Below are 230,686 nucleotides of genomic sequence, written 5' to 3' on the forward strand. Positions count from 1 at the left end.
TAGGAATTCCTCAATCTTATCCTTCACGGCCTTCATCTCCTCCTCATTGGAGAATTCACTGCTGTACACGCCGCTGATAGAACGGATGACAGCACGATGGCGATTGGCTACCTTTTCAATGGCATCAGATATTTCTCCCAGACTTGCACGCACGCGGGCAGCATCCACGGCTAGCTCCAGCAGATTGCCTTTCCCTGTTCTAGCCGCATCTGAAAGTGCTTCAAGAGCTGATACCACTTCCATTTCATCTCTGTTTTCACGGAGCTCTTGCAAACGTAGGATCTGCTTTTTACGAACCTCGGCATTATCAATATCAAGGACATCAATTGCCATATCCTCTTTATCGAGGCGATACTTGTTCACACCAATGATAGATTCTTTTCCTGAATCAATTTTTGCTTGGCGACGTGCTGAAGCTTCTTCAATTCTCATCTTCGGCAAGCCTGTTTCGATCGCTTTTGCCATGCCACCAAGCTCTTCAATTTCCTCAATATGTGCCCAAGCTTTATCAATCAGTTCTTTCGTCAATGTTTCCACATAATACGAACCGGCCCAAGGATCAATGACTTTTGTAATTTCCGTTTCCTCTTGCAAATACAATTGTGTATTACGGGCAATACGGGCGGAAAAGTCCGTTGGTAACGCAATCGCTTCATCCAATGCGTTGGTATGCAAGGACTGCGTATGACCATTGGCAGCAGCTAGTGCCTCAATGCAAGTACGTGTCACATTATTAAATGGATCCTGTTCAGTCAAGCTCCATCCAGATGTTTGAGAATGGGTCCTTAATGCCATGGACTTCGGATTCTGTGGTAAGAATTCCTTCATCATCTTGGCCCAGATAAATCTAGCGGCCCGCATTTTCGCTACTTCCATGAAGAAGTTCATGCCGATTGCCCAGAAAAAAGAAAGTCTCGGTGCAAATTTATCAATATCAATGCCTGCTTCAAGACCTGTTCTTACATATTCGATACCATCTGCAAGCGTATAGGCAAGCTCAATATCCGCCGGTGCCCCTGCTTCTTGCATATGGTATCCTGAAATACTGATACTATTGAACTTCGGCATATATCGGGACGTGTAAGCAAAAATATCTCCAATGATTCTCATGGACATCTCAGGAGGATAGATGTACGTATTACGCACCATATACTCTTTTAAAATATCATTTTGTATCGTCCCGGAAAGCTTCTCTGGACTAACCCCTTGTTCCTCAGCTGTAACGATGTAAAAGGCCATAATCGGTAAAACCGCCCCATTCATCGTCATCGATACGGACATCTTATCCAAAGGAATACCATCAAAAAGAACCTTCATATCGAGAATGGAATCAATGGCCACACCAGCTTTCCCAACATCCCCTTCAACACGGGGGTGATCGGAATCATAGCCACGATGTGTCGCAAGGTCAAAGGCAACCGACAACCCCTTTTGCCCCATTTCCAGGTTTCTTCTATAAAAAGCATTGCTCTCTTCCGCTGTCGAGAAACCAGCATACTGACGTATCGTCCAAGGTCTATTAACATACATCGTCGGGTAAGGTCCACGCAAATACGGGGCGATTCCTGGAAGAGTTCCCAGGTGGTCGGCACCACACAAATCTTCCTGCGTGTAATGGGACTTTAATTTGATCTGTTCATTTGTTTCATAAAATAATTCTTCCACCGCTTCATTGGACAGTGGCACGGTTTGGGTAATCGCAGCTTGTTTGTTCAGTGTTCTCGTTGAAAAATCAGGCTTCATTGTCGGTCAACCCCATTTCTTGGTGTATCTTTACTAATTGCTCATAACAATTGGAGCGCATATGAATAAAATCACTAATCCCTATTTCCTGCAGCTCTTTTTGACGTGCTTCTTCAGGCAAGCCAGCAACCAACACTTTGCGGTTAGGAGAATTGACAGCCATAACCGCTGCATGTAACAACTCTTCGTAAGTTTCATCACTTCCACAAATGCATACATACCCAGTTATGTTTCGATCGGATACCCACTCCACAATTGCTTTAGCTTCTTCAAAACTTGGACTGACGACAGGTTGAAGGCCCCCTACCTGGAAAAAACCTGATGCAAAGTCAGTCCGAGGCTTGTGTGTTGCTAATGAGCCAAGGTTGATCAAGGTAACTTTTGGCGATGTCGCCTTTTTTTCCTGATACACCTGAGCTTGATAACGTAAGCTTTCAAATGCTTCAGATAATCTTAAAGGTTGAATTGCATGTACTTTTACTTGAGCATGTTCATTTCCATTTACATGTTCGGTGATTATTTGCCATTTCAGTTCTTCTTGTAGATTTGCATACATATTGGTACCGACCAACACTTTTTTCCTGCTTTGAACATCCTTTAATCGCTTTTCTTTCACTTCGGCAATTCGGTCCTGTAGAAAATTCGTTCGCAGGGCTTCCACGATGCCGCCAAGCTTGTCCAACTCCTGGAACAGCTCCCATGCTTCTTCAGCCAACTGATTTGTGAGGTTTTCCACGTAATAAGAGCCAGCGGCTGGATCGACGACTTTAGAAAGGAAGCTTTCCTCTTTCAAAATGTAATGCGTATTACGTGCTATTCTTCTGGAAAAAGCGTCATCACCTTGCTGATAGCTGTCCACATTGATACTATCTGCTCCCCCTATGGCTGCGGAGAATGCCTCAGTTGTCGTACGTAACATATTGACAAACGGATCAAGGTTGGATTTTGTGAACATCGACGTTGTCGCATGCACCATCATCTTCTGTGCCTTTTCATCTCCCCCAAAAGCTTCCACGATATTTGCCCATATCATTCTTGCGGCCCTCAGCTTGCTAAGCTCCATGAAGAAATCACTTCCTACCGGAAAGGAGAAAGCTATTTCTTGGGAAGCTTCCTCTATGGACAGCCCTCTATTCATTAGCCCCTGCAAATATTCAACGGCTGTCGCCATAGCAGCCGCGAGTTCTTGCACTGCATTGCACCCCCCGTTGTGATAGGGGTAGGACTGTACCCACACTGTTTTGAGGTATGGGGCATTGTTTACTTTCCACTCGATATTTGATTTCATTTCGTCAAAATACTTCTCCAATGGCTGATTTAGTGTGCCTGTTGCTGCAAGCTCACCAACAGGATCAGCTCCAATGATTCCATGTAGTTTTTTTGTTTCCTTCCCGCTATCGATCAACGCATTGATGAATGTTGTTGCGCTGGGTCCCGCATGTATTTGGATAGCTATGTCATTCAATGGGATATCACTAAATAATGTTATGAGGTCTGTTTGATCTTTTATAATTAAAGCATTGGACTCCTTTGATGGATACGTTGCAAAATGAATGGATTGCAAACCTCTTTCTACTTCCTGTTTCAATTGAACATTTAATTCCTCAAATGAAGTAGAAGCATATAGTTGTTGGCTGACTGTCCAATCAGACTTTTTTATTAATTGTTTGGATGCATGGTCAGTTCTATCCTCTTCTATATATACCGGTTTCCGTACAATGCCTTCATATGTATGGGTATGGAGCTTGGAAACAGGTTTCCCCTTCAACGCCTTCTCCGCCTGTTCAACCCATTCTTCCATTGTCACTTTTGGGAAACTATTGTTCTTCATCTCTTTCAATTTACTCATCTTCATCCCCTCGTTCCCTCAATTACGTAATCGCTTACAAATTTAATTTTTTCAAAAGTTCATATATTTATTTTAATATAGTTATGGGGGCACGGCAAATAAAGAAAGCATTGGAATTACTTATTTTCGGTGGTATTCCTTCAAGAGAAAAACTATACTTACTATATAAATGATAGTTTCTTAAAAAGGTAGTGATTTGTAGCGATGTTATACATATGGAATATTGAAAACATAATTAAAGAGACATTAGAAGGACTTGGCCTAGATATTAATTTTGAATTCGACAATAAGTTAAAATCACCAATGAGCTTTAACATATCGACCAACACGATCAAATTCAACTATTTGCAGATTAACGGATACAAAGCCAAGATAAACAATAAAATTAGAGAATCCGATGAAAACTTTGTGAAACTCATACTCTTTCATGAGGTCGGCTATTACCTGGATTTTAAAAAGAACAAGCATGATTTGAGGATCTTAATGTATGGAGGGGAAGATGAAAAAAGTATCCTTATGCGTCAAATCGAAAAGAATGCTTGGGTGTTTGGAAGGACGGTTGTACCTGAACATCTGTTGGATGCATATGATAAAATGCGGGAGCTGGATGAGATGTTTTCGAGCGGTAAATAATCTAACTCTTCATGCAGGAAGGGCAGGATAAGAAGAAATGCTTCTTATCCTGCTCTATTTTTTCAGATCAATATTAAGTTCTTCCAACAAATCTTTCAAAGCAGGTCTTTCATTCCCATTCCTGCCTCTGATTTTTGATGCAGTAATCAATGAGTTTAACACAGCTTCTTCTGTCGCCTCACCAATTGCCCGAAAGGCGATATCAATATCTTCCTCATGTATGATGGGAACAGTTATGCAATCGACTGTTTTGTCATGAGGAATTTTTGTAGCTGTCGAAAAACCAATCACGACTTCTCCACTCCCCGTGGTAATGACGGAACCTGTACGGGACAGTCCGGTGACCGTTCTTTTTATAATCCTGTTTAGTTGTCGCTCCGATACTGGAAGATCTGTTCCGACAATGATAATGATCGAACCTTTGTCCTTTTCCTCAACAGTTTCACGTAATGCTTCTATTTCTTTTCCTATATACTTACCACCTATGGTTAAGTCACCCAAACTACCGAAGTTGGTTAACACCAATACCCCCAGCGTATATGTCCCATGCTGCAGTTCCATTTCTCTCGACGATGTTCCAATCCCACCTTTCAAAGAGTAGCAAAGCATTCCTCTTCCAGCTCCTACTGAGCCTTCTTCCACTTTAGTCGATGTATTATGTAGTGCTTCAAGAATATGCTCCCTTGTAACGAATCTAGCTCGGATATCATTCAACATCATGTCATTACATTCACATACAATCGGGTTGACGGTACCTGTTGTCCGCCCAATTTCTGGATTCCGTTCCAGCATATAGTCAAATACTGCATCTACTGCCGTCCCAATACTGAGCGTGTTAGTCAGAACGATTGGAGTTTCTAATGTACCAAGCTCCGTAATTTGAATGGTCCCCACTGATTTACCAAAACCATTAATGATATAACTTGATGCAATCAGCTTTTCTTTGAAGGTATTTCCTTGATGTGGCAGAATTGCAGTGACACCGGTTTGTTTATCGCCATCACTAAGTGTAACATGTCCAACAGTAACTCCCTTTACATCCGTGATGGCGTTATTTGGGCCAGTTTTCATCTTTCCCACTTTCACTCCATAATCTCTAATTCGCTTTGGGTGTGACATGGTGAAGTCTCCTTTCAAGTACCTTCCTGATTATTCTCATATTACCACATTAATCCAATTGGTGGTTGGTTAGTTCAAATGTCCGAAAATTTTTGGTTTTTGTCCGAAAGAAGAAGAAAATTGTCCGAATCACATTTCCACTACAAAATTATAGGCAATATCCATTAAAAACAGCACCTCTTCATCATCAGAAATATTCCAAACCAGCAAAGCCAATTTCCCTCCAGACATCTCAATGGGCCTGTTATATATTCTTCCTAATCAAAAAACCGATAAAACCCCTATATCGGGATCTTATCGGTTTCTAAATATTAATAAATTGATGTATTCTCTTTAGACATTTTTTCGATGATTTCCTTTACGCGCGCCAGGAAGCGTCCGCATACAAGGCCATCAAGAACTCGGTGGTCAAGGGACATACATAGGTTCACCATATCACGGACAGCGATCATGCCGTGGTCCATGACAACAGGACGTTTCACGATGGATTCGACTTGCAGGATGGCCGCCTGTGGGTAGTTGATGATACCTTGTGATTGAACGGAACCGAAAGAACCAGTGTTGTTGACAGTAAATGTTCCACCTTGCATCTCTGCAGATGTTAATTTACCAGCGCGAACTTTGTTTGCAAGCTCTGTAATTTCACGAGCGATACCTTTGATTGTTTTTTCATCAGCATTGCGGATAACCGGCACATAAAGCGCGTCGTCTGTTGCAACGGCGATGGAGATGTTGATGTCTTTCTTTTGGACGATTTTATCCCCAGCCCACATGGAATTGATTTGTGGGAATTCTTTCAATGCTTGCGCAACAGCTTTTACAAAGAATGCGAAGAAAGTTAGGTTGTAGCCTTCTTTTTTCTTGAATTCTCCCTTTAAGGAGTTGCGGTATTCTACAAGGTTTGTTGCGTCCACTTCAATCATTGTCCATGCATGTGGCGCTTCATGCTTGCTGCGCAGCATGTTTGCAGCGATTGCTTTACGTACGCCTGTTACAGGGATTTCGATGTCGCCTGCTTCCACTGGTACGTTCACTGGTTGAGCAGCTTTTGGTGCACTTGCTGCTGCCGGTGCAGATGGAGCCGCTGGTGCTGCTTTTTCTGCTTTTGGAGCTTCTTGTGCTGGTGCTTGAGTCGCTGCCGGCTTGGAATCTGCAGTTGGAATGTTACCGGAATCGATCACCGCTTGGATGTCTTTTCTTGTAATACGTCCGCCTGCGCCACTTCCTTTAACTTGCTCAAGATCTACATTGTTATCTTGTGCAAGACGAAGAACTGCTGGAGAGTAGCGACGTTTGTTTGGTGCGTCTGTGTCCTCTTGAGCAGCTGGTGCTGATGGAGCTTCAGTCTTCTGTGCTGGTGCACTTTCTTCTTTCGGTGCGTCAGCAGTTGCTTCTGCTTCTCCGCCACCTTCTGTTTCGATATAGCAGATGATTTCTCCTACTGCCAGTGTGTCACCGTCTTCTGCTACAAGTTCTTTGATCGTTCCTGTAAAAGAAGATGGGATTTCTGCGTTAACTTTATCAGTCATGACCTCTGCGAGAGGGTCATACTTGTTTACTTTGTCGCCTACGCTTACGATCCAGCGGCTGATTGTTCCTTCAGTTACACTTTCTCCAAGCTGTGGCATGGTAATTTTTTCTACTGCCATGATGAGAACCTCCTTTAATCGGTGGGCTCTGTTGAACTCTGCAGTTGATCTCCGTTCCAGGAGCTTGCTTTCCACGGGCGGTCCGGGAGCCTCCTCAGGCTACGCCTTGCGGGGTCCCATGTCCCTTCCTCCCGCAGGACAAGGAAAGCTTCGACAGCTTTACATCGCACGAAGAAAATGTATAGCATTTCGAGGAGTCAAGCTCCTTCCACTACAATCAACTGCAGGAAACTCAACATTACCATTCGTTCACTATTCCACTTAAATATCAGGTTTTAGTATTGTGCTAGCTCACGCATTGCTTTTTCTACCTTGTCCGGGTTAACCATGAAGTATTTTTCCATAGTTGGCGCATAAGGCATTGCAGGTACGTCAGGGCCAGCAAGGCGCATGATTGGTGCGTCAAGGTCGAATAAGCAGTTTTCTGCGATGATTGCAGAAACTTCACTCATGATGCTTCCTTCTTTTGTATCCTCTGTAAGTAGAAGTACTTTACCTGTTTTAGATGCCGCTTCCATGATTGCTTCTTTATCAAGCGGATACACCGTACGTAAATCTAGAATGTGAGCGGAAATTCCGTCTTGTGCAAGACGCTCTGCCGCTTGCAGTGCAAAGTGTACGCAAAGACCGTAAGTGATGACTGTGATGTCTTCTCCTTCGCGTTTTACGTCCGCTTTACCGATAGGAAGTACATAGTCGTCTGTTGGTACTTCGCCTTTGATCAAGCGGTATGCACGTTTGTGCTCGAAGAATAGAACGGGATCTTCGTCCCGGATCGCTGCTTTCAGTAATCCTTTTACATCATAAGGAGTAGAAGGCATAACAATTTTTAAACCAGGTTGGTTAGCGAATACTGCTTCAACTGATTGGGAGTGGTAAAGTGCACCGTGAACTCCCCCACCGTATGGAGCACGTACAACAAGTGGACAAGTCCAGTCGTTGTTTGAGCGGTAACGAATTTTAGCCGCTTCTGAAATGATTTGGTTAACAGCAGGCATGATAAAGTCTGCGAACTGCATTTCAGCGATTGGGCGCATGCCGTACATTGCTGCACCGATTGCCACACCAGCGATTGCGGATTCAGCAAGAGGTGTGTCGATAACTTTGTCTTCCCCGAATTGATCGTATAGGCCAGTAGTGGCTTTAAATACTCCACCTTTTCTCCCTACGTCTTCTCCAAGAACAAATACTTTAGAATCACGTTCCATTTCTTCACGGATTGCCATTGTTACTGCATCTATATAAGAAATAACTGCCATGATGGTTCCCCCTTACTCTGCGTAGACATGCTTCATTGCGGATTCAGCATCTGCATATGGAGCATTTTCTGCGTATTCTGTTGCATCGTTTACTTCTTTTGCAATTTTGTCATTGATTTCTTTCTCTTTTTCATCAGTTAGAACGCCAACTTCTTTTAAGTAAGCTGCAAAGCTGATGATTGGATCTTTAGCTTTTGCTGCATCCACTTCGTCACGCTCACGGTATGCACGGTCATCGTCGTCACTGGAATGAGGAGTCAAACGGTAGGATATTGCTTCTACAAGTGTAGGACCATCCCCACGTCGTCCGCGATCTGCCGCTTCTTTCACAGCTGCATAAACTTCAAGCGGGTCGTTTCCATCAACAGTGATCCCTGGCATTCCATATCCGATTGCACGGTCAGAGATTTTCTCACATGCCACTTGCTTTTCGTAAGGAACAGAAATTGCATATTTGTTGTTTTCGCACATGAAGATAACTGGGAGCTTGTGAACTGCTGCATAGTTAGCGCCTTCATGGAAGTCCCCTTGGTTGGAAGAACCTTCACCAAAGGTTACAAACGTACAAAGGTCTTTTCCTTCTAGTCGGCCAGCAAGTGCCACTCCTACTGCGTGTGGAACTTGTGTTGTAACAGGTGAAGAACCGGTTACGATTCTATTTTTCTTTTGACCGAAGTGACCAGGCATTTGACGTCCGCCTGAGTTTGGATCTTCCGCTTTTGCGAAACCTGAAAGCATCAATTCTGTCGCTGTCATGCCGAATGTAAGTACGACACCCATGTCACGGTAGTATGGTAATACATAGTCTTTTTCACGGTCTAAAGCGAAAGCCGCTCCTACTTGAGCTGCTTCTTGACCTTGGCAAGAGATTACGAATGGGATTTTCCCTGCGCGGTTAAGTAACCACATGCGCTCGTCAATACGGCGCGCCATTAACATTGTTTCAAACATTTCTAATACGTTTTCATCTGTAAGCCCAAGAGCTTCGTGACGATTTTCTGCCATTTAAGTTTACCTCCTATATGTAGAGAGTTGGGAGCAGCTTCATCTGCCCCTCTTCCTTTAAGAACTTTATTAATATTTGCTGTTGATATCCGCTGCAGTCGCTTGCTTTCCGCGGGGCGACCTTGAGCCTCCTCGGTTCCGCCTGTGGGGTCTCAAGATTGTCACTTCTCTCCCGCCGGAATCAAGCTCCTTCCGCTTTTATCAACGTCCTTTCTTACGAATGTATCGCTTTCCCATCTACCGCAAGTGCCGCTTCGCCGATTGCTTCGGAAAGGGACGGGTGTGGGTGGATGGTGTGTCCGATTTCCCAAGGCGTTGCGTCAAGTACTCTTGCAAGACCCGCTTCAGAAATCATATCGGTAACATGTGGCCCGATCATGTGAACACCAAGGATATCGTCGGTTTCTTTGTTTACTACCAGTTTCACAAAGCCATCAGACTCGCCGTATACAAGTGCTTTTCCGATTGCGCGAAAAGAGAACTTACCTGTTTTTACTTCGAAGCCTTTTTCCTTTGCTTCTTCTTCAGTGAAACCAACGGACGCCACTTCAGGACTAGAGTATACGCATTTTGAGATCATGGAGTAGTCGATTGGTGCAGGATTTTCGTTGGCCATATGCTCTACTGCCACAATTCCTTCATGGGAAGCAACATGTGCGAGTTGTAGACCACCGATAACATCTCCGATAGCATAAATGTGAGATTCTTTCGTTTGGAAACGATCATTCGTCTTGATGAATCCTTTTTCCACTTGGATGTCTGTGTTTTCAAGGCCAATGCCTTCTACGTTAGCTTGTCGGCCAACGGATACCAGCATCTTTTCTGCACTGAAGGATTTCTCCTCTCCTTTATGTTCGGCTTTGATAGTTACAGACCCTTCTTCTTTTTCCAGTGTTTCTGGAAGAACCTTCGCACTTGTCACCACTTTGATGCCGCGCTTTTTCAATAGACGCTGCATTTCTTTGGAAACTTCTTTGTCTTCCGTTGGCAACACGCGATCAGCATACTCAAGTACTGTCACTTCTACTCCGAAATCATCCAACATGGATGCCCATTCGATACCGATTACTCCTCCACCAACGATGATGATGGATTTTGGAAGTTCTTCTAACGATAATGCTTCATCAGAAGTCATTACCTGATTGCCATCGATTTCAAGTCCAGGTAGGGAACGAGGACGGGAACCTGTTGCTACAATCACGTTTTTGGGGATTAACATTTCGTTTTCATCCCCATTTTCGAACTCAACGGAGATTGTACCAGGCATTGGTGAGAAAATGGAAGGTCCTAGGATACGGCCTGTTCCGTAAAATACATCAATTTTCCCTTGCTTCATCAAATGCTGTACGCCACCATGAAGCTGATCGATGATCTTTTGTTTACGTTCTTGTACTTTGAAGAAATCTAATTTCACTTCACCAGAGACAACACCGAACTCTTCACTATTCTTCGTTTGCGCAAATACCTCTGCACTGCGAAGTAATGCTTTACTTGGAATACACCCTGCATGCAGGCATGTTCCACCGATTTTTTTCTTTTCTACTACTGCTGTTTTCAAGCCAAGTTGAGATGCACGAATAGCCGCTACATACCCGCCTGTTCCTCCACCTAGGATGACTAAATCATATTCTTGTGCCATTATTCCTTGCTCCCTTCTAGCTCTGTACTACTTTTGTGTCCACAACCGTACCTGGATATTCTTTTGCTTGTTCTTCACCACGCAATACGCGTAGTGCACCTTCTGTTAGAGCCTGTAATTCGTTTTCGCCAGGTTGTACGATAACATCTGCAATCCAGCTGATACGCTCGGAGATCTGTTTAACAAATCCTTTTCCATAAGCAAGACCACCAGTCAAAATGATTGCATCCACTTTACCTGCAAGCACTGCACTTGCCGAACCGATTTCTTTGGCAACCTGATAGGCCATCGCATCATATACTAGAGCGGCATTCTCATCGCCCGCTTCTATCATCTGTTCCACTTTTACGGCATCGTTTGTTCCAAGGTATCCTACAAGTCCACCCTGCCCCACTAGTTTTTTCATAACCTCATCACGGTAAAAATCGCCGGAGAAGCAAAGTGATACAAGATCACCGGCCGGTACCGTTCCAGCGCGCTCTGGACTGAACGGGCCGTCTCCATGAAGTCCATTGTTCACATCGACAACTCTTCCGCCAACATGTGTACCGACGGTGATTCCCCCGCCCATATGGGTTACGATCAGATTTAATTCTTCATACTTTCTCCCAAGGTCTTTGGCTACTCTGCGCGCCACTGCTTTTTGGTTCAATGCATGAAAGATACTTTTACGCTCAATCAAGGAGAAACCTGTAATACGGGCAATGTCGGAAAGCTCGTCCACTACAACAGGATCGACGATAAAGGATGGAATATTTAATCCTGTCGCAATTTCGTAAGCGATGATTCCACCAAGGTTGGATGCATGTTGTCCTGCGTATCCAATCTTTAAGTCATGTAACATTTCTTTATTGACGGAGTATGTCCCACCTTCGATTGGACGTAGAAGCCCACCGCGCCCACATACTGCGCTAAGCTTTGATATATTGATACCTTCTTGGTCCAATGTCTCAAGAATGGTCGTTTTTCTAAATTCATATTGATCATAAATACTTGCAAAGGAATTAATCGTTTCGCTATCGTGACGTAATGTTTTCTCAAAAACAGAGCGTTCATTATCAAATACGCCGATTTTCGTTGATGTGGATCCTGGATTGATGACAAGTATGCGATATTCCTTTTCTAACACTGTTGAAACCTCCATTTCAGACGGACGGCAAACGAGCGAATTATAGGTTCATCACGTTTGCCCCTTCTGAGATACTTATATTTTCTATATTAGCGTCCGTTACGACGGCTTAAAATATGATGTCCGTTTTGTAAAAATTGACTACGGGAATTTTTCATTCGTTCAATGCGCTCTTCAGCTAAGCGATCTGCTGCACGGTAAGTAGGTATACCGTCACGCTTCGCAATTTCAATAACTCGCTCGATGTTGTCGTAGATTCCTTCTACTTTTTTCATTGCACGCTCACGGTTATATCCGTATAGCTCATCTGCAACGTTGATAACTCCACCAGCATTGATTACATAGTCAGGTGCGTACACGATGCCCATTTCATGAATGATATCTCCGTGTTTCGTATCAAGCAACTGGTTGTTTGCTGCACCAGCGATTACCCTTGCTTTTAATTGTGGAATTGTTTCGTCGTTGATCGTTGCACCAAGTGCACATGGTGCATAAATGTCACAATCAACACTGTAGATGTCGTTGATGTCTACAGCTTTAGCACCGAACTCTTCTACTGCTCGGTTAACCGCTTCTTTATTGATATCCGTTACGATTAGTTTTGCACCTTCTTCGTGCAGATGACGGCAGAGGTTGAATGCCACGTTACCTACACCTTGGACGGCCACCACTTTACCTTCTAATGAATCTGTTCCGAATGCTTCTTTCGCTGCGGCTTTCATTCCACGGTACACTCCAAAAGCCGTTACTGGTGATGGGTTACCGGAAGATCCGAATGCAGGTGAAACACCTGTAACATAGTCTGTTTCTTCATAAATTAGATCCATGTCTGCAACAGTTGTTCCAACATCTTCTGCAGTGATATAACGTCCGTTCAATCCTTGGATGTAACGTCCGAAAGCGCGGAACATTTCTTCGTTTTTGTCTGTGCGTGGGTCACCGATGATAACCGTTTTACCGCCACCAAGGTTCAAACCAGCAGCTGCGTTTTTGTAAGTCATCCCTTTTGCAAGGCGTAATGCATCTTCAATTGCTGCATCTTCATTGGCATAGGTCCACATGCGTGTCCCGCCAAGGGCTGGACCAAGCGTTGTATCGTGAATAGCAATGATAGCTTTAAGTCCGGATTGTTTGTCCTGGCAGATCACAAGTTGCTCGTAGTCGTAAGTCTCCATATATTTGAAAATTTCCATGATAAAATTCCTCCCCAAGATAGTAAATAATTTAAATGTAATGGTCTCTGTTGTACACCGCTGGTGATTTTCGCACTTGGCTTCGCCTTCAACTGGAGTCTACGCCCTATGCCCAATCACCAGCTAAAAGATTTAATGAATTTCAGCTACTGACAGAGTATTTATTTAACAGAGCAGACCGCTAATGCCAAGGAGTTTAGTTTACTCTCAGCGGAGTCGGCTCTGGATGTTAATACAATTGGTGCTTTAGCGCCGGCAATGATTGCGCCGACTTTTGCTTTTGCAAAATAAATCAATGATTTATATAGGACATTCCCAACTTCAATCGTCGGTACAAACAAGATGTCCGCTTGTCCAGCCACTTCACTTTTGATTCCTTTATGCTCAGCAGCAAGTGCTGAAATGGCATTATCCAGCGCTAATGGGCCATCGACGATACAATTTTTGATTTGTCCTCTACTATTCATTTGTGTAAGTAGGGCTGCATCGACGGTTGCTTGCATTGCAGGGTTTACTACTTCTACTGCTGCTAAAGGTGCAACTTTCGGCTGATCAATACCTAATGCTCTTGCCACCTGAACAGAATTTTGTACGATTTGAACCTTTTGATTGAGATCCGGCTCCACATTCATTGCTGCATCGGTTACAAAAATAAGCTGATCGAAGCCTGGCACCTCAAATGCCGCCACATGGGAAAGAACGTTTCCGGTACGTAAACCGTATTCCTTGTTCAATACCTCTTTCAGTATCGATGCTGTCGGTACATTTCCTTTCATCAAGACGTCTGCTTTCCCGCTTGATACAGCTTTCACCGCAAGCTCTGAAGCTTTCTTAGCACTTTCCGCAGCTATTATTTCCAACGCTTGATGTGATGGATCGATACGGTGTTCATTCAGTAATGCTCTTATTTTGTCCTCATTCCCAAACAATATAAATGAAGCCAACTGTTTGTTTAAGGCGTGAGAAACTGCTTCGATTACTTCTTCATCTTCCGCAGCTGCAATCGCTACCACCTTTGAGGTGAGCTGGGTTGCTTTGGTGATAAGTTCCTCTAGTTTCATATTCTCAACCCTTCCTTTCTACTCCAATCTTACTTATGCAAGAATCGTGCCAACTTTAATTTATTGAAAACGCTTTATTTATAAATGAATTCATCTGCAATTTCTTTCTTACTATGCAATAAATTGCAGGCAATATCATTCAATCGAAAACTTCTCCATTTTATAGTAAAGATTTCTAATAGAGACCCCGAGCTCTTTGGCAGTTCTTGTTTTGTTCCCTTTATTCTTCTTCAAGGTCTTCTGAATTATTTTCGCCTCATAACCTTCAAGCATTTCTGCGAGGGTATAATCACTTGAAACAGCTTCTGTGGAGTCTTGGGAAACTTTATCCCCACTTGTCGCAACCGTTGGGATATGTTCTGTATCAATAAACACTTCATTAAATTTCATGAAGATGATTGCCCGTCCAAGGACATTCTCGAGCTCCCTCACATTCCCAGGCCAATCATATGCCGCAAGATGATTGATGGCTCTTGGCGTCAATCCTTCTACATTTCTTCCGTAATCTTGATTTATTTTCCGGATGAGATGTTCACTCAACGCTTCGATATCTTCTTTTCTTCTCCGAAGCGGGGGAATATGGATCGGCATCCTATTCAACCTGTAATAAAGATCCTCACGAAACGAACCATTCGCTATTCCCTTTTCAAGGTTGACATTCGTTGCTGCGATCACTCGGACATTTATCGAAATCGACTTAGTGCCACCTACACGGATAATCTCATTTTCTTGCAATACCCTTAATAGTTTTGCTTGTGTGTTGGCTGACAATTCCCCTATTTCATCAAGGAAAATACTTCCATTGTCCGCTTCTTCAAAAAGCCCCTTCTTACCGCCACGCTTTGCACCGGAAAACGCACCTTCCTCATATCCGAACAACTCACTTTCCAGTAACGACTCAGATAAAGCAGCACAATTCACACGAATGAACTTGTTATATTTACGATTACTCGCATTATGAATGGCATGAGCAAATAGCTCTTTCCCTGTTCCCGATTCCCCTCGCAAAAGAACTGTCGCCGGAGTCTTTGCCCCAAGCTTGGCCTGCTCGATTGCAAGCCCCATCTCTTCAGAAGACCCAATGATATCTTCAAACGAATATTTCGCCTCAAGCGTTCTTATAATTTGTCTTGCCCTGTCAAGTTCTGTTGTCAGCGTTTGAATTTCAGAGACATCATGGATGACTCCTACACTCCCCTTAAGCTTTCCATCCACTATGATCGGGGCTACATTGACGATTACTTCTTTCTTGGAAGGGCCAACCTTTAGGTTCACCCCTCGGACGGCACGCCTTGTTTCAAGCACCTTCATATGCATACTTTCCCCTTCGGATATATCGGCCGTCGCAGGTTTTCCGATGACCTGCCCTTCCTCAAGTCCAGTCAGTCTAGAGTAAGCAGGATTTATCATTAACCCTCGACCGAATTCATCCACCACAGATATAGCTTCATCCGAAGACTGTATGATCGCTTCTAGCATCGTTTGAATGCCTTTCAGGTTGGTAACTTCCTCTGCAAGATTCATGACTTCTGTTATATCCTTAAAAACCGCAAAAGCTCCGATTACCATTCCATCCTCATCAATCAAGGGAGATCTGGTGGTAATGATTTTCCTTCCGTTTTCAAGCAGCATTTCTTTATTTTTCTCTACCTTTTGTGTATGTATAACTTCTTGCAAACGGCTAGTCGGAATATTTTCAAGAATATGCTGACCCAGCATATATGCCTTTTTTATTCCCACAATTTTCTCTGCACTTTTGTTATAGATGATTACCTTCCCTGTTTGATCAACAACCATCAAACCATCATTCAATAGATTAAAGATGAGATCTCTCTTATGGGATTCATATTTCATTTTTGCAATCAATTCTTCTTTTTCTTCCACCAATGTAGCGGTGATATGAGCTACCGTTCCCGGTACAAGAACCGTTTTCTTATTCTTCGCATCCCGAATTTCTCGAAAGACTTCATCGGAACCTGTAGCTTCAATGATGATATCGATCTTCTCTGAAAGGAATTCCTTCCAGTCGGACCCTATCTTAATCCCCATTTCTTTTGCCAACGCCAACCCAGGTGCAGCCTGATTTACATCGACCACAGCAAGCAGATTAAACATTCCTGAATGCGTTAACATTTTTAAAATCGCAGAGCCACCTTTGCCAGCGCCAACTACTAATACCGTCTGCATATAAAACCCCTCTACACCGGATACATTTATTTCTCTTACTAGTAATTAAATTGAAAGAAAATTCACAGTGTTCTATAAAAGGTGTGAAATATCTTGCACAGTTTTATCATAATTCTTTTTCCTCCTCTGTGCAAGATATTTTCTGCTATAATATAAGTCGAAAGCTTTGAAAGTGAGGCCAACATTTGATATGCAACGAATAGTCGCTCTAATAATTTTATTAATTCCAGGTATCATTGCCGTATATGGAATTAAACTTATGCGTGATATGGTTTTCAATATCGCCCATCCCCTTATTCCGTCCCTGACATTGCAATTCATTATCGGGTTCCTTTTTTTCCTGATAGGATTGTGGTTTGTGGCTGGGTTTATCTTTTATCGAGATAGGAAGCGCAACAATGTACAGAAGAGGTTTCAAAAGAAAGGGAATTGAAAATAAAAAACCGCTGAACACTCAGCGGTTTAATTTTGGTATTTTAATTGTACAGCTATCTTTGGATAATCCGTAAAAAAACCTGCACATCCCTCTTCAAATAATCTTTTCATAATTTTTTCATCATTGACTGTAAATGGACGGACAGGAACGCCCGCATCTTGTGCCCGTTGAATAATACTTGGCGTAGCCGCTTTAATATGCGGATGAATACCATTTCCTCCGACCCATTTCGTATACTCCCACGGTTTGTAAATTCCTTCCATATACAACACTGCTTTTTCCATTTCCGGGGCGAGTGTGTGTAATCGCGCTAAGCTATAGTGATTAAAGCTTGAAAAAATAATCAGATGCTCCACATTATATTTATTAATCAGATCCAACACTTTCTCTTCCATACCAGCATATGGGACAATACTATTTTTCAGCTCGATATTTACGATCGTTTGCTTTTTATTTGCCCATTCCAGAACCTCTTCTAAAGTTGGTATTTCTGCTTGTTTGTATTGTTTTTTAAATTTATGGACTGCATTTAGTTGTTTCAATTCCCACAAGGACAAGTCTTTGACCAATCCTTTTCCATCAGTCGTCCTGTTTACTTTTTCATCATGAATGACAACCGGAATGCCATCTTTACTAAGTTGCACATCAAGCTCTATTCCATCGGCTCCATCTTTGTATGCTTGCTCGAAGCTGATCATGGTATTTTCCGGATGGGTACCAGCTGAACCTCTATGCCCAAAAATTTTCGTCATAATTCATCACCTTTCTTTTTCACACGCCAGAAAAAATTGTAAACATACGTATCATTTAGTAAAATCTTAGATGGAAGAGAGGTGAACCCGACATGCGCCCACTACAAATATCCGCCGAAACCGCTCAAAAGCTTGCTAAAGCCTTGGATGTTCCCATTGAACAAGTAATGCATCTACCACAACATATTCTCATTCAGAAGCTTGTGGAATTGGAGCGAAGTGAAGCTGAAGAAAAAGAATAATTGTCCTTATATACCCTTATGAATATATATGTAACAATAACAAACCCAACATACAAGTTCGCATGTTGGGTTTTTCCTTTACCTAATTAGATTCCTTACCCTCTCAAGAAGCTCTATGCTCCAATCGGAGTTTGTCTGCAACCATTGCAATGAACTCACTGTTGGTAGGCTTCGCCTTGGACATGGAAACAGTATAACCGAAAAGGGAAGAGATGCTGTCGATATTCCCGCGGGACCACGCAACTTCGATTGCATGTCGAATCGCACGTTCTACTCGGCTAGCTGTGGTATTGTATTTTTTGGCGATATCAGGATATAGAACCTTTGTGATGGATCCCAATAATTCGATATCGTTATATACCATAGAAATTGCTTCACGTAAGTATAGGTAACCTTTAATGTGGGCGGGAACGCCAATCTCATGGATAATACTTGTGATATTCGCATCAAGATTTCTACCTTTGTTTTCCGGGCTGGAGGAACGGACAGAAGACGAACTGGATCTCTTAAGGATAGGTGATGCTTTACCGCTCACTTGACGGATGTTACTAACAAGGTTCTCCATATCAAATGGTTTTAAAATAAAGTATGATGCACCTAAATCGACTGCCTTTTTCGTTACGTCTTCCTGGCCGAAAGCTGTCAACATAATGACATTGGGCGACTTTTCTAAATTTAACGAACGCATTTTTTCAAGAACACCCAAACCATCTAGGTGAGGCATGATTATATCGAGAACTAAAACATCAGGATTTTTATCTTGAAGCAACTGAAGACATTCTTGACCATTGTGAGCTACCCCAACAACTTCCATGTCCTCTTGCGCTGAAATGTACTCTTCCAATAGACCTACTAATTCACGATTGTCATCAACGACACATACTTTAATTTTCATATAACTAGTTTCCTCCTCAGTCCCTGTACTTTCTTGAAAGCAATTAAGCCTTTATTTTTATTCTAAATGTTAAATTCGACAATGCAACCTCTTTTCCTTTAAAAAAATTAAAAAACCTTAAAAATTATATAAATTCTTAATTTTTCTCCAGAATACTCTTAAATTCGACGCAATACGCAAAATATTACATTTAATGGTAGTTTTGTCGAATAATCTTTATTATTTTTCATCATAACGTAATTTCCATCATAATAAAAGAAAAAAGCGAGCTTTTTCAGCCCACTTTCTTCTCTTTATCTTTTTGATAAATGTCAATTCCGGCTTCGTTCAGCATCCATTCTATATGAACGCCATACCCGCTTGTCGGATCATTTACAAATACGTGAGTGACAGCACCAATCACCTTGCCATTTTGAATAATTGGACTTCCACTCATCCCCTGCACAATTCCTCCCGTCTTTTCCAAGAGGACCGGATCTGTAATTTTTATGACCATCCCTTTAGTGGCGGGGAATTTTTGTGGAATGCTACTGACTACTTCAACATCAAATTCTTCCACTTTATCTCCATCCACGACGGTCAGTATTTTAGCAGGTCCTTCTTTCACTTCTGCCGACAAGGCGATTGGCAGTGCTTTGTCCATGATGCCATTCTCTATATCTTTGTTAAGCGTTCCGAAGATCCCGAACGGGCTGTTTCTTGAGATATCACCAATTGCCGATCTATCGTTGGAAAACCTTGCAAGCTTTTCACCCGGTACTCCATTGCTTCCCTTATCAATGGACGTAACGGTCGATCGAACAATTTGGCCGTCTTGAACAACAATCGGCTTTTTTGTATCCATATCTGAAATCACATGGCCTAACGCTCCATACTTCATGGTGATCGGATCATAGAAGGTCATGGTTCCAATTCCCGCAGCCGAATCTCTAATATATAGTCCAATTCTGAATGAACTGTCCTGTTTGTCTTTTAAAGGAATAAGCTTTGTTTCAATGGTTTCTTTTTCTCGTGTGATGACAACATCAAGGGGATTACCGGTCTTGCCGGACTCTTGTACAAATGGAGCAACATCACTCATCTGCTCGATGGTTTTGCCGTTGATTTTTGTAATAATGTCGCCTACTTGGATACCCGCAATTTCTCCAGGTGATTGTTTACCTTCTTCCGTATCGACCTGGTGGTGGCCGACTACCAGAACACCCAAAGTGTTTAATTTCACTCCAATGGATTGACCGCCCGGATACACTTTATATTCCGGTATGACATCTACATTCACCTGTTTGACAGGGATACCGGCAAGCTGCAACACAACCTGACCTTCTCCTGCTTGTTTTCCGTTTAGTGCTATCGTTTTATGGTCTGTCTCGATCCCGAGAGAGGAGGAAGAATTTTCATTTGCCTTGGCAGTCACCGGTACGGACGACTGGAAATGTAATCCTTGTCCTTCAAACATCGTTATTTTATTCGGGATTTGGACATACTCTTTAAATGGTTGACTTACACATAATACCATGACTGAAACAAGGAGAAATACACCAACAAATTTTCTAATTATATCTTCTCTCAAACATTTTCACTCTCCTCGGTCCTATCCCACACCATTCATGGCTACATTATTTAATTTTGCCTTGTCAGGCCACATTTATAACAACGATATTAATTTAAATGCTACCCATTATGGATAGTTATGTTATATGAGGTGAGCAAGGATAATTATTGGGGATGTGAGAACGTAAAATTATGTAACAGATCTGTTCAAGAGTACTGTGGATGAGCAATGTGTCGCTCTCTTTCGCTGATTCAGAGGAAATGTCCAAAGTTTTTCGATTGTTGTCCGAAGTTTTTGTATCCTTGTCCAAAGATTTTCAAAAGTTGTCCGAAGTTTTTTCATTCTTGTCCGAACCTCAAATTGGAATGTCCAAACCTTGCTTCATCTTGTCCAAACCACAGTAATTCTTGTCCGAACCAGACCAATAGTGAACCTTTAATTGTCCGAAGAGCTTCGTAATTTGTCCGAACCGTTTTTTCACACTAAAATTACTCGCAAAATCACAGCAATATAGGTGATTTTCTTTACTATATATGGCCTTGTGTTCAAATTCAAACCAAAAAAGGCCGTCCACATCATCAAATGCGAACGGCTTGGTCTAAATCTATATATTCCTACCCTTGCTTAATACTCCCTGCTATCTCCAGAAGTTCACGTGCATGTTCTTTCGTCAACGAAGTTATCTCCACACCGGAAATCATTCGCCCTATTTCCCGAATCTTTTCATCTTGATCCAGGCCACGCACCTTGGTTTTAGTACGTTCACCGGAAACTTCCTTGCTGATGAATAGATGTGTGTCGGACATTGCTGCAACTTGCGGCAAGTGGGAAATGCATAGGACTTGTGACCCCACAGAAACCTGATAAATTTTCTCTGCTATGGCCTGCGCCACCCTGCCGCTGACACCTGTATCAACTTCATCAAAAATGATGGATGTGATCCCTTGATGCCTAGAGAATATACTCTTCAATGCAAGCATGATTCGGGAAAGCTCTCCACCTGAGGCGACCTTTGCCATCGGCTTCAACGGCTCACCCGGGTTAGTCGTAAGATAGAACTCCACGTCATCCACGCCGTTTTTCCCGAACAACACATCGCCTGATGACTTTTCCTTTTTCACTTCCATGTTCACGTCAAAGATCGCTTTTTCCAGATAAAGATCTTTAAGCTCTTTATGGATGCTCTTCATTAGCTTTTCAGAGGATTTCCTACGTGCGTCTGTTAGGGATTTGGCTTCTAGCGCTAGGTCCTGCTTTAGCGATTCCAAAGATTCTTGAAGCTGGTGAATATGCGAATCACGGTTTTGCAGGGTCTCGAGCTCCTCTTCTATCTTTGAGGCATATTCCAAAACTTCAGCAACCGTGCTTCCATATTTACGTTTCAGCTGCTTAATTTCGTTCAATCTGCCTTCTATAAAATCCAAACGATTCGGGTCGAACTCGAGCTGATCTATTTCATCCCTGATACGATAAGATAGTTCCTCTAATTGGTAATAGGAATTTGATATGATTTCGTGAACATCTTTGAGGTTTTTATCGATTTCCTCGAGACCTTCCGACTCCGACATCGCCTGGCCAACCCAGTCAAGTCCCTTCTGTTCACCATGCATTGCATAATAACAGTTATTTAGGGACTGATAAAGGCGTTCATAATTGCTGATTTTATTTCTTTCTTCAAGGAGATCGTCCTCTTCATTCACGCTTAATTCCGCATTGCTGATTTCCTCTGCCTGGAATTGAAGCAAATCGAGGCGGTGTGCAACCTTTTGCTCATTATCGGTAAGTTCAAGCAGCCTTTTTTCTACGTCCTTGTAGGATCTGTAAACTTCGCTGTACGACTGAAGTTCTTTTTGAATAGATGTGCCCCCAAACTGATCTAATAACAATAGATGAAGATCCGGATCCATCAACTCTTGGTGTTCATGTTGTCCATGAATGTCCACTAATGTTTGTCCCACTTCTCTTAAAAGTGCAATGGTGACCAGCTTGCCATTCACACGGCAGACACTTTTTCCGGTTGCATGGATTTCCCTTCGTAAAACGACCATTTCATCTTCAATTTCAATGCCCAATTCCTTGCAGACCCTATAGGCAGGATGACTATCATTTTCAAGCAGGAACAAACCTTCTAGCTCCGCTCTTTTTTCACCGAAACGCACAAACTCATGAGATCCCCTCCCACCTGCCAGCAAGTGGATGGCATCAATGATAATGGATTTACCGGCGCCGGTCTCCCCTGTCAATACCGTGAGCCCTTTTTCAAATGAGATGGAAAGGGATTCAATAATAGCAAAGTTTTTGATTGTCAATTCAGCAATCATACCATCACTTCCTTCAGTGATTTTATAGCATATTAATAAATCGGTCGGATAATTCTTTTGCATCCTCCGGTGTACGGCAAATAATCAAACATGTGTCGTCCCCACATATAGTCCCGAGAATCTCCGACCAATCAAGATTATCAATAAGTACACCAATGGCATTGGCATTACCAGGCATCGTCTTCATTACAATCATGTGACCGGCTATATCTATTTTGACAAACGCATCCATAAGGGAGCGCTTTAATTTTTGCAGTGGATTGAAACGCTGGTCCGCAGGCAGGCTGTATTTATATCTGCCATCCAAAAGCGGAACCTTTACAAGATGCAACTCTTTTATGTCTCTTGAAACCGTGGCTTGGGTCACATTGAATCCTAAGCTTTTCAAGCGGTCGACAAGCTCGTCTTGGGTTTCGATTTCACTGTTTGTAATCAACTCTCTGATTTTTATATGTCTTTGGCCCTTTGTCATGTTGGCACCCCTTATTGTCTATGTAACCTTTATTACCTAGCTCTATGTTAATTCAAACATTATTCTATGTAAAACAGTAAGCCAAGAAAAAAGGAACAACCATATAACAGTTATTCCCCTTTTTCGACCTTCAATTGTTGGTGAGCATCTGCGACCAGATCAGATATGGCTACCTGAAGATTGTTCTGTGAGCTTTCTTCAGTATGCCCATTCCATTGCAGGTGAAGGAGGAATTCAATATTCCCCTCACCTCCCGTTATAGGAGAGAAGGAAGCATTCATCACATCATAGCCTTCCTTTAAACTAAAGTCTATAATCTTCTGCATGACCGCCTGATGGGTCTTGGGATCTCTGACAATTCCTTTTTTCCCAACCTGTTCTCTTCCAGCTTCAAACTGAGGTTTCACTAATGCAACCACGTCACTTCCAGGTACTAGTAACGTTTTTAATACAGGAAAGATCAATTTTAAGGAGATGAAGGAAACGTCAATGCTCGCAAATTCAGGCATTCCTTCGTTCAGATCAACAGGTGTCACATAACGGAAATTGGTCCGTTCCATCACGACAACCCGTTCATCCTGTCGTAGTTTCCACGCCAGCTGGTTGTAGCCGACATCAAGCGCATAACTCAATTTCGCGCCATTTTGTAGCGCACAATCGGTAAAACCGCCTGTGGATGCACCAATATCAAGGAGAATCTTATCCTTCACGTTCAAGCTAAAGACTTTCAGCGCTTTCTCGAGTTTCAACCCACCACGGCTTACATAGGGCATCAGATTCCCTTTCACACTAAGCGGTGCATCTGTTGCCACTTTTTCACCAGGCTTGTCCAGCCTTTGTTCATTTGAATATACAAGTCCCGCCATTATGGAGCGTTTTGCTTTCTCCCGCGTTTCCACAAGCCCACGCTCCACAAGGAGTACATCTACTCTTTCTTTTTTCGCCATATATGTTTAAGCCCTTTTTTGTTTTCTTCTAGCTGCAATCAATTTAACATTTTCCACGACTTTTTCCGTTGTTAAATCTATTTCCTGTAGCAGCTCCTTCACACTTCCATGTTCAATGAAGCGATCTGGAATTCCCATTCTTACTATACGGTTCGTGTATCCATTATCGCTTGCAAATTCAACTACCGCACTACCAAATCCACCTTGCAGGACTGCCTCTTCTATGGTTACAAAAGGTATGCCTGATTTGAATAGGTCATGTAATAATGCTTCATCCATCGGTTTGATGAATCGTGCATTGACCACTTTAACGGAAAGATTTTCTTTCTTCAAGTAGTCAGCCGCTTCGAGTGCCATTCCAATGGTGGTTCCGAAAGTAAGGATTACCGCATCCGTTCCTTCTCTTAGTACTTCCCAGGAACCAATCGGCAGTTCCTTCAACTCTTCATCCATCTTCACACCCAACCCGTTTCCACGCGGATAGCGAAGCGCAATTGGACCTTCGTCATATTTGTTTGCTGTGTACACCATGTGCTGGCCTTCATTTTCGTCTTTTGGCATCATTAGCACCATATTGGGAAGGTGACGCAGGAATGCAATATCAAATACACCTTGGTGCGTCTCTCCGTCCTCTCCAACCAACCCGGAACGGTCGATTCCGAAGAAAACGTTCAAGTTTTGACGGCAAACATCATGAACAACCTGGTCATAGCCTCTTTGCAAGAATGTCGAATAGATAGCCAAGAATGGCTTCATCCCTTGCGTTGCCAATCCAGCAGCCATTGTTACAGCATGCTGTTCAGCAATTCCAACATCGAACATCCTATCAGGGAATTCTTTTGCAAAAGTCTCAAGTTTTGATCCGACCGGCATTGCCGGCGTCAGCGCAACAATACGTTCATCTTCACGTGCAAGCTTTCTGACTGTTTCACTGACAACACTGCTCCATGCTGGAGGTGCACCAACAGGTTTAAGGAAATCTCCTGTTTCGATTTTATACGGGCCAGTTCCATGCCACGTTCCGATCGTATCGAGTTCTGCAGGTTCATATCCTTTCCCTTTTTTAGTGACCACATGAATGAGGACAGGGCCTTCGGTTTTTTTCGCATATTTAAGATTATCAATTAAATCGTTATAATTATGTCCATCAATCGGACCTAAGTACGTAAAGCCCAATTCTTCAAAGAACATACCACTAACAACAAGGTACTTCAAACTGTCTTTGATGCGCTCCGCCGTTGACGCCAGTTTCCCGCCAACTGCAGGTATTTTCTTAAGAAGCACTTCCAATTCGTCTTTTACCCAGTTGTATTTACCCGCTGTTCTCATTCTTCCAAGTGCACTGTGCAGGGCTCCTACATTTGGTGCGATGGACATTTCATTATCATTCAAAATGACAATCATGTCTTTCTTTTCATGCCCGATATGATTTAATGCTTCCAGTGCCATCCCACCGGTCAATGCCCCATCCCCGATGATTGGAATGACATATTCGTCTGTTCTCTTTATATCCCTTGCAGCAGCCATTCCCATTGCTCCGGAAAGAGAGGTGGAGGAGTGTCCTGTCTCCCATACATCGTGCTCGCTTTCATTCCTTTTCGGAAATCCACATAGCCCTTTGTATTTTCTTAAGGTGTCAAATTCACAGGCTCTTCCTGTCAGGATCTTATGGACGTAAGCCTGATGGCCCACATCCCAAAGGAATTTATCTTTAGGGCTTTCAAAAACCTTATGAAGTGCTATCGTCAGTTCCACCACCCCAAGGTTAGGACCGATATGCCCTCCAGAAGTGGAAAGCTGCTCAATCAGAAAGCGTCTGACGTCTTCACTCAGGCTCTCCAATTCTGCTATAGACATTTTCTTTAAAAACTGCGGATTTTCAATCTTTGTAAGATCCAAAAGGGATCACTCTCTTTCCTTACTGATTTCTCTTATTCTTACGTTTATTTTTGTTTTCCTTCATCACAACTATCTTGAATCTGTCTTCCAGGATATAAAAAAGTTTGCCCACTTGAAAAAGAATGGGGGTTGAATAGCGGATGGCCATCGATTTTCCGAAAGCCTTTCCTCCGACTGTCACTGCAGCAACTACGCTTGTAAATACCACTGCCACAATATAATGGAACAACGAATCCTCACGTTGGCCAATGGAAATGGTAAATGAAATCACCACAATCGCAGAGGCTGTTCCACTGATAATTCCAGATATATCCCCGATAACATCATTACAGAAACTTGCAAAACGATCGGCACTTCTGACAATCAGTATGCTCTGTTTGGAACCGTTTACCCTTTCGGCTGCCATGGCATGAAATGGTGTTTCATCTGCAGCTGTAGCAGCAATACCGAGCATATCGAAAAATATCCCAATGAACACAATGATGAAAACGATGACCATTCCTATCGCCCAAGTGACACCTGAAAGCAGATAAGTGGAAACGATTGAAAAAATAGCCGCTAACACGAGTGTGATAACGGCGATAGCTAAACTCCAATTTATTGCATCTTTCCATTTATTTAACATGGTATAATTTCCTAACTCTATATAAGTAAGCTTTTGTAGTTATCCTACATTTTATTATAGACATTTTTAACTTAATCCACCAAATTTAAATATGTAAAGGTGGTCATGCATTGGGTAAAGACTGCGGCTTAGGTCCAGTAGGTTTTCCCAAGCAAGTACCAGATGTCGCCATACTGGCGGTTTCCCATTAAACCTGCCTTAGCTGTGTCGCCATCAGCTAGACTGGATTACCACTTAGTCCGCACTATAATCCCCAATGCATGTCTTAGAAACAGAACAGTCTAGGAGTTTTCCTCTACAGCCTTTAACCAATTCTTAGCCTCTTTTGCAGAGCGGATTTCATATGGAATACAAAGATAGTTTCACTGGCCTAGTGAAAACATCCCATACCATAATCCCCTCCAACTCCACTCAAGGCAGGCTACGCTGTATATGACCAACCCAGTTAGGCATATATCAGGTTTATCACCATTCCATCTCATGCTTCCCTAGGGGATAAACATGGATGAGAATGGGCCTCCACGGAAGTAGGGTCTTCGCCCACATGCCATTGTGGATCGCCCTACAACCTTAACTCCCAGCATCAACCCAAGGCTGGGCGCCTCAAGCCGACACAAGGAACTTCATCGATGTGCCCTTTAGCGGATTTTTAGGCCCGCCTTCAGAAAAGGTAGACTGACTAGAATACTGCACCACCCATTTGTATCATATATTATATCACAAAAAGAGGAAATGCTCAATTTCCGCCTCTATATTTGTCGATTAATGGTCCCTTTTGGCAATTAGATCACAAAGTTGTGATAAAAGATTAGATTCCAACGACATGTCGGAAAGCAAACACTTCGCCTCCCTAATATGATATTCCAATTTTTCTTTGGCGCCATCCATAGACAGCAAAGAAGGATAAGTGACTTTTTCATTAAGGGTATCCGAACCGACCGGCTTGCCTATTTTCTCAGCATCACCTTCGATATCAAGGATGTCATCTCGTATTTGAAAAGCCAGTCCAAGGTGATCGGCAAATAGCGTAAGCTTCAAAATCTGCTCCTCAGTCGCATCCCCAAGTATGGCGCCTGCTACTATGCTGTAACCTAGCAGTTTTCCGGTTTTGTTTCTATGTATATACTCCAAGTCTTCAAGCGAAAGAGCCTTACCTTCCCCTTCCATATCTGCTACCTGTCCTCCGACCATCCCAGTTGGACCTGTAGCTTTTGAGAGTTCCTTCATCAGGGTGACCACTTTAATAGGGGACACACCTAGATTTAATAGGTCCTCCATCACTTCAAAGCTGTAAGTGAGCAGCGCATCCCCTGCAAGGATAGCCATCGCTTCTCCATAAACCTTATGGTTGGTTGGTTTGCCTCGTCTATAATCATCATCATCCATACTTGGAAGGTCATCATGAATCAACGAATAAGTGTGAATCATTTCAACAGCGCAAGCTACCGGCAATCCGATTTTCTCAGACTTGCCAAATGAGTGCAACGTTGCAAGGACCAGTAGCGGACGCAGCCTCTTTCCTCCAGCTTTCAATGAATAGCTCATAGATTCCAGCAATATCTGTGGAGCCTCCACTGTGTTCACATAGGAAAAAAGAGCCTCTTCCACTAGTTTCTTTCTTTCCTTCATAAAGGTTTGCAAACCCATCACATGTGCCAATTAAGCTTCATCCTCCTGTACCTGGAACGAGTCCAATTCCCCATTTTCTTTTAATATTTTTTCCATCTCTTCCTCTACGTGGGATAGTTTGTCATGACAAAGCTTGGACAGTTTCATCCCTTCCTTGTAGAAAGATATCGCTTCTTCCAATGGCACATCCCCTTCTTCAAGCTTTTCTACTATGGTTTCCAATTCTTTCATCGCTTCTTCAAATGTTACTTGTTTCTTTTCACTCATTGTCCTTTCTCTCCTTTACATCTTGTATTTCACAAGCAAACTGCCCATCTTGGAGATGCACTTGTATGGTGTCACCTTTTTCCGCCTGGTCCACGCTTTTTATGATGGTCCCATCCTGTTGAAAAGCCAGACTGTACCCTCTATTCATAATCTTTAGAGGGCTCAAGCCATCTATTTTCGTTAGTTTATGTTGAAACTCCCATTGCTTCTTTTGCAAGGCTTGTTGCATCAACTTGGTAAGCATAGTCGTGCGCTGTTCGAGGGTAAGCTTTTCCGTCTGCCATTGCTTTTTCGGATGATAACGTTCGAGCAAGGAAGAAAGTTGCTCCCTCTTTACATGCTTCCGCTCTACCATTCTTTTCATGGACATATCCAAATCGTCCAGCACACGATCGAGGTCCTGTTGCTTTTGCGCATAAAGGTTCTTTGGAAAACGGAAAGCATAAGACTTTTGCAAGGTAGTCAGCCTATCCTTATAATGTTGCATCAATTTATTGGAAGCTCTATGCAAGCGTAACTTCCGATCTGACAACCTTTCTATTAACTCATTGATGTGTGGGACGGCAAGCTCAGCAGCAGCAGTCGGAGTGGGCGCTCGCATATCCGCCACAAAGTCCGCGATGGTAAAGTCCGTTTCATGCCCTACCGCTGAAATGACTGGAAGATTGGAAGCGAAAATCTCCCTGGCAACGACCTCTTCGTTAAAAGCCCACAACTCCTCAATCGATCCACCACCACGCCCAACAATCAATACATCTAATTCAGATTGTTGATTGGCCATTTGAATCGCCTTCACGAGAGAAGGGGCAGCATTAACGCCTTGAACAAGAGCAGGTATCACGATAATCTTTGTCAGAGGGTATCTTCTCTTCAAGGTTGTGATGATATCTCTAACGGCAGCTCCTGTCGGAGAAGTGATTACGCCAACTGCACGTGGATATTTTGGAAGAACCTTTTTATGTTCCGGTGAGAATAGCCCTTCTTGTGATAGTTTCTTTTTCAATTCTTCGTAAGCCAAAAAAAGACTGCCTACACCATCTGGTTGCATTTCTTTTATGTACATTTGGTAGGATCCACTTGCCTCGTAGACCGTCACTTCCCCGCGAACAAGGACTTTCATCCCTTCTTGTGGCTTGAAAACAAGGTTCCTGTTCTGACCGGCAAACATGACGACCGATAATCGTGCACTCTGATCCTTCAACGTAAAGTACATATGCCCCCTGCTATGTTGTTTGAAATTTGATATTTCTCCTTTCAGCCATACATCCTGCATATGTGGATCCACATCAAATTTTCGTTTTATGTATTTTGTCAGTGCAGTAACAGTTAAGTATCTGCGTTCACTCATAATATTAACTCCTTTTTCGAGACTGCTTATACGAAAAAAAGACGGAAGAACTCGAAGTTCTTTCCATCTTCTAAGATACCATATTAACGGGAAAACGTCTTGTTTTCACTTGCTTCGTTTTGTGCTGACTCAAGTGTATTCTGCAAGAGCATGGTAATCGTCATCGGACCGACTCCTCCAGGAACGGGTGTGATGTAGCTCGCCTTTTCTTTTACCGTATCAAAATCAACGTCGCCACATAACTTTCCTGTTTCAAGCCTGTTAACTCCGACATCAATGACGATTGCACCGTCTTTAACATATTCAGCACCTATTAGCTTCGCACGGCCAACGGCAGCGATCAGGATATCAGCTTGTTTAGTGATGGAGGCCAAATCCTTCGTACGCGAATGACAATACGTGACTGTCGCATCTTCTTTCAATAGCAATTGACCGACGGGTTTTCCAACAATATTGCTTCTTCCGATAACTACTACATGCTTCCCTGAAATGGAAACATTCAAGGATTTAATCATTTCCACAATCCCATAAGGCGTACATGGGAGAAAGGATTTTTGATCAATCATCATTCGACCGACATTGACGGGATGGAACCCATCCACATCTTTATTAGGGGAAATATGTTCAATAATAGCCAGTTCATCGATATGATCAGGCAAAGGCAACTGTACCAAAATACCGTGAACAGAGATATCTTGGTTAAAGTGGGTGATTCTATCCAATAATTCCTGTTGGGTAATGGAGCTTGGATACTCTTCCAAAATGCTTCGAATTCCAGCCTCTTCACAAGCTTTCTGTTTCGCTCTGACGTAGGATTGGGATGCAGGGTCTTCCCCTACAAGAATCACTGCCAAGCTTGGTTGAATATTTTTTACCGTATGTAACTCTGACACCTTTTCCTTAATAAAAGCCCTTTTTTCGGTTGCAAGTACTTTACCTGATACAATCACTGCTGACATGAATAGCTCCCCCTTTTACTACTTATGCATTATTTTTCGATTGTTGTTTTGACTTTGGACAGGACCGCGTTGATGAACCCGCTGGATTTATCATCGCCAAATGTTTTCGCAAGCTCGATCGCTTCGTTCATGCTCACATTTGCCGGAATCTCTTCTACATGCATCATTTCGAATACAGACATACGTAGAATGGTGCGATCGACTGTTCCTAAACGATCTAGTGACCACTTTTCCAAATGAGCTCTCAGCGTGGAATCGATTTCCTCTTGATGCTCTTTTGTTCCAAGTACAATACTTTTTAGGAAGTCGTCCGCTTTTTCTCCTTCTTCCAATACATTTTCAATTGCTTCATCGGGCGCAATATCACTTAAATCCATTTGAAAAATGGCTTGTAGCGCCTTTTCTCTTGATTTACTTCGTTTCATTGATCGATCTCCTTATCGTGCCTATACTAGTATAAAAAGATAATAGCACATTTTTATAAAAAAACACATGTTTTTTGAAGGTTTTTACGCTTATTCACATACAAAATTTAAGTTGTTGTCCATAATGTTCGGAATTAACCGTTTTCATTTTCGCTCTGGGGGAGCTAAAAACTTTTTTTAATATCACTTTCATCATTACCTACATCATACACTGCTATACTTTTCCTCTAAAAGAGAAAGCGACTAAAATTGTACCTAATATCGGGGGCTAACACAAGGGAAACTTTATTGATCGTAAAGCAAAAAAATTGTAGGCACCCTTCTGATTAGAGTGCCTACATGGTGACGTCCTTTTAAATTTCCTGCTCTACTTCCACTTCGTTCTTTTGCGTTTCAAATTGAACACCAACAACGTGAATGTTCACTTCCGTAATTTCAAGAGCTGTCATATTCAGTAATGCCTGACGGATATTATCCTGTACTTTTTGAGCAACAGTCGGAATGGAAATACCGAACTGCATCACACAGAAAACGTCCACTTTAATGCCTTCTTCGCTAAGATCCACTTTTACGCCTTTACCGTGGTTCTTCTTCCCAAGTCTCTCTACCACACCGGCTGCGAAGTTCCCACGCATTTGCATGACACCCTCCACTTCGGAAGCAGCAATACCGGCAATGACTTCAATTACTTCTGGAGCAATTTCCACTTTACCTAGAGAATTGTTGTTTTCCATTTCCAATAAATTTCTTTCGCTCATAATTAACCCTCCTACTATATTTTAAGAATTCATGACATCATATTTTTCAAGGAATTTCGTATTGAAATCACCATCTTTAAACTTCTCGTGATCCATCAGTTTCAGATGGAAAGGAATCGTTGTATGAACGCCTTCAATCACAAACTCACTTAACGCCCGCTTCATTCGGGAAACCGCCTCTTCGCGTGTTGCCCCGTATGTGATCAGCTTTGCAACCATGGAATCATAATAAGGTGGAATACTGTAGCCAGGGTACACAGCAGAATCCACTCGGACACCAAGACCACCTGGAGGAAGGTACATCTCAATCTTTCCTGGAGAAGGCATGAAATTCTTTTCCGGATTTTCTGCATTGATTCGGCACTCAATCGACCAACCGTTGAAGACCACATCTTCTTGCTTGATAGATAAAGTTTCACCAGATGCCACCTTAATCATTTCCTTAATTAGGTCCACTCCTGTCACCATTTCCGTAACGGGATGTTCCACCTGAATCCGCGTGTTCATTTCCATGAAGTAAAACTTCTTATTCTGGTAGTCATATATAAATTCTATCGTACCTGCACCCATATAGTCCACTGCTTCGGCCGCTTTTACCGCCGCATCACCCATCTGTGCACGAATATCCGCGTCAAGTACTGGTGAAGGCGTTTCTTCAACGAGCTTCTGTAAGCGACGTTGAATGGAGCAATCACGTTCACCTAGATGAATCGTATTTCCATGCCCGTCCGCCATCACTTGTATTTCTACATGTCGGAAGTCTTCGATGAATTTCTCCAGATAAACCCCTGGATTTCCAAAGGCTGTTGCCGCTTCCTGCTGGGTAATGGAGATTCCCTTTTTCAGTTCCTCTTCATTTCTGGCAACGCGGATCCCTTTACCTCCGCCGCCTGCCGTTGCTTTAATGATGACAGGATACCCGATGTCATTGGCGATGGACATGCCGTCGTTGATATTTTCGATGATGCCTTGAGATCCCGGAACGATTGGAACTCCCGCTTTACGCATCGTTTCACGCGCGATATCCTTCGTCCCCATCTTACTGATCGCTTCAGGACTTGGTCCTACAAATGTGATGTTGCATTCACGGCAAAGCTCCGCAAAGTCTGAGTTCTCCGCAAGGAACCCATACCCAGGATGGATCGCGTCTGACGCGGTCAGTTTTGCCACACTGATGATATTGGTGAAATTAAGGTAGCTGTCTTTGGAAGCGGTAGGTCCAACACAATATGCTTCATCCGCTAACTGGACATGAAGGGATTCCTTATCTGCTTCCGAATAAACCGCCACTGTCTCGATATTCATTTCTTTGCAGGCACGAATAATACGAACTGCAATTTCTCCTCTATTCGCAATCAATAATTTTTTTATCATGAGTGTCTCCCCCTCCTTATACTGTTTTTACAAGGAATAAAGGTTGACCATATTCGACTAATTGGCCATTATCAACCAAAACCTCTACAATCTCGCCTTTGACTTCTGCCTCGATCTCATTGAAAAGCTTCATTGCTTCTACGATACAAACGACAGAGTTTTCGCCCACTTTATCGCCTTCCTGTACATATGCCGCTTGATCCGGTGATGGCGAAGCATAGAATGTTCCAACCATCGGGGAAGTGATTTTATGTAGGTTCGCATCTTCTTGTTTAGGTGCCGCCGACTCTTGGTTTGCTTCTACAGCTGGTGTTGGAGCTTGTTGAGCCGGTTGAGCTTGTGCTGCTTGTGGAACTAGTGGCTGAGGTGCCGCTTGTGGTGCCGGTGCAGCCACTTGTGTGCTAACAACTGTTTGGGCAGCATGTTTTTTCATTTTAATTTTCGAACCTTCATTCTCATACGTGAATTCATCTATATTCGATTGGTCAATCAACTTAATAATTTCTCTGATTTCTTGGATCTTTAACATACTACGTTCACTCCTTGGTCCTATTGATGATTAGTTGCTGCTTAGCTGTTACTATGTACATTTTAACAATATAGTTCATATTCATCATACGATACAAGCTACCGAAATTCAACTAAAAATAGTAATAGATATTATTACCTAGTGCTAAATTATGGTGTTTCGCGGCGGTGGTTGGCTCATAACAGATGAAAACGCTTTAAGTTTTATTATAGGGGATTTTAGTTGTGGTGGGTAGGGGTGGTCTTTTTAATAAAAGTCCATATTAATTATTTTGAAACGGATAAAGGCTTGTGACGGGATTATGTTGAGTTATGAAGGGATTTTCTGGAGTTGTGAGCGGATTTTGTTTCGTTGTGATGGGATTCTAGCTTTATGTGAAGGAATAGAAGCTTGGTTTTAGTCCTACCTGATTCAAAGGAGAAGTTTTGACAGTTGTTATGCAGGGATTTGATACAATTGTGACGGGATTCGTCTTTTTTTTGACGGAATTAATATTTTTTTATTATCCTGGCTAAAGTGAAGTGCGACAGAATATATTTTTCGTTATTTCTAAAACATTTGAAGGAATTTGTCTACTTTTAGCAAATTTAATAGTAACCCCATTAAAGGAAGTGATTTGTTGGTTGTATTAAAAGAAAGAGAATATTCCATGAAGATCCAAGTACTGCAGGCTCTCATTCGAAGGCTGAGACCTAATCATCCCTCTTTACCTATTATTAAAAAAGATCTTGGTATGGCTATGGCTGGCTATAGGGGTGAGGAATCAATAGATTATTATCTAAGCATTTTACCTGAGATGGAACATGATATTATAGTATTTCATGATTTAAGGCTCCCTTATAATAATAAGTTCTTCCAAGTAGATACCCTTCTTATTACCCCTACATTCTATCTCATATTAGAAGTTAAAAATATGATTGGAACTCTTCAGTTTGATCCTGCATTCCAACAACTAATACAAATAATTAATGAAGACGGAAACGAAAAAAGAATTTCTCATAGGGATCCTATCCAACAAGTAAACATACAACTATCACAATTTAAATCATGGTTGAAAATTGCCAAGCTCCCTTACCTCCCCTGCGAATGCCTAGTCATTATGGCTAATGCCAATTCTGAATTAAAGGCATTAACTCATCCGAATATCGTTCAAAAATTCGTTACTAGGAATACTGCTATTTCCGATAGAATAGTTGCGTTTATAACTGAATATGGAATAGGGGAATGGGATACAAAAAAAATCAAGAAAATAAAAGATACTATCTTGAAGAACAATGAACCCTCTTTATTTAAGGATGTGCTTCATAAGTATGCTATTAAAAGAAGTGATATTTTAAATGGGGTATTCTGCAAATCTTGCAATACCCTCTCCATGAAGAGAAGAAGAGGTTGTTGGGTATGCGTGGAGTGTAATTTTAAATGCTTCGAAGCACATTTAGAGGCAATGAAAGATTATAAATTATTGATTTGTTCTACTATCACTAATAAATCTCTCAGGGAGTTTCTTGGTATCAAGTGTGAAAGTACTGCCTTGAGGATATTAACCTCCGCAAACCTCCTTTATCTTGGCTCTACCAGAAACCGGCGATACATCCTTTAATCACATATTCAAACAAATAAAAAACACCGAAGCCCCTCACATTCTCAAGGCCCCGGTGACTTGCTTATCCTAAAATATATCACTCACTCGCATCTGCAGTGCTGAACTCAAATGCGATGTTTTCGTTGCGCACATCGGCGAATTCTTGACGCACCATATGATAGATATCATTTGCCATTTGTGGAGAATGTTCTGCCGTTTTGACTGTTACGCGGATCTTGCCGTCTGTCACGCGGACAAGTGCGTCATCGACGTCTTTTCGGGAACGGATGGTAGATTCTAGGATCAGTTCTTTTTCTGAGATTTGTGCTAGTTCGTTGTATTGATCGACGGCTTTGGAAATCTCTTCAGCCGGTAACTCTGTGCTTGCCATTCTATCTTTCAATTCAGCGCGGTGGACACTGCGAAGATTTTCAAGCTCATAGCGCATTTCAGCAAACGTTTCATCTGTGGAGATGTATTTCACAACTGCGCTACCGTCTTCGTCTGTAGCTTCTTCTCCCTCGACACCTTCAGCACCTTCAGCACCTTCTGTACCCTCTGTTCCTTCCTTGCCTTCTTCTCCATCGGTTCCAGCTGCTTCTCCATGATCGCCTTCATGGTTTTCGGCTGATTCGGTTGCTGCCGGTTGTTCAGCTTGTTCGTTTGCCATTTGTTCACCGGCTTGTTGGTCGCCGATGAAATAGTAAGCTGATAGGACGAAAACTAGACTAAGCATGGTTAGTAACCAGACGGTTTGTTTTTTTAATAACATGGATTATTCCCCCTCGGATTTTTTTGGAAGTACTGCTACTTTGTGCTGCGGTACGTCGAGCACTCTGGTGACAGCTTCCAAAATCATTTGTTTAACATGTATATTTTCAGCGCCCTTTGCGACTACCAGAACACCTCGGATGACCGGCTTTTTTGTTTCGGATACAACCGGGATCTCTTGTTCATTTTTTCTGATTACAAGTACCTGTTCGTCTTTTGAACTGTCTGTTACATCACGTTTCCCCCCTGCTTTATCTGTTTCTACGGTTGTTTGCTGGGAGGTGGTGATGTTTTTCTGAAAGACTTTCTGTTCGGATGCATCGACATTTACGACGACAGAGACGTCATTAACGCCGGCGATCGCTTCCAGGGCATCTTTCAACTGGTTCTCAAAACTTGCCTCGTAATCAGAGATAGTAGAAGGTGCGTTGGCATCATCACTATGTCCGAATACTTCTTCGTCTCCGGTTTCTTGCTGTTTCATTGCCGGTAAGACTCCCCCGCCAGGAGAGTTGGCACTGTCTTCCCCGAAAAACAGGGTACCAAAAAGCATGAATGCAACACCTAATATGAGAACGACTGTCATGTATTGATATTTTGCTTTTTTGTCCTTTGACTGATTGGATAGCAGAGATTTTAGCCATGGAATGAAAGCTTGGTTTTTCTTTTCCACCTTGTACTAATCCCCCCCTTCGACTGCTACAGAGATATTGGTTGGTTGTAGTTGCCATCGATCTGCTAGGAAAGTTGCTATTTTTCCTTCTTCTTTCGAGGAAGGCGCTGGTTCCTTTTGTCTGGAGGTGTCAATTTGGACAGGCTTTACTACTTGAATGGCTGTCTTTTGTTCGGCTTTTTCGAGCAGAATCACAACGGATTCTATGTTTTCTTCTATTGGTATTTCTGCAAGCTGGTCCTCATTTTTCACGACGACTTTCAAGTCTTTAACAGTTAAACCATAGCTTTCCCTCAACTCCTCCTCCACATCTTCTTTCATTAGGACAGCCGCTTTATCTAATATGTATGCAGCATGTGAGGCTTGTATTTCTTTTTTCTTCATTTCTATTAAATTTTCTGTGTTTGTTTCTGAGGTATAGGAGGAGTGAGTCGTCATTTTTGCAAAAAGCTCGTCCAGGTCAGTAGAAAGCAGCTTTAATATGGGAGTGAGAATGACGACGATCAGCAACAGCCCAATCACAAGTTTCGTATATTTTTGCATAGAAGAATTCGGCAGAAGCATTTCTACTACAGTGGCCAGAAGAATAAATAGAATGATACTGGTAATCCATTCTGTTAAGTAACTCATCGGTCCCCTCCCCCTTACCTGACCATCACGGTGATATTACCGGCTGCAATAATGACAGTTATGCTTAAGAAGAACATAAAAGAGACAATGGCCAATGCCGCAAAAATGTAGATGATGCTTTTGCTGATGATATCCAAGCACTTGATCACCGTCCCCCCACCAAGTGGCTGAAGAAGGGCTGCAGCGAGTTTATAAATGATGGCAATAGAAAGGATTTTCACGGCAGGGAATGCGGCCAGTAAAATCAATGTGGCAACACCCAGGATTCCTACTGTATTTTTCAATAAAAGAGAAGCGGTAATGACTGTATCCGTTGCGTCAGTAAACATTCTTCCGATAACCGGTATGAAATTCCCCGTCACAAATTTGGCGGTGCGGATAGCAATTCCGTCTGTCACTGCTGCCGTTGCCCCTTGTACAGAGATAACTCCAAGAAAAACGGTTAGGTAGATTCCTAGAATCCCGATACTCACGTTTCTTAAAAGTTGCGCAAGTTGGGTCACTTTGTATTGTTCACTAAGCGTGCTTACAATGCTAAGGATCGCCGAAAGGAATAAGAGCGGCAATACGATATATTGAATCAGCAGGCCGCTGGTGTTCATTAAAAATAGTATAATAGGATGGAAAAACGCCGCTGAGACCAATCCTCCTGAAGAGGCGATAAGGGCAATGAGCAATGGAACGAGTGCGATGATGAAGCCGGTCATGGCCGTTATTGCTTCCTGGGTATAAGAGATGACGATATGGAAGCTGTTGAGCGCGATGATGATCAGCACCATGAACACAACACTATAGGCCACTTTACTGACCGTTTTCTGTTCAAAAGCGTTTTGAAGAGTCTGCAGAAACATGCTGAAGATAGTTAGTAAAATGAGGCTTCCCAGTAGCTTTCCATTTGCCAAAAGCTCATGAAATAGATATTTGACGAAGCCTTTTGACCACTCTTTTAAGGAAAAAGACTTGTCCCCTTTAACAAATTCCATGAAAGTCCCTTTTTGGGTTTCCGGTAAAAAACCACCGTATTCTTGCATGATCTCTTCCCAATACACCTTTATTTCCTCCACGTCCACTCCCTCCATTTGCTCTGTCACAAGTTCTGATGGGGAGGATGGGGAGGCTTGTACAATTTCGAATGGAATAAACAGTAGTATCAACAGGGCTGCAATGATTGCGAGAATGAATTTCATTGGTATACTCCCCTCTGTAGTTTCAGTTTAAGAAGGAATGAGATTAATAATGGTTTCGATGATAACGGTCAGGATGGGGATAGCCATTGCCAATATTAATATTTTTCCGGCCAATTCAATTTTAGATGCAATTGCCCCTTGCCCCGCGTCCTTTGTTATCTGGGCACCGAACTCTGCGATATAGGCAATCCCGACGATTTTCAGTATGGTCTCGACATAGATCAAATTCACATTGGCATTAATGGCTATTCTTTCGAGCATCCTGATGACGTCAAAGACTTGCTCCACTAAGAATAAGAATATGGCACAGCCGACAAATACGACCAGCATGAAAGCAAATGTCGGCTTCTGCTCTTTCACCACCAATGCAAGAAACGTGGCAATTAGGCCCAGACCTACTATTTGAAGGATCTCGATAGGTCATCACCCCTTTGTCATTGGAACAAGAATACCGATTTTATCTTTTTGAACAGGTCATCGACGATGCTTGCCACCATGAAAAGAATATAGATAAAGCCGAGTAGGGTTACCCAGTGTGCGTATTCTTCCTTGCCGAGCTGTTTTAACACGGTATGCAGGAAGGCTACGACGATTCCGATGCCGGCGATTTTGAATATTACGTCTACTTCAATGCCCATGGACGCTCCTCCTATTTTTTACGAATGGCTTTTGTATTCCATTAAATGTTGGTCGTTGATTATCGCTGCAGCGGATCGCTTTCCGCGGGCGGTCCGGGAGCCTCCTCGGCATTCGCCTGCGGGGTCTCCCATGTCCCTTCCTCCCGCAGGAGTCTCGCCACTTCCCCTGCAATCAACTAACTCCATTTACCCGATTAAATAAATCTTTCAAAAAAGCTTCTATAACCCTAAATCAACAAAATAACCAGCAGTAATCCTGAGAGGACGCCGAGGCTTTTGACCATTCGTTCGTACCGGATTTGTTTGTCGCGGGCTTCGAGTTCTTCGCGTTCTAGATGTGTCAAGGCTAGCTGGATGTGCTTTTGTTGTGTGTAGCGGTCGTGTTGGCCAAGGGTTTCGCCGAATTGTTTCATGATTTCAAGTTCTGCATTTTTGTAAGCTGTGGTATTCCACACATCCTCCAAACTCTCTTGCCATGCCTCTTTAACTGTGAGGCTGGCTTTCTCCAACTTGTAGGAGAAGCTTTCAAAAAACCAGGAGAGAGGTTTTTCCAATTGCTTGGCAATATTTTTAGTGGCATCTGCAAGTGGAGTGTGGCCATACATGATTTCGGCTTCGAGCGACTGCAGCGCAACCTTTAATTGTCTCAATTGCCTAGGCCTTTCCGTCAGATGCCTTGCCGCTTCAAAGCCTGCCCAGGATGTAGCCACTATGATGAAAACTGCCCCTATCAATTTGATCATCGTCTCACTCTCTCTTCCCGGTAGATCTCCTCTCCCGCTTCATTCACAATTCTCTTGATGGAGCCTGGTCCGTTGCTCCTCGACAGTTCTACAAATCGTTTCACTGCACGCATGGATAATATCTCCCTGAGACTTGGCCTGCTTCGTAGTTCATCAAATGAAAAAGCATGAACCGACATTAGCAATCCCACCCCTGCATTTACAGCTTCCATGACAGCCTCGCTATCTTCCATTCTTCCTATCTCATCAACAACAATGACATCCGGGCTCATGGAACGAATCATCATCATCATGCCTTCTGCCTTCGGACAACCGTCGAGCACATCTACTCTTTGTCCCAAATCATGTTGCGGAATTCCATTTACACAGCCGGCAATTTCAGACCTTTCGTCCACTATTCCCACCTTGCATGAAGCAATGTGTTTTTTTTCGCAACCAGAACTCATGATTCTAGCCAAGTCTCTTAAGAGCGTTGTTTTTCCTGTTTGTGGAGGCCCGATCACCATCGTGCTGAGCCATCTGTCCTTTTCGTACAGGTATGGCAGTAAAGGTGTTGCCACTCCGATTTTTTGTTTGGCTATCCTAATGTTAAATGAGGAAACGTCACGGATTGCCTTTACTTTTCCTTTTTCCGTAATCACCTTGCCAGCAAGTCCAACACGGTGCCCTCCAGTGATGGTGATATACCCACGTTTGAGTTCTTCTTCGAGGGCATAGATGGAATGCTTGCTTATTTTATTCAAAATATGGATCGCATCCGTTGCAGTAACTGTATAGGAGGGGAAGTAGGGTTCTCCATCTATAATCAGCTCCAAAGGACGATTCACCCGGACTCGTATTTCCTCTACTCTTTCTTGTGCTTGGGGTAAGAGAGTATCCAGCACACCTGATATATCTGGAGGCAAAACCCCCGTAATACTTGCGAACATACATATCCCCTTCTTGTCCTTTTGTTACTTACAATGTATGCGCGCGTGGACAATATATAACAACGGAATACAAATTCTCATTTGTAGATGCCAAATAAGATGAACCCTACTCCAATCGCAATGTAAATCATTTTGGAAAAGGAGATTTCATCCGCCATGCTAATCAATCCAATCATCATGGTGGAAATGAAGATCAGCGGTCCCACCACCGCTAGCATCGAGTTTACCACGATTGCTTTTTTTACATCATTTAAACTGAGCATAATAATGGCAGCGGTAATTTCTAATAGTCCAGAAAAGATTCGAATCCCTGCCATCGATAGAACGGACGGGTCGAAGTGGCTTAATAATTTTTTCATTGGAATTTGTCCTCCCTCTTGCAGTTGCACAATTAGAGCATCTTGTACAACCTATGCCGAGGAGGTTGAAAGAAGAAGTAAATTTAATTTGAAAGGAATGAGGGAATTGAGGGAATGCTAGCGAAAGGATTAAATCGGGAAAGGTGTGGATGTCATGAAAGGTATCGGTAAAGTTTTTTGGATTTCCGTTATCATTGCTGCTTTGTTTGTTTTGGTTGGGGTTATTTTTCCCGAGCCCTTTAGTAATGGAATGGATCAGGCAAACTCATTCATTCTAAATGCTTTTGGCTGGTTTTATCAGCTGGCGGCTACTTTCTTTCTTTTATTTGCTCTGTTTCTTATCTTCAGCAAATACGGCAAGATAAAGCTTGGCAAAGACAAGGACCTTCCTGATTACTCTACCTTGACCTGGTTTGCGATGCTGTTCAGTGCAGGAATGGGTATTGGACTTGTTTTCTATGGGGTAGCAGAGCCTATCTCTCACTTTGCCACTCCACCTCTTGGGGAGGGTGGTACGGCAGCTTCTGCTAAATTAGGACTTCGTTACACCTTTTTACATTGGGGGTTTCATGCTTGGGCCATTTATGCCACTATCGCTCTTTCCATCGCGTATTTCAAATTTAGAAAAGATGCACCCGGATTGATGAGCGCTACGTTGTACCCCCTATTAGGGGAGAAAACAAATGGGACGGTCGGAAAAGTTGTAGATATTGTTGCCGTGTTTGCCACTGTCTTTGGAGTCTGTGCTTCATTGGGTCTTGGGGCGCAACAAATAAATGGCGGACTCAATTATCTGTTTAACATCCCAAATAATTTTGCCATCCAACTGACCATTATGGCAATTGTGACCGTTTTATTCCTTATTTCGGCAGGAACTGGTCTGTCCAAAGGAATCAAGTATTTAAGTAACACCAACATGATTCTAGCAACGCTTCTCCTATTTGCAATGCTGTTTATCGGCCCTACTACTTTCTTATTAAATCTATTTACCACTACACTTGGTGACTATGTCCAAAACCTCCCGAGCATGGGACTCCGCCTTGCTCCATTCAATAATGAAAATGCCGAATGGATTGAAGGGTGGACGATTTTCTATTGGGCTTGGTGGATTTCTTGGTCGCCATTTGTCGGAACGTTTATAGCCAGGGTGTCAAAGGGTCGAACTGTGCGGGAGTTTGTTATAGCAGTTTTATTGGTGCCAACACTTGTGTGTGCATTCTGGTTCAGTGTCTTTGGCGGGACTGGCATTCATATGGAGTTAATGGAAGGTGCCCAGGTTTCCGCCCAAAGCTTTGAAACTGCTCTATTTTATGTCTATAAACTACTGCCTTTCGGAACAATCTTATCCATTATTACTATCCTTCTGATTGCCACCTTTTTCATCACAAGTGCGGATTCCGCTACATTTGTGTTAGGAATGCAGACAACCAATGGAAATATCAACCCTCCATTTTACGTAAAATTGACATGGGGATTAATTCTTTCTACTTCTGCTGTAGTGTTGATGTATTCAGGAGGATTGGAGGGGCTGCAGACAGCTATCATTGTAAGTGCTTTTCCACTGACATTCGTATTACTAATGATGGCCTTTGCGATTGTTAAAGCTTTTCGGTTGGAGGTTAAAGGAAAGGTACCTTTGAAGAAGACCAAGGAGAGTTGAGTGTTCAAAATTAATTAGACTACATTGATGAAGGGAAGTATGGCTATGAACTTTAAAAGTGAATTACAAGAAGCGCAAGATATCATTCATAAAGCACACCATCATTTAAAACAAGTCAGTTCAAATGCTACAGAGTCAGAAGCATGTTATTTTGCTATAGACGAGCTTGTAAAGGCTCAACAGAAAATCCAACAGGTTCAACAACAAATCAATGAATAGACAGACATGAAATAATAGGGAAAACAAAAAGTACGCATTCTCCAAAGAGAAAATGCGTACTTATTTTTATTCAAATCGATTCCAAGTTAAAACATCATCAAGAGGAAGACGTGTTTTCTCAAAACCAGCTTTGGATCCTTTACCTAGAGAGATTAACATAATGGCCTCATAGTTTTCTGGAACATTGAATGCTTTTAAGAATTGCGCTTCGTCATAACCGCCCATTGGTACTGTATCATAGCCTTTGGCTTTTGCTGCCAGCATTAATTGCATAGCGACAAGTCCACCATCAATATGAGCAATTTTCGCTAAGCGTTCTTTTGAAAAGTTCCCGTAACCATCAAGAATGCTGTTAACATACATGTCTTTAACGTCTTCAGGCATTCTTCCCTTTTCGGCAATTGCACTATAGATACGGTCCGCATTTTTGTAAGCTTCTCGGTCTCCAAGCACAGCAATGACAACGGAAGCTTCTACAATTTGTTGCTGATTATTGGCGATTGGCAACAAACGCTCTTTTTCTTTTTGATCTTCAATAACTAAAAATCTCCATGGTTGAAGATTGCTAGATGATGGTGCTAACGTAGCTATTTCTAAAATTTCAAGGATTTCACTTTTATCCATTTTGAATGCAGGATCATATTGACGCACTGAACGGCGTTCTTTTGCGACTGTCAGAAAGTCTGTATTCTCTAACTGCTTTGGAGCTTCTTTCGTTGTATCGATTTCTTTTACTTTATTTAAATACTCTTCTTTGCTCATCGAATTATTAGACATAATCATTCCCCTTTAACTGTATTTTCTACAAGAACAGTATAATTTGTTAACTGTTCTTTTGTCAACTACAGTTAAACAACAAAAAATAAAAAAGCGAAACAGCAATGCTTCGCTTTTTCATCGTTTCATTAAATCAGCTATGGTCTTTTGTTCCAAACCAGCTACGACCCAACCTTCCATCTCATCACGGAGTGTACAGAGGGATTCGCGCGTAGTAGCAGCAAAGCATTCTTTACTTTCTACATTAAAAAATCCTTTAGGAAATGTTTCTGCTTTCATTGCATCATATACTTCGGACAATTTTATTTCACTAGGGTCTTTCACAAGAAAATACCCACCGTCACGGCCTTCTTTAGCCTGTATTAACTCGGTTTTGACGAGATGTCTTAAGATTTTTCTCAAAAAGACAGATTTAGAATTAAGCTTCTCTGCCAATTCTCCGCTCGGACATCGGCCTTCATTATTAGCAAGCACCACGAGTGCCTGAATGGCCATACTGAACCACTTTGTACTCGTTACCTTTTCACTCATTGTTTCACCTCTTCATCTACCCTTTATTCTGAAACATCTCCCATAAAAAGTCAAAGTGTTTAGGAAGTGGGTAGATGACAAGGGATACAAAAGTCGATTAGTTTATTCAATTATCGCTCCCAGATAATTCTCTGCCTCAACAGTAACCATTAGGGTAATTCACTTTTCTGCCAAAGTGTTGTAAGTCTTTCAATGTCACCATATTCATTTAAACCAACTCAAATCTTCTCCGCAAATGGAATCAACTGATATAATGCTACGCGAAATCCTATAATACTGGCTTACATTTTGGATGGATGGTTTCTTTTACTAAAAAACAAGTAAATGTAAACTACTATAAATCCTAAAGGCCTCGCAGCTCGAAGATCCTTCCTTTGTAACTAGAGAAAAAATTGGACCGATGTGTTTGCTGATCATAAAGTAAATTATATGGTCTACTATCTAATTAATACCAATTATTACAAAATGGCTTATCTTATTCGAAGAAAACTTTTCCATTCCAAAAGAGAAATTAATATAGGAGTGCTCCCTTACACATAACTATCATCAGTAGGATTTATTGCATAATTAAAAGGAACATGACTAAAAATACAATAGAATTACTATTTCTAAGTTAAATTGACCAAATGACATTCCAGGAAAAAGAGAGGATTTAAATTGCTAACGGAAATAAAGGATATGGATCATTTTAAAGAATTATCAGGAAGATCTTATGATTTTAAAACGACAACTATTTCTCTCTCCAATCAAGACATTAGTATATCCTATTTCAATACTCTAATTGATGAAAAAATTCTTCAGCAACAAGTAATTCATGCAATACAAAACCGCGCTTTGGATTCTGAACTAAAAAAATTGGAGGACTTGTTAACCTGGATTTCGGTTGACGATATAGAGATTACTGATAAGTTCCAGGATATACAATCAAAAGTACTTAAAGGATATGCAGCCATCCATTTCAATAATAACCATATAGACAAGTATGTTTTAGTTAACATGTCTACCAAAAAAGGGATGCGCGAAACTAATGATACTGAAAATGAATTTAGTGTTGTTGGTCCAAAAGTAGGGTTCGTAGAAGATATTAGTACTAACATACGTTTGCTGAGAGCTCAAATAAACATTCCAAATTTGATTGTAAAGGACTTTACTATTGGTACAGTGTCCAAAACCAAAGTCGCAATTATTTATATAGAAGGAGTAACAAATAAGCAATATATTGAGACTGTTGAACAACGGCTATGCGATATGGATTTTGATGTTGTGTTTGATTCATCTCAGCTGGAGCAAATTATTTCAGACAATTCTAAGTCTCCTTTCCCAATATTCCTCTCAACAGAACGGAGAGATCGTGTAGTATATTCACTGATCAGTGGACAGGTAGCCATAACATGTGAGGGTTCCCCCTATTTTGTTACTGGGCCTTCAAGCATATTTGATTCTTTCATCTCCCCGGAGGACTATTATTTACCCTGGGTTTTAGGATCATTTTTTCGAATAATCCGTATTCTCGGAGTGCTTTTCTCTTTATTTGCCTCATCAATGTATTTAGTTTTAACTACTTATCATTACGAAGTCATTCCAATGGATTTGCTTGGTCCACTTATCTTTTCTAGGCAGGACGTTCCTTTTCCGCCTGTAATTGAAGTTTTATTTTTAGAGGTAACAATCGAGTTCCTTCGAGAAGCAGGTGCAAGATTACCTACTAAAATCAGCCAAACATTGGGTATTGTAGGTGGCGTTATACTTGGTCAAGCAGCGGTTGAAGCAGGATTAACAAGTAATATCCTCATTATTATTACTGCTCTATCTGCGTTAGCTTCGTTTACGACTCCCTTATTTAAGATGTCTAACACCATTCGTTTTCTACGCTTTCCAATTATTATCCTTTCGTCACTATGGGGAGGAATTGGAATGTTTATTGGCATAACCTTCATTCTCGTCCATCTAACTCAATTAAAATCATTGGGTGCTCCCTACACCGTTCCTTTATTTCCACTAAGAATGAATGATTGGGGGGATAGTTTTATACGTTCTTCTTATAAAAATCTGAATAAAAGACCAGGGTATTTAAGATCTAGCTCTATTTTAAGATACGTTATTAATACAGATAAATTAAAAAAGGACTTTACTAATGAATAGAAGGAGTAAGCCAACTATGGCTAAGACTACATTTATTACTTTGATGATCGTTTTGAGCACATGTTTACCTGGTTGTATTCCCAAGCAGAAAGTGGTTGATGATATTGAACTCCCCCAAATCCTTAGTATTGATATTGATGGAAAAAGCTATAAGGGGGCGGTTCTCATTCCTCGCTATAAGGCAATGGGGGATACAGAATTCAAACTGATAGATACTGTTTCCAGTTCTAATTATGATCTCATTCCAAGAATAAGCCGTAGGACAAAACATCAAGTTGAAAAAGGTCAATTGGGAATGGTGTTATTAGGAAATGACTATTCAGAAAAGGGAATTGGAGATCAATTACAAAGTTTGACTCGAGATCCAAAAATCCCTTCAATGCTTCAACTCGGAGTAGCAGAGGGTAACGCAGCAGAATTATTGGATATAATACAAAATTCAGGAGAGCCCTTTTTTTTATCCTATATGGTCGAACAAAATATTAAAAACGGTAATCTACCGAAGATGAATCTACATGAAGCATTAATCAATTATTATGGAGAAGGACGCGATATGTTCCTTCCATTTTTTAAGGAGGAACAAGGAGAAGTAAAGATTGATGGGTTAGCTTTATTTAAAAAGGATAAGAAGATAATTAATATTAACAATGAAGAAGCATTTTTACTAAATTTGCTTCTTAAAAACTCTAAAATTGGGAGTTATATGGTTCCAGGTACAGAAGAATCATTAAATGAAGGTCATGAGAAGCAAATTTTAATTCATATTAACAAATCAAAAGTGTCTAAGAATGTAAAAATGGAAGAATTCCCTCCCTCCATTTCCATCCGATTAGAAATGAATGTCAGAGTGGAGGAAATCCCAGATTTAGCCGAATTAAAGTCAAAGGATAAGGTAGCTAAACTCGAAAAAAAAATGGAACTCCATTTTGAAAAAGAAATTCAAAAATTACTATCTTCTTTACAGGAAAATAATGTGGATCCTGTCGGTTTCGGGGACTTAATTAAACATAAATCTAAGGATTTGAATTCTAAAGAACTAAATGAAATGTATCCAGAAATCAATACACATTTACGTGTTAACGTCACAATAAATCAATCAGGAACTACAGAATAAATCAGTTGATACTAAAAGGGAGATCGATTATTTATGAAGAATCCGATTGATGAAAAATATAAAATATCACCATTCTTCATTGTATTTTTAATATATGTCAGCATGGTCGGTGTAGGTATATTGAACTTCCAACACAACCTTGTCAAAAGAATGGGAAATGAATCTTGGATGACTGTCCTTCTGTTGGGAATAAGTATTCACTTGATTATCTGGATGATCTACAAGATTCTACTCCTAAAACAAGAAGGGATTGATATTACCCATATTAATACTTTATGTTTTGGAAAAATACTTGGGAGTACAATAAATGTAGCAATTATTCTTTATTTTTACATAGGGGTTTTTATTGAATTTCGTGCCTATAATGAGGTTGTTCAAGTTTGGGTCTTTCCAGAAATGAATACGTTACTTATGGGGATCGTATTATTATTACTTATATATTATACGGTATCTGGAGGGTTTCGAAGCGTTACCGGACTTAGTTTCTGGGGAATGGTGATTTCATATTTAATAGTCATTCCGTTCATACTTTTGCTACTCCCCCATCTCCATCCACGGAACCTCATGTCATTCAATGACCATTCAATGCCCGAATTCCTCTCCTCGTTCAAGAGCACACTTTATTTATTCATGGGGTTTGAAGCGATCCTTGTCTATTACCCTTTTATAAAAACTCCAGAAAGATCGCAAAAATGGGCACATCTCACTGTGCTATTTATAACCTCTTTCTATTTGTTAACAACGCTCATAACGTTGATGTTTTTCGGTGTAGACTATAATCTTCATCTTCTATGGCCGACGCTCACTATGCTTAAAATCATACAAGTACCTATTCTGCAAAGATTAGAATATTTAGCGATATCGGTTTGGTTGATCAAAATTTTGGCAAACATTTCTCTCGGGCTTTGGGTAGCGAGCCGAGGAATGATGAACGCCTTCAATACTAAGCGGCGTACAAGCCTCTTGATTTTTCTCATTGGAATGCTGATTGCAGGTCTATTCGTAAAGGATTACAAGAGTATTCGCCTGTTAACAGATTATCATTCAACTATGGGAATGTATTTTCTTTATATCTATATTCCTATCATGTTTTTCATTACACGATTAAAGAAATTTTAGCTCCCAACATAATGATTCGCTATTGCTGATTAGTTCTTACCTGCGAACGCATAAACCATGTCTCGAAGATATTTTGCAAGATGTACTTATTCTAGCTTTAGTTTGATAAACATCAGTCTCAGTCACCTCGACTGTGAGGAGATCACCCGAGCAAGATGATTACATGTTAATTTATATGATGGATTGACTCGGCAAACTATGCTTTTGCTGAGTCAAGCATCTATTTTTGAACAACTGTGTACCATTTGAAGCAATTAGGAAGTATAAATTACAACTTATCTGTCTGACCTAATTGGTTTAATATAATAAAATCTAGTTGTTCAATATTGTTAACGAATAGTAGGTATGTTAAAAAATTCCACTTGCGAATACGGGAGTTTTACCACGGAAGGATTAAATTCTGTTTGGATAGGTGCAACCCCTTTAATTATCTTTACCGGCTGTATTTCCCATTGCAATTGATATTCTGTTCCAACTATTGATCTGATTTATAATCAATACTAGATCAACATATTGTTTCTCATCAAAATGTTCCCGGACACGACTGTATAGGTTATTCGGTACTTTTTTGGTTGGAATTAGAGTGATGTGTTCGGTAAGTTCTAGGGCTACTTTTTCTTTCGGCGAATAAAATTCGCATTCTTCCCAAGCGTTCAGGCAATAAATTCGCTGTTCAGTTTCTCCCATTTTCCTAGCATCGGATGTATGCATGTTAATGCAGAATGCACACCCATTAATTTGAGAAGCACGGATCTTTATAAGCTCCCGAAGTTTGCGTTCAATCTTTGTATTTTTTGTATATTTCTCCATATCCATCATAATTTTCATAGCATCAGCAGCAACTTCATAATAGGCAACTCTTTGAGTCATAAGCCATCTCCCTTTAGAATTATTTAACTGTATTCTCCCCAATGTATGGGAGTAATAAAGTATGAATCTTAAACTTTGATACACATAATTGGATTTTTCATTCATCCTAAATAGAATTTAATTTATCGAACGTTCAATTATAGATGTTTTCAAACATCTCTTTATCTAGACATTTTTTTCATAGGATAGGTTTATATGTGAACAATGATGTGAATGAATTTAGAATATTTCAAAACATAGCTGGCGATAAGCGTAATGAAAATGTTAAGAATAATGAGAGCAAAATGCAAAAGGAAAAAGAATTTTCCTGGGTAACCTCAAAGAAAACTTTGTATTACTCTCCCTCTCCTCACCGGTATCTTGGAACGTCTTAAACAGCACTAAGTTCAGATAAAAAAAAGACTGATCCGGTCTCTTTTTTTCGAAAATAATTGTAAAAATGGATGTCTATCGGAATAGTGTGGACTTAATCTGTTTAATAACAGATTCTAAATAAGACTTATCTTGAAACAATCGACTTAATGCTAAGGATCCTTCCAAAGAACAGAGAATATAGATAGCTAATTGTTGATCATCTAAGTCATTGTCTATGTCTTTCTGTTTTTGTCCATATTCAATAATTCTCTGAATTAGATTTAATATTCCGGAGAAGCCATCTTTTATGGAATCCTCAAAATCCACTTTCGAATCATCTGCTTCTATGGCAGCATTCATTAGTGGACACCCTCCTACTACTATATTATTTTCGTACAATGAACAAAAGATGGATATAAAAGCGTCAAGCTGTTCATAGGCTGTGTCTTTTGATGCAACTGCTTCATAGTATTTTTCTTTTAATAAGTTTTTTGAATGCGAAAAAGATTCTTTTGCCAATGTATCTTTGTTTTCAAAATGATTATATATCCCACCTTTTTTAAGGCCAGTCGCATTCATAATATCTGAAATTGAGGTCATTTTATAACCAGTTATGTTAAACAATACAGATGACTTTTCTATGATGTGTGTTCTAGTTTTTTTTCCTTTATTCAAAATACCACTTCCTCCAAAAAAAGAACAATCGGTCTTTTTTAATGATATTACTTAGGCATACTTGTGTCAAGTATCAGCAGTGTGCAACATAGGAGAATAGTGTTTCACCTGGCAGAACTTGCGACCTTTATTTGATTGGGAATAATTGGTCCTAGCCCGCCATTACCTTTATAGTCAGATTTTGACCTTTTCACTCAACCTCAATAAGAAAGGAAAGATCCCCTTCACCTAAATGGATAAAGGGGATCTTTGTGAAAATTTTAGAAAACGGAAATAGGTTAAGTTGCTTCAATCAATATCAAGACATACAGATAAGAACCGGCACTTATTTCATTTTACTTATGGGAACTTTGAATATCCATAACAACCCTATAGTTATCAATACTGCCAATACATAGGTCAGTAATGGTCTTTTATGATGAAGTCTTAATATGGGCAATGAATACAGATAAAAAAATATAGACCACTTTATATTCCAACCATTATGAAAGGTTATGAGGCCCGCTTTGTTGTTGATAAATTCAATGAGAGATAAAAATGCTGCCCAAAAAATAATCCAGGCACCTTGCTTGACCTTACCAGATGGATATCGACCTAGATAGATAAGTACAATGCAAGGATAAAATATAAACATCACGATCATATTGTTCAAAGTATGATTAGGTATAAGAGAGGTAGGCTCGTATTGCCACAACGTGTAATTATATGTTAGAAAATTATATAATAAATCAAGTAAGATGAAAAACAAGATGGTAGATTGGTACTTCTTCCAATTCCGCCAATCCCCCCATCGCCATGCAGCAAATATCCACAGGATTATTCGTATAATCATGAACATATAATCCCCTCCTAATTAAAAAAATTACCTCTATTGTCTCAATATTTCCGATTTATATTACATTATTAATAAATTGAAGGGCCTTTTACTCAATAGAATATAATATCGAGAGGTAGAGTTTGGTACTTCACAGATTATATATGATATACATCCGGTGCTTAATGTGGAGTAACCCGATTTTACACTCTAATTCTTCTTTTTCTTTTATATTTTCTTTCAATTGTTCCATTTCCAATTCAATTTCTTTATAATCTTCTAACACACCTAAAAGTTGCAACTTCCACTTTCGACTTTTATAACTTTTCTGAAATTCACTTAAGTTTTTTAATGCTTTCTCCCATTGTTCGTCATCAATGTAGTCATGTAACTCATCAATTTTGTAGAAAAGCAATTCATCTTTTTCAGTTATCGTTACATTACTACATCCTGTTGTCATTAAAATTAGAATAATAATGATTCCGAAAGATCTACTTAGTACTACCACAATAAACACTCCTTAAATATTTTTCCATTTTCAGTATGTTTAGTATTAGCTTTCCCAATAATGGAAAAGTATAATATTTTATTGGAATTAGGAGTGAACTAGATGAATGAATTAGGTCTTGTATTTATCCGAGGGCTTGCCGGATTTTTTTTATTGTTTATTTTAGCCCGAATTATGGGAAAGAAACATATTGTAGACATGACGTATTATGAATATATCGTTGGTATTGCTATCGGGGGAATAGCGGCTGAGTTAACTTTCGGTACGGAAGTAAGAATGTCAAATTTTATTTTTGGGATGATTATTTGGGCAACCCTACCGATGATTGTCTCTAAGATTGAATTAAAATCATTTCGCTTTCGTAAACTTACAGAAGGAAAGCCGACCGTTTTGATACAGAATGGAAAGGTATTTGAAGAAAATTTAAAAAAGGAAGATTTAACAGTCGATGAACTGATGATACACCTACGGCAAAAAGGTGCATTTAAACTATCTGAAATTGAAACAGCTATCATGGAGGTAAGTGGACAAATAAGTGTCATGAAAAAAACAAACAATCAACCCTTAACCCCAAAAGATGTCGGGTTGATAGTAGAACAAGAGCACCAGCCACGTATTGTAATCATTGATGGAAGTGTTATGGAAAAAAGTTTGAGTAGATACGGTTATACGAATGAATGGCTGTTGGGGGAAATCATGAAGCAGGGTGCAAAGGGTTTTTCAGATGTATTTTTGGCGCAAATTGATTCCATGGGAAATGTTTATGTTGACTTTTATAACGATAAAGCAGATATGCCTAAAATTAAGCAAAAACTATTAGTAACGGCTAATATTAAGCAACTTCAGAGTAATTTAATGAATTTTTCCCTGCAAACAGAAAATACGAAAGCAAAAGAAATGTACCAAACGCATGCCAAACAAATGGATAAGTTAATTGACGATATGTCCGTTTATTTAAAAGAGTAATGTACACAGTCTTTTCATATAATTAAAAGTGTTATTGACGATAATTCACGTAAATAAATTGACGGTGATTTTTGTCCTAACTCTACTGAATATAATGACCATAAGGGATAGGAAGCTCTTTCTATTGAATAACGTAATACCTTCTTTTTCTAAACCGGGGACTTTAAGTACATTTCTTTTTTCATGATTGTGCAATTAAGCTAACCAAGTGTTATTTAAGAATATGCCCCTAAAATGAAAAATAGCGCTGATCCTTGTTTAAGGATCGCGCCCTATAGTGAAATATTACCGAATAGTAAAGTGAAGGAAAATAAAAACTCTCATTTATACATTCTATAAGTAATCTTAATTCGCCACATTTGATTTTATTTTTGTTAAATGACCATTAAAATAATGAGTTAAAGTTTTCCACAATGCTTGCATCGTCCCCGCCTTTTTAAATAATAAGCTAAAATTGCTATCCCTAGAGATATTCCCCATGGCAACCAGAACAAAAAAGGAACAAATTGTCCCCAATTTTCATTGGTAATTGAGCCATTAACCATCATAAGTATGATTTGTGGACTGAGCTTTAGCCCCGTAATCGTGATCATGGCCGACATCAACATTGCAGGAACCATAACAAACCAAATTGGAATTTGTTTACCTGCTAGAAAAAAACACCACCGTGGAAAAATCACTCCCCATCTCTGAATAAGTCCAAGAGTTAGAATTCCACCGCCAATACATAATCCTCCCAGTATGGCTTCAACTATAACATTGTCTTCATTCCCAACCATTGATAAGTCGTTTGTCCCCAAAGGAATTCCTAAAGCCCACGCCCATCGAACAATACCGTATGGCAATGCCATAATAACGGCTAAATAGGTAAACCACTTTCCCCACTTTGCTTTTGCTTTTACTGATGATCCTTCTGTAGCGTCATTCCGGCCACAATTGCCACAAGCATTCTGTGTAAGACGAAAATATGCTATGGCAAAAGCACCCCATATGAACCCACCAACCATACAAAAAACTTGATTAATAACTCTCCAATCCAGAAGATCAAAGTGAAGCAAAAACAAATAAGCAAAGTTCTGCACAATTCGTGAATCTGGAACTATAAATATAAGCGTCACACTCATTATCCAAGCAAAGGAGAGAAATATTGCACGAGGAAAACGACTTCCCCATGTCTTTATCATCGCTATAGCTACCACTGTACCTACCAATCCAGCTATGGCAATGACTGGTCCCCCGACATCAACATTAAGATTTGATAAAAATGATCCCATAATTTCTGCTCGTGAATCGTTTTTACCGAAAGGAAATCCGTTGCCACCTAATATCCAGTACAGCCCGAGTAACCCGTATAGTAGGGACCATAGAGCAGCTGCATACCCAGTCCACTGCGGCCAACGTGACAGCCAGGTAAAATGTGTTGAATTATTGATATTTATTTTCGGTTCCATTTCACCCTCCCTAAAGCATTTTCATAATAATAATTAAAATGTCATACTTCAAGATATAGTAACCCTTTAAAATTAATTAGGTTAACCTTCCAAAAGGATCTTAATATTTTTACATCGCGTTATTCCTAAATTAACCTCCCATTACAATTTATTCCTTGTTTCGTAATGTGACCCTTAACAGGAAAAAGTACTTCCCTTATTCAAAGGGCACTGCAGAATTGCGCCCTTAATAGAATAATTTAAATGGCGTCTTTATCAATGGCTCTTTTCGTAAACTTTGTTGCTTTTACGAATTTTTAAACCGTCTGTTATCTTCCCTACTGTCGTGCTCTTTTCCCGGCTGTACTGAAGAAACTACTTGCACTTTATAGAGTCTGATAGCAGTAAAAAGTCCAATTGCCGACTTTTTACAAGTAAATAGCAACAATCTTTGAGAAAAGAGCCTTATCAATTAACTAATTAGAAACCATTTCCAATATATCTTAGTTTTATATGTACTCGCGATTAAACATATATTTCACCTACCTAGAATTAAAAGGAATAGTTGTATAGAAGTATATGAGAAAAAGCGCAAGAAAATTCTGGTAGAAAAGGAAATGACCCCATGTTATAGTGATTAATATAGGAATGATTCCCTTTCTATATAACAACATTTAAAAGGAGGCCTCGTCATGATTATCAAGTGGGTTCGACTGCGATAATTAAAGGGGCAGGCCAATCATGCTCCAGAAAGAGGTTATTGATCTGCGCCATAGTACCGGCGATTAGATAATAAATAATTCGGGGGTAAAAACATGAGAGAACAGATACTGAAAATAAATAAAGTGGATATATGTACAGAAAGTTTTGGAAACTCTAATGACCCTGCTGTGCTTTTGATCATGGGAGCAATGTCTTCATTAGACTGGTGGGATAGAGACTTCTGTCTCCGTCTCGCTGATCAGGGGAGATTTGTTATTCGGTACGATCATCGGGATGTGGGACGATCGACCATTTATGAGCCGGGTACCTCCAACTATACAATAACGGACATGGCTGACGATGCAGCAGGTGTCCTAGACGCTTATTCCATAGAGCAGGCACATATCGTTGGTATGTCCCTAGGCGGTCTGATCGGACAGATTCTTGCTTTGAGATATCCGGACCGCGTATTTACGCTTACACTAATGGCATCAAGTGTGTTCGGGACTGAAATGGAAAAGCTGCCTCCAATGGATCAGAGCATACTGGATCACCATGCGAAGAGTGCTTCCATAGATTGGGCAAATCGGGAGGCGGCCATTTCCTATCTTGCGGATGGATGGAATAGTCGGTTCCAAACCTTATGAACAGGAAAGAATATATAAACTCGCAGAAAGAGAGGCGAATCGCGCCAAACAGCTACCGAGCAGATTTAATCATGCCATGTTGCAAGGCGGAGACGTGTATTTCGATAGAATGGGTGAGATCAGCGTACCTGTGCTTATTATTCATGGTACAGAAGATCCAGCTCTGCCATATGAGCACGGGCTTGCTCTTGCGAAAGCCATCCCTCATGCTGAATTATTAACTCTTGATGGATCAGGGCATGAGATTCATAGTGAAGACTGGCCTCAAATAATAAATTCAGTTGTAGAGCTTAGTTCGCAATAAAGAATAATTCGATAAGTATGACGGCTGCTTTTTTTTGTACTGTTTTTCACTAATTTTAATAAACCTTTTTAATTTAAAAAGTTAAAAGGATAGATAAATAATTTTGGGGAGCTTCAGGAAAATGGATTTACAATGTTATAGATATCCCTATTAAAAGCCTAATTTCTCAGTGTTATAAACGAGAATTTGGGCTTCCTTTACTTCACAATTGCGCCCTTATAAACGGAATAAAAGATGTGTCTCTGTATACTCTTAAATTGAGCTATTTACAGAGAAAGAGGACTGCTATGATAACCCTCGACTACTCCGTATGCGACCGATTACTGAAAATCGTTTTTAGTAAATATCACCTGAAATTCAAAAGGGCACTCTATTAAACCCTCCGATTACGATACTTTTACCAGATTTCTCTTTAAAAATATCTTCCCTATCGGAGTAAAATGTTTAACTGCATCAATATTGAAACTACTCTAAAGGGCAACTTCTCCCACTCTCATCCTTCCGACCCATTTTTTAAATATTCCTTTTATTTTTACGAAGTCACCTGTATACTAATATCAAATCGAATAATAATAACTAGGGGAGTCCAAAAAGTTGGGCTGAGAGAGAAACACGTTGAAGTTTCTTGACTCTTGGGACCTGATCTGGTTCATACCAGCGTGGGGAAGTTAGAAGCGTCATTAATATTACTACTACTTCTGTATACATATTAGCCGGGTCCAACCATTTATTGGACACCGGCTTTTTTATGTACTTCATTAGCTTTTATAAGCTTTCCTCTTGTTGTGTTCTATATCTAGTCCTTGAATTCAAAAAAGGAGAGATTTATTATGTCAAAGTCAACATCTTCATTAAACGAACAAAGTATTTCCATCATGTCTAATTTTTCAGGTAGCAAAAAAGTATATGTAACAGGCTCTAGATCTGACATTAAAGTTCCAATGCGTGAAATCGAGTTAAGCCCGACAACCGTTACATTTGGAGAAGAGGAAAATCCTCCTGTACGTGTGTATGACACTAGCGGACCTTATACAGACCCTGATTTTTCTGTCGATATTACTAAAGGTCTTCCTGCCCTTCGTAGTTCATGGATTCAAGAACGTGGCGATGTTGAGGAATATGATGGTCGTGAAATCAAGCCTGAGGATAATGGTTATAAAGATGAAAACGACCCTCGCACTAATCATAACGTGTTTCCTGGTTTAAAGCGGAAACCGTTACGGGCCAAAAAAGGGAAAAATGTTACACAATTTCATTATGCTAGAAAAGGAATTATCACGCCTGAAATGGAATTTATCGCAATTAGAGAAAATATGAAACCTGAATTCGTACGTGAAGAAATTGCAAAAGGTCGAGCGATTATTCCTTCTAATATCAACCATCCAGAATCAGAGCCCATGATAATTGGCCGTAACTTTCATGTGAAAATAAATGCTAATATTGGCAATTCTGCTGTTTCATCTTCTATCGAAGAAGAGGTTGAAAAAATGACCTGGGCAACACGCTGGGGTGCTGATAATATTATGGATTTATCAACCGGTAAAAATATCCACACAACAAGGGAATGGATTATTCGTAACTCATCGGTTCCTGTAGGCACTGTTCCAATTTATCAAGCACTTGAAAAAGTAAATGGTGTTGCTGAAGATCTTAACTGGGAGGTTTACCGTGATACCTTAATTGAACAAGCAGAGCAAGGTGTTGATTACTTCACCATTCATGCTGGTGTTCTTTTGCGATATGTCCCGTTAACAGCTAAACGTTTAACAGGTATTGTATCTCGCGGTGGGTCTATCATGGCACAATGGTGTCTACACCACCACAAAGAAAACTTTTTATACACTCACTTTGAAGAAATCTGTGAAATCATGAAATCCTATGATGTTGCATTCTCTTTAGGGGATGGTTTACGTCCTGGGTCTATTGCAGATGCGAATGATGAAGCACAGTTTTCAGAATTAGAGACTCTTGGAGAGCTAACAAAAATCGCATGGGAGCATGAAGTACAGGTGATGATTGAAGGGCCAGGGCACGTACCGATGCACCTAATTAAAGAAAATATGGATAAACAACTGGAAGTGTGTCAGGAAGCGCCATTCTACACACTTGGACCTCTTACGACTGATATTGCTCCTGGTTATGATCACATTACATCTGCTATTGGAGCTGCAATGATTGGTTGGTATGGGACAGCGATGCTTTGTTATGTAACACCAAAAGAACATTTAGGTTTACCTAATAGAGACGATGTTCGTGTAGGGGTTGTCACTTATAAAATTGCCGCACATGCAGCTGATTTGGCAAAAGGACATCCTGGAGCACATAAAAGAGATGATGCCTTATCAAAAGCTCGTTTTGAATTCCGTTGGAGGGATCAGTTTAATTTATCTTTAGATCCTGAACGTGCCATCGAATATCATGATGAAACTTTACCTGCTGAAGGTGCAAAAACAGCACATTTCTGTTCTATGTGTGGACCTAAATTTTGCAGTATGAGAATCTCTCAAGATATTCGTAATTTTGCAAAAGAAAAAGAACTTGATACGAAGGAAGCTATTGAAATAGGTATGAAGGAAAAAGCTGAACAGTTTAAGCAATCTGGTAGTAACATATATCAGTAACTTTCTTAGGGGGTTATAAGGGTGAAGGTCGAAAAAATTGAAGAAGAAATTAATCAACTCAAAACTCGCCTTGCTTTTTTGGAGAAAAGTTTAAAAGAGATCCAGCAAAATTGTAATCATCATTTTAAAGGAAATCAACATCATGTAAAATGTATCAAGTGTAATAAAGTAAATGTTTTATATTATTAGTAAATAAAATGTAGTTGGCTTTTAATTTATGTATGATATGGCAATATAATTTTGCATATTAATAAGACCGCTATATTTAAGTTTTGTATAAAATTTTAATATTTTGCGGTCTTTTACTTTACTAGTTATTCCATTTTAGCGCCTTTCGGAATAACCACCAATCCTTGTTTGTCATTCGTATGATGTATTGAGCTCTCGTTCATCGTTAGCTTAACGAAGAGACCTTGATTTTTTCTTGTTTGAGATTTTTATTTGCTTTCATTTTTAGACAAAATTCAGTCTGGAAACCAATCTTTCCAACCCGTCTTGTCCTCTCTTCATATCAGTCTATGAACAGGGCGGGAAGGCTGTCATAAAGAAAGAACGGAAGCCGCGTTTTCCGCGCAGCTTCCGTCCCGATTTTCCGGACAACTAACTCAAATACAGATTTCGGATGACCCCCATGTGATGAATCTCGTGTCCTGCGATGCCGTACGCAAGGGCACGTGCCGTAATGCTTGCGTTATTGGCTGTGCCTTTGCGGGACCACGCCTCCGCCGTTATCCCGCGCAGCAGTGTGATGGTCGATTGCCGTACGGCCCGGTAGTCTTCGGCCAATTGCGCGGTTGTCCAGTTTTCGAAAGGAGGCATGAACAATTCCTGGTCGAAACCGGACAGAGGCGTCTGGTCCCCTCTTGCGAACCGAAGCAGGCGGTAGGCCATGACGCGTTCTCCGTCTGCGATGTGGCCCACGACTTCTTTTAGCCTCCATTTGCCTTCCGCATACCGATACGCGCCATGGTTTTCGGTCAACGATGCCAGCAGCTCGGTCATTTGCTTTTCCTGGGCGAGCAGAATGTCGATTATGTTGCCATCCGGCACCAACCGGATATACTCTCCGAAGTCCCCGGCATATTCTTCTTCTGACGGTCTTTGATTCATGCGTAATCACCTCTTTATGGAGTTATAGAAAATTAAAATGCTCTTCCAATGCTCTACCGCGATTTTTTTTGCGAATTCGTAATTTCGGCATGTATAATGTATTCGCGAAAGGATAAAACTTTCCTTCCAAGAATTTAGTGTAATCAACCACTTAGTTGGTCGGTGGCCACGCTAAACTGCCCTTTAACTTAATAATAATCATCTCAATTTTTCATAATCTCCACAATAAGTTATTCAATATAATGGCCCTAAAATGAAAAATGAGCGCTAATCCTTGTTTCCAGGATCGCGCCCGATAATAAGAAGCTTATAATCATATGTTATACTACTTATCTATTTCAGTTTTTTACACCGACATGTTCAATTATTCGCTTCATTGCCTGAATCTGTCCCATATGGGCTGCTTCATGCATCAGTGTTATACCCGCCAGCTCTCCAAAGGTTTTACATCCTAGGAATGGCGTTTCCAAGATGTTGTTTAGCTGTTCTGCTGGAATTTGCTGAAGACGAGCCAATTGATCTTTTAACTGTACCATAAGCTCATCCATAGTAGGTACATTCCCCGTCCAATCAGCTGGTTTAGTACCGTTCCCGAACAATTCCATATAGTTTGCAGGAAGATATGTTGTTGCATGAGGAAAACCAAACATTGCTAGTTCAGTAACTGTCAAAACGTGACCTGTATGCCAATGAATGGTGTTGTTGAAACCATCTGGCTGCACATCAGTTTGATTCTTGGAAACAGACCCTACGATCTTGATGAAGTACTCTCTTGTCATTTCAAATTGCTTGAACACAAGTTTGTTCACCTCTTCCTCCCCTTTCACTGATAAATTCACCCATATTATACCATTAAATAAGAGCGAAGAATATAATTAAGGCATCTCTGGCTCTGTAAAATATTCGTATCCGTTTATTCCGTTTATGCAAAATCTATACATCATTGATATACAACGCTGCTTCTAAAGAAACCTGTGGCTGTATAAAAAGCGGGGTTTTATGAAGCATCTTATTCAATTAATTGGCCATAAGATGAAAAATGAGCACTGATCCTTTTTTTTCAGGATAGCGCCCTATTCTTGAATAACAACTATTTTGATTTAAAGTATATGATTTCAGGATCTCCTTCATCTAAATTTTCAACTATACCACTCTCAATAAATCCGTTTGCATGAAATACTTTCTGCATACTAATATTAGAACGATTAGTAGAAGAAAACACCTTCGTAGTAGGAGATGTACTCATCATATAATCCATCAGTAAGCTAGCATTTCCTTTTCTTCTCTTGGAGGGTGACACAATAATTAGTGATATAAAAGAGCAGTCAAAGAAGTTAATATCGTAAATTAAAAATCCCTCAATATCATCTTCATTTTTCGCAATTATACAGTGTCCTAACTCAATAGCATTCTCAATATAGTCTCGTCTGCTCGTGTTGCCAATAACCTCACAGTCTATATTCATTATTTTGTCCAAATCTTCGTTATTAGCCTTGGCACCAATCTTCATCTTACTTCCCCTTTTTAAGTTTTCTCTCAATCTAAAATTATTCTAGGGTCGCGCCATATTCTGGAAAAAGGGAAGATGCAAATTTATACTTTTACTTATCTGACATCCTAATTGTTAGATCACCCACTGGAGAATAGTATTTCTTCAATAAGGTTTTAAAAATTGAAAATCCTACTGGAAGCTCTAAAAACACCTTTAATAACATCCTTAAGAACCTCACTAATATCTAGTATAGGTATACATGCCATTGAGCAATCAGTTTCGTTAGTGGAGGGAAAAATCTTATATCGTCCACTTATAATTAACAAACCTAAGACACCTACCATTCATTTCAATTTCTTCATCACTTGTTGATATATGCTTAAATCCATTTTTCTCCAATATTTTTCGTGAGGCAATATTGTTAGTCGTTGTCTTAGCTAAAATCTGTATAATATCTTGCTTGTTAATAGTTCTTAATAACAGCTCCAATGCTTTATTAGCAATTCCTTTTCCAGTATACGCTTCTCCCACCCTATAACCGATATAACCAATCTTACTTAATTTATCAATATCTACCAAGTTCATTCGTCCAAGGATTGAACCATTTTCATTCTTAATCAGATAATAATTGGATTCTCCCTTTTTTTGTTCATTCAGTAAGGCTTCATGCCTTATTTTAAAATCCTCCAAACAATAATAATCTTCCCCACGACTTGGCACCATTTTTTCAAAATAATCTCTGTTTTGAAGTTCAAATTCAAATAACATATTTGCATCAGCTTGTTGTAATTTTTCTAAAGTAATTTCCATAATACCTACCTCGCCATTTTACTTATCAAATTATATGAAAACGAATCCTTTTCATGTATAACTTATAATTCGTGATGCATCCTTTCATTTCCTCCCTTCTTCCAAGTTAAGGTCCTAAAATGAAAAATGAGCACTGATCCTTGTTAAAGGATAGCGCCCTTTTAGCAGAAGACTCGATTTCAAGATAAACTTAAAAGGTATTAATTATGATCTTCCGTTAATGCACCCGTTAGCTGGTTTAGCTTAAGTGCAGTTCTTCACAATCTTATTCACAAATTACAACTTGTATAGAATTTTGGTCAATAAAAATACTTGGATAACTATTATAATTATCCAAGCCATTCTCTAAAATTATTTGATTCCCGATTGCATTCCATAATTCCTTAGAATCATACCATTTACTCTTGTCATTCCAAATTTATTATAATAGCCAACCAAATCATCATAGCAACATAAGTCAATCATATATATATCATTCAATTCATTAAGCATCAGTTTTACTAATTCTTTTCCAGTTCCTTTTTTTGTATTCTGGAAGAACTTCAAGAAGTGGAATATAGGCACTAAGAACTCCATCACTTATTGATGTTATAAATCCTACCACCTGTCCAGTCTCTTCATCTAAAGCTACAATAACTTTCCAGCTATTCTCTAATAGTCGTAAATGCGTTTCAGGACTTGGAGGATTAGGCCACTCTACGAAAAATCCTTTCAACTTATCGGAAGTTATACCTTCTAGAGACATCTTATATATCATATAGATCAACTTCAATTTTTTACAATATAGAAAGTTGAGAAGTATCAATTGTAAAGTAACAAACAATTACCTCCTAGCTTAAATGTGCTACTCTAATATATTTCTACATCATAAAGAATTTCCCTTTATTCATATTTATTATTTGCTAAGAGGATCCGTTAAAAGACGGAACCCTTTTAAGTGTATCATTTAAATAAAGTTTGATTAAGTTAACTCTATAAACCTTGATAAAATAGCAAATGCGTGTTTTGAAAAAAGTGATAAAAACACGCTTTTCTATATTCAATTAATTCATTCTTTAAATAAAAAAGTTTGATCATTTCTATGATCCTTATTTCACTAAATGGCCCTTATATATAGTATCATGGTAAAAAATGAGGTTCGATCGAACCTCATTCTATGTTTACATGTTAATAAAGATATGGTTTATTTTAATTGATTTCCTTATAAATTGCGGCCCAATCGACCTTTAATTGTTCCTTCAATTTCTTATTTTCTTCTTCGAGATGCATCATTTTCTTTCGAAGTGATGCAATTATCACATCTTTAGAATGGTCTGTCATGTTTCGTTTTACTTGATTCGGTGAATCTAATTTTTCTTCTTGTTTTCTTAATGTTTCAATTCTCGACCTGATATCGCTGTGTTTATATAAAAATGGTTTTGATACCCCTGATTTTGCTGATACAGAATTAAAATTTATCTTTTCTTTATGTTTAATCATTTCTTTAATGGTACTTTCAACCTTTTGCTTTGCTTTTTGCTGTTTTTCTTCGATACTTCGAAGAAGTGGTTGAGTATTTGGGTTTATATTTGCCATTGTATTTCATCTCTTTCTATATTCAGTTTCTCAATTCTCTTCTTGTTTTAGGAAGTCCATAAATCCCACCATTTTTTATTATTCCATCTCTAATTTCTTTATACTTTTTCAATTTTGGCTGAATAATTTCAATTGATCTATTTCTACCTGATTTTTGATATATCTCAATATCAGATTCCATTTTAAGAATTTGGTCGTTATAGAAATCTAGAAACGTCAGATCTACATGGAAACTGCGGCAATTGTTTTTTATACATGGTGGTTCTAAAGTTTGTTCCAAAAAGTCACAATTATTTTTGGGGCTTTTAATACACAAACCGTGATCTAATCGAATGGAATCCAAATTGTGGCGGAGCCATTCTAACTCTAATCCATTTTCGTCTGCTTGTTTTTCTATACTAGTAGCGATAATTTTGCCACCTGGATTTAATCTTACAGCCCCATTACTTGTGGCTTTTTCCCATTCTTTTCGAAGGGTTGTATCATGAATCTGGGCGTATACCAGTGTCATTTCAGGGCTCACATGAGCCATCAGCTTTTGTACATGTAAAATGTTCATACCGTTATTAATAAGGTTTACTCCATAACGATGTCTAAATGCATGTGCTTTACATCGATAGATATCTCCGTTTTCATCCATTATATTATTTTCAATAGCTAGTTTATTTAAATTATTTACTACATTGTCACGCGAAATGGGCTGTCCTTTTCTTGTACCATGATAGGTTGGAAATAAATAATTTAATGGATTTGTTTCTGAAGTCGATTTTTCCCTTGTTAATTTTTGTTGGGAAAGCACAACCTTAGCTATTTCTTCCGAAATTGGGACCCGATGATTTTTCCCCTTTACTTTACGCTGATCTCCGGTAATCCACCAACCATCTTCTCTTTGAATCAAGCAATCTACTTTCAAAGAACACACATCTGAAATTCTAAAGCCTGATGTCTCTAACAATATTACAACCGGAATAATCTCCTGCGGCAGTTTTCCCATGTGATCAATGATCTGATTCCAAACAAAATCAGATATGTATTTAATTTCGTTAGATGCCTTTGGAGGTAGTCTAGGTTTATCTTCAGGTACAATTAGGATTCCTACAGGCTTTTTGGGAGCTTCATCCCATTCATATCTTTGAATATATACAATAAACGTTTCTAGTACAGATAATGAGCGATGGATGTGATTCTCAGTAGGGGGTTGACCTTTGTGAACGCTATCTCCACCCATTGGAGAGGTTCGCAAATAATGCATAAATTCCTCGATATCTCTCCTACTTAATGAGGTTAAGTCTTGCCAGTTTGGATACTTTTTATAAATATATTTAAAGAATTCTTGCAGCTTTGCCATGGTTTGTATGCCAGAACCCCAGCTTAAACTTTCTTGTATTAGAACACGTTTTTCGATATATCTTTTTGCCAAGTTTTGAAAAGGTCTTGGTACAGAAGTGAAATTTAAAGTGTACCCGCAATTACTGTTATTATAGTCAATACCTAGTTTTCGAACATCCCAAATATCTTTCTCTGTTTCCTTCCGTTGATCATACCAGTCAAAGAAAAATGAATAAATTCGGTTGTATAACTGGAGGTAGCCTTTTACTGTTAAGTCGCTTTTCCCATGTTCAAAAAGATAGGTTTTATAGTGAATTGAAAATTTCCCGTAAGGGATGTCTAGAATAGAACCAATATCAGAATAGAATCTGAAAATAAAATCTTGCAATTTATTAAATGCAGTAGAATTACTCCATACTGTTGCCATATTTATTTCTAAATTAGTCAACCGACTGAAGAAATAATATTTAAATTCATTTCTAATTCTTGGATTCAATGTTTCCTCAAATTTAATTATTGGGCTTTTTATTATTATTTCTTTTTTGTAAAGGGGACAATCTAATGCATCCCATTCTTCGTTTTCCCAATACCCACTTAACTCTTGTAAAATTTGCTCATATCTTACAGCTCTAGCTTGTTGTTCAGTTGCTTTATTTAATAAAATCATTCTTGTCACCTTTCATCTTGTCATGTGCTTTCTGCCACTCTTTTCGTATAGTGACATCGGTGGGATGAACATAAGTCTTAATTGTTGTTTGAACGTTCGAATGACCCAACAACTTTTGGATTATCGATATTTCTACCCCTTGTTCATGAAGCTCAGTGGCATAAGTATGCCTTAACATATGGGGGGTAATATCAATCTGGGTTTTCTTTCTTATACGTTTAATTACATCGAAAGCTGCTTGATAATTTAATGGTTCTCCCTTATTAGGACCAGTTAGATTTATAAATACATGATTGGTATCCGCGTCATGATAATCAATTAGGTAATCTTGAAAAACATTCATTGTATCGCCAGATACATATACTCTTCTTCCTTTGCCGTTTACAGTTTTAGATTCTCGTACTTGAATGGAGGTAGAGCCAATATCAAAGTCCTCGATCCATAAAGATAATGCCTCTCCAATTCTAAGACCGCCTTCATACAAAATTCGAACCAATAAAGCATCTCGAATATTGCTACACGCATCATGAATAGATTGAACCTGATCTTTTGTAAGTGTTAAAACCTCTCTCCGAGGTTCTTTAATTTTTAAAATGTTTTTATCAAGTGGCTTCCCCTTTGATATATGATGTAGAAAGGGTTTGAACGATCGGTAATTCCCAATCACTTGCTTCTTTGTTTTTTCTGATAGATCTTTTTCATAATCTTCAATTCGCATTAAATAATCGTAGAAACTCTGAACGCAAGTCACCATAGTATTAACTGTTCGCTCAGATCTCCTTGCTTTTGTTTGTTGAAATTGAATTACTTTAGTAGATTGATTAGGACTTCTTAGCCAAGATACATACTCCGCCAGAAGGTTAAGATCCACTTCCTTGTACTCTTTTTCTTTTTCGTTTAAAAATTGAAAGTAAAACTTTAAATAATGACAGTATGACTTTAAGGTATTTTCGGCCTTTCCAATGTTATCTAGATATTTAAGAAACCTTAAAACTGGACCGACAGGTTTGTTATCTCCATCAATAAGCAAATATCTTTTTCTGTCATTAATTAAAACCTCTTGCACTTTCATTAACATCACCTCCAAAAACAATAGTGATGTATTTTTGTTTCTCTTTCTATGAAAACTATGTTTACTATATTTATCTACTATATATATGTTGTAAATAAAGAAACAAAAAGGGCGTAGTAATTAACGTTATTAACGTTAATTACTACGCCCTGGTATACTACATATAATCGCCCGATTGTTGAAAATCCACCGATCCTTGCTTATCTGGAGCCTTCTTACAATGTATTGAGCTCTCGTTCTCGTAGTTCAACAAAACTACTCTACTTGTGATACGTAAGTTCACCGTGGTTATTTGAAATGATCCCAGCCTATTTTCCGTTTGTATATGTGAACAATGAGTTGGTTTTCTTTTCCAATTTATCTCTGTTCTAAAGATTCCATCATTTATCGTTATTCCGAAACCATTCTTCAAAATCTTCTTCCTTACTTTTATCGGGAGATGTTCTTCTTGTCGAAGTAATAGGATTCTTCTTATCTAGTGTTTCTGTTGAACCAATCGGGCTTTTTCGCATCATCCATCCCAATGCAATAAGAATGATTGCAAATAGCGGATATTGCGCACTATTTGCCATATAGAAATTGAGAATGTCGTACTCATTTCCACTTACGGTTAACTGGTTGTTTTCAAGCATTTCCGAGATATAGTTATGGTTGTGGTACAATGCCCAAGCTGTATACAGAATTAACCATCCGGCAATTGAAAATAATACAAAACTGAAAATCGAAAACGGTTTATTATTATTCAATTATTTCACGCTGCCTTTCTTCTTGGCCCTCATTATTGATCAAAAACAGATTTCCGGCATTTAGTCCCCAAATCTCGTCGGCAATCGATGTGACTTTTTTGGAGTGGGTAACAATGATGACACATTTCCCTTCGTCACGGGCAAGCGATGTAAAAATCTTTAAAACGTCTGCCTCCGTGTCCCGATCCAAATTACCGGTAGGTTCGTCGGCAATTATAATATCTGGGTTGTGTGACAAAGCACGGGCAATGCCCACACGTTGTTGCTCTCCACCAGAGAGCTTCAATATTTTTCGGTCTGCTGTATCCCTGTAGATCCCTACTTTTTCTAGAAGTGCATAGGCAAAAGCTTTTTTATCCTTTTCTTTTCTTCCGCTAATATTCATAGAAAGGACAATGTTTTCTACAGCAGTTGCATTTGTAAGCAAATTAAAGCTTTGAAAGATAACACCAATGCTTTTGGCTCTGTAATCATCTCGATCCATTTTTTTAAGACTGGTAGCCCCGAAAAGTATCTCTCCGTTCACGCAGACGTCAAGCCCTGATATAAGAGACAATAAGGTCGATTTTCCTGATCCTGATTTCCCGACAATTGTATATACCTTCCCACTATTGAATGATAGATTTATATTTTTTAAGATGGTTTTTTTTGTTCCTTCATACTTGTACGATACGTCTATTAATTTTAATACTCTCATCGGTTATCCCTCCTAATTTCTTTCCATCAGTATTTTGATTGGCTCGTATTTCGTGATCTTTCTTATCGACACTAGACCTGCTAGGGAAGCGAGTAATAGGGCAATGCCGATAACTTGCAGCATCGTAACAAAGCTAAGCGAAATTTCAATATTTTTTAGCGGTTCCACATCCGGACTGGATTGGCCTCCCATCATACCAGCTCCATTTACGACCATACCAGGGCCGCCAACTGGGGAAGAAGTCGTTTCAACCGCTTCAATTTGATGTTCAAGCAAGACATTCGTTACTGGCTGGGCAACTAACGTTCCAATTCCGATGCCAAGCACTAGGCACAGACATGTGATGAGTAACATTTCAGACCAAAGGCCAAGCGCCACCTTATGCTTTTTCATCCCCATTGCACGAAGCACACCGATCTCGTACTTACGCTCTCGAATGGCGATAGAGGATAAGAGTGAAATAATGATTCCTCCAAAAATTAAGACAATCACCATAAATGTAATGGATATACTTTTTAACCCCTCAACAGGACCGACAATTTTGTGATAGCTCTCCGAATCCGTCGTCACGTCAAAAATTTCGTCCAATCCTTTTGCATATACTTCTTCTGCAAAAGCGTCGAGCATTTCAGGATTTTTCAGATAAAATGTTGCATGAATATTAATACCTTGTAGTCCAGGCTTCATGGCAGCTACCACTGTTTCATATGAAGTTAGGACTTCGTTCCGTCGGTTATTAAGTGCGTTTTGTTGGACTCCAATCGGATATTCCGCCGTTGCATCATAATAAGTGCCGACAATCGTTAATTCATAATAAATATCCGTAATGTTCCCCTCTGTATCTCTAAGCTCTGAACTAAAGGCGAGGGTATCACCAATAGAAAAATCATTCAGTTCGGCAAGATCCGTACTAACAATCGCTTCGTTTTCGTTTTCAGGCGCACGTCCTTCGGCAATTTCGCGAAGTCCTTCCGAGAATTCCTTATACATATTTCCAACTAATTTCATCATAAAAAATGTCGGCTCTTCGGTAGAACCCATGCCGATTTTTGCTCCCCCGCCGCCGAGTTCTTCATCAACAACCGTAATGTCATCGCTATTCACATTAGCGGAAGAAGTATAAACGCTCTCTTGCAAATAGTCAGATTTACCAAATTCTACATACTGTTCAGGCGGGATAACCGGAGGCGCCACTCTTACGCGACCGCCTGAGCTTTGTTCTGCCATTGCCTTTTCACGCATCTTTTCCATATTTGGTACTAATCCGATTTCAGCGGCAAACCGGTCTTTATAATCGTCGATGATCCCGCTAGTGGTATCGTTAATCATAAGTGTTACTACTGTGGCTATGATGATGACAAATATACTTGCACCAATCAACATATTTCTGCCTTTGTTCCGCATAATATTACGAAACGCGTTTTGTAAAATATACATACATTGTTCTCTCCTTTTTAGTTGGTTAACTTGTACATGGATTAGTATAAAAGCGGAACCTTTAATGGACCTTTAATGAGGAAAAAAAAATGGGACAGTGTACCTGTCCCTTAATCCCCTATTCCTGCAGGTGGGGTTTCACTCCAAGTTTGACCCCCATCTGTTGAATACATCTTTTTGCCGTCTATTCTTTTCACCATTACACCATTTTCTTTATCACCTAAACCGCCACCTCCTTCTCCATTTCTCATTATGTAAGTGTTGCTTTCATCCGTGTTAGGATTGTTTGAGGTAGATTGAATGAATAAAAGTAATGCAGATAATCCTACTATTACTAAAAACAGTAATACGACAACAAATTTCAGGGCATTTACACTGTTCAAATGGAATCCCTCCGTTCTAGGATTTTTTGTTACATCCTCATTGTATGGGCCTGACCTTTAATGAACCTTTAATAGGAAACAGTAAGTTTATTTTTATAGAAAATGGGAGGGGGCCAGTTCTTATAAATAATCCATAAAAAAACTCCGGTTCCCATTCAACCGGAGTTTTTCTTAAGTTGTTCAATTTAGTTTTAATTCAAAAGTAAATGTCGTACCGTTTTTTGTACTTTCCACATAGATGATGCCACCTGAGCGTTCAATGATGGCTTTAGCTATGGATAATCCTAGACCATACCCACCCGTTTCTTTTGATCTCGATGGATCACTGCGGTAAAAGCGATCAAATATTCTTGTCATTTTATCTGCAGGTATCCCTTCCCCACTGTTTGTAACAGAGAATACGGCATGGTTTTTTACTTTTTTCAATGAAATATCTACCTGCCCCTTTTTATTCGTATACTTAGCTGCATTATCCAGTAATATTAATATAGCCTGCTGAATTCTCTCACTATCGCCTTTTGCAACTATATCTGGTTCTATCGTCTGGGTCAGGTTTATCCCTTTTTCAAATAAAACAGCTTCCATAGAAGCGATGACATCTAATACAGTATTGCTGATTTCTAAAGGTATTTGATCTTCATAGGTGTCCTCCACCTTGGCAAGGTATAACATATCATTTACTAGTTTTCCCATTCGTCCTGTTTCGGATTGAATATAGTCAATCCACTTCTTTTGACTATTTATTGTATCTTGCCCGTTTGCAAGCAAGGCGTCTGTATTCGCATTAATAATCGCAAGAGGTGTTTTTAGTTCATGGGAAGCGTCAGCGACAAATTGCTTTTGCTTATCCCAGCTTTCTTCAATCGGACGGATAGAACGATTGGCAAAATAGAAACTGATACCGAATAAAATAAATAGCATCGCGATTCCTACAAAAAGAAAGGTGATGAGGAGTTCTTTCAGCGTGTTGCTTGAATCGGTGATATCTAAATATTTTATCTGATAATAGTCGTTAAAATTGTTAATTTGTTCATTGCCATTAAAGCGCAGGATCTTTCTATTTCCCAGTTGCGATATCCTATATTGCCACTTTCTGTTTTCCAGGTTGATTGTTCCATCTTGCTTTCCTGCACTCCATGTTTTTTCAGCGAATTCCTCAAAAACCTCACTTGGTAAATCAAGATAGGATAAGACTTCTTTTACCTGTCCATCCTTATCAACTAAAAGGGCAAATGACTGTGAATATTCAATCGGAATCCTTACAACCATTTTCGAATCAGGATTATTTTGTTGAAAAGGAGCATGCCGTAAAGCCGCTTGTGATAATAACGGGATAGATTCTAATTTGTTTTGGTTTTCTTTCTGTATATTCGTGTACGTGATAATGTAAATGGCCCCAAATGCAGTAATCATCACTAACGAAATCATCATCATATTAAGTAATAGCAATTTGTTTCGCAGTTTCTTAAACATCTCTTATCCCAGCCTCTGCAACGGTAAGAACATATCCCGTACCGCGTATAGCTTTAATCCTCACAACGGAATGTAGTTGCGACAATTTTTTTCTTAAAAAAGACACATATACTTGAACATGGCTACCCTCTGTCTCCGATTCATAGCCCCATAGTTTTTCTATTATTGTGTTTGTAGGAAGTATCATTTTTTTGTGCTTTAAAAGAAGCTCCAACAACTGACCCTCCTTTAAAGTCAAATGATAGGACTTGTTCCCACACCACAAATCAAGCTTTAGCGGATTATACTCAAGATCCTCAAATCGTAAAATATTGTCATGGATCAGTTCACCCTTCCGTCGTCCTAGTGCCCTTAACCTTGCCAATAACTCATCTGTTTGAAATGGCTTTGCTAAATAATCGTCAGCACCACTGTCAAGCCCCCGTACCTTATCCTCCGTGTCACCCTTCGCCGTAAGCAAAATGACAGGAGTCGCGATACCACTATTTCGCAGTTCCCTTAGCACACTGATCCCATCAAGCATCGGCAACATAATATCAAGGACGATCATATCATAAATACCGGACATGGCACAGTCGAGGCCATATTGACCGTCGTGGGCCAAATCTATACTATAATTATTCTTCTTAAGCACCTGTGCGATTGCTTCTGCCATACGGCGCTCATCTTCCACTAATAAGACTCTCATCTTGCACACCTCTTTATGAAACGTATCCTATTGCCAAAACGAGGCAAGTTACGCCTCTATGTTAATTTTAATGTAACCTTTTGGGTGGTAATCAATGGATATATTATAACCTTTGAACCTTAAACGAAACTTTAATTGGTTTTATGTTCCTATTGCGATGCAGGAGATTCTGTCAATACCATTTGTAACTCTTCGATTTGATACGAATATTCTTTAGCCTAACTTATTGATTATTCGCATTCTAATATTTCCATCACTTATTCGAGAATAATGTCCAGATACACAAAAGACGCGTTTCTCAATACAAACTCCCTTCTGAGGATAAAAACTTTGAGTTTAGCCTTTATTGTAAAGAATTTAAAATTTCAATCTTGCTGAAGCAATAACTCTATAAATAAAATCGTTGTATTAACTAATGTAGATATTAAAGAATGGAGAAGAGAAAATGTATTGTAAACAACTCAAGTATTACCAGCGATAGTTCATCCTACTAAATGTTGCATGCGCACACTTACAACAACATCATTCTCAAATACATCCAGCCCACACAAATATCGTTAATCATACGAATGTACAGAATCAACATTAGCAAATCAAACAACCGGTCAAGATATTTATATGGGGCATGGACCAAGTGTAGCAGGTGCGTATATGCCGGGAGCAATGCCATGACAGGTAGCAGGTGAGTATATACCAGAGCAAGCAGCAGGTGCTTATTCACCCATGAAGCCAGCAACAGGTTATGGTGGTGCTTGTTGTCATTCAAGTTATAGGAAGGGATTTTTTCGTTAATTCATAACTTCTTAATGGAAAAGGTCGAGTAGGCTCATGATGAAATACTTTTGTCTACTCGACCTTTTTCAAGCGAGATCACTAAATGACCCCTTAAATAATATATAGCACAATTCTTGCTACAGAATTGCGCTATATATTATAGTAAACTGAGAACAAGGTAAGATTTCATGTGGAGGATAAGTAGGATGTTACTGTCTACCTTAATCTTATTATTACGAAGAAAAGATATTTCCATGAATTGATGAATAAAAAATACATGCACGAATATTGATGCTCGTTAATTTTTCTTCAATAAAAGCGCCCGATCGTATTATAAGGTCAACCGGAAGTATTATATTCTGGTTGACCAATTTTTTATAGGTTATTCTTTAGGTAGTCGGGGTAGGACGTAAGCGCCCGTGGGACCTGATCCCGTCCGTAATAATGTCTACCCCCTACTTGTAGAAACATGTTTGAGGCTGGTTGGGGCACAGACCCCGAATAACAAGCGAAGCTATGACACTACAAGATAGACAGGGGCTACCGACAAATCTACTAATAGGAGACGTGATAATTTATGGATCCAGTGATTGGCCTGGATGTTGCAAAAGGAGAAAGCCAAGTTCAAGCTTTCCTGGCAAGAAAGCAACCTTTCGGGAAGACCTTTAAGTTTAAGCATGATACCAATGGTATGGGTGATTTTTTTATGTTTTACAAAGAAGTGGAATTACATGCAGAATCTAAACCGGTTGTTGTGTTTGAGTCTACAGGGCACTATCATGAACCAATTTTACAGTATTTTGAGGAAAGAAAGATTACTTACTACTTAGTGAATCCAGTAGTTTCTTACGAAACGAAAAAAGTAGTCTTCGAAAAGTAAAGTCAGACCCTGCCGATGCGAAACACCTGTGTGAAATGTATTACAAAGAGGACTTAGTAGCTTATAAACGGGAAATGTGTACAAACAATGAATTTGAGAAATTTATGTAGACAACACGATTCTCTAACACGTAACTATGTACAACTGAAACTTCAGTTCCAAACGATAATGGATCAAGTATTCCCTGAGTATAAATTAGTTTATAGTAATTTATACTCACCTCTTTCCTTAAGAACGTTACGCCTCTATCCTACTTCTCATGAAGTATTAAAGATTCCAACGGATGAGCTAGCCAAGGAGATGCATGGACTAGGAGGAAAGAGATCGTATGGTTGGTTTTATGAAAAGGCTTTGAAGTTAAAAGAAGCAGCCGAACGAAATCCCTTTAAGAAAACGTTGTATCAAAGCCATTTGGTTACACTAAAAATGTATATTCAAATGATTCTTCAACAACGAGAGTTTTTGAACGTACTAGAGCAGGAGATAGAGACGTTAGCGAAGCAGTTTGAGGAGTAAGAGATTCTTACATCCATCCCTGGAGTAGGTACCAAAATTGTAGCCACTCTAATTTCTGAAATAGGTGATATCACACAATTTAGTCATCCCAAGAAACTAGTAGCCTATGCAGGAATTGATCCAAGGGTATTCCAATCTGGTAAGTTTACGGCTACGATAAACCGGATAACCAAAAGAGGATCTACGAAGCTACGTCAGACCCTCTATACAGCTGTTCAGTGCGGACTCACCAACAACCGTAATGTGAAAATTCGAGAGTATTATGACAAAAAAAGAAGTGAGGGCAAGCCTCACAAAGTAGCCATCATAGCTTGCGCCAACAAGCTATTGCATTGGATTTATGCCATATTAAAGCATAAACAAAAATATACCGCATAAAACCATACAAATAATTACAAATCTTACAAAAACTTCAATAGTGGTTATTGAAGCTTCTTTGTGATGCTCATTTTCATTATAGCATCTTTAATCTAGTATGATTACTTAAAAAGTATTGACTTATATTAGCTGGTATTATGGAAAAACACGATATTGTAACTTTTGTTTTAATTTAGCAATAACTCTTCTAAATCTTCGAATTTATTTGTTCTAAGAACTATCCCTTTATTGTCAAAAACAAAAATTTCAGGGAACTCATTTAAAGATAAGACTTCTTTATAATCAAAATCATGGGATGAATTCTCATCTACAATTATGTACGATAAGGAAGGAACTTTATCCCATAATTTATTTGCATCCATTAAATCATTATTTATTCTTTGTTGAAACTCTCCAGAAGTCGATTTATCATCAAAAATCACAATACTATACTTACCTTCAACTTCAGATTTCAATTTACTAACTACTCTTTCCTCTTCAGAAGAACAACCTATTAATATGAAAATTAAACTTAATATTATCGCTATATTCTTTTTCAAATTTCGCCCTCCTCAACAAATACTTAGACACAAATTCCAAAATACTTATTGAAGTAATCTGCCCTTTTCTTAAGTATAGAGCTCTCCCGCTATGCTGTATTCACTCCTAAATAATTGAGTTAAAATGTTAATATCTTTGAAATATAAAACTCATCATAAAAGCTTCCATCTATTGTTTGTAGCAAGAACATTGTAACGTTTGTAAATCATTCTTACAAAAACTTTAAATGGATGATTTCTTGTTTTTCCTAATAACTATTAACTAAAGAGAAAATGAGTCGATTTCCTAAAAGTTTACGAGAAATCAATTTTTTATTTTTTTGTTCAACCTAACGCTCCGCTGGGCAATTACAATTTGGACGGAATCCAAATGAACAGTCTATAAGAATTTCATTTTGCCTCATTGAACAATCTTTTCTTCGTGTTCCTGTATTTCCCCAAAGGTCTTTTCTTCTTTGAATAGAGTTATGGAATATACATTCTACTTAATGGAAAAGGACAATGCATTTAAGCCTATTTACTAAGTCCTCTATCCCAAAATAAGCGTTAATCCTTTATAGATTTAAATGGGTACAGGTCCCGCGGGACACGGGACCCGTACCTACGTTTAAATCACACCCACCACATTCAAAAACACAACCACAATCACAACCGGAACAACATACCTCATCAACAGGTACCACAACGAAAATAAGCCATTTAACCCTTTGGACCCTTGGATAACCTCACTTCTAAGGATGTCCTTCTTTAACTTATATGAAACGAAAATCGATATGAGTAAGGCACCTACAGGCATCAGGATGTTGCTGACCAGAAAATCGGCGCTGTCGAATACCGTTTTCCCGAAGATGGTGACGTCTCCCAACACACTATAGGATAGGGCGGATGGAATGCCGATAAGGAAGATTCCAAATCCCGTCAACCAGGCCGCTTTACTTCTTCTGCCGCCTTTGTTCTTAGTCAGTGCTGCCACGACAATTTCCAGCATCGAAAAGGCCGAAGTAAGGGTGGCAAATAGAAATAGAGCCAGAAATAGAAACAGAAATACATTCCCGAACATTATCTGGTCAAATACAGACGGTAGTACGATAAACAACAAGCCAGGTCCTTCCGCCGGCTCAGATCCCAAGGAGAAAACCGCTGGAAAAATGGCAAGGCCTGCAAGGATGGAGATGAACAGATTCACCCCGACAACTGAAACAGCCGGTTGCACAAGGCTCTCTTCTTTCGATAGATAGGAGCTATAGGTCACCATCACCGATACCCCGACACTTAAGGAGAAAAATGACTGCCCCATCGCAAACAGCACGCTTTCTGCAGTAATATTTGAAAAGTCAGGGTATAAAAAGAACGAGACACCCTCCATTGCATTGTCTAGCGATAGTGAGCGAACTATTAACACGATGAATAAAATAAATAAAGCAGGCATCATGATTTTATTCATCTTCTCGATACCATTCTGTACACCTTTAGCCACCACGAGAATAGTCAAAAGCAAGAATGCACCTTGTGCAGCAACCGCCGCGATCGGATTGGACACCGCTTCCGTAAATAGTCCTTCATAACCGCCGGCAAAACTACCCATCATTCCTGTTACCCCATAGAATAAGTACTGGACAATCCAGCCTCCGATCACACTATAAAATGACAACAGTATAAAGCAGGTAAACACGCCAAGATACCCAATCCAATGCCATTTCGTTCCTGGTGCAATCTCCTTGTAGGCAGACACCGCTTCCTTCCCTGTGCTCCTTCCGATGATAAACTCACCAAGCAAAAGGGGAAAACCAATCAACACGGAAAATAGTAAAAATAAAAGGATAAATGCCCCACCGCCGCTCACACCAGTTACATACGGTAGCTTCCAAATCGCCCCAAGACCAATTGCAGACCCTGCAGACGCCAAAACAAATCCCAACTTCGATGACCATTGCTCTTGCTGCATCATGAATTCCTCCCAAAATAAAAGACTATAACACAAAAAAGCCGCACGTTTTCCGAAGGGACGTGACTAATTCACGCGGTACCACCCTTCTTGAAAGCATGCGACTTTCCACTCTAATTGTAACGGCTGAACACCGCTTTGCCGATTTGCGTACGCAGGCAAAGAAAAGCTCCAAGATTGAAATTCCTCTTACCTTTGTACCGGACTTTCACCAACCGCCGGCTCTCTACAACAGGGAGATAAGACTTAATAGATTCTCTTCATAGCTTCATTTCAATATGCTTTTAAAAGTATTAAGTGTGATTATAGTATGCAAGGTATTAGATAGTCAATTAGAATTTTTCAGCCATTCATGATTATTTCATAGAAAATGCAATTATTATTCGATATTCCGTGCAAGCTTTGCTCGATATAATGTAATTACATATTTATAACATATTTTGTGAATGGAGGTGATTGGCATGTCGGAACAGCTGTTTATCGGAGGCGTATTTGTTACAGGACTGCTCTGCTTTTTCCATCCATGTATTCTTCCACTTCTGCCTGTGTATACCGCGTACTTGTCCGGGTCCAACGTTTTGGATCATGCAACTAGACCAACTATCCGTTTGGGACCAATCCGGCTACAGCTGGTTCTATTGCTAAGGACACTATTGTTTGTGCTGGGCTTATCGACCGTGTTCATAATGCTCGGATTCGGTTCAGGTGTATTTGGCAGGCTGGCTACAAATCCGCAGTTCATTGCTATCTGTGGCGCAATTGTGATTGTATTTAGCATCCATCGGCTTTTCTTTCCTCTTTTCAGTTTATATTAGCTTAAGTGAAAATACTCACAATTTCTTTGCATTTTCTGCCCTGTAGCTTTATCTACAAAATTAAGAACAGTTGTGCAAGATCAAAGTTTGGACTCCGGCCTTTAGTTTGTTTCATTTAGATTAACGAGACAAGATTAATCTAATGATTTATAGTGGTGTAAAACAATGTCTTCCAGTCCTTCAACGTGTTTTCTAGGAGCATTTATCATCCCTTCCATTCCATAAATAATATTCCTTAAATACTCGCCAAACACTAGGGACTTATTCCTCTCATTTAGCATCCAGTTATCTCTCTTTATAGTCGTTTGGCCATCAAAACTTGTATCAAAAGGATACGATATAAATCTAATATTCGGCGGGAGATATTTTAATAAAGTACGGTACTGCCTACCCGTAGCGATACTTTTACAAACAAATAACAAGCTATTTATTGATGTAAAATCAAATATTTTCTTGGCTTCTGTTACATTTGCAATTGAGTGCATAGATGAAGTTTCATAGCAAATAACTTCTTTAGGAACACCATTTTCAAGTAAGTTCTTAACAATGACCTCAGCTTCTGAGAAACCTATATTATCCCATTCAGGATGTCGCATATTTGATAAACTACTTCCTCCAGTTGCAATAATACAGTCACCTAAACCTTTTTGATAAGCTTCTAAAGGTTTCTTCCAATTACCAGGGTGTGAACCTCCAAACACAAATATTGCATCGCATTTTATAGGCTCAACCTCTTTCCAAAACACTATTTCCGTTATCTCGTCAATTTGTTTATCTGTTAGCTTAGGAACTTCAGGATATTTAGGTATTCCCACAACGTACCCCCTTTTACATAATGAACTCAAAACAATCTTTACTACATCATCTCAAATTTCCATTATTTCCACAATAAGTTAGTTTAGGTAAACTAGCCTCAAAAAAAAAAGAGCGCTGATCCTTAAAAGGTTCGCGCCCGATTATGGAATAAAGATAACACTGGAAAATCCGCTGTACGATCCTAACTTCTACTTTCTTTATTTAAAGTGTTATAGTTTATGCTCTTCGATTAAGTCAATATTTCTCTTATTTAATGCATAACCCTGAATTTGCTTTCCAATATCTGCGTATAGTTGAATATCTTCTAGTTGTGATAATGGTAACCATTTTATAGCAGTTTGATTAGGGTCTGGATTTTCTGGCATTCTTGCAACTGATCCACTTTTTAATGTACACTCAAACATCATAACTAAAGTATGGATAGGCCCAAATTTTTCAGAATTCAAGTGTGGTGCATACTCATAAACAAAGGCTAATGGTCCCACTTCAACATCAACACTCGCTTCTTCCATGGCTTCTCTTTTTACAGTATCTATAATGTACTCATTAGGTTCAACCCCTCCAGCTGGTAAATCATAAACCACACCTCTGACTGGATCGTTATATTCCGTTAATAAAATTCTACCATTTTCAATTATAATTGCTCCTGCTCTAACCCTTATGTGGTACGCCATTTTTTATTTCCTTTCTTTTTACTCTTTTAACTCATCTACTCAATTCTCAAGTACGTAAAGATATTCTGCAATCGCTCCTAAATTGTAGAATTTTACAATTTTGTTAAGCTGAGAAATCATTAATTATTTCTACCACTTCAATTTCACCGTTAATTAAAAGTTCAGGAAGGTCATTGTTTATTTTACCACTCCAATATTCTCTCGCTTGTTCAATCTTTTTTGCGAAAGGGACCCCATCCTCTCTAGGTAATAGGTTTCCATCACCCTCAAAAGAGTTTCCTAAAACTTTGAGTTTAACAACTTGCAATACTTGTCGATTGTAAGATTCAAAAATGTCTTTCCATTTTAGAGCTTCTTCATAACTTCTTGTTGCATATAAACAGGATAATCTTGAAGGATATTCAGGAAATTCTTGTAACCTGACCATTTCCACTACTACTTCTCTGATAGCTCTGATTGTTTGACCTATATACTTGATGGCGACTTCACCATTTTCACTATTCAAGTTTAAGCCCTCACTAGTATAATGTCCGTTAATAATTTTTATAAAGTCCTCACCAGTTGAATTCAATTGTTCCTTTTCAAAAAAGAAGCTATATAAGGTGTTTTTTTGGTTCTTATCAAAGTTAATTTTCTGACCAAGGCTCATTTTCTTCCTCGTAACAATGTGGTAAACATAAAATTCTTTATCTTTCATTTTCCTGTCCCCTATTTGTACACATTATTTAGATTTGTAATACACTCTTTAATTTATTTAACCCGTTTGTTTAATTCCAATTATTTCATAACCTGATAATCCCTACAATATGAAATTCTCTTTGGCCAAGATAAAAAGAGCGCTAATCCTTGTTTCAGGAAAGCGCCCGATAATTGAAGATTCGACTTAATATTGAGTAGTTATTGAAATTGAATTATTCGCCTTTATCAAAGCCGAGATGAACAGAGTCTGCAATCCTTTCATAGCCAATTTCCCTATAAATCTTATTTGATGTCGGATTCCTCAAATCTGTGTACAGGACGCAAAAGTTGAAGTCTTTAAGTAGTTCTTTTGATACTGCCGTAACAAGCGTCCGAGCATATCCTTTTTTGCGTTCTTCCTTTGGAGTAAAAACCAAACTAACGGTTACCCCGTTCTTTGTAGGACGTGACTTCTTCATCATAGACACTATCTTTCCTTTGTCCTCCCAAATAAAGATCTCTTGTTCCTTTAGAAACATTGCAACACGTTTTTTTACTTGTTCGATTGGCGAAGTAGACAGTCCGGCATCATTTTCGAATGAGTTGAACCACTTCTCGATTAGTGCAGAATCACTTTCTTCCGCATAACGCCAAGAACCTGGACTATGTACAAGCATTTCATTGACCGTTTTTAAACGATACAATCCCTGGTCCATAAGCAGTTGATGAGCCTTACCTGTTTTATCTTCCCACTTCTCCGCAACTTTGTATGCCCACTCTTTCAAACTGATGATTGAACGAAATTCAATTTTAAGTTCGACCATATTTTTTATGAAGAAATCAATTATTTCATCTAGACGGTTTTCATCGACAAAGATAATATTTAACGGATGCGGTGGTGTCATTTGGAAAAAGGCTAACACATTTCCGTCTTCCTCAATTGTTGCCATAAATGGATTCTCATAATTACCAGCTTTAATCGCTTGCAGTACACCATAAAAAAGACTGAATACATCTTCCTTTTCCAATAAAAACGACTCTATCTTTTTCTCAAAATCATGAGCATTCTCATAAACTTTAAATTTCATTTTCAACACCCTTTTAATTGTTTCTAAATCTTCAGGATACATATGTATCAAATTATCTAATTCTAATAAAGTCTTCCAAGCAGCTTCAATTATTGTTTTATCAGGGTCATTTATCCCTACGCTCTCTCCTATTTTCTCTACTCTAAAGTAATGAGTGTTCACATTTATCCCCTTTATTACACTCTCTTTTACAAACAACCTTTCTATAACTCTAACCTCATATCCTGTTTCTTCTTTTACTTCTCTTATGCAACATTCTTCAGGTGTCTCGCCTATTTCGATTCCTCCAGATGGGACACTCCACCCAATAGAATCATTACTTCTTACCATAAGAACTTCATTATTTTCATTAAAACAAATCGCTGCAGATCCATGCCATTCTTTTATATAAATCGCTCCCCAATTTTTTTTACATCCCTCAACATGTCAATTTCCCAAAATACTTAACTTTGTTTAATTCCAATTATTTCATAATCTAAAAATTCCTTCAATAAGATATTTACTTAGGCCAATATGAAAAACGAGCGCTGAACCTTGTTACAGGATAGCGCCCGATTGCCGAAGACTCGATTTCAAGATAACTACTATACATTTCTTCAATTAAAGCTCCTATTTAGTTGAATAAGATGGGTTATACAAACTAATCCGAATAAGATCCTCCTGGTAAAGTGAATAAATAAAACCCGTTGTCTCCTCTTAATTGCCATCCCTCAAAATAATTACTGTCGTGAAACAACTCAAGAAGAATGTTTCCTTCAAATTCCACAACTAAATCGGATATTTCTTCAAAATGTATAATATTCAATATACTCTTCCCCAATAGAAGCTTTTCAACATTTTTATGTGAGTATTTGTCTGGTGCTTGGATACAGTCTGTATAACCAATTACAACTTCATTAGAAACTTGTAACCTCCAAGGGCATTCAATGATTATACTTCCTGTTTCAAAGTCTATTCCTAAAGGTAAGTTCTTTTCTGTATTTACTTCAATAACCTTCTGACCAGTAAAATTGGTAAAATCTATATTACTTATTTTTCTATACACACTCATCCCTCCTCTCCCGAAATACACTTATTGAAAAGTGTATTGTAACAATCCATTTTTAAGCATTCACTCTATTTAATATTCAATAATTGCTCCAATTTAACGGAAGATGAACAACCTAATATAAATACATTTTATTGAAGAAATTTAATCAGTAGGGTTGGTAATTGCATTATATATATCGTGTAATAGCACGTTATCTATATCATTAAGTAATGTTCTTTTGCCGTCTTTTTCAAAGTAGAGTTTTAAAGTTCCTTTATTTGTTATATTTTCAACAGGTCTTACCCCATCCAAAACTGTAAATAATCCAAACAAACTTGTATCAACCGCTTCATAAAGTGCCTTTTTAATCATTTTTTTATTGCTTGCCGACTGCTCGTTATACCATTCTGCAAGTTCTAAATCTTTCTGTCTTGGCTTTCTTCCTGGAGGGTCTTCCATATTGCATACAGTATCTTCTATTGCTGAATCTCTAACATATTTAACTATTGCCTCAATGAAGAGCCCACTATTCAATTGATAAACCTCCTATACTTACCTCTATTACTCCGCTAAACTGCCCAATTCTTAAAATAAGAAGCGACCCACTATGCAGCAATCGCTCCCCTTTAATGGAATAACTAATTAAAGCATTATTGTTTTTGAATTAGCCCAACAGTTTAGTTTTACTACTTTATCTTATAATCCCATTTATCGATTCACTATTTATTAATAACAATCGATAATTTATAGTTTGCATGTTTATTTAGTTCTTCTAAAAACTGATTCATTAACTCGGTGGAAGGAAATCTACCTTCAAGAATATAACAACCATCTCCACTGATTTTATAATTATTTATTAAATATTCCTCTTGCGTTTTAATGAATGACAGATAAGGTTGATGAAAAATACTTTCTGTAATTATGGTAATAAAAGCATGTATATAACAACCTAATTTAACTCGGTTTACTTTAATCGTATACCCCTCAATAACTCCACTATCTTCTAATTTTGCCACTCTGGCCGAAGTGGCTGGTCCGGTCAGATGGACTTTCTCTCCCAATCCTTTCATTGTAATTCGACTGTTTCTTGATAATTCATCTAAGATCTTCATGTCCGTATGATCCAACATTTATTTAATTCCTTTCATTAATAAAGTAAAACGGTCAAAAGACTTTATTTAATCTGTGTATCCGTTAATGGGTCATAGTATAGACTATACATTGTTCAAAGAAATTTTCAAAAAAAAAGGAGTTAATATCTATGAATATACATCAAATTCGTAATGCAACAATCGTTATTGAATACGCAGGGAAAAAATTTTTAGTTGATCCAATGTTTGCAGAAAAAGGAACTCTTCCAGCCTTTGGTTCAGATGTAGGTTTACCTCCTGCACCAAGACAAAATCAAAAAAATCCTTTAGTAGGCTTACCAACGTCCATTGATAATATTATCGCTAACGTTAATGCTGTTATTGTTACCCACCTGCATTTAGACCACTGGGATGAAGCTGCAATAGAAGCATTGCCAAAAGATATTAAAGTTTTTGCTCAAAATGATGAAGATGCAACAGAAATTAAAAACGTCGGTTTCCAAAATGTAGAAGTTTTACAAAAGGATACTGTTTTTGAAGGAATCCACTTGATTAAAACAAAAGGGGAACACGGCAGAGGTGAAATCTTACAGCATGCTGGTCATACATGTGGTGTTGTCTTTAAACATGCTGATGAGAAAGCATTATATGTTGCTGGAGATACAGTTTGGTATGATGCTGTGCAAGAAGTAATCGATACGCATAATCCAGAAATCATTGTAATCAATGCTGGGGACAACCAATTCCTTGTGGGTGGTTCTCTGATTATGGGTAAAGATGACGTCTATGAGGTAGTGAAGGCTGCTCCAAACGCAAAAATTGTTACTGTTCATATGGAAGCTGTAAACCATTGGGGATTATCAAGAGAAGAATTGAAAAGCTTTATTAATGAAAAAGGAATTTCTAATGTGTTAGTACCAGAGGATGGAGAATCTTATTCATTTTAAATTAATTGCAGAACGACAATTAGTAAATTTTAATTGAAAGTTGGTTTGGAAGTATGTCTGTAGAAGCTAATAAAGAATTAGTTCGCAGTTTTTTTGAGACGATAGAACAAGAAAACTATGAAGCCCTTAAAGATTTTTGTCATAAAGATTATGTATTTTATCCACAAATTGACGCACCGTATTCGGGTGTTCAAGGCCTTATTGAATCAGAAAAGAAAAACTTTGATGCTTTCCCTGGCTTTAAAATGCCAATTGTAGAAATGGTAGCTGAAGGAGATCTTGTTGCTGCGTATTTTATCTTTGAAGGAAGACATACTGGTATCCCATTTGCTGGTATCCCCGCAACCGGAAAAAAAGCTAAATTTTCTCTTATGATTCTGTTACGTATTTCTGAAAGAAAAATTATTGAACAAAGATCTTTTGTAGATGTTCATGACATCATACGACAAATAAAGGCTTAAATTCAAACTTATTTTTTTGTATTGCAAGAGACCCTCTTTTTGGGGTCTCTTCTTTAATTCTAAACAATACCTATCTTCCATTAAAGCATTACCCCACAATCTGGCCCTAAAAATGAAAAATGAGTGCTGATCCTTGTTCCAGGATCGCGCCCTTTAGCTGAATATAGTTTTTCTTTCATAAACATGAAAATAGTAGTTATAAGGGTTTTTGTCATTCATAATTCCTTTTTCAACAGATACTTCTTTCCACTCATCGAAATTAACTTCAGGAAAAAATGTATCTCCTTCGAATTCATGATGAATTTTTGTAATGTGCATTTTCTCAACATAAGGCAAGAACATATTATAAATCTGTTCTCCCCCGAAAATGAAAATCTCTTCTTCATTTTTACATAACTCAAAAACATCTTCGATTGAATGGACAATTTCACAACCATCAAAGTTAAAATCCTTATCTCTGGTCAGAATAATATTCCTTCTGTCAGGTAAAGCCCTTCCGATTGACTCAAGGTTCTTTCTACCTAATATGATTGGATGTCCCTTTGTAGTATCTTTAACATACTCCCAATCTTTCGGAATTCTCCAGGGGATGTCATTCTCTTTTCCAATTACTCTATTAATATCCATCGCAACAATTAAAGAAACTTTCATATATAACACAGCCTTTTTGAACTAGTTTAAAATGTGATTTTTTATATCTATTGAAGTTCCTTTTAGTTCCTTTTTAAACTAAACTCCACGTTAGAACAAAAAGCGACTGCCCTTGTTGTGCAATCGCGCCCGATCGTTGGGAAGTTTTTATTTCTCTAATTTAACTGCTTTTTTCGTAATAAATCCCTTAACCAATAGAAGAAGTCCCATTTTTCGTGACTGAACGAATAAATGACTTGACCCTCTCTCCCATCTCTTTTGGGTACTGCATCCATACATAAGCATGCATACCTTTAGTGGCCACAACCTCACTAGAGCTCTTAACTAAACTCTGAAAATATAATAAGGAGTGGGTAATTTTAGGATCTTCCTTCTCTTCTTTACTCACTAAAAAAAGTACAGGGCACTGAATCTCCTTGTAGTAGTCTTCAAACGCAAGATTCCAATATGTTTGAATATATGCTGTACGTACCCTATTTAGATAATGGCTGGTGTACCTTCCATCTTCCGTCTGAGCCACTGTACTATCTAGGTAGTTTGAGAAGTAGGGATTCCAAAGTTTGTGTTCGACTAATTGAGAACGTGCTTCCGCTAAATAATCAGCCCTCGAACCATGAACCGGGACCTTTCTTTGCATCAGTTCTTCGGTCAACTTTTCTTTTTTATCTTGAACATGTCCACGTAAATCCGGTACGACCACTTTATAGTTTTTTTCAAACAGAGGAAGTACCCCGTTCCACATATGAAGTGTTCCTCCGCTAAAATGAAGAAAACAAACGGCTGGTTTATCCGATTCATTGACCTGGGTATTAATAGTCAAATCGTTTTCTAGTGTAGCTTTTATTTCGATCATAGCTATCCTCCTTCTTTTTAAAAATGTTACTTCTAAAAAAGAGCATATCTTCTTTGAACAAATGCACCCGTTAAATGAATAAGTCTCTTATTTTACCGAATTACGCTTGATCAAGCACTAGGTCTAGCCAAGATTTCGCCTCATTGTACAAAATTGGATTGTTTTGCGGCGTGTAATAAGCAAGGATTCCAACTGCCTGTGAAACAACCCATCCGCGGGCCCTAGCCAATGTAGCATCGTCCGTACGGATAGCATCAAGGAACACATCGCGTGCCTCTGGCGAATGCAACTTCCACGCGACCATTACATCACAAGCAGGGTCACCTATACCCATTGTCTCCCAATCAATCACACCTCTGATACGCTTATCACGTACGAGCCAGTTACGTACATCTAAATCGCCATGATGCCAAACAGGAGGACCGTTCCATGGAGGTGCAGAAAGGGCCGACTCCCATACAGCAGTCACCGCGGGATCGCCATTAAATCTTGCTAGCCAATATCGGAAGTCCTTGTCCCGTTGTGCCAAAGGAATGCCGCGTCCTAAAGGCCCTCCTGTTGGATCAACTTGTTGAAGTGCTAGGACAAACCCTGCGAGATCGCGTGCTGCCTGAATCGCGTCAATCGTGTCTATCGACACCGTTTCACCCTTCAGCCATGAATGTATCTCCCAAAACCAAGGATAATCGTTATTAGGGCGCCCCTGAGCGATAGGTACAGGGATTTCAAGTGGAACTGCTGGCGCAAGTTTTGGTAGCCATATGAACTCTCGCCCTCCTGGTGTTGTCGGTCCCTCCCTTCTCGCTAGCCTAATAGAGTATTCGCTGCCAAGTCGGAAAACGGCATTTACCGTTCCAGCCGGTTCAACCTTACGGAGGGGTAACTCTGCCCAGTGGGGGAACTGTTCCACAAGTAAACGACGTATAAGGCACTCTTCAATTTCCAATTCATCAACATGCATCTTCTCTGGCATATAATCCCTCCCCTAAGTTTCTTATTAAACATTTATATTTTAGCCCTTTATTACAATACTGGTTTTATAGTATGAAATTCAATTTCTAGACTAACTTATAAAACTCCTTCCTTATTCAACAATCTGGCCCTTATATGTAGTATACCAGGGCGTAGTAATTAACGTTAATAACGTTAATTACTACGCCCTTTTTGTTTCTTTATTTACAACATATATATAGTAGATAAATATAGTAAACATAGTTTTCATAGAAAGAGAAACAAAAATACATCACTATTGTTTTTGGAGGTGATGTTAATGAAAGTGCAAGAGGTTTTAATTAATGACAGAAAAAGATATTTGCTTATTGATGGAGATAACAAACCTGTCGGTCCAGTTTTAAGGTTTCTTAAATATCTAGATAACATTGGAAAGGCCGAAAATACCTTAAAGTCATACTGTCATTATTTAAAGTTTTACTTTCAATTTTTAAACGAAAAAGAAAAAGAGTACAAGGAAGTGGATCTTAACCTTCTGGCGGAGTATGTATCTTGGCTAAGAAGTCCTAATCAATCTACTAAAGTAATTCAATTTCAACAAACAAAAGCAAGGAGATCTGAGCGAACAGTTAATACTATGGTGACTTGCGTTCAGAGTTTCTACGATTATTTAATGCGAATTGAAGATTATGAAAAAGATCTATCAGAAAAAACAAAGAAGCAAGTGATTGGGAATTACCGATCGTTCAAACCCTTTCTACATCATATATCAAAGGGGAAGCCACTTGATAAAAACATTTTAAAAATTAAAGAACCTCGGAGAGAGGTTTTAACACTTACAAAAGATCAGGTTCAATCTATTCATGATGCGTGTAGCAATATTCGAGATGCTTTATTGGTTCGAATTTTGTATGAAGGCGGTCTTAGAATTGGAGAGGCATTATCTTTATGGATCGAGGACTTTGATATTGGCTCTACCTCCATTCAAGTACGAGAATCTAAAACTGTAAACGGCAAAGGAAGAAGAGTATATGTATCTGGCGATACAATGAATGTTTTTCAAGATTACCTAATTGATTATCATGACGCGGATACCAATCATGTATTTATAAATCTAACTGGTCCTAATAAGGGAGAACCATTAAATTATCAAGCAGCTTTCGATGTAATTAAACGTATAAGAAAGAAAACCCAGATTGATATTACCCCCCATATGTTAAGGCATACTTATGCCACTGAGCTTCATGAACAAGGGGTAGAAATATCGATAATCCAAAAGTTGTTGGGTCATTCGAACGTTCAAACAACAATTAAGACTTATGTTCATCCCACCGATGTCACTATACGAAAAGAGTGGCAGAAAGCACATGACAAGATGAAAGGTGACAAGAATGATTTTATTAAATAAAGCAACTGAACAACAAGCTAGAGCTGTAAGATATGAGCAAATTTTACAAGAGTTAAGTGGGTATTGGGAAAACGAAGAATGGGATGCATTAGATTGTCCCCTTTACAAAAAAGAAATAATAATAAAAAGCCCAATAATTAAATTTGAGGAAACATTGAATCCAAGAATTAGAAATGAATTTAAATATTATTTCTTCAGTCGGTTGACTAATTTAGAAATAAATATGGCAACAGTATGGAGTAATTCTACTGCATTTAATAAATTGCAAGATTTTATTTTCAGATTCTATTCTGATATTGGTTCTATTCTAGACATCCCTTACGGGAAATTTTCAATTCACTATAAAACCTATCTTTTTGAACATGGGAAAAGCGACTTAACAGTAAAAGGCTACCTCCAGTTATACAACCGAATTTATTCATTTTTCTTTGACTGGTATGATCAACGGAAGGAAACAGAGAAAGATATTTGGGATGTTCGAAAACTAGGTATTGACTATAATAACAGTAATTGCGGGTACACTTTAAATTTCACTTCTGTACCAAGACCTTTTCAAAACTTGGCAAAAAGATATATCGAAAAACGTGTTCTAATACAAGAAAGTTTAAGCTGGGGTTCTGGCATACAAACCATGGCAAAGCTGCAAGAATTCTTTAAATATATTTATAAAAAGTATCCAAACTGGCAAGACTTAACCTCATTAAGTAGGAGAGATATCGAGGAATTTATGCATTATTTGCGAACCTCTCCAATGGGTGGAGATAGCGTTCACAAAGGTCAACCCCCTACTGAGAATCACATCCATCGCTCATTATCTGTACTAGAAACGTTTATTGTATATATTCAAAGATATGAATGGGATGAAGCTCCCAAAAAGCCTGTAGGAATCCTAATTGTACCTGAAGATAAACCTAGACTACCTCCAAAGGCATCTAACGAAATTAAATACATATCTGATTTTGTTTGGAATCAGATCATTGATCACATGGGAAAACTGCCGCAGGAGATTATTCCGGTTGTAATATTGTTAGAGACATCAGGCTTTAGAATTTCAGATGTGTGTTCTTTGAAAGTAGATTGCTTGATTCAAAGAGAAGATGGTTGGTGGATTACCGGAGATCAGCGTAAAGTAAAGGGGAAAAATCATCGGGTCCCAATTTCGGAAGAAATAGCTAAGGTTGTGCTTTCCCAACAAAAATTAACAAGGGAAAAATCGACTTCAGAAACAAATCCATTAAATTATTTATTTCCAACCTATCATGGTACAAGAAAAGGACAGCCCATTTCGCGTGACAATGTAGTAAATAATTTAAATAAACTAGCTATTGAAAATAATATAATGGATGAAAACGGAGATATCTATCGATGTAAAGCACATGCATTTAGACATCGTTATGGAGTAAACCTTATTAATAACGGTATGAACATTTTACATGTACAAAAGCTGATGGCTCATGTGAGCCCTGAAATGACACTGGTATACGCCCAGATTCATGATACAACCCTTCGAAAAGAATGGGAAAAAGCCACAAGTAATGGGGCTGTAAGATTAAATCCAGGTGGCAAAATTATCGCTACTAGTATAGAAAAACAAGCAGACGAAAATGGATTAGAGTTAGAATGGCTCCGCCACAATTTGGATTCCATTCGATTAGATCACGGTTTGTGTATTAAAAGCCCCAAAAATAATTGTGACTTTTTGGAACAAACTTTAGAACCACCATGTATAAAAAACAATTGCCGCAGTTTCCATGTAGATCTGACGTTTCTAGATTTCTATAACGACCAAATTCTTAAAATGGAATCTGATATTGAGATATATCAAAAATCAGGTAGAAATAGATCAATTGAAATTATTCAGCCAAAATTGAAAAAGTATAAAGAAATTAGAGATGGAATAATAAAAAATGGTGGGATTTATGGACTTCCTAAAACAAGAAGAGAATTGAGAAACTGAATATAGAAAGAGATGAAATACAATGGCAAATATAAACCCAAATACTCAACCACTTCTTCGAAGTATCGAAGAAAAACAGCAAAAAGCAAAGCAAAAGGTTGAAAGTACCATTAAAGAAATGATTAAACATAAAGAAAAGATAAATTTTAATTCTGTATCAGCAAAATCAGGGGTATCAAAACCATTTTTATATAAACACAGCGATATCAGGTCGAGAATTGAAACATTAAGAAAACAAGAAGAAAAATTAGATTCACCGAATCAAGTAAAACGAAACATGACAGACCATTCTAAAGATGTGATAATTGCATCACTTCGAAAGAAAATGATGCATCTCGAAGAAGAAAATAAGAAATTGAAGGAACAATTAAAGGTCGATTGGGCCGCAATTTATAAGGAAATCAATTAAAATAAACCATATCTTTATTAACATGTAAACATAGAATGAGGTTCGATCGAACCTCATTTTTTACCATGATACTATATATAATGGCCCTTTAATGGAATACTCTGTTTCAAAGAAGCTGACACAAAGTCCATAGTGGTTACTATAAAATACACTAAAATACACCACTTCTATATTAGGTCTTTTGTGTCGCTCAGTAGGTCAATCAAATCCATAAAAAAATATCAATATTTTTTTATAAAGCTTCTTTCGTTAACCGCCCTAACTCTTCTTCTATTCTCTTCACATCGATTCTTTCAAAAAGTGGTTTTATTTCATGCAAATTGACGGATAGCTCCTCAACAGCTTCCCATCTTAGCTCTTTCAACCCCAACATCACTTTGACTTTTTCACTTGAGAAAGGCAGAAAAGGATTTAACAATTGTGTGAGGTTTGCAATGATGTAAACACAATTAGCCATCGTCTTATCACAGGAAGCTTTGTCTTCTTTAATTTGAATCCAAGGCTTTTGCTCATCAAAATATTTATTTGCATACCGAACAAATTCAAAGATTTGCTCTAGTGGCTTTTTAAATTGTCCCTCTCTTATTAAGCAGCCAACTTCTTTATAGAGTACCTCAACCTTAACCTTGATTTTTGAATCAATCTTTCCAATTGGTGATGTTCCTTCGTAAGATTTCTCAATAAACTTCAATGTTCGATTAACAAAGTTCCCATATGCTCCTAGCAATTCACTGTTGTGACTATAGATAAATTCGCGCCAGGAAAAATCAGTATCTCGATTTTCAGGTGCATTGACAGTTAGAAAGTATCGGATGGAGTCTGCATCATATCTTTCTAACATATCTGGAGCCCACACAGCCCAGTTTTGACTTGTTGACAGCTTCCGTTTTTCAAGTGTTAAGTACTCATTGGAAATGATATGGGTTGGTAACGCTGGATTATTGATACCCATTAAGATAGAAGGCCAAATGATTGTGTGAAAAGGAATGTTGTCCTTTCCATGAATGTAATAAGAATAGGATTCTTTATTCCAGTAGTCTTCGACCCTATCGTTATGGTTCTTCGCCCACTCCTTACTAGCTGTCAAATAGCCTGCCACTGCCTCAATCCACACATATATTCTCTTCCCTTCAAAACCTGATATAGGAACATCAACCCCGTTAGGCAGGTCGCGAGTCGCTGCCTTGTCAGGAAGACCTTCTTTTAAATATCTAGATGTTAAAGCAATCGCGTTTTCGCGCCATTTATTATCCTGCACAGCATTCTCCAGAAAAGCTTCCAAACGTCCTTGGAATTGACTAAGCGAAAAATAAAAATGCTCTGTTTTTTTGATAGCAGGCTGAGTCCCACAAATCTTACATCTCTTATCCAATAAATCAACTGGATCTAGAATGGATGAGCAATTGTCACATTGATCCCCTCTTGCTTTTGCCCCACAATTAGGACATATCCCCTCGACAAAACGATCCGGTAAAAATTGTTGATCTGTTTCACAATAGGCCTGCTCAATCGTTTTTTTATACATGTATCCATTTTCAAGAAGTTTTAAAAATATTTCCTTTACAGAATTATGATGGTGTTCAGTGTCAGTCCGGGTATACAAATCATAGGTAAAGCCAAGCTTCCTAAAACTCTCCGTAAATTCTTGATGATAACGATTTGCTATCGCTTCTGTTGTTGTATTTTCTTGATTTGCTCTTATGGAAATGGGTGTGCAGTTGCAGTCACTTCCTGAAACATATAAGACCTTTTCTCCTTTCTGCCGGTAATACCTTGCTAAAATATCTCCAGGTAATAATGCGGCTATATGCCCTAAGTGCAAGGAACCATTGGCGTACGGCCATGCCCCTCCGATAAAAATAGCCATCTTTTCTCATTCCTCCTTCAAATCAAATAAAAATACCTCGCCCATAGACAAAATGATTGCCTAAGGACGAGGTATATCTCGTGTTACCACCTTAATTTACTAATAATTCACATTATCAGCCTCAATAAGTACGGAGTGAAAAACAACTCTTATACTCTGACATTTATAACGAGTGCCAAATCTCGTCAAAGTCTAATTCTTATCCAGAAAGTTGACTTTGCTGCTCAAAGGCCATTTTCAATCAACTATTTCCTGCTTCTTTTCAGCTACCGAAGCTCTCTGTAAGAAAATGAAGGTTGATTTACTTTCCTTATCATCGCGTTTATGTAATATTTTTACTTATTATTACATAATTGATGGGAAAATAATAGAATTTTTTTCAAGCCTTTTATGTGGCAGGATTGGAAGAAGCTGCTGCATGATCTGCTTTCACACAATCGATGGCAACCACGATGGCAATAACAATGGTTTCCATCTCTTCATCTTGTATTTGTACATGGTAGCTATCACCCCAAGTAAACCACTTTTTGGACACTTCTCCCACGATTTTCCCATTTTGAAGTACTTGAAAGTCCATATCCCACCAATTGCCACGCACCTCAATACCTGCCGCATCAATAGTATATCGTGCCTTCAAAAAAGAAAATTCTTTGTTTATTGTAAGTATTTCTTGACCATTAACTTGCACCATAAACTTTGGCAAAAAGGTGAACATTTTTTTCGCGATGAGTGCCACTTCTTCTCGTTTAGGGCTCAAGATGGAGAAAGTTTTAGGTAACCGCATAAAGCTTCCCTCTACAAAATAGATGTCTTTCTCCTGTTGATCCTTTACCGTGAATTTCTCACTAATGCTAAATACCTTTTGTTTAATAAATAGCTGTCTCATCTTACTTCCCCCCTGTTCGGCTTTTATTAATTTACGTTTGAGTAGAAGATATGGTTTCAACATGTTAATATCCTTTTTCTTTGTCAATACTTCTAACACTTTTCCAATAATTTTTGCTCCTCGTTTCCACATCATTTACCGATGTAAACACTTTATTTCCCTTCTAAAATATGTATACTTTTATACATTGGGCTTTCATGTTCATTTTCAAAGCTTTCTAAATATGGGGAATATGTTCCTTTCTCATTGACTATAGCCCAGGGTTAGTATTTACCTTGAAAAATAAATCATAAGGAGATTACACATGATTATTCGAGAAATGAAAAAAGAAGACAATGCAATAGTTAAAAAGATCATCCAAAATTCTTTAGAATCCCTTAGCCTAGCTATACCAGGGACTGCTTATTATGATCCTCAACTTAACGAACTGCATCAATATTATACTAATTTAGATTATGCTAAATATTGGGTAGTCGAAGTGAGGGAAGAAGTTGTTGGCGGAATTGGTATTGCGCCCTTTAACAAGGATGATAAAATTTGCGAATTACAAAAGCTTTATGTACGTACAAATGTGCAAGGTTTGGGAATTGGAAAACTGCTGATGGAAACCGCTCTGTCCTTTGCCTCAGAACATTATAATAAGTGCTACTTAGAAACAACAAAAGAGTTGAAAACCGCCTGTTTATTATATGAAAAATTCGGATTCACATTATTACAGGAGCCACTACCAGGATCTGAACATTCCGCAATGGATGCTTGGTACCTAAAGCAGCTGACACCTAGAGGGGCTTAAAACTTTCCCAATAGTGGATTTCAGACCATTTACTTTCCACAAGCAAACACTAAAACTATGATATACGCTGCCTTCTGAAAAATTCTTCTTCACTACTAAAATGTTCGCGCTACGGTGACCTTTCACGTAAATCATGTACGGTAAAACCTGCTTGTCTAAGTGCGGTGAAACCTCTACCTATGCCCATCTTTCCTCGCCTGAATATATCCGTAATAGGCACAAGTCCCATTTTTGGTTACATCTTTGACTTCAAAACCGCACTTCTGATAGAAACTGAAATTATTAGCAGATGTGTGTGCAAACCAATCACCGTGAGGAAGTTTTTGAACACAAAGCTCTACGATTTTCTTCCCGATACCTTTCCCGCGGTATTCGGTTAAAACAACCAAATCTACTATATTAGCAACCATTATTTGGTCCGAGATCACCCTAACCATGCCAATCATCTTGTTTTGATCCCAAACGGTAAATGCCCAAGTTGAATTTTTGAATATAAGCGAAAACTTCTCTTTTTGCCAAGATGGTGTATTCCTAGCCCAGCCTGCATCTTCAAAAAGAGCTTCCACACACTCAGCTGGAACCCCTTCCGTACCTTCCCTTATTACTATGCCATTAAAATATTGGTACATATATATCCTCCCTCCACAAAAATCTAGAAATTAATTATCCTTCAACGAGTGCAAGGTATTCTAAAATTTATCCATTATTTTCCACTAGTAATATATCCTCTCTTTCCTTGGCAGGGAAAATCTTTGATCCAACCGGTAAGTTATTTGACGTGCGGTCTTTAAAGTCTGTATCTTCTTTATTAATCTTTGCTATTTTACCAATTAGCTCGCCTTTTGTTAAGGTTAATTTCTCAACCCAATCTCTTTTCAGATAAGCTTCCACATGTATTATTGATTTTTCATCTTGAGGACGAGAGTTTGTTAACTTCGTGGAACCACCCAGTTTGTTGACATGTTACCATATCAACCTCTTCGGGTACTTCTGTTTTTAGGATACAATTATAACCTATCTCTATAACTGGAAATCCCGTTGCAGTATCACCAAGAAATCTTGGATCCGTGCAGTGGCTCCGAGGCTTTTTTCATAAATATCATTATTGCTTCTTCTCACCTACAGCAGCTCTCTGGAAACAATGAATCTTAACTACTCTTCTCTTCACAGCCATACTATCCGTATGTTTTTTAGTATTAGCACAAATATATGGCTTAGGCAATAACATTTATGATATCACTTATGATACGGAACATATCCCGACTTTTCGACAAGTGATTGGCCTTCTTCGGATTGGATCCAGTCTAAGAATGATTCAAGATTAGGGTTTGTTGCATTGGATAAGTGAACGGCGTAAAAGGGACTGACAAACGGGTATGTATCCTTTTGAATAGATTCTATGGTAGGTGCAACTCCTTCCACCTTTACGTGCTTAATCTTATTGTTTTGCGCCATCGTTTCCGAGAAAAAGCGGAACGAGAAGCCAATTGCATTTTTCCTATTTTCATAGTCTAAGGTTTCTTCAATGATTCCCCCCATACCTGAAACTCGCTGGTCACTTGGCGGGTCCATTAATCGTTTGGTTCCCATTACTTTTCGAAGCATCTGCTGACTTCCACTGTCTTCAGGTCGCTGAAACGCTAGGATAGGCTCGTCGTTTCCACCAAGCTCTTTCCAATTCGTGACCTCACCAGAGTAGATGTTTTGAATATCCTCCCCGGTAAGATTAGTAACCGGATTATCCTTATGGACAAAGAAAACAAAGGCTTCTTTTCCAACTGGAGTTAACATCAACTCCACGCCTTTTGCCTTTGCTTGAGACTGGATAGAACTTGGAGGTTCTGGTACAAAAATGAGTTCTCTTTCTTCTTTGAGGAGACCGGCCCACGCTCCTGAGGTCTGTGTGGATTGGACTTCACTCATAGACGAATCATATGTGCCTTCTGGGTAAACTGCCTGCGCGAAAGAGGCAAATACAGGATATAATGCCGTTGAACCATCTAGCTTTAATAGTGGTTTCTCTAGCTTCATGGATGCTTCTTTTCCCAAATCCGCAACCCGTTTATTATTTTGGAATGGTTCATATAGAGTTAGGTCAACATCTTGGGTACTCATAATTTTCAAAGAGTGATGATACCAAGCTTTCCCGCTCTCAACTCCTATAAAAAGAGCAAATATACTAATCAAGCCAATAAACGTGTACTTTACTGTTTCTTTTGCAAACTGTCCCCACACCCATAAATTTGCAGAAATGAGCAGTGTGATCACAAACGCAGCTGAAACAACACCGTAAAGATCTTTCCCCGTGGAAATGGTTAAAATAATCGTTCCGTAGAACCCCAAATATAAAATAGCAATTGAAATGATAATGGATCCAAGAATTTTCATATTTTCCCCTTTGTATAATTGTTTTAGTAAAACTTACCTTTAGGGTAATTTTACACCAAAACAGTAAAAGTATCCATATTTATTATTATTTAAAAATTATTAGCCGATTCAATGAAAACTAGTAAGTACTGTAACCCTATCCGGAAAAAGCGGTCTTATATATAGAACCCCTACATAGAATGTACAAGTTGTATCTATTAATAATTGGGGTGGAAATATTGAGTATCAGTATTTTAGTCAGCTACATATTCTTAGGGTTAACTTTAGCTGCACCAATTGGTCCAGTTAATTCTGCAAGACTTGATAAAGGAATCAAGAACGGCTTTTGGCATGCGTGGATGGTAGGAGCAGGATCCATGATAGCTGATGCTATATTTATGCTACTCGTTTATTTAGGGATGGTTCAATTTTTAGGCATTCCTATCGTCCAAATCTTCCTTTGGTTATTTGGCGGTTTTATCCTTATTTATTCAGGCGTGGAAAGTATAGTAGGTGTAAATTCCATAAATTTGACTGTTATCAGAAAAAAAGAATCATTATTTAAGTGTTTTCTCACAGGTTTTATCATGTCTATTACCAGCCCATTATCTATTCTTTTCTGGCTGGGTATTTATGGTTCCATATTAGCAAAAACAGCACAAATGAACGGGACCGGTGATTTGTTAATCTATAGTTGTATGATATTCATCGGTTTGACATTGTGGGATATTTTTGTTGCTGCATTGACAACCGGTTTCCGTAGATTCTTGAGTTATACAAGCATTAAGGCAATATCAATCATCTCTGGTGTTTCATTAATTGGATTCGGCGTTTATTTTGGCTACCAAGGTATAAAAGCTCTCTGGGGCTAACTGAAAAACAGCACCTATGAGGTACTGTTCCTTTCTAACTTGATTAAGTTAAACCTCGATAATTATTGGTAAGATCATTGGCTTTCTTTTAATTTGAGTAAATAAATATTGGCCAACCGATTTTTTTATGCTTTGTTTAATAATGTTCCATTGGTGTTTATCCTCTTTTTTCAAATCGTTAACCGTTTTTATTATAAGGCTATTAACGTCTCTAAGAAGTTTTTCGGAATCTCTGTGATACACGAAACCTCGAGAAATGATGTCTGGATCATGAACTAGCTTTGCTTCCCTTTTACTCATCGTTAGGACAATCACCAGCATACCGTCTTCAGAAAGTTGTTTGCGGTCCCGCAATACAATATCTCCAACATCCCCGACCCCCAGGCCGTCTATAAAGGTATTTCCTGTCGGGACTTTCCGAGTTTGGCGGGCAAGGGAATTGGTGATATCTACAACATCACCATTATTCATTATGAAGGTGTTTCCTTGCTCTATTCCAACTGATTCTGCTAATAAACTGTGATGGTATAGCATTCTATACTCGCCGTGAATAGGAATAAGATATTTTGGTTTCATCAACGTAAGCATTAGTTTTAAATCTTCTTGGTAGCCATGGCCAGAAACATGCATTCCAGAAGAACTTCCGGTTCCGTAAATCACTTTTGCTCCGAGTGAAAGTAAATTGTCTACGACTCGTGTGACATTCCGTTCATTTCCAGGTATTGGCCCTGCCGCTATTATAACCGTATCCCCTGGAAGGATTTCAACCCCCCGAAAATTTCCTGTGGATAGTCTGGAAAGGGCTGCTAATGGTTCCCCTTGACTACCTGTACATAAAATAGCCACCTTTTCAGGAGCCATTTCATCGATTTCATGTTGTGCTATTAACATTCCATCAGGAACTGTTAAATAACCTCTTTCCATGGCCACATCCACTACATTCACCATGCTTCTTCCAAGTAACGCAACTTTTCGATAGGTTTTTTGAGCGGCGTCGATCACTTGCTGAATCCTATTTATATTAGATGCGAATGTAGAAAGAATAACTTTCCGTTCTGCTTTCCTGAAGGCATCCTCTACATGTTTACCCACCATTTGTTCCGAGGGGGTAGAACCAGGACGCTCTGCATTGGTACTTTCTGACATAAGGAGAAGAACTCCTTCTTTGCCGATTTCAGCCATTTTATGAATATCAGAATGCTCATTATTCGCCGGGGTCAAATCAAACTTGAAATCCCCCGTATGTACAATTTTCCCCTCCGGTGTATGAAAAACAACCCCCAGGCAATCGGGAATACTATGATTCACTTTAAAAAAACTTACACTAATTTCATCAAATTTTAAGTTGGAATTCGAATCTATTTCAATTAGTTCCGTTTCCCTTAAAAGTTTATGCTCTCCTAATTTCAATTCAATTAATCCTAAAGTGAAACGTGTGGAATAGACGGGTACATTAAGTTTTTTTAAAAACCAAGGAATTCCTCCGATATGATCTTCATGGCCATGTGTAACAATCAATGCCTTTATTTTATCTTTATGTTCAAGCAAGTAGGTGATATCTGGAATGATTAAATCTATTCCTAATAAACTTTCATCCGGGAACTTATTCCCACAGTCGATAATCACGATATTGTTTGAATACTCTATTGCATACATATTTTTTCCGATTTCATTCAGTCCACCCAAGGCGAAGATAGATAATACATTCTCGTTTGTCCTCAAGAATTTTCCCTCCAGTTCGATATTTATTTTTACTATCTCCATGGAGGAATCTATTTATTAATCGAGAAAAATATGGAGGTTTCCGATTTAACTCTCTATGGTCTCTAATGCAACTGTTTACCGCTTTAATAAAAATAAAAAAGCGCTAATCCTTGCTCCAAGATAGTGCCATAATGGAATAACTTTGAATATATATTGAGTTCATTTTGTATTATTTACCCCTAAAAAGTATAAGGCATCTTTTACAGTTGAAAAAGTATTTATGTTTTTTACAGAAAAGTCATGTTTAACTGCCTTGAGAGCTAAATCAGGCCTTATCCCTGTTAATATGCACTTCACCCCAAGTAAATTCAGTACGTTTTTAATATCAAATAGATAGTTTATAACTAAATTATCAATATTATAAATCCCTGAGCAATCTAAAATCAAACGGTTAACCTCGTGCTCTTGAACATTAAATGGTACTAATTTCAAGAGTTGTTCTGCCCTCTCCTGATCTATTGCTCCAAACAAAGGAAGAATAGCAATACCATCTAAAAAGGGTACAATTTTGGATGCTAACTCATTGATTTGTCTATTCATTTCATACTGGACTTTCTCTTGTTGTTTTCTCCCGGTGATGTCTTTTACATAAGTTTGGATGGCTATTGCTTCCCCTATCTTAATAGGGTGACAATACAACTCAACATCAACTGGAGTGCCATCCATCCGATATATAGTTTCCTCGATTACCTCTGCTGGTTGGCTATATGCCCCCAATATTCTTTTTGTAATAGCGGGTTTTGAGGTATCTTTGAAGATATCCAAAGGACTTGCTCCAATAACCTCGTCCCTTGATCCACGAAAAAACTTTTCTGCGGCTTCATTTATATATATTATCTTCAGTTGCGAATGGACAATTAGTGGTTCAAGGGAATATTCAATTACTTCTTTATAATTAATACCTTCAATATTATCACTCATTATTTTCACTCCTTAAATCAAGGTTAATTCATTTTAGAGATGTATCCAAGTGAAAAACCTTAAAATTCCTGTTTTATAATAAAGTTTTCTGTTAAAACAATTTTGCTATCTCATAATATAATGGAATTCCGATGATTAAATTTAATGGAAATGTAACACCTAGCGATAATCCCAAATAAATGGACGGATTCGCTTCTGGTACAGATGTTTTTAAAGCAGCCGGTGCAGCTATATATGAAGCACTGCCTGCCAGGACACCCATCAATGTAGCACCTCCTAGTGACAAACCAATCATGCTTCCGATTAAAACTCCTAATGTACCCAAAAACAAAGGGGTAATTAATGCAAAAATCACCAACTTTACTCCATGCCTTCTTACTTCTGGTAATCTTTGTCCCGCTATGAGTCCCATATTCAATAGGAAAAGAATGAGAACACTATTGTATAAATCTACAAATAGAGGTTTAACCATTGGGATAACCTCTTCTCCAAGAGCCAAGCCGATAAATAAACTCCCCAGTAAAAGCAAAATACTTTTCCCAAAGAGGCTTTCTCTCATCACCTCTTTGTCGAATAACACAAGTGATGCCGGGATAAACCCAACGCTATGAGATGGTATATTTAATGTTATTTTGTTTTTCTCGATGATTTTCATTAAAAGAATAGAAACCAAAATTGCTGGACTTTCCATCAACACAACCATCGCATTCATAAAACCTTCATATCCTGTACCATTGCTATCGAGAAAAGAAATGGCGGCACCATACGTAACAATACTTATTGACCCATAGGTAGCTGCAAGACCAATGGAGTTTTTAAAATCTATTTTCATAAAACGTAGTATAAAGAGTATGATAAAAGGAATCGCCCCGCCTATTAGCAGGGTTGCCATAACTGGTCTTATAACAGTGTTAAGGGAGTACTGGGATAGTTCGATTCCCCCCTTTAGCCCTATTGCTATTAGAAGATAAATACTTAATCCTTCACTTAAACCATTTGGAAACTTTAAATCTGATTTAAAAATGGCTGCCAAGAGTCCCAATATAAAAAATAGGACTACAGGTGATAATAAATTTTGCATGATAATTTCTGCCATGGACGTCTATCCTCCTAATTGTTTCAAAAAAAATACCGACAAACTCAGAAAAACTCGCCTGTAACAGCCAATTTTCCATCCATTTGTCGGTTTACCTCCAATTGTATACACCTTTGGAAAGTCTCCCTACTTCTTTATTTTTTCACAAACATCTCTTCGTAATTAGTACATAGCTTGAACACCATGACTCTTTCACATGTTACAGTACTAATATCTGTATAAAAGCTTTTCGTTTCTTCTCCAGTAATATTTCTAATAATCTCTTTGAGGCCTTCAACTCCAGACTCTACCAAATCAGAACGGGTTCTTTTTATTGATATCATTCCTTCTTTCGTTCCACATATAGTCAGCTCTGCGGGTGATAAAATCCCTTTTAGATTCACGATGATCATATCACGCAATATATCTGTTTTGACTGACACAGAACCACGACCCAAATAGTCTTTTTCCCATTGTGTCAACGCTTTACTAATTTCAGATTCAATTAATCCTTTTGATTTCACACTTATTCCTCCCCCGTCCTAACCAATAAAAAAATCGGCATACTTCTTAACATCATCCCCTCGTTAAGAAATATACCGATTTATCGTAATCTCTTCCTAAAGTTGTGCCAGAAAAAACTTTTTCACCCTGCCAATCAGTATTAACAGTGTGCTAAAGCATTCTTAGTACTCAGAAAGAATCTTGATCTGTCGGTTATTAATTTAAATTATACTTTACCTATAAAAATAAAGGTTGTCAATCCCTATTCCCAAAGGATGTGGAATCAGTAATCTGCATTCTTTCTTTTTTCGAAGACTGAACGTCACAGATGAGGTTCTGGTTTATAAGCATGGGAAGTGACAAAATCCACCATAGGACATGATAGCACTTGCAGAATAGTTGACTTTCCCCTATCTCTTTAAGGTATAGACAGAGGGTAGCTGAGATGTTTGCAACCGAACTTTGTCCACCAACCATGATTTTTTCTGCAGACTGGTAACTGTAAATAACCCCAAATTTTAGTTTCCAATTAAGGAAGGTGATTTATTCAAGCTTTACGTCTACAACCAATTTTATCATTGTTTTATTCACAATAAGGACGTTTATCTATTTAATAGATAAACGTCCAATAATTGGATACCCCTCTGGATTGTATCTAGTCAGCAAAAATAGAAACCTTTCCTTTACATTTTTAAAACAGGAATCCATATTTCACTATTGACGGAAGGGGACGTTAAATCTTTACTTTTTATCGATAAAAGCTCAGGCCCTTCTGCTACTTGATAATTCGAAGATGGGAACCATTCAGCATAAATTCTTCCCCAAGTTTCCTGTAGTGTTTGGGGGAATGGTCCTGTACTTTCAAATATAGCCCATGTCAGAGATGGAACTTCAAGTTTGGTAAAGATATCGGGATTCTCGTTAGTTGTCAACACCCCTACATATTGATCCAACTCTCCTTTTTCTTCCATGCGTCCCTCTGAGAAGTTAGCAGATGCTTGAATCAGACCTTTGGGTTCTACATTAGAGAGCTTTTGTAAAAGAGATAATCTTTCTACATCCAAGGATTTCCACATAGCTGCTATTTCTTGATTTTCTCCTTTAAAAATAATGGGAACCCGTTTCATGATACCTACAATTTTAAATGCTTCTTTATGTTCGATTCGGTAGTTCAATTCCGTTCCTCCTATAATCGATAATTGGAAGGTCATATGTGGATATGCTTTTAGTTGTTGACCGCTGTTCCTTGATTCTGATGGTGTGACACCGTGGACATTATAAAAAGCCCTAGCAAATGAGTCCGGTGAATTATATCCATACTTAATGGCTATATCGATTACTCTATGGTTGCTATCATGAAGTTCCAATGCTGCCAAACTAAGGCGTCTTCTTCGAATATATTCGGATAGGGTTATTCCAGCTAGGAAAGAAAACATTCTTTTAAAATGATATTCAGAACATTGAGCTATCCTTGCCACCACCTTAAAATCTATCACACCCGTAAGATTTCCCTCGATATACTTCATTGCATCATTCATATGTTTAAGCATATCCATTCCTATGCCCCCTTTCATTTATAGGTTAGCAGGAGTTTAACTTCGAAACCCGACTTATTGTGCACCATTTTGTAGGTTCGTTTCCTTATGAGATATTACGCTCGGTTTCCACCTCGTTATTATAAGTATATCTAAGAAATTTAGTGAAATATTATTACTAATAACCGAAAAAGGAGGTGGCTACAATGGATGCACACCGAGCACAAGAAATTGCTTCTTCTGAAATTATGGCTAATGTAACCTATAACGGGGAAGGAATTTACATTGAGCATGTAGATGAACAATATGGTACAGCTACGATCCATTACCTTGATAAACCCAATAGTAAATATAGTGTTTCTGTTTCAAGCTTAAATGAACAATAGAAAATATATCCCCTGCCTCCACCTTAATAGGTGGTGGTTTCTCATTTTAATTTACTGTATTAACCTAATACCATTACTGTTCAGCTTCCTTTTCCGAAGGTGTTCTTTTATGTTTTTCCACTATAATTTTTTTGTTAAATATCCTGACTTTATCAACCATGAGTAATCTCATATCCTTGACGATATATTTGGCTAGTTCTTGATCTGTAATGTCATCGCCATCAATATCAAGCCGGAATTCCTGCCCTTGAATACCACCGCCATTAGTAAACTCTATTTCGAAGTCAAACTGAGCTCTTTTTTCCATTTATATCACACCCCTGTACTTGATTGGCTCTTGGATAAATTACATTGGATTCTACACGAATAGAAGTATTCTTTTTCTTTAACCTTTTTAATAGAATATAACCACCCAAATACTCCACCAACACCTATCCCGAAAATACATGATGAAGCTATATTGTCGAATGCTAGCAGACCAACCACTGTCATCATGACCATAAACAAAAAGACGCCATACCAACTTTTTACGAGTTTATTCTCCCCTCAACAAAGCTTTAAAGTGAAATCGTTAGCATGTCCTGAATACCATTCTAAAATTCCACTATATGTACCGTAAATATATTACATAAAAGTGCCAGTATATGACCTAACTTTCAGTTACCTTTAAAAATAAATAATTCTTAGATAAATTCAATTGAATATCTCCTCCAATTAAATCTTTTCCCAAGTCCCTTTGTACATAAGTTATTTCTATGTCTTAATTATAGTGTCAGCATTTTTTAAAGGATTGAAGGTATTAATGTAATATTCTTCAGCCTTCCAATATCTCTTTTAAATTTTTCAAGTTCATGTTTGGCAGCTACTGATTCGCGCGCAAATCTTTTATTTCGAGAACATTCCAAGAATATGATGTTGTGATAAAAGTCTTTCCACTCTTTACGTTGGAGGAACACTCCTTCTATTACAATTAATCCAACTTTAGGTAACTTAATTATTCTAGTATCATGTGCATCGGTTTTATCATCGTAAAATGGTAATTCAACATGATTACTGTCTATAAGTTTTTCAAAGAAATTTTTTCTCAAGCCTTCCACATCCCACTGCAAATAAAAATACTCATACCACTCTTCCAATCCCGTATTATAACGTTGACTGCGTTTAACTATGTGATCATCAATATGAAAGATAGTGTACTCAATATTTTCTTTTTCAAGTAAATTACTCAGTTGTCCTACTAAAGTTGTTTTGCCAGAACGACTAAGTCCATCTATTGCTAAAATGTATCTTTGACGAGTTTTAGCTAATGTAATTAGGTTTGTAAAATTATAATCATTAATTATCATGTCTATCCTTTCTATGAAACTATTGGTTCAGAAATCACTCAAATTCATGAAGGATTTCCTTTTGCTCAAATAACTCCTTTGGATTATCATTCAATGTCGCAGGGAATTAGATAATTAATCTTTAAATGCTAAACCAGCCTCTTCTAATGACTTTTTCATTGTTGGTAAAGAAGCTGGTCCAATACCGTGGAGCTTAAGTATTTCTTTTTCGGTGTACTTAGAGAGTTTTTGCAAAGTGTCAATCCCTTCGTGAATTAAGGCACTTCTAGCAGGTGAACTTAATTTCGATAGGAAACCACTATCAGGTTTATTCTGTTTATTGCAAGTAGGGCAACTTGGACAGTCACTACTTTTGAAATATTTATGCCCTTTTTCACAAACTCTTAAGGTTTTTTCTGCTTTCAAAATAATCCCCCCTATTTTTGTATGAAACTTTGTTTTCATTAATAATTGATTTTATTGGTCAGGTTCAAGTGTACAAATTGTATGTGCTTTAAGGAACTTAATAAGAATATCATCTGTCTCGTTTGATGATTTACCTAGCCAAATTAGATGTCCCCATGTGTCAAGGAGACATAATTCAGAAGTAGGTATTTTTTCATGAGCATGATAAGGGTGTTCTAAGGGTACAGAACCATCATGTTTACTGTGCATAATAAGAGTTGGACAACTTATAGCCTGTAAATTATCAGTAGATACCTCATTTATCTGTACTAAGTCGATAAAAAAACCATCCCCTGATCGTTGTCGATTATTCATTTTTCTTATTGCTTCAACATCCTCCTTACTTAACATCTCCTCTGCTTCATCATGTGTTAGTTTACTAAACGAAGGAAACATTTGATTAAAGATAAATCGTGGAAAGAGATTATTCATAATAGATATTAACTTCCATGTGTATTTTTCAGTTTTGGGACGAAATAATACCCTCGCAGCTTTTAATTCTTTATCCTTTGGAGTAAGCCATTCTTTTGTAACAGCAGATTGTAAAGTAAGTGAGCAAATCATTTCAGGATATTTAGAAGCAAAATAGATACCACTAGGACCACCTGCGGATATTGCGACTAGGTGGACTTTTTTTATATTCAAATGATTTAGTAGCTTCATATAATACTCACTCGCAGTAGATATGCTTTCTCCAATTTCTTTCGAGGTACCTCCATACCCTGCTCTTGAAGGAGTAATTATAGAAAAACCATTCTCTACTAATGCTTTATAACCAAACTCTTCCTTACAATTTGAATGTCCTCCGTGCATGACAAATATAGGTTCACCTTCACCAATAATAGAATATTCTAGAGTTAACCCATTTGTAGAAAATTGATCTATTCTTCTCTCCATAAAACAGCCTCCTATTTTACCTCAAAGATTGCTGCTACTCACTAGTAAAAAGTCGGTAATTGGACTTTTTATTGCTTACTTACTCTAGATTTGCGTGTAGCATATTCCTTATTGCAGGGAAAAGCGTACGACAGTAGGAATTTAACGGTCGTTTTAAAATACGCAAAAGCAACAAAGTTTACGAAAATAGCTTTACAAAAAGCCTTTAGGTCATTTTTCAGGTTTCAAAATGGTTCTTTGGACAGGAATGCCTCCCATTGCAACATTTCGTTCTATGAAAATATAGGCACGACCATCAATGATGAATTTTCGATTCCCTTGATAACTGACCTTTCTCCCTTGTTTGACTAGTTCATCCTCTATAGCTTTAACATACTCTCTAAAATCCTTATACCTTTTATCAAAATCAATGGTAATATGGTCTTTTCTGTATCCCATAACCCAATTAAAACCAAACAAGCATAGTCCAAAAATAATTAATAACAAAATTATCTCCATATCGGTTTTCCTCTTTGATAAATTTCAATTTATGTTTCTCTCTAAAATTTATACGATTTAAAATATGTTTCGTTTCAAAAAAAAGCAAAAACATTATAAATACTCAAAAAAAAGCACTACCTCTGCAATAGAAGTAATGCTCTTTTAAATGTCTTATTTTACAATAGCTGCTTTTCCGGTTTCTTTACTTTTTAAAATGACCTGATCAAGAGCAAATGCCTTTGAGCCATTCATCACAATAAATAATGCCATTGCTAAAAATGCTAAATCAAGTTCATATCCAGCCATTTGGCCATTTCCTAAAAAGCCAACAGCAAATTTTACTTTCAGGATAGCTCCAACCATTAGTAGGGCTATCAAACCTGAAACAACTCTACTAAACAAACCAAGAACTAGCGCGATCCCACCAATGATTTCTAACAATGCAACACCATAAGCAAAAAACCCTGGTAATCCAATGCTGTCAAACCAACCTACTGTATTTTCTATTCCACCTTGAAATTTCGCTAATCCATGAACGAAGAATGTCAAACCTAGTACAACTCTTAAAATTAATGTGCCAATTTCATATTTATTTATCATTTCAGTTCCTCCAATATATTTTTCTGTTCGTTATATGATGTTCGTTATCTTAAAGTTTTAAGAGCACCACTCCATGCTACAACTTCTTCAAGCATGGTATTAAGATTATTTAGATGTAGATCTTGTGGTTTAAACTCCACTCCATTTACAAAGTCTGTAAATAAACTTAAGGTTGGATGTGTGCGAACATCCGCCACTTTTTGTTCTGCAAGAATTCCTCTAAGGTGTTCAGCTGCTCGGGCTCCACCAGTTGATCCATAACTCACGATACCAGCCGCTTTGTTATACCAGGCTTCGCGAGCAAAATCAATAGCGTTTTTCAATGCCCCCGTTATGCTATGGTTGTATTCCTGAACGATAAAAACAAATCCATCTAAACTTGCCAATTTATCATTCCAAGCTGCAATACCTGGTTCTGCCCCATCGGTTGTTCCTAAAAACGGTAAATCATAATTTGCAATATCTACGATTTCATAGTTTGCATCTCCACGTCTATCAGCAATTTCTTTCACCCATTCTCCTACTTGAGGACTTACTCTCCCTTGGCGTGTGCTTCCTAAAATAATCCCTATCTTTAACTTTTCATTTTCCATTGCCTCTTCCTCCTTATTTTTATTTGAAAATATTTTATTTAAAAAACCCATTATTCTCACCACCTAGATGTAAATTTACCAATTCTTTTTTGTTACCTACTTTTCATGCAATTTATTGTGTTTTTCTTTTTTCAATTAGTTGTTTTTCAAAGCTATTAATTGGTTATTAAGCGAATACGATTACCTGAAGGGTCTATAGTAAAGAATGCACCATTTTCTTCAGATACAGTTGCCTGAATATCCTTTAACTGAGATATTATATTATTTTTCTTTTCCTCACTTGAAACCATTAAGGTGAATGATTCAAGTCCAACACTATTAGGAGAAGGTGTAGGGGCGCCGACTCCATTCCAAGTATTTAAACCAATATGGTGATGGTATTTTCCATCCGCAATAAAAAGTGCCTGGGTACCGAATCGGTTTACAACTTCAAATCCAAGTCCCTTCATATAAAATTCCTCTGTCTTTTTCAATTCCTTCACATGCAAATGGATATGCCCCATGGCCGTTTCTGCTGGTAAACCTCTCCATGACTTGAGTTTCTGTGCAGATAAAAGGTCAGGAAAATTAAGTGGATCCACTGTCATTTCAACTTCACCATTAGTCCAATTCCATTCAGAAGGCTCCCGATCAACATAGATCTCAATACCGTTTCCATCTGGATCAGTCAGATAGAGCGCTTCACTTACAAGATGGTCAGAGGAACCAAACTTTAAGCCTACTTTCACAAGATGCTGTACCATTTTAGCTAAATCCGTTCGTTCAGGCAGCAGGAGTGCAAAGTGATATAATCCCGTCGTTCTGCCTTGTTTTGGAACGACATTCTCTGGTTGTTCTATTGATAATAATGCTGTTTTTCCATCCGCACTAAAAGTAGCGGACCTCGGAGTTTGTTCCAACACCTTAAAACCAATGATTTCTTTATAAAAAGCGATGGATTGTTCTAAATTCTGTATCTTTAGGTTTACTTGACCTACAAATGTAATTGGCTCACGATGAAAGTTCATTTTTGTACCTCCTAATTGATAAGATATTGAAACGCAATTTATTAGTTAGTTACTTTATGTAAGTTAGTATATTATTATAATTAAGTGTAGTCAAGTAACTTTTTTATGAAAAATAATTCAATTATCTCTTTTTGCAGTTTATAATATATGAGTAAGGAGTTGATTTAATTGGATAAGTCGATTTGCCCTAGATTTGAGAAAGCAATGGGTTATTTGAGCCAAAGGTGGACAGGGCTAATAATTTACCAGCTTCTATCTGGTCCACAGCGTTTTTGCACGATTGAATCTTCCATCGGTGTCAGTGGCAGGGTCCTATCAGAAAGGTTGAAGGATTTAGAAAACGAAGGTATTGTAAAACGAGAAGTTTTCCCAGAAACTCCAGTTCGGATCGAGTATTCATTGACTGAAAAAGGGATTGCACTCGAACCTCTCATGAAAGAGATGGAAAAATGGTCACAAAACTGGTTAGAAGCATAAAAGTAATAATTATAGTTGATATATTTCATAGGATACATTTGAGGAATTTACTTCCCTTTTGTATCCTTGTTATTTTTGTCTTTTTTAAGAGATAGTATCTGATAGTAATTTTAAATAAATCCTTGCACAAAAATAACCGCCTAAAAGGGCGGTTATTTTTGTGTACATTCTTTCGCATATAAGTTATTTGCTGCGCAGTAAAAGAAAAGTTCCCTAAAATTCTCACAATCCATCCTTTTTGTTAAAAATGTTCATTCCATATTTTCAGCAATATTTTTTAGTTCCACTGCACGAGAAACAATGAATGCTCTCATATACTTTTCTAAGAACAACTTGTCGGCTATAACGCCAATTAGGCCTAATGGCGATTTGTACTGGAATTTATCGATTATAATTGTTCCACCTGCTTCTTCGATAAATTGATGGATATGAGTAAATGAATGGAAAGCTCCTTTCACCATGATATCTACAAATTGATAAGGGGGTTCCATAAATACAACTTTAGCTGTCAACCTTTGCTTGATTCCAAAGTGAATTGCTTCCCAGGTAACAGTATCTCCTTCTTCTAATAACCCTTCTGTCACTCCACCAACAGCTCTTTCCTTTGTTTTAGTGGTCGTTTGAGTATGGATATCTACATTCCTTGCTAAGTTAAAACATATTTCAACAGGAGCTTTAATAAATTGTTGGTGTTCAATCACAGGCATTTTAGATTCTCCTTTTACAACCACTTCTAACATAATGATGTCTTTTGTTGGATTTAATTCTTAATGTTCAATTACAATCTCACCTTCATCTGTAGGTACCTCAAATCCATTAAGGAAGAAAGTTAACATTTCTTCTGTAATGGGGAAGGCAGCATTTGCATCAAAACGTTGGCTTCGTGTCTTGAGTCGTTTTCGCAAATCATTAGGATGAACTTTCAAATATATAAGTTTCCATTTCCCTCCTCCCTTTTCTATGAGGTTTTTATATTTCGTTCTTTTTGAACGTTGCCAAAAACTAAAGTCCACTACCACATGTTGTTTTTCTTGAATCAACTTTACTAGTTGTTTCCGCAACTTACTTTCTGCATCTTTTTTGTAATCCTCATACTTTTCTGTTGGATAGTCTATTCCATAACGACCATTGATAGCCCAAATTTCTTCATCAATCGAAAGACGTATAAAACCTGCTTCTTCTAATTGTTGAGCGAATGTCGTTTTTCCAGAACCTGCTACACCGCACATCATTACAACTAATGAATGGAAATTGTCTCGATCACTAATAATCAGGTTATCTATGATGGACTTTTCAAACAACAGTATTCCCCCTTTTTATTTGCAGGGTAAATCTTCAATGGAGTGTATGGAGACAAAACTTATACTAAAATCGAACTTTTGATTGGTTAGTCCTAAATCCTCCATATGAAGACACATACATTCTATGTTAATCCTCCTGATTTAACCGTTTGCCGTTCGATCCTATTTTTGGAGTTTGCTATACAATACTTTGAACAATCACCACAAACCAAAAATGCTTTAAAAATATCAACCTTGTTTCATATTCATTGGCTGTCTTTCTTTGTTTCCTCAAGGAACCTCACAGCTTCTTCTAGGTGCAATTTCAATATTCATTCCTATATTAACTCCCTATTTGTACAGTGAATTCCTTACCCAATACCTACTACCAATTATTTCATGATTTAAAAATTTCTACAATAAGTTATTCTTATCCTGACCTAATAAAAACGAGCGCTGATCCTTGTCACAGGATTGCGCCCGGTCTCTGAAAAAGAAAATCATATCTCTTTGTCCGCTAAATCATGTAAAATATAGACATGAAAAAAGCTCTTTGATGGAAGATCCTTTCAAGCTGAATATTTAACTATCGTCACCCTTAACGACATAGATATTACTTTCCCTTAGGGTTTGAATGGAATATATCCTCTTGCCACTTGTAGTAACCATAAATAACTATGGAAAAAAAGACAAATAGGATAAAACGGCCCCATGGAGTAATGTTTACTAGCTCATAAATGCCTAATACTTCTTGAAACATATAATGTATAGGGAAAACTGCAAACAAGAAATCTATGATGATATTAGTAACAAGATACTTTCGAAAATTTCCGTAAGTATAATAAAAAACCCAAAAAGTTATTACTGGGAAAGCACCAAATACACCAGATACAAATAAGGGTTTTAACCACGGAATAAACGTTTCATTAATTACCCAATGTTTTTGATTACTAGCGACCACGTTATAAATGATCATTAAAAAGGAGGCAAATATAGCTGCAGGCATAAAACGTTTTATATATTTCTTCTCAACAAAAAATAAGGTGAACCATGGAGCAATTAATATTATCCATAATATTATTTTAATTAACAAAGTAATCAACCCTCTTATACTGCTAATTATTTTTATTATTTCATTCCCATCAATTATTATTCTTCAGTCAAAAAGACGCATTCCATATATCAGGAAATGCGTCCAATAGCGTAATAGGAAGTCTATTCAATATTCAAAGAGAAACATAACTTGGAGTACCTTGTTTCCTGTATGCTAACACTTTTTGACATGTCCACCAAGGCATTTTCACCAATAGTAATATGACCAACACTTTGTTGTAAAACCAAGGATACAGTTCTAGTCTTTCTTTTTATTATCTTACCAGTTTGGATTCCAGACAACTTCCCATAAATGTCCATCTGGATCTTGGAAGTATCCAGAGTATCCCCCCCAAAAAGTGTCGTGTGATGGGACTGTTATAATGGCACCAGCCTGTTTTGCCTGTTCCATTACCTTATCAACTTCCTCTTTACTTCCTACATTGTGTCCTATAGTAAATTCGGTTGGACTTGATACGCTCTTATTAATTTTCGCATCATGTGCTATGTCTTCACGATTCCAAATGGCAAGCTTCAAGCCTGCTTGTAAGTCAAAAAATGCAACGGCTCCATGCTCAAACTCTTTGCCTATTATACCTTCCGTATGAAATCCCAGCCCGTCCCGATAGAACTCTAATGATTTTTCCAAATCGTCTACACCCAATGTAATTAAAGTAATTCTTGGTTTCATAAATTGATGACTCCTCCTCATGAAAAAGGCTATTTTCGTAAACTTCGTTGCTTTTACGTATTTATAAACGGACCGTTATATTCCTTACTTTCGTGCTCTTTTCTCTGTAATACTGAATATGCTACGTGCATGTCTAGAGTAAGAAAGCAGTAAAAAGTCCAATTGCCGACTTTTTACCGTGAATAGCAACAATCTTTGAGAAAAGAGCCTAAAAAAACTTCCCAGGTCTTAAGTATGAATAGATTGCTTTGCTTTTTCAAGGTAGTCTACCGGATAGACCAGTCAATAATTATCGCAGAAAACACCCAATAATAGCAGTGTGATAATGGATTATACACTGAATAAATAGCCCTAAGTATGCTAAAACAACCTAATAGAAAAAGATTTAAAGGACAACCTTTCCACTTATTTATCCAATGTAGTAGATATCAACTAGAAGATAATGGTAATTGCCCTTCTAAATTAAGTACATATATTCATTGGTGCAATCGGTTGTAAAGAGGGGCTTTCATATAGAATTTGATTAAATGAAGAAAAGCGTTAACTCATAAACTGAATTAACGCTCCCCTTCAAATTCGATAATTATTTTATTAACCGTAAAAATCGCTTCTTGCCAATTTGCAGTACTTCATCGTTCATAAGTACGCGATCTAGTTCATCGATGCTTAATTTTTCTTTGTTAAGTTGGACACCGTTTTGTTTGATTAACCGCAGGAATTCGCTTTTGCTTTTCACAAGTCCTTTTTCCACTAATTGTGGAATGATGGCTAGGACTGTTTCGGTTCCAATTTCTAATAATAATTCTGGGATGTCATCTGGTATTTCTTTTTTGCTAAAGGCCGTTTCATAAAATACGATGGCTCGTTTTGTTTCTTCTTCTCCACAGTAGAGGTTTGTAATGATTTTAGCTAATTGAAGTTTAATATCCCTGGGGTTTGCTCCTAGTTGTAGCTGTTGGATCCACTTCTGGATCTCTTTCGGATGTTCATCCGTTGCTAGTTCAAAGTATTTGATAATGAGTTCGTCTGGTACTTCCATCACTTTTTTAAACATTACTTCGGCTGGTTCGTTGACACCGATGTAATTTCCAAGGCTTTTACTCATTTTCTCTACTCCGTCCAAGCCTTCAAGCAGTGGCATGAAAATGGCAACTTGCTTTTCTAATCCCCACTGTTTTTGAAGGGTGCGTCCCATCAGAATATTAAATGTTTGGTCTGTACCACCTAGTTCAATATCTGCTTCAATTTCTACGGAATCGTATGCTTGCATTAATGGGTAGAAAAATTCGTGAATGCCGATTGGCACTTGGTTGTTGTATCTTTTTTGGAAATCATCACGCTCTAATATTCTTGCCACGGATGTGGTGGCTGCTAGTTTGATTACTTCCTCAAATGTTAGTTTATATAGCCACTCACTATTGAATCGGACAGTCGTTTTTTCTGCATCCAACACTTTAAAGATTTGCTCACAGTATGTTTGTGCATTCAGTTTTACCTGTTCATCACTTAAGGCTTTCCGACCTTTGGCTTTTCCAGTCGGGTCCCCGATACGCCCTGTAAAATCCCCAATGATAATGACAATTTTATGGCCCAGATCTTGCATTTGCTTCATTTTTCTAAGCACCACTGCGTGACCCAAATGTATATCAGGTGCTGAAGGATCAAGTCCCAATTTAACAGTCAGGGGCGTCTGCGATTTATAGGACTTCTCCAATTTCGCCAATAACTCTTCCTTATTTACTATTTCTTGAGCACCCTTCATGATGATGGTCAATTGTTCTTCTGGTTTTACCAACATACTAACATCTCCTTGGAATATTATTTCTAATATTGCAAGCTCTATAAGAACCAAAGGAATAAAAAAACGCCCTTTTGGATTAACCAAAAGGACGATTCATCTCGCGTTACCACCTTTAATTCATAAGCAATTCACATTGCCTACCTTTGAAAGTACAGTCATATGACGATACTCTAGCACATGATTACGGGTGCTTCACCGGTGTAGCCTACTAAGTCATGACTTTTCGGTACACAGCTCCAAGATGTATTCACAATCGTTCAACATGCACCTCTCATCAGCCGGTAACTTTCTGTCTGTTTACATGATTGCTACTCTTTCTTATCATAGCCTTTGTTCTTATACTCCGAAATGTTTAAAACAAATCTTCGTTATGCAGATATTATTAGTTATTTTATCGGTTTATTTTAAAATGTCAATAGATTTATTTTTGCTTATAATACGTAATACCCAAAGCAAAGGCCAGTACAAGACCTTTGACGATATCCATTGCATAGTAAGGAACGGACATCATGACGAGGCCATTCTGCAGGATCCCGATCAATACCGCACCAATAAATGTTCCGAATGCATTTGGTTTGCCTGCCCCAAGGACGGCAAAACCTATGAACGCGGCTGCAACAGAATCCATAAGGTAGGGTGTCCCGGCATTTATTTCAGCAGTCATGATCCTCGAAGCAAGTACCATCCCTCCAATTGCTGCTAACAAGGCGGAGAATAAATAGGCAGCGATTTTGTATTTGTTCACTGCAATGCCTGAAAGCTTGGCCGCTTCTGCATTTCCCCCAATTATATACATGAATCTTCCGTGCTTGGTGTAGGTGAGAAAAATATGGACCACCACCACAATCGTTAACATAATGACAATGATCCATGGAACCTGTCCAAATTTTTGAAATAGTGGGCTGATTGTTCCCGTTGCAAAAGAGCCATCAGGCATGACCATATTTTGCGAAATCGTGGACCCTTTCGTATAGGTCAAAGCGATGCCTTGGATGATGAACATGGTCGCAAGTGTCATCAGCATATCAGGAATTTTCAGCTTTACTATCATGAAAGAGTTGAAAGCCCCTACTATCAGTGCTGCTGCTATTGCCGAAAAAATTGCCACTGCTGTATTTTGTGAAAACCAGACAAACATGGAGATAACGATGGCATTGGAAAGGGAAGCAACAGACCCAACAGATAAGTCAAAGCCATTCACTGTCAGGGATATGGTGATGCCAATCGCGATAATCGTAACGATCGATATGGACCTTAAGATATTGATGACATTATTTGATTGGATGAATGCTGGATTTACAAAGGCAAACACGGCAATTAATACAAAAATGGTGATGATGGTCCCGTATTTGTATAGAAAATCGAACAATTCAAAACGGAAGACCGGTTTCGCATTGTCTTGTACTGGTATGTCAGTTTTCATTACTTAGTCCCCCTGTTGAGAAATATAAAAGCTCTTGCTCGTCTGTTTCTGCGGTGGAAAGCTCTTTAGTAACCTCGCCGTCGTAAAGGACATACACCCTATTGGTCAATCCAACTATCTCAGAAAGTTCAGATGAAGCGTAAATGATGGCCTTACCGCTTTTCGCTAGGGCGGCGATCAGTTCAAAAATGTCCCGTTTTGCGCCAACATCGACCCCTTTTGTCGGCTCATCAAAAATATAGATTTCCGCATCAGAGACCAGCCATTTACCGATGGCGATCTTTTGCTGATTCCCTCCTGAAAGGGTGTGGACACTTGTTTCGGCTGATGGTGTTTTAATTCCCAATGCTTGGATGATTTCCTTAGATTTGCTTTTCTGTGCTTTTTTATCAAGGAAATGCAGAGCCTTCGTGAATGCGTGAAGATTGGCGGAAATCAAATTAGCTTGTACGGATTCATGGAGGATGAGACCTTCTTTTCTCCTTTCTTCTGGAACAAATGCCAGTCCGTTTTGTACCGCAATGTGAGGGCTTTTTACTTTAATCGTATTTCCTTTGATTCTTATGGTCCCTGTCGTTTTAGATGATCCAAACAATGCCTTGCACAGCTCCGTTTTTCCCGCTCCAACAAGTCCAGCTATCCCAACAACTTCCCCTGCTTTTACATGGAGGCTTACATCTTTTACTATAGTTTGGTCGCTGAATCCTTCTACTTCTAGCAGAGTCTCACCTATGGTTGGATTGTATTCCGGAAACTGCTGCTCCAGTTTCTGACCGAGCATCCACTCGACTATCTTTTCCGGTGTCAGGTTTGCCACCATATCCCGGTTTACCACTTGTCCATTTCTCATAATGGTTATTTCATCACAGATTTTCACAATTTCAGGAATCCGGTGGGAGATGAAGATGATCCCCACCCCTTCCTCTTTCAATCTCTTGATGACGGAAAACAGTTTTTCTGTCTCCCTGTTGCTAAGAGGTGCTGTTGGTTCATCTAAAATCAAAAACTTACAATCTGTTGAAATGGCTCTTGCTAAGAGGACAGTTTGCTTCTCCGCTAATGTCAGCGAGCTTACCAGCCGTTTGGTAGAGATATTACTATTCAACTTCTCCAATTGTGCGGCTGCTTTCTTATGTACATTTTTCCAATGGATCCACTGCTTGCTACCAGCGTGCTGCACCGTCTCTTGCAACATGATATTTTCTGCAACTGTGAGAGTTGGTATTAACGCCGCATCCACTTCCTGATAAACGATTTGCATTCCTGCTTGTTGGGAGTCAGTTGGATTAGAAATTGAAAGTTGCTTTCCTCCGAGTTTGATTTCCCCGCTAAAATGATCGTACGCTCCAGACAGCACTTTCATCAACGTCGATTTCCCAGCACCATTGGCGCCGATTAAGGCATGCACACGCCCAGGTTTTGCGGTAAATGTCACCTGGTCCAGTGCTTTCACCCCAGGAAATTCTATGGATATATCTATCATTTCAAGTATTGTGTTTGTCATTCTGCTCCCCCTTTCTTTAAACATACAAACACTCCCTCCTGATGAAGAGAGTGTAGTCTATTATTTTTTGTAATGCTCTTTCAATGTGTTCATCCACTCTTCTAGAAAAGCGTCCGACTCTCCCCAACCCTCCACAACAGATGAGAGGTTGCCCATGTTTACGGCTTCGCTTGATTTTTGTAGCTCTTCTTGAGAGATTAAGGAAGCTTCCAAGTCATAAGTTTGCGGAGTTTCTTCGTCGGCAAGTTTTTTTGCTAGCAATCTAAGGTTTACCGCACCAATCAATTTCGGGTCCACAGCGGCAGTGTATTTCCACGGACTTCCTTCCGTACCGATTTCCTGTAGGTCCGCATTGGAAACATCAATGCCGTAAATCTTGATTTCTTCTCTGCCAGCCTCTTTCAACGCACGCGCTGCTCCAACTGCGAATGCATCCCATGTGGCAAAGATTGCATCAATGCTTCCTTTAGGGTGCTTGTTCAACATTGCCGCAACCGCGTTCTGTGTTTGAACGGAAGTATCTGCCGCAGCAACTCCAAAGCGTTCCACTTCGTTCAGACCTGGATTATTGTCTAACGTTTCTTTGTACACATTGTTACGTCGAACCATTGGCGGGAATCCGTCTACCCACAGATACACCACATTTGCTTCCCCGTTGAAATCGTTAACGAGTTGGTCAAGTGCTAATTTTGCCAGCTCCTCATCATCTTGAGAAGTTAATGTAACTCCTTCAATGTTTGCAAGATCTCCATTGGAATCGAATGTCACCACTTCTTTGCCACTGTCGACAAGCTGCTGGACACCTTCCACTGTTGCCGCATCATCACCGTGTGAAATAATCACCCCGTCATAATCTTGGTTAACAGTCTGATTAATTGCATCATGGAATTTGGCACTGTCACCATTTGCAGTGAATACATCCACTGTAAACCCAAGGGACTCCCCTTCCTCTTTCGCTCCAGCTAAAAATTGAGCCGTATGATCATCCCCGCCAATTTTTCGGATTACCTTAATTTTTGCACCTTCTCCATTTGCAAACTGTTCTGGTACATTTTCAATCGGCCCCTTTGGCTTACTGCTTGCAGCAGTGTCACCTCCACCACTGCACCCTGTCAATAATAAAGTCGCTGTTGTTAATGCCACTATTCCTTTTTTTATAAAGTTTCTGCTCATAATTTCCGCTCTCCTTTTTTTGCTTTATTGCTTTAATAAAATAAAAAAACCTCTCCAAGAAAGAGAGGTTTGAGCGCTAAATGAAATCAAATAGACTTGTCCCTCTCTTATCTTTCAAAACATCACTGTTTTGCAGGATTTAGCACCAATTCCAAATGGAACGGTTGCTGGGCGTCATAGGGCCAGTCCCTCTGCCACTCTTGATAAGAGATCGAAATATTTAGTTTATTAAAAGAATTAAGTATTACTTTACTGCCTTAAAGGAGAAGTGTCAATGGTTTTTTTTATATTTTTTAATGGATATTAAAAGTAGCAGGTATTTTGTAAATTAATGTCCACCATCTTCCCCTCCGTCTTCACTGTCTTCTCCACTATCACTATCTGCTTCCTCAGTATTCTCAAAAAAATCATTAATCTTATCAACTATGCCTTGCTTATGAGGATTGTCTGTATTCATATGGTGAGCATGGATAAAACTCTCTATAGTGAAAATTTGTACCGCCTCTTGTTTACGCCTACCAATAAAGAAAAAATAAATACTAATGATCATTAATATTAACAATACAAATATGATTGACAGCCATACAATTGTACTCAATATTCTGCCCCCTTATTTTCCAAATAGGGAAAAAGATAAAGACTAGTTATTTCATTAAGAGAAATGGATTACCAAAGAGGTAATTACGATAATATATGTGCCAGGCTGTCTTAATAGTAAACAAAATGGTAATTTAATGTGGAACAAGCCCGATTGGTTTTCACTTCTCGTTCCAATCTTCATGACATAGACGTGCTCATAAGGCTGATGAGGACCTCTTTCTTACCACCTTCACGAAACTGACGTCCTCATAAGGTCGATGAAGACCTCTCTCTTCACATTTCTACCAAACCGACGTCCTCATAAGGTTGATGAAGACCTCTTTCTTCACATTTCTACCAAACCGACGTCCTCATAAGGTTGATGAAGACCTCTTTCTTCTCCTCATCACCAAACTGACGTCTTCATAAGGCCAATGAGGACCTCCCTCTTTCCTTCCTTACCAAACTGACGTTCTCATAGGGTTGATGAAGACCTCTCACATTAGATTTTATCGAATCAGAGGTCTTCATCATCATCGCCGCCTAGAAAATTCGTTACCTTCCTCCTACCTAAAACTCTTCTCCTACCAAAAAAGAAAAGCCCCACCCAAATTGGTGAGGCTTTCCCAGCATATATTATTTCGCTACCACATAAACACGAGTTTCATAAGGCTTCAATGTCAGCTCAGACACATCTTCATGTGCAGCAACTTCATAGTTTTGAAGACGAAGGTCTGCAGAATCCACCTCAAGGCCATCAAGCTCTACATTTACTTCTTCTTCACTCAAGTTACATAATACAACCGCCACTTTGTTATCAAGTGTTCTTGTATAACCGTAAACTTGTGTATCATCTTCAAGAATCAGATTATATTCACCATAGACAAATACCTCTTCTTCTTTACGGATTTTGATCATGTCGCGATAAAAGCTTAATACGGAATCCGGGTCATTCCATTGCTTCTCCACATTGATGGTTTTGTAGTTTTCATTCACGCCCATCCATGGAGTGCCCGTTGTGAACCCTCCGTTTGACTCGTCGTTCCATTGCATTGGAGTACGGGAGTTGTCACGGCCTTTAGCCCAGATGATTTCCATCACTTTTTGAGCTTGCTCCTCTCCTTTAGCACTCTCAATGTCATAAAGATTTTTCATTCCAACATCATCATAATCGTTAATGCTGTCAAACTTCACATTCGTCATCCCAAGTTCTTGACCTTGGTAGATGAAAGGAGTTCCTTGCATTAAGAAATACAATGCACCAAGGGATTTTGCACTTTCTACTAGGTATTCTGTATCGTTACCCCATGTAGAAACAGAACGAGCTTGGTCATGGTTTTCAAGGAATAAAGCATTCCATCCATTTCCTTCCAAACCTTTTTGCCATTTCGTCAATGTCTTTTTCAGTTGAAGAAGGTCTACTCCGCCTTCTGTTCCTTTTTCCCAAAGACCAAGATGTTCAAATTGGAAGATCATATTAAACTTCCCGTTCTCTTCGCCAACCCACTCATCTGCTTGGTTCAGCTTCACACCATTTGCTTCCCCGACAGTCATGATGTCGTAGCGCGCAAACGTTTGCTCTTTCAATTCCTCAAGATGCTTTTGAATACCTTCTACATTCATCATGTAATCAAAAGATGGAACATAATCTAATCCTTTTGGATTAGGCAGATCTGGGAATCCAGGCTCTTTTTTGATATGAGAAATAGCATCCACACGGAATCCGTCAATCCCTTTATCCAACCACCAGTTGATCATATCGTACAAGGCAAAGCGAACGTCTTTATTTTCCCAGTTTAAGTCTGGCTGTTCTGTAGCAAAGATATGCATGTAATACTGGCCAGTCTTCTCATCCAGCTTCCAAGCTGGACCATTGAAAATACTTTCCCAGTTGTTTGGCTCCTTGCCGTCTTTCCCATCTTTCCAAATGTACCAATCGCGTTTTGGATTGTCCTTAGAAGATGCTGATTCAATGAACCATTCATGCTGATCAGAAGTATGATTGATTACCAAATCAATGATAAGCTTCATGTCGCGGTTATGCACTTCTTCTAGTAACTCATCGAAATCCGCCATGTTCCCGAAGTCTTCCATGATATCTTGATAATCACTGATATCGTAGCCATTATCCACATTCGGAGACTTATACATCGGACAGATCCAAATAACATCTATACCCATATCTTTTAAATAATCTAGTTTAGAAATAACTCCTCGTAAATCACCAATACCGTCCCCATTGGAATCCATGAAACTTCTAGGATATACCTGATAGGCAACTGCTTCTTTCCACCATATCTTTTTCAATCATGATACACTCCCTTATTAACTACACTCTACTATGATAACGGTTGCATTTTATTGCGTAACCGTTTGCACAAATCTTTAAAAAAATATAACCTGGAATAATTCCACTACTTTACTATACCATCTTTTTCACTAATTTCAACTTAAATTCTGATTTTGTTTTATTCATGAAATGAACGTAGATGGTAACACTAACTGTTAGGAATATTTTAGGAGGTTTCGAACCATGAAATATTTATGGATTTGTTTGCTAGTCATCATGATTATATTCACCCCTAACGCTACTTTTGCCGCAGCAAATGACCAACCAACAGCAGCTTTTACAAGATACCACTCGTTATGGCTCTTTGATGGCAAAGAGGAGAGAGCCATACATGAAAACATTAATGTAGGGAATTTCAGCTGGTCTTTTGATGGGAAATGGCTCGTTTATGAAGCAAGACAGATAGATAAAGAATCAGAAGAACCAGAGATATGGTTATATAACACAGAAACCAACAGTTCCACTAAGCTCAAAATCGCTGGTCATGATCCCCTATGGAACCCGGTTGACCATACGTTTGCATTCTTGACTGGATCCATCCTGTGTGTAGTGGAGCTCTCTTCCGGTACGCCGATTATTCATCAACTTACTGGAGGTGTATCTAATTTTACTTGGGACGGGAATGGAGTCAATTTAATTGCTTCAGCAAGTGCGGCATTATTTCCTGACGGATGGAGCCACCCTAGACTTTACGAAGTTCATTGGGGTATAGAAAAAGAAGAGCATGAAATGGATGTAAAAGTCACCCCTCTCCACACCATTGGATCTCCCCTGAAGTATGATGACATCTCTATACTATCGGTGGATGTAGAAAACTTTTCCTGGTCACATGATGGGAAAAGCTTAGCAATGGTGGTCGCGCCGACTGCTTCGTGGTCTGCAGACAGCAACATGCTCAGTGTGTATGTGAAAGAAAACAAACTTTTCATACCACTTGGGGAGATCTTGCTTGATCCCAATTGGATAAAATGGGCGCCAACCAAACCTCTTCTAGCCTCTATTCAGGGTGGTGGTCGCATGACAGCCGGCGTCAAAAACAAAGTTCTAACGACTAGCACCATAATTCCTAATTATAAAAAGACACATACGCCAAAAGGGTATGCGGATGTAGACTTCGACTGGGTGGATGATGAAAGAATTGTGGTGGCACGGGGACGAGAAACCAGTGAGAGTTCGAAAGAATTTAAGTCGTCATTGTATTTGGTGGCGTTGAAGGAAAAAGAAGCTGTGAAGATTTCTGAACCACCAGTGGGTTCTTCTGATCGTGAGCCTGTAGTGTTGAATAAAGGCACTTCGTTGGCTTGGGTTCGGGAAGATGCAGATGGAAGAAGGCATATTTGGTGGAGTAAGTCAGATGGTACGGACGGACGTATGCTTGTGGAGAATGTGTTTAATGTGGTTTGGTTTGGTAAGTAGGGTGGTTGTTTTTAGGGTGAGTTTTGTGATGGGTTACTTAAGATAAGTAGGAGCTGTGGAGTTACATTGTTCGGCATGCTTATTTACCTCTATTTTTATGAAAGACGGGTTCAAACAGTGCATTTTTGGGGTGCTAAAAAGGTTCGGACAATTATCGGGTGGGTTTGGACATTTTCCAGGTAGAAAAATAGAGTGTTCGGACAATTGGATAAGGATATTCGGACAAGAATTTCCAAGGTCTGGACATTTCAAAATTTGGTTCGGACATTTGTGGCCAATCTTCGGACAAGATCGCAAAATCTTTGGACAACTTTTCAAAAACTTCGGACAAGTCCAGCAAATCTTTGGACATTTACTTAATTCAGCCTTAAACGTCACCACCGAACATAAAAAAGAAAAAATCCCGCCACCAAAGCGGGATTTTCACTTTCTCTAAAATTACGCTCTTGAAACGTAAGAAGCGTCAGTTGTATTGATGATCAATACGTCTCCTTCATTTACGAAGAACGGTACGTTAACTGTCACACCAGTTTCCATAACTGCTGGCTTAGATCCGCCGGAAGCTGTGTCGCCTTTGATTCCAGGCTCTGTTTCAGCTACTTTTAGTTCTACTGTATTTGGAAGCTCGACACCAAGCGTCTCACTTTGGTACATCATGATGGCAACTTCCATGTTTTCTTTCAAGAACTTCAATTCGTATTCGATTTGAGCTGATGGAAGTTCCAGCTGGTCATAGGATTCGTTGTCCATGAATACGTGCATGTCTCCATTTGCATAAAGGTATTGCATTTTGCGGTTGTCTATCTGTGCTTTTGCTACTTTTTCACCAGCACGGAACGTTTTTTCTTGGATGGCACCATTACGTAGGTTACGTAATTTAGAACGTACGAATGCTGCTCCTTTTCCTGGCTTAACGTGTTGGAAATCCATTACACGCCAAATGCCGTTGTCTACTTCGATTGTTAAACCTGTACGAAAATCGTTTACTGAAATCATTTATTAGTTCCTCCTAAAGCTATGTAAAATAATGCCCTAAACGTATTGTATCCTTGAGTGCCTTACTCTAGTCTACACGACGTAAGATACACTTTTACTAGATGACTTTGTTATAACAACGCTGTTGATTTCCACACGTAAGGCTCGCTTTCCTAGGGGCTGACGTAAGCCTCCTCGGCTTCGCCTGCGGGATCTCCACCTAGCGCTATCCCCCTAAGGAGTCTTCGCCTGTCGTTCCAATCAACAGCTTTGATATATCCTTTAACAATGTTTACAAAATAATAAGTTCTTTTGTAGAGAAGGAAAGTGTTTCGTTACCTGTTTCTGTAACGATTGTATCGTCTTCGATACGCACTCCGCCTAATCCAGCAACATAAATGCCAGGTTCTACTGTTACAATCATTCCCGGTTCTAAAACGGTTTCTGATTTCACAGATAAAGAAGGACCTTCATGCACTTCCATTCCAAGTCCATGACCAGTAGAATGTCCGAAGTACTCCCCATACCCTTTTTCTGTAATGTAATCACGTGTCAGTGCATCAGCTTCACGGCCTGTCATGCCTGCCTTGATGCCTCTCATGCCTCGTAACTGTGCTTCCAATACGATATCATAGATGGTTTTCAGCTCTTCGCTTGGTTCTCCGACAGCAAGTGTTCTTGTAATATCAGAGTTGTAGCCTTTGTAATAAGCTCCAAAATCAAGGGTTACAAATTCGCCTTTTCCAATCACTTTATCTGAAGCAACACCATGTGGTAGGGCTGAGCGGTAACCGGAAGCCACAATGATATCAAAGGATGAGGAAACGGCGCCTTGCTTTCTCATGAAGAATTCCAACTCATTGGAGACATCCAATTCAGTCAGACCTGGCTTGATGTATGTAAGAATATGTTCAAAAGCTGCGTCAGCAATCTGTGTAGCTTCCTTTAATATCTTAATCTCTTGTTCACTCTTAATCAAGCGTAACTTTTCAATAACGCCTGAAACAGGGACAAGATCCGATTTGATGGTTGTTTTGTAATTTAAATATGTTGAAAAAGTAACATGGTCCTGTTCAAAGCCAAGCTTTGTTATTCCAAGGTCTTTCACTACATTTGCAATTTCCTCTACTAGTCCACCTTTATGCTGGACGATATCAAATCCTTCACACTGTTTGGCTGCTTGTTCGGTGTAACGGAAGTCAGTGATGAATACAGCTTTATCTTCTGCAACTACTGCCACTCCTGCTGAACCGGTGAAACCGGTGATGTATTGGCGGTTCTTTCCGCTTGTAATCAGTAATGCATCAATGCCTGAAGCTTGAAAGCTCTCTCTAAGTTTTGTTAATTTTGTCATCTTGCCTATTCCCCCTTGTTCTGATTCAATAAAGCTAGTAGTGCCAGTTCATAACCATAAAAGCCAAGCCCCACTATCTGGCCTGCTGTTACAGGTGCGGTGACGGATGTATGTCTGAATTCTTCCCGCTTATGTATGTTGGAAATGTGCACTTCCATTACCGGTACAGATATGCTTGCGATGGCATCACGTATCGCATAACTGTAATGGGTAAAGGCGCCTGGGTTTATTACAATCCCGTCATAACGGTCTTCCGCATCGTGAAGCTTATCAATAAGCTCCCCTTCGTGATTGCTTTGAAAGCAAGTAAGTTCACACGAATGTTTGTCTGCAAATTCCTGAAGTTGCGCTTCGAGGTCCTGCAATGTTTGACTGCCATATACTGCGGGTTCCCTTAGTCCCAGTCGGTTTAGGTTGGGGCCGTTTAGAACAAGTAAGCGCATGCTTCAATCTCCTTTTCAAAACAAATAACTTAAATCAACACCCTTATTCCATAAGAAAAAGAATGTCCAATTACTGAACATTCTATCACATTCTGCTATCCCCTACTACTCATTAGATGAGGATTGTGTATGTTGTTTTGCATGCTGATTTTGGTTCTGCATCTCATTGTGCTCAAAAGAAATGGAGTAGCCGACAAAAACCCCGAATAAAATGTATAAACATACATTCGTCACGTTTGTATTTAGGGTAAGTTCCATTACTGTCTTTATGGAAGGAAACATGGGATTCAATAGAAAGAAAACAAGTCCCCATAGCGCCAGCCCATAAACTATTCCTATCCAGAACTGCTGGAACTTTTTTAAGATGGCTGCATAAATGAGAGCCGCCCCAATGCCGAACAATCCCAGTAGGATGACACTGATGATGTGCCCGAGCCACCCTTTTTTCCAATCCCCCAACGCCCAAGGCTGAAGCACCACATTCGGGCTGATTTCGGTGAAGCTGAACATAAACGCAAAATATCCAATCAAGCTCCAAAACACACCACCCACAAATCCGGTAATGATGACTTTTGTCATAAAACTCATCGGCTCTTCTCTTTGGTTTTGTTCCAATTGCTTGTTTTCACTCATCGCACGTCTTCCTCTCTTCCGCATGTATACACATATCTTTCCATAAGAAAAGCAGAACCATACAGAAACACCACATTTTTTCCAACAAAGAATCTCCGGGAGTAGAGGTTTTTTGAAGATTCGGGTAGAATATTAAGTAATAGAAATTTTTTCTTCTTAGAAAAGTTAGGTTGGTGCTATCATGTCAAAAGATTCAAAACCTGTTTATGGAGGACAGGCTGTGGTGGAAGGTGTGATGTTTGGCGGAAAACGCCATTACGTGACAGCAATCCGCAGAAAAGATAATTCCATCGAATACCTTCATGTACCAAGAAAAACAAATCCGACATTACAGACTTTAAAAAAGATCCCTTTTTTACGTGGTATCGTTGCCATTGTGGAAGCAGCAGGTAACGGATCCAAGCATCTGAATTTCTCCACGGAGCGCTATGATGTCGATCCAAGTCAAGATGAAGAAGAGATTTATAACAAAAAAGAGCCATCCAAACTTGAAATGATATTAAGTGTGGCGGCAGTCGGCATATTATCTTTCATCTTTGGTAAGTTCATCTTTACTCTTGTCCCAGTTTTCTTGGCCGAATTGACAAAACCGGTTTTCCCGGGTGATTTTGCTCAAGTTTTGATAGAAACGGTCTTTAAATTGATGCTTTTATTAGCATACATATACTTCATTTCATTTACCCCGATCATAAAAAGGGTCTTTCAATATCATGGCGCGGAACATAAAGTGATTAACGCTTACGAAAACGGGAAAGAATTAAATGTAAGCAATATCCAAGCACAATCTAGATTGCATTACCGATGCGGGAGCAGCTTCATCCTATTTACGGTTGTCGTAGGCTTCTTCGTGTACCTACTTGTACCGACAGACCCTTTATGGGCGCGTGTATTGAATCGATTAGCACTCATTCCAGTTGTTCTGGGAATTTCTTTTGAAGTTTTACAGCTTACAAATAAAGTGCGTGATATTCCTGTTTTAAAAGTTTTAGGCTATCCAGGACTTTGGTTACAATTATTAACAACAAAAGAACCAACGGACGACCAAGTGGAAGTGGCCATCCAGTCCTTTAACAGACTTTTGGAACTCGAACAAGATTCGGAGAAAAAGATTACCGAAGAAATAGTATAAAAACCCGCAACAAGCCTTATCCTAGAAAATATACTATTAAAACAATCAGTGGTGGTAACCGTTGAACATGTAAACTGGTTACCTGGGAGGTGGCGAAAATGAAAAGAAGCTATCGAAAACCTATATTCTATACCCTCGTTTCCTTAGCAGCTTTTTATTTAATCATTCAGTTGTTCAGTAATCCAGGAGGGTTGTTTACAAATCTCCTTTTAATTGTAGGGGGAGCAACCGTATTTTATCTGATTTTCCGCTATTTTATCCAGGGTAGACTTGGAGGCAAAACTGATGCTAGGTATAGTAAAGCTGTCAAGCAATCGAAAAAGAGATATGCATCCACAGCAGGTACTAAACCAAATGTCAGTCCCATTACAAGCAGGGACCGTGCAAGCTCCAAACCTTCCGTACCAAAACGCAAAGCCCCATCCCATCTGACCGTCATCGAAGGGAAAAAGGGCAAAAAGAAAAACCGGGCTTTCTTCTAAAGGGAAAGTTCGGTTTTTTCATCTTAGTAGCACCACTTCATTAAAAATGCCTCTGCCCTTTTCTTCCCGATTTCCACTAGTCCCCTTTTTCGTTCTTCTGTCAATGCAAACTCCGTTACGGCAATATGGTCCATGGGAATAAAAATGATATCCTTCTCATGGCGGCTTGATATATGTTTTGCATCATGCGCATCCTTCATTGTTTCAAACAAGGCACCAAACATAGTGATGGCATTATTGATCTGATTAACTGGGCGATCCTCCTGTTTAGCACTTAGCTTAATCCCTAGTACAGGCCTTACTTTAGGTATCCTGTCATTATCGAAAAGCCAGATTGGAAAATTACTCAATACTCCACCATCAACAAATAGAAACGTCACTCCTTTTCCTTTTATTTTGATTGGTTCAAAAAAATAAGGGATACTACAACTCATCCTTACCGCTTTTGCTACCGAAAACTTCTTGGGGTCCAGATGATATTTAGGAAGATCATCTGGTAAGACTACAATTGTTCCGCTGGTCAGATCGGAAGCAATGATTCTGAGATGGTCTTTTGGAAGATCTCCAAATGTCCTCACACCTTTATCTGCTAGTTTCTGTTCCAGCCATTTCTCTAAAACATCTCCTTTATATAGACCAAGTCTCCAATACAATAGGAGCCACTTGGTGATAGGTGATGGCAACAGTGTCCTTCTCTGATCAAGGAAGTTCATAATATCTGTTTCATCAAGCATCTTATATATTTCATTGGCTGTGTAGCCGGCTGCGGTAAACGCAGCCACAATGGAACCCGCACTCGTTCCTGCCAGCCGCTCTAATTCCAATCCCCTACTTTCGACTGCTTGCAAGGCGCCAATTAATGCAAAACCTTTTATGCCTCCCCCAGAAAACACACCGTCAATTTTCAATGGCATCCCCTCCATCACAATTACACCGAGTCTTAATTCTTCCTTTTACATCTTTAATAAGAAAGAAGGTGAATTATACCGTTTAACTTTTTGAAATCAAAAAAAGAGACAGACCCCACTGCCAAATGGCAAGGTCTACCTCTTTATTGGTTATCTTCATTTTGCTTTTGGATGGTCTGCAGTGCTTCCACCCGATCCTTCTCTTCTTCAAAGTATTGAACAAGATCTCCGATGCGATCTATCGCATTCCAACTCAGATGATGTTCGATTCCTTCCACATCTTCATAGATATTTTCTTCGTCCACGCCTATTACTCTTAGGAACTGTTCAAGCAATTCGTGACGATATACCAACCGCTTACCGATTTTCTTCCCTTTTGAAGTCAGTACCAGGCCACGATATTTTTCATAGATTAAGTATTGGTCCTTATCTAGTTTCTGAACCATTTTTGTTACAGAAGAGGGATGTACAGCCAATGCTTCGGCAATATCTGACACACGCGCATATCCTTTATCTTCAATTAACATGTATATCTGTTCTATGTAGTCTTCCATACTTGGGGTAGGCATAATATCCCTCCATTTCCAATCCACGTACTAAGCCGTCATTTAAAATGATACCCCAAGACTCATAGGATGACAAGTTAGGGTTTTGTTACAGTAGAGTTGGGCTATAAAACCAGTCACATCCTATCGTATTCGTAAGAATTAAAGTGAAAAATTTGAATATCGACTTTTACTTCTTTCAACGATTCTTTTTCCAGGTAAAAGTTATTGGAAGCTTTTAATTCCTTAAATGCTTTAGGATGTTTCCTATACCATTTTTCACCAGTATTTAGTAAATCCAATTTACTTTCCACCCCTTTATCATACAGTTCCATCACTTGCTTTTTTATGTCCTCTTCCAGGTTTTTTTTCAACTCATCTACAGATACATCCTTTAACTTTTCTAGCAAATCGGCCCTTGAGGATAGTTCAATAGTAAATGACGGTGAAGGTGTGTCTTTCTCATAGGTGATTTTTAATTTAGGGCTGGAAAGTTTTACTGCTGCCACTAATTCTTCCCCCTCCCTAACCTCGCGATCAATAGCAATTTCACCAGCCACCATCCATTCTAGAAATATCGCATCATCTAAGGGAATATTTTTCACATACGTCTGTTGTTGATATACAGAATACCCATTTAAGTAAAGCACAGGAAACTCCTTATCCGTGTGCCATGTACTATCATCTATGGAGACGGACGGAAGTTTCGCGATACCCATCGGCTCGTAATAAGACCTTAAAAAATGTAATAGGGTAGTTGGTTGCAACTCATTTTGAGCAAGACCGTGTGTTTTTCCTTTAAATAGAACCGTATATACGGCTGGGTAATTAAATAGAGCTTTTATTGAAAATATCTCTTCTATGCTTTCTTCCGTAGTCACAACCCGCAACGTATGTCTAAGTGATTTGTTCCTGGCAATCTCCTCTAAGACTTCCTTTGATTTGCTTTTAATCAGACGTTGACTAACTAATAAGGTACTTACATGTCCAAAGTAAATAGGTGGTTCTGCTTTCTTATATAATTCACTTACAGCAAGGTTTAACGTCTTCCCTCTAGCAGTTCCGACAAAGCTTGGAATTTCTTCAACTGGCTTTCCTCCTTCCTGTTTTGCCACATTGGCGAAATTCAATCCTTGGAGGTATACGATATATTCCTCTTCTGCTTCATCATAGTCCATACCAATTGCTACTATATAGGTAAGGTCCTGGATATTCTTTATGCCTCCGCAACCCGTAAGCAAAAAGATACAAACAAGGATGGATAAAATACCTTTACTATTCACTGCTGATTCCCCCTTGTTGCGTCATCTGGACTCGTGGATTCGTTCCTTGTTTTGTAAAATTGAACAGGTGCCCTTAAGAAGGATTTCACTACTTCTTTCAGTTTTACAGGTGCAAGGGAACCAAAATAGGGAGCACCAAAAGAAGTCAATGTAGAAAAATAAAACACGGTTAAAATGAAGCCCAACACAATACCGAATAACCCAAAAAATGTACTCAATAAAATAACGGAAAAGCGAATGATGGTGATAGCTGAACTTAATGATTGGTTAACTAATGTAAAAGATGCGATATAGGTGATGGCAGCAACAACCAACATGGTCGGAGACGTCAATCCAGCTCTGATCGCAGCATCCCCGACAATTAGTCCTCCAAGCACGGCTACAGTTTGTCCAATAGCTCTGGGAAGCCGTACACCAGCTTCATTGAAAAGCTCAAAGAGGAACAAAATGATAAACATTTCAATGGGTGCAGAAAGTGGCAAACCAAATCGTGAGACAGAAATAGTGGCAACAAGCAGATATGGAATTTGTTCAATATTAAAAGAAGAAAAGGCGATCCATAAACCTGGTAAAAAACCGGAAACCATGATCCCAATCATCCTAATCAACCGCTCGACCGAAACAAAGGCAAAATTCATATAGGTATCTTCAGGTGATTTTGTTTGAAGAAGTAAATTGACCGGAGCAAATGATGCTGTCGGATTTCCATCCACTAATAAAGCAAAACGCCCCTGGTTTAATATCTGAACCACAAAATCCGGTCTTCCTGTAAAATCCATAGTGGGAAAGACAGAAAACGGTCGATCTCGAACAGTGGATTCCAATTCATAGGCACTGGTCAGGATATCTAATTCCACATTGTTTAATTTCTTTCGTATTTCCTCCAAGACCTTTTTGTCTATAACATCATCAAGGTAGAGCAAAGCTACTTTCGTTTTACTTCTTTTTCCAATCGTAAATTTCTCCAAGCATAGCGAAGGGGTATGCAGTCTCCTTCTGATTAAAGAAATATTGGTTCTTATATCCTCAACAAACCCATCTTTAGGTCCACGGATTGAAGTTTCAAGAGCAGATTCCTCAGGTTGGCGCTTAGGAATTTCTCCAGCTTTCATACTTAAAAGGCTTTTCTCTATGTAAAAAATCACATCTCCATCAAAAAGCAAAGAAGCCACATCTTCCAACGATTTGGAGGTGACCTCTTGCACTTGAAATAGAGTCTGCAGATGTACTTTGACGGAGGTTTCCTTACACTCGCTAAGCTTGGGTAAGATATATTGATTTAAATACTGAAGGTCGACGAGGCTATCTATATATAGAAGTTCAAAGGTTTCTGAATCTGTACTATGTTTATTAAAAACAACATCCTGGCTATGACTAAATTGAGACTTAAGTTGTTCAACTTTGTCATGGATTCTATGGTTATTATCCTGGCTTATTGTATTTTCCATATGATTCCTCTCTTTTCCTCATCACAATTATCAGTAAGGCTGATATTAGTATTTGAAAAAGAAAAAACGCCATACATGCTGGTAAAAAATAACGATAGATAAACTCATAGAAATAAAAAGTTTCCACTTCCATCCACATTACCCCGAAAAAAATCAGGTATATCCCTCCCACTAATATCGGGTTCAACTTATAATGTTTTTTCTTTTTGGTGAGGAATGTAGCAGCAAGGTAAATGAATAATCCGATTCTTATGATGGCACCGCTAAGCCATTGATAAAGAGCAAAAAAGTCCAGATGTGAAATATACTCACCAATCTTTAACACCCTCCATTGTTCATAGGCTGGATAGCGAAAAAAAGCGGATTCTACTGGTCCAAATTCCATGATGGCAGCAGTCAGTGGACCAAGGATTAAACCCGTCAATATGGTAAGCAGGATGAAGAGTTGATGGAACTTTATCGGAGATTGTGAATATGGTTGCAGTAAAACGACAATATAGATTTCAAGCAGCCCCGATAAAGTATAAATAACCCCTTTGAATACAGGCATGTAGCCTTCACTCAACAGTGGAAATAGTAGGCTTGGCTCTTTTAAGGTGGTATTGGTGATAGCAATGAAAATACCAAAAAGCATTACTAACGGAAGTAAAAATCCACTAGAAATAGCCATATATTTAATGCCGCCAAGTGTAACAATGAAACACACCAAAATCATAATGAAATTAATCATCATAACAGATGCATCTGATAAGAAATATGCATTCAGCCAAATCATTAAATCTCGTAATGTGATGTAGGCACCCATGAAAAGAAATAGAACGACCGGGAAAGATAATATAGCGGAGGCTAATTTGCCAAGACGTTTTTCAACCATCGGAAAGAACCCTTCATCAGAGCTGTTTTTGGCTATAAAATAAACCAACCATAAAAAGATGATGGCTATGGGGTAGGCAATGATTACACTTAACCAACTGTCCCTTCCCGCAGCATTCAAAAGGTTCGGGATTAGGATTACGTGGTTCAGTAAACCTGTTGATAATACCACCATCATGAACAGCTGTCTTGGAATTAGGATTTTCGTGACGTTTTGCATAGGCATCTCCAGCTTCATTAAAGTATGTTTATCTTCACCTATATTTGATAAATTATGCCATTTTTTATCTGGATTATGAAACAGAAAGGCTCTTTTCTCAAAGATTGTTGCTATCCTCTAGTAAAAAGTCGGCAGTTGGACTTTTTACTAGAAAAGTCGGCAGTTGGACTTTTTACTAGAAAAGTCGGCAGTTGGACTTTTCACTGATTAGAAACTTTAAAAAATGCAGTAATAAATTTCGTGCTACAGGGAAAAGAGCACGATAATAACGAATATAACGGTTATTTTATAAGTACCTAAAAGCAACAAAGTTTACGAAAAGAGCTAATAGAAAAAAACGAGAAGATCCCTCTAAGGGTTCCTTCTCGTTTTATGATCTATCTTATAATCCGCATTTCAACTGTGCACCACAGTCTGTGCATGTATTACATCCACCGATTTCTTTTACTGTACCAACACGGCAAACAGGGCATGTGTTCCCTACTTCTGATCCGTATTGAACATTGGTCGAGCGCAAATCGTTGATTGTTTCCACAAGTACGACCGGCTTCTTTACTACATCTTCCATTTGAATCTGCTCGCCTTCGTCCATGGTGTTTTCTTCGGCTTTCAGGGTTAGGACTTGGGAGTCACGGCTTCCATCCACATAGACGGTACCACCTTTTGCTCCACCTTTGTAGAGGCGTTCGTACACTTTTTTCACTTGATCCACTGTATATCCTTTTGGCGCATTAACCGTTTTGGAAATGGAGCTGTCAATCCAGTTTTGGATGATGCATTGGACATCGGCGTGTGCTTCAGGAGCGAGTTCCATTGCAGAGATGAACCAGTTTGGAAGGTTCTCCGCATCTGCTTCTGGGTTCGCATCCAAGTATTCTTGAACGATGTCCGCTTTGACTTCAATGAACTTCCCTAGACGTCCACTGCGGAAGTAAGAGAAGGAGAAGTACGGTTCTAGACCTGTTGATACGCCCACCATTGTTCCAGTAGATCCAGTTGGAGCCACCGTTAATAGGTGAGAGTTACGAATACCTGAAGTCATGATGCCTTCTTTGATATCTTCCGGCATTTTGCCCATGAAGCCTGTTTTTGTGAATGCTTCACGTAGGCGATTTGTCTCTTCTACTGTTGCACCCTCTAAGAACGGGAAGCTTCCTTTTTCTTTTCCAAGTTCCACTGAAGCACGATATGCAGTAACCGCAATCGTTTCAAATACTTTATCTACAAGCTCGTTGCCTTTTTCAGAACCGTATTCTGTTTCACAATAGATTAGAAGATCGTGAAGGCCCATTACTCCAAGTCCAACACGGCGCTCTCCTAATGCTTGCTTTTTATTTTCCTCCAAGAAGTATGGCGTCGCATCGATGACGTTATCTTGCATTCTTACGCCGACTTCTACTGTTTGTTTCAACTTTTCAAAGTTTACTGTTTTGGTTTCCTTGTCCGCAAATTGAGCAAGGTTGACTGCTGCCAAGTTGCAGACAGAAAATGGTGCGAGGGGTTGTTCCCCACATGGGTTGGTTGCTACGACCTTTTGTCCGTATGCTTTTGCATTTGTCATATCGTTGGCATTGTCGATGAAGAAAATGCCCGGCTCTGCTGAATATGTCGCACAGATATTGACTAAGTTCCAAAGCTCTTTGGCTTTAATTTTTCTGTATACTCTCACCTTGTGTCCTTGCTTTTCCCATTCACGAACATCTCCAACTTCTGACCATTGCTCATTGTATAGGGCCATTTCATCTTTATCATATGCTTCCACATCAGGGAAACGAAGATCGAAGTCTGCATCGTTCTCAACAGCTTCCATAAATTCTTTTGTGAGCGTAATGGAAATATTGGCACCTGTCAGGAATTCTGGGTTATGAACCGTGTACGTTCCGCCCACTTTAAGCTTCTGCTCTGCATCTTTTATGATTGCTTCTGTAAATCCGCCGTATCCAGGGATGTGCTTGAAGTTTGTAACAGATTGGTACATGGTGATTTCCTGATCTGTCAATGGTGTAAACTTCAGCTTATCCTCTGCCGCTTTTTTGATGCTTTCGTCATTTGTATTTTCAATTAGGTAGCGAAGAATTCTAGGGTTTTGCATTTTGGAAATGATGAATTCTACGATATCAGGATGCCAGTCTGCTAGCATGATCATTTGAGCTCCACGTCTTGATCCACCTTGTTCAACAAGATGAGTCAACTTTGCAATGTCGTCCAACCAGGAGACACTACCAGAGGATTTACCGTTAACCCCTCTTGCAAGGGCGTTTCGTGGTCGAAGCGTTGATCCATTTGTACCAACCCCACCACCGCGACTCATGATTTCCATCACTTGTTTACGATGTTCGGATATTCCTTCACGGGAATCCTGTACGAACGGCATCACATAACAGTTAAAGTATGTTACATCTGTGTCTGCCCCAGCTCCGTATAGCACACGTCCTGCTGGTACAAAGTTCATGTTCACCAGTTCATGATAGAACTTTTCGAACCATTCCTGACGCTTCTCTTCCGTCGTTTCTACCGCTGCCAACCCTTTCGCGTTACGTTTGGCAATTTGCTCGTAGAAGACTTCAAGTGGCTTTTCAATAACATCTAAGGAACGGACGACAACTCCAGTTTCAGCTTCACCTTGCTTTGTCAAAACTCCACGATACTCTTCCTCAATTAGTACAGAAGCTTTTTTGGTAGACCAGTCTATGTCTTGTATGTAACCAAGACCTCTTGCAGGGAATTTTGGGTCTTCTTTAATCGTTAGTACAACAAAATCTCCAGCTGTAAGCGTTACTTTCTCGGTATCTTTAAATGCGTAACGATCGAGCATGACCAGGCGGGAAACACCTTTATGTGTGGTGGTCATGTCCTCTGTAATGGGGTGTACTTGAGGAAACAAGCCGATGTCCTTGTTCAAGCGTTCTACATCAATTTTTAATTTGGATTCATTAATTGCGATCGTCATTATTACAACTCCTCTAAAACTAGTAGTTCTACCAAATATTACTTCTGTAAAATTTGTTTGTACAGATAAGGTATCATATCTGCCAATAAAATATCAACATATAGTATTTAAAATATTTTCGACACTACTATATATTGATTTTCTGCGAAAGAAATCTAAATTTGTCAAATTGTAAAAGCGTCAAATCAGAGAGGAAATTCAAGAGAAACGAAGATTACATTCTATTTTCGAAGCATAATGACTTTTTTTGTCGCTTGCGCATTTTTACGAAATATAGCAAGCCTACTGTATCAACGTTTTGAGAAAATCCTCCCTATTTGGCGAAAAATATTTTTTTATTTTCCATTTTTGACTTTTACATATATAGTCGACTCTTTACACTACCCTACTACATATAGTGCAAAACAAAAAGATAACGAGAATTTATTCCTCGTTATCTCAGACTGTTGACCAACTATAAACTAGTTAGGTTATCTGTTGGAAGAGTTGATCTTCGTTGCAGGAGCTAAGCTATCCGCGGGCAGTCCGGAAGCCTCCTCGGGCTACGCCCTGCGGGGTCTTCCATGTCCTTTCCTCCCGAAGGAGTCTTCGCACCTTCCACTGCGATCAACTAGAGAATTTCTTTATTTTAACCTTTGTCTACATACTGAGATAACGAGAAGTTATTCCTCGTTATCTTTTATAATTCCACTCGTCTGTGGAATATTTCTTTTCCATGATTGCATGTACTTCAGCCAACTCTGCTCCCGTCAACTCATGTGGTTCAAGCGTGATATTTAAGCCTTTTTCAAATCCCATATAAAACGCCTTTTTTGCTTCCTCCATGGTGACTGGGATTTCGCGAAGGGCATTGATTGCCACTGCTTTATTTTTGAAGTTCTTCTGCATCCGTTCCTTCACTCGTTCACTCGGGTAGTTGAACAGGCTAAAAAGTAAATCCTCATCAATATCCAGTAGAATGGAACCGTGCTGCAGGATAACACCTTTTTGACGGGTCTGCGCACTGCCGGCAACCTTCCTTCCCTCGACTACAAGTTCATACCAGGATGGTGCATCAAAACATACGGAAGAACGAGGGTTCTTTAACCCTTGCTTTTCCTCTTCTGTTCTTGGAATCGCAAAGTATGCATCAAGTCCAAGCGCCTTGAATCCTTCCAAGATACCTTCTGAAATCACCCGGTATGCTTCTGTAACCGTCTGGGGCATTTCTGGATGTTCTTCAGATACGATGACACTATATGTCAGTTCCTTGTCATGAAGGACGCCTCGTCCACCTGTTGGTCTCCTTACAAAACCTAGACCTAACTCTCGTACGCGTTCCATGTTGATTTCTTTTTCTGCTTTTTGAAAATAGCCAACAGATAAAGTAGGAGGGTTCCAACCGTAAAATCGAATGGTGGGTGGAATCTTGCCTTCACTGTGCCACTCTAATAACGCTTCATCAAGCGCCATATTAAATGCAGGAGATTGATCCTTAGAATCAATGAACCTCCAGATTTCTTTGGTCATATTATGTACCTCATTTACTTCTATATGATAGATTAGTCTACCAAAACTCCCATTTGATTTCAAAGTTAAAGCTTGGTATTTTTTATTGTGAATAGTAGAAAAGGATGACATTTCTCTTAAGCTTTTATATAATATACTTTGGTAGAAAAAGAAAAAGAGGGGTTGTCTAGTTTGGCTTTGTACGTAACATTAGGAATCTTGGCAGCATTTATCGTCTATTCAGTGATCATGTTCATTTACCAACGTAAAATTCTAACAACCTTAACGGAAGAAGAATTTCGCGCTGGTTATCGTAAAGCGCAGCTGATTGATGTCCGTGAGCCGAAAGAGTACGAAGGCGGGCACATCCTTGGCGCAAGAAACATTCCTTTGTCTCAAATGAAAATGAGAATTAGAGAGGTACGCCAAGACCAACCAGTCTACATTTATTGCCAGAACACCATGCGCAGTGGCCGTGCAGCTCAAATGTTAAAGCGTAAAGGCTACACCCAGCTTTATCAACTTAAAGGTGGATTCAAGCGCTGGGGCGGTAAAATTAGAACGAAGAACTAATAGAGCTCTTTTCTCAAACTTTGTTACTAGTAAAAAGTTGGCAATTGGACTTTTTACAGCATAAATTCACTAAAATTGGCATGTAAGCTGTTTGGGAAAACCGAGAAAAGAGCACGACAGCTAGGAATATACGGTTAGACCAATCATGCGAAAAAGCAACATCGTATGCGAGTATAGCATATAGATAAGAGCACTTGCAGAGTGAGTAACTGCAAGTGCTCTTTTGTGTTTATTGTACGGTATTGTTTAATGTTTGATTGATCTGTTCTATGTGACGTCGTTCATGGAACCCAATTAATTGTACCCATTGTTGTGCGGAAAGATCGCCGATCCAGCGATGATTGAAGCCATATTTATGTAGCGAAATATCGTCCACTTCTTGAATGAACGTGTTCAAGTTGGCTCTCGATTGCTCCAACAGCTCTACTAATTCCTCTTTCGTGTATGGGTGTTCGGATGGTGTGATGTCTTCTGGCGCTTCCACCTTATATGTTCTATTGGCAAGCATTTTTGCTAGGGGTAAATCTTTTTCTTCCACTTCATTTTTTACTTCCAGCGCTTTACTTAAGCCGTTTGTTATCTTGTTTTCAATTAGGTAAAGGTGCTCAACATTCTGAGAGACAGTCCAGATGGTGTCATGCTTTTCATGCAGTTGTTTTTCTGAGATTCCTTCTAGCAGTTCAAGTAGCTCTTCTCTTGCTTTATAGGTTTGCTCATAGTACATTTGCGTTCCCTCCCTTTGTTTCTAGTTATATCTTAAGGCTTTTTGGGGAGTTTGAGAAGTGATATGTGGTGGAGGTTGATTATGACTTGGAAGGAATGGAATGTTTTGTGGCCCATGAGGGTTTATCCTTCAAGTTTTTATTTTATCAACCAAGTTCGGTTGTTTATCAACCAACTAGCCAAACTCTTTCAACCAACCCCATTTTCAGATAGATATTTTGTGAAAACGGATTTGGACTTATGCTTCATGCACCCAAATTGTGTTAAAGGGACTCATTTAAACAATAGAGGAGATGCTATATCAAGAAAAAATGAAATATATCTGGAAAAAACTCAATATATCCGGAATTTTCAAGATTTATCATGAAATTTTAAATTATATCTGGAAAAAACAGATTATATCAGGAAATCGACCTTCTCCGTCAAAATTCGACACGCAGACACACACTCGAACCACTTATACCCCAGCTCCAAAATCCCAACATTGAAAAAAAGAGAACAGGCGTCCCTGTCCTCTCTCCAATCCAAATCCCAATTAAGCTTCCTTCTGATAACGCAACACAGGCTTACGGGCTGCCAACGTCTCATCCAATCTCTTAATCACTGTTGTATGAGGTGCTTCTTGCACCACTTCCGGACTTTCTTCCGCTTCACGTGCAATCTGGATCATCGCTTCAATGAAGGAATCCAATGTTTCTTTTGATTCCGTTTCCGTCGGTTCAATCATGATGCACTCTTCCACATTCAATGGGAAGTAGATCGTTGGCGGGTGGTAGCCGAAGTCAAGCAGACGCTTTGCGATGTCCAATGTACGGACGCCAAGTTTTTTCTGACGCTTACCGCTCAATACGAATTCGTGCTTGCAATGTCTGTCAAACGGCAGGTCGTAGTGCTCTGCCAGACGACGCATCATGTAGTTCGCATTCAGAACGGCATATTCTGTGACTGCTTTCAATCCATCCGGACCCATGGATCGAATATACGTGTAAGCACGTACGTTGATACCGAAGTTTCCGTAGAATGGCTTCACACGGCCGATTGAATCTGGGCGGTCGTAATCGAAACCGAATGTGCCATCTTCTTTTTTCACTACTAACGGTTTTGGCAGGTATGGGATCAAATCCGCTTTTACTCCAACCGGTCCAGAACCTGGGCCTCCACCGCCGTGAGGGCCAGTGAATGTTTTGTGTAAGTTCAAATGAACCACATCAAAGCCCATGTCCCCAGGGCGAGCCTTGCTTAGTACCGCATTCAAGTTTGCTCCATCATAGTAAAGCTTTCCGCCTGCATCGTGGACAATGCGAGCCATCTCAAGGATGTTTTCCTCAAAAAGTCCAAGTGTATTCGGGTTGGTCAGCATCAAAGCAGCCGTGTCTTCCCCTACTACTCTGCGAAGATCCTCTAGGTCTACCAAACCATTTTCGTCGGATTTTACCGTAATGGTTTCAAGGCCTGCTACTGTTGCAGATGCCGGGTTAGTTCCGTGCGCGGAGTCAGGAACGATTACCTTTGTTCGGTTATGGTCCTTGTTAGCTTCATGGAACGCACGGATCATCATAAGTCCTGTCCACTCACCATGAGCTCCAGCTGCTGGTTGCAAGGTCACTTCGTCCATCCCTGTAATCTCGATCAGGTGCTCTTGCAAGTCGTGCATCAATTCCAACGCCCCTTGGACAGTCGATTCATCCTGTAACGGATGAATATGTGCGAAACCAGGGAAGCGTGCCACGTTTTCGTTGATTTTTGGGTTGTATTTCATCGTACAAGAACCTAGCGGGTAGAAGCCAGAGTCCACACCGTGGTTACGATTACTTAATGCCGTATAATGACGCATGATATCAAGTTCGGAAACTTCCGGTAGTTCCGGTGCTTCCTCGCGGATGTATGCAGCAGGGAAAAGTTCCGCTAAATCTACTTCGGGTACATCGTTTTCAGGCAGGCTGTATCCGATACGACCTTCTCTGGACATTTCAAAAATGAGTGGTTGATTTTGTTTATTCATTGGTGATGAGCCCCCAATTCTTTCGCTAGTGTGTCAATTTCCTCTTTTGTACGCAGTTCCGTTACCGCAAGTAACATATGGTTTTCTAGTTCAGGGTAGTACGTCCCTAAGTCGTAGCCACCAATCAATCCTTTTTCAAGAAGCTTGCGATTGACTTCCTTAATTGGAGTGGACAGCTTCACAACAAATTCGTTGAAGAACGGACCGCTAAATGTTACTTTCAGCCCAGCAGCTTCCAACGTTCGCTTGGCGTATTGCGCTTTCTGGATGTTTTGTACCGCCATTTCCTTTACACCTTTTTTGCCGAGTGCCGTCATGGCCACAGAAGCAGCTAATGCGTTCAATGCCTGGTTGGAACAAATATTAGAGGTCGCTTTATCACGACGGATATGCTGTTCACGCGCTTGCAACGTCAGAACGAATCCGCGTTGGCCTTCCTCATCCACCGTTTGTCCTACTAATCTACCAGGAACTTTACGCATCAATTTTGATGTGACGGCAAAATAACCACAGTGAGGGCCACCGAATTGTGTAGGGATACCGAATGGCTGTGCATCACCTGTTACTATATCAGCGCCAAATTTTCCTGGAGGCGTCAAAGCACCAAGCGCCAATGGATTGGATGATACAACAAACATTCCCTTGTCTGTATGTGCAAGCTTCTCAATTTCTTGAAGTGGTTCGATTTGGCCGAAGAAGTTTGGATATTGAACCATGACGGCTGCTACGTCACTAGATATCATTTCTTCAAGTGCCGCTAGATCGGTCACTCCGTCTTTTGTTGGAATTTCTACGACTTCCACATATTGGCCTTTTGCGTACGATGTAACTACCGCTTTCGCTTCAGGATGTACAGCACCTGAGATTAGGATTTTCTTCTTTCTTGTATGACCGCATGCAAGCATCGCTGCTTCTGCGAAGGCGGTTGGGCCATCATACATGGAGGAGTTCGCAACGTCCATGCCAGTTAATTCGCAGATCATTGTCTGGAATTCAAAGATTGCCTGTAGCTCACCTTGTGAGATCTCGGGCTGATAAGGTGTGTATGCTGTGTAAAATTCAGAACGGGAAATGACGTGATCTACGATAACCGGCATGTAGTGATCATAAACGCCTGCTCCCAAGAAGGAGGCATGCTTGCGTAAATCTTTGTTTTTCGCAGCCAAATCACTTAGTTCGCGCATCAATTCTGATTCAGATTTTGCCTTTTTGATTTTCAGTTCTCCGTCATAGCGGACGCTTTCCGGGATGTCTGAAAAAAGTTCTTCTATGTTTTCTACACCGATTACTTGCAGCATTTCCTGGATGTCTTGGTCTGTCATCGGTAAATAACGATGTTTCATGTGAGTTCCCCTCTCCGGTTCGTTTTGGGTTATTAATATAAAATCTGTTAAAAGGTAGGTAAACACCACTGTTGCTCTCCGCAAAAGGCTTCGCTTACCCAGAGGGCCACCTTGAGCCTCCTCGGCAAGCCTGCGGGGACTCAACATTGTCGCTACTCTCCCGCTGGGGTCTAGTCCTTTTGCTCCAAGCAAACAGCTACAAACCTTTTAGTTTTTTGGTCGTTGGTAAAAAGGTGTTTTGACGACTTTCGCTTTAAGGCGTTTTTTACGCACCTGTACTTCTACTTCCGTTTCAAGCTCCGTGAAATCTTTTTCCAATAGCGCGAGTCCGATGTTTTTCTTTAAAGTAGGAGACTGTGTACCTGTTGTCACCTCACCGATTTTCTTATCCCCGACGAACACTTCATAGCCGTGACGCGGAATCCCTTTGTCTATCATTTCAATTCCCACTATGCGACGAGGGGCACCGTTTTCACGTTGTTCTTTTAATACTTCTTTCCCAAAAAAATCTTCTTCTTTATTCGTTTTTACTGCAAAACCGATCCCTGCCTCGATCGGAGTAATGTCTTTTGAAAGCTCCTGGCCATATAGAGCGAGGTTGGCTTCAAAACGTAGTGTATCTCTGGCTCCTAATCCGCAAGGAACAAGTCCATCCTCTTCTCCAGCCTTAAGCAACATGTCCCAGAGTTGTACAGCATCTTCTTGCTGGCAATAGATTTCAAACCCGTCTTCGCCTGTGTATCCGGTTCTGGAAACAAGAGCAATCACACCATTGATATCTACATTTTCATTAAATTTAAAAAATTTGATCGCTGAAAGATCTGTGTTTGTCAGCTTTTGAAGGATATTCTCTGCCAAAGGTCCTTGGATTGCCAATTGGGCAATGCTTTCCGAGATATTGGTCACTTCCACTTCCTCTGTTGCGTGGCTTTTTAACCAGTCAAAATCTTTTTCAATATTGGATGCATTCACAACAAGCAAATAATCTTCGTCCGCCTTTTTGTATATAAGAAGGTCATCCACTGTTCCTCCGTCTGGATAGCACATCGCTGTATACTGTGCACCGCCATCCTTCAACTTGGAAACATCATTTGTCATCATTTTCTGTAGGTAAGCTAGACTGTCTTTTCCTTTTACTTCAATTTCTCCCATGTGGGAAACATCAAATAAACCGGCTTTGGTTCGTACCGTCTCGTGTTCATCTTTGATACTTGAAAATTGAACCGGCAAATCCCATCCACCAAAATCAATGGTTTTGGCACCATGGTTTTTGTACGCTTCAAATAATGGTGTTTTCTTAAGTTCAGTCATTACTTTTCTCCTCCTTTTACTAACCAAAAAGAATTTCAACCTACTATTTTTCTTTTACTCCTCAAAAAAAGGACAGAGAAACTCCTTTTTCAAAAAAGAGTTCTCTGTCCCTTGCACCTGAAAGTTTACCTTATGTAGAAGGCTTTCCCCTTTGGTGGTTTGTCCATGCACATCATGAATAAACGCTCTCCAGAGTTGCGTCCAACAAGAGTCTTTTTGCCTGAGAGATTCACATGTAGTCTGCTTGCTCCTTCGGCGCTGCCGCATCTTGATGGACAGTCTCTCCCCTTGTTCTCATTCGCAATATAATATTTTTTACAAACATGGTCATACTAGATAGGAAGCTAGAACATTCATGTTTATTTTGGTAGGTAAAATCGCCTTTCAAAGCTCACTATTATCCTACCATTAGACAAAGGATTCTGGCAATACAAAAACACTGATCATTATTATTTTTATATAGCTAAATGTTCGGCTTTAAACAAGTGATTTATCAATATTTTCTAATGAAAACGCTATCCTTTTGCAACATACTATAAATTGGATAATTCAGAAAGGATGCACATCGATGAATGTAGAGATTATTTTTGATAAAGAATGGCAGGAAGAACTCCTCAAACGAATGACAGACGATGGACCTTGGGCAAACTTCGAGTTATTCAAACTAGCTTTGGAAGTAGAAAACCATCTTAGCATCCCTGAGTTTGAAGGGCTGCTTGCTCCTTCCCATCTACCACAGCTCACACCACTTCCACATCAGTTGGAGGTAGCTAGAAATGTGGTGGAAGAAATGAATGGCAAAGCCATACTTGCGGACGAGGTTGGCCTCGGTAAGACGATTGAAGCAGGTCTTATTCTCAAAGAATATATGATTCGTGGACTGGTAAAGAAAGTATTGATACTAGTCCCAGCTTCCCTCGTATCCCAATGGGCCATTGAGCTGAATCAGAAGTTCTATATTCCTGCAATCGGACAGAAGAAAAGCTATGTGTGGGAGCAATGTGATGTGGTGGTTTCTTCCATCGACACAGCTAAACGGAGTCCCCACCGAGAGATTATCAATAGTCTTGAATATGACATGGTGATCATTGATGAGGCTCATAAACTGAAAAACAATAAAACAAAAAACTATGAATTTGTGCAGAATTTGAAGAAGAAATTTTGCTTACTATTAACGGCCACCCCCATCCAGAATAAAGTGGAGGAAATTTTCAACTTAGTTTCTCTCCTTAAGCCTGGTCATTTGGGGAGTGAGAGCAATTTTTCCGAGGTATTCAGAGCGAAGGACCGAAAGCTGGATAACGATGAGTATTTAAAAGAACTGGTTAACAAGGTCATGATCCGGAACAGGCGTGGTGATACTGGTATCGATTGGCCAAAGCGGAATGTGGAGTCGTGTATCATCGAGTTCTCAAAAGAGGAACAGGACCTTTATGATGCAATCAATCAGTTAAAGGCTGATCCTTATGTGCCGATTACAAGTCAGTTTTCTATTATGACGTTGCAGCGGGAAGCATGCAGCAGTCGGGAAGCCGTTTACTATACGGTCAAGAACATGATTGAAAGGAAGCAACAGGAGAATCCTCATTATCAGCCTTCACAGCGCCTTCTGAATATATTTGAAAAAATTGATTTGGTTGGAAGGAATTCAAAAGCGGAAAAAGTGTTGGAGCTCATCCGAAAAGTGAAAGACAAGGTGATCATCTTCACGGAATACAGAGCCACTCAGATGTATCTCCAATGGTTCCTGAAGCAAAATGGCATTACCTCCGTTCCTTTCCGAGGTGGATTCAAGCGCGGGAAGAAGGATTGGATGAGGGAATTGTTCAAAAATCATGTTCAGGTGCTTATTGCGACAGAGGCCGGGGGTGAAGGAATCAACCTCCAGTTTTGTAACCATATCATCAATTATGATCTACCTTGGAATCCAATGAGACTGGAGCAGCGAATCGGACGTATTCACAGGCTTGGGCAGGAACGGGATGTTCATATCTACAATTTTGCAACAAGCAATACGGTAGAGGAGCATATTTTAAAGCTGCTTTATGAAAAGATAAACCTGTTTGAGCGGGTCATTGGAGAACTTGATGATATCTTGACAAAGATGGAGATCAAGAATTTGGAAGAACATATCCAGGATATAATGCTTCACTCCAAATCTGAAGGTGAAATGAAAATAAAAATGGAAAACCTCTCATCTATCATTGAATTTGCGGATCAGATGAAAAAGGAGGAAGAGCCACATGCAGCAGCGGGAAATTCATAGATTTTTGGAGCGTTATTTTACAGCAAACAGCTGTGAAATTGTCGAGAATACCAATAGTCACCTTGCCGTCCAGTTGTCCATTGATATGGACAAGGAACTGATGAACCGTCCTTTCTATTGGCACTATCTGGAGAAAACTGGCGGCGAACCAAATCCGATGAAGATGACCTTGATCACAGACAGCAACAAAGCACCGGAAGACCTTAAAGGGGACCACGTTCATTTCGGCTCTCCCAGGATGCACCAAATCTTCGAGTCCACGAAGAGTCTAGCTGGGTATATCCGCTTGTATGAAAATGTTCAAGCGCATAACGGTGCGGGACATCTTCCCCTTCATCCATGGCTGAACGTGAACATGAAAGTAAGCTATCAATGCGACCGTAAGAAGGACGTAATCATGTCACTCGGGATCCACCTGATTACAGGTACTATTTTGGAACGTTTTCAAGAAGAAGTAGCAAGGATGAACATGACACCCAAAATACCCGATTTCTGCTTTACCATGACCCCCATCATCATGCCGGCAAGCGGCCTTTCGCGACTTGAGCATTATGTGAATGGATTTATCGCAAGTCAAGATCATCAATGGGCAGATGAAGCCAGGAAGCGTTGGGAAAAAGATCTTCAACTTTTACAACATTTCTACGAGGATGACGAAGAAAAGCCAGAAGCTTACGAAACGGAGAAGAAGGCTCTACAGGAGCAGTATGAGCCGAAAATTCATGTAACAATTATTAACGGAGGCCTATTCTATCTTAGTCCTTCCTTTATTAATAACATACACAATGGGCGATAATCCTCTACCATTGTGTATGTTTAACTTATATAATAGAAAATCCAATATACATGAAGGATCGTCACCATACTGTATCCACAAACAGCTGTCGCACTCACCACTTTTAGGATGATGGACTTTAGTTTCAAATTCCTTTTAATGAAAAAAAATAATAAAAAGGAAACTCCCAGTTTAAAGGAAAGAAACAAGAATGGACTTGTTTCATAAAGTGCTTTCATCAGGGGGTTCACTTCTTCAATCATTTGAAATTGAAGGCCATAGTAAGTCGCAGCTCCATCAAAAATATTTAATAATAGCAAAACGATTAATAGTTTTCTGACCATCGTGTCCCCCCTTATGTTCTCTTACAAGAACTATTATACCCTTGTCGTTCTTAATAAAACAATTTTTTGTTCTTTTTCAAGAACATTAACTTTTAGTCATACTTTATATTTTATCCAGTTCGCCGAAATCAAATCTGAGATATAAAAAAGGAGTGAGTCTGACCCATTGGATGAGCGCTCACTCCTTTTTCATATTCTAATAACTTCTTCCGGTCCTAATCTTGAAATTAAAACCATACTCGATTCATTTCACTTAGAAACTCTTTCGTAATCGGAAAGCCAGCACTTTCCCCTATGACAGCATCAATTCCACAATGTGGGCATACTGCTGTATCCTCTTGGTCTATCCATTCTGATATCAATGAAGGATTGAAAATCTCTAGACAGAAAAAACATCCGCATGCCGCGTCCTTTTCTAATTCTCTTCGATGATGACTGCTAAACTTATGTGCTTTTGCTAAATACTCTTCCATAAAAATCTCCTTTTTTCATCCATTAACACTTTATATCTATTTTATCGGTATCCATATCTCTGAGTAAAGATCTGGACTTGATGGATCTTCGTCTGTGTATAATTCGAAATCCGGAGCTCCAGAGTGCTCATAGCTATTGGATGGGAACCACTCGGAGAAGATACGTTTCCATGTGTCTTGCATAGCATGGGGCATCGGTCCGTGCACTTCGAAGACAACCCATTTGGAAGCCGGGATCTCCAACCTTTCCAACTCCTCCGGAATGTCACCCTCCATGGCCGCAGCCACCCAATAATCCATCACTTGCTCAGACTTCATTTCTTCTGTTGTCCCTTCGCATACACCAAGAACTCCTTTGATCGGACCATTATTGAGCTGGAATAACTTATCCGTAAAGCCTTCTTGGTTCACATCCTGCCAAAATTTTGGAATCTCCATGGTCTGTTCATCGTTAATACAAGAGAATCTTCTCTTTTTCCCTGCGACTGTAAATGCCTCTTTGTTCACTACACTATACTTCATCGGTTCTGCCCCTTCCAATGTCACCTGGATAACCAGGCGGTTATAAGTTTGCAGCTTCCCTTCATGCCTCCGCACTTCGGTTGGAGAAGTACCGTGCTGCCTACGGAATGCCTTTGTGAAAGCCTCGGGAGTGTCATAGCCATATTTGTAGGCAATATCGATTATCTTGTTGTCCGTTGTAAGTAAATCCTGTGCAGCAAGCGTCAACCTCCTTCTTCTCAAATACTCTGAAACAGAGGTATCTGTCAACAATCCGAAAGCTCGTTGAAAATGAAAGGTCGAAAAATTAGCCTGTCTTGCAATGTCCTCAATAGAAATATTCTCCAACAAATTTTTTTCCATATATTCGATTGCCCGTTGAATCGATTCCACCAACGCCATATCGGCCTCACTCCTTATGTCTATCCTATCAGTGGAAATGGTTGGTTTCCTGTTCGTTTGTGCTTCGTTTTGGCAGGATTAGGTGAAGAGGATGTCTGAGATCTTTCCACTTTCCGTATACCCAATATCTTGATAAATTTTGTTCGCAGATGGATTCTTTAAATCCGCGTATAGCATCGGAGTAAGACCTTCTCTAATTATATGAGAACTTACCTCAGCTACCAATGCACTTGCATATCCTTGTTTTCTTAAAGAAACTGGCGTAAAAACACCGTTGTATAAATTCACTGCCATTAAGGAATTCCTCGTCTTTATCAAAAACCTTAAACACCCTTCCGTCCCCCTAAATTCTATACCATTATCTTACTTCTCAACCGATCCGCTTCTCTTATATTGTCATGCAGATAGGATTCGGTCTTTGGATGCTTCATAATGTCATCGGTCGTTAACCAATGAACGGCCTCCACCTCATCCGGACTTTTAGGATAAGGCTCTCCACTCTGCCATTCACAAAGGAAGACAATGTCCACTACCTCCCTGCCATCCGCCAAAACAAAGGAGGTATTGCGGACATACGACATTTTTTCATAAACGGTGATGCCCACTTCCTCCATCAATTCCCTTCTTAAGGTCCGTTCCAAAATATCAGAGGAAGCGCCTTCCTGATCAACCGTACCTCCAACAAAGGAAAGCATTCCTGCCGCATGCTCCTCTTTATGGCTCCGCTCAATCATCAGCCACTTGTCCCCTCTGTACACAGCACCTTCCACATTTATAAAAAACATCATTATCCCCCCCTATTTTCTTGCTTTAATTATTAACGTTGATGGAAATCTGCGAGTCTTATAAAGAGAATAGTAGCGGTCCGATCTCGGCGCGTCCTCATCTTTAAAGCGTTCTCCCACTTCACTTTCCACTACATTTTCGATAGTGAAACCCGCTTGAATTAGTTCGTTTATGTAGGTTGCTAGTTTTCTAGTGTGGATTGTCATTGGTGCATCTTCCCCTTTGAATTTTTCAAAGGTCTGAAGTCCTTCTTCCTGATAGGTGCCTTCTAACGTCATGACACCATTTTCACTTTTGATATGTGGATATAATGGGTGGTCCCAGCTAAAAAGGAAGCTTCCTCCCTTTTTTAGATAAGAATGGATTAAAGTTAAAGTTGTTTTTAAATCTGTCGTCCATCCCAGCGCATAGATGGAATAAACACAATCAAAATACTCTTTAGGAAGATTTATATCCTGTTCCATCGGTGCACTGAATAAACGAGGCTCCAGTCCTTGTAATGTTTTTTCAGCAGTTAATTTCTGCTCAGATGAAAGGTCCACTCCCCATAATTCGCTTGCACCTTTCTCCTCCGCCATGTATATCAAGGAATGGCCGCTTCCATAACCAATATCCAATACCTTTTTATTTTGCAGATCATCCAAAAGCTTCAATTCATCTTCCGTTTGGGAGAATGGACCGTAACTTGGAAGGGCATCCACCCCGTTAAAATAACGTGCGACCTTGTCCCAGCTTTTGCGATTACTTTCTAATAGTTGATTCATATGAATTACCCCTCTATATCTTTTATAAATGCGATCAATCTGCTTGCTTCCTTAAACCCCAGCCCAATGTGAAAATCATAACTTACATGGTTGTCCAAATGAATGTCCGAGCCGATCTGCTTGCAGCCCTTCTTTTTAAGCCACTGTTCCCCTACTTTCACTAGCTTTGCGGAATACCCTTTCCTTCTATGTTGCGGTTTTACATATATTCCTTCTATATATCCAGTTGGGGAGGATTCTGTACCTTCCACATAGTCCACTCTGACGGAGAGGTGGATGAATGAAACAAACTCAGAACCTAGTCGGTAGAATAATATTTTGTCTCGTTCAGAAGTCATTATTTGTTGGAAGGACTCTTGCAACTCATCCTCGGTACTTTCCGGCCATAAATCTAAGGCCATTTCGGTGTAATGTTCCATATGAACGTTTAATGCTTCTACTACGTCCGCCTCACCTTTACCTTCTGCCGATTTAAGTTCCAACTTAGCCAGTTGCTCTCCCCATGAAGCTATCTCCGTTTCAACAAAACCGGCATTTTCATACAATCGTTTCGCTAGAAGGTTGTCTGGTTCATATCCTATCATGACTAGAGGGATGGAGGTGGAGTTTCCGCTTTTTATGTCCTTCAGCACTTCTGTAAGGGCCGCTTTTCCATATCCTTTTCCTTGTGATTTTTCGTCTATCATCAAACGGTAGATCCAGTAATTCCCGTCATCCGGATCAATCCCATACAACGCGAAACCCACCAATTCCTCTTCAACATAAACCCCCATCGCCTTAAAATCCGGTAAAAATTGCACTTGTGCAATGGAATAAAGATTGGATGCTACGAAATTTTTTTGCTCCTCTGAAACCTTTAATTGTATTGCTTTTTCCCAATTTTTAGCTGTAATCTGGCGTAAAGTAATAATAGTGTTATTTTTTTTTATGATATTCTCCCTCTTTCTTGCTTGCGTATCGTAAGGATAAGACGATAAATAGAACAAAGACAGCAATTCCCAGCAAAATATATGGTAAAATATCCGTCCAATGAAAAGGCGCTTCATGTAGGTACACCGCTTTAACCCACTCGTCTTGTTGATCCTCTACTGCTAATGCAGATCCGGTGTCGATTCCATTAATAGCGTAGTACTTCGTACCCTTTTCATAATAGTTGGACGCGTCCCCATAATAGGCTCCCGTCATATCATCAGCCATACGTTTAACCTCACCAATCTTCTTCCCTAGGTCTGAAGCATCCACAACTTCCTCTGTGACTTCGTACACTCCACCTTCCCATACAACAAATTTATATGCCCAGCTAAGCGCATGAGCAGTTGAGGAAGCGATTGTGAAGCCAATTACAAACAATACTAGGCCCCTTTTCATTTCTGTATCCCCCGTCTATAATCTCTACTATTACTTCCACTTTCGATAGCCCAAAACCTTCCCGTTTATATTTTCAACCGGGACCGCTCCGAAATTTCTGCTATCAAAGCTTCTCCACCAGGCATCCCCCAGTAGGAAAACATGATTCTCAGGAATAATGAATTTTTTTGTATCGTATTCTTTCGCATCTTCAAATAACGGACGATTATACACATTATCCAGACCTCTTCCGTAAAATGAATCAAGCTCCTTGTCATCTATATATACCTGTGCATCTTTCAAATAAATTGTTTCTCCAGGTAGCCCTACTACCCTGGATATACTTTTTGGCTCATTGTTTCTATCAACCATAGTTGGATCGTTTTTTACTTCTTCAGGATACGTAAAATATACAACATCTCCACGGTTGATTCCATTTACCTCATAAAAGGTGGGGTCGATAACAAGCAGATCTTTGTAGAAATGGTGATCCCCCCTATCCATGGCATCACTAAACCATTCATATAAAATCATGTCATCTTCATATACCACCCTTTCAATATTGGGTGAAGTGATTGAATCGGTAATTACGGAAGAGGTCGGCTTATAGAGCTGACCGATATAAAGTGCCACTAACAACAGAGAGGCACAAAGTGACATTACTACACTAATTGAAAAAATAACCGCCTTCCTTTTGGAGGGTTCTTTTTTTATACTTTGAAATACCGCTAGTTTTCGATTTTCTGAAAATAATGCATGTTGAAATACAGTGCAATTCATATTTTTCCTAAGTTGTTTCAACTCTTTATCAATCATTTCCTCTACCTCCTTCCAAATAGTGAACTCGCAACAACTCTTTCCCTCTCGTCAGTCTAGTTTTGACCGTACTCAGATTGATTTGAAGAAAACTACTGATATCCTTCAAAGCAAGTTCCTCATAGTAAAAGAGGAAAACGACTTCTCTATATTTCAAAGGAAGGGCTAACACATGTCCAACTAAATCAACTGTATATTCTTTTTCTATTAGTGCTTGTTCCGGAGTGCTTTTTGGATCTGCATTCACTCTCCCAAACATTTCAGAAATTTTCACTTTTCTATAGTTCCAGCTCTTTAAATAATCCTTACATTTATTGATGGCTATTCTGTACAAATAGGTTTTCACACTAGACTCACCACGAAAACTGTTCAGACATTTGAAATAAGTTACAAATACCTCCTGCGAAATATCTTCAGCTATATTAAAATCCTTCACATAGGAATATGCCAGCTTTACGATACTGCTTCCGTATTGATTCATCACACTTTCCAGATGTGTTTCTTTATGGTCAAATCCTCGCAAAGGTTCTTCCAATGCTGCCTTCACCCTCTCTTCCATTCTTTCACTAATAATTGTTAGACGACACTTCACCTTGGAAAGTTTGGAAAATCTTTCTTTTTATTTTATCAAAAGAAAAAGCAGGAGAACTTCTTTTTTTAAAAAAGAAATTCTCCTGCCTTATGTTTAGATGGCCCATTCTCCATCTGTCATGATCGCTTCCTGTACACCATCTTCTGTCTCCCCTTTTATGCTCAGTTGTTCTGAACCAATCATAAAGTCGACATGTATCATGCTGGTATTGATACCTTTGGCTTCCAGCTCTTCTTTGGTCATTTTTGCTCCGCCTTCAATATTGATGGGATAAGCTGAACCTAGAGCCAAATGACAAGATGCATTTTCGTCAAACAACGTATTATAGAAAATCACTTCTTGCTTCGAAACTGGTGAACTATGTGGGACAAGTGCAACTTCCCCTAAGTGGAGAGCACCTTCATCAGTTTCTAGAAGTTTTTTCAACACCTCATATCCTTGCTCCGCTGAAAATTCCACCACTTTACCTTCCTTGAAAGTAAGACTGAAGTTGTCAACCAAGTTTCCGTTCAGGTTTAATGGCTTGGTCGATGCTACAACTCCGTTTACCCCTGTTTTCACAGGCGCCGTAAACACTTCTTCTGTTGGGAGATTCGGCACAAAATAAGTACCTTGATCATTGTTCATTCCACCGCCAAGCCAAACCTGTTCTTTTGGAAGCTCGATGGTAAGTTCTGTTCCTGGAGCTTTGTAATAAAGCTTTTTGTATTTTTTCGTATTAAGCACTTTTAACTTTTCCTGTAATGTCTTGATGTGCTCATTCCATGCCTCAACAGGGTCGTTTTCATTGATGCGTGTCACCTGGAAGATGTTTTCCCATAGGCTTGCAACCTGTTCTTCCGGAGATTTGTCAGGGTAAAGCTTAGCTGCCCACTCTTGTGAAGGGACGGAAACAATCGCCCAACTGACCTTAGCAGTTTGAATATATTTTCGGTAGTTTTGCATAGCTTTTGCCTGAGCTTTGTTAGAAATGGATACCCGTTCAGGATCAACTTCTTTAAGGAGGTCGGGGTTGGATGCAACAATGGACATAAATGCCGCTCCTTCTTCTGCCATTTCCTCCATTCCTTTAACTTTCCACTCTCGGACAGTCTGGAGGGAGTCGGTGGAGGCCGTTTCATATGTAATCTTTGTAAGTTGCTCGTCGTTCCACTCGGTATGTACGTACTTAGCCCCTAGCTTGTAAGCAATTTTTGCGACCTCTCTTACAAATGATGCTGCAGATATCGGTGCATTGATGACAAGTGGTTGATTTTCTTGCAGGTTGATCCCAACTTTTAGCGCAAGTTCTGCGTATTTGGTCAATTTTTCTTGTAGCACTATGTATTTCCTCCTTTTGGTTGATGAGATTATTGTATCATAGGATGCGGAATGTAGGATTAGGGAGATTTTATATCTTTTGACGAAGAGAATTTCACTGGTTCCTAGGGGATTGTGACTTTTAGAAGGGTGATTGTGACTTTTTCATCGGTTATTGTGACTTTTCCAGGGCTCATTGTGACTTTTTCATCGGTTATTGTGACTTTTCCAGGGCTCATTGTGACTTTTTCACTTTCAGCTCACCCACCGCAACAAACAAAAAAGGCCAACTCCTCCTAAATAGGAAAGTTGGCCCCAGTATAATGTTTACACATTAAATTTCTCTTTCACGAATTCCACTACTTCTTCTGCCGTCCCCATGCTAAGGATCTCTTCACGGTAGGAAGCAGCTTCCTCCTTGGAGATGCCACGCAATTGACTTCTTGCAGGAAGGATGGATGTCGCGCTCATGCTGAACTCGTCCAGTCCAAGTCCGAGAAGGATTGGGATCGCGATTGGATCGCCAGCCATTTCCCCACACATGCCGGCCCATTTGCCGTTTTTGTGTGCAGCTTGGATGACATTATCCACCAGACGCAGGATTGCCGGGTTGTATGGTTGATACAGGTAGGACACCTGCTCATTCATACGGTCCGCTGCCATTGTGTATTGAATCAAGTCATTCGTTCCAATGCTGAAGAAGTCAACTTCCTTCGCGAAAATATCAGCCATGACCGCTGTTGATGGAATTTCCACCATGATACCGATCTCGATATTTTCGTTAACTGTTGTACCGTTCTTCACAAGCTCTTCTTTTTCTTCCATAAGAATTGCTTTTGCTTGGCGGAACTCGTCCAATGTCGCAATCATCGGGAACATGATTTTTAGATTTCCGTAAGAGCTAGCACGCAATAATGCACGAAGTTGCGTACGGAAGATATCCTGTTCCTCTAGGCAAAGGCGAATCGCACGGAAGCCTAGGAATGGATTCATTTCTTTTGGAAGGTTTAAGTAAGGTAGTTCCTTATCTCCACCGATGTCCAATGTGCGGACAACAACCGGTTTGCCTTCCATGCTTTCAAGAACCTCTTTATAGGCTTTGTATTGCTCGTCCTCTGTTGGAAGTTCGGTTCTGCCCATGTAAAGGAATTCTGTACGGTAAAGACCGACGCCTTCTCCGCCATTTGCCAGAACACCCTTCACATCTTTAGGAGTACCGATGTTAGCAGCAAGCTCGACTTCTTGTCCGTCAGAAGAAAGACTCTTCTCGTTTACAAGCTTAGCCCACTCTTTTTTCTGCTCTTCATGCTTTTCTTGCTTTTCTTTGTAAGTAGCAATTTCTTCTTCTGTCGGATCGACGATTACCACACCGTCCAAACCATCAATAATAACCATCGTGTCATTTTGAATGGCTTCCATGACGTTCTTTGTTCCAACTACCGCTGGAATTTCCATGGAACGGGCCATGATGGCGGAGTGAGACGTACGTCCACCGATATCAGTCGTAAATGCTTTTACATATTGACGATTAAGCTGTGCAGTGTCAGAAGGAGTCAAGTCTTCTGCGATGATGATCACTTCTTCTGATATAAGTGCCGGATTGGAAACTGTCACACCTAAAAGGTGGGCAAGCACACGTTTCGTCACGTCGCGGATATCCGCTGCGCGCTCCTTCATGTACTCGTTATCCATCTGTTCAAACATGTTGATGAACATGCCTGCTGTTTCATCTAAAGCATACTCAGCATTTACACTGCTATTTGTAATTTTATCTTTAATTGGATTTAAAAGTTCAGGATCACTTAATACAAGCAGATGGGCCGAAAAGATTTCCGCCTTGTCCGCTCCAAGCTCCTTGTGAGCGTGGTCCTTGATCTTTTCCAATTCTGTTTTAGAAATTTCTACTGCTTTCTCAAATCTTTCCACTTCCGCTTGGGCATTGTCGATCGTCTTTTTTTCCACAGATAGCTCTGGGTTTTCCAGACGGTATGCTTTCGCAATGGCAATCCCGCTAGAAGCAGGTATTCCCTGGATCGTGTTTGACATTATTCCCCTAACCCTTCTGATTTCAAAGTTTCTTCGATTGCAGAAATTGCCTCGCTCTCATCAGAACCTTCTGCAACAATCTTGATTTCCGCGCCTTGAGGGATCCCTAAAGACATAACACCCATGATGGATTTCAGGTTTACAGATTTACCGTTATACTCAAGGTTAACGTCCGCATCAAATTTACCTGCCGTTTGTACCAATTGAGTAGCTGGACGTGCGTGGATTCCTGAATCTGCTGTTACTTTGAATGTTTTTTCTGCCATTGTAATCAAACTCCTTTGGGATATGTGTATTTTTTTTGATCGTACATAATGTACATGGTTTTTTACACTGTTTCAACCTATAGTTACAGAGCCAAAAACCTGATCAGAAACTATTCAACTAAAAGAACCTTGTTCCCTTTATTCCTATACCCTGTAGCTTTCACCAGTAATCGCGGTGAATATGTAGGAAAGAATATAGAAAAAGGCATGAGAGAGGGGCTTATCTCTATAAAAGGGTACACTCGTCCCCTTAGTATGGATCAAAACCTCTTCACTCATGCCTGATCGTATCAGTAACACGTAAAGTTCTTATCTATGTTGAAAGCATTTGCATGAACATTTAGTTGAACGCTTCTTAGCTGTCCGTTGAGATTGTAGCATAAAAAACAAAAGCTTGGCAATACTTTTGACTCATACTCCATTCTTTTTCTTCTTAAAAAGCATCATGATTGCATAAGGGAGCACCCCGAAGAGCTGAAACGCGATTGGAGAACGCTCTTGCTTTTTAAGTTCCCTTTGCTCGCGCTTTACTTCCTTTGGCTGATCCATGTAGGTTACAAGCTGCTGTGTCACATATTTCACGTAATCATTCGTTTTCAATTCAGTCCACCACCAAAAAGATTCTTATATCTTTAGTGTGGACTGTTATTCCATGTTTTAATCGCGTTATATACGGCTTCTGTAGCATCTTCCAAGGTCAGCCCGGTTGTATTCACCTTGATGTGTGCTTGATTATATAGAGGTAGACGTGTTTTAAAAAGATCTATGACCTCTTCTTTCTTTTTCTGTTTTACAAGCGGTCTGGTTGTATCATTCTCCAAACGCGCCCATAGTACTTCCGGGTCTGCGTAAAGAAATATCATACAGCCGTTTTCTTTCATCCAGTCAATGTTTGCCTGTGCTGTCACTATTCCACCACCAGTTGTCACAAGGGTATTACTCACAGATAGTTCTTGTAGTGTCTTAGTTTCAAGCTCGCGAAAATAACACTCTCCATATTTTTTGAAGATATCATTTATTTCCAATTCCATGTTCTGTTCAATAAGTGTATCTGTATCGTAGACAGGGAAATTTAGTTTGGTTGCCAACGCCTGTCCGATTGTCGTTTTTCCCGCTCCCATAAACCCTGTAAGATAGATGCTCTTCATTATTCTTCCCTCTCTTTCTTGGGATTCCTCTTTTTATTATATTATAGGGGAAACCAGGCTCCCCCTCCACCTCTTCCTATTTAAAAAGTGCCTCCAGTCAAGGAGACACTTTTGGAAAAGTATACCGTTTAGTTATCTGGCATGACCCAAATAACTTCTGCAGACTGAATAAAGAAGCTAGAATTTCTAGCAACTAAAAAGACATGATCCTAATTAACATCCTTCAGTTAAACTCTGATAAATCCCTGCGTCTTCTCCATCACCACTTTAGTTCCGACGATACTTCTTAAGGTATGGTACTCAAGTACTCATAGGCTTCTATTCCCATATATTGAACGGGCATCCCATTGTCCGCTTGATTCATTAGGTATCTAACTCCTTTATTTCAAGGTATATTTATATGAATGGGACAATGGGATGGTGAGTTGATGAGATAAAATTAATTGCTTCATACCAACCCAGCACCTTTTTTTCTTCCAAATCATAAAGAATGGTTGCTTTGTACTCCCTCCCATTCCTCGTTGTACACACAATGACAATTTCCCTCTCTGCTCCAAGTTCTTTTACAGTAACCTTAGCCTCTCCCTCTGGTAATGTCACAGACGAAACGATATCTTCTCCTCCCGCTTCTAACTGCTGCTCCACAATATCCCATGTGTATTTCATCATGACTTCCAATTCAAACTGTAGATCTGATTCATGATAAAACATTTTTTCAAGCCGGTAGTTTTCCACCTGATGGAGCAAGAAGGCGGAGAAAATGACACTTATGACCAGTGTGACGGGGAAGATATATCCGTTGTCCCGTCTACTCCTCACTCCAACTATTGCGGATTGCCCCGACTTTGAATTCATGGATCATTCCGTCTCTTCCCTTCACCCTGAATATGGCTCCATTTCTCACTTCTTCAAACGAAATACTTTCCACTCCATGTAGGAGCAATTCGTGTCCAGTTCCATTGACCCGCCGCCTGATATTTTTCTGAAAATATTCATAGGTGACCCTTTGCTCGGCTTGATTGATGATGACCATCGTATTCCCCTCCACCGAAACTCTCTTCGCAGTACGAACTTCCCTTGTAGCCTGCTGGATAAACACCTCAAGCTCCAAAGGATGGATACCATCCCCTTTTTCTGTTAAAAGAGAAAGGTTTTTAAGAAGAAGCGGAAAAAACGCTGTGAGAATAAGGATCACCGAAAAACTGACCAAGACTTCCAATAGTGTAAACCCTTCATCTTTACGAAAGATGGACATACCCACACCTTTCCTTCTCCAACGACCTATAATTTATATAGGACACACACAGCATCGGCGGGACGATATCTTCTACCAATGTGAGAGAATAAGAGGTGCCGTTTCTGTTTACCGTACTTTCTTCAAATAATATTGTCTCCGTACGTATTCGTTCCAGTTCCAGCGTCAATATGAATCTAGCTTGTTGATCGAGGATAAACCCCTTCCGTTCCTGATTCATTCGCACTAGTCCAGGAAGCAGAACAGAGGCGATTACCATCCATACCACAAGAGCCCCTAAGACCTCCACTAATGTAAATCCTTTAGAGTTTTTCCACATAGAAACGGCCTTTTCCTAAAGTGAAAACGTATTGATAGTTTTCTGTTCCGTCTATGAAGATTCCGATTGCGCCTGCCTTATTGATGCTTCCATTGCCATTGTAAGTCAGCCTCTCCCCCATGGTACGTGTATCTATCCTGATATCACGGTGATATTCCCTATAAACCAGTTCATGGATCTGGAAGGTTCCTTGACGGATACGGTAATAGTTATTTCTGGGGGTGAAAATGATATTAACATTGGTTTTTGTACTTATGGCATACTGTTGGGCAAACAACAGGTCATTGCTTAATTGCTCACTAAATTGTTCTCCCACTTTATTTTTGTTGGTACCACTTAGATTAAGGATGGTCACCGAAAGAAGGATAGAAACAAGAGAAAGAACCAGTATGGATTCCATGAGGGAGTAGCCTTTTGAATCTAAGGATCTATTACCCACCATTTGCTTCAGCCTTCTTATTGACGATAGTAATGATATTTCCGTTTGGACAGTTTAATGTGTTGTCATCATCAAAACGGTCTTCAAGATATTCGGGCGAGTTCAAATCATCGATGGATTCCGGCTCGCTGCCTGTATCCAATCGGTATGCCTGTATTTGGGCATCCACCATGCTGAGCAAAGCCTCGCACCCTTTATCCCCGATGATGCTTGAATTTTTTGTGACGTTGGGAATCATGATTAAAAGCAATACTGTAATGACTAACATGACTAAAAGCATTTCCACCAATGTAAAGCCACTATCATCTTTTAAAAGCTTTTTCATTTATAACCCTCCTAATAATTGAAACATCGGAATGAAAATACAAAGATACAACACAAAAACAAATGAACCTATCCCTAAAAATAGAACAGGCTGAATTCTTCCAAGTAGCCTTTCGCTTTTTTCCTGCATTTTCACTAACAGCAGCTTGCTGTACTGCTCGAGCTCCTGTCCTAACTTCCCATTCTTTTGCCCATGCACAATAATCACATCCAACCCCTTTACAAATACGTTCTCGCTTTCCACCAACTTTTCCAATTTCTCCCCTTCCACCAAACGGTAACGATATTCTTTAGCTTTCGAATGGAAAAACGGATGGTATCGTTGCTGCTCGAACACAGCTATGGCCTCATTGATGGTTAAACCACTTAAGAGCAAGCTGCTTAATTGTTGAGTGAAATAATGGGAATAATGAAGGGAGAGAAAGGTTTTGAGAAGAGGAAACTTCAACAGCAAATCCACCTTTTGAGATGGATTCAATCTTTTTTCTATCACTTTATAAAATAGATAAGCTGCAAATAACCCGAGTACACATCCCATCAGCACAATGGGAATTTGAACAACTAGAAAGAAAAATACGGAGATAACTGGACTCAAAGAAATGTTCATCTGTGAAAAGAGTAGATGAAACTGTGGAAGAAGCACCATTTGCACAAAAACAAGCATGATAATAACCAAAAATAGAAGTAGAATGGGATACCTGAGTAAGGAGAAGATCTTATCCCGGTAATACCTCTTTCGTTCCAGCAGTGCTCCCCCTGATCGAAAAGCCTGCCCAAGGTTTCCATGCTTCTGAGAAAAGAACAGTAAAGACAGGATATCCTGATTGAAATGCAGACTCTCTAGAACTTGGTGAACACTGTACCCTTTTTTCAGCTCCCCAATGGCATCCAGCAAGCTTCTTTTCTTTTCCGCTTCAAAGTGGATACTCATCAACTCCAACGCTTCCAATAGTGAATAGCCATTTGTATAGAGGTCCCCCATCCGTTTAAGGAAATCCTCTTGAGCTTTAAGCGGCCAGCTCCTATTGCCCCTTGCCATCATTCACCCATCTTTCATATTCCTTTTGATGAATGAATCCCAGGGCTATTCCCTTTTTAATCACTTCCCTCAGAGTAGGATAGCTCAATTCCACCTTCTCCCCTTTACACTCCTCCATCACCTTGGACAGTTCCCTCCCATACAAAAGTTCATAAACACTGGCCAATCGATGATGCCTGTATTTCCTGCAAAAAGATGTACATTCCCCCTGGCAATATGGACATTTTAACTGCACCAGCCTTTGTGCCGAAATAGCGATCAATGTCTGTTCCAGCTCCTGTTGAGTGACACCAAACTCCAACAGCCGATGTACCGCCCCTTTGGCATCCCGCGTATGCAAAGTGCTTAACACCAAATGTCCCGTTAATGCTGCCCTTATGGCAATTTTCGCCGTTTCTTCATCCCTGATCTCCCCAACCATGATAATGTCTGGATCATGTCTGAGAATTGCCTTTAGACCTGCCGCGTACGTTATTCCAGCCTTTTCATTCACCTGCACCTGCAGAACATGTTTGCTTCTACGCTCCACCGGATCCTCAAGCGTAATAATATTCCGTTGCAACAACCCCTTTGATTCTTCCAGTATGGAATACAAAGTGGTGGTCTTGCCTGAGCCGGTTGGTCCGGTGAACAGGACAAGGCCGTGTGAATGCTTCATTAAGGAAAATAGCTTTCTTGTAGAATTCGGAAATAAGGATAGACGTTTTAAAGGGAAGTGGCTGTCATCATGCGGCAGGATCCTGATGACAAGGCTTTCTTGGTTAACAGTGGGCAAGGTCGAGAGTCGTAGATTGATGTGTTTGGAGTCAATGTAAAGGTTTAAGGCGCCATTTTGCGGCTTTCTTGTTTCTCCTATATCCATTTCGGCTTGGAATTTAAGGTGGGATAGCATCCGTTCATAGATTGGTAGGGGGAGTTCTTCTTGGTCATAGAGGTAGTGGTCCAGACGGAAAAGTACTTTGGCGGACATTTCATGTGGTTTGATGTGAATATCTGATACACGTAAGCCTATAGCTTGGCGAACAATCTCTTCACACTTTTTTTCAATATTCATTTGTCACCTCATTTTGTGTTGGTTTGTTTGTTGGATGGGAGAAGTTGAGCTTGGTTTCTTGAGGATAAAGATCATGGCTGGATGGGGGACAGGCCTTAACATACATGTCGAAGAGCTTTGCAGTTGCAGGTTTTACATTTCTCAAACTCCTTTCCGAAGAATTTCCTACTCTTATAGCTTTCTACATAGTTTGACAGATTCCTGCAAAGTTTTTTATTTTTTGGCTGTTTTCGTAAACTTTGTTGTTTGTTCGTATTATAGAATCAACCGTAATATTCATTACTGTCGTGCTCTTTTCCCTTCTATACTGAAAATTACTACCTGCATATTAATGATAAGTAAGCAATAAAAAAGTCCAATTGCCGACTTTTTACTCGTAATAGCAACAATCCTTGAGAAAAGAGCCTATTTTTTCAAAAAAAATGAGACCACACCTTTCATCAGAAAGATTTAATCCCCTTTATATATTCTTCCACTAATTTTCCGATCTCTTGAATAGCCCTTTTGCCACTGTAATTAACAAGCAAGTCATCGACAAGAACCGCCACCGTCAGTTTTTTCCCACCAAAGGTGATAATTCCGCAATCATGCTCTACACCTGCCAGCTCCCCAGTTTTGTTAGCAATCTTCAGCGAATCAAGATCCATGTAAAATGGAAGCTTATCTAGAAGCTGTTGACCACCAAGAATACACAGCATCGTTTGTCTGCTCATATCTGAAAACACAGCCCTTTTGGAGTCTTCCGTATGCAAAAGCTTCAAACACGCTACCATATCCTGTGCACTTGTCTTGTTTTCCAATCCGGCAGTTGCCGCTTTGAAATCCATCATCTTTCGCTCGAGCCTCGTGCTCTTCAATCCCTGCTCTGCACAGAACTCGGCCACAGCACTCAATCCGATAATGTCGATGACCTTATTGGTCGCGGTATTATCCGATACAACAATCATCAGCGTCAACAAGTCCCTTAATGTAAAACTTGTTCCTCCGTCTAAAAATTGACTGACTCCCGCTCCACCGACTCGATTTTCTTTGTCAATGGAATACCTGTCATAAATATTCAACCGGCCCGCTTCCACCTGTTTAAATGCCGCCATCAGAATGGGAATCTTTATCAAACTGGCCGCCTTTTTCTGAGTATCCGCATCAATTTGCAGCTGCCGGCCACACTCGTCCTCCATCATAAAACTAACGTGTCCGGCAGTGGAATCCACCACTGCCTGGACACGTTCCTTCCATTCTAGCAAGCTTGGATCAGCTCCCATCATGCGCACTTGCCACCATTTCCCGTACTTTATCTGGCCCAACAATCTTTTCATTATATAAATGACATGCCACATAATGACGGTCTTCCACTTCTTGCCATTCCGGGATCGATTGGCTGCAAGCTTCCATCGCATGCGGACAACGGGTACGGAAGACACAGCCGCTTGGTGGGTTGATCGGGCTAGGTATCTCCCCTTGGACAATCTGTCTTTCCCTTCTGTCTTCCACATCTGGGTCAGGTATCGGGATGGCAGAAAGCAATGCTTGTGTATATGGGTGTAATGGCTTTTTGTAAAGTACCTTGCTTTCGGTCAATTCCATCATCTTCCCGAGGTACATGACCCCTATCCGATCACTTATATGTTTGACCATGGATAGATCATGGGCAATAAACAGATAGGTCAAGCCTTTTTCTTTCTGAAGTCGTTTCATTAAGTTCACCACTTGCGCCTGGACGGATACATCCAATGCAGAAATAGGTTCATCTGCAATGATGAAGTCCGGATCCAATGCCAGTGCACGGGCAATTCCGATACGTTGCCTTTGTCCACCGCTGAATTCATGCGGATAACGGTTCGCATGTTCACGGTTTAGGCCCACATCTTCCAATAGTTGATAGACACGTTCTGTTCGCTCTTTACTATTTTTGTAGATTCCATGCACTTCCATCGGTTCGGAAATGATCTCTTTTACCGTGGAACGCGGATTTAAAGAGGCATATGGATCTTGAAAGATCATCTGCATGTTTCGGTGGAAAGCAAATTTCTCTTTCTCGGTAAGAGTATGAACATCCTTTCCGTTAAAGTTAACTTCCCCTGCCGTTTTGCCATATAATCCGATTATTGTCCTACCAGTAGTGGATTTTCCACATCCGGACTCTCCAACAAGACCAAAGGTTTCTCCCTGATAAATATCAAATGAGACGTTGTCCACTGCTTTAAGGGTTTGATTTTTCCCAAGAAAAAAATATTTTTGCAAGTTTTTCACTTGTAGTAGTTTCTTTTGCATGATTATTCCCCGTCCTTTTGCCAGTACCTTCTTGCTGCACATAATTCTTTTTCGTAGATGGTATTTTCCATTGGCAGGATCTCAATATCCCTACCTGTTTTCGGTGAGTGTAAAAGTTTGCCCTCTCCGTGATAGATTCCGACATGATGAATCTTGCCTTTGCCCTCTTCATAGGCAAAAAACAGAAGGTCGCCAGGTTCCAATGCGTCAAGTTCCACATTTTCACCCTCTTTAGCCTGGTCATGAGCATCGCGTGGGATGATATAACCATTAGCTTTGCACATTGTGTAACTAAAGCCAGAGCAATCCATGCCATATCCACTCATGCCACCCCATAAATATGGAAGACCAAGGAATCTTTCACCCGTTCGGACGATATCTGCTCCCGAACCCTTTGGAATGGAAGCAAGTCCTTCATAAACAGAAGTATTATCCGTGCCCAGCAGTCCAACACTTCCATCAGGAAGTTGAACCTTCACCTTCTCTTCCCCTTTATCCACTACTGGCAAAATGGTCTGGAAGCTAAGCTCTAGTAATTCCTTATCCTCCGTTGAAAACAATGTGGTCAGATTGCTTGTCACCACTACAACCTGACTATCTAGCTTCCAGTCCGTTACTTCTGTAATCTGACATTTCGGCACCCAGCCAGGATATCCCCTGTCATCCTTCGATGAGCCTTGTGTCAAAGCAATAATATGATAATAATTTTCCTTTTCCTCTAGAACGAGAACCTCTTGCCCGTAAAGCAATTGAGATTGAATTAGGTTGGCATCACACAGCTCTAACCTTGTTTCAAAATTCAGCAAATCCAGCCAGCTACTGATATCAGTAGGATTGGATATAGCTTTTTCGTCCAGCTTCCTTGCTGAATCATAAGAGGTCCATACGGTGGCTACCGGTACATTTATGACAAATTTACTCAATGCTGACTCCTCCTTTGACATTCACATCACTGATTCCTAAACCATGAGCATCCGGGAAACTGATTGCCCGACCGTTATAAATGATACCGCCCGTAACGATGTCTTCAGCTAGCATGAGCGGTGCATCAAAATCAAATCGTGTTATATTGCTTTTACTTGCGGCAAAATGGGCAGCAGCCGTAATACCGAGTCTAGTTTCAATCATGCTTCCAACCATGCACTCGACTCCAAAGGCTTCAGCGATACTATTGATTTTTTCCGCCTGGAAAATGCCGCCTGATTTCATCAGTTTGATATTGATCAGGTCAGCACTGCGCGTTTTGAGCACATGAAGTGCCTGTTCTGGTGTAAAAACGCTTTCATCTGCCATGATTGGTGTTTCCACTGCATCGGTTACCTGTTTTAAGCCCTCCACATCATGGGCTATGACAGGTTGTTCGACAAGCTCGATATTTAACCCCAAATCTTCCATTTTGCGAATGCCGCGTATAGCTTCCTTAGCCGTCCATCCTTGGTTTGCGTCAAGGCGTATCTCAACAGTGTCCCCTACACGGTTTCTGATTTCTCTTATTCTGGCAATATCTGTCACCATATCGTCTTTCCCTACTTTTACCTTGAGAACACGGAAACCTCTTTCAAGATAAAGCAAGGCGTCCTCTCCCATCTCCTTCGGTGAATTGACGCTGACGGTGAAGTCTGTTTCAAGCTCGCTCTTGGCCCCTCCCAAATATTGATATAGAGGCAGCCTGCTATGTTGGGCCAAGCAATCATAGATGGCCATGTCGACCGCAGCTTTTGCACTTGTATTACGAACAAGTGATTTATGTAGTTGTTGCAGTAGTGGTTCATAGTTCAGAAGATCCGCGTTTAATAGGTTTGGTTTCAATATCTGTTGAATGACGTATTCTACACTATCAAGACTATCCCCTGTGATGACATGTGTAGGTGGTGCCTCTCCCCATCCAACCAGACCATTATCACAGGTGATCTTCACTACCACAGCTTCCGCTACATACACGGTACGCAACGCTGTTTTAAATGGTTTTGACAGAGGTACTGCGGTTCGAAAAGTTTCGACTTGCTGTATGTTCATGTTACCTGCCCCTTTCATTCCACTCCTGCTTGGATGGTTAATGTCTTGTTGTATGTGTTCAATTCCGCTTTTGCTCCGTGCGGGATGGCGATATTCGGAGAGCAATGTCCAAATTGAAAGCCGCTCATAGTCGGTTTGCCTGCATCTTTTACATGCTGAGAGATGACTTCCTCAAGTGTCAAGGATGCTTTCCCCTCATCTGGCACACAATTATGGAAGTCCCCAATAACAATACCTTCCGCGTCCGCGAACTTGCCTGCCATTTTCAACTGATTTAGCATTCTGTCTACTTTGTATGGCTGTTCATCAATATCTTCAAAAAAGAGGATTTTCCCCTTTGTATCCAGTTCAAACTCTGTTCCAAGCGAACTGACCAAGAGTGTCAGATTTCCTCCGACCAGCTCCCCACTTGCCATTCCCTCGTTTATCACTTCTAGAGAAGACAATTCTTCTGTATAAACCATTTCAGTTGAGTCAAACAACTGTTGAAAATAAGCTTTTGAAAGAGGGTGTATGCTATCAAGCCCTATATCTGAGCTTAGCATTGGACCGTGGAAGGAAGTTAAACCGGCCTTTTGATAAAATGCCTGATGTAAAAATGTGATATCACTATACCCCCAAAAAATCTTTGGGTTATTTTTTATAATGTCATAATCTATGTTGGAAGCAATCCTTGCAGTTCCGAATCCACCGCAAGCACAGAAAATGGCTTTTACCTCATCATCCTGAAACATAGCATGCAGATCCTCAAGTTTTTCTTCGTCCTTGGATGCAAGGTAGCCGTATGGAGCATCCACATATTTGCCCATCTTTACTTTCAAACCCAGTTCTTCTTCCAAAAAAGGGAGTGCCCGTTTCAACTTCTCCTGTTTAGGTGGACTTGCAGGTGCGATGACACCAACCGTGTCTCCTTTTTTCAAACGTAGTGGCTTCATTTTCGCCACTCCTCTCCTTTAATAATTTCCGTCAAACTATGTATATGTATGGTGATGCTTTGTCAGTATGTATTCTAATTTCAAGGCTCTTTTCTCAGTGATTGTTGCTATTCACTAGAAAAAAAGCAACAAAGCTTACGAAAATAGTCAATTTCAATGAAAAGGGTGTTCAGTGAACACCCTTTTCCAGTTAAAAACTTATAACCTATTATTCTTTATCTGCCCATTTAAGTTCGATGTATCCTACAGGATGGCGAACGATTCCTTTTACCGCTTCGTTTTGAAGATATACATGGTTGTAGAAATACAACGGAATGATCGGCATTTCTTCAAATAGTACTTTCTCTGCCTCATACATGTAATCAAATCGTTTTGCTTCATCTGCTTCATTTAGAGCATTTTGAATCAGTTCATCATACTTGGCATTTGTCCAGCCAGTACGATTCATGGAATGACCAGTTTGGAAGTTCTCCAAGAAGTTGATCGGATCTGCATAGTCAGCCAAGAAAGAACTACGGGAGAATTGGAATTCAAGGTTTCTTTGCGCATCTAGGAATACATTCCATTCCATGTTTGCAAGCTTCACATCCACTCCCAAATTGTCTTTGAACATTTGTTGAAGTGTTTCCGCAATGCGCTTATGCTCATCACTTGTGTTATAAGTCAATGTTACTTCAGGTAATGTTTCATACCCTTCTTCTTCCATTCCTTTTTCCAGTAATGCTTTTGCTTCTTCCGCATTAAACGTTAAAAGATCTCCGTTTGTTTCGCGGAAGTCATTTCCGGATGGATCTGTGAATCCTGTGGAAACAAATCCTTTAGCAGGCTCTTCATCTCTTTTTGTAATATAGTCGACGATATCCTGTTGGTTGACAGCCATCGCGAATGCTTTACGGATATTGGCATTTTGGAAAGGCTCCTGCTCAACACCGAAACGGAAGAAATACGTTCCTGCTTGCTCCCCTACATTCACTTTACCTTCTTGGAATAACTGCTCGCTCACATCTGCAGGAACTCCTGAAGTATCCAAATCTCCTGTTTGGTACATTTGGTATTCTGTATTAGAATCATTCACCATTGCCCAGTGAACTTTATCAAGCTTTACAGCTTCCGCATCCCAATATTGATCGTTCTTAGCCATTACAAAATGGCTTTCATGCTCCCATTCCGCAAGGTTGAATGGACCATTTCCAACAAAAGAATCCGCTTCCGTAAACCATTCTGGATTTTCTGTAGCTACCTTCTCATTGATTGGGAAGAAGGCTGGATTTGTGATGACACTTAAGAAATATGTTTGTGGAGCTACAAGTGTAACTTCCAAAGTTTTTTCGTCAACTGCCTTTACTTTCACGTCGTCTGCGGAACCTTCACCGCTGTTATATGCTTCTCCGCCCTCGATGAAGTAACCAAGGAATGCAGCCGAAGATGCTGTTTCAGGATTTAAAAGACGTTTCCAGGCAAATTCAAAGTCACCAGCGGTAACATCGTCACCGTTAGACCATTTTGCATTGTCACGGATGTAGAACGTGTAAGTTTTTCCGTCTTCGGATACATCCCATTTTTCCGCTGTTGCTTCTTGTGGCAAGTGCTCATCATTTAGACGAGTAAGTCCTTCCATCAAGTTGTTCAAAGCATTCCAGGAATAAGAGTCAAAGCCGATTGGCGGATCCAATGATGTTGGTTCAGATCCGTTGTTCAGACGCAGAACCTTCTCTCCAGATGCGCTTTCGTTGTTGTTTGAGCCTTCGCTCGTGTCGGTGCCAGCGTTGTTGCTTGCGGTACAGGCTGCAAGTACGAATACTAGCATTGCCGCCATTAATAATGACATTACCTTTTTCATGTGTTACTCCCCCTTTTTCAATTTTGGTTCTGTAAGACACCGCTGTTGATCTCCGCACTCGACTTCGCTTTCCGCGGGGCGGTGCTTGAGCCTCCTCACAACGCTTCAGGGGTCTCAACCTACCGCTACCTCCCGCCGGAGTCTTCGCCATGTGCTCCAATCAACAGCTATGGAATCTATGAACAAATTCTATTTCACTATAAGTCTTACCTTATAGTAGAAATCACTGTCTTTACGGGCTTAGGAGCCCGTGGGTCCTGTAGCCAGCAATCTACATGATGTTCCTCGGACAAGGTTGTCTTCATCGGATATACGCGCTCACAAACCTCCATTGCATACTCGCATCTTGCAGCAAATGCACAGCCTGTCGGTGGTGAAAACAAATCAGGCGGAGACCCGACAATAGGTACCAGTTCTTCATCTTCTAAATCAAGACGAGGAACAGAATTTAATAGGCCTTTCGTGTATGGATGCTCCCCTCTATAGAAGATTTCTCTCCTATTCCCAGACTCGACTATTTTCCCTGCATACATGACTGCCACACGGTCTGCCACTTGTGCTACCACCCCGAGATCATGGGTGATAATGATGATGGAAACGCCTGTTTTCTTTTGAATATCCTTAAAAAGATTTAAGATCTGCGCTTGGATCGTCACATCTAGCGCCGTTGTCGGTTCGTCTGCTATCAATACTTCCGGCTGGCAGACAAGGGCCATTGCAATGACGATTCGCTGCCTCATCCCTCCACTGAACTGGTGAGGATATTGCTTCAGGCGCTCCGTCGGACTTGGTATCCCGACAAGATTCAGCATATCCACCGCTTGTTTCTTCGCTTCAGCCTTGGATACCTTCTTATGTTGGATGATCCCTTCCATGATTTGATCCCCAACTGTAAGTGTCGGATTCAATGCTGTCATAGGGTCTTGGAAAATCATCGAGATATCCGCGCCTCGTATTTTTCTCATTTCCGGTTCGGACACTTTTGTGAGGTCCTTGCCTTTAAAAAGGACCGAACCTTGTGTAATGCGTCCTGGCGGTTCAGGGATCAAACGCATAATACTTTGGGACGTCACACTTTTCCCGCAGCCTGATTCTCCTACGATCGCAAGTGTCTCCCCTTTATGCAGGTCGAAGCTTACCCCCCGGACCGCTTTTACTTCTCCTCCGTAGGTTGTAAAGGAAACGTGTAAGTCTATTACTTGCAGTACTTTTTCCATGATGTCACTTACCTCCTCAGCTTTGGATCTAGTGCGTCTTGTAATCCGTCTCCAAGCACGTTAAACGCAAACATGGTCATGGAGATGAAGAATGCCGGGAAGAAAAGGCGCCACCAATGTCCGGATATGATCGTGGATAATCCATCATTGGCCATTACACCCCAACTGGCATAAGGAGCCTGTACACCTAGGCCAAGGAAGCTTAAAAATGCTTCTGCAAAAATCGCTGCCGGTACTGTCAATGTCATTTGGACAATGATAGGTCCCATTGTATTAGGTAGAAGATTTTTTCTGATAATCCGAGAGGTCTTCGTTCCAAAAGTTTTGGAGGCGAGCACAAACTCATAATTCTTGATTTGCAGCACCTGCCCCCTGACAATCCTTGCCATACCGACCCATCCGGTTACAGTAAGCGCGATGATGATGGTCAGTAAACCAGGTCCCATAACTACCATTAATAAAATGACGACTAATAGATAAGGAAGGCCGTATAAGACTTCCACCACTCGCATCATGGCATTATCGGTTCTGCCGCCTTTGTAGCCGGCTATCCCCCCGTAGATAACTCCGATGATAAAGTCGATCAGTGCGGCCATCAAACCGACAAACAAGGAAATCCTTGCACCATACCAGGTACGTGTGAAAACGTCTCTTCCAAGTTCGTCTGTACCGAAAAGATGGGTGGATGATGGCGGCTGATTCTGATTGGGCAGATTTGTCTGTGTCACACTATGGGAGGAGAAAATCGGACCGAAAATGGCCATGATGGTCAAGAATACTAAAAAGACCAACCCTGCCATCGCCAGTTTATTTTTAACCAGCCTCCGCCAAGCATCTTGCCAATAGGAAAGACTTGGACGGACAACAGCTTCTGCCTCCCCTTTATTTTTATCGACGGATTTGAACCATTCGTCCGGGACATTGTTATGGTGATTTTCTTGAAGTTTACGTTGAGCCATATTAGTTCCCCTCCTTTTTATGAAGCTTGATACGAGGGTCTAATATCCCGTAAGCTATATCTACGAGAAAAAGCATCATGATCAAGAAAGCACTATAAAATACTGTCGTCCCCATAATGACGGGATAGTCACGTGTATTGATGCTTTCCACGAAGTATTTCCCCATGCCAGGTATCGCAAAGATTTTCTCGATAACAAACGTTCCAGTCAAAATCCCTGCAGCAAGAGTTCCCAAGATGGTGACAACCGGTAGCAACGCATTCCGTAGGGCGTGTTTAAATACAATTTTCACAGGGGATAACCCTTTTGCTTTAGCAGTTCGTATGTAATCCTGTGTCAGCACTTCCATCATACTTGCCCTCGTCAATCTTGCAATGATTGCCATTGGTCCGGTTGCAAGAGCTAATGTCGGCAAAATCATATGCTTCCAGCTCGTCCATGTAGCAGGGGGAAGCAGTCCCCAAGTTACTGCAACCTGCTGTATGAGCATGGTTGCAAGGACAAAGTTCGGAATGGATATCCCGAAAACGGCAAAGGTCATGGCCATGTAATCTATGACACCGTTTCGTTTCAGTGCAGCAATCACTCCCAAGAAGATCCCCGAAATGACCGCAATCGCCAAGGTGATCATTCCTAGTTCGAACGAAATCGGAAAGCCGCGTCCCAACATGTCATTTACCGTCTGGGACGGCTGTTTAATCGATGGACCGAAGTCCAATGTCACTAACGTTTTTAAATACATCACATATTGAACCGGTATCGGCTTGTCCAAATGATAGTGTGCTTCTAGGTTGCGTTGGACCACATCGCTTGTAGAACGCTCTTCATTGAGTGGCGAACCCGGAATGGCATGCATCAAGAAGAAGGTCAGCGTGATGATGACCCATAAAGTTATGAGCATTGCTAGTAATCGTTTTGCTATAAAAGTTCCCATTCTCCCACTCACACTTTCTTCACTATAGGGTTTTATGTAAGGCGGCTGTTTACTGAAAAATTGTTGTTACTTACTTTAAAGTTTGACCGCTCCTTTTCGCTTGTCTAATTTTTCTATAAGCAACAAACTTAGTAAAAACACCTTATGTATTTTTCGAATAAAACTTATCAACAGAATGTCGTTCTCATTGCCAATTCTGTCATCACAAGCATGGCCTGATAAGCTTCTTTTATATCTTTTGCTTGAAATTTGACGATCGTCGTGCCAGGCTCTATTTCAGTTCCAGGCATAAGGTTTGCCCATTCCGCTTGCCCGTAATTGGCAAATTCAATACGAAGCGTCGGGTGATCAGGCGGTAACAACGGTGTTATAGTATGTATGTCATCCAAAGCCATGGACGTTCGTTCTTTAATTAGCTCTTGTGCTTTAATAGGAGTCAGTGATTTCGCAGCGGAACGCGAAGCCGCTTCCTTGACTACCGCACAATGTATACCAGGGATGAGGCTTTCTGCTTCTAGTGCCGTCTGGTCATCTCCAGCCACCATGATGACCGGTACACCATAAAAGCCAGCTACATAGGCATTAAACCCCAATTCTCCAATTTGCACATCATTTATGTACATATTTCTTACACCAAAAATCATGGAGTGAGTCATGACACCTTTCATGGAAGCCCTGGCATGATACCCTACAAAAATGGCAGCATCAAAACTATCATCCAATCCCTGCACCATCGAGAACGGTTTCACATCTCCTGTTATCAATTTGGTTTCCGGGTGCAGGTCTTCAATCAGGATGTTATTCATTTTGGAATGGCTATCATTGACGACAACCTCCTTAAATCCTTTTTCAAATGCTGTAGTCACTACTGCGTTCGCTTCTTGGGTCATTATTTTCCGACCGCGTTCATAGTTATGCAGTCTAGAATCGACGTGGGTATGATCTACTAGACCACTAATTCCTTCCATATCAACCGATATATATAAATTCACCCAGTTACCTCCTTTTGTGTTTCAATTTTCTTAATATTATAACAGTATCATGTTTATGATTCAATCAAACTAGGAAAATATGAGTCTAATTATTCAAACTTATCACACATATGTTACGATAAAACCTTTTAAAAACAAGGAGTAAATTTGAAACAATCGACAATATTAATACAAGTTTATGGATGAATATGATAGAGAATCTTATATAAAAACGTATTTCAATAAAACTTTTTGGTATTTTTTGGAATTTTGTTTCATAAAAAAAGATCCAAACTGGAGTATTACTCCTTGTCTGGATCCCACCGATTTTTATTTTAGAAGCTTCAACGATTCTCGGATGAATGCAGGAATGTCATCTGGTGTTCTACTAGAAACCAGTTGGTCATGACATACGACCACTTCCTTGTCATGGAAGTGAGCTCCTGCATTTTGCAAGTCGACCTTGATAGATGTATAACCCGTAATATCTCGTCCCTTAAGAGCTTCTGCCGTGATAAGTAATTGCGGACCATGGCAGATAGCAAAGACCGGCTTTTTGTCATCCATGAATGCTTTTGTAAAGGAAACAAATCGGTCATCTGCCCTTAGAATGTCAGGTGAGAATCCCCCCGGTAGCAACAGGGCATCGAAATCCTCCGGACTGACATCATCAATTCCTGCATCAGTCGTGACTTCCACTCCATCTGTTTTTCCTTTGACCGTTTCTCCCTTGGATTTTTCAATAACCGTTAGCTTGTGACCTGCCTCCTCGAAGGCTTTTGCAGGCTCCGTGTACTCTGAGTCTTCGAATTCATTGGTTAATAGTACTGCGATTTTTTTACTCATGATAGAACGTCTCCTTTATATTGGGATTGCTCTGTTTGATAGCTAGCTTAATATTTCGATGCAACAGAGCCAATTAGCTACATATGTGTTTAAGTACCCGCCATATGACAAACTAAACGTCCCATTACGCATCCGACATGAATTGCTGAAAAGAGCAAAAAATAAAAAGGGACAGAGAAAAGTCTCTGTCCAAAAATCCCGTGTACGAAAGGAGAAGGAAGCTGCACACGATATATTTTATGTAATAATCTATGAACTGCTTGGTCATCTATCTTCTATCAAACGCACATTTTTCACTGAGACGGTAAGATTACAGTGACCGTTGTTCCTGTCCCTTCCTCACTTTCAATATTAAGTTGTCCCCTATGTTCTTGAATAATCTTTTTAGTGATCGTCAAGCCAAGTCCCATTCCTTTTTCTTTTGAGGTGAAAAAGGGGTCGACTAGCTTTTCAAGGTTGGAAGGGCTGATACCGTTACCGCCATCTTTAACTGTGATAATGGCACCTTCCATACGGTCACGCTTTCCGCTTATTTCTATTTTTCCTCCTGCAGGCATTGCTTCCATCGAATTTTTAATAAGGTTGATGAAGACCTGCTTGAGACTGTTCTTGTCGCCCCTAACTACCATATCCTCATCTATATCTATGATTTCTAGAGTGATATTATTATTTCGAGCTTCATTACTCACCAGTTTTATCACATACTGTATGATATCCAAAATTGGAAGCAGGGTAAGTTCCTTCGTTTGTGGCTTGGATAGCACCAACAGTTCAGAAACGATATCATTGATTCTATCGATCTCGGATAAAACCATGTCCACATGTTGCCGATTTGCTTTCCCGGATTTTTGAATCAGTTGGATAAAGCCTTTAATTGCTGTCAATGGATTCTTTATTTCATGGGCAATACCTGCTGAGAGTTCTCCAACAACAGATAATTTTTCTTTTGTAACCAACAGCTGTTCCGTCTTCTTCAGGGAGGAAATATCCCTCCCTATCGTAACAAGCGCTTTCCTGCGTCCATCCGAATAGAATAGGGGGACTTTAATGACATCAAATGTCTTTTGTTCTCCATCCGCCAAACAGAATGACTCTTCTTCACGGGTGGTTTTACCTTCCTCCCATGTTTGTCTGTCAGTTTCTGTACAATATTCAAAGGCTTCCTTGAAGTGAGGTGAATAGTTTCCAAGCTCAAGGTCTGTCTTCCCCTTATAATCGACCTTTTGTAAATCATAAAGAGCAAGTCCGTAATCATTTGTCTGAATCCACTTGCCCTGCCCATCTTTGAAGCAGACAAAATCAGGCATATTATTGATAAGAGTGGAAAGCTCCTGTTCCTTTTGTTCCAGCTCCTTCAATGCTTCGTGCTTCTTCAACATCATGTACAACAATACAGTTGTTATGAGGATGAACAGCCAGCCTTTGATCAAATTTATATATTCAGCTATAACGTGATGATTATTTTGATTTAGGACATATAGCCAATAATCGGTTAAGCCAATCCATACAATTCCAAAGAATAGATAGATTAAAGGTATAAACTTAAGCCATTTCCTTTTCATAAAATACCTCTTATATCTTAGATGATTGATTTTAACGAAAAAAATAACCAACAAATGGTCGTTTTCCCTATTATATCTTTTTATGCTTGATATAGATACAAAGTCCCGCTTGGGAAAGTTGAATACTAATTTATTGAATTACACTATTTTTTCATTATACACTTTCCTGAGCTAGGATTTCTACATACTTTTGCAGTATATCGCTTTCTTCCTATCCACTCCGAGAATGTTTATGCCCTTTTTGAAAGGGTATGTATAAAATAAAGAATTTCCCAGGAGGGGTTAAAATGGAAGATAAGGACGTAAGGGTAGAAAAAAGGGAAACAAAAGAGGATAGGGGAATGGTTGCATCTACATTCATCAAATACACAGCTTATCTAATCATATTTTTCGGAATTATCTGGTTCATCATTAGCTATTTACTTCCAATGATTCGATAATAAGTACCAGCACATAAAGAGGAGCAGGGCCGGCGTCGATTAGACACTTGCCCTGCTTTTTGTTTGATTAGTACGCGATTCCAACGATTACTAACAGAATAAACAATACTAAAATTAACACAAAGTTGCTTCCTGGGGAACTACCCATTTCAAATTTCAAATACTCCTTCCATATGCGGATAATACATTATATGAAGGGGTAGTCCCATGTGAATAGACAAGTCTTCCACCTATAAGTAACTAACTAAATTTTTTCTGTACTTTCGACTCATTATGGAGTAAAAACCTTCTTTTTAACAGGCTTATATTAGAGGATTGTCCCCGAAAATTGCGGCATTTGCAAGGTGATGGACTTGATCTGTTCACCGTCGATGTCCACTGCCCACAACTTATAATTCGGTTTTCCTCTTAGCCAACTCTGGTCTTGAATGAATAATACCCGATCTTTATCGCGGAAGAATACTGGTTCTGTAATCAATGTGCGAAAGCTGGTTATCGGTTGCACTTCATTCCCAGCAGTATCCATTGTGTACATCTCATAAATATATTGAGACTTTTTGCGAGGATTTTCACTTGCTGCGGAGAACGCAATAAGGCCTCCCTGAGGAGATATTTTTGCACTGTATATTATATTGGTCTCAAAATCAAAGTTCGGGTTGACATACTCTTTCTCCTTAGTGATTGTGTCCATCATCACAAATGAAGAACTTAAACCTTCCTCCTCATCCATCACCCATTCCACAAACCCAAGTTTCCCCCCATCTTCCGTTAGAGATAGACCTCTTTTCTTTACGCTTTCATCATGCGTGAGCCTTTCTTTATTTTCTCCTGCAACAGAAATCGAATAAAGATCAATGTTTGTTGGCCCCTCGTCCAGTTTAGTTCCTTCTTGATAATCTCGCGCTACAAAATAATAGATGGATTGATCATCTTCAGAAAACACTGCGTCCGTTATGAGCTCATCCTCATCTGAAAGCTTAAATAAATCACTCCCGTCACTATCCATAAGGTATAAAGATTGCTTTAAGGAACCCTCCCCTTTTTCTTGGGAAAGAAAGAGTAGTTTATCTCCTTTAGAAGAATACCTTGGATGTACGTGACTTTCAGCCTGTCTTGGATAGGTTAATTGATTTACATCACTGCCATCCACATTTGCTTTATACAGTGCACCATCCCCACTTTGATAGAACGGGAACACAATAGATTTGTCATCCGGCGACAAGGTGACAGTTTCCCCGAAACCATTATCTATTGGTAGCCAAGCACGTGTAAAACGTTCAGAAAAGAAATATAAGAGCACGGAAATGATGATGACAAATCCAATGAGAGCTATCGTGAACAATTTTAATGTTTGTTTTTTCATAGTCGGCCTCTCTCTTTCGTAAAGATGGATGATGATAGTTTACCCTGAATGGGAAATTTTACTTACAGCGAATAATAAAAGAAGCAACCTAGTACTAATTAGGTTGCTTCTTTCATTATTTTGCTGCCTTCACGATTTCTTGCAGGATAATGTCAAGTGTGTGTGGTGCGCTATCCTCTGCCATCTTCCTTTGCAGCTCTTCTTTATTTGTTTTTAATGCGTTTAATTGCTTACGCAACGTTTCACTTGTTAACTCTTCCTCAAATAAAACCTTGGCAAATCCTTTTTTCTCGAAGGATTGTGCATTTAATATCTGGTCACCTCTGCTCGCATTCCTGGATAGAGGAATCAATAACATCGGTTTGCGCAAGGCAAGAAATTCAAAAATTGAATTTGCCCCAGCCCGGGAGATGATTAATTCCGATGCGGCTAATACATCAGGAAGCTCCTGATTGATATATTCAAATTGTTTATAGCCTTTGACTCCTTGTAAAGAACTGTCCACATTTCCTTTCCCGCAAATATGAACAATCTGGAATTGCTCTGTTAGTTCACCCAAGATCTGACGTAAGGTTTCATTTATTTTTTTGGCTCCTAAGCTTCCACCCATAATTGTGAGTATTGGTTTTTTCTCGTGAAAACCGAGCAACGCCCTTCCTTCTTGGGCTTTTCCCTTAAACAACTCTTCACGGATAGGTGAACCTGTGAAAAGGACTTTGTCTTTTGGGAAATGCTTTAACGTCTCATCAAATGTAACAAAGACTTTTGTTGCAAACTTTGTGGCAATTTTATTGGCAAGCCCGGGGGTGATGTCCGATTCATGAATGATTACCGGTATTTTCAACATTTTGGCCGCCATTACAACTGGAACTGTCACAAATCCACCTTTGGAGAAAACAACACTTGGCTTTTCTCTCCTTAAGATGAACAATGCCTCCATTGCTCCCTTAATGATGCGTAAAGGATCAGAGAAGTTCTTCCAGTCAAAGTATCTGCGAAGCTTTCCACTGGAAATGCCATGAAAAGGTATCTTCTCATTGCCTATAATTTCTTCTTCTATACCATTTCTAGAACCGATATATGTAATATCCCAACCAGATGCTTTTAACTTGTTTATTATTGCGATATTTGGTGTGACGTGTCCTGCAGACCCTCCACCTGTGAATACTATCTTATTATTTTTCATCATATCAACATCCTTCATGTCATTCTCTACTCTATATTATTATCGAAATAAGATGGAAAGGCAAAGCATTTGGTAAAGCGCAGGCTGAGAACTATCTTTTCTGTTTCATCAGCCTGCGCTTATGCTTTATTTAATCCCCCTTGAAGGCAGTGACTGTTTGGATAATTGATAGGGAAGCTGTTGCAGCGACTTTGTTACATTTTCTAATTTCTGTTCAATACGATGCAGCAAGTAGAACGTTACGACAATCGGGAATCCCACTTCGCTTATCCATGTCCACCACTGATCCATGTTCCATTCCTCCTTTCTTCTGAAATAAGAAAGGCCTACCTTTAAAAGTAGACCTTTCTTGTCCCCGTTATGCTATTTCAAATTCTGTTACATTACGCTCAATGACCCTTGCACCATTTTTTTCAACAAAGTTTCCACCTTTGGATGTGAAAACATTCGCTCCAATAATGGCATCCATCGCAAGTTCAATTTCCTCAGCTGTTAAATCCGTCTTTGGATCATCAACTAAAATCTTCACAGTAGATCCTTCTTCATTCAAGAATAGCAATTCCAATGTAAACATGTGGATTCCTCCTTTCTATTTACTTTTGTACTTCAGCTTCCGTTACCCTAGGAAGTGCAACTCACTGCGTCTAACAGTCGATACTGGCGTTGTTTGCAAACCAGAAATCGCTCCTGCTGCTTGTAAAAGTGCTGTTGCCTCAGCATCCACCTTTACGTTGTTGTAGTTTTTCGTACGGTACATCAAGTTTCCTCTGTCATCCTCTCCAAGTTCATACATAAGACGAAGTTGGACATTTTCTACTGCGTAATCTGCCATGTTCTCACCCCCTTTCACCTTCTATATAAAGAAAAAAAGGCAAAAAGTAGTGAAAAAATTATAAGAAAGACAAAAAAACATTCCGGACTATTTTTGTCTCCCGGAATGTTTAGATAGATATTATGAAACGGATTTCTTTAAATCTAACTTTGATCTTTGTCTGTTCAGCTTTTGTAAAGCTGATTCGTTATAGCCAACAATCAGTTTTTTTCCACTTGTGATGATAGGTCTTCTAAGTAGCTTAGGTTCTTCAATAATAAGCTTGATCAGTTCGGATACGGTTAATTCGTTTACGTCGATTCCCAGATCCTTAAAGGTTTGGCTTCTAGTTGCCAAAATTTCATCTATCCCCTCTGTAGTTAAAGATAGGATCTTCATCATCTCATCGTGATTGGGGGTTTGCCGGAAAATGTGCTTTTCTTGAAACGTGATATTGTTGCTCTTTAGCCATTTTTTTGTTTTTCTGCAGGATGTACAACTAGGATAACTGTAAAAAGTGATTTCATTCATTTTTCTTACCTCCCCATTTTTTGATTATTTTTAATAAGTATTTATGTTAATCTTATTGTATACTATTTGTATAACTTTTGTATAGGTAAAAGATAATTAATTTTGAACAAAAAACGACAACTATTTTATTCACCATTAAAATGAAGGACGAATGTTTAGTTTTGCATTATAATGGAAATAAGTATCATAGAAAAAGAGTTGTATAATCTGGCTAAGGCTGGAGAAAAATGTACTTATCATGCAATCGTCACAAACTAGAAACAAACGCTTATTTACAAGTAAAGTATTGGTACATTATAATAGGAAAGTGACAAGCATAAGGATTAGTGCGTAAGGAGGGGATACATATGGATCGTATGTACCGTGTAATGGGTTTCTGGACAGGGATCTTTGCAGTTATGTTTTATCTTGGCCACATGACTCAAACGTCTTTACTTTTCTTCGGACAAACGGTATTCTTCATTTTATTAAGTTATCTTAAGCTATCTGAACGTATGTACATCTATATTTTCGGAGCATATTTAACAATTTTCTTTGTTGCCTTCTCGTATTGGACAACATTTATGATGGTGCCTGGATCTGGTGGTCATTAAACATACGTGGATAAACAATAAAAAGCGATTGACATCAGTCAATCGCTTTTTATTGTTGAATTATATTTTATGAAGTCAGTGGAACTCCCTGCCTCCTATCGTTTCAGGTGTTCGCTTATCCAAGGATGCTGCTTGAGCCTCCTCACAACGCTTCAGGGGTCTCAACCTAACGCTATCTCCCGAAGGAGTCTCACTCCTTTGACTTCAGTCAACAGGATAAACCTTGTATTATATATAGAGTCTGTTCAACTAATTGTTTTAAATAATTTGCTCCACACGTTTGTTTTCTTTTCATGCACCAGTACGTGGAAGGAGTTACTCCAATTGCTGTCCATGATGAGAGTCCGGATGGCTCTGTTTTGCTTGCTTTTGTCAGAAAAAGGATTAGGGTCATGATTTTCCTGGAGATAATCAAGTATCCCTGCCGCAACTAGGAATTCCCCTTGCCTCATTGTACATATATGATTAAAACGCTGCTCTGAAAATACCTTCTCTAAGGCATCGAGATGTACATGAGTAGTAAGATCCATATCATAGGGATGTAATAGTGGATTGGTCACCATGGCATGGTTGAAGTATCCCCTCAGACTGCCACCTTTACGTTCCTTATGAAGCAAATCTGAGAATCTATAACCATAATCGACTGTGATAATACTTCCTTTCTCAAGCTTTTCGGACAGCATTTTCGCATAAGTAATCATTGCAAGTGGAACTTCCAATCGCTGTCCCTCTTCAAGCGTAATGTCATGAATGGTCAAATAATCACTTATAGCAGGATTTGCTAAAGGGGTCCAAGTTTCCACCAGCTTATGTTCCTGGTCCATTGTCACAAACACTTCTTGAACCTCTCCATCTACACACTCCACAACATGAACAGGTAGGGCATCAAAAAGTTCATTAGAGAAAATAACACCATTATCTTTTGAAATTTCATCAATGGTACGGCAATATGTAACATGTGCGGATTTTGGAATGGCTTTTCTTTGTAAAGAAATATGATATGGACTTGCCTCCACCATAAAGTATTCAAGCTTGTGGTAGAGGACAGGATCTACCCTTTCCACCTCAGTAAGGAGTTGAGCAGCAAATCTGCCGTTTCCACCACCTAGTTCAATCATCACAGGCAAAATGTTTGTTTCCTTGAAATATTGTATAAAAAGTTTTGCGAAGATTTTTCCATATATATCGTGAACGTTACTTGATGTAATGAAATCCCCTTTTGTCCCCACCTTTTCTTTGGACTTCATATAATAGCCATGTACAGGATGATAGAGGACTTCCTCCATATATTGTTCATAATCTAATCGTCGAGCAGGGGCACTCTCTATCTTTTCTATTAATTGCTTTGGTACCATTTTAGAAGCCGTTCAAGAACGGATTGCTATCCATTTCCCTTTCTATAGTTGTGGTCATCCCGTGGCCGGATAGTACAGTTGTCTCCTCCGGCAGGGTCATCAGCTTGTTGTGTATGCTTTGTATAAGCTGATCGTGGTTACCACCAGGTAGATCGGTTCTTCCGATACTCCCTGCAAAAAGGGCATCTCCAGCAAATACTACCTTGCTTTCTTTGTGGTAGAAGCTGACACTTCCTGGGGAATGTCCCGGAGTGAAGAGGACGTCAAGCTCAAAATTGGAGAATGTCAATTTCCCTTCTCCCTGGATAATATGATCTGCAGGGCCAGCCTTTATTGGTCCAAGCTGAAAGAACTGAGAACCATTCAAACTCGGATCCATCAACCAATTCTTTTCTTTTTTATGTATGTAAACCGGGATATCCCACTTGCTGCGAACTGCATCTACTGCACCGATATGATCGAAATGAGCATGGGTTAGAAGAATAGCCAATGGTTTTAGGGACTTTTCTTCTAAATATGCATTAAATGCATCCCCTTCGCTGCCTGGATCAAAGATAAGGCACTCTTTCTTATCATTGATTAACAAATATGCATTAGTTTGTAGGGGACCTAGGGGCAATTGTGTCCATTTCATTTTTCTTCCACACCTTTCCTTGAAGTATCTATTCATCTATTTTACACTAAGAAGTAGAACTTGAGAAACGAAAGGAAACTGCCGATGAAGTCGATGTATGGATTAGAAATACAATGTGCCGATGACAAACCGCAATACTTTCAGAACCTTCTTTTGCAAATGAAACAGATTACCAGTATTTTTGATGTGGATGACAATCTACTTATCGCAAATTCTGCGATGGAAGCAAAGGTTGTAAAGAACATGCTTGCGGATCGTTGTATTTTAGAGGAAACTTATGTACTTTCTTTATTGGAAAATCCGATTGCCAGTTCCCTGTTCACCGATTATGGCTTTGTAACGGAAAAGAACAATCACTTTCTGTATCAAGAAATGGTTTCTATTTTCCGGATTGAAAGCGGTAAACAGGAAGATATCAACATGTTTCTTATACAATTAGAAGAATCCATTATTGCAATGGAGGAACAATTTAAAAAATCGTATATTATTGACAAAGAACATAAAGAATATATTGTAAAAGTAGCCAAGGCTTATGACATAGAAGTGTCATTTTTTGACCTCGACAAATAGTAAGAAAACATTTAAAATGTAAATGGAGTGTAATGTGCCATTACATACTTTATTTTTCGTGATTTCTTTCAAATAGAAATGATTTCTGAAAGGGGCGTTAACCTTGCCATTAGTTATTATCTTTGGACTTGTAACAATCTTATGTGTACTAGGACTTGTCCGTTCCCTGAAAGAAAAAAACTTCCTAGGAGTTCTTTTCGCTTTTGGAACTGTCGCAGTGTTTGGTTGGTTTACAGTTATGACAATAATCCAATCCGGATACCCGGTAGCACACTAATTAAAAAAACAGAGCGCCTTGCGCTTGCACAAAAAAGAGTATTCTTCCTTTCGAGGAGGAATACTCTTTTTTGTATATGAGAGCTTCATAAGCATTTTATTTATAAGTGAATATACTGAAAATATATGGATTCCACGTTAGCTTGTGATCGGCTTGGAGATAATAAAAATAAAAGGTTCTTTAAGAAGGAGGCAGATAAGATTGGCAGTAAAAACTTTATGTGGAATTTGCAACGGATCAGGCAGAAAAAAGCTATTCATCCTCCCCTTTTACAAAAAGTGTACAAAGTGTAAAGGCCAAGGAAGAATAACAAAGGGTTTTTTTATGTAAGGCTGTTTTCGCATACGTTGTTGCTTTTTCGCATTTATAAATAACCCGTTATATTCCTTGCTATCGTGCTCTTTTCCTGACTATACAAAAAAAGACTTTCATGCCTTTTTAGAGTCCTATGCTGTAAAAAGTCCAATAACCGACTTTTTACTAGTGAGCAGCAACAATCTTTGAGAAAAAAGCTTTATGTAAAGCAACTGCCAAGCAATAGGATGCTTGGCAGTGTTTTGTTTTTTAGAATGAGTTTGATCGTTTGGATTCCACAGCCCGTAGCTTGTCATCCATTTGTACGCTTTTGTCCCGACGATCATCTATTCTAATGTTGGTTGCCACCCGATGCAGGCCTTTTTGGAAGGGAGCTTCATGAATTACCTGAATGACATGCATAAGGGTCGGAAGTTCTCCTTCGATAATAGTGCTCATCGGTGTTAATTTATAGTTAATCTTTCCTTCTTCTTTAAACCCCTCTAGAATATCCTGAATCTCCGCTACATACTCACTCACACTTGGTCCGTTTGTTCCAATCGGAATAACGGTTACATCGACTATGGCCATTTCCTTGATCCTCCTCTAGAATACTTCCACTAAATTTAGCGTTTCACCCGTAGATGGTATTAGTATCTGTTCTAATTGATATCCATATAAGCATAATAGACCATTCGGGGAAAATTTTATCGGTTTATTTTCAACATCTTCATATAGCACTTTTTTTGTACCGTTTGGAATATCAATCTCTACAAATTGGAATCCTCCTGCATATGCATCAATACTGCCCGCACTTATTGGTTCGAATGTAAAAAATCTTTCCGTCTCATCTACATAGGCAAAGTAAGGAATGAAGTAATTGGAATACATGGTTAAAAGCGGCGCTTCATAAGAATAGACCTTTTCTAAGTCTGGAAGACGATAAAAGGAGTACAATCCCATATGCTCGTCTTTCACATCTCCAACCGTAAATAACAGATTATGATAGGATTGAAACGTTACTAATTTCTCCAAAATCTCTCTAGCTTCGTTCGTTGTTAGATCATATGTGTATAAAGGTGCTTCCAATAGAGGCATTTCTTGATTCCAATTGATAAAACCCAATCTCTCTTCAGACAGCCATTGAACAAATGGGTCGTCCACATTCTTTTTTATCATACCTTGTGTTTGTACATCAACAATAAAGGTTTCATAGGACCAATCCTCCTTAAAGGAAGACACCAACAGTTTTTCCCCTGTGGTAGGATCCCAAGAAGTAACAAGGTCAATGGAGTCGATAAAATTCCACTCCGCTATTAATTCTCCATTATCGGAAACGATACTTAATTTCCCTTCTGTAAAGGAGGGGGCAGAACGAATTAAAAACATATCAAAATCACTATTAGCAGTGACAGAAATAATGGTTTCAGCTGATTCGAAGAACAGCTCCGTTTCTCCAGTCAATATATGGAAAGATAATACTTTAGAACCAGTTCCATCGTTTGCTATATACAATATTGTTTCATCATTCAACCATTCAGCTACAGTACTGAATTGTTCAGCAGGTATCGAGAGCATTTCTAACGTTTCATTATGAAGTATTAAAGGATTGAAAGGTTTTGGTTTTGCATGGTTAGATAGTAAAGGTGCATCGCTGACTTCCTTGGGGGTTGGAGGAGATTGACATCCAGACAACATACAAAGAACTATTGTAATAATAAAAAAGACTCTCTTCATTGCACCCCTCCTTTTTCCCTATCTTACTAACGATTATGAGGCAGGAAAGGTTTCAATACAAGAGAAATATATTTTTATTCCTAAAGTAATATATGTGAATTTCTTGGTTATGTAAAAACTTTATTTAATGTTAATATTAGTGGTTTTTTTACTGATTATGTCACGGGATAGCAGGGAGCCTAATCATTTATCTTATGCCTTTGATGGCTCACCAGCAGGCTCTTCCCGTAAAAATCTTTCATTTTTCCTTTATGGGAGACTTCATTTATAGATAAAGCGAAGCCAAGAAAATACCCAAGGTTTTTGGGTAGATTGTATCATACTGCGATAATGGCAGAGGATTGATCCCCTTTCCCAATTCTAGCGTAAAACCCGGTTTCCTGAATTCCTGGATGAACCAATCCTTAAATCCTGCATGGCTATCAACATACTGCACGCTCTTATACGTACTGACGTGTTCAAATTCGATTGCTATCCTCTCGCTATCAGGGGGTTCCAACCCTTCGTATCCCCAGTAGAATTCTTCTCCCTGCGTATGAACAGCAATTACCCTATCAAAGTTCTCCTTTGCTGCAAGCTCTCTCATTGCTTGTGCCTCTGGCTCAGTTAAAGGGGTGTCTCCAGGATAATCTCGTGGGGAAGGTACCTTTTCTTCCTTACGTTCTTTTTCCACCATCCAATTAGCTGGAAAGTGCTTGTTCAGGTCCACTCCTCTTATATTTGCTTTCCATCCCATGAAATCTGCTCGATCTTGATTAATCTTTTTCACCATTTCCTTGAAGGGCTTTTCATTAGGCACCCCATTAAGCACCAGATCGACACCATCCGGATTTACCATTGGCACAATGGACAGTTCCGTCCCTTCATAAAGAGGAAGGCATGGCAAGCCTCTCAGTGGCACACCATTAGTGAGGGCCAGCAAATAATCATTAAGGAGGTTCATTATTACAGCACTTGTTATCCATTCGTTGGCATGGAAGCTCCCGTTCCAATGAACCTTTTTGGTACCTTTTCCTATTTTTATGTGATGGAGAGGTTTCCCCATCACGGATTGTCCAGCAGAGGTACATTCTAGGAAGGGGTAAACCTCCTTCAATTTGTTAAGATCATGGAACAAAGTATGATAATCATACTTCCTCTTTGGATTTACTATTGGCCTGCACACTTTTTCAGGAAGACAAATCACCTCTCCTGGTTTCATTCGAGATGGATCTTTCTCTTGATTCATCAATAAAATGAAGTCCATCGGGATTCTTTTTTGATGGATAATGGATAAAAGTGTGTCACCAGCTTTAATCTCATAAGTTGACTTGCTATAACCTGGTATGAAAATTGTATCTCCTTTATTAAGGAGGGATCGAGACGATAATTCCTTATTTGAATCCACAATTAATGAAAGGGGTATCTGGAATAATTGACTGAAGTACCACAACGTATCCCCTCTTCTGCTCACTACCTTCAACGTACAACCACCACCCAATAAACACGTCTATACCTAAAACTTATGTTGTTCATAAGGTTTTAGAACGTTCTTAAGGCTGGTATTAGGTCAAACAAAAAAGCTGCCATAAAGATTTAACTAATCTTCATGGCAGCTTTTATTATTTATTCATCAAGCTTACTCTCGTCTACTTGAATGGATGTTCCATCATAAAAGCGTAGTAGGTCTCCGTACACAATCTTATCAGAGTACTGAAGCTCTTTCTTAGCTTTTTCCATATATGGTTCACATGCTTCTTGCTCTACTTCTTCTTCTGTTTCTTTATCATAACAGGCATTCTTGGTGTATACCACTTCATCGGTAACAAAGCTTCCATCACGGAATACCACAAAGTCATTACGATCCTCAGAGAATAAGTCTTCACCGAATTGGATATCGTTTTTCGTTTCCATACCAATCAAATGCTTGATGGTAGGCTTGAGGTCAATTTGACCTCCAACTGTATCAAATTCCTTAGGATTCTTATCTGTTACACCAGGGATATGAACAATCATTGGTACACGCTGTAGCTGTGCGTTTTCGAATGGAGTAACCTCTTTACCTAGATACTGGCTCATCGCTTCATTATGATTTTCTGAGATACCATAGTGGTCACCATACATAATGATAACAGAGTTCTCATATAAACCAGCAGCTTTCAATTCATCAAAGAAAGTTTTAAGAGATTCATCCATGTAACGTACCGTCGGGAAATAGCGGTTTAAAGTTCGACTGTTAGAATCAAACTCATCAACCAATCTGTCTTCTTCATCCAGTACGAATGGGAAGTGATTAGTCAATGTAATGAACTTAGCATAAAACGGTTGTTGAAGTTCCTTCATGTGAGGAACTGATTGTTGGAGAAATTCCTCATCTTTCAATCCCCAACCGACAGAGTTTTCTTCATTGACATCATAGCTCGCAATGTCAAAGAACTTATCATACCCTAATGAATCATACATCACATCACGGTTCCAGAAACTCTTGTTGTTTGCATGGAACACGACTGGAGTATACCCTTTTTCCTTAATCGCATTAGGTGTCGCTGTGTGGAAATCATTTGTTCCATGTGTGAAGAAGACAGCACCACGGCCAACAGGATATAAGGAGTTATCTAATAAGAATTCAGAATCGGACGTCTTCCCTTGCCCTGTCTGGTGATAAAAATTGTTGAAATAATAACTTTGATCTTTCAATTCGTTCAAGAAAGGAGTAATTGGTTCACCATTGATCTCATTATCAATGACAAAGCTTTGTAATGACTCCATTTTCACAATGATGATATTCTTTCCTTCTGCAACTCCATACAAATCATCGTTCGGAGCTTTGTAATTAGCATTAATATAGTTCTGAACTTCTGCAAGTTCACTTCCATCTGCCATCGCACGCTGAGCGCGTGTCTTGGATTGTAGCACGGCATCATACACGTGATAGTTATAAGTCCCTAAGTTTTTAACAAGGATCTCACGGTCAAACGTACGTGTTAACAGCTGTGGTCTTTCTGTTTCTGCTAATCCCAAGTTGAACAGGAAAATACCAACAATAGAAAGGAAGTACATTTTACGTACTTTCGGTCTCCAAGTGGTCATACTCACAAACTTCGGTGTCCATTTAGCTAGTGCAATCAGGATGACCACGTCCGTAAACATCAACAAGTCCATTGGAGTCATCAGTTCTGTGATACTTCCGCCAAGATCGCTCATGTTTCCAGATTGGAAAAGCAATGGGATCGTAATGAAATCATTAAAGAAGCGGTAATATACGGCGTTTGCATACAACACAAACGAAACGATGAAACTTGTGATGATCAAATATCGTTTCATACCCTTTTCCTTAAAGAATAGGGCTAAGCCGGCTATCAGCAAAATAAAACTTAACGGGTTAATAAATAGGATAAATTCTTGTTTTACGGATTCAATTGTAATATTAAAGCTTGTTTTATAAACAATGTAGGTTTTTACCCAAAGCAGTACTACTGCAATAAGAATAAAAGGTACTTTAGATTTAAAGGCTTGCTTCATCTTTTTAACCTCCTTAAAGCGAAAGACAGGGAAGCTCTTTATTTTATTATTGATAATAATCCTGATTAGATGTATCACTTACCAAAATTCAGCATGTAAAAATTTCGGCTACGACATATCTTAAAACTTTTTTTACAAAAAATCAATGGATAATTAATACTGCATTTACAGGGAAGAAGTAGAATAATAGTGTTGGGCTGGTTTTGTATCTATATATAATAGACGGTGTACAAGCAAAAAAGTTTCATGAAAAAGAGAAGTTCTTGAATTCTGAATAGTCAAACAAAAGGAGGCTTCCGAGTAAGAAGCCTCCTTTACGTACTATGCTTGCTTCTTTCTACATTTTTACCCATGTGGAAGCAAGAATAAACCATACACTTTTTTACAATTTCATTTTTGCTAAATAGGCAGCGCCGATCACACCAGCGTCATTTCCTAAAGTAGCTTCTGCAATTTTCACACCAACCTTGGTTCTAGGAAAGAGATACTTCACAAAATGTTCACGAACAGGGTTCAATAGCTTGTCTCCGGCTTTTGAAACTCCACCACCTATAACGATTTTCTCCGGATTCATCGCATTAGCCAAGTTGGCAAGTGCCAGCCCCAAGTAAGAAGCCACTTTATTTACGACAAGTAAGGATACTTCTTCTCCGGAATCAGCTTGCTCGAAGATAACCTTTGCGGTCAAACCTTCTTGTTTAGCCACCTCTTCTAGCTTACTTCCCGGGTTCTCCTCCATCGCTTCCTTTGCAAGCCGCACGATACCCGTAGCGGATGCAATCGTTTCTAGACAGCCCGTTTTACCACAGTTGCAAGGAGCTCCCCCTTCTGCAAGTACAGTAATGTGTCCGATTTCCCCACCGGCACCATTAATTCCGTGGACAATTTCTCCATTCGTGATGATACCTCCGCCTACTCCTGTTCCGAGCGTTACGCAAATGAGATCCTCGGACCCTTCCCCTGCCCCTTTCCACATTTCGCCAATGGCAGCCAGGTTTGCATCATTATCCACAACTACCGGGAGACCTGTTTCGACCTCGAGAAGATCTTTTAAAGGATAGTTTTCCCACCCCAGGTTAACCGCTTCATAAATCAAACCTGTTGCCATATTTACAGGACCCGGTGCACCCATGCCAAGCGCTTTCAATTTTGGTTTGGATTCGCCAAGTTCCTCGAGTTTACTATCGATCGCTTTTGCTATATCGGTAGTGATATATTTTCCTTTTTCACTGATATTCGTTACGATTTCCCATTTATGGGCGATTTCACCGTATTGAGTGATGAACGCCATTTTAATGGTTGTTCCACCAAGATCAACACCAACTAGCCATTTGCTTTCCATTTCCATTCACCTTTTCTTTATGTTAATTTTGACAGCTCTTGTCTTAATATCATCATGGCAGACTGGAAGAGTGCGGCATCCAACATGCCTGATCGGTATAATTCCCTTACCTCATCTTCCATCATTTCTATGTCTGCTACTTTGTCACCTGTGTAGATGAATGCACCATAGTTCTTCAGTAGCTGTCTTACATCATACATCGTTTTCATGAATTCACCTTTTCTATAGGCTCTTTTCTAAAAGATTGTTGCTATTCACTAGTGAAAAGTCGGCAATTGGACTTTTCACCGCTTATATACTCTAAATATGCATGTAGTATATTTAGTATTGCAGCGAATAGAGCACGACAGTAAGTAATATAACGGTTGGTATAAAAATACGTAAAAGCAGCAAAGTTTACAATGAGAGCCTTTCTATATTACTCCGTTAAAGGATATGTACTTCATTTTTAGTATAAAGGAATCACTTGCAACGTCAAGCATGAAAATACGCAAAAAACGGATGAGAAAAAGTCCCACCCGTTTTCTGGCACACTCTATAAAATAGATCTTATCTATCTGGGTCTTCTGGATGCAAAATCGTCGGCCTTCTGTTTTTCAAAGGAATAGGGGAACGTATCAACACGTCACGGAATCCTCGGTAATTAAATGGTATAAACGGCCATAGGTATGGAACATTGTACGATTTCATCATCATCAGGAAAAGAACAAGGATTACCATTCCCACCATGAACCCTATCACACCAAACATAAAGGTCAACAACAGCATGACTATCCGAAACAGCCGGTTTGCCAAGCTAAGTTCATAGCTCGGAGTAGCGAATGTTCCGATGGCGGCAATTGCCAGGTAGAGAATGATTTCCGGGACAAAGAGACCTACCTTTACAGCCACATCCCCAATAAGGATAGCAGCCACGAGTCCTAGTGCTGTACCTAATGATGTTGGTGTATGAATGGCTGCCATCCTCAACATATCCATTCCGACCTCAATAATGAGGATCTGGGCAATCAATGGAACTGCTCCGACTTCGCTGGGACCGATATACGACAATTGCTCCGGCAATAACTGTGTATTTGTAGCAAGCAAGTACCATAATGGCAAAATAAATACGGAGGCCCATACAGCTAGGAACCTTACCAGCCTCAAGTACGCTCCAACCACAGGTTTATTCCTGTATTCTTCTGCATGTTGCAGGTGATGCCAAAAAGTCGCAGGAGTTATAATGACACTTGGTGAATTATCCACTATCACCAATACATGACCTTCATATAAATGTGCCGCAGCAGTGTCTGGCCTTTCTGTGTATCTTACTGTTGGATACGGATTCCAATGCCTGCCTCCGACAAACTCTTCTAACGTCTTCTCTGCCATTGGTAATCCATCTGTATCTATTTTTTCCAAAGACGATTTAATTTCCTCCACAAGATGCGGATCTGCCAATTCATCGAGGTAACATAGACTGATATCCGTTTTTGACCTTCTTCCCACCTGCATATATTCCATTCTAAGTGAGCTGTCCCTCACTCTTCGTCGAATCAATGCACAGTTGAAAATCAACGTCTCAACGAACCCATCCCTCGATCCACGTACCACCCGTTCCATATCCGGCTCTTCAGGCCCACGAACAGGGTACGTCCTCGAATCGATGATGACAGCTTCCTCTAGACCCTCCACTATCATAACAGTCGGACCAGCTAGTACCTGATCGACGACTTTTTCTAAATCGTCTGTTTTATCAATTTCAACATAAGGTATGTAAGTTTTTAATAGCTTGTCAAGTGGTTGCTCCTCCAGGTCCTCCGGCAACAGGTCGGACAGGAACTTCATCAAGAACAACATGATATCATCTTTCCCGAACCCGTCCACCAGGAACATGGCTATTCTTCTTCCTGCATATTGTAGGTCCAGGAAGATTAGATCGAAGCTCTTATCCACGGCCATTCTTTCTTTTAAATATCCAACATCCTTTTCAAAATCTCCTGACATTTTCTTTGTCGGTTTATGCCAAGTCAAAGTTCCTTCCTCCTAAATTGTGACCTATCTTATCTTAAAATCATCACCTTTCATCTTTTCATTTTTTGCCAATACCATCAATAAAATACAAACTTCGGAAGGATTTCTCGAATTTCTGAAAATATGTAAAACCGGGCAATAAAAGCCCGGTCCTTTTTTGCGTATCGTATAATTGGTTTCAGCTGTATTAAGGGCTTCATTCATCCTCTATGAGTACCGCTTTTCTTTCGCTTTCCTAATTCTAGGCTTCATCCATCCTCTATGGTTGATGTTTCTCCATTTCCTTCTGTAAAAAGGGACACTCATATTGTTTAAAAAGGGAACCCAACATTTATTCGGAACGAAGAATATTAGTTTTATAATATTATTTCCATACACTAAAATACCACAGCCAAAAAAAGACTGTGGTAAACATTAAATCATTAAATATGTACTTATTTTATAGGCTCAGTTAAACATCGCTGTTGATTTCCGCACTAGGCTTCGCTTTCCTAAGGGCGTTAGGGGAGCCTCCTCGGCTTGCGCCGTAGCCACTGAAAAAGTAATGAACTTTAATAATCTGGTTACCACCGCTGTTGATTTCCGCAAACGGCTTCGCTTTCCGCGGGGCGACCTTGAGCCTCCTCAGGCTACGCCCTGCGGGGTCTCAAGATTGTCGCTATCCCCCCGCAGGAGTCTTCGCCTATTGCTCCAATCAACAGCTAGGTTACTGCAAAAATCAACAGTATGCTTTAACAAAGCCATTTAATAAAAAAGCACCAGGAACGACTTCCCTGTAAAAAGGGAAGTTCACTGCCGTTGCTTTTGAATTCCGGTGACTCTAATCATCTTCTAACATACGATTGATTTCAGTCTGTAAATTAATATAGTTCTCGCCTTTAGAATCAAGTTCCACCGCTTTGTTAATAGAAGAAGATGCTTTTTTTGTTTCATCAAGTTCCAAATAAACAAGTGCCAAGTTATAATGTGCTTCATGAAATTCCGGAGCAATAGCAGTCAATCTTTCCAATTGCTCCCTCGCTTCCTCTTTTCTACCTTCCTTTATATTAATAAAAGATTGATAGAAAAGTACTTCAGGGTATTCCTTTTCCCTGTCTTCCAATTTAGTAAGCAGTCCGCGCGCCTCTTCATAGTCTTCCTGCTGAATCATCGTTTCAGCTTGAGACAGTAGCAGGTTCGGGTTTTCGCTGTTATAGCCTTGTAGAAGCAAAAAATATGTCAGCATTACTGCACCCCCAAGACCTAATACCCGGGGAATTAGCTTTTTGTGCTTAGGTAAGTGGACAACAGCTGATGCAAGGAATCCGCCTATCAGCCCGCCAATATGTCCGGCATTATCAATTCCCGGGATAGTAAATCCGATAGCCAGGTTAATTCCGATCAGCACTAGGATGTTCATCCCCATCGTCCGGAAAAATAATTTCGGATACGTCATACCAATAAACAACAGAGCACCAAAACACCCAAAGATCGCGCCGGATGCACCTGCTGAAAGGGATGATGTGAACACAAAGCTTGCAAGGGAGCCCGCAAACCCCGCAAATAAATAGATAAGTAAGAATCGGGTATTTCCATAGATTCTCTCTACCGCACTACCTAAATAAAATAAGGCCATCGTGTTCAGTAGGAGATGTAAAATCCCGATATGAAGAACAATGGGTGTGAAAAAGCGCCACCATTCTCCTTCTAAAATTGCTGGATTATACTTGGCCCCATATTGTACCAGTGTCTCCGGGTTCTGACTCCCACCGTTCGTTTCCAATAGATAAAACATGACAAGATGCAAAAAGATGAAAAGATAAGTGAACAACGGTTTGCCATGCTGGAAGATGGATTGTTCCATTTTCACCCTTTGCGATGAAGCGTTCAGGACGCGTTGCTTAAGGTGATACAAACCTAAATCATCCATTATAATGTCTTCTTCCACTTGCACCTCGTCTCCCGTAATATTGGATATCTCATTTAGCGCACGATGCAAGTTCCCTTCATGCACCACTACAGAATGAAGTTCCGCCTTATTTTTAATAAAAGGCTCTTGGATTCTGAACTCCCAATCGTCTACTGGCGGATAGGAGGAAACATATATGTTAAGCGCGTGCAAGCTGCGCTTTCGTAACTGATTTTTAAAATTCACCACATGATGGGAGGCGTTTTCTATATCTCGCTGAAGCCATGTGCTCCAATCCAGGTCATGCCGATAAAGCCGGATAATTGGTGCTTTCTTGTGGTTCAACCCTTCTAGCCAAACCTCCATTTGATCTGGTGATATATGTAAAATTCGATACTCTTTTTTTATAACAAAATGTTGTACGAGCTGCCAAAAAACCATATCCTGTTTCAAATCTCCACCTCCTCGTTCCTTTATTTTATATGGTAGGTGAGGAAAAGTAAAAAAATAACTAAAAAAGAAAAACCGCCGGATATAACCGGCAGTTCATCCACGGAAAACGGTTTGTAAAAAGCGATCTCGGACAAATGGTAAGTCCATGCCAAATGCCACCACAAATCTTCTAATACTACTGATACCCAAAATGTAATTCAGGATTTTATAACGATTATTATAAATCGCATATGTACCTACAATGATAAGAAAAATTCTTAGTAAGAATCCCATTTTCATCCCTCCTATCCTTATTTTGCATAGAAATGAAAAAAACATGCCTCCTAGGAGACATGTTTTATATATATTTTTATGCTTAGTTAAACACCGCTGTTGATTAGGTCATTTAAAACACTTTATCTTTTATTTCTGTAAGCACCTTTACTGAGAGGTGGAACTGCTCGCTCTCTTTTTCATTCAAATCAAGCTCCAGAATCTCTCTAATTCCATTTCGGTTTACTATCGCTGGCACGCCGATATAAACATCTTCACTTCCATATTCTCCATCCAAATAAGCAGAAACCGTCAAAATGGAATTCTCGTTTTGAAGGATCGCCTTTGTCAGCCTTACGAGCCCCATAGCAATCCCATAATAAGTAGCACCTTTTCTCTCTATAATATGGTAGGCTGCATCCCTTACACTTTCAAACAATTCATGCAAATCTTCTTCTTTATATTCTTCCTGTTTTGCCATCAGTTCCAGGATCGGTTTGCCACCGATATCTGCCTTGCTCCATACTGGTAATTCCGTATCCCCGTGTTCTCCAATTATATAGGCGTGAACATTGCGTGCATCCACTTGAAAATAATCTCCAAGCATATATCGGAATCTTGCTGTATCGAGGATGGTTCCTGAGCCAATTACCCGTTCTTTCGGCAGTCCGGAAAATTTCCAGGTGGCATAGGTCAAGATATCAACAGGATTTGTGGCCACAAGGAAAATGCCATCAAAACCATTATCCATTACTTCCTCTACAATGCTTTTAAATATCTTTGTATTTTTTTCTACTAAATCTAATCTTGTTTCACCAGGCTTTTGATTGGCACCTGCACATATCACCACAATGTCCGCATCCTGACAATCCTTATAATCGCCATACCAAATTCTTGTTGGTGTAGGCGCAAATGCAATTCCATGATTAAGATCCATTGCATCGCCTTCAGATTTCTCTTTATTTAAATCAATTAATACGAGCTCTTCTGTCACCCCTTGATTCAATAAGGCAAATGCATAACTTGAACCGACAAACCCTGTTCCTATTAAAGCAACACGACTAATTCCGTTTCTCATGGTATCTCCTCTTTTCACCTTGGTTACTATTACATTTTCAGTATAACAGAAAAGTTTGTGAAATAGTGAGCAATATTCATCTATTTTGTTAACGAACGAAAAGGCTAAGGATAATCATCAATATGCTCGCAAGTAAGATGGATGATATATTCACCACATCATTATTTACAAAAGACACACCTTTTACTAATATGGTCGGCTGATGACAGTGAACCTTTTTTTCCACCAGTTTCCCGCACTCTTTACAGCGATAAGCTGACTGGACAGTTGCTCCTAATATTGTATCGATGAAACAGCCTACCACACCCAAAATAATGATCCAGAAAACGGTAATTGCATTAATCTCTTCCCATAAAGAAAAGGAAGCAATACCAATTAAAGCGGAACCAGCAATAGCGGCAAGAGTCCCTAAAGAGGATATGGCACCTGAAGTTCCCGGTTCCACTTTTTCCAATCGCAAGATAGAGAACGGCTGCTTCCTGCTCAGCGTCCCTATTTCCGATGCCCATGTATCCGAATTTGCAACTGCAATGGACACTACAAACCCATATATCCAATATTCTGCAGGAAACAAGTACGCCATCATCCCTATAAGTGCTGGCACCCCGCCATTTGCCAGTACCTGCACCATGTCACGCCGCGAACCTTTTTCATGCATATCCTCCATATTCTCTTTTTTCTTTCGATTGTATTTACTCCAGTAGCTGGAAGTCACAAAGAACAGCCCTATCAACAAAAGTCCGTATCCTTGGAAGCCCAAGGCAATGAAGATCCCAACTATGAAAGTTCCAATCGCACCAGAAAAAGTTAATGCTTTCCACTTAAATCCGCTCCAAGCCAACACGACAATTCCGATTATTAATAGAATGTCATTCTCTAATAGTGCAGTCATACTCATCCTCATTTGTCACGATTTTATGTACTGGGATATCGAAGTTATCTTTCGGGACTTTTTTTACAAGTTGTTGTGAAAATGCCAAAGATACCTTAACGCCAGTAAAATCAACCAAGTAACGATCATAATATCCGCCACCAAAGCCGATCCTATAACCCTCTTTATCAAAAAGCAATCCCGGAACCAGCATGAAGTCGATAGATTCCTTTGGGCAAGCACTGACTTCTGACAAAATTGGTTCTCTCAACCCGAAATAAACGGTTTCAAGCTGCTTAAAGTCATCTAAAAAATAGAATTCCATCCTTTTGTCCTTTGGAAAACATTTAGGCACAACCACTTTCTTTCCCTCATGCCAAGCCCGTAGGATGATGGGTTCTGTATCCACTTCGGGAAAACGGGAAATGGTAACTCCGATCGTTTCGGCCTCTTTCCATTCAATTGAAGCAAACAGCTTCTCTTGAATCTCTTTACACCACGTTTCATAGCTTAATCGGTCTACCCCACCTAAAACAGTTTTCATTTCATCCCTTAATTGACTCTTATCTCTCACTCTGTTCACTCCTAACCAACCATCTCTCCTACTACCATATCAAATATCAAAAGGAAGACAACAGAGAGTTACACAAAAAACAATTATTAAATGGAAATTTCCTCTGTTGTCTGGAGTGCAGGGTGTGAGACTCCAGCGGGAGGTAGCGGTAGCTTGAGACCCCGCAACGAAGTGAGGAGGCTCAAGCACTCGCCCCGCGGAAAGCGAACACCCGGAACGGAAGACAACCGATAGTTATACAAAAAACAAATATTAAATGGAAATTTCCTCTGTTGTCTGGAGTGCAGGGTGTGAGACTCCAGCGGGAGGTAGCGGTAGCTTGAGACCCCACAACGAAGTGAGGAGGCTCAAGCACTCGCCCCGCGGAAAGCGAACACCCGGAACGGAAGACAACAGAGAGTTATACCAAAAACAATTATTAAATGGAAATTTCCTCTGTTGTCTGAAGTGCAGGGTGTGAGACTCCAGCGGGAGGTAGCGGTAGCTTGAGACCCCACAACGAAGTGAGGAGGCTCAAGCACTCGCCCCGTGGAAAGCGAACACCCGGAACGGAAGACAACAGAGAGTTACCCAGCCCCCAACATAATTTCCCCTAACTCGAAAAAAAACTGGCATTCTAAAAAAATAAGTGATATTATAGTAAGGTCTGAATTGAATGTAATATATGTTTGGAGGGATAACGATGCGCGTAAACGTAACTTTAGCTTGTACTGAAACTGGTGATCGTAACTACATCACTACTAAAAATAAACGTAACAACCCAGATCGTCTTGAGCTTAAAAAATACAGCCCAAGATTGAAAAAAGTAACTGTACACCGTGAAACAAAATAAGCAGCAGGATTTTCCTGTCTGCTTATTTTTTTTTGGCTATTTTTACGTATTGATACATCAACCGTTATTTTCCTTACTGTCGTGCTCTTTCCCCTGCTGTACTTAAAATACTACTTGCAACCTTTAAAGTATGTAAGCAGTAAAAAGTCCAATTGCCGACTTTTTACAAGTAAATACAACAATCTTTGAGAAAAGAGCCTTTTTTTTGCCCATTATCCCGCTTCCACAGGACTGATATTCTTTTTGTTTTTCACTTTTACAGATGTTCCTACCTTGTAGCCTTCGCTTATCTGGTATCTCGGAGCAACGGTCACATTTTTTATGGTTGAAGGTGTGGTATGGTCTATCGTCACATCATCCCATACGATGCTCCTGCTCAGTTCACAGTCCTTATTGATCCTCGAGCTCTTTCCAATAATCGTGTATTTCCCGATTACCACATGATCACCTAAGTAAGAGTCGTTTCCGATATATGCAGGACGATTGATGGTCACATTGCTTTCCATCTTTACATTAGAACCAACCCATAAATTCGGAAGCACTTCTTCACCAGGAATGTTGACCTGAACCTTTTTATCCAGCATATCATATTGGGCTTGCCGGTAATCTTCGTGGCTGCCGATATCCTTCCAATAGCCTCTTGCGTGATAGCCATAGAGGCTCATTCCGTTCTTGATGAGTTTGGGAAAGATGTCTTTGCTGAAATCATACTCTTTTCCTTTTTCCATCATACATAATACAAATGGATCCACCACGTAAATCCCCGTATTCACCACTTTACTGAATTCCTGCTCTTTTAGTGGTTTTTCCACGAAACGCCGGATGTGTCCTTCTTCATCCGTATCAATAATGCCGAATTTATTCGGTTTCTTTACCTCTTTCATGAAGATGGTGAAAAGGGCATGCTTTTGGATATGATAGTCGACTCCAGCCATCAAGTTGAAATCGGTCAATGCATCCCCACTTATGACTAAGAAAGGCTCGTCAAGAAGATACTCCGCATTCTTTACACTCCCCGCTGTGCCTAGTGGGGCATTCTCCTCTAGATACGTAATTTGAACGCCCCAGTGAGATCCATCTCCGAAGTAATTCCTTATTTTATCACTCAAGTACTGGAGAGTAATGATAATTTCTGTTATTCCGTGTTCTTTCAGAAGTTCAATACTGTATTCCATTACAGGTTTATTCAGCAGTGGCACTAGTGGTTTAGGGAGTTTTTGGGTTAATGGTAACAGGCGGGTACCTTTTCCCCCTGCTAAAATGACCGCTTTCATCAGCTTGATCCCTCCTACTGGACGGAAGAAGTAGTAATTGTTGTTTCATACACAGCCTCTGTCTTCTCTCTTACATCTTCCCAGTTATATTTTTGCTTCACTTCATCCATCGCATTCCTGCCGAGCTTGATACGCCATCCAGGATTTTTCAGTAACCAGGTAATCTGTTTACTTAACTCTGTACTATTTCCCGGTGAAAAAAGCAAGCCTGTTCTTTTGTGGTCTATAATGGAAGCCATTCCACCGGTCCTAGCTGCTATAACAGGTTTTCCAGCTGCCATCCCTTCAAGGGCCACTATTCCAAATGGCTCATACAAACTCGGCACGACCAGTAAATCTGCTAGATCTAACATGGTCGCTTTTTCTACTTCATTCAAAAATCCGACAAGCAAAATATTTTTTTCCAACCCCAAGCGGGAAATCTCCAGTTTATAATCCGTTAGCCATGGTCCCTTTCCTGCTATCACAAACAGGCATTCCGGGTCGCCTTTAAGAGTTGTTCGCGCAGCATCTATTAAAGTGGTTATCCCTTTTTCCGGTACAATCCTTCCCATGAAAAGAACTAGGTGAGACAACGACCTTCTTCCAATGAAATCTAAGATACTTTTACTTTTTTCAGATGAAAGCTGAGCTCCATTCGGGATTATATGGATCGCATTAATGTCAAGGTTTCTCTTTTCCAATTCCTGTTGCATAAAAGCACTACAAACAATCAGCACATCCGAGTCACTAATCAGTAACTCTTCTAAAGTATTCGTATGTTGTTGTATTGGATGTTCAAGACTGCTTCTACCATTTTCTAGTGCATGGATAGTTGATATCACGGGGAGCGACATCATCTCTTTGAGAGACCTGGCTGCAAACCCCACCAGCCAATCATGTGCATGGATAAGATCAAGTTTATATCGACTAGATAGAATACGAACCTGTTCCGCCATGTTCATATTAGTCTGTGCAACAAAAAGGTGAAAATCATCATAATCACTCGCCACCTCTTTGGCCCGGTACACCTTTATCCCTTCCACTGTTTCCTTCGGGGGAGCCCCGAGTGTGTGTGGTGTTACCACTAGCACTTGATGTCCTGCATGGGCCAGACGTCTGGATAACTCCCATACATGCCTGCCCAGTCCTCCAATAACCGCTGGAGGGAACTCCCAAGTTAGCATAACAATCGTAAAAGTATGTTTTTTTTCTTCATGTATGAAATGATTATGTGACTGATTTACAGAATAGAATACTTCAGAAGTAACAGATTCCTGAAAAGTAAAGGAATCTAAATCGTGTAACGTACATTGCGAAGAATGAGGGTTGCGGCTGTTACCATAGTAAGTGTAGGTGGCAGATAAAGATTGCCATTTTTGCTTGTCAATAAACTTCAATGGTGTCCATTTTTCGGAAGGTGCCATAAGCTGTTCGCGCTTCCACTCCAATGCCATTTCATCACTGTGTAAGAAAGGGAAAAAATCCTTATCCAGTCCCACACCAATTTCTGCACGGATAACGGTAAAAACGAAAGTATCAGGTAACACCATGCTCCCCTCATTCTTTTCTGCCATTATATCCAAGAAATATGCATGGTTTCTATCAGATTGTAAACTCCCTTTCCAGCCTAATAGTCTGATGACCAATTTGTCTGTAGCTTTTGCATGATATACCTTCCCAAACTCTTTCCTCCAGGGATGGATGTTCCATTCACACTGAAGCTTCCTCATGTCGTTTAATACTAGACGAACATATTCTTGTTTATCCTCATTGATGTCCATGTATCAAACCTCTTCCCCCACGAATCTATCTTTGCTTCCATCTTATCACGTAAAATTTCTTTTCTACAACAGCCGTTTTTTGTCGTCTTTTGTGATAAAGTGTAAATTTTTTATGTCCGTTGACAAAAAACGTTCACAAAACTGTCAAATCTTTCTGAGGAATTTGTCGAAAGACTATTTTTCCATCTCTGTACCTATGATATAAAAAAGAGAGAAACTAATTTTGAGGTGACAAGATGTTAATTGCAAGTATCAGTTTGATCGTTATTGCTGTCGCAATAATTGTAATTTCCTTTTTTATGGATGACAAGTTTTCCGATTTGGAAAAGGAAATGGAACAATTATCCTTTGATGTTGTGCAGGACAAGTATAAGTTGGAAAGAAAGATGAAAGTCTTAGAAGAAGAACTATTAGGTGGATCCACTCCTATACATAAGAGCAAGACAAGAAAGGTATCCAACCACCAAAATGTTAGCGAGGAAGACGTGGCCATTTCCCTTTATCAAAAAGGATATTCTCCTTCGCAAATCTCTCAATTCACTTCTACATCAATGGACAAAGTTGAACAGATACTCCAATCTGCAAAGCTTAAAGGGAATGTAGCCAATGAGAACTAATCTAAGAGCTTTCGCAATCGGGATCCTCTTTGCTACAGGAGTCATGGGTGTTGCCTATTCCATCGTAAGCGCCGGGGCAACTACGTTAAATGACGAGTCCGTAAAGGCTTATGCAGCGGAAAACGAAATGCACCTGTTAACGAAGTCCGAGTATAACGATTTATTACCTGCCATTGAGCCTGAAAAAGAAATAAAAGAAGAATCTAAAGCAGAAGAAGTGACAGAAGAGAAGAAAGAGGAAGCGGGCAACCAAGAAGAAGTCGAGGAAAAAGAAGAGTCCAATGAGCCTTTTGAGATTGTGATTCCTGATGGAATGGCTACCTACGAAATTACCGCTTTATTAGCAAGAGAAGGTATCATTGAGGACGACAAGGAGTTCGATGAGTACCTTGAAGGCCGTGACATCGCTACAAAGGTCCGTTCCGGCACATTTATTATGAAAAAAGGCATGAGTTATAAAGAAGCCGCAGAAGTATTGATAAAATAAGCTGTTTGATATTGCAAAAGCACCTTCCATGATGATGGAGGTGCTTTTTTTGTTTCGGGCGATAATTCAAAAATATGGGCGATAGTCCATTTATTCGGGCGAAAATTTAAATGGGCGACAGACTAAAATACACTTTCTCTTTAAAATTACTTTCACCACACAAAAAGTAGCAGCCTCCCCTCCCAGAACTGGCCCGGAATGAAAAAGTTGCTACTCTACTATTCGATAAATCTCATTTGCCCTTGTCTTTAATTTTCAGCAGCCTCAAGCTATTTAACGTCACAAGAAGTGTCGCTCCCATATCGGCAAAGATCGCAATCCATAAGGTGAGCCAGCCCGGAATGACCAGCAGGAGTGCTAATACCTTAAGACCCAATGAAAATGCGATATTCTGTTTAATGATGGTCAAAGCTTTTCGACTCAGCCTGATTGTGAAGGGAAGTTTCCTAAGGTCATCTCCCATCAGAGCCACATCCGCCGTTTCAAGTGCGGTATCCGTTCCCGCTCCACCCATTGCAACTCCTACTGAGGAAGCAGCAAGTGCCGGTGCGTCATTAATACCATCCCCCACCATCATCATGCTACCATGCTCTTCTCTTAATTCTTTTATATAACGGAGCTTATCTTCTGGCAGGAGGCTAGATTTGACCTGGTCAATATCTACCTCATGGCCGATCGCTTCGGCAGTTCTATCATTGTCCCCTGTCAGCATGTATAATTGGCGGATCCCCATCTCTTTCAAATCTTTCACGCTAGAGGCACTACTTCCTCTGATTTCATCACGGATGCCTAGAATACCTAAAATCTCATTCGGTGTACCCACTACAATAACCGTTTTTCCTGCATTCTGAAGTAGATGGATTCTTTCAGCAAGCTTCTCCACTTTCGGATGTTTTTCATTTATAAACCAATTGGGACTTCCTGCTTTATATCGAACCCCTTCGATGGTTGCCTCTATTCCTTTCCCGGCCACAGATTCAAAATCCTCCATGGTATGGGCTGTGTCAGCTACCCCAATTTCCTCCGCTTTCTGGAGAATGGCTGAAGCTAACGGGTGAGTGGAACCACCTTCAAGGGTCGCTACGATTCGAAGCAACTCTTCCTCTGTATGGTGGATAGCTAGAACATCCGTCACTTCTGGTGCTCCCCTGGTGAGGGTGCCCGTCTTATCAAAGGCAATTGCTTTGATCCGACCCACTTCTTCTAGGAAGACTCCACCTTTGATTAAAACACCATTCCGTGCAGCATTCCCTATTGCCGTCACAATGGCAATAGGCGTAGAAATGACTAGCGCACACGGACAACCGACTACAAGTACAGCTAGACCTTGATAAATCCATGTGTTCCAATCCGAGGCCAGCAACAATGGTGGTACAGTTGCAACAAGGAAAGCGATGATAATGATCAGAGGGGTATAGTATTTCGCAAACTTATCAACAAATGCCTGAGAAGGTGCCCTTTCCGCCTGTGCTTCCTCGACAAGATGTATGATTTTAGAAATAGTGGTGTCCTCTACCCGCTTCGTGACTTCAACTTCAAGTAACCCATCTTCATTAAAGGTTCCCGCAAACACCTCGTCTTCCACACCTTTGGCAACAGGAATGCTTTCACCGGTTATCGAAGCTTCACTGATTGATGCAGAGCCTTTCAAAATCTTTCCGTCCATGGCGATCTTTTGACCTGGCTTTACAAGCATCCTGTCGCCTATCCTGATATCCCTCACAGGTACTTGTTGTTCTTTTCCTTCTATTAATATAGTCGCTTGTTTAGGGGATACATTCATTAGTGAACGAATGGAGGCCCGCGCTTTTTCCATTGAATAGGATTCGAGTGCTTCACTTATGGCGAAGAGAATCACAACAGTGGCCCCTTCCCCCCATTCTCCGATGATGGCTGCTCCAATAATCGCGATCGTCATCAATGTCTTCATATCAAATTGCAGTCGTACCAAATTGTTTAAGCCGCTGATAAACAGCCGGTATCCCCCTACAACAATGGAAACGGCAAATAGGAGTGTTGTGGTGATATGCCCTTCTCCCTGTTGAAAGTAAGCAATCCAACCTGCTATCAAGAAAAGAAAGGATAGGAGAACCGTCGCATGTTTTTTATAAAATGGCACTGGCATTTCGACAGGGATCTCCTCCTGTTCAGGAGAAACCTTTATGTTATCGAAAGCTCCAGCCTTCTCAATATCACTTATACTTGCAGCACCAGAAACTGAAACTTTTGATGCACCGAAATTCACTTTTGCATCGGTCACTCCACTAATCTTTTTAACATTATTTTCGAATTTTTGGGCGCAATTGGCGCAAGTTAAACCTTGAATACGGTAAACATGGTCCTCTTGTTTATTTTCCACGATGCTTCACCTCTTTTTGATGGGTAAAGGCGATGTCAATCAATTGCCTGACGTGATCATCATCTAATGAATAATAGACAAGTTTACCTTCTTTTCTGAACTTCGCCAGTCCCAGGTCCCGCAATAGCCTTAAATGGTGGGAGGCTGTCGCAACAGTCGATTCGGTAATAGTGGCAACATCATGAACACAAAGCTCTACTGCAATATTAAGGGCCTGGGCTATCTTTAATCTGGTTGGGTCGGATAAGGCACGATATATTTTCGCAACGTCTTTCGTAATCAAATCATCTATCTGCTCTTTTACTTCATTTACTTTTATTTCATCTGCACAATCGTCCTGGCAATTTACTAAATTAGATTTTGTCGACATGGAAAGCTCTCCTTTACATTCAAACATTCATTTGAATATTAGTATATGCGATATAATAGGAAATAGTCAACACATAAAATCTAATTCAAAAAAGCAAATTGGCACATTTAAGCCAACCTGCTTTTCCTCTTCTTAACATGTATTATACAAGATAAAAAAAGAACCCTGAGATCGTGGACATGCTTATCACCGAAACTACAAAAGTTGCGACTAATTTCTTTTTGTAGATACTGTTCAATAATGCTACTTCTGGAAGGCTAGTCCCTGCAGAACTAATCAAAAATAAACATGTTCTATCTATTTACGTATGAAGAATCGCTGATAAACTCCCAAATAAAAAATGGCCGAGTATTATTTCACTCGACCATTTTTTTATTTTCCAGTCTCAGCAAACGTTTTAATGCGATCACCGATTTCGTCACGCACTCGTTGGAAGAACTTCCACTTCTCTTCTTCTGTTCCTTCTGCTTTAGCTGGATCATCGAATCCCCAATGTACTCTCTCTCTGTTCGGTGGTGTTGCAGGGCAAACATCTGCCGCATGTCCGCAAAGTGTTACGACCAGGTCTGCTTTTTTAAGGATATCTTGGTCGATGGTGTCAGAAGTTTGGTTGGTGATGTCTATGTCAACTTCGTTCATTGCTTTTACTGCATTTGGGTTTACACCGTGTGCTTCGATACCTGCAGAGTAAACATCCCACTCGTCACTAAGGTGTTTTTTTCCCCATCCTTCTGCCATTTGGCTGCGGCAAGAGTTACCTGTGCATAGGAAGTAGATTGTTTTTTTAGTCATGTTGAAAAACTCCTTTTGTTTAGTATTTTGCATATACTCCTGTTGACTTCCGTTCCGGGTGTTCGCTTATCCCTAAGGGCGCTGCTTGAGCATCCTCGCGCAGGTGTCTCACACCCTGCACTTCAATCAACAGGGAAACAACATTAATATTTTTAACCAATTATTAAAAGCCAGAAATATAGGCCGAGTAGCGTGATGAATAGGGTTGGGATGGTTAGGATGATACCTACTTTAAAGTAGTATCCCCAACTGATCTTTACACCTTTCAGGCTTAAGACATGTAGCCATAAAAGGGTTGCCAGGGAACCGATTGGCGTTATCTTTGGACCAAGGTCGGATCCGATGACATTTGCATAAATCAATGCTTCCCTGATGGTTCCGGTTGTTGCTGTATCTTTGATTGCAATGGCATCAATCATGACAGTCGGCATGTTATTCATAAAGGATGAAAGGATGGCTGCAATGAATCCCATTGAGATGGTTGCAACGAACAGCCCTTCATCTGCCGCCATTTGAATGACATCTGTCAATAGATTGGTCAATCCGACATTTCTTAGGCCATATACTACCACGTACATTCCAATGGAGAAAAATACGATTGCCCATGGTGCACCTTTTAATATTTGTTTTGTATGAATAACCGGGCTGTTCCTACTAATTAGAAGAAAAATGATTGCTACAGAGGCTGCTACAAAAGAAACAGGAATGCCGGCGAATTCACTTGCAAAATATCCAATTAGAAGTACAGCAAGTACAATCCATGATAAATTGAACAGCTTCACATCTTTGATAGCCTCTCTTGGTGCTTTCAAAACAGACATATCATAATTTTCCGGGATGCTCTTGCGGAAAAACAAGTAAAGCACCACTATACTTGCACCAAGCGCAAAGAAGTTCGGAACAATCATCCGTGAAGCATACTCCACAAACCCTATATCGAAAAAGTCTGCAGAAACGATGTTCACCAAGTTACTAACAACCAATGGCAAGGATGTCGTATCGGCAATAAATCCACTAGCCATGATGAACGGTAGGATCATCTTTTCTTTAAACTGAAGATTCCTCACCATTGCAAGCACAATCGGTGTCAGAATTAAGGCTGCACCGTCATTGGCAAAGAATGCTGCAACCACTGCACCAAGCAACGTGATATAGATGAACATTCTTACTCCGCTTCCTTTAGCGAAGCGCGCCATGTGCAATGCTGACCATTCAAAGAAACCCACTTCATCTAAAATGAGGGATATGATAATCAGTGCCACAAATGTCAATGTGGCATTCCACACGATGCCAGTCACATCAATCACGTCTGTAAAGGTAACAACCCCAAAGAGTAAAGCCAAAAGGGCTCCACCACAGGCTGACCACCCGATGGACAATCCTTTAGGTTGCCAGATAACAAATACTAATGTTAGTAAAAAAATCACAGATGCCAAAATAATATCCAGCAAATAAATCCCCCCTTAACAACAAGTAATTCTAAGTCCTTTTTCCTCTAGTTCTTTCAACTTTTCTTCAAGTGAAGGAACATGCACAAGTATCGATGTGATTAGTCCATAATGTGGATGTTCCGTATTAATGGAATACGTAATCCACTGGCCTTTCCTTGATTCCTTTACAAGGCCCACATCTTTTAGCTTCTTCACATGCTGGCTGATAGAGGGTTGACTCATTTGAAAAATCTCGACAAACTCACATACACAGCAAGCGTGATCTTGAAGGAGTGCTAGCATGGAGAGTCTGGTTTTGTCACCTAATATTTTCAACGTCACTGCTGCTTCTTCCATTTCTAAGACATGTTGCATACATTCACCTGCTTTCGGAAAAGGTAATCTCGTATAAACAATCACTTATATAAGAATATTATTATATAATAAAACACTTATATGCTAGGGGCAACCTTTTATTTGTAAAGTTATTGTAAAGGTTGATTGCTGTATTATCAGTCAATAGTTATAATGGAATTAAGAAAGCGCTTCCAAAAACATATGATTGGGAAAGGTGATGCTGTTTATGATGGACTATCAGTACAGACGACAAGCTTTTCAAAACCTACATGTGGAACAAGAAGAAGCAAAAAAAGATTTTAAACAAAAAGTTAAAAAATCCAAATCGATGCTGGCTTCCATAGCCGCGTTCTTTTCTTTTTTTCATCACACATCTTAAGGAGCTTGTATGCTCCTTTTTATTATGCCTGTTGCAACACAAAAAACGGGACATTTTTATGTCCCGTTTAGTAAATTATCTATTAATGACCAGAAGTTGCAGATAAGCCTACTCTGTCTATAAGTGTTTTACTTTCATCATTAAGGCCTATAATTTTAACGTTCTTACCTAGTCTTTGATATTTTAATACCGTTTTTGAAATAGCAGTAACTGCGGATTGATCCCAAATATGTGTGTTACTGAAATCAATAACGATTTCTTTTGGATCATTATTGTAATCGAATAAATCTACAAAGTGACTCATCGTTCCAAAGAACATTTGTCCCGTGATTTGATAATGCATGACTTTATCTTTTAACACCATGGTTGCTTTGATTTTGGCCATCTTCCAACCGAAGATCAAAGCACTTAATACAACCCCTGCTCCCACTCCTTTTGCAAGGTCATGTGTATATACAACAATTGCTACGGTTACAATCATGACTACGGCATCAGCGCGAGGTATTTTGTGAATTTCACGGATGGATTGCCAATCAAACGTACCAACGGAAACCATGATCATTACTCCAACAAGAGCTGCCATTGGGATTTGAACCACTACATCTCCAAGCACCATAATCAGAAATAAAAGGAACGTCCCTGCTACTAGTGCAGATAATCTACCACGCCCACCTGATTTAACGTTAATTACTGATTGTCCAATCATTGCACAACCAGCCATACCACCAAAGAACCCGGTTATGACATTCGCAATACCTTGTCCCTTCATTTCACGGTTTTTATTACTTTTTGTATCTGTCATTTCGTCCACGATTGTTGCAGTTAACAGGGACTCTAGATTACCTACGATAGCAAGTGTAAATGCATATGGAAGGATGATCATAAATGTTTCCAAGGACAAATCCACCATAGGGATATGGAAGAAAGGTAAGGTTCTTGAAATTTCGCCTTGATCCCCAACTGTACTGAGACCAAACCCTCCACCAAATAAGGTAATTGCTGTGATAACGACAATTGCCACTAATGCAGATGGTAATGCTTTTGTGACTCTTGGAAGCAAATATATAATGGCAAGTGTAGCAATTACAAAACCGACCATTATCCAGGATCCACCTTTTTCAGGATAAAAGTGAACCAATTGTGCTGAAAAAATTAAGATTGCTAAAGCATTTACAAATCCAATAATTACGGCCTGAGGTAAAAATGAAATAAATTTCCCAAGTTTAAATACACCCATCAAAATTTGGATGATACCCGTTAAGACGGTAGCAGCAAACAGATATTCTATTCCATGATCCGCAACCAGTGTAACCATCAATAATGCCATCGCGCCGGTTGCAGCAGAAATCATCCCCGGTCTCCCACCAGTGAAAGCGATAACCACGGCAATACAGAAGGACGCATAAAGACCCACCATCGGGTCAACACCAGCAATGATAGAAAATGCGATTGCTTCAGGAATGAGGGCTAATGCTACGGTCATTCCGGCAAGTACGTCACCGCGTACGTTGCCAAACCATTCTTGTTTTAAGTTTGCTACGTTCATAGCACACCTCTTTCGTTTTATTTAGTTTTTTGACTTTCTACTCTCAAGAAAGTCGGGTCCGTTTGCAACAGGAAAAATCATACCACAAATTTTCTAAGCTAAAAAATAGGATGAAAACGGGAACACACAAGATTATCTCTCAGTTTCTTAAAATCCCTCTATTTTTCTCTTGTTTTTGCACGTATGTAAAAAAGCGCACAATAAACATAAAGAAAGCTCTGTTCTTAAAGAACAAAGCCGTTAAATTAATCATTTAGTTCATAATGACTACCCTTAACAAGGTAGAAAATGTTTTCCGATATATTGGTTGTATGATCCGCCATACGCTCAATATAACGGCAGATAAAGCTAAGTTGTGTAATTTCAGGAATCATATCAGGGTAGTCTTTTGTAAGCTGCAGCAGTTCACGGATATTTTGACCATAAAGCTCGTCCACCTGGTCATCCATGTCGGCAACCTTTTTCGCCAATACGATGTCCTCATCGTAATATGCTTTTAATGATAAAGATAACATCTCTGTAGCTATACTGTGCATTTTCTCAATCTTTTCAATTGGTAATAATGGCTGATCGCTTTTTCCGATTCGAATAGTGGATTTTGCAATGTTTACTGCAAAGTCAGCAATTCGTTCCACATCTGTTGAAATTTTAATAGCAACAAATATTCTTCTTAAGTCAATTGCAACAGGTTGTTGCTTGGCTATCAAAAGGATGGCAAAATCATTGATTTCCTCATCCAGTCGATCTGCTTTGTTATCTTCTTCAATAATTTGGAGGGCAAGGTCCACATCTTTATTTGTTAATGCCGTAATGGATTTACCCATTGCCACTTCTGCTAAGCTACCTAGCTCCAATAATTTATCTCTTAACGTTTCCAAATCGACATGAAATTGACGCACTACCATCTGATTCTTCCTCTCTTCAATTTATTATCCGAAACGGCCAGTAATGTAGTCTTCTGTGCGCTTATCTGCCGGATTGGAGAATAATTTATCTGTTTCCGAGTACTCTACTACTTCTCCATTTAAGAAGAAGGCTGTCCTATCAGAAATACGTGCAGCTTGTTGCATGTTATGGGTTACAATGACAATGCTATAGTCTTTCTTCAATTCTTGAACCAACTCTTCTACTTTCAGTGTTGAAATTGGATCAAGGGCAGATGTCGGTTCGTCCATAAGAATAACATCTGGTTCAATCGCCAAGCAGCGGGCGATACATAAACGCTGTTGCTGTCCACCGGATAGGCCGTATGCATTTTCCTTCAAGCGATCCTTCACTTCATCCCAGATAGCCGCTCCCCGCAAGCTCTTTTCAACGATTTCATCAAGGATTTTCTTGTTACGGATTCCGTGAATTCTTGGACCGTAAGCAATGTTGTCATAGATGGATTTTGGGAACGGGTTAGGCTTTTGGAATACCATTCCTACACTTGTTCTTAGTTCTTCCACTTTATAGGGCTTTGCCAAAATGTTATTTTCACGGTAAAGGATATCGCCTGATACTTTGACACTTGGTACAAGCTCCACCATACGGTTCAATGTTTTGATATACGTGGATTTACCACAACCGGATGGACCGATGATTGCTGTCACTTCATTTTCATAGATTGGCAAGTTGATGTTTTTCAATGCCAAATTTTCTCCGTACCACAGGTTTAAATCTTTTGTATGATAAACAATGTTCTTTTCTTTTGGAGTAGTAATAATGGAAGAAGGATTGTACTTCGTTTCACGTTCAGGTACCGCAATTTGCATAGATGATTCCTCCTATGATTAAAATCTTCTTTGGAATTTATTTCGAATGATAACCGCTATGGAATTCATGAATAATAATATGAAAAGTAGTACCACAATGGTTGCTGCTGCAAGGTTCGCGTATTCTGCCACAAGAGCTGCGTCAATGGTCCAATAGTAAATTTGCATAGGTAGCACAGTAAATTTGTCAAAGATTCCTTCAGGTAGCGGAATCAATAATGCAGGTATACCCAATACAACTAGTGGAGCTGTTTCCCCGATCGCACGGGATAACGCTAAAATAACTCCTGTCAAGATACCTGGTAATGATGCTGGCAACACGATATTCTTGATTGTCTGCCACTTTGTCGCACCCATACCATAGGATGCTTCCCTCAAATAACCAGGTACAGAACGAATTGCTTCTTGACTTGCTACAACCACAATAGGAAGAACTAATAATGCCATTGTAAGTCCACCGGCTAAAACGATGTTTCCAAGTCCTGCCGCTCTTACAAAAATAGTTAATCCCAAGATACCAAATACAATGGAAGGTACACCCGCCAGGTTAGAAATATTCGTCTGTAGAAAACGTTGAAGGCGTCCTTTTTTTGCATACTCTTCTAGATAGATAGCCGTTCCGACTCCAAGGAACATGGTAAGTGGTGCTACCACCAACATCAGCCATACTGTCCCCATGATGGCTCCCATGATTCCTGCTCTATCTGCCATGGTAGACAGTTTACTCGTAATAAATTGAAGATCAATCCACCCCATACTTTGGGAGATAACACGGTAGAATAAGATAACTAGAACAACAAGACCAATTAACGTAGCTGCTAGGAATAATGATTTAGCCAATTTATTTATGCTCAATCTTGTGTTCATTTTCTTTTGTACTTGCGCTGCATCAACATACTTCATCTTAATATTCCTCCCTGTACTTGCGAGAGATATACTGGGCGATTAGGTTCATGACTAGTGTAAACACGAACAATGTCATCGCAACAGCGTACAAGCTGTAATATAAAGTTGAACCAGCTGGTGCATCTCCACCGGTTACTTCCACAATGTATGCAGTCATCGTTTGCATAGATTGCGTTACATCAAACGTAAAATTCTTGGTACTTCCACTTGCAATTGTCACGATCATCGTTTCACCGATTGCACGGGAAATAGCCAGGACAAAGGAAGCGATAATGCCAGACATAGCTGCAGGAACAACAACCTTCCAAGCCACCTCTAATTTAGTAGATCCAAGCGCCAATGCTCCTTCTCTCATTGCATTAGGAACAGAGCTCATCGCATCTTCAGATAAAGAGGCAACCATCGGGATGATCATGATTCCCATCACTATTCCGGGACTGAGGATATTGGTTGATTGTAATCCAGGAATGATTGCTTGTAAGATCGGTGTCACAAAAGTGAATGCAAAGAATCCATAAACAATAGTTGGAATACCGGCAAGGACTTCTAAAATTGGTTTTAAGACTCTTCTAACTCTATCAGAAGCATATTCACTTAAGAAAATAGCGGACATCAGTCCGATTGGGATCGCAACCACCATTGCTATCAAAGAGGAAATCAATGTTCCCATTAGCAATGGAAGAACCCCAAATTGAGCGTTCTGTCCCAGTGGCTTTAGCACAGTACCTGTAAAAAATTCGACGAAAGGTACTCTTTTGAAGAATTCCACCGTTTCAAATAATAAAGTAAAAATGATACCAAGCGTTGTGAAGATTGAAATTGTTGCTATTACTAATAAAAATTTCGGCACAAACGCTTCAATAAACCTGTTTATGTTAAGAGTTGTCTTTTTTTCATTGATCAACTCACGTACATTTAAGCTTTCCTTCTGAGTAGCCAATTTGAAATCCCCTTTCATCCTTCACCCTGTAACAAGGACCATCCAAGGCCTAATTGTTGAATACATAGAGGAAGATGAGCAGCCTTCAGCTCCTCATCTTCAGGTTGTTCCTTACTTTAAAGCTTCAAGCTCTTCAACTGCAGCTTTGATTTCTTCATCTGTCAATGGAGCAAATCCTGTTTCACTTGCAATAGTTTGGGCATTTTGCATCGTGAAGATAGCAAAGTCCAATACTTGAGGTTTTTCTTTAGCCAAACCTTTGTTCAAGTAAGTGAATACCGGACGAGTGAAATCAGCGTAGTCACCATCTTCAGCGATTGTGTCAAGAGATGGCTCAACTGGCCCGTTACCAAAGTCAACATTTACAGCCGTTAATTTGTCAGTGTTGCTTGCATAGTATCCGTAACCGAAGAATCCGATTGCGTTTTTATCTTTAGAAACAAGGTCTACAAGTGTAGAATATTCTTGTTGTAAGTTTGTACCTTCAGCTAAATCTTTTTCTTCAAGGATTTTTTCCCAGAAGAATTCGTAAGTTCCGTGGTTTTCGTTAGGTCCATAAGTCTTGATCTCTTCATCAGGGAATTCAGGACGTACATCGGACCATTTCTTCTTGTTTCCTTCAGCTAAGAAAATATCGATGATCTCTTGTTCTGTAAGCTCTTTAGCCCAGTCATTTTCCGGGTTGATTACGATTGTCAATCCATCAAGTGCTACTTTCATTTCATGTACATCCATGCCAAGCTCTTCTGCTTGTGCTTTCTCTTCATCCTTGATAGTACGGGAAGCATTGTTAAAGTCAGTACCATTGTCCACTAAGAATTTTTTGAATCCTGCAGACGTACCAGCACGACTCACTTCAACAGAAACACCTTCTTGAGCTTCTGTCATGTATTTTTCAGCCATTACAGCCATGAAAGGAAATACCGTACCAGATCCATCAATTACTACACTACCTTCAAGTTCTTCTCCATCCGCAGCAGCCGTTCCTTCTGCTGATGCTCCCTCAGAAGTTCCGTTGTTTGAGTTGCCGCACGCCGCAGCAAATACTGCAAGAGATGCTACGATTGCTAGTAATAAAAAACGTTTGAAGCTTTTCATTTCTTAATTCCCCCTAAGGTTTCTGTTTAGTTGATGTTTCTGTTTGTCTTGCCCTACGAGTAATAGAATATAACTTATGTGTTAACTGGATATGAATCATGTGTAAAGGTTTTGTAAATGTCGTATTTTCGGAGAATTATTGGGGAAAATAGCGGGATTTAGGGGTTGATTCTATTACAAATTGCATATATCGTCTATTTCACATAAAAAAGCACTCCGTCATGGAGTGCTTTCAGACTGTTGACAAACTATAAACTAGTTAGGTTATCTGTTGGAAGAGTTGATCTTCGTTGCAGGAGCTTCGCTTTCCGCGGGCAGTCCGGAAGCCTCCTCGGGCTACGCCCTGCGGGGTCTTCCATGTCCTTTCTTCCCGCAGGAGTCTTCGCTCCTTCCACTGCGATCAACTAGAGAATTTCATTATTTTAAGCTTTGTCTACACACTGATAGCACTTCGTCATGGAGTGCTTTACAACTATTATTCTGTGTCTTCTTCATTATCTTCTTGGTTTTCCTCTTCTTCTTTCTGCTCTTCAAGTGAAGGTTGTCCCTGAGCACGCTTCTGCTTCAAGTCGAAATAGGCTTCCATCACGGCATCTCCAATTTCAGTTGTAACTCCACCGGTTACACTGAAGTTTGTAGATGCTTTTGGAACAACGATCGCAAAAGCCATTTCCGGATTATCATAAGGTGCATAGCCTACAAGATTGAAGTTTAGGGTTTCTATTTTTTCATATCTTGGATTTCCATCTTCATCTTGACCAATTACATTGAAGATTGGGGATTCGGCTGTTCCTGATTTACCGGCAGGCTTATATTTTTTTACTTTAGAACCTCTTGCAGTTCCGGCTGTACCATGATAAACACGAATGAATCCTTCCTGAACCCGTTTAATCTGATCGTCTGTAACCTCTAAACGGTTTAATACTTCCGGCTTGAATCCCCTTGCAACGGCCCCAAGGCCTTCCTCTTGTGACGGTTCACGTATTTCCCTCACTAATTGAGGCTTCATACGGTAGCCACCATTAGCAATAGTGGATACATATTGCGCCAATTGAAGGGTTGTATAGTTATCATATTGACCAATGGATAAATCGAGGTATTTACCTGGCAAGCTTCTATCTGTTCCGATTACACCAGTTGATTCCCTCGGTAGGTCTATGCCTGTCTCAACACCAAGGCCAAACTGTGCAAAGGATTTTCTGAACACATCATAAGCATTCGGATCAATGAACAACGGGTTATACGGTCTATAATTCGCTTTGGCAATATCCAATGCGATATTGAACATATAAACGTTGGAAGATCTTTCAAGGGCAGTGAGCTCATTGATCGTACCCATGTTCACGTAAGATGCTTTTCGAGTGAAATTATCTCTTGTCCCAATATACACAGGAGCATCATGATAGTATTTATTGTTATGCACTACTCCATGTTCCATCCCCGCCAGTACACTTGCTCCCTTGACGGTTGAACCAGGTTCATAAGCTTCCTGGAATGTTCCTAGTGCATTATCAAGCACCTCATACTTTCCATTTTCCAGAACGATTTGCTTTCCGGCAAGTGATAGAACCTCACCTGTTTTCGGATCCATTACAACCACAAATGCTCTGTCAAGATACTTGGCTTCTGGTTTCGGCTTTGTTCTAAGCAAGGCATCTGTCAGAATTTCTTCGACCTTTTGCTGGAATTCCATGTCAATGGATAAAATAAGGTCCTTTCCTCTTGAACCATCAAATACTTTTTCTTGATGAAGGAGGTTTCCAGCTGTATCTGTAACGTTACGGACACGGGCCTTTTGTCCCTGTAGTACATTTTCATATTGTGCTTCAATCTGACTTATCCCTATACGGTCATTCCGACTGTAGCCTCTTGCAAGAAATTCATCAATACGCTCACTTGGAATACCAGTTTCCGATGTCGATACTTTTCCAAAGATGGAGCGTAAGGTATTCTCATATACATAGTCGCGGACGAAATCGGTTGTGATATCTACCCCAGGCAAATCACCAAGCATTTCACTGACCATCGCAAACTCTTTAGCTGTAACCTCTTGGTTTTTTACAATTTGTGGAGTAAGTGAGTACCCTTTGTTAAACTCTCGGAAGATGGCAAGTACCTCTTCTTCCTCCGCTGTGATTTCAGCTATTTGGCTATTCGTAATACGATCCAATTGAAGTTGATAAAGGTCACTCTCTTCCATCTCACCGTCGGCAACCTTTTTAAGGTCCTCATCTGTGATTAGTGCTGCGGCTTCATCAGGCCGGGTAAGGATCCAATAATCCTTCCTATCACGTTCCTGGATTTTCTTCTTATCCATGGTAATGATTTCTGAAAGTTTCTTGGCTACTTCTAGTTGTTCCTTTGCCGTGGTTGATTGCATTCTTGTATATGTAATAGCATTCAGAGGGGTGTTATCCACCACGACGTTTTCATAGCGGTCAAAAATTTTACCTCTTGGGGCAAGCGTGTTAACCGTAACGTTCTCCGTCCGATCCACTTCCTTGCGATAATCCTCACCAAATACAATCTGTACGAATCCCAGTCTTAAAATCAAGGCCGAGAAGAGTAAGAATACCGCAAAAAACAAAAGGTTCAAACGAGATGGGACATAATTCTTCTTTTTCTTTTTTTGCTTTTGATTGGTCATTCCCTACACCTTTTCGTTTTATTTTTATGGCTATTAATAGCCCTTTGAATAAAAAATCAAGAGACACCTACATTTGCTTGGCTAGGTGTCTGTGTCTTCTTCTTATTGTATAGGAAATTGCCTAGAATTTCTATTAATAAATATAACTATGGTGTCGATTCTCCTTCTCCGTCTCGCAAAGTTGTCACAATTGGATGAGGCTCCTCTCTAGGGGGTGGTGCATCCAACTCCACTTTACGGACAAATGGGTAAATAAGAGCATGTCCCGCTCCAATGATACATAAAAGTATAGGAATGCTCTTTTCTGTATCGAAAAATATCACGGCAATTAAGAATAGAATGATGGAACCAGCACGACCTATGTTCAAGAAGACTTCCCTTACCACTATATACTCTATCCGCATTTCTGCTGCTTTCCATCCACGTCCAATTACATCATAGGTCAGTGACACATACGGGACAAGAAGTAGCGGATATGCGATGGCTATCGTCACAGCATACATCAGAAGCTTCACATAGGTCAGGTCAAAAATAAGAAAGAAAATCGCTCCGTATAGGATCAGCCCTCCGACTAGAATGGACTTTTTTCTATACTCTTTTTTGATCATCCTTGTTGCCAGAAAGTAGCATACAAATGCAACAGCGGAATTTAGAAGCCCAAATGTACCAAGTGCCAGTTCACTATTGGTAGTAATGAACACTAAGACAGAAATCGCAAATAGAAATGTACCCTCCCTCAATCCTTGAAAGAAATGGGCGTTTGTTATGTATCGCCAATTGTCATTGTTCTTTCTTTCATGAAAGATACGACGAAGTTCATAACTCCCTTCCGCTCCACGTCTTTTCAAAAATAGGCTCAAGATGACGGCAGCAAAGAATAAAACGAGAGAAATGCTAAATATAACAGTGTAACCCGTAAATTTTTCTAAAGTAGAAATAATGTATCCTGCTGCAAAGGGACCGATCATTCCGCCAACTGACGTTAATATACCTAGAAACCCATTGAAGAAGTCCCTTGTTTCCGGTTCTGTAATCTCAAAAGTCAATACATTGAATGCAAGCCAATAGAAACCATACCCTATCCCAAGTAATGCCCCAAGCATCAAAAGATAGGTGGAAGCCTTGTCTCCGATAAACAAAACAAACAAATAAAAAAGTGCTAAGAATACGACACCTAAACGTAGCACAATGACTCGATCGATTTTTTTTGCCCACCTTCCTGCCAATATGAAGGTGAGTGGTTGGAAAACGACTATCGCTAAATTGTAGAAGCCAAGATCACTGAATTCACCTGATTGCTTCCAAAGATAGACGTTCACAAATGTATTGGATAAAGCGATGCTCAACGAATAGAGTCCACCTATGATCAGCAGTAGCATGAGGTCCTTGTTGACTTCCACATCACCAATTAATTTTTTTAAAGCTGCCATCTTTACCCCGCTCCTTTATCTACGTTTATTGTGGCTTAAAGGAGTGGGAGTTATGTACTTTGATTTATGAACATCTGGGTAGGTTCTGTTTAACGTCGCTGATGCTTTCCGCAAAAGGCTTCGCTTTCCGCGGGACGATGCTTGAGCCTCCTCACTTCGTTGCGGGGTCTTAAGCAACCGTTACTCCCCCGCAGGAGTCTTCGCCTTTTGCTCCAAGCATCAGCTATAAATCACATTTAAAATAAAAACTCCCATCTTCTTAAAGATGAGAGTTTTTGGTTTATTATTTTGCTTCGTTGTAAAGTTTTCCTACTACATCCCAGTTAATTACGTTGAAGAACGCGTTGATGTAGTCAGGGCGACGGTTTTGGTAGTTTAGGTAGTATGCATGCTCCCAAACGTCAAGACCTAGAACCGGAGTCTTGCCTTCCATTAATGGAGAGTCTTGGTTTGGTGTGCTAGTGATTTCCAACTCACCGTTGTTTACTACTAACCAAGCCCAACCAGATCCGAAACGAGTAGCCGCTGCTTTAGCGAATTCGTCTTTGAAGTTGTCAAAGCTACCGAACTTGCTTGTTAGAGCATCTGCTAATTCGCCATTTGGAGATGTAGCTCCACCTGGAGTAAGGATATTCCAGAATAAGCTGTGGTTAGCATGTCCGCCACCGTGGTTGCGTACAGGTGTTTTGATGTTTTCAGGAACAGCGTCCATGTTGGAGATTAACTCTTCCACACTTTTGCCTTGAAGATCTGTTTGACCTTCTAATGCAGCGTTAATACCAGTAACGTAAGTATTGTGATGCTTTGTGTGGTGGATGTTCATTGTTTCTTTGTCGATGTGAGGCTCCAATGCGTCGTATGCATAAGGTAATTGTGGTAGTTCGTATGCCATAATTATCTCCTCCTAATTTTTATGTAGTTAAACTAAATCAAAAAAAGTGGAACCCTTTTTGATCCGTTAGTTTCAGATTACCAAAACTTGTACAATCTTTCAATCAATCTGCTTTGCTCAGCTGGAATTATTTATCTATCCTCAAAAAGGTGGTCCCCATTTAAATGGACAGCTCCTGTGAGAGCTTGTACATGCTCTCATCAATCTTATGCGGCATAGAAAAAACTTCATCAAAGGAATAGTCCACAACCTGATTTTTCTCCATTCCGACAGCTCTTCCGGCTTTTCCTTCCATTAATAGTTCTACAGCACGGCCACCTAATCGACTTGAAAGTACACGATCAAATGCAGTAGGGGTACCGCCCCTTTGAATATGCCCCAACACGGATACTCTCGTGTCCAAATTTGTTTCTTTTTCGATCAGTTTGGCAAAGTCCATTCCACTGCTAACGCCTTCAGCCAACACAATGATCGTATGCTTTTTGCCACGTTTTTGACCACTTTTAATACGGCCAACCACATCTTCCAGCTTAAAGCCAATTTCAGGGATGATGATGGTCTCCGCACCACCTGCAAGTCCTGCCCATAATGCAATATCACCAGCATGACGACCCATTACTTCTATAATAAAAGTACGTTCATGGGAAGTTGCGGTGTCCCTTATCTTATCAATTGCGTCGATAACCGTGTGAAGGGCTGTGTTAAACCCTATTGTATAATCGGTACCGGCAATATCATTATCAATGGTCCCAGGAAGCCCGATGCATGGAAATCCATGTTCAGTCAGCTTCTGAGCCCCTTTATAGGAACCATCTCCACCGATAACAACCAGTCCTTCAATACCGTGCTTTTTCAACTGTTCTATTCCTTGTTGTTGACCTTCAAGTGTTTTGAACTCTTCACTTCTGGCAGTGTACAATACGGTGCCACCTCGGTGAATGATGTCCCCTACCGATCCCAGCTCCAGTTTTTTAATATTTCCGGACATCAGACCTGCATATCCTTGGTAGATTCCATATACATTCAGGTTGTGGTAAATCGCTTTTCTTACCACCGCCCGCACGGCTGCATTCATTCCCGGGGAGTCGCCCCCACTAGTTAAAACCCCAATTGTTTTCAAATAAAGCCCTCCTTTTTATGTATCTATCATTGTTATTACACGAAAGCGCCAAATGCAAACACTTCTAGTATATCCTTATTAAACCATTCCATTAGCCGATCTATCCACTGATAAGGTTGGTCATATGAAAATAAAGAAAATGATGATCATCACCGCTTGAATGATACCTTTTACAAGGGCACTGCTGAACAGGCCTACCACTGAACCAAAACCCGCTTTAATGGATGCTTTCATATCGTTCCTTTTAACAATTAGTTCCCCTAATATGGCACCAAGAAATGGACCAAGAATGATACCGGCAACTGGAATGATAAAAGGTCCAACTAATAATCCAATCGTACTTCCCCAGATTGATGCATTACTGCCACCGAACTTTTTCACCCCTAAAAGATTGGCGAAATAATCTGCCACGAATAACAATATTACAAAAAGAAAGGTGATGACCCAAAACAGAAATGTAAGTTCTTCAAAAGAAAACAATATGCCGTAAAGTAAAAAGCCCCCTACTAAAAAAAGCACACTCGGAATGATTGGATAGACGAGCCCTATAAATGAAATGACAAATAAAGCGATAATAATAATCCAATATACCACTTCCATGAGAAAACCTCCTTATTGTGAAAAGAACCAGACCCTAATATGAGTCTGGTTCCTAATATACGGTATTGGCTATTATAATGTTTCGTGCTCTTCACCAAGAACGGCTTCAGCAATATTAACAGCATGATCGCCAATACGTTCTAGGTTACTGATGATGTCTACAAACACGATTCCCGCTTGACCTGTGCACAGTCCTTCGTTCATACGCAGGATATGTTTTTTACGAAGAGAACGTTCCATTTTGTCAATTTGGTCTTCTTTTAATCTTACATCATTAGCTAAATCTTTGTTATTCGTTCTTAAAGCTTCAATCGCTTCTTTCACAGTGGATTGAGTTAGAGTGAACATTTCCTCAAGGTCTTTCTCTGCTTTATCTGTCAGTTCCACTTTGTTTCTGATTTGGTAATCAACCAACTCAACGATATTTTCGAAATGGTCACCGATACGCTCAATATCACGAACTGTATCCATTAAAGTGGAGTGTTCTTCGGACTCACTATCAGATAATGAAGCAGAAGAAAGTTTAACAAGATAATCCGTAATTTTTCTATCCAAGTTATTAATGGCATCTTCCAAAGAATACGCTTGTTCTGAATATTTGGAAGTTCCGGTTTTCAAATAATTATGCGTTGATTCTAAACCGACAACAGAGAATTCACCCATTCTTAACACTTCTTCCTTAGCTTGTCCTAAGGCTAGTGAAGGGGATTGTTCAATGAAGATTGGATCCAAATGTTTTGCTTTATATTCTACAATGGCATCATCACCAGGGATGATTTTCGTTGCAATTAACGCCAGCAGGCCGATGAACGGGAACTGGATTATAACATTGGCAATATTGAAGGAGCCATGGGCAAATGCAATTGTCATATGTGGATTTAGGTTTAAACTGCTTTGCAAGAATAATACAAATTGCTCAAATGGAATCAACAATAATAAGACAATGGTCGTTCCGACTAGATTAAAAATAACGTGTGATAATGCAGCTCTTCTTGCAGCAACTGAAGCACCAATCGCAGCTAAGACAGCGGTAATCGTTGTACCAATATTATCTCCAAAAAGAACTGGTAATGCTGCATCTAAGTTGATTGCCCCTTGTCCATATAATTCCTGCAAGATCCCAATCGTTGCACTGGAACTTTGAACAAGTACCGTAAAGACCGTACCTACCACTACTCCAAGAATTGGATTATCACTCATGGATACTGTTAAATCAATGAAAGCCTGTACTTCACGCAGTGGTTTAAGTCCATCCCCCATCGTCTTCAATCCATAGAATAAAGCTCCGAAACCGAAAACAATTTGACCAAAGTATTGAATTTTTTGATTTTTAAAGAAGAAAAGTAATACCGCACCTAAAGCTATGATAGGCAAAGCATATTCATCAATCTTAATACCGATAATGAATGCCGTTACCGTTGTACCAACATTGGCACCCATTATAACTCCAATCGCCTGACGCAGCGACATGAACCCTGCACTAACTAACCCTACAGTCAATGCTGTTGTCCCTGAACTGGATTGAATTAGAATTGTCACTAAAATACCAGCTAGCACACCCATAAAAGGATTCGTTGTAAAACGATCGAGGATATCCCTCAGCTTATCACCAGCTGACTTTTGTAGTCCGTCACCCATGTATTTAATCCCGAAAAGGAAAATACCCAGACCACCAAAAAATTCAAATATCAACCTCTGAACATCCAATTCCAATACATTCAACCCCTTATTCCGAAAAGACTTGATAAAATCGACAAAAATCAACAAAACCAAGTACAATTATTAACCTAAATGTATTCCAATGTAAATAGAATTCCTGATAAATTTACATTATCTTTACAAACCGTAACTTGAAATTTACATTCGATGATATTTAGCAATTAATTATTGTTCACATACCCAAATTAAGGTAACATAAAATTGTTATATTACATTAAAAGGACTGATAGGAATTGAATATTATCTCTCAATTTGTAAAAAGTTTGTATTCTCCGAAAGCAATGGCCTCCTTCCGCTTTCAAGGAATTGGAAAAACCATTCTGTACGTATTTTTTCTCGTTCTCCTTACTTCTATTCCCATGTTTATCACTTTTGGAACCAGTGCCATGAATTTAGTAAAGAGCACGGATGAATTTCTAGTAAATGAAACACCTGATTTTTACATTCAAAACGGTGAATTTTATGCGGATGTCGAAGAACCGTTCATTTCCGAAGAAGGCGGTTTTACCATCATCCTCGATCCAGATAATGAGCTTACCTTAAATGAAATACGTTCTTATCAAGAAGTCGTAGCCATCCAATCCAATGAAATCATCTTCCAGGGAGCAGGTACGACCGACTTTGTCCCACTAAGTGACTTCCAGGGAACGGAAGTAACCAAGGATGATTTGATCTCCTTCATGAATTCAGTTGGCAGTTCATTTCCTATTATAATTACCATCCTGTTGTTGGTTGGCTACGTGTTCTTCAGTGCTACCAAATTTATTCAAGTAACCATATTGGCACTCTTCGGTCTGATTGTAAAAAATAGCCTTAAACGAAACAATTTACGCTATCGCCATACTTGGATCTTATCAGCGTATGCCGTTACCCTGCCTACTTTAATCTTTGCTTTATTACAGGCCATGCAAATTGCTTTACCATACTCTACACTAGTAAGCTTTGTGGTTAGCCTTTTCATCCTATTCCTAATCATTAAAGAAGTAAAAGTAAAAAAACCAGTCAATAATACAGTCGAATAAACCTTTTAAATGCACCGACTATTTGCTTTGCAAAAATTGTCGGTGTTTTTTTGTCATACCCTCCCTTGACGGTCATATAGTGGTAAAAAGCTTGGACAATCAAGGAGGAGTAAATTCATGATTCGACTATTCATTGCAGCATTAATTCTCATTACGATATACAGCATCTATTACGATTTATCGGCTGGCACGATTCCTGAACAGGCAACTCCTGCGACAGCAGCGGTAGTCCCACAAACTACGTCGCCAGAAACTGAAGAAGAAACTTCTCCTGAGCTTTCAAGTGAGAATATGTACATAGAAGTGGAAGTCAAAGCGGGTGACACTGTGTTGACGATTGCAGAAAGGATCGCTAATAAGCCAATTCCTGTATCCATCACACAGCTGGTTGAAGACTTTGCTCATATGAATGAAGGAATCACCCCAGAAAAAATCCAAATAGGAAAAATCTACAAGTTTCCTGTCTACTGAACATCAGGAAACTTTTTCACTTGTCAGAAGTGGCGGCGATTGTTAAAATATGTTGGGAGTTAGTGGATAATACTAGCTTTTTCTCTCGTTTATAGGTAATCTGATGAGAGAAAGATGTTTTGATCAATAGATCATTCCTAAAGGAGCGATTCACTCGTGAATGAAATAATACATCGTACTAAAACCCGCCCAGTTAAGGTTGGAGACATAACCATCGGCGGTAGTAACGAACTATTTATCCAAAGTATGACCACCACAAAAACACATGATGTGGAAGCAACGGTTGCAGAAATCAAGCGCCTAGAAGAAGCGGGTTGCCAGGTTGTCCGTGTTGCATGCCCTGACGAGCGCGCTGCAAATGCCATCGCTGATATAAAACGACAAATCAATATTCCACTTGTTGTGGACATTCATTTTGACTATAAGTTAGCACTAAAGGCCATTGAAGGTGGAGCGGACAAAATCCGCATCAATCCGGGTAATATCGGTCGCCGAGAGAAAGTAGAAGCAGTAGTGAAGGCTTGTAAGGAAAAAGGGATTCCGATTCGTATCGGTGTAAACGCTGGCTCACTTGAAAAGCGCATCATCGAAAAGTACGGGTACCCTACTGCGGACGGCATGGTGGAAAGTGCCCTTCACCATATCAAGATATTGGAAGACCTTGATTTTTACGATATCATCGTGTCCATGAAGGCGTCCGATGTGAATTTAGCTATTGAAGCTTATGAAAAAGCTGCAAAAGCTTTCGATTATCCGCTACACTTAGGTATCACGGAATCAGGTACCCTTTTCGCAGGCACAGTTAAAAGTGCTGCAGGCTTAGGTGCTATTCTAAGCAAAGGAATCGGGAATACATTGCGTATCTCCTTAAGCGCAGACCCTGTTGAAGAAGTAAAAGTTGCGCGTGAGCTATTGAAATCGTTTGGGTTATCTTCAAACGCAGCAACATTGATTTCTTGCCCTACATGTGGCCGGATTGAAATTGACCTGATTAGCATTGCTAATGAAGTGGAAGAATACATTTCCACCATCAAAGCACCAATCAAGGTTGCTGTGCTTGGCTGTGCCGTTAACGGACCTGGTGAAGCCCGTGAAGCAGATATCGGAATTGCTGGAGCCCGTAATGAAGGATTACTCTTCCGCAAAGGGGAAATTGTCCGTAAAGTACCGGAAGCAACCATGGTTGACGAACTAAAGAAAGAAATAGATAAAATTGCAGAAGAATATTTTGCAAAGCAAGAAGAAGAAAAGGCAAAAGCTTGACACCATTTGGTGCCAAGCTTTTTTCTTTTCACATGACTTTGTTAAAGTTGGTTGTGGATATGACCTGTTTCTAGCTGTTGATTGTAGCAAAAGGCGTAGACTCCAGCGGGAGAGTAGCGACAATATTGAGGCCCCAAGTGTAGCGTGCGAGGAGGCTCAAGGTCGCCCCGCGGTAAGGAGCCTATTGCGGAAATCAGCAGCGGCGTTTATCAAAGCCTTTCACATAATAAGACTGGTGAGGTTGCCCTCACCAGTCCCATGGTGGTGTTAAAACAATGGTAGAACGAAAATACCAACGACGATGGAAACGATACCGATTCCGATCGCCCATGCTCCTAACCCAGCTGCCCCACGTTTACGGGCAATAAAACCGACGATAATACCTGCAGCTCCCATGATGATTGGCAGAAAGAACAAGGAAAGGATCGATAAAGCCAGTCCTAGAATCCCAAGTCCTCTCCCGCTCATCCCCATTACGTCACTGCGCTCTTCTTCAAAAACCGCTTCTCTTTCCCTGCTTCTATCGGATTCAATAACAGGAGGCACCGCAGCCACTTCAGCAGCGTGCTCTTCTAAATAGTCCCTATGTCCCTTCGCTCTCGAAACATGAGGTTCTTCATAAGCTAAGTCTGAATCAAAACGGTCAAGTTTCTCTTCGTTATTCTCAAATTCACTTGCCATTCGTATCCCTCGCTTTCTTAGGAAGTTAGGAGCATTTATTAGTATGAACAAGCGAACCGAAAATAATTGGTGTCAATCTTTGTTATATTTTTTTGTTACTGCTTTTATGTAAATCATTCAACATAATGACAGATATAAGGACAAAATATGATAAACTATTGGTAGAAAAAAGACTGGAGGCAACTATGAGAAAACGATTCGGAATTGACATTGACGGGACATTGACTTGCCCCACTACATTTGTACCTTTTATTAATAAAACATTGGATAAAAACATAACCTTGGATGACATGACACAATATGACCTTACCCCTTTAATGGGCTTGGATGAAGAAGGGTTCTGGAAGTGGATGGACGAAATGGAACCCCTCATCTACAAGGACGCCCCACTTGCTAAAGGTGCAAAGGGTGTAGTGCAAAAATGGAAAAGTCAATTTGATCTATTTTTCATCAGCGCCCGTAGAAATCACCTATATGAAGTAACGAACAATTGGTTTGCCAAACAAGAAATTGATTATGATCATCTTGAGTTAATTGGTAGCCATAATAAAATTGCCGCCGTCAAAAAACATGATATCGAACTCTTTTTTGAAGACAAACATGATAATGCGTGTGATATCAGCGAGGAGTGTGGGATTCCTGTCATATTATTTGACACCCCTTACAACCGCGAACCTGTTCCATCTAATGTATTCAGGGTTTCTAATTGGTCAGAGGCCGATCGTAAAGTTCAAGCGATTCTTGAACAGATGAGTGTGACACGATAATTAAGGAGTATTCAGGTTGGTTGAAGTGCGCAGACTCCAGCGGGAGGAAGGGACATGGGAGACCCCGCAGGCTTGCCGAGGAGGCTCCCAGACCGCCCGCAGGAAAGCGAAGCACCTGTAATGAAAGCAACCGTTCCATGCAACAACTCAAAAAACTGCCATCCCCTTCATGGGATGGCAGTTCTATTTTGATTTTGATCTGGACATAGCATCTAAAAGTTGCCCTTCTATCGCCTTCACAAAGTCTTCGGTGCTTATATCTTTTTTGTTTGACCCCATATCTTTAACCTTTTTCATAATATTTACAAGGTCTTCCCTATTTAGAGAAGATAGCTGTTCACTCTCTGCTGTCATCTCAGTCACCCTTACATTTCTTTTAGAAAATGGTTCGTCTACAACCAGCTGTTTTCAGAGGGCAAGTAATGAAAATAGGTGGTTATAACTATATATGGGATAATTATAAAAATGCTACTTTAGATACACTCCGGGCATTTTCCGTATATTTCAAATTTATGGCCGGTGATGTCATAACCTTTCAAGTTATCCTCGAGGTCTTGCATCGGGCAGGATTCAATCTCTTTTGTTTTACCGCAATCCATGCAGATGAAATGATGATGGTGATGCTTTGTTGAACATGTGAATCGGAAGTGCTTTTCACCGGATAATTCTGTGGTTTCCAATATACCAAGATCCACGAACACGGCAAGGTTACGATAGATGGTGTCAAAGCTTAAACCAGGATAATTATCCTTCATGGAGTCCAACACATCTTTTGCCGTCAGATACTTATCTTCTGTTGCAAAAAGCTCCAGCATTTCCTGCCTTTTCCCGGTATATTTGAACCCTTTATCTTTCATTAAAGTCAGCGCTTGAGAAACATTCACTTTTTTCCACTCCTTACTTTATTCCAAAGAATGGTGATAATCAAAATAAGTACTGAAATGATCACAATCGTTCCACCTGGTGCAAGATCTAGATAGAAGGACGATATGAGCCCGCCTATCACGGCAATCTCGCCAAACAATATCGCTAAAAGGATTGTTTGTTTAAATCCTCTGCTCAACCTCATGCTTGCAGCAACAGGCAATGTCATAAGAGACGATACAAGAAGAATTCCTACAATACGCATGGATGCAGCTATGACGAGGGCTACCATGACAATGAAAATCAAATGGAATACCCTGGCGTTTACACCTGATACTTTGGCATGTTCTTCATCAAATGAAAGGACAAACAATTCTTTATAGAATGCCACAATCGTGATAATCACCCCGATTGATACAATCAACACCGTCCAAAAATCGGCTCTTGTTACGGCACTGACACTTCCAAAGAGAAAATTGAATAAATCCGTATTAAAACCATCCGCCAACGAGATGAATATGACTCCTAATCCAATCCCTGAGGAAAGAATAATCGGTATCGCCAATTCTTGATAGTGCTTATAGACTGCTCGTAGCTTTTCAATAAAGAGTGCTCCCGTTACAGAGAAAGCCATACCGAAATAAATCGGGCTTACGCCTACCATTAAACCGAACCTCTTTTCCACAAGCAAGCTCGCTGCTATTCCCGCCAAAGTGACATGGCTCAAAGCATCAGCAATAAGGGACAATCTTCTTACGACGACAAATACTCCTAACATAGGAGCAAGGAACCCAATCAGAATACCTGTATAAAACGCATTCCTTAAAAATTCAAATTGCATAAAAGCTGATATCATTACATATGCCCTCCATCATGGTGATGGTGATCATGACTTAAAACATGCACATCATGGCCATAAAACTGGGATAGGTCATTTGTGCGTAATTTTTCAAACTCATCTGTCACACCGTGAAAATGTAAATTTTTGTTCAAGCAGGCCACATGTGTCACCTTTTCTGTAATTGTCCCAACATCATGGGTCACAAGGATCAGTGTGATGCCAAGTTTTTTGTTTAGATGAGCCAGCATGGAATAGAAATTTTGGACATTTTTAATATCCACTCCGACTGTAGGTTCATCCAAAATAAGCAGCTCTGGTTCACTGACTAAGGCACGAGCAATAAAAACTCGTTGTTGCTGTCCACCGGATAGATCACCGATGTTTCTGTCAGAGAAATCCTCCATACCTACCGCTCTGATAGCTTCCACTATCTGTTTTTTATGCTGCTTATTGAAGAATCGGAACAGGCCTACCTTTGAAACAAGACCGGTTGATACCACCTCAAAAACAGTTGCGGGAAACCCCGAATTGAAGCTGTTAGCCTTTTGGGAAACGAATCCAATTTTACTCCAATCCTTGAACTTGCGGATATCTTTGCCAAATAGTTCAATGGATCCCTTTTGAGGGCGTAAAAGCCCGAGTATACACTTTAAAAGAGTCGATTTACCGGAACCATTTGGCCCAACAAGACCAAGAAAAGCTCCTTTTGGTATAGTCAAGTTTATATTTTCAATTACATTCTGTTTATCATATTTATAGGAAAGCCCTTTGATTTCCAGCACTTTTTCCAAATTTATCACACCTTAAAGGATAAGAATCATTACGATTTTCTAACAATAGATTAGTATACATCAGGCAGGCGGAAAAGTAAATATAACCGACTTTTGTTTTGAGTGGATTCGGGTCACTGGGTGATGACGACAATTCCTCTTGGGTTTTCTGGCTGAGATTGTCTTCATACCCTTGATGATGACAATTCCACACGGTTTATCTGACTATGATAGTCTTCATAATCATCATGATAACATTTACCCATCATACCCCATTTAACAATAATTAAGGCCAAACAAAAAAAGCCCTATTCAGGCTTTTCCTCAAGTAATGGTAGTCGATAACAAAAAGTCGATCCTTCCCCTGCTTTACTATCAATGAATAATTCCCCATCATGATCTTCAATAATTTTTTTACAAAGTGGAATTCCGAGACCATTCCCTTTCTCTTTGGTCGTAAAGAAAGGTTTTCCTACACGTTCCAATACGTCTTCTGCCATACCTTTCCCGTTATCAATGACTGTAATCTCATAAAAGGAGTCAATTTTTTTGGCACGCAGGAGAAACAGTTTGTTTTTCTGATCTTTTGGGTAAGCCTCGATCGCATTTCGAAGGAAGTTCAGCATGACCTGCTTGATCATGGCTTCATTAACAAGCACATGTTCCTCCACTTCATCAATTTCAAAGTCAAAATCTATATTATGTAAAAGACATTCTGATTGAAAGATATATACAAGCGATTGATAAATGCTTTGTGGCTGAATGAGCTGTTTCTTGACTTTCTTTCTCGAAACAGACAAGAAGTCTTCTATGATAGAATTCATCCTGTTGATTTCAGCCATGATCGTATCGTAGTATTTACTCCAATTGTTCGTAATTTGGGATAGCTGAATAAAGCCCTTAATGACGGAAAGTGGGTTCCTCAGTTCATGTGCCATGCCAGCAGATATCTGGGAAACGGATTCCATCTGCTGTTTGTACACGAGCAGGTTCTCAAATTTCTGCTGGTAGGAACGGTCATGGATAATAAAGAATACTTTTTCCGTTCGTTCAAAAAGAATCCCTTGAATCTGATAGAGCACTTCGTCATCATAACAAATTCGCTCTTTAAACTTTTTA

General features: G+C 39.8%; 234 protein-coding genes, 8 pseudogenes, 3 riboswitches and 3 other annotated features (2 of these 248 only partly in view). Of the genes and pseudogenes, 44 read left to right on the forward strand and 198 right to left on the reverse strand.

Annotated elements, in window-relative coordinates; translation table 11 throughout:
* On the reverse strand, nucleotides 1-1,743 hold the 5' portion of the coding sequence (gene scpA, locus MKY77_RS15375) for a methylmalonyl-CoA mutase (protein ID WP_339146716.1). The gene continues 438 nt to the left of window position 1, outside the view; only the first 1,743 of its 2,181 coding nucleotides appear in the window; it begins with the start codon at nucleotides 1,741-1,743; its stop codon lies off the left edge, out of view.
* Nucleotides 1,733-3,592, reverse strand: a complete 1,860-nt coding sequence (locus MKY77_RS15380) for a methylmalonyl-CoA mutase subunit beta (protein WP_339146717.1) — start codon at nucleotides 3,590-3,592, stop codon at nucleotides 1,733-1,735. Before MKY77_RS15380 ends, scpA begins: the two co-directional genes overlap by 11 nt.
* A gap of 204 nt (nucleotides 3,593-3,796) precedes the next feature.
* Between MKY77_RS15380 and MKY77_RS15385 the strand changes: the two genes are divergently transcribed.
* Nucleotides 3,797-4,225: a hypothetical protein gene (locus tag MKY77_RS15385; protein WP_339146718.1), complete on the forward strand. Its 429-nt coding sequence runs from the start codon at nucleotides 3,797-3,799 to the stop codon at nucleotides 4,223-4,225.
* Nucleotides 4,226-4,279: 54 nt separating this feature from the next.
* Here the strand turns inward: MKY77_RS15385 and MKY77_RS15390 are convergent, their stop codons facing one another.
* From MKY77_RS15390 to MKY77_RS15430, 9 genes are all read right to left on the reverse strand, one after another.
* On the reverse strand, nucleotides 4,280-5,344 hold the full coding sequence (locus MKY77_RS15390; RefSeq protein WP_339146719.1) for a P1 family peptidase: 1,065 nt from the start codon (nucleotides 5,342-5,344) through the stop codon (nucleotides 4,280-4,282).
* A 311-nt stretch (nucleotides 5,345-5,655) separates the two neighbouring features.
* Nucleotides 5,656-6,993, reverse strand: a complete 1,338-nt coding sequence (locus MKY77_RS15395; protein WP_339146720.1) for a dihydrolipoamide acetyltransferase family protein — start codon at nucleotides 6,991-6,993, stop codon at nucleotides 5,656-5,658.
* A 275-nt stretch (nucleotides 6,994-7,268) separates the two neighbouring features.
* On the reverse strand, nucleotides 7,269-8,252 hold the full coding sequence (locus MKY77_RS15400; protein WP_064098284.1) for an alpha-ketoacid dehydrogenase subunit beta: 984 nt from the start codon (nucleotides 8,250-8,252) through the stop codon (nucleotides 7,269-7,271).
* Nucleotides 8,253-8,264: 12 nt separating this feature from the next.
* The gene (locus MKY77_RS15405; RefSeq protein WP_339146721.1) at nucleotides 8,265-9,257 is read right to left on the reverse strand and encodes a thiamine pyrophosphate-dependent dehydrogenase E1 component subunit alpha; all 993 of its coding nucleotides are present in this window, start codon (nucleotides 9,255-9,257) and stop codon (nucleotides 8,265-8,267) included.
* A gap of 214 nt (nucleotides 9,258-9,471) precedes the next feature.
* Nucleotides 9,472-10,896 carry a dihydrolipoyl dehydrogenase gene (gene lpdA / locus MKY77_RS15410; protein ID WP_339146722.1) on the reverse strand — a complete coding sequence of 475 codons (1,425 nt, stop codon included), beginning with the start codon at nucleotides 10,894-10,896 and terminating at the stop codon, nucleotides 9,472-9,474.
* A gap of 16 nt (nucleotides 10,897-10,912) precedes the next feature.
* Nucleotides 10,913-12,025: a butyrate kinase gene (buk, locus tag MKY77_RS15415; RefSeq protein WP_339146723.1), complete on the reverse strand. Its 1,113-nt coding sequence runs from the start codon at nucleotides 12,023-12,025 to the stop codon at nucleotides 10,913-10,915.
* Nucleotides 12,026-12,114: 89 nt separating this feature from the next.
* Nucleotides 12,115-13,218, reverse strand: a complete 1,104-nt coding sequence (bcd, locus tag MKY77_RS15420; protein WP_339146724.1) for a branched-chain amino acid dehydrogenase — start codon at nucleotides 13,216-13,218, stop codon at nucleotides 12,115-12,117.
* Between the two features lie 161 nt (nucleotides 13,219-13,379).
* Nucleotides 13,380-14,279, reverse strand: coding sequence for a phosphate butyryltransferase (gene yqiS, locus MKY77_RS15425; RefSeq protein ID WP_339146725.1), 900 nt, complete (start codon nucleotides 14,277-14,279; stop codon nucleotides 13,380-13,382).
* Nucleotides 14,280-14,414: 135 nt separating this feature from the next.
* The gene (locus MKY77_RS15430) at nucleotides 14,415-16,466 is read right to left on the reverse strand and encodes a sigma 54-interacting transcriptional regulator (protein ID WP_339146726.1); all 2,052 of its coding nucleotides are present in this window, start codon (nucleotides 16,464-16,466) and stop codon (nucleotides 14,415-14,417) included.
* 190 nt (nucleotides 16,467-16,656) lie between these two features.
* Between MKY77_RS15430 and MKY77_RS15435 the strand changes: the two genes are divergently transcribed.
* Entirely contained in the window at nucleotides 16,657-16,899 is a 243-nt protein-coding gene (locus tag MKY77_RS15435) for a DUF2627 domain-containing protein (protein ID WP_339146727.1), read from the forward strand.
* A 29-nt stretch (nucleotides 16,900-16,928) separates the two neighbouring features.
* On the opposite strand, the gene MKY77_RS15440 is transcribed toward MKY77_RS15435, so the two are convergent.
* Complete coding sequence (locus tag MKY77_RS15440; protein WP_339146728.1) at nucleotides 16,929-17,654, reverse strand: glycerophosphodiester phosphodiesterase; 726 nt, start codon at nucleotides 17,652-17,654, stop codon at nucleotides 16,929-16,931.
* A gap of 92 nt (nucleotides 17,655-17,746) precedes the next feature.
* On the opposite strand from MKY77_RS15440, the gene MKY77_RS15445 reads away from it, so the two are divergent.
* A complete protein-coding gene (locus MKY77_RS15445; protein WP_339146729.1) occupies nucleotides 17,747-17,896 on the forward strand; it encodes a YycC family protein in 150 nt (49 codons plus the stop codon).
* Between the two features lie 103 nt (nucleotides 17,897-17,999).
* On the opposite strand, the gene spo0A is transcribed toward MKY77_RS15445, so the two are convergent.
* From spo0A to accB, 15 genes are all read right to left on the reverse strand, one after another.
* The gene (gene spo0A, locus MKY77_RS15450) at nucleotides 18,000-18,791 is read right to left on the reverse strand and encodes a sporulation transcription factor Spo0A (protein ID WP_339146730.1); all 792 of its coding nucleotides are present in this window, start codon (nucleotides 18,789-18,791) and stop codon (nucleotides 18,000-18,002) included.
* 274 nt (nucleotides 18,792-19,065) lie between these two features.
* On the reverse strand, nucleotides 19,066-20,361 hold the full coding sequence (gene spoIVB / locus MKY77_RS15455; protein ID WP_339146731.1) for a SpoIVB peptidase: 1,296 nt from the start codon (nucleotides 20,359-20,361) through the stop codon (nucleotides 19,066-19,068).
* Nucleotides 20,362-20,957: 596 nt separating this feature from the next.
* On the reverse strand, nucleotides 20,958-22,664 hold the full coding sequence (recN, locus tag MKY77_RS15460) for a DNA repair protein RecN (RefSeq protein WP_339146732.1): 1,707 nt from the start codon (nucleotides 22,662-22,664) through the stop codon (nucleotides 20,958-20,960).
* A gap of 22 nt (nucleotides 22,665-22,686) precedes the next feature.
* Nucleotides 22,687-23,136 (reverse strand): transcriptional regulator ArgR, encoded by a 450-nt coding sequence (argR, locus tag MKY77_RS15465; protein ID WP_010194884.1) that lies wholly within the window; start codon nucleotides 23,134-23,136, stop codon nucleotides 22,687-22,689.
* Nucleotides 23,137-23,246: 110 nt separating this feature from the next.
* Nucleotides 23,247-24,083 carry a TlyA family RNA methyltransferase gene (locus tag MKY77_RS15470; protein WP_339146733.1) on the reverse strand — a complete coding sequence of 279 codons (837 nt, stop codon included), beginning with the start codon at nucleotides 24,081-24,083 and terminating at the stop codon, nucleotides 23,247-23,249.
* Nucleotides 24,084-24,089: 6 nt separating this feature from the next.
* On the reverse strand, nucleotides 24,090-25,982 hold the full coding sequence (gene dxs / locus MKY77_RS15475) for a 1-deoxy-D-xylulose-5-phosphate synthase (protein WP_339146734.1): 1,893 nt from the start codon (nucleotides 25,980-25,982) through the stop codon (nucleotides 24,090-24,092).
* Nucleotides 25,983-26,001: 19 nt separating this feature from the next.
* On the reverse strand, nucleotides 26,002-26,607 hold the full coding sequence (locus tag MKY77_RS15480; protein WP_339146735.1) for a hypothetical protein: 606 nt from the start codon (nucleotides 26,605-26,607) through the stop codon (nucleotides 26,002-26,004).
* A gap of 762 nt (nucleotides 26,608-27,369) precedes the next feature.
* Entirely contained in the window at nucleotides 27,370-28,254 is an 885-nt protein-coding gene (locus MKY77_RS15485; RefSeq protein ID WP_339149835.1) for a polyprenyl synthetase family protein, read from the reverse strand.
* Nucleotides 28,255-28,266: 12 nt separating this feature from the next.
* Nucleotides 28,267-28,503, reverse strand: a complete 237-nt coding sequence (locus tag MKY77_RS15490; protein ID WP_339146736.1) for an exodeoxyribonuclease VII small subunit — start codon at nucleotides 28,501-28,503, stop codon at nucleotides 28,267-28,269.
* Nucleotides 28,496-29,851, reverse strand: a complete 1,356-nt coding sequence (gene xseA, locus MKY77_RS15495) for an exodeoxyribonuclease VII large subunit (RefSeq protein WP_339146737.1) — start codon at nucleotides 29,849-29,851, stop codon at nucleotides 28,496-28,498. Before xseA ends, MKY77_RS15490 begins: the two co-directional genes overlap by 8 nt.
* Before the next feature lie 83 nt (nucleotides 29,852-29,934).
* Nucleotides 29,935-30,810 carry a bifunctional methylenetetrahydrofolate dehydrogenase/methenyltetrahydrofolate cyclohydrolase FolD gene (gene folD / locus MKY77_RS15500; RefSeq protein WP_339146738.1) on the reverse strand — a complete coding sequence of 292 codons (876 nt, stop codon included), beginning with the start codon at nucleotides 30,808-30,810 and terminating at the stop codon, nucleotides 29,935-29,937.
* A 29-nt stretch (nucleotides 30,811-30,839) separates the two neighbouring features.
* Nucleotides 30,840-31,235 carry a transcription antitermination factor NusB gene (gene nusB / locus MKY77_RS15505; protein WP_339146739.1) on the reverse strand — a complete coding sequence of 132 codons (396 nt, stop codon included), beginning with the start codon at nucleotides 31,233-31,235 and terminating at the stop codon, nucleotides 30,840-30,842.
* A gap of 353 nt (nucleotides 31,236-31,588) precedes the next feature.
* On the reverse strand, nucleotides 31,589-31,993 hold the full coding sequence (locus tag MKY77_RS15510) for an Asp23/Gls24 family envelope stress response protein (protein ID WP_063560427.1): 405 nt from the start codon (nucleotides 31,991-31,993) through the stop codon (nucleotides 31,589-31,591).
* Between the two features lie 21 nt (nucleotides 31,994-32,014).
* On the reverse strand, nucleotides 32,015-33,367 hold the full coding sequence (accC, locus tag MKY77_RS15515) for an acetyl-CoA carboxylase biotin carboxylase subunit (protein ID WP_339146740.1): 1,353 nt from the start codon (nucleotides 33,365-33,367) through the stop codon (nucleotides 32,015-32,017).
* Nucleotides 33,368-33,383: 16 nt separating this feature from the next.
* Nucleotides 33,384-33,896 (reverse strand): acetyl-CoA carboxylase biotin carboxyl carrier protein, encoded by a 513-nt coding sequence (accB, locus tag MKY77_RS15520; RefSeq protein ID WP_339146741.1) that lies wholly within the window; start codon nucleotides 33,894-33,896, stop codon nucleotides 33,384-33,386.
* A gap of 619 nt (nucleotides 33,897-34,515) precedes the next feature.
* Between accB and MKY77_RS15525 the strand changes: the two genes are divergently transcribed.
* On the forward strand, nucleotides 34,516-35,496 hold the full coding sequence (locus MKY77_RS15525; protein ID WP_339146742.1) for a nuclease-related domain-containing protein: 981 nt from the start codon (nucleotides 34,516-34,518) through the stop codon (nucleotides 35,494-35,496).
* A gap of 79 nt (nucleotides 35,497-35,575) precedes the next feature.
* Here MKY77_RS15525 and MKY77_RS15530 read toward each other — a convergent pair whose 3' ends face one another.
* The 9 genes from MKY77_RS15530 to MKY77_RS15570 form a co-directional block, all read right to left on the reverse strand.
* The gene (locus tag MKY77_RS15530) at nucleotides 35,576-36,250 is read right to left on the reverse strand and encodes a SpoIIIAH-like family protein (protein ID WP_339146743.1); all 675 of its coding nucleotides are present in this window, start codon (nucleotides 36,248-36,250) and stop codon (nucleotides 35,576-35,578) included.
* A gap of 3 nt (nucleotides 36,251-36,253) precedes the next feature.
* Nucleotides 36,254-36,922, reverse strand: a complete 669-nt coding sequence (gene spoIIIAG, locus MKY77_RS15535; protein ID WP_339146744.1) for a stage III sporulation protein AG — start codon at nucleotides 36,920-36,922, stop codon at nucleotides 36,254-36,256.
* A 6-nt stretch (nucleotides 36,923-36,928) separates the two neighbouring features.
* Nucleotides 36,929-37,552 carry a stage III sporulation protein AF gene (gene spoIIIAF / locus MKY77_RS15540; protein WP_339146745.1) on the reverse strand — a complete coding sequence of 208 codons (624 nt, stop codon included), beginning with the start codon at nucleotides 37,550-37,552 and terminating at the stop codon, nucleotides 36,929-36,931.
* 14 nt (nucleotides 37,553-37,566) lie between these two features.
* A complete protein-coding gene (gene spoIIIAE, locus MKY77_RS15545) occupies nucleotides 37,567-38,739 on the reverse strand; it encodes a stage III sporulation protein AE (protein WP_339146746.1) in 1,173 nt (390 codons plus the stop codon).
* A 27-nt stretch (nucleotides 38,740-38,766) separates the two neighbouring features.
* Complete coding sequence (gene spoIIIAD, locus MKY77_RS15550) at nucleotides 38,767-39,156, reverse strand: stage III sporulation protein AD (protein ID WP_082380912.1); 390 nt, start codon at nucleotides 39,154-39,156, stop codon at nucleotides 38,767-38,769.
* Nucleotides 39,157-39,173: 17 nt separating this feature from the next.
* The gene (spoIIIAC, locus tag MKY77_RS15555; protein WP_060666334.1) at nucleotides 39,174-39,377 is read right to left on the reverse strand and encodes a stage III sporulation protein AC; all 204 of its coding nucleotides are present in this window, start codon (nucleotides 39,375-39,377) and stop codon (nucleotides 39,174-39,176) included.
* A gap of 227 nt (nucleotides 39,378-39,604) precedes the next feature.
* Complete coding sequence (spoIIIAB, locus tag MKY77_RS15560) at nucleotides 39,605-40,120, reverse strand: stage III sporulation protein SpoIIIAB (protein ID WP_339146747.1); 516 nt, start codon at nucleotides 40,118-40,120, stop codon at nucleotides 39,605-39,607.
* Nucleotides 40,117-41,049, reverse strand: a complete 933-nt coding sequence (gene spoIIIAA / locus MKY77_RS15565) for a stage III sporulation protein AA (RefSeq protein WP_339146748.1) — start codon at nucleotides 41,047-41,049, stop codon at nucleotides 40,117-40,119. The genes spoIIIAB and spoIIIAA overlap by 4 nt, the downstream gene beginning before the upstream one ends.
* A gap of 77 nt (nucleotides 41,050-41,126) precedes the next feature.
* Nucleotides 41,127-41,408 (reverse strand): YqhV family protein, encoded by a 282-nt coding sequence (locus MKY77_RS15570; RefSeq protein ID WP_339146749.1) that lies wholly within the window; start codon nucleotides 41,406-41,408, stop codon nucleotides 41,127-41,129.
* A gap of 154 nt (nucleotides 41,409-41,562) precedes the next feature.
* On the opposite strand from MKY77_RS15570, the gene MKY77_RS15575 reads away from it, so the two are divergent.
* Together MKY77_RS15575 and MKY77_RS15580 are read left to right on the forward strand one after the other, a co-directional pair.
* Entirely contained in the window at nucleotides 41,563-43,068 is a 1,506-nt protein-coding gene (locus MKY77_RS15575) for a BCCT family transporter (protein ID WP_339146750.1), read from the forward strand.
* 27 nt (nucleotides 43,069-43,095) lie between these two features.
* Nucleotides 43,096-43,287, forward strand: a complete 192-nt coding sequence (locus MKY77_RS15580) for a hypothetical protein (protein WP_342515375.1) — start codon at nucleotides 43,096-43,098, stop codon at nucleotides 43,285-43,287.
* A 66-nt stretch (nucleotides 43,288-43,353) separates the two neighbouring features.
* Here the strand turns inward: MKY77_RS15580 and MKY77_RS15585 are convergent, their stop codons facing one another.
* Nucleotides 43,354-44,064 (reverse strand): nitroreductase family protein, encoded by a 711-nt coding sequence (locus MKY77_RS15585; protein ID WP_339146751.1) that lies wholly within the window; start codon nucleotides 44,062-44,064, stop codon nucleotides 43,354-43,356.
* A gap of 117 nt (nucleotides 44,065-44,181) precedes the next feature.
* On the reverse strand, nucleotides 44,182-44,595 hold the full coding sequence (locus MKY77_RS15590; RefSeq protein WP_339146752.1) for an Rrf2 family transcriptional regulator: 414 nt from the start codon (nucleotides 44,593-44,595) through the stop codon (nucleotides 44,182-44,184).
* Nucleotides 44,596-45,273: 678 nt separating this feature from the next.
* Between MKY77_RS15590 and MKY77_RS15595 the strand changes: the two genes are divergently transcribed.
* From MKY77_RS15595 to MKY77_RS15605, 3 genes are read left to right on the forward strand one after another with little or no spacing between them, the layout of a single operon-like run.
* On the forward strand, nucleotides 45,274-46,737 hold the full coding sequence (locus MKY77_RS15595) for a spore germination protein (RefSeq protein WP_342515376.1): 1,464 nt from the start codon (nucleotides 45,274-45,276) through the stop codon (nucleotides 46,735-46,737).
* A gap of 16 nt (nucleotides 46,738-46,753) precedes the next feature.
* Nucleotides 46,754-47,851 (forward strand): Ger(x)C family spore germination protein, encoded by a 1,098-nt coding sequence (locus tag MKY77_RS15600; RefSeq protein ID WP_339146754.1) that lies wholly within the window; start codon nucleotides 46,754-46,756, stop codon nucleotides 47,849-47,851.
* Nucleotides 47,852-47,884: 33 nt separating this feature from the next.
* Nucleotides 47,885-48,970: a GerAB/ArcD/ProY family transporter gene (locus MKY77_RS15605; protein WP_339146755.1), complete on the forward strand. Its 1,086-nt coding sequence runs from the start codon at nucleotides 47,885-47,887 to the stop codon at nucleotides 48,968-48,970.
* 423 nt (nucleotides 48,971-49,393) lie between these two features.
* Here MKY77_RS15605 and MKY77_RS15610 read toward each other — a convergent pair whose 3' ends face one another.
* The 4 genes from MKY77_RS15610 to MKY77_RS15625 form a co-directional block, all read right to left on the reverse strand.
* Complete coding sequence (locus tag MKY77_RS15610; RefSeq protein ID WP_339146756.1) at nucleotides 49,394-49,840, reverse strand: carboxymuconolactone decarboxylase family protein; 447 nt, start codon at nucleotides 49,838-49,840, stop codon at nucleotides 49,394-49,396.
* 447 nt (nucleotides 49,841-50,287) lie between these two features.
* Complete coding sequence (locus MKY77_RS15615; protein WP_339146757.1) at nucleotides 50,288-50,869, reverse strand: TetR/AcrR family transcriptional regulator; 582 nt, start codon at nucleotides 50,867-50,869, stop codon at nucleotides 50,288-50,290.
* A 325-nt stretch (nucleotides 50,870-51,194) separates the two neighbouring features.
* Nucleotides 51,195-51,707: a CBO0543 family protein gene (locus MKY77_RS15620; RefSeq protein ID WP_339146758.1), complete on the reverse strand. Its 513-nt coding sequence runs from the start codon at nucleotides 51,705-51,707 to the stop codon at nucleotides 51,195-51,197.
* A 127-nt stretch (nucleotides 51,708-51,834) separates the two neighbouring features.
* Nucleotides 51,835-52,191, reverse strand: a complete 357-nt coding sequence (locus MKY77_RS15625) for a DUF4363 family protein (RefSeq protein ID WP_339146759.1) — start codon at nucleotides 52,189-52,191, stop codon at nucleotides 51,835-51,837.
* 102 nt (nucleotides 52,192-52,293) lie between these two features.
* Between MKY77_RS15625 and MKY77_RS15630 the strand changes: the two genes are divergently transcribed.
* Nucleotides 52,294-53,157 carry a DUF421 domain-containing protein gene (locus tag MKY77_RS15630; protein WP_339146760.1) on the forward strand — a complete coding sequence of 288 codons (864 nt, stop codon included), beginning with the start codon at nucleotides 52,294-52,296 and terminating at the stop codon, nucleotides 53,155-53,157.
* Between the two features lie 398 nt (nucleotides 53,158-53,555).
* Here MKY77_RS15630 and MKY77_RS15635 read toward each other — a convergent pair whose 3' ends face one another.
* On the reverse strand, nucleotides 53,556-54,608 hold the full coding sequence (locus MKY77_RS15635) for a hypothetical protein (protein WP_339146761.1): 1,053 nt from the start codon (nucleotides 54,606-54,608) through the stop codon (nucleotides 53,556-53,558).
* Nucleotides 54,609-55,402: 794 nt separating this feature from the next.
* Between MKY77_RS15635 and MKY77_RS15640 the strand changes: the two are divergent.
* From MKY77_RS15640 to MKY77_RS15650, 3 genes and pseudogenes are all read left to right on the forward strand, one after another.
* A pseudogene (locus tag MKY77_RS15640) lies at nucleotides 55,403-56,240 on the forward strand (alpha/beta hydrolase).
* Between the two features lie 568 nt (nucleotides 56,241-56,808).
* Nucleotides 56,809-56,923, forward strand: a riboswitch (TPP riboswitch).
* Between the two features lie 147 nt (nucleotides 56,924-57,070).
* Nucleotides 57,071-58,861 (forward strand): phosphomethylpyrimidine synthase ThiC, encoded by a 1,791-nt coding sequence (gene thiC, locus MKY77_RS15645; protein ID WP_339146762.1) that lies wholly within the window; start codon nucleotides 57,071-57,073, stop codon nucleotides 58,859-58,861.
* Between the two features lie 21 nt (nucleotides 58,862-58,882).
* Nucleotides 58,883-59,050, forward strand: coding sequence for a serine protease (locus tag MKY77_RS15650; RefSeq protein WP_339146763.1), 168 nt, complete (start codon nucleotides 58,883-58,885; stop codon nucleotides 59,048-59,050).
* Nucleotides 59,051-59,461: 411 nt separating this feature from the next.
* Here MKY77_RS15650 and MKY77_RS15655 read toward each other — a convergent pair whose 3' ends face one another.
* From MKY77_RS15655 to MKY77_RS15725, 15 genes and pseudogenes are all read right to left on the reverse strand, one after another.
* The gene (locus MKY77_RS15655; protein WP_339146764.1) at nucleotides 59,462-59,971 is read right to left on the reverse strand and encodes a DinB family protein; all 510 of its coding nucleotides are present in this window, start codon (nucleotides 59,969-59,971) and stop codon (nucleotides 59,462-59,464) included.
* Nucleotides 59,972-60,309: 338 nt separating this feature from the next.
* The gene (locus MKY77_RS15660; protein ID WP_339146765.1) at nucleotides 60,310-60,780 is read right to left on the reverse strand and encodes a DinB family protein; all 471 of its coding nucleotides are present in this window, start codon (nucleotides 60,778-60,780) and stop codon (nucleotides 60,310-60,312) included.
* Nucleotides 60,781-61,061: 281 nt separating this feature from the next.
* Nucleotides 61,062-61,481 (reverse strand): GNAT family N-acetyltransferase, encoded by a 420-nt coding sequence (locus tag MKY77_RS15665; RefSeq protein ID WP_339146766.1) that lies wholly within the window; start codon nucleotides 61,479-61,481, stop codon nucleotides 61,062-61,064.
* Between the two features lie 282 nt (nucleotides 61,482-61,763).
* Entirely contained in the window at nucleotides 61,764-62,273 is a 510-nt protein-coding gene (locus MKY77_RS15670) for a GNAT family N-acetyltransferase (protein WP_339146767.1), read from the reverse strand.
* Between the two features lie 351 nt (nucleotides 62,274-62,624).
* Nucleotides 62,625-63,030: pseudogene (locus tag MKY77_RS15675) on the reverse strand (GNAT family N-acetyltransferase).
* 431 nt (nucleotides 63,031-63,461) lie between these two features.
* Nucleotides 63,462-63,848, reverse strand: a complete 387-nt coding sequence (locus tag MKY77_RS15680) for a DUF6262 family protein (RefSeq protein WP_339146265.1) — start codon at nucleotides 63,846-63,848, stop codon at nucleotides 63,462-63,464.
* Nucleotides 63,849-63,870: 22 nt separating this feature from the next.
* Entirely contained in the window at nucleotides 63,871-65,844 is a 1,974-nt protein-coding gene (locus MKY77_RS15685; RefSeq protein ID WP_339146267.1) for a tyrosine-type recombinase/integrase, read from the reverse strand.
* The gene (locus MKY77_RS15690; RefSeq protein ID WP_339146269.1) at nucleotides 65,828-66,916 is read right to left on the reverse strand and encodes a tyrosine-type recombinase/integrase; all 1,089 of its coding nucleotides are present in this window, start codon (nucleotides 66,914-66,916) and stop codon (nucleotides 65,828-65,830) included. Before MKY77_RS15690 ends, MKY77_RS15685 begins: the two co-directional genes overlap by 17 nt.
* Before the next feature lie 380 nt (nucleotides 66,917-67,296).
* A complete protein-coding gene (locus MKY77_RS15695) occupies nucleotides 67,297-67,662 on the reverse strand; it encodes a hypothetical protein (protein WP_339146768.1) in 366 nt (121 codons plus the stop codon).
* Nucleotides 67,655-68,359, reverse strand: a complete 705-nt coding sequence (locus MKY77_RS15700; RefSeq protein ID WP_339146769.1) for an ABC transporter ATP-binding protein — start codon at nucleotides 68,357-68,359, stop codon at nucleotides 67,655-67,657. Before MKY77_RS15700 ends, MKY77_RS15695 begins: the two co-directional genes overlap by 8 nt.
* Before the next feature lie 12 nt (nucleotides 68,360-68,371).
* Complete coding sequence (locus tag MKY77_RS15705; RefSeq protein WP_339146770.1) at nucleotides 68,372-69,796, reverse strand: FtsX-like permease family protein; 1,425 nt, start codon at nucleotides 69,794-69,796, stop codon at nucleotides 68,372-68,374.
* Nucleotides 69,797-69,906: 110 nt separating this feature from the next.
* A complete protein-coding gene (locus tag MKY77_RS15710; protein WP_339146771.1) occupies nucleotides 69,907-70,179 on the reverse strand; it encodes a hypothetical protein in 273 nt (90 codons plus the stop codon).
* 180 nt (nucleotides 70,180-70,359) lie between these two features.
* Nucleotides 70,360-71,652, reverse strand: coding sequence for a HAMP domain-containing sensor histidine kinase (locus MKY77_RS15715; protein ID WP_339146772.1), 1,293 nt, complete (start codon nucleotides 71,650-71,652; stop codon nucleotides 70,360-70,362).
* A complete protein-coding gene (locus tag MKY77_RS15720; protein WP_339146773.1) occupies nucleotides 71,645-72,340 on the reverse strand; it encodes a response regulator transcription factor in 696 nt (231 codons plus the stop codon). Before MKY77_RS15720 ends, MKY77_RS15715 begins: the two co-directional genes overlap by 8 nt.
* A gap of 511 nt (nucleotides 72,341-72,851) precedes the next feature.
* A complete protein-coding gene (locus MKY77_RS15725) occupies nucleotides 72,852-73,076 on the reverse strand; it encodes a hypothetical protein (protein ID WP_342515377.1) in 225 nt (74 codons plus the stop codon).
* A gap of 615 nt (nucleotides 73,077-73,691) precedes the next feature.
* On the opposite strand from MKY77_RS15725, the pseudogene MKY77_RS15730 reads away from it, so the two are divergent.
* Nucleotides 73,692-74,888: pseudogene (locus tag MKY77_RS15730) on the forward strand (IS110 family transposase).
* 167 nt (nucleotides 74,889-75,055) lie between these two features.
* Here MKY77_RS15730 and MKY77_RS15735 read toward each other — a convergent pair.
* Together MKY77_RS15735 and MKY77_RS15740 are read right to left on the reverse strand one after the other, a co-directional pair.
* The gene (locus MKY77_RS15735) at nucleotides 75,056-75,427 is read right to left on the reverse strand and encodes a hypothetical protein (RefSeq protein WP_339146774.1); all 372 of its coding nucleotides are present in this window, start codon (nucleotides 75,425-75,427) and stop codon (nucleotides 75,056-75,058) included.
* Nucleotides 75,428-76,034: 607 nt separating this feature from the next.
* Nucleotides 76,035-77,375 carry a sodium-dependent transporter gene (locus tag MKY77_RS15740; RefSeq protein ID WP_339146775.1) on the reverse strand — a complete coding sequence of 447 codons (1,341 nt, stop codon included), beginning with the start codon at nucleotides 77,373-77,375 and terminating at the stop codon, nucleotides 76,035-76,037.
* 50 nt (nucleotides 77,376-77,425) lie between these two features.
* Nucleotides 77,426-77,645 (reverse strand) — a binding site (T-box leader).
* Nucleotides 77,646-77,833: 188 nt separating this feature from the next.
* Between MKY77_RS15740 and MKY77_RS15745 the strand changes: the two genes are divergently transcribed.
* Nucleotides 77,834-78,187 (forward strand): cytochrome c biogenesis protein CcdA, encoded by a 354-nt coding sequence (locus tag MKY77_RS15745; RefSeq protein WP_339146776.1) that lies wholly within the window; start codon nucleotides 77,834-77,836, stop codon nucleotides 78,185-78,187.
* Nucleotides 78,188-78,321: 134 nt separating this feature from the next.
* Here MKY77_RS15745 and MKY77_RS15750 read toward each other — a convergent pair whose 3' ends face one another.
* From MKY77_RS15750 to MKY77_RS15785, 8 genes and pseudogenes are all read right to left on the reverse strand, one after another.
* Nucleotides 78,322-79,002, reverse strand: coding sequence for a YdcF family protein (locus MKY77_RS15750; protein ID WP_339146777.1), 681 nt, complete (start codon nucleotides 79,000-79,002; stop codon nucleotides 78,322-78,324).
* A 210-nt stretch (nucleotides 79,003-79,212) separates the two neighbouring features.
* Complete coding sequence (locus MKY77_RS15755) at nucleotides 79,213-79,677, reverse strand: NUDIX domain-containing protein (protein ID WP_339146778.1); 465 nt, start codon at nucleotides 79,675-79,677, stop codon at nucleotides 79,213-79,215.
* A gap of 103 nt (nucleotides 79,678-79,780) precedes the next feature.
* Nucleotides 79,781-80,374 carry a DUF2441 domain-containing protein gene (locus MKY77_RS15760; protein WP_339146779.1) on the reverse strand — a complete coding sequence of 198 codons (594 nt, stop codon included), beginning with the start codon at nucleotides 80,372-80,374 and terminating at the stop codon, nucleotides 79,781-79,783.
* A gap of 214 nt (nucleotides 80,375-80,588) precedes the next feature.
* Complete coding sequence (locus tag MKY77_RS15765) at nucleotides 80,589-81,443, reverse strand: GNAT family N-acetyltransferase (RefSeq protein ID WP_339149836.1); 855 nt, start codon at nucleotides 81,441-81,443, stop codon at nucleotides 80,589-80,591.
* A 3-nt stretch (nucleotides 81,444-81,446) separates the two neighbouring features.
* Nucleotides 81,447-81,830 (reverse strand): annotated as a pseudogene (locus tag MKY77_RS15770) (NUDIX hydrolase); the annotation flags it as partial.
* 253 nt (nucleotides 81,831-82,083) lie between these two features.
* The gene (locus MKY77_RS15775; protein ID WP_339146780.1) at nucleotides 82,084-82,488 is read right to left on the reverse strand and encodes a DUF6188 family protein; all 405 of its coding nucleotides are present in this window, start codon (nucleotides 82,486-82,488) and stop codon (nucleotides 82,084-82,086) included.
* Nucleotides 82,489-82,635: 147 nt separating this feature from the next.
* Nucleotides 82,636-83,007 (reverse strand): hypothetical protein, encoded by a 372-nt coding sequence (locus tag MKY77_RS15780; protein WP_339146781.1) that lies wholly within the window; start codon nucleotides 83,005-83,007, stop codon nucleotides 82,636-82,638.
* Between the two features lie 185 nt (nucleotides 83,008-83,192).
* Nucleotides 83,193-83,603 carry a winged helix-turn-helix transcriptional regulator gene (locus MKY77_RS15785; protein WP_339146782.1) on the reverse strand — a complete coding sequence of 137 codons (411 nt, stop codon included), beginning with the start codon at nucleotides 83,601-83,603 and terminating at the stop codon, nucleotides 83,193-83,195.
* 131 nt (nucleotides 83,604-83,734) lie between these two features.
* Between MKY77_RS15785 and MKY77_RS15790 the strand changes: the two genes are divergently transcribed.
* Nucleotides 83,735-84,511 (forward strand): MBL fold metallo-hydrolase, encoded by a 777-nt coding sequence (locus MKY77_RS15790; protein WP_339146783.1) that lies wholly within the window; start codon nucleotides 83,735-83,737, stop codon nucleotides 84,509-84,511.
* A gap of 53 nt (nucleotides 84,512-84,564) precedes the next feature.
* Nucleotides 84,565-84,972 carry an ester cyclase gene (locus MKY77_RS15795; protein WP_339146784.1) on the forward strand — a complete coding sequence of 136 codons (408 nt, stop codon included), beginning with the start codon at nucleotides 84,565-84,567 and terminating at the stop codon, nucleotides 84,970-84,972.
* A 153-nt stretch (nucleotides 84,973-85,125) separates the two neighbouring features.
* Here MKY77_RS15795 and dfr read toward each other — a convergent pair whose 3' ends face one another.
* The 3 genes from dfr to MKY77_RS15810 form a co-directional block, all read right to left on the reverse strand.
* Entirely contained in the window at nucleotides 85,126-85,623 is a 498-nt protein-coding gene (gene dfr, locus MKY77_RS15800; RefSeq protein WP_339146785.1) for a DfrD/DfrG/DfrK family trimethoprim-resistant dihydrofolate reductase, read from the reverse strand.
* 187 nt (nucleotides 85,624-85,810) lie between these two features.
* Entirely contained in the window at nucleotides 85,811-86,476 is a 666-nt protein-coding gene (locus tag MKY77_RS15805) for a hypothetical protein (RefSeq protein ID WP_339146786.1), read from the reverse strand.
* A gap of 100 nt (nucleotides 86,477-86,576) precedes the next feature.
* Nucleotides 86,577-87,449, reverse strand: a complete 873-nt coding sequence (locus tag MKY77_RS15810; RefSeq protein ID WP_339146787.1) for an aminoglycoside phosphotransferase family protein — start codon at nucleotides 87,447-87,449, stop codon at nucleotides 86,577-86,579.
* A 297-nt stretch (nucleotides 87,450-87,746) separates the two neighbouring features.
* Between MKY77_RS15810 and MKY77_RS15815 the strand changes: the two genes are divergently transcribed.
* Genes MKY77_RS15815 through MKY77_RS15825 form a run of 3 tightly spaced genes read left to right on the forward strand, consistent with a single transcriptional unit; the run spans nucleotide 87,747 to nucleotide 91,201 of the window.
* The gene (locus tag MKY77_RS15815) at nucleotides 87,747-88,835 is read left to right on the forward strand and encodes a tyrosine-type recombinase/integrase (protein WP_339146269.1); all 1,089 of its coding nucleotides are present in this window, start codon (nucleotides 87,747-87,749) and stop codon (nucleotides 88,833-88,835) included.
* A complete protein-coding gene (locus MKY77_RS15820) occupies nucleotides 88,819-90,792 on the forward strand; it encodes a tyrosine-type recombinase/integrase (protein WP_339146267.1) in 1,974 nt (657 codons plus the stop codon). Before MKY77_RS15815 ends, MKY77_RS15820 begins: the two co-directional genes overlap by 17 nt.
* A gap of 22 nt (nucleotides 90,793-90,814) precedes the next feature.
* Nucleotides 90,815-91,201 carry a DUF6262 family protein gene (locus tag MKY77_RS15825; RefSeq protein WP_339146265.1) on the forward strand — a complete coding sequence of 129 codons (387 nt, stop codon included), beginning with the start codon at nucleotides 90,815-90,817 and terminating at the stop codon, nucleotides 91,199-91,201.
* Between the two features lie 232 nt (nucleotides 91,202-91,433).
* On the opposite strand, the gene metG is transcribed toward MKY77_RS15825, so the two are convergent.
* Together metG and MKY77_RS15835 are read right to left on the reverse strand one after the other, a co-directional pair.
* Nucleotides 91,434-93,068: a methionine--tRNA ligase gene (gene metG, locus MKY77_RS15830; protein ID WP_339146788.1), complete on the reverse strand. Its 1,635-nt coding sequence runs from the start codon at nucleotides 93,066-93,068 to the stop codon at nucleotides 91,434-91,436.
* Nucleotides 93,069-93,127: 59 nt separating this feature from the next.
* Nucleotides 93,128-93,394: a binding site (T-box leader), on the reverse strand.
* A gap of 62 nt (nucleotides 93,395-93,456) precedes the next feature.
* On the reverse strand, nucleotides 93,457-93,954 hold the full coding sequence (locus tag MKY77_RS15835; RefSeq protein ID WP_339146789.1) for an LURP-one-related family protein: 498 nt from the start codon (nucleotides 93,952-93,954) through the stop codon (nucleotides 93,457-93,459).
* A 304-nt stretch (nucleotides 93,955-94,258) separates the two neighbouring features.
* Between MKY77_RS15835 and MKY77_RS15840 the strand changes: the two genes are divergently transcribed.
* On the forward strand, nucleotides 94,259-94,747 hold the full coding sequence (locus tag MKY77_RS15840) for a GNAT family N-acetyltransferase (RefSeq protein ID WP_339146790.1): 489 nt from the start codon (nucleotides 94,259-94,261) through the stop codon (nucleotides 94,745-94,747).
* 173 nt (nucleotides 94,748-94,920) lie between these two features.
* Here the strand turns inward: MKY77_RS15840 and MKY77_RS15845 are convergent, their stop codons facing one another.
* From MKY77_RS15845 to MKY77_RS15855, 3 genes are all read right to left on the reverse strand, one after another.
* The gene (locus MKY77_RS15845; RefSeq protein WP_339146791.1) at nucleotides 94,921-95,376 is read right to left on the reverse strand and encodes a GNAT family N-acetyltransferase; all 456 of its coding nucleotides are present in this window, start codon (nucleotides 95,374-95,376) and stop codon (nucleotides 94,921-94,923) included.
* Nucleotides 95,377-95,443: 67 nt separating this feature from the next.
* Entirely contained in the window at nucleotides 95,444-95,638 is a 195-nt protein-coding gene (locus tag MKY77_RS15850) for a hypothetical protein (RefSeq protein ID WP_342515378.1), read from the reverse strand.
* Between the two features lie 345 nt (nucleotides 95,639-95,983).
* Nucleotides 95,984-97,135 carry a substrate-binding domain-containing protein gene (locus tag MKY77_RS15855; RefSeq protein WP_339146792.1) on the reverse strand — a complete coding sequence of 384 codons (1,152 nt, stop codon included), beginning with the start codon at nucleotides 97,133-97,135 and terminating at the stop codon, nucleotides 95,984-95,986.
* A gap of 218 nt (nucleotides 97,136-97,353) precedes the next feature.
* On the opposite strand from MKY77_RS15855, the gene MKY77_RS15860 reads away from it, so the two are divergent.
* Nucleotides 97,354-97,986, forward strand: a complete 633-nt coding sequence (locus MKY77_RS15860; protein ID WP_339146793.1) for a LysE family transporter — start codon at nucleotides 97,354-97,356, stop codon at nucleotides 97,984-97,986.
* A 48-nt stretch (nucleotides 97,987-98,034) separates the two neighbouring features.
* On the opposite strand, the gene MKY77_RS15865 is transcribed toward MKY77_RS15860, so the two are convergent.
* From MKY77_RS15865 to MKY77_RS15885, 5 genes are all read right to left on the reverse strand, one after another.
* Nucleotides 98,035-99,708 carry a ribonuclease J gene (locus MKY77_RS15865; RefSeq protein ID WP_339146794.1) on the reverse strand — a complete coding sequence of 558 codons (1,674 nt, stop codon included), beginning with the start codon at nucleotides 99,706-99,708 and terminating at the stop codon, nucleotides 98,035-98,037.
* A gap of 201 nt (nucleotides 99,709-99,909) precedes the next feature.
* Complete coding sequence (locus tag MKY77_RS15870) at nucleotides 99,910-100,671, reverse strand: STAS domain-containing protein (RefSeq protein ID WP_339146795.1); 762 nt, start codon at nucleotides 100,669-100,671, stop codon at nucleotides 99,910-99,912.
* Between the two features lie 91 nt (nucleotides 100,672-100,762).
* On the reverse strand, nucleotides 100,763-101,767 hold the full coding sequence (locus MKY77_RS15875) for a sodium-dependent bicarbonate transport family permease (RefSeq protein WP_339146796.1): 1,005 nt from the start codon (nucleotides 101,765-101,767) through the stop codon (nucleotides 100,763-100,765).
* Nucleotides 101,768-101,901: 134 nt separating this feature from the next.
* Nucleotides 101,902-102,270 carry a DUF2294 domain-containing protein gene (locus tag MKY77_RS15880; protein ID WP_339146797.1) on the reverse strand — a complete coding sequence of 123 codons (369 nt, stop codon included), beginning with the start codon at nucleotides 102,268-102,270 and terminating at the stop codon, nucleotides 101,902-101,904.
* A gap of 663 nt (nucleotides 102,271-102,933) precedes the next feature.
* On the reverse strand, nucleotides 102,934-103,806 hold the full coding sequence (locus MKY77_RS15885) for an AraC family transcriptional regulator (RefSeq protein ID WP_339146798.1): 873 nt from the start codon (nucleotides 103,804-103,806) through the stop codon (nucleotides 102,934-102,936).
* A gap of 185 nt (nucleotides 103,807-103,991) precedes the next feature.
* Here MKY77_RS15885 and MKY77_RS15890 point away from each other — a divergent pair, with 185 nt between their 5' ends.
* Nucleotides 103,992-104,171 carry a small acid-soluble spore protein H gene (locus MKY77_RS15890; RefSeq protein ID WP_339146799.1) on the forward strand — a complete coding sequence of 60 codons (180 nt, stop codon included), beginning with the start codon at nucleotides 103,992-103,994 and terminating at the stop codon, nucleotides 104,169-104,171.
* A 73-nt stretch (nucleotides 104,172-104,244) separates the two neighbouring features.
* On the opposite strand, the gene MKY77_RS15895 is transcribed toward MKY77_RS15890, so the two are convergent.
* The 8 genes and pseudogenes from MKY77_RS15895 to MKY77_RS15930 form a co-directional block, all read right to left on the reverse strand.
* Entirely contained in the window at nucleotides 104,245-104,478 is a 234-nt protein-coding gene (locus MKY77_RS15895; RefSeq protein WP_339146800.1) for a cyclase, read from the reverse strand.
* A 446-nt stretch (nucleotides 104,479-104,924) separates the two neighbouring features.
* Nucleotides 104,925-105,517, reverse strand: a pseudogene (locus MKY77_RS15900) (kinase).
* Nucleotides 105,518-105,631: 114 nt separating this feature from the next.
* On the reverse strand, nucleotides 105,632-105,922 hold the full coding sequence (locus tag MKY77_RS15905) for an RNA polymerase alpha subunit C-terminal domain-containing protein (protein WP_339146801.1): 291 nt from the start codon (nucleotides 105,920-105,922) through the stop codon (nucleotides 105,632-105,634).
* Between the two features lie 51 nt (nucleotides 105,923-105,973).
* Nucleotides 105,974-106,858 carry an alpha/beta hydrolase gene (locus MKY77_RS15910; protein ID WP_339146802.1) on the reverse strand — a complete coding sequence of 295 codons (885 nt, stop codon included), beginning with the start codon at nucleotides 106,856-106,858 and terminating at the stop codon, nucleotides 105,974-105,976.
* Nucleotides 106,859-107,068: 210 nt separating this feature from the next.
* Nucleotides 107,069-107,356 carry a hypothetical protein gene (locus MKY77_RS15915; RefSeq protein WP_339146803.1) on the reverse strand — a complete coding sequence of 96 codons (288 nt, stop codon included), beginning with the start codon at nucleotides 107,354-107,356 and terminating at the stop codon, nucleotides 107,069-107,071.
* 153 nt (nucleotides 107,357-107,509) lie between these two features.
* Entirely contained in the window at nucleotides 107,510-107,938 is a 429-nt protein-coding gene (locus MKY77_RS15920) for a DoxX family protein (RefSeq protein ID WP_339146804.1), read from the reverse strand.
* Between the two features lie 44 nt (nucleotides 107,939-107,982).
* Nucleotides 107,983-108,582, reverse strand: a complete 600-nt coding sequence (locus MKY77_RS15925; RefSeq protein WP_339146805.1) for an NADPH-dependent FMN reductase — start codon at nucleotides 108,580-108,582, stop codon at nucleotides 107,983-107,985.
* A gap of 104 nt (nucleotides 108,583-108,686) precedes the next feature.
* Nucleotides 108,687-109,538, reverse strand: a complete 852-nt coding sequence (locus tag MKY77_RS15930; protein ID WP_339146806.1) for a VOC family protein — start codon at nucleotides 109,536-109,538, stop codon at nucleotides 108,687-108,689.
* Between the two features lie 168 nt (nucleotides 109,539-109,706).
* Here MKY77_RS15930 and MKY77_RS15935 point away from each other — a divergent pair, with 168 nt between their 5' ends.
* Entirely contained in the window at nucleotides 109,707-110,015 is a 309-nt protein-coding gene (locus MKY77_RS15935; RefSeq protein ID WP_339146807.1) for a helix-turn-helix domain-containing protein, read from the forward strand.
* 251 nt (nucleotides 110,016-110,266) lie between these two features.
* Here MKY77_RS15935 and MKY77_RS15940 read toward each other — a convergent pair whose 3' ends face one another.
* From MKY77_RS15940 to MKY77_RS15990, 11 genes and pseudogenes are all read right to left on the reverse strand, one after another.
* Nucleotides 110,267-110,722: an SRPBCC family protein gene (locus MKY77_RS15940; RefSeq protein WP_339146808.1), complete on the reverse strand. Its 456-nt coding sequence runs from the start codon at nucleotides 110,720-110,722 to the stop codon at nucleotides 110,267-110,269.
* 60 nt (nucleotides 110,723-110,782) lie between these two features.
* The gene (locus tag MKY77_RS15945; RefSeq protein WP_339146809.1) at nucleotides 110,783-111,316 is read right to left on the reverse strand and encodes an ATP-binding protein; all 534 of its coding nucleotides are present in this window, start codon (nucleotides 111,314-111,316) and stop codon (nucleotides 110,783-110,785) included.
* 30 nt (nucleotides 111,317-111,346) lie between these two features.
* A pseudogene (locus MKY77_RS15950) lies at nucleotides 111,347-111,528 on the reverse strand (methyltransferase domain-containing protein); the annotation flags it as partial.
* A gap of 380 nt (nucleotides 111,529-111,908) precedes the next feature.
* Nucleotides 111,909-112,397 (reverse strand): hypothetical protein, encoded by a 489-nt coding sequence (locus MKY77_RS15955; RefSeq protein ID WP_342515379.1) that lies wholly within the window; start codon nucleotides 112,395-112,397, stop codon nucleotides 111,909-111,911.
* 270 nt (nucleotides 112,398-112,667) lie between these two features.
* Nucleotides 112,668-113,078, reverse strand: a complete 411-nt coding sequence (locus MKY77_RS15960) for a VOC family protein (protein ID WP_339146811.1) — start codon at nucleotides 113,076-113,078, stop codon at nucleotides 112,668-112,670.
* Between the two features lie 583 nt (nucleotides 113,079-113,661).
* Nucleotides 113,662-114,876: a tyrosine--tRNA ligase gene (gene tyrS, locus MKY77_RS15965; protein ID WP_339146812.1), complete on the reverse strand. Its 1,215-nt coding sequence runs from the start codon at nucleotides 114,874-114,876 to the stop codon at nucleotides 113,662-113,664.
* Between the two features lie 84 nt (nucleotides 114,877-114,960).
* Nucleotides 114,961-115,213 (reverse strand) — a binding site (T-box leader).
* A gap of 87 nt (nucleotides 115,214-115,300) precedes the next feature.
* Complete coding sequence (locus MKY77_RS15970; protein WP_339146813.1) at nucleotides 115,301-116,302, reverse strand: ABC transporter permease; 1,002 nt, start codon at nucleotides 116,300-116,302, stop codon at nucleotides 115,301-115,303.
* Nucleotides 116,292-117,806 carry a sugar ABC transporter ATP-binding protein gene (locus MKY77_RS15975; protein ID WP_339146814.1) on the reverse strand — a complete coding sequence of 505 codons (1,515 nt, stop codon included), beginning with the start codon at nucleotides 117,804-117,806 and terminating at the stop codon, nucleotides 116,292-116,294. Before MKY77_RS15975 ends, MKY77_RS15970 begins: the two co-directional genes overlap by 11 nt.
* A gap of 60 nt (nucleotides 117,807-117,866) precedes the next feature.
* Complete coding sequence (locus tag MKY77_RS15980; protein WP_339146815.1) at nucleotides 117,867-118,979, reverse strand: sugar ABC transporter substrate-binding protein; 1,113 nt, start codon at nucleotides 118,977-118,979, stop codon at nucleotides 117,867-117,869.
* A 104-nt stretch (nucleotides 118,980-119,083) separates the two neighbouring features.
* Nucleotides 119,084-119,189, reverse strand: a riboswitch (SAM riboswitch).
* Between the two features lie 118 nt (nucleotides 119,190-119,307).
* Nucleotides 119,308-119,577, reverse strand: coding sequence for a hypothetical protein (locus MKY77_RS15985; protein WP_339146816.1), 270 nt, complete (start codon nucleotides 119,575-119,577; stop codon nucleotides 119,308-119,310).
* A 617-nt stretch (nucleotides 119,578-120,194) separates the two neighbouring features.
* Nucleotides 120,195-121,865, reverse strand: a complete 1,671-nt coding sequence (locus MKY77_RS15990) for an alpha-glucosidase (RefSeq protein ID WP_339146817.1) — start codon at nucleotides 121,863-121,865, stop codon at nucleotides 120,195-120,197.
* 226 nt (nucleotides 121,866-122,091) lie between these two features.
* Between MKY77_RS15990 and MKY77_RS15995 the strand changes: the two genes are divergently transcribed.
* The gene (locus MKY77_RS15995) at nucleotides 122,092-123,324 is read left to right on the forward strand and encodes a hypothetical protein (protein ID WP_339146818.1); all 1,233 of its coding nucleotides are present in this window, start codon (nucleotides 122,092-122,094) and stop codon (nucleotides 123,322-123,324) included.
* Nucleotides 123,325-123,762: 438 nt separating this feature from the next.
* Here MKY77_RS15995 and efp read toward each other — a convergent pair whose 3' ends face one another.
* The 4 genes from efp to MKY77_RS16015 form a co-directional block, all read right to left on the reverse strand.
* Nucleotides 123,763-124,320, reverse strand: a complete 558-nt coding sequence (gene efp / locus MKY77_RS16000; protein WP_237664165.1) for an elongation factor P — start codon at nucleotides 124,318-124,320, stop codon at nucleotides 123,763-123,765.
* Nucleotides 124,321-124,591: 271 nt separating this feature from the next.
* Nucleotides 124,592-125,653, reverse strand: a complete 1,062-nt coding sequence (locus MKY77_RS16005) for a Xaa-Pro peptidase family protein (RefSeq protein ID WP_339146819.1) — start codon at nucleotides 125,651-125,653, stop codon at nucleotides 124,592-124,594.
* A 5-nt stretch (nucleotides 125,654-125,658) separates the two neighbouring features.
* A complete protein-coding gene (aroQ, locus tag MKY77_RS16010) occupies nucleotides 125,659-126,096 on the reverse strand; it encodes a type II 3-dehydroquinate dehydratase (RefSeq protein ID WP_339146820.1) in 438 nt (145 codons plus the stop codon).
* A 105-nt stretch (nucleotides 126,097-126,201) separates the two neighbouring features.
* Nucleotides 126,202-126,729, reverse strand: coding sequence for a YqhR family membrane protein (locus MKY77_RS16015; RefSeq protein WP_339146821.1), 528 nt, complete (start codon nucleotides 126,727-126,729; stop codon nucleotides 126,202-126,204).
* Nucleotides 126,730-126,910: 181 nt separating this feature from the next.
* On the opposite strand from MKY77_RS16015, the gene MKY77_RS16020 reads away from it, so the two are divergent.
* The gene (locus MKY77_RS16020) at nucleotides 126,911-127,858 is read left to right on the forward strand and encodes a DUF1385 domain-containing protein (RefSeq protein WP_339146822.1); all 948 of its coding nucleotides are present in this window, start codon (nucleotides 126,911-126,913) and stop codon (nucleotides 127,856-127,858) included.
* A 98-nt stretch (nucleotides 127,859-127,956) separates the two neighbouring features.
* Nucleotides 127,957-128,340 carry an SA1362 family protein gene (locus MKY77_RS16025; protein ID WP_237664160.1) on the forward strand — a complete coding sequence of 128 codons (384 nt, stop codon included), beginning with the start codon at nucleotides 127,957-127,959 and terminating at the stop codon, nucleotides 128,338-128,340.
* Between the two features lie 23 nt (nucleotides 128,341-128,363).
* Here MKY77_RS16025 and MKY77_RS16030 read toward each other — a convergent pair whose 3' ends face one another.
* The 7 genes from MKY77_RS16030 to MKY77_RS16060 all read right to left on the reverse strand — a co-directional run bounded on the left by MKY77_RS16030 (nucleotide 128,364) and on the right by MKY77_RS16060 (nucleotide 138,076).
* Entirely contained in the window at nucleotides 128,364-129,248 is an 885-nt protein-coding gene (locus tag MKY77_RS16030) for a patatin-like phospholipase family protein (protein ID WP_339146823.1), read from the reverse strand.
* 143 nt (nucleotides 129,249-129,391) lie between these two features.
* On the reverse strand, nucleotides 129,392-129,817 hold the full coding sequence (gene mntR / locus MKY77_RS16035; protein WP_237664158.1) for a transcriptional regulator MntR: 426 nt from the start codon (nucleotides 129,815-129,817) through the stop codon (nucleotides 129,392-129,394).
* Between the two features lie 113 nt (nucleotides 129,818-129,930).
* On the reverse strand, nucleotides 129,931-131,076 hold the full coding sequence (locus MKY77_RS16040; RefSeq protein ID WP_339146824.1) for a Ger(x)C family spore germination protein: 1,146 nt from the start codon (nucleotides 131,074-131,076) through the stop codon (nucleotides 129,931-129,933).
* Nucleotides 131,073-132,524 (reverse strand): spore germination protein, encoded by a 1,452-nt coding sequence (locus MKY77_RS16045; RefSeq protein ID WP_339146825.1) that lies wholly within the window; start codon nucleotides 132,522-132,524, stop codon nucleotides 131,073-131,075. The genes MKY77_RS16040 and MKY77_RS16045 overlap by 4 nt, the downstream gene beginning before the upstream one ends.
* Nucleotides 132,499-133,617: an endospore germination permease gene (locus tag MKY77_RS16050; RefSeq protein ID WP_339146826.1), complete on the reverse strand. Its 1,119-nt coding sequence runs from the start codon at nucleotides 133,615-133,617 to the stop codon at nucleotides 132,499-132,501. The genes MKY77_RS16045 and MKY77_RS16050 overlap by 26 nt, the downstream gene beginning before the upstream one ends.
* Nucleotides 133,618-133,999: 382 nt before the next feature.
* Nucleotides 134,000-136,567 carry a vitamin B12-dependent ribonucleotide reductase gene (locus tag MKY77_RS16055; RefSeq protein WP_339146827.1) on the reverse strand — a complete coding sequence of 856 codons (2,568 nt, stop codon included), beginning with the start codon at nucleotides 136,565-136,567 and terminating at the stop codon, nucleotides 134,000-134,002.
* Between the two features lie 672 nt (nucleotides 136,568-137,239).
* Nucleotides 137,240-138,076, reverse strand: a complete 837-nt coding sequence (locus MKY77_RS16060) for a biotin/lipoate A/B protein ligase family protein (protein ID WP_339146828.1) — start codon at nucleotides 138,074-138,076, stop codon at nucleotides 137,240-137,242.
* A 171-nt stretch (nucleotides 138,077-138,247) separates the two neighbouring features.
* Here MKY77_RS16060 and MKY77_RS16065 point away from each other — a divergent pair, with 171 nt between their 5' ends.
* On the forward strand, nucleotides 138,248-138,628 hold the full coding sequence (locus tag MKY77_RS16065) for a rhodanese-like domain-containing protein (protein ID WP_237664152.1): 381 nt from the start codon (nucleotides 138,248-138,250) through the stop codon (nucleotides 138,626-138,628).
* A 229-nt stretch (nucleotides 138,629-138,857) separates the two neighbouring features.
* Here the strand turns inward: MKY77_RS16065 and MKY77_RS16070 are convergent, their stop codons facing one another.
* Nucleotides 138,858-139,352 carry a DinB family protein gene (locus MKY77_RS16070; protein WP_339146829.1) on the reverse strand — a complete coding sequence of 165 codons (495 nt, stop codon included), beginning with the start codon at nucleotides 139,350-139,352 and terminating at the stop codon, nucleotides 138,858-138,860.
* 81 nt (nucleotides 139,353-139,433) lie between these two features.
* Here MKY77_RS16070 and MKY77_RS16075 point away from each other — a divergent pair, with 81 nt between their 5' ends.
* On the forward strand, nucleotides 139,434-139,718 hold the full coding sequence (locus tag MKY77_RS16075) for a hypothetical protein (protein WP_339146830.1): 285 nt from the start codon (nucleotides 139,434-139,436) through the stop codon (nucleotides 139,716-139,718).
* A gap of 168 nt (nucleotides 139,719-139,886) precedes the next feature.
* On the opposite strand, the gene gcvPB is transcribed toward MKY77_RS16075, so the two are convergent.
* The 3 genes from gcvPB to gcvT form a co-directional block, all read right to left on the reverse strand.
* A complete protein-coding gene (gene gcvPB / locus MKY77_RS16080) occupies nucleotides 139,887-141,353 on the reverse strand; it encodes an aminomethyl-transferring glycine dehydrogenase subunit GcvPB (protein WP_339146831.1) in 1,467 nt (488 codons plus the stop codon).
* Nucleotides 141,350-142,696: an aminomethyl-transferring glycine dehydrogenase subunit GcvPA gene (gcvPA, locus tag MKY77_RS16085; protein WP_339146832.1), complete on the reverse strand. Its 1,347-nt coding sequence runs from the start codon at nucleotides 142,694-142,696 to the stop codon at nucleotides 141,350-141,352. Before gcvPA ends, gcvPB begins: the two co-directional genes overlap by 4 nt.
* Nucleotides 142,697-142,903: 207 nt before the next feature.
* Nucleotides 142,904-144,007, reverse strand: a complete 1,104-nt coding sequence (gcvT, locus tag MKY77_RS16090) for a glycine cleavage system aminomethyltransferase GcvT (RefSeq protein WP_339146833.1) — start codon at nucleotides 144,005-144,007, stop codon at nucleotides 142,904-142,906.
* Between the two features lie 198 nt (nucleotides 144,008-144,205).
* Nucleotides 144,206-144,305, reverse strand: a riboswitch (glycine riboswitch).
* Between the two features lie 270 nt (nucleotides 144,306-144,575).
* On the opposite strand from gcvT, the gene MKY77_RS16095 reads away from it, so the two are divergent.
* Both MKY77_RS16095 and MKY77_RS16100 read left to right on the forward strand, forming a co-directional pair.
* A complete protein-coding gene (locus MKY77_RS16095) occupies nucleotides 144,576-146,273 on the forward strand; it encodes an SNF2-related protein (protein ID WP_342515380.1) in 1,698 nt (565 codons plus the stop codon).
* Complete coding sequence (locus tag MKY77_RS16100; protein WP_339146835.1) at nucleotides 146,251-147,069, forward strand: YqhG family protein; 819 nt, start codon at nucleotides 146,251-146,253, stop codon at nucleotides 147,067-147,069. Before MKY77_RS16095 ends, MKY77_RS16100 begins: the two co-directional genes overlap by 23 nt.
* Before the next feature lie 20 nt (nucleotides 147,070-147,089).
* On the opposite strand, the gene MKY77_RS16105 is transcribed toward MKY77_RS16100, so the two are convergent.
* The 35 genes and pseudogenes from MKY77_RS16105 to MKY77_RS16275 all read right to left on the reverse strand — a co-directional run bounded on the left by MKY77_RS16105 (nucleotide 147,090) and on the right by MKY77_RS16275 (nucleotide 175,813).
* Entirely contained in the window at nucleotides 147,090-147,392 is a 303-nt protein-coding gene (locus MKY77_RS16105) for a DUF5658 family protein (RefSeq protein ID WP_339146836.1), read from the reverse strand.
* Between the two features lie 227 nt (nucleotides 147,393-147,619).
* Nucleotides 147,620-147,865: a cytoplasmic protein gene (locus MKY77_RS16110; protein ID WP_339146837.1), complete on the reverse strand. Its 246-nt coding sequence runs from the start codon at nucleotides 147,863-147,865 to the stop codon at nucleotides 147,620-147,622.
* A 36-nt stretch (nucleotides 147,866-147,901) separates the two neighbouring features.
* Nucleotides 147,902-148,768 (reverse strand): AraC family transcriptional regulator, encoded by an 867-nt coding sequence (locus MKY77_RS16115; RefSeq protein WP_339146838.1) that lies wholly within the window; start codon nucleotides 148,766-148,768, stop codon nucleotides 147,902-147,904.
* A gap of 78 nt (nucleotides 148,769-148,846) precedes the next feature.
* Nucleotides 148,847-149,062, reverse strand: coding sequence for a GNAT family N-acetyltransferase (locus MKY77_RS16120; protein ID WP_339146839.1), 216 nt, complete (start codon nucleotides 149,060-149,062; stop codon nucleotides 148,847-148,849).
* Nucleotides 149,063-149,118: 56 nt separating this feature from the next.
* Entirely contained in the window at nucleotides 149,119-149,553 is a 435-nt protein-coding gene (locus MKY77_RS16125) for an NUDIX domain-containing protein (RefSeq protein ID WP_339149837.1), read from the reverse strand.
* A gap of 12 nt (nucleotides 149,554-149,565) precedes the next feature.
* Nucleotides 149,566-150,318, reverse strand: coding sequence for a class I SAM-dependent methyltransferase (locus MKY77_RS16130; RefSeq protein ID WP_339146840.1), 753 nt, complete (start codon nucleotides 150,316-150,318; stop codon nucleotides 149,566-149,568).
* A gap of 5 nt (nucleotides 150,319-150,323) precedes the next feature.
* On the reverse strand, nucleotides 150,324-150,737 hold the full coding sequence (aac(6'), locus tag MKY77_RS16135) for an aminoglycoside 6'-N-acetyltransferase (protein WP_339149838.1): 414 nt from the start codon (nucleotides 150,735-150,737) through the stop codon (nucleotides 150,324-150,326).
* 54 nt (nucleotides 150,738-150,791) lie between these two features.
* Nucleotides 150,792-151,229 (reverse strand): annotated as a pseudogene (locus MKY77_RS16140) (GNAT family N-acetyltransferase); the annotation flags it as partial.
* 4 nt (nucleotides 151,230-151,233) lie between these two features.
* Nucleotides 151,234-151,686, reverse strand: a complete 453-nt coding sequence (locus tag MKY77_RS16145) for a hypothetical protein (protein WP_339146841.1) — start codon at nucleotides 151,684-151,686, stop codon at nucleotides 151,234-151,236.
* A gap of 30 nt (nucleotides 151,687-151,716) precedes the next feature.
* Nucleotides 151,717-152,481 carry a signal peptidase I gene (gene lepB, locus MKY77_RS16150; RefSeq protein WP_339146842.1) on the reverse strand — a complete coding sequence of 255 codons (765 nt, stop codon included), beginning with the start codon at nucleotides 152,479-152,481 and terminating at the stop codon, nucleotides 151,717-151,719.
* On the reverse strand, nucleotides 152,474-153,073 hold the full coding sequence (locus tag MKY77_RS16155) for a sigma-70 family RNA polymerase sigma factor (protein WP_342515381.1): 600 nt from the start codon (nucleotides 153,071-153,073) through the stop codon (nucleotides 152,474-152,476). Before MKY77_RS16155 ends, lepB begins: the two co-directional genes overlap by 8 nt.
* Before the next feature lie 93 nt (nucleotides 153,074-153,166).
* Complete coding sequence (locus MKY77_RS16160; protein WP_339146844.1) at nucleotides 153,167-154,393, reverse strand: aminopeptidase; 1,227 nt, start codon at nucleotides 154,391-154,393, stop codon at nucleotides 153,167-153,169.
* A gap of 306 nt (nucleotides 154,394-154,699) precedes the next feature.
* Nucleotides 154,700-156,418 carry a phosphoenolpyruvate--protein phosphotransferase gene (gene ptsP / locus MKY77_RS16165; protein WP_339146845.1) on the reverse strand — a complete coding sequence of 573 codons (1,719 nt, stop codon included), beginning with the start codon at nucleotides 156,416-156,418 and terminating at the stop codon, nucleotides 154,700-154,702.
* On the reverse strand, nucleotides 156,418-156,684 hold the full coding sequence (locus tag MKY77_RS16170; RefSeq protein ID WP_010194663.1) for a phosphocarrier protein HPr: 267 nt from the start codon (nucleotides 156,682-156,684) through the stop codon (nucleotides 156,418-156,420). The genes ptsP and MKY77_RS16170 overlap by 1 nt, the downstream gene beginning before the upstream one ends.
* A gap of 411 nt (nucleotides 156,685-157,095) precedes the next feature.
* Nucleotides 157,096-157,284, reverse strand: a complete 189-nt coding sequence (locus tag MKY77_RS16175; protein ID WP_339146846.1) for a YqzE family protein — start codon at nucleotides 157,282-157,284, stop codon at nucleotides 157,096-157,098.
* A 32-nt stretch (nucleotides 157,285-157,316) separates the two neighbouring features.
* A complete protein-coding gene (locus MKY77_RS16180; protein ID WP_339146847.1) occupies nucleotides 157,317-157,832 on the reverse strand; it encodes a shikimate kinase in 516 nt (171 codons plus the stop codon).
* A 396-nt stretch (nucleotides 157,833-158,228) separates the two neighbouring features.
* Nucleotides 158,229-158,687, reverse strand: coding sequence for a competence type IV pilus minor pilin ComGG (comGG, locus tag MKY77_RS16185; RefSeq protein ID WP_339146848.1), 459 nt, complete (start codon nucleotides 158,685-158,687; stop codon nucleotides 158,229-158,231).
* A complete protein-coding gene (gene comGF, locus MKY77_RS16190) occupies nucleotides 158,641-159,087 on the reverse strand; it encodes a competence type IV pilus minor pilin ComGF (RefSeq protein ID WP_339146849.1) in 447 nt (148 codons plus the stop codon). Before comGF ends, comGG begins: the two co-directional genes overlap by 47 nt.
* On the reverse strand, nucleotides 159,071-159,406 hold the full coding sequence (locus MKY77_RS16195) for a type II secretion system protein (protein ID WP_339146850.1): 336 nt from the start codon (nucleotides 159,404-159,406) through the stop codon (nucleotides 159,071-159,073). Before MKY77_RS16195 ends, comGF begins: the two co-directional genes overlap by 17 nt.
* On the reverse strand, nucleotides 159,390-159,848 hold the full coding sequence (gene comGD, locus MKY77_RS16200) for a competence type IV pilus minor pilin ComGD (RefSeq protein WP_339146851.1): 459 nt from the start codon (nucleotides 159,846-159,848) through the stop codon (nucleotides 159,390-159,392). Before comGD ends, MKY77_RS16195 begins: the two co-directional genes overlap by 17 nt.
* Nucleotides 159,838-160,170, reverse strand: coding sequence for a competence type IV pilus major pilin ComGC (gene comGC, locus MKY77_RS16205; RefSeq protein WP_339146852.1), 333 nt, complete (start codon nucleotides 160,168-160,170; stop codon nucleotides 159,838-159,840). Before comGC ends, comGD begins: the two co-directional genes overlap by 11 nt.
* Nucleotides 160,171-161,211, reverse strand: coding sequence for a competence type IV pilus assembly protein ComGB (gene comGB, locus MKY77_RS16210; protein WP_339146853.1), 1,041 nt, complete (start codon nucleotides 161,209-161,211; stop codon nucleotides 160,171-160,173).
* On the reverse strand, nucleotides 161,192-162,262 hold the full coding sequence (comGA, locus tag MKY77_RS16215; RefSeq protein ID WP_339146854.1) for a competence type IV pilus ATPase ComGA: 1,071 nt from the start codon (nucleotides 162,260-162,262) through the stop codon (nucleotides 161,192-161,194). Before comGA ends, comGB begins: the two co-directional genes overlap by 20 nt.
* A 440-nt stretch (nucleotides 162,263-162,702) precedes the next feature.
* Complete coding sequence (locus tag MKY77_RS16220) at nucleotides 162,703-163,578, reverse strand: serine hydrolase (RefSeq protein WP_342515382.1); 876 nt, start codon at nucleotides 163,576-163,578, stop codon at nucleotides 162,703-162,705.
* The gene (locus tag MKY77_RS16225; protein WP_339149839.1) at nucleotides 163,514-164,536 is read right to left on the reverse strand and encodes an oligopeptide/dipeptide ABC transporter ATP-binding protein; all 1,023 of its coding nucleotides are present in this window, start codon (nucleotides 164,534-164,536) and stop codon (nucleotides 163,514-163,516) included. Before MKY77_RS16225 ends, MKY77_RS16220 begins: the two co-directional genes overlap by 65 nt.
* The gene (locus MKY77_RS16230; protein WP_339146856.1) at nucleotides 164,536-165,456 is read right to left on the reverse strand and encodes a C40 family peptidase; all 921 of its coding nucleotides are present in this window, start codon (nucleotides 165,454-165,456) and stop codon (nucleotides 164,536-164,538) included. Before MKY77_RS16230 ends, MKY77_RS16225 begins: the two co-directional genes overlap by 1 nt.
* On the reverse strand, nucleotides 165,449-166,549 hold the full coding sequence (locus MKY77_RS16235; protein ID WP_339146857.1) for a dipeptide epimerase: 1,101 nt from the start codon (nucleotides 166,547-166,549) through the stop codon (nucleotides 165,449-165,451). Before MKY77_RS16235 ends, MKY77_RS16230 begins: the two co-directional genes overlap by 8 nt.
* A 14-nt stretch (nucleotides 166,550-166,563) precedes the next feature.
* Nucleotides 166,564-167,484 carry an LD-carboxypeptidase gene (locus MKY77_RS16240; RefSeq protein ID WP_339146858.1) on the reverse strand — a complete coding sequence of 307 codons (921 nt, stop codon included), beginning with the start codon at nucleotides 167,482-167,484 and terminating at the stop codon, nucleotides 166,564-166,566.
* A 208-nt stretch (nucleotides 167,485-167,692) separates the two neighbouring features.
* Nucleotides 167,693-169,324, reverse strand: coding sequence for a peptide ABC transporter substrate-binding protein (locus tag MKY77_RS16245; protein ID WP_339146859.1), 1,632 nt, complete (start codon nucleotides 169,322-169,324; stop codon nucleotides 167,693-167,695).
* Between the two features lie 206 nt (nucleotides 169,325-169,530).
* The gene (locus MKY77_RS16250) at nucleotides 169,531-170,541 is read right to left on the reverse strand and encodes an ABC transporter ATP-binding protein (RefSeq protein WP_339146860.1); all 1,011 of its coding nucleotides are present in this window, start codon (nucleotides 170,539-170,541) and stop codon (nucleotides 169,531-169,533) included.
* An 8-nt stretch (nucleotides 170,542-170,549) separates the two neighbouring features.
* Entirely contained in the window at nucleotides 170,550-171,500 is a 951-nt protein-coding gene (locus MKY77_RS16255; protein ID WP_339146861.1) for an ABC transporter permease, read from the reverse strand.
* A 1-nt stretch (nucleotide 171,501) separates the two neighbouring features.
* Nucleotides 171,502-172,434 (reverse strand): ABC transporter permease, encoded by a 933-nt coding sequence (locus MKY77_RS16260; RefSeq protein ID WP_237664120.1) that lies wholly within the window; start codon nucleotides 172,432-172,434, stop codon nucleotides 171,502-171,504.
* 167 nt (nucleotides 172,435-172,601) lie between these two features.
* Nucleotides 172,602-173,426, reverse strand: coding sequence for a M55 family metallopeptidase (locus tag MKY77_RS16265; RefSeq protein ID WP_339146862.1), 825 nt, complete (start codon nucleotides 173,424-173,426; stop codon nucleotides 172,602-172,604).
* A gap of 309 nt (nucleotides 173,427-173,735) precedes the next feature.
* Nucleotides 173,736-174,251: a type 1 glutamine amidotransferase domain-containing protein gene (locus tag MKY77_RS16270; protein ID WP_339146863.1), complete on the reverse strand. Its 516-nt coding sequence runs from the start codon at nucleotides 174,249-174,251 to the stop codon at nucleotides 173,736-173,738.
* 293 nt (nucleotides 174,252-174,544) lie between these two features.
* The gene (locus tag MKY77_RS16275; RefSeq protein ID WP_339146864.1) at nucleotides 174,545-175,813 is read right to left on the reverse strand and encodes an ATP-binding protein; all 1,269 of its coding nucleotides are present in this window, start codon (nucleotides 175,811-175,813) and stop codon (nucleotides 174,545-174,547) included.
* A 287-nt stretch (nucleotides 175,814-176,100) separates the two neighbouring features.
* Between MKY77_RS16275 and MKY77_RS16280 the strand changes: the two genes are divergently transcribed.
* Nucleotides 176,101-176,253 (forward strand): hypothetical protein, encoded by a 153-nt coding sequence (locus MKY77_RS16280; RefSeq protein ID WP_339146865.1) that lies wholly within the window; start codon nucleotides 176,101-176,103, stop codon nucleotides 176,251-176,253.
* Nucleotides 176,254-176,320: 67 nt separating this feature from the next.
* Here the strand turns inward: MKY77_RS16280 and MKY77_RS16285 are convergent, their stop codons facing one another.
* The 7 genes from MKY77_RS16285 to MKY77_RS16315 all read right to left on the reverse strand — a co-directional run bounded on the left by MKY77_RS16285 (nucleotide 176,321) and on the right by MKY77_RS16315 (nucleotide 180,144).
* On the reverse strand, nucleotides 176,321-176,401 hold the full coding sequence (locus MKY77_RS16285) for a YjcZ family sporulation protein (protein WP_339149840.1): 81 nt from the start codon (nucleotides 176,399-176,401) through the stop codon (nucleotides 176,321-176,323).
* A gap of 159 nt (nucleotides 176,402-176,560) precedes the next feature.
* A complete protein-coding gene (locus MKY77_RS16290; protein ID WP_339146866.1) occupies nucleotides 176,561-177,616 on the reverse strand; it encodes a hypothetical protein in 1,056 nt (351 codons plus the stop codon).
* Nucleotides 177,617-177,731: 115 nt separating this feature from the next.
* The gene (locus tag MKY77_RS16295; protein ID WP_339149841.1) at nucleotides 177,732-178,802 is read right to left on the reverse strand and encodes an undecaprenyldiphospho-muramoylpentapeptide beta-N-acetylglucosaminyltransferase; all 1,071 of its coding nucleotides are present in this window, start codon (nucleotides 178,800-178,802) and stop codon (nucleotides 177,732-177,734) included.
* A 126-nt stretch (nucleotides 178,803-178,928) separates the two neighbouring features.
* Nucleotides 178,929-179,093, reverse strand: coding sequence for a YvrJ family protein (locus MKY77_RS16300; protein WP_082153495.1), 165 nt, complete (start codon nucleotides 179,091-179,093; stop codon nucleotides 178,929-178,931).
* A gap of 67 nt (nucleotides 179,094-179,160) precedes the next feature.
* The gene (locus tag MKY77_RS16305) at nucleotides 179,161-179,376 is read right to left on the reverse strand and encodes a DUF2922 domain-containing protein (protein ID WP_339146867.1); all 216 of its coding nucleotides are present in this window, start codon (nucleotides 179,374-179,376) and stop codon (nucleotides 179,161-179,163) included.
* Between the two features lie 42 nt (nucleotides 179,377-179,418).
* Entirely contained in the window at nucleotides 179,419-179,634 is a 216-nt protein-coding gene (locus MKY77_RS16310) for a DUF1659 domain-containing protein (protein ID WP_339146868.1), read from the reverse strand.
* Nucleotides 179,635-179,754: 120 nt separating this feature from the next.
* The gene (locus MKY77_RS16315) at nucleotides 179,755-180,144 is read right to left on the reverse strand and encodes a Spx/MgsR family RNA polymerase-binding regulatory protein (RefSeq protein WP_339146869.1); all 390 of its coding nucleotides are present in this window, start codon (nucleotides 180,142-180,144) and stop codon (nucleotides 179,755-179,757) included.
* A 347-nt stretch (nucleotides 180,145-180,491) separates the two neighbouring features.
* Here MKY77_RS16315 and MKY77_RS16320 point away from each other — a divergent pair, with 347 nt between their 5' ends.
* A complete protein-coding gene (locus MKY77_RS16320; protein WP_010194612.1) occupies nucleotides 180,492-180,737 on the forward strand; it encodes a DUF2626 domain-containing protein in 246 nt (81 codons plus the stop codon).
* Nucleotides 180,738-180,982: 245 nt separating this feature from the next.
* Here MKY77_RS16320 and MKY77_RS16325 read toward each other — a convergent pair whose 3' ends face one another.
* Complete coding sequence (locus MKY77_RS16325) at nucleotides 180,983-182,092, reverse strand: SAM-dependent methyltransferase (protein ID WP_339146870.1); 1,110 nt, start codon at nucleotides 182,090-182,092, stop codon at nucleotides 180,983-180,985.
* Nucleotide 182,093: 1 nt separating this feature from the next.
* Entirely contained in the window at nucleotides 182,094-182,726 is a 633-nt protein-coding gene (locus MKY77_RS16330) for an MBL fold metallo-hydrolase (RefSeq protein ID WP_339146871.1), read from the reverse strand.
* A gap of 93 nt (nucleotides 182,727-182,819) precedes the next feature.
* Here MKY77_RS16330 and MKY77_RS16335 point away from each other — a divergent pair, with 93 nt between their 5' ends.
* On the forward strand, nucleotides 182,820-183,296 hold the full coding sequence (locus MKY77_RS16335; RefSeq protein ID WP_342515383.1) for a hypothetical protein: 477 nt from the start codon (nucleotides 182,820-182,822) through the stop codon (nucleotides 183,294-183,296).
* A 103-nt stretch (nucleotides 183,297-183,399) separates the two neighbouring features.
* Nucleotides 183,400-183,573: a DUF2759 domain-containing protein gene (locus tag MKY77_RS16340; protein ID WP_064497393.1), complete on the forward strand. Its 174-nt coding sequence runs from the start codon at nucleotides 183,400-183,402 to the stop codon at nucleotides 183,571-183,573.
* Nucleotides 183,574-184,137: 564 nt separating this feature from the next.
* Here the strand turns inward: MKY77_RS16340 and MKY77_RS16345 are convergent.
* From MKY77_RS16345 to MKY77_RS16405, 13 genes are all read right to left on the reverse strand, one after another.
* Entirely contained in the window at nucleotides 184,138-184,458 is a 321-nt protein-coding gene (locus MKY77_RS16345) for an MTH1187 family thiamine-binding protein (protein ID WP_339146873.1), read from the reverse strand.
* 15 nt (nucleotides 184,459-184,473) lie between these two features.
* Nucleotides 184,474-185,604 (reverse strand): hypothetical protein, encoded by a 1,131-nt coding sequence (locus MKY77_RS16350; protein ID WP_339146874.1) that lies wholly within the window; start codon nucleotides 185,602-185,604, stop codon nucleotides 184,474-184,476.
* Between the two features lie 265 nt (nucleotides 185,605-185,869).
* The gene (locus MKY77_RS16355) at nucleotides 185,870-187,066 is read right to left on the reverse strand and encodes a M14 family metallopeptidase (RefSeq protein WP_339146875.1); all 1,197 of its coding nucleotides are present in this window, start codon (nucleotides 187,064-187,066) and stop codon (nucleotides 185,870-185,872) included.
* Between the two features lie 143 nt (nucleotides 187,067-187,209).
* A complete protein-coding gene (locus tag MKY77_RS16360) occupies nucleotides 187,210-189,105 on the reverse strand; it encodes an LTA synthase family protein (RefSeq protein WP_339146876.1) in 1,896 nt (631 codons plus the stop codon).
* A gap of 382 nt (nucleotides 189,106-189,487) precedes the next feature.
* Nucleotides 189,488-190,447: an ROK family glucokinase gene (locus tag MKY77_RS16365; protein ID WP_342515384.1), complete on the reverse strand. Its 960-nt coding sequence runs from the start codon at nucleotides 190,445-190,447 to the stop codon at nucleotides 189,488-189,490.
* A 17-nt stretch (nucleotides 190,448-190,464) separates the two neighbouring features.
* Nucleotides 190,465-190,656, reverse strand: a complete 192-nt coding sequence (locus MKY77_RS16370) for a YqgQ family protein (protein ID WP_237664103.1) — start codon at nucleotides 190,654-190,656, stop codon at nucleotides 190,465-190,467.
* 340 nt (nucleotides 190,657-190,996) lie between these two features.
* A complete protein-coding gene (locus tag MKY77_RS16375) occupies nucleotides 190,997-192,433 on the reverse strand; it encodes a spore germination protein (protein ID WP_339149842.1) in 1,437 nt (478 codons plus the stop codon).
* Between the two features lie 51 nt (nucleotides 192,434-192,484).
* The gene (locus MKY77_RS16380) at nucleotides 192,485-192,664 is read right to left on the reverse strand and encodes a hypothetical protein (protein WP_342515385.1); all 180 of its coding nucleotides are present in this window, start codon (nucleotides 192,662-192,664) and stop codon (nucleotides 192,485-192,487) included.
* A 616-nt stretch (nucleotides 192,665-193,280) separates the two neighbouring features.
* On the reverse strand, nucleotides 193,281-194,801 hold the full coding sequence (locus MKY77_RS16385; protein ID WP_339146878.1) for a rhomboid family intramembrane serine protease: 1,521 nt from the start codon (nucleotides 194,799-194,801) through the stop codon (nucleotides 193,281-193,283).
* A 93-nt stretch (nucleotides 194,802-194,894) separates the two neighbouring features.
* The gene (locus MKY77_RS16390) at nucleotides 194,895-195,074 is read right to left on the reverse strand and encodes a hypothetical protein (protein ID WP_339146879.1); all 180 of its coding nucleotides are present in this window, start codon (nucleotides 195,072-195,074) and stop codon (nucleotides 194,895-194,897) included.
* A 112-nt stretch (nucleotides 195,075-195,186) separates the two neighbouring features.
* Nucleotides 195,187-196,131 (reverse strand): L-lactate dehydrogenase, encoded by a 945-nt coding sequence (locus tag MKY77_RS16395; protein WP_339146880.1) that lies wholly within the window; start codon nucleotides 196,129-196,131, stop codon nucleotides 195,187-195,189.
* 88 nt (nucleotides 196,132-196,219) lie between these two features.
* A complete protein-coding gene (locus MKY77_RS16400; protein WP_339146881.1) occupies nucleotides 196,220-197,023 on the reverse strand; it encodes a DUF92 domain-containing protein in 804 nt (267 codons plus the stop codon).
* Nucleotides 197,001-197,576, reverse strand: a complete 576-nt coding sequence (locus MKY77_RS16405; RefSeq protein WP_339146882.1) for a 5-formyltetrahydrofolate cyclo-ligase — start codon at nucleotides 197,574-197,576, stop codon at nucleotides 197,001-197,003. Before MKY77_RS16405 ends, MKY77_RS16400 begins: the two co-directional genes overlap by 23 nt.
* A 682-nt stretch (nucleotides 197,577-198,258) precedes the next feature.
* On the opposite strand from MKY77_RS16405, the gene rpmG reads away from it, so the two are divergent.
* Nucleotides 198,259-198,408, forward strand: a complete 150-nt coding sequence (rpmG, locus tag MKY77_RS16410) for a 50S ribosomal protein L33 (protein ID WP_010194590.1) — start codon at nucleotides 198,259-198,261, stop codon at nucleotides 198,406-198,408.
* Between the two features lie 212 nt (nucleotides 198,409-198,620).
* Here the strand turns inward: rpmG and MKY77_RS16415 are convergent, their stop codons facing one another.
* Entirely contained in the window at nucleotides 198,621-199,682 is a 1,062-nt protein-coding gene (locus tag MKY77_RS16415; RefSeq protein WP_339146883.1) for an NDP-sugar synthase, read from the reverse strand.
* Between the two features lie 14 nt (nucleotides 199,683-199,696).
* Nucleotides 199,697-201,445, reverse strand: a complete 1,749-nt coding sequence (locus MKY77_RS16420) for a glycosyltransferase family 4 protein (protein ID WP_339146884.1) — start codon at nucleotides 201,443-201,445, stop codon at nucleotides 199,697-199,699.
* A gap of 236 nt (nucleotides 201,446-201,681) precedes the next feature.
* On the opposite strand from MKY77_RS16420, the gene MKY77_RS16425 reads away from it, so the two are divergent.
* Together MKY77_RS16425 and MKY77_RS16430 are read left to right on the forward strand one after the other, a co-directional pair.
* On the forward strand, nucleotides 201,682-202,062 hold the full coding sequence (locus MKY77_RS16425) for a hypothetical protein (protein ID WP_339146885.1): 381 nt from the start codon (nucleotides 201,682-201,684) through the stop codon (nucleotides 202,060-202,062).
* The gene (locus MKY77_RS16430) at nucleotides 202,052-202,549 is read left to right on the forward strand and encodes a hypothetical protein (protein WP_339146886.1); all 498 of its coding nucleotides are present in this window, start codon (nucleotides 202,052-202,054) and stop codon (nucleotides 202,547-202,549) included. Before MKY77_RS16425 ends, MKY77_RS16430 begins: the two co-directional genes overlap by 11 nt.
* 232 nt (nucleotides 202,550-202,781) lie before the next feature.
* Here the strand turns inward: MKY77_RS16430 and MKY77_RS16435 are convergent, their stop codons facing one another.
* The 6 genes and pseudogenes from MKY77_RS16435 to MKY77_RS16460 form a co-directional block, all read right to left on the reverse strand.
* On the reverse strand, nucleotides 202,782-204,908 hold the full coding sequence (locus tag MKY77_RS16435; protein ID WP_339146887.1) for a heavy metal translocating P-type ATPase: 2,127 nt from the start codon (nucleotides 204,906-204,908) through the stop codon (nucleotides 202,782-202,784).
* Nucleotides 204,898-205,278 (reverse strand): metalloregulator ArsR/SmtB family transcription factor, encoded by a 381-nt coding sequence (locus tag MKY77_RS16440; RefSeq protein ID WP_339146888.1) that lies wholly within the window; start codon nucleotides 205,276-205,278, stop codon nucleotides 204,898-204,900. The genes MKY77_RS16435 and MKY77_RS16440 overlap by 11 nt, the downstream gene beginning before the upstream one ends.
* A gap of 142 nt (nucleotides 205,279-205,420) precedes the next feature.
* A pseudogene (locus tag MKY77_RS16445) lies at nucleotides 205,421-205,558 on the reverse strand (permease); the annotation flags it as partial.
* Nucleotides 205,559-205,650: 92 nt separating this feature from the next.
* Entirely contained in the window at nucleotides 205,651-206,070 is a 420-nt protein-coding gene (gene arsC / locus MKY77_RS16450; RefSeq protein ID WP_339146889.1) for an arsenate reductase (thioredoxin), read from the reverse strand.
* A 152-nt stretch (nucleotides 206,071-206,222) separates the two neighbouring features.
* The gene (locus tag MKY77_RS16455; RefSeq protein WP_339146890.1) at nucleotides 206,223-207,521 is read right to left on the reverse strand and encodes an arsenic transporter; all 1,299 of its coding nucleotides are present in this window, start codon (nucleotides 207,519-207,521) and stop codon (nucleotides 206,223-206,225) included.
* A gap of 12 nt (nucleotides 207,522-207,533) precedes the next feature.
* Nucleotides 207,534-207,875: a metalloregulator ArsR/SmtB family transcription factor gene (locus tag MKY77_RS16460; protein WP_339146891.1), complete on the reverse strand. Its 342-nt coding sequence runs from the start codon at nucleotides 207,873-207,875 to the stop codon at nucleotides 207,534-207,536.
* Nucleotides 207,876-208,083: 208 nt separating this feature from the next.
* Between MKY77_RS16460 and MKY77_RS16465 the strand changes: the two genes are divergently transcribed.
* Complete coding sequence (locus tag MKY77_RS16465) at nucleotides 208,084-208,236, forward strand: hypothetical protein (RefSeq protein ID WP_339146892.1); 153 nt, start codon at nucleotides 208,084-208,086, stop codon at nucleotides 208,234-208,236.
* An 82-nt stretch (nucleotides 208,237-208,318) separates the two neighbouring features.
* Here MKY77_RS16465 and MKY77_RS16470 read toward each other — a convergent pair whose 3' ends face one another.
* The 12 genes from MKY77_RS16470 to MKY77_RS16525 form a co-directional block, all read right to left on the reverse strand.
* Nucleotides 208,319-209,782 (reverse strand): SulP family inorganic anion transporter, encoded by a 1,464-nt coding sequence (locus MKY77_RS16470; RefSeq protein WP_339146893.1) that lies wholly within the window; start codon nucleotides 209,780-209,782, stop codon nucleotides 208,319-208,321.
* Between the two features lie 245 nt (nucleotides 209,783-210,027).
* On the reverse strand, nucleotides 210,028-210,687 hold the full coding sequence (phoU, locus tag MKY77_RS16475) for a phosphate signaling complex protein PhoU (protein WP_339146894.1): 660 nt from the start codon (nucleotides 210,685-210,687) through the stop codon (nucleotides 210,028-210,030).
* 24 nt (nucleotides 210,688-210,711) lie between these two features.
* Complete coding sequence (pstB, locus tag MKY77_RS16480; RefSeq protein ID WP_339146895.1) at nucleotides 210,712-211,536, reverse strand: phosphate ABC transporter ATP-binding protein PstB; 825 nt, start codon at nucleotides 211,534-211,536, stop codon at nucleotides 210,712-210,714.
* A gap of 18 nt (nucleotides 211,537-211,554) precedes the next feature.
* On the reverse strand, nucleotides 211,555-212,439 hold the full coding sequence (gene pstA / locus MKY77_RS16485) for a phosphate ABC transporter permease PstA (protein WP_339146896.1): 885 nt from the start codon (nucleotides 212,437-212,439) through the stop codon (nucleotides 211,555-211,557).
* Nucleotide 212,440: 1 nt separating this feature from the next.
* Entirely contained in the window at nucleotides 212,441-213,400 is a 960-nt protein-coding gene (pstC, locus tag MKY77_RS16490; RefSeq protein ID WP_339146897.1) for a phosphate ABC transporter permease subunit PstC, read from the reverse strand.
* A gap of 93 nt (nucleotides 213,401-213,493) precedes the next feature.
* Nucleotides 213,494-214,480: a PstS family phosphate ABC transporter substrate-binding protein gene (locus MKY77_RS16495; protein WP_339146898.1), complete on the reverse strand. Its 987-nt coding sequence runs from the start codon at nucleotides 214,478-214,480 to the stop codon at nucleotides 213,494-213,496.
* A gap of 475 nt (nucleotides 214,481-214,955) precedes the next feature.
* Nucleotides 214,956-217,127, reverse strand: a complete 2,172-nt coding sequence (locus tag MKY77_RS16500; RefSeq protein ID WP_339146899.1) for a penicillin-binding protein 2 — start codon at nucleotides 217,125-217,127, stop codon at nucleotides 214,956-214,958.
* Between the two features lie 146 nt (nucleotides 217,128-217,273).
* Nucleotides 217,274-218,557, reverse strand: coding sequence for an MFS transporter (locus MKY77_RS16505; protein ID WP_339146900.1), 1,284 nt, complete (start codon nucleotides 218,555-218,557; stop codon nucleotides 217,274-217,276).
* Between the two features lie 283 nt (nucleotides 218,558-218,840).
* A complete protein-coding gene (locus MKY77_RS16510; RefSeq protein ID WP_339146901.1) occupies nucleotides 218,841-219,449 on the reverse strand; it encodes a superoxide dismutase in 609 nt (202 codons plus the stop codon).
* Between the two features lie 160 nt (nucleotides 219,450-219,609).
* On the reverse strand, nucleotides 219,610-220,569 hold the full coding sequence (gene pfkA, locus MKY77_RS16515; protein ID WP_339146902.1) for a 6-phosphofructokinase: 960 nt from the start codon (nucleotides 220,567-220,569) through the stop codon (nucleotides 219,610-219,612).
* A 120-nt stretch (nucleotides 220,570-220,689) separates the two neighbouring features.
* Nucleotides 220,690-221,169 carry a DUF456 family protein gene (locus tag MKY77_RS16520; protein WP_339146903.1) on the reverse strand — a complete coding sequence of 160 codons (480 nt, stop codon included), beginning with the start codon at nucleotides 221,167-221,169 and terminating at the stop codon, nucleotides 220,690-220,692.
* Nucleotides 221,170-221,241: 72 nt separating this feature from the next.
* Entirely contained in the window at nucleotides 221,242-222,882 is a 1,641-nt protein-coding gene (locus MKY77_RS16525) for a Na/Pi cotransporter family protein (RefSeq protein WP_339146904.1), read from the reverse strand.
* A gap of 239 nt (nucleotides 222,883-223,121) precedes the next feature.
* Here MKY77_RS16525 and MKY77_RS16530 point away from each other — a divergent pair, with 239 nt between their 5' ends.
* From MKY77_RS16530 to ispG, 3 genes are all read left to right on the forward strand, one after another.
* On the forward strand, nucleotides 223,122-223,910 hold the full coding sequence (locus MKY77_RS16530; protein WP_339146905.1) for a DUF1189 domain-containing protein: 789 nt from the start codon (nucleotides 223,122-223,124) through the stop codon (nucleotides 223,908-223,910).
* A gap of 117 nt (nucleotides 223,911-224,027) precedes the next feature.
* Nucleotides 224,028-224,381 carry a hypothetical protein gene (locus tag MKY77_RS16535; protein ID WP_339146906.1) on the forward strand — a complete coding sequence of 118 codons (354 nt, stop codon included), beginning with the start codon at nucleotides 224,028-224,030 and terminating at the stop codon, nucleotides 224,379-224,381.
* 156 nt (nucleotides 224,382-224,537) lie between these two features.
* A complete protein-coding gene (ispG, locus tag MKY77_RS16540; RefSeq protein WP_339146907.1) occupies nucleotides 224,538-225,644 on the forward strand; it encodes a flavodoxin-dependent (E)-4-hydroxy-3-methylbut-2-enyl-diphosphate synthase in 1,107 nt (368 codons plus the stop codon).
* A gap of 267 nt (nucleotides 225,645-225,911) precedes the next feature.
* On the opposite strand, the gene MKY77_RS16545 is transcribed toward ispG, so the two are convergent.
* Entirely contained in the window at nucleotides 225,912-226,325 is a 414-nt protein-coding gene (locus MKY77_RS16545) for a DUF4190 domain-containing protein (protein WP_339146908.1), read from the reverse strand.
* 185 nt (nucleotides 226,326-226,510) lie between these two features.
* Between MKY77_RS16545 and MKY77_RS16550 the strand changes: the two genes are divergently transcribed.
* Together MKY77_RS16550 and MKY77_RS16555 are read left to right on the forward strand one after the other, a co-directional pair.
* Nucleotides 226,511-227,092 (forward strand): hypothetical protein, encoded by a 582-nt coding sequence (locus MKY77_RS16550; RefSeq protein WP_339146909.1) that lies wholly within the window; start codon nucleotides 226,511-226,513, stop codon nucleotides 227,090-227,092.
* Between the two features lie 54 nt (nucleotides 227,093-227,146).
* The gene (locus MKY77_RS16555; RefSeq protein ID WP_339146910.1) at nucleotides 227,147-227,284 is read left to right on the forward strand and encodes a hypothetical protein; all 138 of its coding nucleotides are present in this window, start codon (nucleotides 227,147-227,149) and stop codon (nucleotides 227,282-227,284) included.
* Here MKY77_RS16555 and MKY77_RS16560 read toward each other — a convergent pair.
* The 5 genes from MKY77_RS16560 to MKY77_RS16580 all read right to left on the reverse strand — a co-directional run.
* Nucleotides 227,276-227,446: a hypothetical protein gene (locus tag MKY77_RS16560; RefSeq protein ID WP_339146911.1), complete on the reverse strand. Its 171-nt coding sequence runs from the start codon at nucleotides 227,444-227,446 to the stop codon at nucleotides 227,276-227,278. The genes MKY77_RS16555 and MKY77_RS16560 overlap by 9 nt on opposite strands.
* Before the next feature lie 119 nt (nucleotides 227,447-227,565).
* Nucleotides 227,566-227,976 (reverse strand): Fur family transcriptional regulator, encoded by a 411-nt coding sequence (locus MKY77_RS16565; RefSeq protein ID WP_339146912.1) that lies wholly within the window; start codon nucleotides 227,974-227,976, stop codon nucleotides 227,566-227,568.
* Nucleotides 227,973-228,812, reverse strand: coding sequence for a metal ABC transporter permease (locus MKY77_RS16570; protein ID WP_339146913.1), 840 nt, complete (start codon nucleotides 228,810-228,812; stop codon nucleotides 227,973-227,975). Before MKY77_RS16570 ends, MKY77_RS16565 begins: the two co-directional genes overlap by 4 nt.
* Nucleotides 228,812-229,594, reverse strand: a complete 783-nt coding sequence (locus MKY77_RS16575; protein WP_339149843.1) for a metal ABC transporter ATP-binding protein — start codon at nucleotides 229,592-229,594, stop codon at nucleotides 228,812-228,814. The genes MKY77_RS16570 and MKY77_RS16575 overlap by 1 nt, the downstream gene beginning before the upstream one ends.
* A 281-nt stretch (nucleotides 229,595-229,875) precedes the next feature.
* Nucleotides 229,876-230,686, reverse strand: the 3' portion of a protein-coding gene (locus MKY77_RS16580; RefSeq protein ID WP_339146914.1) for an ATP-binding protein. The gene runs 599 nt beyond the window's last position; only the last 811 of its 1,410 coding nucleotides appear in the window; its start codon lies beyond the right edge, outside the window — the gene reads right to left on this strand; its stop codon occupies nucleotides 229,876-229,878.

Origin of the sequence: Sutcliffiella sp. FSL R7-0096, from assembly GCF_038595065.1 — a bacterium.
In the GTDB taxonomy this organism is placed as follows: Bacteria; Bacillota; Bacilli; order Bacillales; family Bacillaceae_I; genus Sutcliffiella_A.

Excerpts from the sequence above, each read along its gene's own strand:
- MKY77_RS15815 (WP_339146269.1), top strand. The coding sequence starts at position 87,747 with ATGAAAGTGCAAGAGGTTTTAATTAATGACAGAAAAAGATATTTGCTT.
- MKY77_RS15630 (WP_339146760.1), top strand. The coding sequence starts at position 52,294 with ATGAATGAATTAGGTCTTGTATTTATCCGAGGGCTTGCCGGATTTTTT.
- MKY77_RS15510 (WP_063560427.1), bottom strand. The coding sequence starts at position 31,993 with ATGAGCGAAAGAAATTTATTGGAAATGGAAAACAACAATTCTCTAGGT.
- recN (WP_339146732.1), bottom strand. The coding sequence starts at position 22,664 with ATGATTGCTGAATTGACAATCAAAAACTTTGCTATTATTGAATCCCTT.
- MKY77_RS15405 (WP_339146721.1), bottom strand. The coding sequence starts at position 9,257 with ATGGCAGAAAATCGTCACGAAGCTCTTGGGCTTACAGATGAAAACGTA.
- MKY77_RS15400 (WP_064098284.1), bottom strand. The coding sequence starts at position 8,252 with ATGGCAGTTATTTCTTATATAGATGCAGTAACAATGGCAATCCGTGAA.
- rpmG (WP_010194590.1), top strand. The coding sequence starts at position 198,259 with ATGCGCGTAAACGTAACTTTAGCTTGTACTGAAACTGGTGATCGTAAC.
- MKY77_RS16360 (WP_339146876.1), bottom strand. The coding sequence starts at position 189,105 with ATGAAGCAAGCCTTTAAATCTAAAGTACCTTTTATTCTTATTGCAGTA.
- MKY77_RS16395 (WP_339146880.1), bottom strand. The coding sequence starts at position 196,131 with ATGAGAAACGGAATTAGTCGTGTTGCTTTAATAGGAACAGGGTTTGTC.
- MKY77_RS16275 (WP_339146864.1), bottom strand. The coding sequence starts at position 175,813 with ATGAAAAGGAAATGGCTTAAGTTTATACCTTTAATCTATCTATTCTTT.
- MKY77_RS15570 (WP_339146749.1), bottom strand. The coding sequence starts at position 41,408 with ATGAAAAAATTATTAAGCCACTTCGACCCGTCCGTTCTATCGATGGCA.
- folD (WP_339146738.1), bottom strand. The coding sequence starts at position 30,810 with ATGTCAGCAGTGATTGTATCAGGTAAAGTACTTGCAACCGAAAAAAGG.
- MKY77_RS15810 (WP_339146787.1), bottom strand. The coding sequence starts at position 87,449 with ATGCCAGAGAAGATGCATGTTGATGAATTGGAAATTGAAGAGTGCCTT.
- MKY77_RS16120 (WP_339146839.1), bottom strand. The coding sequence starts at position 149,062 with ATGGCAGTGAATTTATACAACGGTGTTTTTACGCCAGTTTCTTTAAGA.
- MKY77_RS15855 (WP_339146792.1), bottom strand. The coding sequence starts at position 97,135 with ATGAAAATTCTTGGATCCATTATCATTTCAATTGCTATTTTATATTTG.
- tyrS (WP_339146812.1), bottom strand. The coding sequence starts at position 114,876 with ATGTTGGTAAAACCAGAAGAACAATTGACCATCATCATGAAGGGTGCT.
- MKY77_RS15890 (WP_339146799.1), top strand. The coding sequence starts at position 103,992 with ATGGATGCACACCGAGCACAAGAAATTGCTTCTTCTGAAATTATGGCT.
- MKY77_RS15785 (WP_339146782.1), bottom strand. The coding sequence starts at position 83,603 with ATGTTGGATCATACGGACATGAAGATCTTAGATGAATTATCAAGAAAC.
- gcvT (WP_339146833.1), bottom strand. The coding sequence starts at position 144,007 with ATGACTGAACTTAAGAAAACACCATTATTTGAAGCGTACAAAAACCAT.
- ptsP (WP_339146845.1), bottom strand. The coding sequence starts at position 156,418 with ATGTCAAACACGATCCAGGGAATACCTGCTTCTAGCGGGATTGCCATT.
- MKY77_RS15670 (WP_339146767.1), bottom strand. The coding sequence starts at position 62,273 with ATGGAAATTACTTTAGAAAAATTACAACAAGCTGATGCAAATATGTTA.
- MKY77_RS16060 (WP_339146828.1), bottom strand. The coding sequence starts at position 138,076 with ATGACCAAAGAAATCTGGAGGTTCATTGATTCTAAGGATCAATCTCCT.
- MKY77_RS15925 (WP_339146805.1), bottom strand. The coding sequence starts at position 108,582 with ATGGGTTTTTTAAATAAAATATTTTCAAATAAAAATAAGGAGGAAGAG.
- gcvPA (WP_339146832.1), bottom strand. The coding sequence starts at position 142,696 with ATGAAACATCGTTATTTACCGATGACAGACCAAGACATCCAGGAAATG.
- MKY77_RS15835 (WP_339146789.1), bottom strand. The coding sequence starts at position 93,954 with ATGAGACAGCTATTTATTAAACAAAAGGTATTTAGCATTAGTGAGAAA.
- MKY77_RS16375 (WP_339149842.1), bottom strand. The coding sequence starts at position 192,433 with ATGTCAGGAGATTTTGAAAAGGATGTTGGATATTTAAAAGAAAGAATG.
- MKY77_RS16425 (WP_339146885.1), top strand. The coding sequence starts at position 201,682 with ATGTTAATTGCAAGTATCAGTTTGATCGTTATTGCTGTCGCAATAATT.
- MKY77_RS16500 (WP_339146899.1), bottom strand. The coding sequence starts at position 217,127 with ATGACCAATCAAAAGCAAAAAAAGAAAAAGAAGAATTATGTCCCATCT.
- spoIIIAF (WP_339146745.1), bottom strand. The coding sequence starts at position 37,552 with ATGAGTTACTTAACAGAATGGATTACCAGTATCATTCTATTTATTCTT.
- lpdA (WP_339146722.1), bottom strand. The coding sequence starts at position 10,896 with ATGGCACAAGAATATGATTTAGTCATCCTAGGTGGAGGAACAGGCGGG.
- phoU (WP_339146894.1), bottom strand. The coding sequence starts at position 210,687 with ATGGTAGTGCGTCAATTTCATGTCGATTTGGAAACGTTAAGAGATAAA.
- MKY77_RS16555 (WP_339146910.1), top strand. The coding sequence starts at position 227,147 with ATGGGAGACCCCGCAGGCTTGCCGAGGAGGCTCCCAGACCGCCCGCAG.
- MKY77_RS15970 (WP_339146813.1), bottom strand. The coding sequence starts at position 116,302 with ATGAAAACTGACATACCAGTACAAGACAATGCGAAACCGGTCTTCCGT.
- pstA (WP_339146896.1), bottom strand. The coding sequence starts at position 212,439 with ATGAAGTATGTTGATGCAGCGCAAGTACAAAAGAAAATGAACACAAGA.
- MKY77_RS16315 (WP_339146869.1), bottom strand. The coding sequence starts at position 180,144 with ATGAATGAAATCACTTTTTACAGTTATCCTAGTTGTACATCCTGCAGA.
- MKY77_RS16545 (WP_339146908.1), bottom strand. The coding sequence starts at position 226,325 with ATGGCAAGTGAATTTGAGAATAACGAAGAGAAACTTGACCGTTTTGAT.
- MKY77_RS15385 (WP_339146718.1), top strand. The coding sequence starts at position 3,797 with ATGTTATACATATGGAATATTGAAAACATAATTAAAGAGACATTAGAA.
- MKY77_RS16400 (WP_339146881.1), bottom strand. The coding sequence starts at position 197,023 with ATGACTGCACTATTAGAGAATGACATTCTATTAATAATCGGAATTGTC.
- MKY77_RS15885 (WP_339146798.1), bottom strand. The coding sequence starts at position 103,806 with ATGGATATGCTTAAACATATGAATGATGCAATGAAGTATATCGAGGGA.
- spoIIIAE (WP_339146746.1), bottom strand. The coding sequence starts at position 38,739 with ATGAAATTCATTCTCGCAATCATTGCAGCCCTGTTGATACTACTGTTT.
- MKY77_RS15690 (WP_339146269.1), bottom strand. The coding sequence starts at position 66,916 with ATGAAAGTGCAAGAGGTTTTAATTAATGACAGAAAAAGATATTTGCTT.
- MKY77_RS15485 (WP_339149835.1), bottom strand. The coding sequence starts at position 28,254 with ATGGGTTTGCAAACCTTTATGAAGGAAAGAAAGAAACTAGTGGAAGAG.
- MKY77_RS15995 (WP_339146818.1), top strand. The coding sequence starts at position 122,092 with ATGAAATATTTATGGATTTGTTTGCTAGTCATCATGATTATATTCACC.
- MKY77_RS15715 (WP_339146772.1), bottom strand. The coding sequence starts at position 71,652 with ATGTTTAAGAAACTGCGAAACAAATTGCTATTACTTAATATGATGATG.
- MKY77_RS16310 (WP_339146868.1), bottom strand. The coding sequence starts at position 179,634 with ATGGCAGATTACGCAGTAGAAAATGTCCAACTTCGTCTTATGTATGAA.
- comGB (WP_339146853.1), bottom strand. The coding sequence starts at position 161,211 with ATGATGGCAAGGGGCAATAGGAGCTGGCCGCTTAAAGCTCAAGAGGAT.
- MKY77_RS16055 (WP_339146827.1), bottom strand. The coding sequence starts at position 136,567 with ATGACGATCGCAATTAATGAATCCAAATTAAAAATTGATGTAGAACGC.
- MKY77_RS15910 (WP_339146802.1), bottom strand. The coding sequence starts at position 106,858 with ATGGAGAGAAGAATAGATCAATTTTCTACAAATGGGTTAACTCTAGAA.
- MKY77_RS16365 (WP_342515384.1), bottom strand. The coding sequence starts at position 190,447 with ATGGAAAGCAAATGGCTAGTTGGTGTTGATCTTGGTGGAACAACCATT.
- MKY77_RS16110 (WP_339146837.1), bottom strand. The coding sequence starts at position 147,865 with ATGGAAGAGTATTTAGCAAAAGCACATAAGTTTAGCAGTCATCATCGA.
- MKY77_RS16025 (WP_237664160.1), top strand. The coding sequence starts at position 127,957 with ATGAAAAGAAGCTATCGAAAACCTATATTCTATACCCTCGTTTCCTTA.
- comGC (WP_339146852.1), bottom strand. The coding sequence starts at position 160,170 with ATGAAAAAGCTTTTAAAAGATGATAGTGGCTTTACATTGGTGGAAATG.
- MKY77_RS16550 (WP_339146909.1), top strand. The coding sequence starts at position 226,511 with ATGAGAAAACGATTCGGAATTGACATTGACGGGACATTGACTTGCCCC.
- MKY77_RS16415 (WP_339146883.1), bottom strand. The coding sequence starts at position 199,682 with ATGAAAGCGGTCATTTTAGCAGGGGGAAAAGGTACCCGCCTGTTACCA.
- MKY77_RS16345 (WP_339146873.1), bottom strand. The coding sequence starts at position 184,458 with ATGGCCATAGTCGATGTAACCGTTATTCCGATTGGAACAAACGGACCA.
- MKY77_RS15580 (WP_342515375.1), top strand. The coding sequence starts at position 43,096 with ATGAAGGGAAGTATGGCTATGAACTTTAAAAGTGAATTACAAGAAGCG.
- MKY77_RS15610 (WP_339146756.1), bottom strand. The coding sequence starts at position 49,840 with ATGACTCAAAGAGTTGCCTATTATGAAGTTGCTGCTGATGCTATGAAA.
- MKY77_RS15795 (WP_339146784.1), top strand. The coding sequence starts at position 84,565 with ATGTCTGTAGAAGCTAATAAAGAATTAGTTCGCAGTTTTTTTGAGACG.
- MKY77_RS15600 (WP_339146754.1), top strand. The coding sequence starts at position 46,754 with ATGGCTAAGACTACATTTATTACTTTGATGATCGTTTTGAGCACATGT.
- MKY77_RS16325 (WP_339146870.1), bottom strand. The coding sequence starts at position 182,092 with ATGGTACCAAAGCAATTAATAGAAAAGATAGAGAGTGCCCCTGCTCGA.
- MKY77_RS15480 (WP_339146735.1), bottom strand. The coding sequence starts at position 26,607 with ATGTTAAATAAATGGAAAGATGCAATAAATTGGAGTTTAGCTATCGCC.
- aroQ (WP_339146820.1), bottom strand. The coding sequence starts at position 126,096 with ATGCGCTTACTTGTTCTAAACGGCCCCAACCTAAACCGACTGGGACTA.
- pstB (WP_339146895.1), bottom strand. The coding sequence starts at position 211,536 with ATGCAAATTGCGGTACCTGAACGTGAAACGAAGTACAATCCTTCTTCC.
- MKY77_RS16305 (WP_339146867.1), bottom strand. The coding sequence starts at position 179,376 with ATGTTTACATTGGAATTGCTATTCTTGAATGAAGAAGGATCTACTGTG.
- MKY77_RS15840 (WP_339146790.1), top strand. The coding sequence starts at position 94,259 with ATGATTATTCGAGAAATGAAAAAAGAAGACAATGCAATAGTTAAAAAG.
- MKY77_RS16510 (WP_339146901.1), bottom strand. The coding sequence starts at position 219,449 with ATGGCATACGAACTACCACAATTACCTTATGCATACGACGCATTGGAG.
- MKY77_RS16240 (WP_339146858.1), bottom strand. The coding sequence starts at position 167,484 with ATGAAGCCACTACGTTTGAAAAAAGGAGACACGGTTGGTGTCATCGCA.
- MKY77_RS16470 (WP_339146893.1), bottom strand. The coding sequence starts at position 209,782 with ATGAACGTAGCAAACTTAAAACAAGAATGGTTTGGCAACGTACGCGGT.
- MKY77_RS16535 (WP_339146906.1), top strand. The coding sequence starts at position 224,028 with ATGATTCGACTATTCATTGCAGCATTAATTCTCATTACGATATACAGC.
- MKY77_RS15920 (WP_339146804.1), bottom strand. The coding sequence starts at position 107,938 with ATGATAAATAAATATGAAATTGGCACATTAATTTTAAGAGTTGTACTA.
- MKY77_RS15915 (WP_339146803.1), bottom strand. The coding sequence starts at position 107,356 with ATGGAGATAATTTTGTTATTAATTATTTTTGGACTATGCTTGTTTGGT.
- xseA (WP_339146737.1), bottom strand. The coding sequence starts at position 29,851 with ATGAGTGAACGCAGATACTTAACTGTTACTGCACTGACAAAATACATA.
- accB (WP_339146741.1), bottom strand. The coding sequence starts at position 33,896 with ATGTTAAAGATCCAAGAAATCAGAGAAATTATTAAGTTGATTGACCAA.
- MKY77_RS15380 (WP_339146717.1), bottom strand. The coding sequence starts at position 3,592 with ATGAGTAAATTGAAAGAGATGAAGAACAATAGTTTCCCAAAAGTGACA.
- accC (WP_339146740.1), bottom strand. The coding sequence starts at position 33,367 with ATGATAAAAAAATTATTGATTGCGAATAGAGGAGAAATTGCAGTTCGT.
- MKY77_RS16335 (WP_342515383.1), top strand. The coding sequence starts at position 182,820 with ATGTATGGATTAGAAATACAATGTGCCGATGACAAACCGCAATACTTT.
- MKY77_RS16070 (WP_339146829.1), bottom strand. The coding sequence starts at position 139,352 with ATGTACTATGAGCAAACCTATAAAGCAAGAGAAGAGCTACTTGAACTG.
- MKY77_RS16245 (WP_339146859.1), bottom strand. The coding sequence starts at position 169,324 with ATGAAAAAGGTAATGTCATTATTAATGGCGGCAATGCTAGTATTCGTA.
- MKY77_RS15440 (WP_339146728.1), bottom strand. The coding sequence starts at position 17,654 with ATGACGAAAATTTTTGGGCATAGAGGTTCAGCTGGTACCCATCCGGAA.
- MKY77_RS16115 (WP_339146838.1), bottom strand. The coding sequence starts at position 148,768 with ATGGCGTTGGTGGAATCGATTCAACGGGCAATCGAATATATGGAAAAA.
- spoIIIAC (WP_060666334.1), bottom strand. The coding sequence starts at position 39,377 with ATGGGCATTGAAGTAGACGTAATATTCAAAATCGCCGGCATCGGAATC.
- MKY77_RS16390 (WP_339146879.1), bottom strand. The coding sequence starts at position 195,074 with ATGGGATTCTTACTAAGAATTTTTCTTATCATTGTAGGTACATATGCG.
- MKY77_RS16380 (WP_342515385.1), bottom strand. The coding sequence starts at position 192,664 with ATGAATGAAGCCCTTAATACAGCTGAAACCAATTATACGATACGCAAA.
- MKY77_RS15980 (WP_339146815.1), bottom strand. The coding sequence starts at position 118,979 with ATGAGCAGAAACTTTATAAAAAAAGGAATAGTGGCATTAACAACAGCG.
- MKY77_RS16260 (WP_237664120.1), bottom strand. The coding sequence starts at position 172,434 with ATGGGAACTTTTATAGCAAAACGATTACTAGCAATGCTCATAACTTTA.
- MKY77_RS15490 (WP_339146736.1), bottom strand. The coding sequence starts at position 28,503 with ATGAGTGAAAAGAAACAAGTAACATTTGAAGAAGCGATGAAAGAATTG.
- MKY77_RS15605 (WP_339146755.1), top strand. The coding sequence starts at position 47,885 with ATGAAGAATCCGATTGATGAAAAATATAAAATATCACCATTCTTCATT.
- MKY77_RS15470 (WP_339146733.1), bottom strand. The coding sequence starts at position 24,083 with ATGGCGAAAAAAGAAAGAGTAGATGTACTCCTTGTGGAGCGTGGGCTT.
- dfr (WP_339146785.1), bottom strand. The coding sequence starts at position 85,623 with ATGAAAGTTTCTTTAATTGTTGCGATGGATATTAATAGAGTAATTGGA.
- spoIIIAA (WP_339146748.1), bottom strand. The coding sequence starts at position 41,049 with ATGTTCGCAAGTATTACGGGGGTTTTGCCTCCAGATATATCAGGTGTG.
- MKY77_RS15590 (WP_339146752.1), bottom strand. The coding sequence starts at position 44,595 with ATGAGTGAAAAGGTAACGAGTACAAAGTGGTTCAGTATGGCCATTCAG.
- MKY77_RS16570 (WP_339146913.1), bottom strand. The coding sequence starts at position 228,812 with ATGATATCAGCTTTTATGCAATTTGAATTTTTAAGGAATGCGTTTTAT.
- MKY77_RS15805 (WP_339146786.1), bottom strand. The coding sequence starts at position 86,476 with ATGATCGAAATAAAAGCTACACTAGAAAACGATTTGACTATTAATACC.
- MKY77_RS16195 (WP_339146850.1), bottom strand. The coding sequence starts at position 159,406 with ATGTGGAAAAACTCTAAAGGATTTACATTAGTGGAGGTCTTAGGGGCT.
- MKY77_RS16145 (WP_339146841.1), bottom strand. The coding sequence starts at position 151,686 with ATGAAAAGGGGCCTAGTATTGTTTGTAATTGGCTTCACAATCGCTTCC.
- MKY77_RS15665 (WP_339146766.1), bottom strand. The coding sequence starts at position 61,481 with ATGAAGATTGGTGCCAAGGCTAATAACGAAGATTTGGACAAAATAATG.
- MKY77_RS15585 (WP_339146751.1), bottom strand. The coding sequence starts at position 44,064 with ATGTCTAATAATTCGATGAGCAAAGAAGAGTATTTAAATAAAGTAAAA.
- MKY77_RS15960 (WP_339146811.1), bottom strand. The coding sequence starts at position 113,078 with ATGAAACCAAGAATTACTTTAATTACATTGGGTGTAGACGATTTGGAA.
- MKY77_RS16560 (WP_339146911.1), bottom strand. The coding sequence starts at position 227,446 with ATGACAGCAGAGAGTGAACAGCTATCTTCTCTAAATAGGGAAGACCTT.
- MKY77_RS15755 (WP_339146778.1), bottom strand. The coding sequence starts at position 79,677 with ATGGCGTACCACATAAGGGTTAGAGCAGGAGCAATTATAATTGAAAAT.
- MKY77_RS15825 (WP_339146265.1), top strand. The coding sequence starts at position 90,815 with ATGGCAAATATAAACCCAAATACTCAACCACTTCTTCGAAGTATCGAA.
- MKY77_RS15745 (WP_339146776.1), top strand. The coding sequence starts at position 77,834 with ATGTCGGAACAGCTGTTTATCGGAGGCGTATTTGTTACAGGACTGCTC.
- MKY77_RS16370 (WP_237664103.1), bottom strand. The coding sequence starts at position 190,656 with ATGAAAACGATGTATGATGTAAGACAGCTACTGAAGAACTATGGTGCA.
- MKY77_RS16285 (WP_339149840.1), bottom strand. The coding sequence starts at position 176,401 with ATGGGTAGTTCCCCAGGAAGCAACTTTGTGTTAATTTTAGTATTGTTT.
- MKY77_RS16430 (WP_339146886.1), top strand. The coding sequence starts at position 202,052 with ATGAGAACTAATCTAAGAGCTTTCGCAATCGGGATCCTCTTTGCTACA.
- MKY77_RS15740 (WP_339146775.1), bottom strand. The coding sequence starts at position 77,375 with ATGATGCAGCAAGAGCAATGGTCATCGAAGTTGGGATTTGTTTTGGCG.
- MKY77_RS15530 (WP_339146743.1), bottom strand. The coding sequence starts at position 36,250 with ATGTTATTAAAAAAACAAACCGTCTGGTTACTAACCATGCTTAGTCTA.
- MKY77_RS16170 (WP_010194663.1), bottom strand. The coding sequence starts at position 156,684 with ATGGCAGAAAAAACATTCAAAGTAACAGCAGATTCAGGAATCCACGCA.
- gcvPB (WP_339146831.1), bottom strand. The coding sequence starts at position 141,353 with ATGAATAAACAAAATCAACCACTCATTTTTGAAATGTCCAGAGAAGGT.
- MKY77_RS15760 (WP_339146779.1), bottom strand. The coding sequence starts at position 80,374 with ATGAAAGATAAAGAATTTTATGTTTACCACATTGTTACGAGGAAGAAA.
- MKY77_RS15435 (WP_339146727.1), top strand. The coding sequence starts at position 16,657 with ATGCAACGAATAGTCGCTCTAATAATTTTATTAATTCCAGGTATCATT.
- MKY77_RS16465 (WP_339146892.1), top strand. The coding sequence starts at position 208,084 with ATGATGGACTATCAGTACAGACGACAAGCTTTTCAAAACCTACATGTG.
- spo0A (WP_339146730.1), bottom strand. The coding sequence starts at position 18,791 with ATGAAAATTAAAGTATGTGTCGTTGATGACAATCGTGAATTAGTAGGT.
- comGA (WP_339146854.1), bottom strand. The coding sequence starts at position 162,262 with ATGAATATTGAAAAAAAGTGTGAAGAGATTGTTCGCCAAGCTATAGGC.
- MKY77_RS16520 (WP_339146903.1), bottom strand. The coding sequence starts at position 221,169 with ATGGAAGTGGTATATTGGATTATTATTATCGCTTTATTTGTCATTTCA.
- comGG (WP_339146848.1), bottom strand. The coding sequence starts at position 158,687 with ATGAATTCAAAGTCGGGGCAATCCGCAATAGTTGGAGTGAGGAGTAGA.
- MKY77_RS15790 (WP_339146783.1), top strand. The coding sequence starts at position 83,735 with ATGAATATACATCAAATTCGTAATGCAACAATCGTTATTGAATACGCA.
- MKY77_RS16270 (WP_339146863.1), bottom strand. The coding sequence starts at position 174,251 with ATGAGTAAAAAAATCGCAGTACTATTAACCAATGAATTCGAAGACTCA.
- MKY77_RS15720 (WP_339146773.1), bottom strand. The coding sequence starts at position 72,340 with ATGAGAGTCTTATTAGTGGAAGATGAGCGCCGTATGGCAGAAGCAATC.
- MKY77_RS15390 (WP_339146719.1), bottom strand. The coding sequence starts at position 5,344 with ATGTCACACCCAAAGCGAATTAGAGATTATGGAGTGAAAGTGGGAAAG.
- MKY77_RS16130 (WP_339146840.1), bottom strand. The coding sequence starts at position 150,318 with ATGAATCAACTATTAGAAAGTAATCGCAAAAGCTGGGACAAGGTCGCA.
- MKY77_RS16330 (WP_339146871.1), bottom strand. The coding sequence starts at position 182,726 with ATGAAATGGACACAATTGCCCCTAGGTCCCCTACAAACTAATGCATAT.
- pstC (WP_339146897.1), bottom strand. The coding sequence starts at position 213,400 with ATGAAAGGGGATTTCAAATTGGCTACTCAGAAGGAAAGCTTAAATGTA.
- MKY77_RS16100 (WP_339146835.1), top strand. The coding sequence starts at position 146,251 with ATGCAGCAGCGGGAAATTCATAGATTTTTGGAGCGTTATTTTACAGCA.
- MKY77_RS15820 (WP_339146267.1), top strand. The coding sequence starts at position 88,819 with ATGATTTTATTAAATAAAGCAACTGAACAACAAGCTAGAGCTGTAAGA.
- MKY77_RS15700 (WP_339146769.1), bottom strand. The coding sequence starts at position 68,359 with ATGAGAGTATTAAAATTAATAGACGTATCGTACAAGTATGAAGGAACA.
- nusB (WP_339146739.1), bottom strand. The coding sequence starts at position 31,235 with ATGAAACGAAGTAAATCAAGAGAAAAGGCGCTACAAGCCATTTTTCAA.
- MKY77_RS16045 (WP_339146825.1), bottom strand. The coding sequence starts at position 132,524 with ATGGAAAATACAATAAGCCAGGATAATAACCATAGAATCCATGACAAA.
- MKY77_RS16105 (WP_339146836.1), bottom strand. The coding sequence starts at position 147,392 with ATGGTCAGAAAACTATTAATCGTTTTGCTATTATTAAATATTTTTGAT.
- MKY77_RS16295 (WP_339149841.1), bottom strand. The coding sequence starts at position 178,802 with ATGAAAAATAATAAGATAGTATTCACAGGTGGAGGGTCTGCAGGACAC.
- MKY77_RS15395 (WP_339146720.1), bottom strand. The coding sequence starts at position 6,993 with ATGGCAGTAGAAAAAATTACCATGCCACAGCTTGGAGAAAGTGTAACT.
- metG (WP_339146788.1), bottom strand. The coding sequence starts at position 93,068 with ATGGCTATTTTTATCGGAGGGGCATGGCCGTACGCCAATGGTTCCTTG.
- MKY77_RS16005 (WP_339146819.1), bottom strand. The coding sequence starts at position 125,653 with ATGACAAAATTAACAAAACTTAGAGAGAGCTTTCAAGCTTCAGGCATT.
- MKY77_RS15940 (WP_339146808.1), bottom strand. The coding sequence starts at position 110,722 with ATGCCTGTGATTGAACACCAACAATTTATTAAAGCTCCTGTTGAAATA.
- MKY77_RS15765 (WP_339149836.1), bottom strand. The coding sequence starts at position 81,443 with ATGAAATTTAAAGTTTATGAGAATGCTCATGATTTTGAGAAAAAGATA.
- MKY77_RS15575 (WP_339146750.1), top strand. The coding sequence starts at position 41,563 with ATGAAAGGTATCGGTAAAGTTTTTTGGATTTCCGTTATCATTGCTGCT.
- MKY77_RS15705 (WP_339146770.1), bottom strand. The coding sequence starts at position 69,796 with ATGTATATTTTACAAAACGCGTTTCGTAATATTATGCGGAACAAAGGC.
- arsC (WP_339146889.1), bottom strand. The coding sequence starts at position 206,070 with ATGACTAAAAAAACAATCTACTTCCTATGCACAGGTAACTCTTGCCGC.
- MKY77_RS15870 (WP_339146795.1), bottom strand. The coding sequence starts at position 100,671 with ATGAGTGATAATATTGAAGGTATTAATTATAAAGAAGTAATTGAATAT.
- MKY77_RS16095 (WP_342515380.1), top strand. The coding sequence starts at position 144,576 with ATGAATGTAGAGATTATTTTTGATAAAGAATGGCAGGAAGAACTCCTC.
- MKY77_RS16235 (WP_339146857.1), bottom strand. The coding sequence starts at position 166,549 with ATGAACATACAGCAAGTCGAAACTTTTCGAACCGCAGTACCTCTGTCA.
- MKY77_RS16250 (WP_339146860.1), bottom strand. The coding sequence starts at position 170,541 with ATGGAAAAAGTACTGCAAGTAATAGACTTACACGTTTCCTTTACAACC.
- MKY77_RS16350 (WP_339146874.1), bottom strand. The coding sequence starts at position 185,604 with ATGAAGAGAGTCTTTTTTATTATTACAATAGTTCTTTGTATGTTGTCT.
- MKY77_RS16290 (WP_339146866.1), bottom strand. The coding sequence starts at position 177,616 with ATGAAAAAACAAACATTAAAATTGTTCACGATAGCTCTCATTGGATTT.
- MKY77_RS16075 (WP_339146830.1), top strand. The coding sequence starts at position 139,434 with ATGACTTGGAAGGAATGGAATGTTTTGTGGCCCATGAGGGTTTATCCT.
- MKY77_RS15680 (WP_339146265.1), bottom strand. The coding sequence starts at position 63,848 with ATGGCAAATATAAACCCAAATACTCAACCACTTCTTCGAAGTATCGAA.
- MKY77_RS16020 (WP_339146822.1), top strand. The coding sequence starts at position 126,911 with ATGTCAAAAGATTCAAAACCTGTTTATGGAGGACAGGCTGTGGTGGAA.
- efp (WP_237664165.1), bottom strand. The coding sequence starts at position 124,320 with ATGATTTCAGTAAACGATTTTCGTACAGGTTTAACAATCGAAGTAGAC.
- MKY77_RS16505 (WP_339146900.1), bottom strand. The coding sequence starts at position 218,557 with ATGGCAGCTTTAAAAAAATTAATTGGTGATGTGGAAGTCAACAAGGAC.
- mntR (WP_237664158.1), bottom strand. The coding sequence starts at position 129,817 with ATGCCTACCCCAAGTATGGAAGACTACATAGAACAGATATACATGTTA.
- MKY77_RS15445 (WP_339146729.1), top strand. The coding sequence starts at position 17,747 with ATGCGCCCACTACAAATATCCGCCGAAACCGCTCAAAAGCTTGCTAAA.
- argR (WP_010194884.1), bottom strand. The coding sequence starts at position 23,136 with ATGACAAAGGGCCAAAGACATATAAAAATCAGAGAGTTGATTACAAAC.
- MKY77_RS16300 (WP_082153495.1), bottom strand. The coding sequence starts at position 179,093 with ATGGATCAGTGGTGGACATGGATAAGCGAAGTGGGATTCCCGATTGTC.
- MKY77_RS15620 (WP_339146758.1), bottom strand. The coding sequence starts at position 51,707 with ATGTTCATGATTATACGAATAATCCTGTGGATATTTGCTGCATGGCGA.
- MKY77_RS16420 (WP_339146884.1), bottom strand. The coding sequence starts at position 201,445 with ATGGACATCAATGAGGATAAACAAGAATATGTTCGTCTAGTATTAAAC.
- lepB (WP_339146842.1), bottom strand. The coding sequence starts at position 152,481 with ATGATTGATAAAGAGTTGAAACAACTTAGGAAAAATATGAATTGCACT.
- MKY77_RS15595 (WP_342515376.1), top strand. The coding sequence starts at position 45,274 with ATGGATCATTTTAAAGAATTATCAGGAAGATCTTATGATTTTAAAACG.
- MKY77_RS16255 (WP_339146861.1), bottom strand. The coding sequence starts at position 171,500 with ATGGCTCAACGTAAACTTCAAGAAAATCACCATAACAATGTCCCGGAC.
- MKY77_RS16495 (WP_339146898.1), bottom strand. The coding sequence starts at position 214,480 with ATGAAAAGCTTCAAACGTTTTTTATTACTAGCAATCGTAGCATCTCTT.
- yqiS (WP_339146725.1), bottom strand. The coding sequence starts at position 14,279 with ATGAAACTAGAGGAACTTATCACCAAAGCAACCCAGCTCACCTCAAAG.
- MKY77_RS15930 (WP_339146806.1), bottom strand. The coding sequence starts at position 109,538 with ATGAACTTTCATCGTGAGCCAATTACATTTGTAGGTCAAGTAAACCTA.
- MKY77_RS16280 (WP_339146865.1), top strand. The coding sequence starts at position 176,101 with ATGGAAGATAAGGACGTAAGGGTAGAAAAAAGGGAAACAAAAGAGGAT.
- MKY77_RS15685 (WP_339146267.1), bottom strand. The coding sequence starts at position 65,844 with ATGATTTTATTAAATAAAGCAACTGAACAACAAGCTAGAGCTGTAAGA.
- comGD (WP_339146851.1), bottom strand. The coding sequence starts at position 159,848 with ATGGTGGGTAATAGATCCTTAGATTCAAAAGGCTACTCCCTCATGGAA.
- bcd (WP_339146724.1), bottom strand. The coding sequence starts at position 13,218 with ATGGAAATTTTCAAATATATGGAGACTTACGACTACGAGCAACTTGTG.
- MKY77_RS16180 (WP_339146847.1), bottom strand. The coding sequence starts at position 157,832 with ATGAAGAGCATCTATCTTACAGGGTTTATGGGAGCGGGAAAAACGACA.
- MKY77_RS16125 (WP_339149837.1), bottom strand. The coding sequence starts at position 149,553 with ATGTTTTTTATAAATGTGGAAGGTGCTGTGTACAGAGGGGACAAGTGG.
- MKY77_RS15875 (WP_339146796.1), bottom strand. The coding sequence starts at position 101,767 with ATGGCAGAAATTATCATGCAAAATTTATTATCACCTGTAGTCCTATTT.
- MKY77_RS16320 (WP_010194612.1), top strand. The coding sequence starts at position 180,492 with ATGGATCGTATGTACCGTGTAATGGGTTTCTGGACAGGGATCTTTGCA.
- MKY77_RS15635 (WP_339146761.1), bottom strand. The coding sequence starts at position 54,608 with ATGGAACCGAAAATAAATATCAATAATTCAACACATTTTACCTGGCTG.
- thiC (WP_339146762.1), top strand. The coding sequence starts at position 57,071 with ATGTCAAAGTCAACATCTTCATTAAACGAACAAAGTATTTCCATCATG.
- MKY77_RS16220 (WP_342515382.1), bottom strand. The coding sequence starts at position 163,578 with ATGAAAAGATTGTTGGGCCAGATAAAGTACGGGAAATGGTGGCAAGTG.
- MKY77_RS16050 (WP_339146826.1), bottom strand. The coding sequence starts at position 133,617 with ATGCAAAACGTCACGAAAATCCTAATTCCAAGACAGCTGTTCATGATG.
- comGF (WP_339146849.1), bottom strand. The coding sequence starts at position 159,087 with ATGTCCATCTTTCGTAAAGATGAAGGGTTTACACTATTGGAAGTCTTG.
- MKY77_RS15655 (WP_339146764.1), bottom strand. The coding sequence starts at position 59,971 with ATGAATCAAAGACCGTCAGAAGAAGAATATGCCGGGGACTTCGGAGAG.
- MKY77_RS15845 (WP_339146791.1), bottom strand. The coding sequence starts at position 95,376 with ATGTACCAATATTTTAATGGCATAGTAATAAGGGAAGGTACGGAAGGG.
- MKY77_RS16015 (WP_339146821.1), bottom strand. The coding sequence starts at position 126,729 with ATGAGTGAAAACAAGCAATTGGAACAAAACCAAAGAGAAGAGCCGATG.
- MKY77_RS16440 (WP_339146888.1), bottom strand. The coding sequence starts at position 205,278 with ATGTCGACAAAATCTAATTTAGTAAATTGCCAGGACGATTGTGCAGAT.
- MKY77_RS15430 (WP_339146726.1), bottom strand. The coding sequence starts at position 16,466 with ATGCAGACGGTATTAGTAGTTGGCGCTGGCAAAGGTGGCTCTGCGATT.
- spoIIIAB (WP_339146747.1), bottom strand. The coding sequence starts at position 40,120 with ATGATCAAATTGATAGGGGCAGTTTTCATCATAGTGGCTACATCCTGG.
- MKY77_RS16460 (WP_339146891.1), bottom strand. The coding sequence starts at position 207,875 with ATGCAACATGTCTTAGAAATGGAAGAAGCAGCAGTGACGTTGAAAATA.
- MKY77_RS15895 (WP_339146800.1), bottom strand. The coding sequence starts at position 104,478 with ATGGAAAAAAGAGCTCAGTTTGACTTCGAAATAGAGTTTACTAATGGC.
- MKY77_RS15975 (WP_339146814.1), bottom strand. The coding sequence starts at position 117,806 with ATGACAAACACAATACTTGAAATGATAGATATATCCATAGAATTTCCT.